At 70.7% G+C, this 195,398-nt stretch carries 180 protein-coding genes, 1 pseudogene and 2 riboswitches; of the genes and pseudogenes, 102 read left to right on the top strand and 79 right to left on the bottom strand.

All coding sequences use genetic code 11. The features are described 5' to 3' along the window. The first annotated feature begins 591 nt into the window (after nucleotides 1–591). The 6 genes from ACFXJ8_RS14985 (at nucleotide 592) to ACFXJ8_RS14960 (ending at nucleotide 7,340) form a co-directional block, all read left to right on the top strand. Nucleotides 592–1,065 (top strand): cellulose synthase, encoded by a 474-nt coding sequence (locus tag ACFXJ8_RS14985; protein ID WP_379644441.1) that lies wholly within the window; start codon nucleotides 592–594, stop codon nucleotides 1,063–1,065. 317 nt (nucleotides 1,066–1,382) lie between these two features. After that, a complete protein-coding gene (locus ACFXJ8_RS14980; RefSeq protein ID WP_379644440.1) occupies nucleotides 1,383–2,381 on the top strand; it encodes an ABC transporter permease in 999 nt (332 codons plus the stop codon). Nucleotides 2,382–2,435: 54 nt separating this feature from the next. Further along, nucleotides 2,436–4,211 (top strand): ABC transporter substrate-binding protein, encoded by a 1,776-nt coding sequence (locus ACFXJ8_RS14975; protein WP_379644439.1) that lies wholly within the window; start codon nucleotides 2,436–2,438, stop codon nucleotides 4,209–4,211. 80 nt (nucleotides 4,212–4,291) lie between these two features. Continuing rightward, nucleotides 4,292–5,305 carry an ABC transporter permease gene (locus tag ACFXJ8_RS14970; protein ID WP_379644438.1) on the top strand — a complete coding sequence of 338 codons (1,014 nt, stop codon included), beginning with the start codon at nucleotides 4,292–4,294 and terminating at the stop codon, nucleotides 5,303–5,305. After that, nucleotides 5,302–6,330, top strand: coding sequence for an ABC transporter ATP-binding protein (locus ACFXJ8_RS14965; protein ID WP_379644437.1), 1,029 nt, complete (start codon nucleotides 5,302–5,304; stop codon nucleotides 6,328–6,330). The genes ACFXJ8_RS14970 and ACFXJ8_RS14965 overlap by 4 nt, the downstream gene beginning before the upstream one ends. Further along, nucleotides 6,327–7,340, top strand: coding sequence for an ABC transporter ATP-binding protein (locus ACFXJ8_RS14960; protein ID WP_379644436.1), 1,014 nt, complete (start codon nucleotides 6,327–6,329; stop codon nucleotides 7,338–7,340). The genes ACFXJ8_RS14965 and ACFXJ8_RS14960 overlap by 4 nt, the downstream gene beginning before the upstream one ends. A 143-nt stretch (nucleotides 7,341–7,483) precedes the next feature. Here the strand turns inward: ACFXJ8_RS14960 and ACFXJ8_RS14955 are convergent, their stop codons facing one another. From ACFXJ8_RS14955 to ACFXJ8_RS14945, 3 genes are read right to left on the bottom strand one after another with little or no spacing between them, the layout of a single operon-like run. Beyond that, nucleotides 7,484–8,167: a response regulator gene (locus ACFXJ8_RS14955; RefSeq protein WP_379644474.1), complete on the bottom strand. Its 684-nt coding sequence runs from the start codon at nucleotides 8,165–8,167 to the stop codon at nucleotides 7,484–7,486. Beyond that, the gene (locus ACFXJ8_RS14950; RefSeq protein WP_379644435.1) at nucleotides 8,167–9,300 is read right to left on the bottom strand and encodes a sensor histidine kinase; all 1,134 of its coding nucleotides are present in this window, start codon (nucleotides 9,298–9,300) and stop codon (nucleotides 8,167–8,169) included. The genes ACFXJ8_RS14955 and ACFXJ8_RS14950 overlap by 1 nt, the downstream gene beginning before the upstream one ends. A gap of 53 nt (nucleotides 9,301–9,353) precedes the next feature. Then, nucleotides 9,354–10,214: a RecB family exonuclease gene (locus ACFXJ8_RS14945; protein ID WP_379644434.1), complete on the bottom strand. Its 861-nt coding sequence runs from the start codon at nucleotides 10,212–10,214 to the stop codon at nucleotides 9,354–9,356. A gap of 123 nt (nucleotides 10,215–10,337) precedes the next feature. Here ACFXJ8_RS14945 and ACFXJ8_RS14940 point away from each other — a divergent pair, with 123 nt between their 5' ends. Next, nucleotides 10,338–11,432, top strand: coding sequence for a site-2 protease family protein (locus ACFXJ8_RS14940; protein ID WP_379644473.1), 1,095 nt, complete (start codon nucleotides 10,338–10,340; stop codon nucleotides 11,430–11,432). Nucleotides 11,433–11,588: 156 nt separating this feature from the next. Further along, nucleotides 11,589–12,977 carry an FHA domain-containing protein gene (locus ACFXJ8_RS14935; RefSeq protein ID WP_379644433.1) on the top strand — a complete coding sequence of 463 codons (1,389 nt, stop codon included), beginning with the start codon at nucleotides 11,589–11,591 and terminating at the stop codon, nucleotides 12,975–12,977. Nucleotides 12,978–13,297: 320 nt separating this feature from the next. Here the strand turns inward: ACFXJ8_RS14935 and ACFXJ8_RS14930 are convergent, their stop codons facing one another. Continuing rightward, nucleotides 13,298–15,904: a LuxR C-terminal-related transcriptional regulator gene (locus ACFXJ8_RS14930; RefSeq protein ID WP_379644432.1), complete on the bottom strand. Its 2,607-nt coding sequence runs from the start codon at nucleotides 15,902–15,904 to the stop codon at nucleotides 13,298–13,300. 184 nt (nucleotides 15,905–16,088) lie between these two features. Between ACFXJ8_RS14930 and ACFXJ8_RS14925 the strand changes: the two genes are divergently transcribed. After that, complete coding sequence (locus ACFXJ8_RS14925) at nucleotides 16,089–17,051, top strand: DUF4145 domain-containing protein (protein WP_379644431.1); 963 nt, start codon at nucleotides 16,089–16,091, stop codon at nucleotides 17,049–17,051. A 4-nt stretch (nucleotides 17,052–17,055) separates the two neighbouring features. Then, on the top strand, nucleotides 17,056–17,421 hold the full coding sequence (locus ACFXJ8_RS14920; RefSeq protein ID WP_379644430.1) for a hypothetical protein: 366 nt from the start codon (nucleotides 17,056–17,058) through the stop codon (nucleotides 17,419–17,421). Between the two features lie 39 nt (nucleotides 17,422–17,460). On the opposite strand, the gene ACFXJ8_RS14915 is transcribed toward ACFXJ8_RS14920, so the two are convergent. Together ACFXJ8_RS14915 and ACFXJ8_RS14910 are read right to left on the bottom strand one after the other, a co-directional pair. Continuing rightward, entirely contained in the window at nucleotides 17,461–17,943 is a 483-nt protein-coding gene (locus ACFXJ8_RS14915; RefSeq protein ID WP_379644429.1) for a hypothetical protein, read from the bottom strand. Nucleotides 17,944–18,060: 117 nt separating this feature from the next. Further along, nucleotides 18,061–19,164 (bottom strand): GNAT family N-acetyltransferase, encoded by a 1,104-nt coding sequence (locus ACFXJ8_RS14910; protein ID WP_379644428.1) that lies wholly within the window; start codon nucleotides 19,162–19,164, stop codon nucleotides 18,061–18,063. A gap of 284 nt (nucleotides 19,165–19,448) precedes the next feature. Here ACFXJ8_RS14910 and ACFXJ8_RS14905 point away from each other — a divergent pair, with 284 nt between their 5' ends. Both ACFXJ8_RS14905 and arc read left to right on the top strand, forming a co-directional pair. Then, entirely contained in the window at nucleotides 19,449–20,297 is an 849-nt protein-coding gene (locus ACFXJ8_RS14905) for a tRNA (adenine-N1)-methyltransferase (RefSeq protein ID WP_379644427.1), read from the top strand. A 204-nt stretch (nucleotides 20,298–20,501) separates the two neighbouring features. After that, nucleotides 20,502–22,265 carry a proteasome ATPase gene (arc, locus tag ACFXJ8_RS14900; protein WP_379644426.1) on the top strand — a complete coding sequence of 588 codons (1,764 nt, stop codon included), beginning with the start codon at nucleotides 20,502–20,504 and terminating at the stop codon, nucleotides 22,263–22,265. A 61-nt stretch (nucleotides 22,266–22,326) separates the two neighbouring features. Here arc and ACFXJ8_RS14895 read toward each other — a convergent pair whose 3' ends face one another. Genes ACFXJ8_RS14895 through ACFXJ8_RS14885 form a run of 3 tightly spaced genes read right to left on the bottom strand, consistent with a single transcriptional unit; the run spans nucleotide 22,327 to nucleotide 27,196 of the window. Then, on the bottom strand, nucleotides 22,327–23,682 hold the full coding sequence (locus tag ACFXJ8_RS14895; protein WP_379644425.1) for a family 2B encapsulin nanocompartment shell protein: 1,356 nt from the start codon (nucleotides 23,680–23,682) through the stop codon (nucleotides 22,327–22,329). Continuing rightward, a complete protein-coding gene (locus tag ACFXJ8_RS14890) occupies nucleotides 23,679–25,820 on the bottom strand; it encodes a germacradienol/geosmin synthase (protein ID WP_379644424.1) in 2,142 nt (713 codons plus the stop codon). The genes ACFXJ8_RS14895 and ACFXJ8_RS14890 overlap by 4 nt, the downstream gene beginning before the upstream one ends. Then, nucleotides 25,820–27,196: a family 2B encapsulin nanocompartment shell protein gene (locus ACFXJ8_RS14885; RefSeq protein WP_379644423.1), complete on the bottom strand. Its 1,377-nt coding sequence runs from the start codon at nucleotides 27,194–27,196 to the stop codon at nucleotides 25,820–25,822. Before ACFXJ8_RS14885 ends, ACFXJ8_RS14890 begins: the two co-directional genes overlap by 1 nt. A gap of 133 nt (nucleotides 27,197–27,329) precedes the next feature. Here ACFXJ8_RS14885 and ACFXJ8_RS14880 point away from each other — a divergent pair, with 133 nt between their 5' ends. Then, nucleotides 27,330–28,472, top strand: a complete 1,143-nt coding sequence (locus tag ACFXJ8_RS14880) for an acyltransferase family protein (RefSeq protein WP_379644422.1) — start codon at nucleotides 27,330–27,332, stop codon at nucleotides 28,470–28,472. A gap of 97 nt (nucleotides 28,473–28,569) precedes the next feature. Beyond that, on the top strand, nucleotides 28,570–30,084 hold the full coding sequence (dop, locus tag ACFXJ8_RS14875) for a depupylase/deamidase Dop (RefSeq protein WP_379644421.1): 1,515 nt from the start codon (nucleotides 28,570–28,572) through the stop codon (nucleotides 30,082–30,084). A gap of 300 nt (nucleotides 30,085–30,384) precedes the next feature. Here the strand turns inward: dop and ACFXJ8_RS14870 are convergent, their stop codons facing one another. Beyond that, the gene (locus tag ACFXJ8_RS14870) at nucleotides 30,385–30,789 is read right to left on the bottom strand and encodes a hypothetical protein (RefSeq protein WP_379644420.1); all 405 of its coding nucleotides are present in this window, start codon (nucleotides 30,787–30,789) and stop codon (nucleotides 30,385–30,387) included. Nucleotides 30,790–30,936: 147 nt separating this feature from the next. Between ACFXJ8_RS14870 and ACFXJ8_RS14865 the strand changes: the two genes are divergently transcribed. Continuing rightward, entirely contained in the window at nucleotides 30,937–31,146 is a 210-nt protein-coding gene (locus ACFXJ8_RS14865; RefSeq protein WP_379644472.1) for a ubiquitin-like protein Pup, read from the top strand. A gap of 40 nt (nucleotides 31,147–31,186) precedes the next feature. Next, nucleotides 31,187–32,164: an endonuclease VII domain-containing protein gene (locus ACFXJ8_RS14860; RefSeq protein ID WP_379644419.1), complete on the top strand. Its 978-nt coding sequence runs from the start codon at nucleotides 31,187–31,189 to the stop codon at nucleotides 32,162–32,164. 105 nt (nucleotides 32,165–32,269) lie between these two features. Here the strand turns inward: ACFXJ8_RS14860 and ACFXJ8_RS14855 are convergent, their stop codons facing one another. Then, complete coding sequence (locus tag ACFXJ8_RS14855) at nucleotides 32,270–33,286, bottom strand: DNA polymerase IV (RefSeq protein WP_379644418.1); 1,017 nt, start codon at nucleotides 33,284–33,286, stop codon at nucleotides 32,270–32,272. Nucleotides 33,287–33,523: 237 nt separating this feature from the next. Between ACFXJ8_RS14855 and prcB the strand changes: the two genes are divergently transcribed. The 8 genes from prcB (at nucleotide 33,524) to ACFXJ8_RS14815 (ending at nucleotide 41,663) form a co-directional block, all read left to right on the top strand. Next, nucleotides 33,524–34,339 (top strand): proteasome subunit beta, encoded by an 816-nt coding sequence (gene prcB, locus ACFXJ8_RS14850; RefSeq protein WP_379644471.1) that lies wholly within the window; start codon nucleotides 33,524–33,526, stop codon nucleotides 34,337–34,339. Between the two features lie 21 nt (nucleotides 34,340–34,360). Further along, nucleotides 34,361–35,143, top strand: coding sequence for a proteasome subunit alpha (prcA, locus tag ACFXJ8_RS14845; protein ID WP_379644417.1), 783 nt, complete (start codon nucleotides 34,361–34,363; stop codon nucleotides 35,141–35,143). A gap of 605 nt (nucleotides 35,144–35,748) precedes the next feature. After that, the gene (locus ACFXJ8_RS14840; RefSeq protein ID WP_379644416.1) at nucleotides 35,749–36,273 is read left to right on the top strand and encodes a hypothetical protein; all 525 of its coding nucleotides are present in this window, start codon (nucleotides 35,749–35,751) and stop codon (nucleotides 36,271–36,273) included. A gap of 855 nt (nucleotides 36,274–37,128) precedes the next feature. Further along, entirely contained in the window at nucleotides 37,129–38,487 is a 1,359-nt protein-coding gene (gene pafA / locus ACFXJ8_RS14835; RefSeq protein ID WP_357674121.1) for a Pup--protein ligase, read from the top strand. A gap of 87 nt (nucleotides 38,488–38,574) precedes the next feature. Further along, nucleotides 38,575–39,510, top strand: a complete 936-nt coding sequence (locus tag ACFXJ8_RS14830) for an FKBP-type peptidyl-prolyl cis-trans isomerase (RefSeq protein ID WP_379644415.1) — start codon at nucleotides 38,575–38,577, stop codon at nucleotides 39,508–39,510. 61 nt (nucleotides 39,511–39,571) lie between these two features. Then, nucleotides 39,572–40,462 (top strand): FKBP-type peptidyl-prolyl cis-trans isomerase, encoded by an 891-nt coding sequence (locus ACFXJ8_RS14825; protein ID WP_379644414.1) that lies wholly within the window; start codon nucleotides 39,572–39,574, stop codon nucleotides 40,460–40,462. A gap of 105 nt (nucleotides 40,463–40,567) precedes the next feature. Continuing rightward, nucleotides 40,568–41,200: a helix-turn-helix transcriptional regulator gene (locus ACFXJ8_RS14820; RefSeq protein WP_379644413.1), complete on the top strand. Its 633-nt coding sequence runs from the start codon at nucleotides 40,568–40,570 to the stop codon at nucleotides 41,198–41,200. Nucleotides 41,201–41,213: 13 nt separating this feature from the next. Then, nucleotides 41,214–41,663, top strand: coding sequence for a DUF3291 domain-containing protein (locus tag ACFXJ8_RS14815; protein ID WP_379644412.1), 450 nt, complete (start codon nucleotides 41,214–41,216; stop codon nucleotides 41,661–41,663). A gap of 28 nt (nucleotides 41,664–41,691) precedes the next feature. Here the strand turns inward: ACFXJ8_RS14815 and ACFXJ8_RS14810 are convergent, their stop codons facing one another. Further along, nucleotides 41,692–42,750, bottom strand: a complete 1,059-nt coding sequence (locus ACFXJ8_RS14810; RefSeq protein ID WP_379644411.1) for a DUF3866 family protein — start codon at nucleotides 42,748–42,750, stop codon at nucleotides 41,692–41,694. A gap of 39 nt (nucleotides 42,751–42,789) precedes the next feature. Here ACFXJ8_RS14810 and ACFXJ8_RS14805 point away from each other — a divergent pair, with 39 nt between their 5' ends. From ACFXJ8_RS14805 to ACFXJ8_RS14780, 6 genes are all read left to right on the top strand, one after another. Further along, nucleotides 42,790–43,737, top strand: a complete 948-nt coding sequence (locus ACFXJ8_RS14805; protein WP_379644410.1) for a helix-turn-helix transcriptional regulator — start codon at nucleotides 42,790–42,792, stop codon at nucleotides 43,735–43,737. A 46-nt stretch (nucleotides 43,738–43,783) separates the two neighbouring features. After that, nucleotides 43,784–44,752, top strand: coding sequence for a helix-turn-helix transcriptional regulator (locus tag ACFXJ8_RS14800; protein ID WP_379644409.1), 969 nt, complete (start codon nucleotides 43,784–43,786; stop codon nucleotides 44,750–44,752). Between the two features lie 247 nt (nucleotides 44,753–44,999). Further along, on the top strand, nucleotides 45,000–45,317 hold the full coding sequence (gene tatA, locus ACFXJ8_RS14795) for a Sec-independent protein translocase subunit TatA (RefSeq protein WP_379644408.1): 318 nt from the start codon (nucleotides 45,000–45,002) through the stop codon (nucleotides 45,315–45,317). Nucleotides 45,318–45,348: 31 nt separating this feature from the next. Then, nucleotides 45,349–46,182, top strand: a complete 834-nt coding sequence (tatC, locus tag ACFXJ8_RS14790) for a twin-arginine translocase subunit TatC (RefSeq protein ID WP_379644407.1) — start codon at nucleotides 45,349–45,351, stop codon at nucleotides 46,180–46,182. A 3-nt stretch (nucleotides 46,183–46,185) separates the two neighbouring features. Further along, a complete protein-coding gene (locus tag ACFXJ8_RS14785) occupies nucleotides 46,186–47,046 on the top strand; it encodes a diacylglycerol/lipid kinase family protein (protein ID WP_379644406.1) in 861 nt (286 codons plus the stop codon). Between the two features lie 125 nt (nucleotides 47,047–47,171). Continuing rightward, nucleotides 47,172–49,901: a DEAD/DEAH box helicase gene (locus ACFXJ8_RS14780; RefSeq protein WP_379644405.1), complete on the top strand. Its 2,730-nt coding sequence runs from the start codon at nucleotides 47,172–47,174 to the stop codon at nucleotides 49,899–49,901. 159 nt (nucleotides 49,902–50,060) lie between these two features. Here ACFXJ8_RS14780 and ACFXJ8_RS14775 read toward each other — a convergent pair whose 3' ends face one another. The 3 genes from ACFXJ8_RS14775 to ACFXJ8_RS14765 are packed head-to-tail and all read right to left on the bottom strand — an operon-like array spanning nucleotide 50,061 to nucleotide 53,606. Further along, a complete protein-coding gene (locus tag ACFXJ8_RS14775; protein ID WP_379644404.1) occupies nucleotides 50,061–51,083 on the bottom strand; it encodes a DsbA family oxidoreductase in 1,023 nt (340 codons plus the stop codon). Continuing rightward, nucleotides 51,020–52,630, bottom strand: a complete 1,611-nt coding sequence (locus tag ACFXJ8_RS14770; protein ID WP_379644403.1) for an MFS transporter — start codon at nucleotides 52,628–52,630, stop codon at nucleotides 51,020–51,022. The genes ACFXJ8_RS14775 and ACFXJ8_RS14770 overlap by 64 nt, the downstream gene beginning before the upstream one ends. Next, nucleotides 52,623–53,606, bottom strand: a complete 984-nt coding sequence (locus ACFXJ8_RS14765; RefSeq protein ID WP_379644402.1) for a zinc-binding dehydrogenase — start codon at nucleotides 53,604–53,606, stop codon at nucleotides 52,623–52,625. Before ACFXJ8_RS14765 ends, ACFXJ8_RS14770 begins: the two co-directional genes overlap by 8 nt. A gap of 84 nt (nucleotides 53,607–53,690) precedes the next feature. Between ACFXJ8_RS14765 and ACFXJ8_RS14760 the strand changes: the two genes are divergently transcribed. The 6 genes from ACFXJ8_RS14760 (at nucleotide 53,691) to ACFXJ8_RS14735 (ending at nucleotide 58,123) form a co-directional block, all read left to right on the top strand. Then, complete coding sequence (locus tag ACFXJ8_RS14760; protein ID WP_379644401.1) at nucleotides 53,691–54,374, top strand: TetR/AcrR family transcriptional regulator; 684 nt, start codon at nucleotides 53,691–53,693, stop codon at nucleotides 54,372–54,374. A 520-nt stretch (nucleotides 54,375–54,894) separates the two neighbouring features. Then, a complete protein-coding gene (locus ACFXJ8_RS14755) occupies nucleotides 54,895–55,380 on the top strand; it encodes a MarR family winged helix-turn-helix transcriptional regulator (RefSeq protein ID WP_379644400.1) in 486 nt (161 codons plus the stop codon). Between the two features lie 79 nt (nucleotides 55,381–55,459). Further along, complete coding sequence (locus ACFXJ8_RS14750; RefSeq protein ID WP_379644399.1) at nucleotides 55,460–56,905, top strand: DHA2 family efflux MFS transporter permease subunit; 1,446 nt, start codon at nucleotides 55,460–55,462, stop codon at nucleotides 56,903–56,905. Nucleotides 56,906–56,955: 50 nt separating this feature from the next. Then, nucleotides 56,956–57,435: a TIGR03618 family F420-dependent PPOX class oxidoreductase gene (locus ACFXJ8_RS14745; protein ID WP_379644398.1), complete on the top strand. Its 480-nt coding sequence runs from the start codon at nucleotides 56,956–56,958 to the stop codon at nucleotides 57,433–57,435. 35 nt (nucleotides 57,436–57,470) lie between these two features. Then, the gene (locus ACFXJ8_RS14740; protein ID WP_379644397.1) at nucleotides 57,471–57,719 is read left to right on the top strand and encodes a hypothetical protein; all 249 of its coding nucleotides are present in this window, start codon (nucleotides 57,471–57,473) and stop codon (nucleotides 57,717–57,719) included. Nucleotides 57,720–57,952: 233 nt separating this feature from the next. Then, the gene (locus ACFXJ8_RS14735; protein ID WP_379644396.1) at nucleotides 57,953–58,123 is read left to right on the top strand and encodes a hypothetical protein; all 171 of its coding nucleotides are present in this window, start codon (nucleotides 57,953–57,955) and stop codon (nucleotides 58,121–58,123) included. Nucleotides 58,124–58,196: 73 nt separating this feature from the next. Here ACFXJ8_RS14735 and ACFXJ8_RS14730 read toward each other — a convergent pair whose 3' ends face one another. Then, nucleotides 58,197–59,624 carry an RNB domain-containing ribonuclease gene (locus ACFXJ8_RS14730; protein ID WP_379644395.1) on the bottom strand — a complete coding sequence of 476 codons (1,428 nt, stop codon included), beginning with the start codon at nucleotides 59,622–59,624 and terminating at the stop codon, nucleotides 58,197–58,199. A 111-nt stretch (nucleotides 59,625–59,735) separates the two neighbouring features. On the opposite strand from ACFXJ8_RS14730, the gene ACFXJ8_RS14725 reads away from it, so the two are divergent. Continuing rightward, the gene (locus ACFXJ8_RS14725; protein WP_379644394.1) at nucleotides 59,736–60,752 is read left to right on the top strand and encodes a LacI family DNA-binding transcriptional regulator; all 1,017 of its coding nucleotides are present in this window, start codon (nucleotides 59,736–59,738) and stop codon (nucleotides 60,750–60,752) included. Between the two features lie 83 nt (nucleotides 60,753–60,835). Here ACFXJ8_RS14725 and ACFXJ8_RS14720 read toward each other — a convergent pair whose 3' ends face one another. Then, a complete protein-coding gene (locus ACFXJ8_RS14720; RefSeq protein ID WP_379644470.1) occupies nucleotides 60,836–61,729 on the bottom strand; it encodes a 5'-3' exonuclease H3TH domain-containing protein in 894 nt (297 codons plus the stop codon). Nucleotides 61,730–61,814: 85 nt separating this feature from the next. Then, nucleotides 61,815–63,095, bottom strand: coding sequence for a PP2C family protein-serine/threonine phosphatase (locus ACFXJ8_RS14715; RefSeq protein ID WP_379644393.1), 1,281 nt, complete (start codon nucleotides 63,093–63,095; stop codon nucleotides 61,815–61,817). Nucleotides 63,096–63,206: 111 nt separating this feature from the next. On the opposite strand from ACFXJ8_RS14715, the gene ACFXJ8_RS14710 reads away from it, so the two are divergent. After that, nucleotides 63,207–64,316, top strand: a complete 1,110-nt coding sequence (locus tag ACFXJ8_RS14710) for a M24 family metallopeptidase (protein ID WP_379644392.1) — start codon at nucleotides 63,207–63,209, stop codon at nucleotides 64,314–64,316. A 106-nt stretch (nucleotides 64,317–64,422) separates the two neighbouring features. After that, complete coding sequence (locus tag ACFXJ8_RS14705; protein WP_379644391.1) at nucleotides 64,423–65,577, top strand: acyl-CoA dehydrogenase family protein; 1,155 nt, start codon at nucleotides 64,423–64,425, stop codon at nucleotides 65,575–65,577. Here the strand turns inward: ACFXJ8_RS14705 and ACFXJ8_RS14700 are convergent. Then, entirely contained in the window at nucleotides 65,555–66,106 is a 552-nt protein-coding gene (locus ACFXJ8_RS14700; protein WP_379644390.1) for a DUF4291 domain-containing protein, read from the bottom strand. The two genes, ACFXJ8_RS14705 and ACFXJ8_RS14700, sit on opposite strands and share 23 nt — an antisense overlap. Before the next feature lie 56 nt (nucleotides 66,107–66,162). Between ACFXJ8_RS14700 and ACFXJ8_RS14695 the strand changes: the two genes are divergently transcribed. Further along, a complete protein-coding gene (locus ACFXJ8_RS14695) occupies nucleotides 66,163–66,984 on the top strand; it encodes a class I SAM-dependent methyltransferase (RefSeq protein ID WP_379644389.1) in 822 nt (273 codons plus the stop codon). Nucleotides 66,985–67,017: 33 nt separating this feature from the next. Here the strand turns inward: ACFXJ8_RS14695 and ACFXJ8_RS14690 are convergent, their stop codons facing one another. Then, nucleotides 67,018–67,449, bottom strand: a complete 432-nt coding sequence (locus ACFXJ8_RS14690; protein WP_379644388.1) for a VOC family protein — start codon at nucleotides 67,447–67,449, stop codon at nucleotides 67,018–67,020. Nucleotides 67,450–67,538: 89 nt separating this feature from the next. Here ACFXJ8_RS14690 and ACFXJ8_RS14685 point away from each other — a divergent pair, with 89 nt between their 5' ends. The 3 genes from ACFXJ8_RS14685 to recQ all read left to right on the top strand — a co-directional run bounded on the left by ACFXJ8_RS14685 (nucleotide 67,539) and on the right by recQ (nucleotide 70,720). Continuing rightward, a complete protein-coding gene (locus ACFXJ8_RS14685) occupies nucleotides 67,539–68,237 on the top strand; it encodes a hypothetical protein (protein WP_379644387.1) in 699 nt (232 codons plus the stop codon). Continuing rightward, nucleotides 68,234–68,809 carry a helix-turn-helix domain-containing protein gene (locus tag ACFXJ8_RS14680; RefSeq protein WP_379644386.1) on the top strand — a complete coding sequence of 192 codons (576 nt, stop codon included), beginning with the start codon at nucleotides 68,234–68,236 and terminating at the stop codon, nucleotides 68,807–68,809. Before ACFXJ8_RS14685 ends, ACFXJ8_RS14680 begins: the two co-directional genes overlap by 4 nt. A 78-nt stretch (nucleotides 68,810–68,887) precedes the next feature. After that, entirely contained in the window at nucleotides 68,888–70,720 is a 1,833-nt protein-coding gene (recQ, locus tag ACFXJ8_RS14675) for a DNA helicase RecQ (protein ID WP_379644385.1), read from the top strand. Between the two features lie 223 nt (nucleotides 70,721–70,943). Here recQ and ACFXJ8_RS14670 read toward each other — a convergent pair whose 3' ends face one another. Beyond that, nucleotides 70,944–71,963, bottom strand: a complete 1,020-nt coding sequence (locus ACFXJ8_RS14670; protein WP_379644384.1) for a polyprenyl synthetase family protein — start codon at nucleotides 71,961–71,963, stop codon at nucleotides 70,944–70,946. Nucleotides 71,964–72,305: 342 nt separating this feature from the next. Between ACFXJ8_RS14670 and ACFXJ8_RS14665 the strand changes: the two genes are divergently transcribed. The 6 genes from ACFXJ8_RS14665 to ACFXJ8_RS14640 all read left to right on the top strand — a co-directional run bounded on the left by ACFXJ8_RS14665 (nucleotide 72,306) and on the right by ACFXJ8_RS14640 (nucleotide 78,690). Next, nucleotides 72,306–74,186 (top strand): prenyltransferase/squalene oxidase repeat-containing protein, encoded by a 1,881-nt coding sequence (locus ACFXJ8_RS14665; RefSeq protein ID WP_379644383.1) that lies wholly within the window; start codon nucleotides 72,306–72,308, stop codon nucleotides 74,184–74,186. 161 nt (nucleotides 74,187–74,347) lie between these two features. Then, nucleotides 74,348–76,888, top strand: a complete 2,541-nt coding sequence (locus ACFXJ8_RS14660) for a nitrate- and nitrite sensing domain-containing protein (protein WP_379644382.1) — start codon at nucleotides 74,348–74,350, stop codon at nucleotides 76,886–76,888. Beyond that, complete coding sequence (locus ACFXJ8_RS14655; RefSeq protein ID WP_379644381.1) at nucleotides 76,885–77,289, top strand: roadblock/LC7 domain-containing protein; 405 nt, start codon at nucleotides 76,885–76,887, stop codon at nucleotides 77,287–77,289. Before ACFXJ8_RS14660 ends, ACFXJ8_RS14655 begins: the two co-directional genes overlap by 4 nt. Beyond that, nucleotides 77,286–77,645 carry a DUF742 domain-containing protein gene (locus tag ACFXJ8_RS14650; protein ID WP_379644380.1) on the top strand — a complete coding sequence of 120 codons (360 nt, stop codon included), beginning with the start codon at nucleotides 77,286–77,288 and terminating at the stop codon, nucleotides 77,643–77,645. Before ACFXJ8_RS14655 ends, ACFXJ8_RS14650 begins: the two co-directional genes overlap by 4 nt. Continuing rightward, the gene (locus ACFXJ8_RS14645; RefSeq protein WP_379644379.1) at nucleotides 77,626–78,216 is read left to right on the top strand and encodes an ATP/GTP-binding protein; all 591 of its coding nucleotides are present in this window, start codon (nucleotides 77,626–77,628) and stop codon (nucleotides 78,214–78,216) included. Before ACFXJ8_RS14650 ends, ACFXJ8_RS14645 begins: the two co-directional genes overlap by 20 nt. A 24-nt stretch (nucleotides 78,217–78,240) precedes the next feature. Beyond that, entirely contained in the window at nucleotides 78,241–78,690 is a 450-nt protein-coding gene (locus ACFXJ8_RS14640) for an Lrp/AsnC family transcriptional regulator (protein WP_379644378.1), read from the top strand. 16 nt (nucleotides 78,691–78,706) lie between these two features. Here the strand turns inward: ACFXJ8_RS14640 and ACFXJ8_RS14635 are convergent, their stop codons facing one another. Genes ACFXJ8_RS14635 through ACFXJ8_RS14605 form a run of 7 tightly spaced genes read right to left on the bottom strand, consistent with a single transcriptional unit; the run spans nucleotide 78,707 to nucleotide 86,198 of the window. Continuing rightward, nucleotides 78,707–79,531, bottom strand: coding sequence for a PIG-L deacetylase family protein (locus tag ACFXJ8_RS14635; RefSeq protein WP_379644377.1), 825 nt, complete (start codon nucleotides 79,529–79,531; stop codon nucleotides 78,707–78,709). A 59-nt stretch (nucleotides 79,532–79,590) separates the two neighbouring features. Next, a complete protein-coding gene (locus tag ACFXJ8_RS14630; protein ID WP_379644376.1) occupies nucleotides 79,591–80,583 on the bottom strand; it encodes an N-acetylglucosamine kinase in 993 nt (330 codons plus the stop codon). Next, nucleotides 80,580–81,839, bottom strand: a complete 1,260-nt coding sequence (locus ACFXJ8_RS14625) for a 6-phospho-beta-glucosidase (RefSeq protein ID WP_379644375.1) — start codon at nucleotides 81,837–81,839, stop codon at nucleotides 80,580–80,582. The genes ACFXJ8_RS14630 and ACFXJ8_RS14625 overlap by 4 nt, the downstream gene beginning before the upstream one ends. Beyond that, nucleotides 81,836–82,723 (bottom strand): carbohydrate ABC transporter permease, encoded by an 888-nt coding sequence (locus tag ACFXJ8_RS14620; protein ID WP_379644374.1) that lies wholly within the window; start codon nucleotides 82,721–82,723, stop codon nucleotides 81,836–81,838. Before ACFXJ8_RS14620 ends, ACFXJ8_RS14625 begins: the two co-directional genes overlap by 4 nt. Next, on the bottom strand, nucleotides 82,720–83,640 hold the full coding sequence (locus tag ACFXJ8_RS14615; protein WP_379644373.1) for a carbohydrate ABC transporter permease: 921 nt from the start codon (nucleotides 83,638–83,640) through the stop codon (nucleotides 82,720–82,722). The genes ACFXJ8_RS14620 and ACFXJ8_RS14615 overlap by 4 nt, the downstream gene beginning before the upstream one ends. After that, on the bottom strand, nucleotides 83,637–84,980 hold the full coding sequence (locus ACFXJ8_RS14610) for an extracellular solute-binding protein (protein WP_379644372.1): 1,344 nt from the start codon (nucleotides 84,978–84,980) through the stop codon (nucleotides 83,637–83,639). Before ACFXJ8_RS14610 ends, ACFXJ8_RS14615 begins: the two co-directional genes overlap by 4 nt. 18 nt (nucleotides 84,981–84,998) lie before the next feature. Further along, a complete protein-coding gene (locus tag ACFXJ8_RS14605) occupies nucleotides 84,999–86,198 on the bottom strand; it encodes an ROK family protein (RefSeq protein WP_379644371.1) in 1,200 nt (399 codons plus the stop codon). A 111-nt stretch (nucleotides 86,199–86,309) separates the two neighbouring features. Between ACFXJ8_RS14605 and ACFXJ8_RS14600 the strand changes: the two genes are divergently transcribed. The 4 genes from ACFXJ8_RS14600 (at nucleotide 86,310) to ACFXJ8_RS14585 (ending at nucleotide 92,011) form a co-directional block, all read left to right on the top strand. After that, nucleotides 86,310–88,613, top strand: a complete 2,304-nt coding sequence (locus tag ACFXJ8_RS14600) for a HelD family protein (protein ID WP_379644370.1) — start codon at nucleotides 86,310–86,312, stop codon at nucleotides 88,611–88,613. A 511-nt stretch (nucleotides 88,614–89,124) separates the two neighbouring features. Further along, entirely contained in the window at nucleotides 89,125–90,660 is a 1,536-nt protein-coding gene (gene lnt / locus ACFXJ8_RS14595) for an apolipoprotein N-acyltransferase (RefSeq protein WP_379644369.1), read from the top strand. Next, a complete protein-coding gene (locus ACFXJ8_RS14590) occupies nucleotides 90,660–91,403 on the top strand; it encodes a polyprenol monophosphomannose synthase (RefSeq protein WP_379644469.1) in 744 nt (247 codons plus the stop codon). Before lnt ends, ACFXJ8_RS14590 begins: the two co-directional genes overlap by 1 nt. An 80-nt stretch (nucleotides 91,404–91,483) precedes the next feature. Next, on the top strand, nucleotides 91,484–92,011 hold the full coding sequence (locus ACFXJ8_RS14585; protein WP_379644368.1) for an FxsA family protein: 528 nt from the start codon (nucleotides 91,484–91,486) through the stop codon (nucleotides 92,009–92,011). A gap of 9 nt (nucleotides 92,012–92,020) precedes the next feature. On the opposite strand, the gene ACFXJ8_RS14580 is transcribed toward ACFXJ8_RS14585, so the two are convergent. From ACFXJ8_RS14580 to ACFXJ8_RS14565, 4 genes are read right to left on the bottom strand one after another with little or no spacing between them, the layout of a single operon-like run. After that, the gene (locus tag ACFXJ8_RS14580; RefSeq protein ID WP_379644367.1) at nucleotides 92,021–92,854 is read right to left on the bottom strand and encodes a sugar ABC transporter permease; all 834 of its coding nucleotides are present in this window, start codon (nucleotides 92,852–92,854) and stop codon (nucleotides 92,021–92,023) included. Further along, a complete protein-coding gene (locus ACFXJ8_RS14575) occupies nucleotides 92,851–94,251 on the bottom strand; it encodes an ABC transporter permease subunit (protein WP_379644366.1) in 1,401 nt (466 codons plus the stop codon). Before ACFXJ8_RS14575 ends, ACFXJ8_RS14580 begins: the two co-directional genes overlap by 4 nt. Further along, complete coding sequence (locus ACFXJ8_RS14570; protein ID WP_379644365.1) at nucleotides 94,248–95,435, bottom strand: extracellular solute-binding protein; 1,188 nt, start codon at nucleotides 95,433–95,435, stop codon at nucleotides 94,248–94,250. The genes ACFXJ8_RS14575 and ACFXJ8_RS14570 overlap by 4 nt, the downstream gene beginning before the upstream one ends. Before the next feature lie 11 nt (nucleotides 95,436–95,446). Continuing rightward, nucleotides 95,447–96,364 (bottom strand): alpha/beta hydrolase-fold protein, encoded by a 918-nt coding sequence (locus tag ACFXJ8_RS14565; RefSeq protein ID WP_379644468.1) that lies wholly within the window; start codon nucleotides 96,362–96,364, stop codon nucleotides 95,447–95,449. A 15-nt stretch (nucleotides 96,365–96,379) separates the two neighbouring features. Here ACFXJ8_RS14565 and ACFXJ8_RS14560 point away from each other — a divergent pair, with 15 nt between their 5' ends. Further along, nucleotides 96,380–97,258 carry a substrate-binding domain-containing protein gene (locus tag ACFXJ8_RS14560; RefSeq protein WP_379644364.1) on the top strand — a complete coding sequence of 293 codons (879 nt, stop codon included), beginning with the start codon at nucleotides 96,380–96,382 and terminating at the stop codon, nucleotides 97,256–97,258. Nucleotides 97,259–97,388: 130 nt separating this feature from the next. Here ACFXJ8_RS14560 and ACFXJ8_RS14555 read toward each other — a convergent pair whose 3' ends face one another. From ACFXJ8_RS14555 to ACFXJ8_RS14545, 3 genes are all read right to left on the bottom strand, one after another. Next, nucleotides 97,389–97,733, bottom strand: coding sequence for an RNA polymerase-binding protein RbpA (locus tag ACFXJ8_RS14555; RefSeq protein ID WP_379644363.1), 345 nt, complete (start codon nucleotides 97,731–97,733; stop codon nucleotides 97,389–97,391). 628 nt (nucleotides 97,734–98,361) lie between these two features. Further along, nucleotides 98,362–98,985, bottom strand: coding sequence for a hypothetical protein (locus tag ACFXJ8_RS14550; protein ID WP_379644362.1), 624 nt, complete (start codon nucleotides 98,983–98,985; stop codon nucleotides 98,362–98,364). Between the two features lie 812 nt (nucleotides 98,986–99,797). Continuing rightward, nucleotides 99,798–100,298 (bottom strand): nuclear transport factor 2 family protein, encoded by a 501-nt coding sequence (locus ACFXJ8_RS14545; RefSeq protein ID WP_379644361.1) that lies wholly within the window; start codon nucleotides 100,296–100,298, stop codon nucleotides 99,798–99,800. Between the two features lie 75 nt (nucleotides 100,299–100,373). Between ACFXJ8_RS14545 and ACFXJ8_RS14540 the strand changes: the two genes are divergently transcribed. Next, nucleotides 100,374–100,931 carry a winged helix-turn-helix transcriptional regulator gene (locus ACFXJ8_RS14540; protein ID WP_379644360.1) on the top strand — a complete coding sequence of 186 codons (558 nt, stop codon included), beginning with the start codon at nucleotides 100,374–100,376 and terminating at the stop codon, nucleotides 100,929–100,931. A 276-nt stretch (nucleotides 100,932–101,207) separates the two neighbouring features. On the opposite strand, the gene ACFXJ8_RS14535 is transcribed toward ACFXJ8_RS14540, so the two are convergent. From ACFXJ8_RS14535 to ACFXJ8_RS14505, 7 genes are all read right to left on the bottom strand, one after another. Then, the gene (locus ACFXJ8_RS14535; protein WP_379644359.1) at nucleotides 101,208–102,572 is read right to left on the bottom strand and encodes an MFS transporter; all 1,365 of its coding nucleotides are present in this window, start codon (nucleotides 102,570–102,572) and stop codon (nucleotides 101,208–101,210) included. Nucleotides 102,573–102,582: 10 nt separating this feature from the next. Continuing rightward, a complete protein-coding gene (locus ACFXJ8_RS14530) occupies nucleotides 102,583–103,419 on the bottom strand; it encodes a glycerophosphodiester phosphodiesterase family protein (protein ID WP_379644358.1) in 837 nt (278 codons plus the stop codon). Nucleotides 103,420–103,429: 10 nt separating this feature from the next. Then, nucleotides 103,430–103,969, bottom strand: a complete 540-nt coding sequence (locus tag ACFXJ8_RS14525) for a TrmH family RNA methyltransferase (protein ID WP_379644357.1) — start codon at nucleotides 103,967–103,969, stop codon at nucleotides 103,430–103,432. Then, complete coding sequence (locus tag ACFXJ8_RS14520) at nucleotides 103,966–104,556, bottom strand: class I SAM-dependent methyltransferase (RefSeq protein WP_379644356.1); 591 nt, start codon at nucleotides 104,554–104,556, stop codon at nucleotides 103,966–103,968. The genes ACFXJ8_RS14525 and ACFXJ8_RS14520 overlap by 4 nt, the downstream gene beginning before the upstream one ends. Before the next feature lie 20 nt (nucleotides 104,557–104,576). Next, the gene (locus ACFXJ8_RS14515) at nucleotides 104,577–105,524 is read right to left on the bottom strand and encodes a VWA domain-containing protein (RefSeq protein WP_379644355.1); all 948 of its coding nucleotides are present in this window, start codon (nucleotides 105,522–105,524) and stop codon (nucleotides 104,577–104,579) included. A 64-nt stretch (nucleotides 105,525–105,588) separates the two neighbouring features. Beyond that, nucleotides 105,589–106,527 carry a DUF58 domain-containing protein gene (locus ACFXJ8_RS14510; RefSeq protein ID WP_379644354.1) on the bottom strand — a complete coding sequence of 313 codons (939 nt, stop codon included), beginning with the start codon at nucleotides 106,525–106,527 and terminating at the stop codon, nucleotides 105,589–105,591. A gap of 7 nt (nucleotides 106,528–106,534) precedes the next feature. Further along, nucleotides 106,535–107,536, bottom strand: a complete 1,002-nt coding sequence (locus ACFXJ8_RS14505; RefSeq protein WP_379644353.1) for an AAA family ATPase — start codon at nucleotides 107,534–107,536, stop codon at nucleotides 106,535–106,537. A 74-nt stretch (nucleotides 107,537–107,610) separates the two neighbouring features. Here ACFXJ8_RS14505 and ACFXJ8_RS14500 point away from each other — a divergent pair, with 74 nt between their 5' ends. Beyond that, on the top strand, nucleotides 107,611–108,351 hold the full coding sequence (locus tag ACFXJ8_RS14500) for a hypothetical protein (RefSeq protein WP_379644352.1): 741 nt from the start codon (nucleotides 107,611–107,613) through the stop codon (nucleotides 108,349–108,351). Nucleotides 108,352–108,777: 426 nt separating this feature from the next. Here the strand turns inward: ACFXJ8_RS14500 and ACFXJ8_RS14495 are convergent, their stop codons facing one another. The 3 genes from ACFXJ8_RS14495 to ACFXJ8_RS14485 all read right to left on the bottom strand — a co-directional run bounded on the left by ACFXJ8_RS14495 (nucleotide 108,778) and on the right by ACFXJ8_RS14485 (nucleotide 111,810). Further along, nucleotides 108,778–109,539, bottom strand: a complete 762-nt coding sequence (locus ACFXJ8_RS14495) for a TSUP family transporter (protein ID WP_379644351.1) — start codon at nucleotides 109,537–109,539, stop codon at nucleotides 108,778–108,780. A gap of 1,078 nt (nucleotides 109,540–110,617) precedes the next feature. After that, entirely contained in the window at nucleotides 110,618–111,235 is a 618-nt protein-coding gene (locus tag ACFXJ8_RS14490; RefSeq protein ID WP_379644350.1) for an ATP-dependent Clp protease proteolytic subunit, read from the bottom strand. Next, on the bottom strand, nucleotides 111,232–111,810 hold the full coding sequence (locus ACFXJ8_RS14485; RefSeq protein ID WP_379644349.1) for a ClpP family protease: 579 nt from the start codon (nucleotides 111,808–111,810) through the stop codon (nucleotides 111,232–111,234). The genes ACFXJ8_RS14490 and ACFXJ8_RS14485 overlap by 4 nt, the downstream gene beginning before the upstream one ends. Nucleotides 111,811–111,961: 151 nt before the next feature. Here ACFXJ8_RS14485 and ACFXJ8_RS14480 point away from each other — a divergent pair, with 151 nt between their 5' ends. Both ACFXJ8_RS14480 and ACFXJ8_RS14475 read left to right on the top strand, forming a co-directional pair. After that, complete coding sequence (locus ACFXJ8_RS14480; protein ID WP_379644348.1) at nucleotides 111,962–113,140, top strand: sensor histidine kinase; 1,179 nt, start codon at nucleotides 111,962–111,964, stop codon at nucleotides 113,138–113,140. Then, the gene (locus ACFXJ8_RS14475; protein ID WP_379644467.1) at nucleotides 113,140–113,778 is read left to right on the top strand and encodes a response regulator; all 639 of its coding nucleotides are present in this window, start codon (nucleotides 113,140–113,142) and stop codon (nucleotides 113,776–113,778) included. Before ACFXJ8_RS14480 ends, ACFXJ8_RS14475 begins: the two co-directional genes overlap by 1 nt. Here ACFXJ8_RS14475 and ACFXJ8_RS14470 read toward each other — a convergent pair. After that, nucleotides 113,755–114,609 carry a DUF2268 domain-containing protein gene (locus ACFXJ8_RS14470; protein ID WP_379644347.1) on the bottom strand — a complete coding sequence of 285 codons (855 nt, stop codon included), beginning with the start codon at nucleotides 114,607–114,609 and terminating at the stop codon, nucleotides 113,755–113,757. The genes ACFXJ8_RS14475 and ACFXJ8_RS14470 overlap by 24 nt on opposite strands. A gap of 69 nt (nucleotides 114,610–114,678) precedes the next feature. On the opposite strand from ACFXJ8_RS14470, the gene ACFXJ8_RS14465 reads away from it, so the two are divergent. Together ACFXJ8_RS14465 and ACFXJ8_RS14460 are read left to right on the top strand one after the other, a co-directional pair. Next, a complete protein-coding gene (locus ACFXJ8_RS14465) occupies nucleotides 114,679–115,635 on the top strand; it encodes a helix-turn-helix transcriptional regulator (RefSeq protein WP_379644346.1) in 957 nt (318 codons plus the stop codon). Beyond that, nucleotides 115,632–116,570 carry an inositol-3-phosphate synthase gene (locus ACFXJ8_RS14460; RefSeq protein ID WP_379644345.1) on the top strand — a complete coding sequence of 313 codons (939 nt, stop codon included), beginning with the start codon at nucleotides 115,632–115,634 and terminating at the stop codon, nucleotides 116,568–116,570. The genes ACFXJ8_RS14465 and ACFXJ8_RS14460 overlap by 4 nt, the downstream gene beginning before the upstream one ends. Before the next feature lie 61 nt (nucleotides 116,571–116,631). Here ACFXJ8_RS14460 and ACFXJ8_RS14455 read toward each other — a convergent pair whose 3' ends face one another. Then, a complete protein-coding gene (locus ACFXJ8_RS14455; RefSeq protein WP_379644344.1) occupies nucleotides 116,632–117,765 on the bottom strand; it encodes a glycosyltransferase in 1,134 nt (377 codons plus the stop codon). Between the two features lie 96 nt (nucleotides 117,766–117,861). On the opposite strand from ACFXJ8_RS14455, the gene ACFXJ8_RS14450 reads away from it, so the two are divergent. Together ACFXJ8_RS14450 and ACFXJ8_RS14445 are read left to right on the top strand one after the other, a co-directional pair. Beyond that, complete coding sequence (locus ACFXJ8_RS14450) at nucleotides 117,862–119,394, top strand: cytochrome P450 (RefSeq protein WP_379644343.1); 1,533 nt, start codon at nucleotides 117,862–117,864, stop codon at nucleotides 119,392–119,394. Nucleotides 119,395–119,403: 9 nt separating this feature from the next. Further along, on the top strand, nucleotides 119,404–120,351 hold the full coding sequence (locus tag ACFXJ8_RS14445) for a Ppx/GppA family phosphatase (protein WP_379644342.1): 948 nt from the start codon (nucleotides 119,404–119,406) through the stop codon (nucleotides 120,349–120,351). Nucleotides 120,352–120,498: 147 nt separating this feature from the next. Here ACFXJ8_RS14445 and ACFXJ8_RS14440 read toward each other — a convergent pair whose 3' ends face one another. From ACFXJ8_RS14440 to ACFXJ8_RS14430, 3 genes are read right to left on the bottom strand one after another with little or no spacing between them, the layout of a single operon-like run. Then, entirely contained in the window at nucleotides 120,499–120,927 is a 429-nt protein-coding gene (locus ACFXJ8_RS14440; protein WP_379644341.1) for an ATP-binding protein, read from the bottom strand. An 8-nt stretch (nucleotides 120,928–120,935) separates the two neighbouring features. Then, nucleotides 120,936–121,181, bottom strand: coding sequence for a hypothetical protein (locus tag ACFXJ8_RS14435; protein WP_379644340.1), 246 nt, complete (start codon nucleotides 121,179–121,181; stop codon nucleotides 120,936–120,938). Between the two features lie 29 nt (nucleotides 121,182–121,210). After that, the gene (locus ACFXJ8_RS14430; protein WP_379644339.1) at nucleotides 121,211–121,768 is read right to left on the bottom strand and encodes a TetR/AcrR family transcriptional regulator; all 558 of its coding nucleotides are present in this window, start codon (nucleotides 121,766–121,768) and stop codon (nucleotides 121,211–121,213) included. Nucleotides 121,769–121,867: 99 nt separating this feature from the next. Here ACFXJ8_RS14430 and ACFXJ8_RS14425 point away from each other — a divergent pair, with 99 nt between their 5' ends. Further along, nucleotides 121,868–123,424 carry an MDR family MFS transporter gene (locus ACFXJ8_RS14425; protein ID WP_379644338.1) on the top strand — a complete coding sequence of 519 codons (1,557 nt, stop codon included), beginning with the start codon at nucleotides 121,868–121,870 and terminating at the stop codon, nucleotides 123,422–123,424. 499 nt (nucleotides 123,425–123,923) lie between these two features. Continuing rightward, nucleotides 123,924–126,530, top strand: a complete 2,607-nt coding sequence (rph, locus tag ACFXJ8_RS14420; RefSeq protein ID WP_379644337.1) for a rifamycin-inactivating phosphotransferase — start codon at nucleotides 123,924–123,926, stop codon at nucleotides 126,528–126,530. A 76-nt stretch (nucleotides 126,531–126,606) separates the two neighbouring features. Here rph and ACFXJ8_RS14415 read toward each other — a convergent pair whose 3' ends face one another. After that, entirely contained in the window at nucleotides 126,607–127,104 is a 498-nt protein-coding gene (locus ACFXJ8_RS14415; RefSeq protein ID WP_379644336.1) for a GNAT family N-acetyltransferase, read from the bottom strand. An 86-nt stretch (nucleotides 127,105–127,190) separates the two neighbouring features. Here ACFXJ8_RS14415 and ACFXJ8_RS14410 point away from each other — a divergent pair, with 86 nt between their 5' ends. Further along, nucleotides 127,191–128,138, top strand: a complete 948-nt coding sequence (locus tag ACFXJ8_RS14410) for a GNAT family N-acetyltransferase (protein WP_379644335.1) — start codon at nucleotides 127,191–127,193, stop codon at nucleotides 128,136–128,138. Between the two features lie 36 nt (nucleotides 128,139–128,174). Here the strand turns inward: ACFXJ8_RS14410 and ACFXJ8_RS14405 are convergent, their stop codons facing one another. The 5 genes from ACFXJ8_RS14405 to ACFXJ8_RS14385 are packed head-to-tail and all read right to left on the bottom strand — an operon-like array spanning nucleotide 128,175 to nucleotide 134,234. After that, the gene (locus tag ACFXJ8_RS14405) at nucleotides 128,175–129,470 is read right to left on the bottom strand and encodes an AAA family ATPase (protein WP_379644334.1); all 1,296 of its coding nucleotides are present in this window, start codon (nucleotides 129,468–129,470) and stop codon (nucleotides 128,175–128,177) included. After that, nucleotides 129,467–130,915, bottom strand: a complete 1,449-nt coding sequence (locus tag ACFXJ8_RS14400) for a hypothetical protein (RefSeq protein WP_379644333.1) — start codon at nucleotides 130,913–130,915, stop codon at nucleotides 129,467–129,469. The genes ACFXJ8_RS14405 and ACFXJ8_RS14400 overlap by 4 nt, the downstream gene beginning before the upstream one ends. Then, complete coding sequence (locus ACFXJ8_RS14395; protein WP_379644332.1) at nucleotides 130,912–132,006, bottom strand: hypothetical protein; 1,095 nt, start codon at nucleotides 132,004–132,006, stop codon at nucleotides 130,912–130,914. Before ACFXJ8_RS14395 ends, ACFXJ8_RS14400 begins: the two co-directional genes overlap by 4 nt. A 39-nt stretch (nucleotides 132,007–132,045) precedes the next feature. Then, nucleotides 132,046–132,846, bottom strand: a complete 801-nt coding sequence (locus ACFXJ8_RS14390) for a hypothetical protein (RefSeq protein WP_379644331.1) — start codon at nucleotides 132,844–132,846, stop codon at nucleotides 132,046–132,048. Beyond that, the gene (locus tag ACFXJ8_RS14385; RefSeq protein WP_379644330.1) at nucleotides 132,843–134,234 is read right to left on the bottom strand and encodes a protein kinase; all 1,392 of its coding nucleotides are present in this window, start codon (nucleotides 134,232–134,234) and stop codon (nucleotides 132,843–132,845) included. Before ACFXJ8_RS14385 ends, ACFXJ8_RS14390 begins: the two co-directional genes overlap by 4 nt. Before the next feature lie 434 nt (nucleotides 134,235–134,668). Between ACFXJ8_RS14385 and ACFXJ8_RS14380 the strand changes: the two genes are divergently transcribed. Beyond that, nucleotides 134,669–135,277 (top strand): TetR/AcrR family transcriptional regulator, encoded by a 609-nt coding sequence (locus ACFXJ8_RS14380; RefSeq protein WP_379644329.1) that lies wholly within the window; start codon nucleotides 134,669–134,671, stop codon nucleotides 135,275–135,277. 22 nt (nucleotides 135,278–135,299) lie between these two features. Here ACFXJ8_RS14380 and ACFXJ8_RS14375 read toward each other — a convergent pair whose 3' ends face one another. The 5 genes from ACFXJ8_RS14375 to ACFXJ8_RS14355 all read right to left on the bottom strand — a co-directional run bounded on the left by ACFXJ8_RS14375 (nucleotide 135,300) and on the right by ACFXJ8_RS14355 (nucleotide 139,257). Continuing rightward, nucleotides 135,300–135,431 (bottom strand): hypothetical protein, encoded by a 132-nt coding sequence (locus tag ACFXJ8_RS14375; protein WP_379644328.1) that lies wholly within the window; start codon nucleotides 135,429–135,431, stop codon nucleotides 135,300–135,302. Between the two features lie 110 nt (nucleotides 135,432–135,541). Then, nucleotides 135,542–137,137 (bottom strand): monocarboxylate uptake permease MctP, encoded by a 1,596-nt coding sequence (gene mctP / locus ACFXJ8_RS14370; RefSeq protein WP_379644327.1) that lies wholly within the window; start codon nucleotides 137,135–137,137, stop codon nucleotides 135,542–135,544. Beyond that, the gene (locus ACFXJ8_RS14365; protein ID WP_379644326.1) at nucleotides 137,134–137,343 is read right to left on the bottom strand and encodes a DUF3311 domain-containing protein; all 210 of its coding nucleotides are present in this window, start codon (nucleotides 137,341–137,343) and stop codon (nucleotides 137,134–137,136) included. Before ACFXJ8_RS14365 ends, mctP (ACFXJ8_RS14370) begins: the two co-directional genes overlap by 4 nt. Nucleotides 137,344–137,446: 103 nt before the next feature. After that, nucleotides 137,447–139,066 carry a monocarboxylate uptake permease MctP gene (mctP, locus tag ACFXJ8_RS14360; protein ID WP_379644325.1) on the bottom strand — a complete coding sequence of 540 codons (1,620 nt, stop codon included), beginning with the start codon at nucleotides 139,064–139,066 and terminating at the stop codon, nucleotides 137,447–137,449. After that, nucleotides 139,063–139,257 (bottom strand): DUF3311 domain-containing protein, encoded by a 195-nt coding sequence (locus tag ACFXJ8_RS14355; protein WP_379644324.1) that lies wholly within the window; start codon nucleotides 139,255–139,257, stop codon nucleotides 139,063–139,065. Before ACFXJ8_RS14355 ends, mctP (ACFXJ8_RS14360) begins: the two co-directional genes overlap by 4 nt. Before the next feature lie 163 nt (nucleotides 139,258–139,420). On the opposite strand from ACFXJ8_RS14355, the gene ACFXJ8_RS14350 reads away from it, so the two are divergent. After that, nucleotides 139,421–140,323: an SDR family oxidoreductase gene (locus tag ACFXJ8_RS14350; protein WP_379644323.1), complete on the top strand. Its 903-nt coding sequence runs from the start codon at nucleotides 139,421–139,423 to the stop codon at nucleotides 140,321–140,323. Here the strand turns inward: ACFXJ8_RS14350 and ACFXJ8_RS14345 are convergent. The 3 genes from ACFXJ8_RS14345 to ACFXJ8_RS14335 form a co-directional block, all read right to left on the bottom strand. Then, nucleotides 140,320–141,288: a helix-turn-helix transcriptional regulator gene (locus ACFXJ8_RS14345; protein ID WP_379644322.1), complete on the bottom strand. Its 969-nt coding sequence runs from the start codon at nucleotides 141,286–141,288 to the stop codon at nucleotides 140,320–140,322. The two genes, ACFXJ8_RS14350 and ACFXJ8_RS14345, sit on opposite strands and share 4 nt — an antisense overlap. Nucleotides 141,289–141,383: 95 nt before the next feature. Further along, a complete protein-coding gene (locus tag ACFXJ8_RS14340; protein WP_379644321.1) occupies nucleotides 141,384–142,103 on the bottom strand; it encodes a hypothetical protein in 720 nt (239 codons plus the stop codon). A 124-nt stretch (nucleotides 142,104–142,227) separates the two neighbouring features. Beyond that, nucleotides 142,228–143,799, bottom strand: coding sequence for a CocE/NonD family hydrolase (locus tag ACFXJ8_RS14335; protein WP_379644320.1), 1,572 nt, complete (start codon nucleotides 143,797–143,799; stop codon nucleotides 142,228–142,230). Between the two features lie 103 nt (nucleotides 143,800–143,902). On the opposite strand from ACFXJ8_RS14335, the gene ACFXJ8_RS14330 reads away from it, so the two are divergent. From ACFXJ8_RS14330 to galE, 7 genes are all read left to right on the top strand, one after another. Beyond that, nucleotides 143,903–144,670 carry an SGNH/GDSL hydrolase family protein gene (locus ACFXJ8_RS14330; protein ID WP_379644319.1) on the top strand — a complete coding sequence of 256 codons (768 nt, stop codon included), beginning with the start codon at nucleotides 143,903–143,905 and terminating at the stop codon, nucleotides 144,668–144,670. A 198-nt stretch (nucleotides 144,671–144,868) separates the two neighbouring features. Then, a complete protein-coding gene (locus tag ACFXJ8_RS14325) occupies nucleotides 144,869–147,010 on the top strand; it encodes an anthranilate synthase component I (protein WP_379644318.1) in 2,142 nt (713 codons plus the stop codon). Between the two features lie 117 nt (nucleotides 147,011–147,127). Further along, nucleotides 147,128–148,273 carry an amidohydrolase family protein gene (locus ACFXJ8_RS14320; protein WP_379644317.1) on the top strand — a complete coding sequence of 382 codons (1,146 nt, stop codon included), beginning with the start codon at nucleotides 147,128–147,130 and terminating at the stop codon, nucleotides 148,271–148,273. 207 nt (nucleotides 148,274–148,480) lie between these two features. Continuing rightward, nucleotides 148,481–148,666 carry a hypothetical protein gene (locus ACFXJ8_RS14315; protein ID WP_379644316.1) on the top strand — a complete coding sequence of 62 codons (186 nt, stop codon included), beginning with the start codon at nucleotides 148,481–148,483 and terminating at the stop codon, nucleotides 148,664–148,666. Nucleotides 148,667–148,924: 258 nt separating this feature from the next. After that, nucleotides 148,925–149,281 carry an HNH endonuclease gene (locus ACFXJ8_RS14310; protein WP_379644315.1) on the top strand — a complete coding sequence of 119 codons (357 nt, stop codon included), beginning with the start codon at nucleotides 148,925–148,927 and terminating at the stop codon, nucleotides 149,279–149,281. 76 nt (nucleotides 149,282–149,357) lie between these two features. Next, the gene (gene thyX / locus ACFXJ8_RS14305) at nucleotides 149,358–150,140 is read left to right on the top strand and encodes an FAD-dependent thymidylate synthase (RefSeq protein ID WP_379644314.1); all 783 of its coding nucleotides are present in this window, start codon (nucleotides 149,358–149,360) and stop codon (nucleotides 150,138–150,140) included. Between the two features lie 4 nt (nucleotides 150,141–150,144). Continuing rightward, nucleotides 150,145–151,122, top strand: coding sequence for a UDP-glucose 4-epimerase GalE (gene galE / locus ACFXJ8_RS14300; RefSeq protein ID WP_379644313.1), 978 nt, complete (start codon nucleotides 150,145–150,147; stop codon nucleotides 151,120–151,122). Nucleotides 151,123–151,199: 77 nt separating this feature from the next. Here galE and ACFXJ8_RS14295 read toward each other — a convergent pair whose 3' ends face one another. Both ACFXJ8_RS14295 and ACFXJ8_RS14290 read right to left on the bottom strand, forming a co-directional pair. Then, nucleotides 151,200–151,532: a hypothetical protein gene (locus tag ACFXJ8_RS14295; protein WP_379644312.1), complete on the bottom strand. Its 333-nt coding sequence runs from the start codon at nucleotides 151,530–151,532 to the stop codon at nucleotides 151,200–151,202. 3 nt (nucleotides 151,533–151,535) lie between these two features. Further along, nucleotides 151,536–152,630, bottom strand: coding sequence for a WD40/YVTN/BNR-like repeat-containing protein (locus ACFXJ8_RS14290; RefSeq protein ID WP_379644311.1), 1,095 nt, complete (start codon nucleotides 152,628–152,630; stop codon nucleotides 151,536–151,538). 213 nt (nucleotides 152,631–152,843) lie between these two features. Here ACFXJ8_RS14290 and ACFXJ8_RS14285 point away from each other — a divergent pair, with 213 nt between their 5' ends. Further along, complete coding sequence (locus ACFXJ8_RS14285; protein ID WP_379644310.1) at nucleotides 152,844–153,593, top strand: helix-turn-helix domain-containing protein; 750 nt, start codon at nucleotides 152,844–152,846, stop codon at nucleotides 153,591–153,593. A 37-nt stretch (nucleotides 153,594–153,630) separates the two neighbouring features. Here ACFXJ8_RS14285 and ACFXJ8_RS14280 read toward each other — a convergent pair whose 3' ends face one another. Next, a complete protein-coding gene (locus ACFXJ8_RS14280; RefSeq protein ID WP_379644309.1) occupies nucleotides 153,631–154,749 on the bottom strand; it encodes a globin domain-containing protein in 1,119 nt (372 codons plus the stop codon). Between the two features lie 392 nt (nucleotides 154,750–155,141). Here ACFXJ8_RS14280 and ACFXJ8_RS14275 point away from each other — a divergent pair, with 392 nt between their 5' ends. Genes ACFXJ8_RS14275 through ACFXJ8_RS14265 form a run of 3 tightly spaced genes read left to right on the top strand, consistent with a single transcriptional unit; the run spans nucleotide 155,142 to nucleotide 157,575 of the window. Continuing rightward, nucleotides 155,142–155,828, top strand: a complete 687-nt coding sequence (locus ACFXJ8_RS14275; protein WP_379644308.1) for a gamma-glutamyl-gamma-aminobutyrate hydrolase family protein — start codon at nucleotides 155,142–155,144, stop codon at nucleotides 155,826–155,828. 38 nt (nucleotides 155,829–155,866) lie between these two features. Next, nucleotides 155,867–156,787 carry an alpha/beta hydrolase gene (locus tag ACFXJ8_RS14270; protein ID WP_379644307.1) on the top strand — a complete coding sequence of 307 codons (921 nt, stop codon included), beginning with the start codon at nucleotides 155,867–155,869 and terminating at the stop codon, nucleotides 156,785–156,787. Continuing rightward, on the top strand, nucleotides 156,784–157,575 hold the full coding sequence (locus ACFXJ8_RS14265; protein ID WP_379644306.1) for an enoyl-CoA hydratase/isomerase family protein: 792 nt from the start codon (nucleotides 156,784–156,786) through the stop codon (nucleotides 157,573–157,575). The genes ACFXJ8_RS14270 and ACFXJ8_RS14265 overlap by 4 nt, the downstream gene beginning before the upstream one ends. A gap of 22 nt (nucleotides 157,576–157,597) precedes the next feature. Here ACFXJ8_RS14265 and ACFXJ8_RS14260 read toward each other — a convergent pair whose 3' ends face one another. Continuing rightward, on the bottom strand, nucleotides 157,598–158,779 hold the full coding sequence (locus ACFXJ8_RS14260; protein ID WP_379644305.1) for an acyl-CoA dehydrogenase family protein: 1,182 nt from the start codon (nucleotides 158,777–158,779) through the stop codon (nucleotides 157,598–157,600). A 191-nt stretch (nucleotides 158,780–158,970) separates the two neighbouring features. Next, nucleotides 158,971–159,558: a class I SAM-dependent methyltransferase gene (locus ACFXJ8_RS14255; RefSeq protein ID WP_379644304.1), complete on the bottom strand. Its 588-nt coding sequence runs from the start codon at nucleotides 159,556–159,558 to the stop codon at nucleotides 158,971–158,973. Between the two features lie 128 nt (nucleotides 159,559–159,686). Between ACFXJ8_RS14255 and ACFXJ8_RS14250 the strand changes: the two genes are divergently transcribed. The 4 genes from ACFXJ8_RS14250 to ACFXJ8_RS14235 all read left to right on the top strand — a co-directional run bounded on the left by ACFXJ8_RS14250 (nucleotide 159,687) and on the right by ACFXJ8_RS14235 (nucleotide 163,107). Beyond that, nucleotides 159,687–161,324, top strand: coding sequence for a sensor histidine kinase (locus ACFXJ8_RS14250; protein ID WP_379644303.1), 1,638 nt, complete (start codon nucleotides 159,687–159,689; stop codon nucleotides 161,322–161,324). Continuing rightward, on the top strand, nucleotides 161,321–161,995 hold the full coding sequence (locus ACFXJ8_RS14245) for a response regulator (protein WP_379644302.1): 675 nt from the start codon (nucleotides 161,321–161,323) through the stop codon (nucleotides 161,993–161,995). Before ACFXJ8_RS14250 ends, ACFXJ8_RS14245 begins: the two co-directional genes overlap by 4 nt. Nucleotides 161,996–162,081: 86 nt before the next feature. Beyond that, nucleotides 162,082–162,510 carry a hypothetical protein gene (locus ACFXJ8_RS14240; RefSeq protein ID WP_379644301.1) on the top strand — a complete coding sequence of 143 codons (429 nt, stop codon included), beginning with the start codon at nucleotides 162,082–162,084 and terminating at the stop codon, nucleotides 162,508–162,510. A 9-nt stretch (nucleotides 162,511–162,519) separates the two neighbouring features. Next, complete coding sequence (locus tag ACFXJ8_RS14235) at nucleotides 162,520–163,107, top strand: phosphoribosylanthranilate isomerase (protein WP_379644300.1); 588 nt, start codon at nucleotides 162,520–162,522, stop codon at nucleotides 163,105–163,107. Nucleotides 163,108–163,138: 31 nt separating this feature from the next. Here the strand turns inward: ACFXJ8_RS14235 and thiC are convergent, their stop codons facing one another. Continuing rightward, nucleotides 163,139–164,821, bottom strand: coding sequence for a phosphomethylpyrimidine synthase ThiC (gene thiC / locus ACFXJ8_RS14230; RefSeq protein WP_379644299.1), 1,683 nt, complete (start codon nucleotides 164,819–164,821; stop codon nucleotides 163,139–163,141). Then, nucleotides 164,814–164,925, bottom strand: a riboswitch (TPP riboswitch). It overlaps the preceding gene by 8 nt. A 91-nt stretch (nucleotides 164,926–165,016) precedes the next feature. Between thiC and ACFXJ8_RS14225 the strand changes: the two genes are divergently transcribed. The 9 genes from ACFXJ8_RS14225 (at nucleotide 165,017) to ACFXJ8_RS14185 (ending at nucleotide 176,155) form a co-directional block, all read left to right on the top strand. Next, nucleotides 165,017–165,646 carry a CDP-alcohol phosphatidyltransferase family protein gene (locus ACFXJ8_RS14225; RefSeq protein ID WP_379644298.1) on the top strand — a complete coding sequence of 210 codons (630 nt, stop codon included), beginning with the start codon at nucleotides 165,017–165,019 and terminating at the stop codon, nucleotides 165,644–165,646. Nucleotides 165,647–165,650: 4 nt separating this feature from the next. Continuing rightward, a complete protein-coding gene (locus ACFXJ8_RS14220) occupies nucleotides 165,651–168,146 on the top strand; it encodes a sugar phosphate nucleotidyltransferase (RefSeq protein WP_379644297.1) in 2,496 nt (831 codons plus the stop codon). 205 nt (nucleotides 168,147–168,351) lie between these two features. Next, nucleotides 168,352–168,855, top strand: a complete 504-nt coding sequence (locus ACFXJ8_RS14215; protein ID WP_379644296.1) for an FHA domain-containing protein — start codon at nucleotides 168,352–168,354, stop codon at nucleotides 168,853–168,855. Then, a complete protein-coding gene (locus tag ACFXJ8_RS14210) occupies nucleotides 168,852–169,508 on the top strand; it encodes a MerR family transcriptional regulator (protein WP_379644295.1) in 657 nt (218 codons plus the stop codon). The genes ACFXJ8_RS14215 and ACFXJ8_RS14210 overlap by 4 nt, the downstream gene beginning before the upstream one ends. A 187-nt stretch (nucleotides 169,509–169,695) precedes the next feature. Next, a complete protein-coding gene (locus ACFXJ8_RS14205; RefSeq protein WP_192775495.1) occupies nucleotides 169,696–170,166 on the top strand; it encodes a bifunctional nuclease family protein in 471 nt (156 codons plus the stop codon). Nucleotides 170,167–170,359: 193 nt separating this feature from the next. Continuing rightward, nucleotides 170,360–170,980: a MerR family transcriptional regulator gene (locus ACFXJ8_RS14200; RefSeq protein ID WP_379644294.1), complete on the top strand. Its 621-nt coding sequence runs from the start codon at nucleotides 170,360–170,362 to the stop codon at nucleotides 170,978–170,980. 34 nt (nucleotides 170,981–171,014) lie between these two features. Further along, a riboswitch (glycine riboswitch) is annotated at nucleotides 171,015–171,106 on the top strand. A 148-nt stretch (nucleotides 171,107–171,254) separates the two neighbouring features. After that, the gene (gene gcvP, locus ACFXJ8_RS14195) at nucleotides 171,255–174,095 is read left to right on the top strand and encodes an aminomethyl-transferring glycine dehydrogenase (RefSeq protein WP_379644293.1); all 2,841 of its coding nucleotides are present in this window, start codon (nucleotides 171,255–171,257) and stop codon (nucleotides 174,093–174,095) included. Nucleotides 174,096–174,371: 276 nt separating this feature from the next. Then, complete coding sequence (locus tag ACFXJ8_RS14190; protein ID WP_379644292.1) at nucleotides 174,372–175,187, top strand: hypothetical protein; 816 nt, start codon at nucleotides 174,372–174,374, stop codon at nucleotides 175,185–175,187. Nucleotides 175,188–175,573: 386 nt separating this feature from the next. Then, nucleotides 175,574–176,155, top strand: coding sequence for an alpha/beta family hydrolase (locus tag ACFXJ8_RS14185; RefSeq protein WP_379644291.1), 582 nt, complete (start codon nucleotides 175,574–175,576; stop codon nucleotides 176,153–176,155). Between the two features lie 3 nt (nucleotides 176,156–176,158). Here the strand turns inward: ACFXJ8_RS14185 and ACFXJ8_RS14180 are convergent, their stop codons facing one another. Both ACFXJ8_RS14180 and ACFXJ8_RS14175 read right to left on the bottom strand, forming a co-directional pair. After that, nucleotides 176,159–176,356: a DUF5999 family protein gene (locus tag ACFXJ8_RS14180; RefSeq protein ID WP_354906855.1), complete on the bottom strand. Its 198-nt coding sequence runs from the start codon at nucleotides 176,354–176,356 to the stop codon at nucleotides 176,159–176,161. 240 nt (nucleotides 176,357–176,596) lie between these two features. Further along, entirely contained in the window at nucleotides 176,597–177,157 is a 561-nt protein-coding gene (locus ACFXJ8_RS14175) for a TetR/AcrR family transcriptional regulator C-terminal domain-containing protein (protein ID WP_379644290.1), read from the bottom strand. 148 nt (nucleotides 177,158–177,305) lie between these two features. Here ACFXJ8_RS14175 and ACFXJ8_RS14170 point away from each other — a divergent pair, with 148 nt between their 5' ends. After that, on the top strand, nucleotides 177,306–177,704 hold the full coding sequence (locus ACFXJ8_RS14170) for a hypothetical protein (protein WP_379644289.1): 399 nt from the start codon (nucleotides 177,306–177,308) through the stop codon (nucleotides 177,702–177,704). A gap of 188 nt (nucleotides 177,705–177,892) precedes the next feature. On the opposite strand, the gene ACFXJ8_RS14165 is transcribed toward ACFXJ8_RS14170, so the two are convergent. From ACFXJ8_RS14165 to ACFXJ8_RS14155, 3 genes are all read right to left on the bottom strand, one after another. Next, nucleotides 177,893–179,230, bottom strand: a complete 1,338-nt coding sequence (locus ACFXJ8_RS14165; RefSeq protein WP_379644288.1) for an RNA polymerase sigma factor — start codon at nucleotides 179,228–179,230, stop codon at nucleotides 177,893–177,895. Between the two features lie 171 nt (nucleotides 179,231–179,401). Beyond that, the gene (locus ACFXJ8_RS14160) at nucleotides 179,402–179,764 is read right to left on the bottom strand and encodes a hypothetical protein (RefSeq protein WP_379644287.1); all 363 of its coding nucleotides are present in this window, start codon (nucleotides 179,762–179,764) and stop codon (nucleotides 179,402–179,404) included. A gap of 60 nt (nucleotides 179,765–179,824) precedes the next feature. After that, nucleotides 179,825–180,976, bottom strand: a complete 1,152-nt coding sequence (locus tag ACFXJ8_RS14155; protein ID WP_379644286.1) for an AMP-binding protein — start codon at nucleotides 180,974–180,976, stop codon at nucleotides 179,825–179,827. A 51-nt stretch (nucleotides 180,977–181,027) separates the two neighbouring features. Between ACFXJ8_RS14155 and ACFXJ8_RS14150 the strand changes: the two genes are divergently transcribed. Next, the gene (locus ACFXJ8_RS14150; protein ID WP_379644285.1) at nucleotides 181,028–181,954 is read left to right on the top strand and encodes an o-succinylbenzoate synthase; all 927 of its coding nucleotides are present in this window, start codon (nucleotides 181,028–181,030) and stop codon (nucleotides 181,952–181,954) included. Continuing rightward, on the top strand, nucleotides 181,951–183,609 hold the full coding sequence (gene menD / locus ACFXJ8_RS14145; RefSeq protein ID WP_379644284.1) for a 2-succinyl-5-enolpyruvyl-6-hydroxy-3-cyclohexene-1-carboxylic-acid synthase: 1,659 nt from the start codon (nucleotides 181,951–181,953) through the stop codon (nucleotides 183,607–183,609). Before ACFXJ8_RS14150 ends, menD begins: the two co-directional genes overlap by 4 nt. Before the next feature lie 233 nt (nucleotides 183,610–183,842). Here menD and ACFXJ8_RS14140 read toward each other — a convergent pair whose 3' ends face one another. After that, a complete protein-coding gene (locus ACFXJ8_RS14140; RefSeq protein WP_379644283.1) occupies nucleotides 183,843–184,427 on the bottom strand; it encodes a TetR family transcriptional regulator in 585 nt (194 codons plus the stop codon). Between the two features lie 13 nt (nucleotides 184,428–184,440). Next, nucleotides 184,441–185,445 (bottom strand): aldo/keto reductase, encoded by a 1,005-nt coding sequence (locus tag ACFXJ8_RS14135; protein WP_379644282.1) that lies wholly within the window; start codon nucleotides 185,443–185,445, stop codon nucleotides 184,441–184,443. Between the two features lie 318 nt (nucleotides 185,446–185,763). Between ACFXJ8_RS14135 and ACFXJ8_RS14130 the strand changes: the two genes are divergently transcribed. The 5 genes from ACFXJ8_RS14130 to ACFXJ8_RS14110 are packed head-to-tail and all read left to right on the top strand — an operon-like array spanning nucleotide 185,764 to nucleotide 192,126. Beyond that, nucleotides 185,764–187,080 (top strand): purine-cytosine permease family protein, encoded by a 1,317-nt coding sequence (locus tag ACFXJ8_RS14130; RefSeq protein ID WP_379644281.1) that lies wholly within the window; start codon nucleotides 185,764–185,766, stop codon nucleotides 187,078–187,080. Then, nucleotides 187,077–188,615: a hydantoinase/oxoprolinase N-terminal domain-containing protein gene (locus tag ACFXJ8_RS14125; protein ID WP_379644280.1), complete on the top strand. Its 1,539-nt coding sequence runs from the start codon at nucleotides 187,077–187,079 to the stop codon at nucleotides 188,613–188,615. The genes ACFXJ8_RS14130 and ACFXJ8_RS14125 overlap by 4 nt, the downstream gene beginning before the upstream one ends. After that, a complete protein-coding gene (locus tag ACFXJ8_RS14120; protein ID WP_379644279.1) occupies nucleotides 188,608–189,654 on the top strand; it encodes a DUF917 domain-containing protein in 1,047 nt (348 codons plus the stop codon). The genes ACFXJ8_RS14125 and ACFXJ8_RS14120 overlap by 8 nt, the downstream gene beginning before the upstream one ends. A 4-nt stretch (nucleotides 189,655–189,658) precedes the next feature. Beyond that, complete coding sequence (locus tag ACFXJ8_RS14115) at nucleotides 189,659–190,681, top strand: DUF917 domain-containing protein (protein ID WP_379644278.1); 1,023 nt, start codon at nucleotides 189,659–189,661, stop codon at nucleotides 190,679–190,681. After that, nucleotides 190,678–192,126, top strand: a complete 1,449-nt coding sequence (locus tag ACFXJ8_RS14110) for a PucR family transcriptional regulator (RefSeq protein ID WP_379644277.1) — start codon at nucleotides 190,678–190,680, stop codon at nucleotides 192,124–192,126. The genes ACFXJ8_RS14115 and ACFXJ8_RS14110 overlap by 4 nt, the downstream gene beginning before the upstream one ends. Nucleotides 192,127–192,478: 352 nt before the next feature. Here the strand turns inward: ACFXJ8_RS14110 and ACFXJ8_RS14105 are convergent, their stop codons facing one another. Further along, nucleotides 192,479–193,240: a LysR family substrate-binding domain-containing protein gene (locus ACFXJ8_RS14105; protein WP_379644466.1), complete on the bottom strand. Its 762-nt coding sequence runs from the start codon at nucleotides 193,238–193,240 to the stop codon at nucleotides 192,479–192,481. On the opposite strand from ACFXJ8_RS14105, the pseudogene ACFXJ8_RS14100 reads away from it, so the two are divergent. Further along, nucleotides 193,133–193,363: pseudogene (locus ACFXJ8_RS14100) on the top strand (MBL fold metallo-hydrolase); the annotation flags it as partial. The gene ACFXJ8_RS14105 and the pseudogene ACFXJ8_RS14100 overlap by 108 nt on opposite strands. Nucleotides 193,364–193,428: 65 nt before the next feature. After that, nucleotides 193,429–193,641 (top strand): hypothetical protein, encoded by a 213-nt coding sequence (locus tag ACFXJ8_RS14095; protein WP_379644276.1) that lies wholly within the window; start codon nucleotides 193,429–193,431, stop codon nucleotides 193,639–193,641. 189 nt (nucleotides 193,642–193,830) lie between these two features. Here the strand turns inward: ACFXJ8_RS14095 and ACFXJ8_RS14090 are convergent, their stop codons facing one another. Beyond that, nucleotides 193,831–194,697: an NAD(P)H-binding protein gene (locus ACFXJ8_RS14090; protein ID WP_379644275.1), complete on the bottom strand. Its 867-nt coding sequence runs from the start codon at nucleotides 194,695–194,697 to the stop codon at nucleotides 193,831–193,833. 121 nt (nucleotides 194,698–194,818) lie between these two features. On the opposite strand from ACFXJ8_RS14090, the gene ACFXJ8_RS14085 reads away from it, so the two are divergent. Next, complete coding sequence (locus tag ACFXJ8_RS14085) at nucleotides 194,819–195,253, top strand: MarR family transcriptional regulator (protein ID WP_379644274.1); 435 nt, start codon at nucleotides 194,819–194,821, stop codon at nucleotides 195,251–195,253. Nucleotides 195,254–195,398: the final 145 nt, after the last annotated feature.

The raw sequence follows: 195,398 nt of genomic DNA, 5'->3' as shown, positions 1-195,398 counted from the left end.
GCTCGCGCCCCGGTCCCGCGCTCCCGACCCGCGGTGTCGGCCAGCGCTCCGACCTGCGGCATCCTCCGGCCCGCGGCGTCGCCCGGCTCGCGCCCCGGTCCCGCGCTCCCGACCCGCGGTGTCGGCCAGCGCTCCGACCTGCGGCATCCTCCGGCCTGCGGCGTCGCCCGGCTCGCGCCCTGGTCCCGCGTTCCCGATCTGCGGCGTCCTCGTCCGCGGCGCCCCGGGCCCCGCGGCCTGCGGCCCCCCGGCCCGCGCCTGCGGCCCGCGGCGTCCCCGATCCGCGGTGCTCCTGACCTGCGGCGTCACCCGGCCCGCGCCCCGACCTGCGACTCTGACCCCGCGTCGGCCGGAGCCTTGCCTGTTCGATCCGCGCCCGCGTGCCGGGGTGTCGAGCATGGGGTTGGGCGAAATGTCCTCTGCACGGGCGCCGGGGCCGTCGCGAACACCCCAGTGCGGGTGGCGGGCGGCCTGCCGTACCGAATGTCGAGAGACCATCCCCTAAGGGAAAGATCCCTCCTTAGGGAGGAGCGGCGGTCGGCGCCCCGCGTGCCAGGATGGAGAAGTCAGTCAACACGAGGGGTGGCCAATATGGGCGGATTCAATACCATCGCGTGGTTGCCGTTGTGCGCCGGTGCCACCGGTGTGGGACTGGTGTTCAGCTTCCTGCTCCTGCGCCGCAGGGGAGTGGTGGCCGCGATGCGGATGGTGGCCTGGTCGCTGCTGCCGATGGCCGCCTACCTCACCGGCGCGCTCGCCTCCCTCTGGACCATCGGCACCACCGCCGTCACCTTCGTCACGAGCCTGGTGTTCAACCCGTTCACCTGGGCAGGGGTGGCGCTCGCCGGGCTGTCGGTGGTGTTGTTCATGGTTTCGGGCGTGCTCAGGACGAGGAAGCTGTCAGCGGCCGACGGCAAGGCCGGGAACGGCAAAGCCGCCGAGGCGAAAGCGTCGCCCGCCGCAGGCCCCGCGGGAAAGCCTGCCCTCGCGGAGCCGAAGCCCAGGACGAACGACGATGATTTCTCCGATATCGAGGACATTCTCAAGAAGCGTGGGATCAGCTAGCGCCGGAGTCAGTGCAATGTCACAGTTCCGAGACCCAACCGGAACGGGCTGTAGACATTCTGTCCAAGATCGATACGAATGCGTTTCGCCCGAATCACAGTTGAGCCACATCGACCGTGTGGGGGCTAGTCAGCGCAGCTCAGGGCATACATTCTGCCTCCTGGGACCGTGACGGACGGTCCTGGCAATCACGGGCGTGAGTCCAGACCGGGCCGGTGCCCGTCATGGACGACGCCGTCTAACCCAGGGGGCTGGAGCAGTATGCGCACAACCCGGGTCATACCGGCCTCCTGGTGGGTCAGGACAGAGGAGGGCGCATGACCGCACCGCTCGACGTGCCGGAGTCGGCCAGCACGGCAGTTCCCGAAGCGGTGGTGGCAGGAGCCGGCGGCAAGGCCATCGAAGGCCGTTCGCTCGGCCAGATCGCCTGGCGGCGACTCAAGCGGGACCGCGTCGCGATGGCAGGCGCCATTGTGATCATCTTTCTCATGCTCGTGGCGATCTTCGCGCCGCTGATCGTGGGACTGCTGGGCCACGACCCGCTGCAGTACCACGAGGACCTCGTCGACAGTGGCACACTCGCGCCAAAGGGCGCCTTCGGCGGGATGAACAGCGAGTTCCTGTTCGGTGTCGAACCGGTCAACGGCCGCGACATCTTCAGCAGGGTCGTCTACGGGGCGCGCATCTCGCTGCTGATCGCCTTCCTCGCCACGCTGCTGTCGGTCGTCATCGGCACGACGCTCGGCGTCATCGCCGGCTACTTCGGCGGCTGGGTCGACACCCTGATCGGCAGGGCGATGGACGTCTTCCTCGCCTTCCCGCTCCTGGTCTTCGCGCTCGCGCTGGCCGGTGTGGTGCCCGACCAGGCGTTCGGGCTGTCCGGCGACACGCTCCGCGTCACTCTGCTGATCTTCATCATCGGCTTCTTCAACTGGCCCTACCTGGGCCGCATCATCCGGGGTCAGACGCTGTCGCTGCGCGAACGCGAGTTCGTCGACGCCGCCAAGAGCCTGGGCGCGCGCGGGCCGTACATCATCTTCCGCGAGATGCTGCCCAACCTGATCGCACCGATCCTGATCTACGCCACCCTGCTGATTCCCTCGAACATCCTGTTCGAGGCCGCACTGTCCTTCCTCGGAGTGGGCGTGCGCCCGCCGACCCCGACCTGGGGCGGCATGCTCTCCGACGCTGCCAGGTTCTACACGATCCCGCACTTCATGATCTTCCCAGGTCTGGCGATCTTCATCACCGTGCTTGCGTTCAACCTGTTCGGCGACGGCCTGCGAGACGCGCTCGACCCGCGTGGCAACCGCTGACCCCTCTCGGACTCCCTTAACCCTGCTTCCAACCCAAAGGGGTGCGACACCTTGATGAGAAGAAAAGCACTGACGACCGCCGCGGCCGGGCTCACGCTCGCCATGGCGCTGGCGGCCTGCGCGGGCTCGCCGACCCAGACCCCCGGTCAGGGTCAGACCGCCCCCGCCGCCACCGGCGCCGCGGGTGCCGCGGAAGCGGCCGACGCCGCCGTCGGCAAGATCTTCAACCCTTCTGACAAGAAGGGTGGCACTCTCAAGATGGCCAACACGGCCGACTGGGACAGCCTCGACCCCGGCAACACCTACTACGGCTACTCGCTGAACTTCGCCCGCCTGTACGGCCGCGCGCTGCTGATGTTCAAGTCCGCGCCCGGCGCCGACGGCAACACCCTCGTGCCCGACCTGGCCGAGAGCCTGGGCAAGTCCAGCGACGACGCCAAGACGTGGACCTACAAGCTCCGCTCCGGCATCAAGTTCGAGGACGGCACGCCGGTCACCTCGAAGGACGTCGCGTACTCGGTGGCCCGCCAGTTCGACAAGGAGATCCACCCGAACGGGCCGACCTACCTCAACGCGCTGCTCGACTGGCCCAAGGACTACAAGGGCGCCTACAAGTCGAAGGACGCCGACTTCTCCTCGGCCGTCGAGACGCCCGACGACCAGACGATCGTGTTCCACCTGAAGGAGCCGTTCGGCCTGTTCGACTACATCATGCAGATGCCGATGACGATGCCTGTTCCCAAGGACAAGGACACCGGCACCAAGTACCAGGAGCACGTCGTCTCGACGGGCCCCTACAAGTTCGAGAAGAACGAGATCGGCAAGGGCTTCACCCTGGTCCGCAACGACCAGTGGGACCCGGCCAGCGACCCGAACCGTCCGGCCCTGCCCGACAAGATCGAGGTGCAGACCGGCGTCAACGCCGACGACCTCGACAACAGGCTGATCTCCGGCGACGTCCAGGTCGCCGTCGACGGTCTGGGCATCGGCAACGCGGCCCTGCCGAAGGTCCTGCCGGACCCGGCGCTCAAGGCCCGCACCGACAACCCGGTCCAGCAGCGCACCTGGTACACCTCGATCATTCCCGACGTCGCCCCGCTGGACAACGTCGACTGCCGCAGGGCCATCGCCTTCGCCGCCGACCGCAGCAGCCTCTTCCGCGCCTACGGCGGCGAGACCGGCGGCATCCTGGCCAGCGCGATGATCCCGTCGAGCCTGGCCGGTCACAAGGAGATCGACCTCTACAAGTCGCCCGACGACAAGGGTGACGTGGAGAAGGCCAAGGCGGCCCTGGCCAAGTGCGGCCAGCCGAACGGCTTCGAGACCAACATCTCCTACCGCACCGAGCGGACCAAGGAGAAGGCCGCGGCCGAGTCGCTGCAGCAGTCGCTGGCCCGCGTCGGCATCAAGGTCACGCTCAAGCCGTACCCGCAGGACGACTACTTCGCCCTCTACGCGGGCAAGCCGTCCTACGTCAAGGAGAACAAGATCGGCCTGGCCATCAACGGCTGGGGCTCCGACTACCCCGACACCTACGGCTTCATGCAGGCCATCATGGACAGCCGGGACATCCGCGACGCCGGTAACTACAACCTCTCGGTCAAGATCCCCGAGGTCGACAAGATGATCGACCAGATCAAGGCCGAGCCGGACGCCGCCAAGCGCGCCGACCTGTGGTCGCAGATCGACCACATGGTCATCGACCAGGCCGTCGTCATGCCCAGCGTGTACGGCAAGGCCCTGTACCTGCGCGGCAAGAACCTGACGAACGTCTTCATCAGCGACTCGCAGCAGATGTACGACTACGTCGGTCTCGGCGTCCAGCAGTAAGACGAACCACACCTAGATAGGCGGGTGAAGGCAGCAGGTCCCCGGCCGGCACAACCGGCCGGGGACCGGAGCCGGGCACTGTGGTCACATACATCATCAGGCGCGTGATCGGCGCCGTGGCGATGCTGCTCATCGTGAGCATCGTCACCTTCGGGATCTTCTTCTTGGTGCCACGCCTGGCCGGCGCGACTCCGGAGGCGTTCGCCGCCCGGTACGTCGGTCGCGGAGCCAGCATGGACACCATCAAGCTGGTCGCCGAGCGGCTCGGATTCTACGATCCCGTGGCGGTGCAGTACGGGCGGTTCCTCAAGGGAATCGTGCTGGGAACCGAGTACGACACAGGTGCGGGCGTCGAACACTGCCCCGCGCCCTGCTTCGGCTACTCGTTCATCAACCAGCAGCCCGTCTGGCCCAGCCTGATGGACCGCTCGCGCGTGACGCTGTCGCTCGGCATCGGCGCCGCCGTGCTGTGGCTGGTCGGCGGCGTGGCGACCGGCGTGCTGTCGGCGCTGCGGCGCGGCAGCTTCTTCGACAGGTCCGCCATGGGCATCGCCCTGGCCGGCGTGTCGCTGCCGATCTTCTTCACCGGCATGATCTCCCTGTCGATCTTCAGCTACGGCCTGGGCTGGACCGCCCCCGGCGGCGCGTGGGTCGACATCACCATCGATCCGCTGCAGTGGGCCTACAACCTGCTGCTGCCGTGGATCACCCTGGCCCTGCTGTTCGCCGCCACCTACGCCAGGCTCACCAGAGCGGGCATGCTGGAGACGATGGGCGAGGACTACATCCGCACCGCGCGGGCCAAGGGCCTGGTCGAACGCAGGGTGGTGGTCAAGCACGGGCTGCGGGCCGCGCTGACGCCCATCGTCACCGTGTTCGGCCTCGACTTCGGCCTGCTGCTCGGCGGCGCCGTACTGACCGAGACGACCTTCTCCCTGAACGGTCTCGGAAAGTTCTCCGTCGACGCCATCAAGAACAACGACCTGCCCGCGGTCATGGGCGTCACCCTGCTGGCCGCCCTGTTCGTCGTGGTGGCCAATCTGGTCGTGGACCTCCTCTACGCTGTGGTCGACCCGAGAGTGAGGCTTTCGTGACCGCGTTCCTCGACGTCAAGGACCTGCGCATCCACTTCCCGACCGACGACGGTCTGGTCAGGTCCGTCGACGGGCTGTCGTTCGCCGTCGAGCGCGGCAAGACGCTCGGCATCGTCGGCGAGTCGGGCTCGGGCAAGTCCGTCACCAGCCTCGGCATCCTCGGCCTGCACAAGGGCGGAAGGGCCAAGGTCTCCGGCGAGATCTGGCTCGACGGCGAAGAGCTCGTCGGCGCCTCCGCCGACCACGTGCGAGGGCTGCGCGGCAAGAAGATGGCGATGATCTTCCAGGATCCGCTGTCGGCCATGCACCCCTACTACACGGTCGGCGACCAGATCGTCGAGGCCTACCGGATCCACAACGACGTCACCAAGAAGGTCGCCCGCAAGCACGCCATCGACATGCTCGGCAGGGTCGGCATCCCCGAGCCGTCCAGCCGCGTCGACGACTACCCGCACCAGTTCTCCGGCGGCATGCGCCAGCGCGCCATGATCGCCATGGCGCTGTCGTGCGACCCCGAGCTGCTCATCGCCGACGAGCCCACCACCGCGCTCGACGTCACCGTGCAGGCGCAGATCCTCGACCTGATGCGCGACCTGCAGCGCGAGTTCAACTCCGCGCTGATCATCATCACCCACGACCTCGGCGTGGTGGCCGAGCTGTCCGACGACATCCTGGTGATGTACGGCGGCAAGTGCGTCGAGTACGGCAGCGCCGAAACCGTCTTCTACCACCCCGAACACCCCTACACCTGGGGCCTGCTCGGCTCGATGCCCCGCCTCGACAGGGAGCGCACCGAGCGGCTCATGCCGATCAAGGGTTCGCCTCCCTCCCTCATCAACGTCCCCCCAGGCTGCGCCTTCCACCCGCGCTGCCCGCACGCGGCCCGCACCGAGGGACGCTCGAACACCGAGGTGCCCGAGCTGCTGAAGACGAGCCCAGGCCACCTCGTCAGGTGCCACATGGCGCCCGAGGAGCGCCGACAGCTGTGGGAGAGCGAGATCAAGCCGATGCTGGAGACCACATGAGCGAGACGCTGCTGTCCGTGCAGGACCTGCGCATGCACTTCCCCATCACCAAGGGGCTGCTGAAGCGGCAGGTCGGCGCGGTCAAGGCGGTCGACGGGATCGACTTCGAGGTCATCAAGGGCGAGACCCTCGGCCTGGTCGGCGAGTCCGGCTGCGGCAAGTCCACCACGGGACGACTGGTGACCAGGCTCCTCGAGCCCACCGACGGCAAGATCGTGTTCGAGGGGCAGGACATCACCCACATGCCGCAGGGACGGCTGCGTCCACTACGCCGCGACATGCAGATGATCTTCCAGGACCCCTACTCCTCGCTCAACCCCCGCCACACGGTCGGCGCCATCGTCGGCGCGCCGTTCCGCATCCAGGGGATCAAGACCGAGCACGGCATCAAGAAGGCGGTCCAGGACATCCTGGAGCTGGTCGGCCTCAACCCCGAGCACTACAACCGCTACCCGCACGAGTTCTCCGGCGGCCAGCGCCAGCGCATCGGCATCGCCCGCACGCTCGCGCTCAAGCCGAAGCTCATCATCGCCGACGAGCCCGTCTCCGCCCTGGACGTCTCCATCCAGGCGCAGGTCGTCAACCTCCTGGAGGACCTGCAGAACGAGCTCGACCTCACCTACGTGGTGATCGCGCACGACCTGTCGGTGGTGCGGCACATCAGCGACAGGGTCGCGGTCATGTACCTCGGCAAGATCGTCGAGATCGCCGACCGCCAGTCGCTCTACACCTCGCCGATGCACCCCTACACCAATGCGCTGCTGTCGGCGGTGCCCGTCCCCGACCCCAAGGCGGGCACCGAGCGCGAGCGCATCCGCCTGCAGGGTGACGTGCCCAGCCCGATCAACCCGCCGCCCGCGTGCCGGTTCCACACGCGGTGCTGGAAGGCGCAGGACATCTGCAAGAAGATCGAACCGCCCCTCACCGAGCTGGCCACCGGCCACCGCGTCGCCTGCCACTTCCCCGAAAACGCGCCGGTCGCGGCCTCCTCTGAGACCGTCACGGCCTGACCCGTTTTCATCCGGTACGGCAAGCCGGGTCACGCCCACCCCTGTCACGGGGTGGGCGTCCCTCCAGGGAGACGCTCCTCCAGCGCACGTGGCCGGCCGCCGTTACGCGCACGCTCGGCCGCTTCCCGTGCCCCGGGAGGGGTTCAGGACAGCGAGCCCGGGGTGATCAGGCCCGTTTCGTAGGCCAGGACGACCGCCTGCACCCGGTCGCGCAGCCCCAGCTTCGTCAGCACGTTGCCCACGTGGGTCTTGACGGTCGTCTCGCTCACCACCAGCTTGGCGGCGATCTCCGCGTTCGACATGCCCTTGGCGATCAGCCCGAGCACCTCGAGCTCCCGCTCCGTCAGCCGGTCGAGCCGCGCCGGAGTCGCCTGCTGGTAGGCCGACGGCAGCTTGGCCGCGAACCGGTCGAGCAGCCGCCTGGTGACGCTCGGCGCCACGATCGCATCGCCCGCCGCCACCACCCTGATCGCCTGCACCAGCTCGTCGGGCGGCACGTCCTTCAGCAGGAAGCCCGAGGCACCTGACCGCAGCGCCTCCACGATGTACTCGTCGAGGTCGAACGTGGTCAGCACCAGCACCTTCGGCACGTGCGCGGTGGGCGCCGCGTCGCGCACGATCCTGCGCGTCGCCTCGATCCCGTCGACACCGGGCATCCTGATGTCCATCAGCACCACGTCGGGCAGCAGCGCCCTGGTCTGGTCGAGCGCGTCCTTGCCGTCACCCGCCTGCCCGACCACCGCGATGTCCGGCTCGGACTCAAGGATCAGCCGGAACCCCGTGCGCAGCAGTGGCTGGTCGTCCACCAGCAGCACCCTGATCGTCATCATCCGTCCTTCAGCGGGAAAATCGCCCGCACCTCGAAACCGCCCCCCGTGCGCGGACCGACCCTGAGGATTCCACCATAGAGGGCCACCCGCTCGCGAATCCCCACCAAACCGTGCCCCGTCCTGTCGCCCTCGCGGGCCTCAGGGCCGAGACCGTCGTCCTCCACGACGAGACTCAGCTCGCGCGGCGCCTGCCGTACCGACACTCTGGCATGGGCGCCGGGGCCCGCGTGGCGCAGGCTGTTGGTCAGCCCCTCCTGGACCAGCCGGTAGGCGGCCAGGTCGAGGCCCGCGGGGACGGCGGCCTGGCCCTCGACCTCCAGCTCGGTCGGCAGCCCCGCCTCGCGCATCTGCTCCACCAGCGCCGGCAGGTCGCGCAGCCCCGGCTGCGGGCGGCGCTCCGGCGGACCTGAGACGGCGTCGGTGCGCAGCACACCGACGATGTTGCGCATCTCGTTCATCGCCAGCCTGCCGGTCTCCTCGATCGCCGACAGCGCCTCGCGGGCCACCTCGGGGTTGGCGGTCAGCACCTTCCTGGCCGCGGCCGCCTGCACCGTCATCACGCTCACGTGGTGGGCGACCACGTCATGCAGCTCCCTGGCGATGCGCGAACGTTCCTCGGCCCTGGCCGCGCGGGTGTCGGCCTCCCTGGCGCGCTCCAGCCGGGCCGCGCGGTCCTTCAGCTCCTCCAGGTAGGCGCGCCGCAGCCGCAGGCTACGGCCCGCGCCCCACACCGCGATGCCGATGAGGATGGCCATGGCGTGATCGGGCCAGGCCGGCGCCGACGGCGACAGCGACACCGCAGTGGCGTAGCCGACCGCCGTGACGGCCAGCCCCGACAGCGCGATCGCCAGCCCCCGGTGCGCGGCCACCGAATACAGCAGGATCAACCCCGCCGGCCCGGCCAGCCCCGGCTCGCCGTCGAGCACGGCGAGCACCGCGATCGGCGCCTGGACCGCGCACAGCGCCGCCAGCGGCCAGCGCCTGCGCACCGCCACCGGCGCGTAGGCGAGCACAAGCAGCGCCGCCCCCGCCGCACCCCCGCCCCGGCTCACGACGAACAGCGCCACCGCGGCCGCGGCCAGGACCGCGGCGAGGAACGAGTCGCGGAACAGGGCTCGGTCGGTGCGCACCGCTTCAATGTAAGACCAGGTGAGAGCGGGAATCCTCCTCCTTGGGGAGGACTTCAGAGCTCGTCGGTCGCCGTCCGCCTGCTGCTCCTGACCGTGTCACCGGGCTGTCTGGCGGGCACCGGCGGGGGAGTGCCGCCGAACTCGGGACACAGCGACTGATGATCGCACCAGTCGCACAGCCGCGACGGCCGCGCCCGCCACTCACCCGTCTCCAGCGCCCGCTCGATGGCCGCCCACAGGGCCTGCACCTTGCGCTCGGTCGCCAGCAGATCGGCCTCGTCGGGCGCGTAACGCAGCACCTCGCCGCCGCCGCCCAGATACACCAGCTGCAGCAGCCGCGGAATCGCCCCCCGCAGCCGCCACAGCACCAGGGCGTAGAACTTCATCTGGAACAGCGCCTTGGCCTCGAAATCGGGACCCGGCGCGCTGCCGGTCTTGTAGTCGACCACCCTGACCTCGCCGCTGGGCGCCACGTCGAGCCTGTCGATGTAGCCCCGCAGCATCAGGCCGCTGTCGAGCACCGCCTCCACATACAGCTCACGCTCGGCGGGCTCCAGCCGCGTCGGATCCTCCAGCGTGAAATAGCGCTCCAGCATCGAACGCGCCTGGCCCAGCCACTCGAGCTGCTCGGCCTCGTCGGCGAACATCTGCGCATAGGCGGGGTCGTCGGCCAGCAGCCTGGCCCACTGCGGCTCCAGCAGCTCCAACGCGGCCGCCACCGAACGCCCCGGCGCGGGAAGATCATAGAGCCGCTCCAGCACCGCGTGGACCACCGTGCCGCGCACCGCCGCCGCCGAGGGCCGCTCGGGAAGCTGGTCGATCACCCTGAAGCGGTAGAGCAGGGGGCAGGTCATGAAGTCACCCGCCCGCGAAGGGGAGAGGGCCCCGATGATCACGGGTTCGGTCAACGTCATGTTCCGCACTGTAGGTCAAGACGCCGACAGAATGGGCACGCCGAGTAGCATCAAGGCAATCGCGCGACGAAGGAGTGATAGGTGAGCGCCGAGAGTCCCCGCCAGGAGTTCTCCGGCATCCGGATGGGCAGGCCCTTCGGCATCCCGGTCTACGTGTCATGGACCTGGTTCATCGTCGCGGCGTTCATCACCTGGAGCTTCGGCCGCGTGATGCTCAGAATGATGCCGGGCGTCAGCGAGCCGCTCGCCTACGCGGTGGCCTTCGTCTTCGCCGTGCTGCTCTACGTCTCGGTGCTGCTGCACGAGCTGGCCCACTGCGTCGTGGCCAGGATGTACGGCCTGCCGGTGCGCCGCATCACCCTCTACCTCCTCGGCGGCGTCTCGGAGATCGAGAAGGAACCCCAGACGCCGGGGCGCGAGTTCATGGTCGCCTTCGCAGGACCGCTGCTGTCGCTCGGCCTGGCCGGCGGCGGCTACCTCGTCTACGAGTTCGTCATCCCGCAGGGCGGCGTGCCCGGCGCGCTGGCCTGGCAGCTGTGGGTGGCCAACCTCATCGTCGGTGTCTTCAACCTGCTGCCGGGGCTGCCGCTCGACGGCGGCAGGATGCTGCGCGCCGGCGTGTGGAAGGCGACCCGCAACCCCGTCTCCGGCACCGTCGCCGCCGCCTGGGTCGGCAGGGCGCTGGCGGTCGCCATCGTCGCCGCCGCGTTCGCCATGTCGCTGCTGAGCGGCCAGTCGCTGCTCGACACCTACGTCATCTGGTCGGTGCTGCTGGCCAGCTTCATCTGGTTCGGCGCCACCCAGTCGCTGCGCGTGGCCAGGGTGCGCGCCAGGCTGCCGCAGGCCAACGCCCGCGCCCTGGCCCGCCGCGCCATCCCCGTCACCGCCGAGACCCCGCTGTCGGAGGCGCTGCGCAGGACGGCCGAGGCCGCCGCGGGCGCCATGGTGATCGTCGACCACGACGGCAAGCCGCTGGCCATCGTCAACGAGGCCGCCGTCCAGGCCACACCCGAACACCGCAGGCCATGGGTGAACGTCGGCTCCCTGTCCCGCACGATCGAGCCGTCCATGGTGCTGCCCGCCGACCTGTCGGGCGAGTCGCTGATCGACGCCATGCGCGACGCCCCGGCGGGGGAGTACCTCCTGGTCGAACGCGGGGGCGAGGTCTACGGCGTGCTGGCCACCGCCGACGTCAACAAGGTGTTCACCGGGGTGTGACCACTCGTCTGAACGGCCAGGCAGGACTAATGTTCTGACCAACTGATCACGCACCGCTGATTCGAGGCGAGCAGCTCCGGCCGATACTGTTCCTCCTCGTCTGGGTATGCGTATGGCTGGCGGTTGACCGGCGATTTTCCGTGGAGGGAGAGTTCTGTGGCAGAGCAGGGCTTCGGGGTGGTGCGCCCACTGCCGGGCAGCGGGCTGGTCGCCCACATGGGTGGATTGCTGCTGGTCTGTGACGCGGAGGAGGCAGCGAGCGGCGAGCTGCTCGAGGCCCTCCGCGAGAGCGCGGCGTCGGGGGCCGACGGTCTCGCGCTGGCCCGCCGTGCCGCACAGGTGTTGTTCAGGACCATGTCAGGCGATCCGGTGAGCTGCGCGGTCGCCGGTCCCGCTGGCGGCGGCATGGCCGTGCTCGTCAGCGGCGCCGCCTCCGCCGTGGTCGTCACCGACGACGGCGAGAGCCGGCTGTCCGGGCGCGACTCCCTCACCTGGACCGACCGGCTGATCCCCGGTCCCGTCCAGCGGGTGGAGCTGCTGCTGCCCGGCGCGGGCGAGGCCCACCCCGCGGTCCGCCTCGACGAGGGCGTGGTGCTCGGCGCGGGTCTGCGCGGCGAGGTCGGCCAGGCCGGCGAGGCGGCCCCCGCCAAGCCGAAGGTCAAGCCGCTGGAGACCAGCGAACTGCCCGCGACGGGCCTGCACTTCGAGCCCGACCTGCTGCCCCCGCCGCCCAGGCAGGAGCCGCAGCCCGAAGAGCCGCCCCCTGTCCAGCCACCCCCTGTCCAGCCGCCCTCCCAGCCGTCGCAGCCCATGGCCCCCTACCCGATGGGCGCCCCCTCAGGGCCGCAGGCCCCCTACGGCCCGCCGCCGACGCAGGAACCGCACCCGATGCCCGAGCCAGGGCCGCCCGGCCCGGCCGCCCCGCCGATGCAGGGCCCGCCCTCCGGCCCGATGCCGCCGCTCGGCCCGCCCATGCCGCAGGGGCCGATGCCCTACGAGGAAGCGCCCTCTGAGCAGCCTCCCTTCGGCCCGCCGCAGGAGCCGCAGGGTGAGCAGGAGCAGGTCGACGGCAGGCCGATGGTGTTCGGCGTCGACTGCAAGAACGACCACTTCAACGACCCGCGCTCGCCGTACTGCGTGATCTGCGGGATCGAGCTGGTGCAGCGCACGCTGGTGCCGTACAAGGGGCCGCGGCCGCCGCTCGGCGTGCTGCTGCTCGACGACGGCACGTCGCTGCCGCTCGACAGCGACTACCTGCTGGGCCGCGACCCCGAGCGGGCGCCCGAGGTCGCCGGCGGCACCGCCAGGCCCGCCAAGGTCACCAGCCCCGACGGCTCGGTCTCCCGCCGCCACCTGCGGGTCGCGCTCGACGGCTGGGACGTCAACCTGGTCGACCTCGGCTCGGTCAACGGCACCCAGATCCAGCCGCCCGGCGACCCCAACTTCTACGACATCCCGCCGAACGAGCCCGTCACCATCGCCCCCGGCACCACCGTCCGCATCGGCGTCTCCCGCACGATGCGCTACGAATCCCACCGCGGGTGATTTGCGGGGGGCGAGCCCTCCGCGGCTCGCCCCCGCTTTCTCCCATCGGTACGGCAAGCCCGGCCGAGGCCACCGTGGTCACCGCCGACCGCCCGTCCAACACGCCACTCCAGCAGGACTCCGGCCGCCCGCCGTCACGTCGCCCCAACGTGGGTAACGCGCTGCCCCGAACCCCCTCTCTCCGCGGCTCCGTCTCTTCGGCCCCCGCCTCCGATCCCCGCCCTCTCCGCCTGGCACCCTCGGGGCTCCGGCAGCTTCAGTCCTCACGACCCTGGGAAGACCTCACCACCCCTGGAAGACCTCACGAGCCGACACGGCCTTCAGCGGAAGCGGTTCAGCGCCTTGGCGAGGTCGGCGGGGGAGTTGACGCCCAGCTTCCAGTACGCCTGGTTGCGGTGGTTCATGGCCGTGCGCATCGCGATCCCCAGCTCCAGCGCGATCTGCCGATGCGACATCCCCGCCGCCGTCAGCTGCGCCACCTGCAGCTCCCGGTCCGTCAGGTCGGGCGCCGCCAGCCCACGTAACGCGGGCGTGTTAGGCCCCTGGCACGCTCCGGCCAGCGACCAGGCCTCCGTGGCCGCCGCGCGCGCCGCCTTCTCGCCCCGGCTGCGCCGTAACCGCGTCGCCGCCTGAGCCGCCGCCTCGGCCGCGTGCAGGGGCAACCCCAGCGCGTCGAACCTTGCCGCCACCGCCAGCAGTCCCTCCGCGTCGCCCTCCGCCAGCGCCGCCGCGTGCCGAGCGGCCAGCTTGACGCGTGGCCCCTCGTGCGTCTCGGCCAGCTCGGCCAGCCGGTGGGCGGCCGGGGCGGGCGCGCCGAGCCGTACCGCGTCGTGGAGGGCGACCGCCTCGAAGGCGGCGAGACCGCTCTCACGGCACTCGGCGGCGGCCGACAGCGCCAGCTCGACCGCGTGCCCGTTCTCGCCGCCCGCGGCGGCGATCCACACGCGGGTGAGCGCCACCCACCGCATGAACGCGGTCCAGGTGGCCCGGTTGCGGGCCATGGCCGCCTGGAGGGTGTCGCGGGCGGCGGCGGCCTCGCCGCGCAGCGCCTGGGCGGCGGCGTAGGCGGCCATGCAGCCACCCACGGTCAGCGCCGTTTCGTGGTTGGCGGGCGCGTGCAGGATCAGCAGCGCCGTGCCGAGCTGGCCGCGCAGGGTGGCGGCGTTGCCGCGGGCCAGCGCCAGGCTGCCCTCGCCGCGCGACCAGCCGCGCTGGCCTGCCAGTGCGCCCCGCATGGACGCGATGGACTGGTCCATCATGGCCAGGTCGCCGGAGAAGTACCCGCACATGGCCCAGGTGGAGTGCAGCGGGGAGACCAGCGCCGGGATCTCCTCGCGCCAGGCCGCCGACTCCTCCAGCGCCTGGCGGACCAGCGCCGCGGCCTCGGTGGTGCGTCCGGCGTAGCAGAGGGCGAGGGCGCGCGAGTTGAGCACCTGGGCGCGCTGGGCGGGCCCGAGGTCCTGGGCGAGCAGTTCGGTGCTGAGCCGCAGCGCGTCGCCGGTGCGGGCGGCGGAGGCGGTCAGACCAAGACGATGGACGGCCACCTGGCGGCGCGGCGCCGCCCCCTTCACGTCCTTCTCGGCGGCAGCGAGCAGGTCGAGGGCCTCGCCGAGCCGGTCCATGCCCCATGCCAGGTTGCTGGCCCTGGCCAGCACGAGGCGGGCCTTGGACGGCTCGTCGTCCGGCACGCGGGTGCCGTCGAGCACGGCCCTGGCCCTGTCGGGCTGCTGGGCGTAGTCGAGCAGCGTGGCCAGCTGGATCGCCGCGGTGGTGCCGCCGCCCGCCTCGAGCGCCGCCTCGCCGAGCCGGACGGCCAGCGGGTAGTCGTGCGCCGACCACGCCAGGCGCGAGGCGTCGAGCAGCGGCCCCGGCGCGGCGCCGAGCCCGGCCGAAAGCCGCCACACCGTCACCCGCAGCCGGTCCTCCCTGCGGCGCAGGCCCGTCGCCTCCAGTGCGGCGACCAGGTCGGCGTGCCTGCGGCGGCGTCGGAGCTGCGGGCAGCGTTCGCGGGCGATCTCGCCGTAGAGGGGGTGGCCGAGCCTGGCGATCTCCCGCCGCCGGTCGACGCGCACCCTGATCAGGCCGCGCTCCTCCGCCTCCAGCAGCGCCCGCTCGCTGGTCAGGGCGCTGAGCACGCGGGCGCCGATCGGCTCGGCCAGCGCCGTGTACTCCAGCACGTCCTTCAGCTCCGGCGACAGCGCGCCGATCCGCTCGTGGATCAGGTCGGCCAGGCGGGGCGCGAGCGGCGGGTCGCCGGTCAGCTTCCACATGCCGTGGATCTCCGACAGCGCGCCCGAGGCGATGGCCGCCCCCACCACCTCGTACAGGAACAGCGCGTTGCCCTCGGTCACCTCGGCCAGCCTGCGCACGGTGGCGTCGTCGGGCGGGCCGCCGAGCGCGGCGGTCAGGACGGCGGTGACGTCGTCGTCGCTGAGCGGGCCGGTGTCGTAGCGCCGCACGTGCCCGTCGCGCCACAGCAGCGTCACTGGGTCGGGCGCGGGCTCGCCCGTGCGCAGCGTGGCCACCAGGCGCGCCCGCCTGCCCCTGACCAGCGAGGCGATCACCTCGGCCGAATGGCTGTCGAGCAGGTGCGCGTCGTCGACCGACAGCACCAGCACCCTGCCTCCGGCGTGGGCGAGCACCTCGTCGGCGGCCCAGCGCAGCGTGTTGACCAGGTGCGGAGGGTGCTGGCGTGGGATGAGGCCGGCCAGCGCGCCGTTCGGGATCGAACTGGCCGCCTTGGTCGCCCTGATCCGCAGCAGCGTCACCTTGGTCGCGTGGAAGCGCATCAGCACCTCTCCGGCCAGGCGCGACTTGCCGACGCCCGCGGGCCCGGCGATGACGACGCCCTGCGCGGTCGGGTCGCGGGCGAGCCGGACCAGGTCGTCGAGTTCGTGCCCGCGGCCCGCGAACGGCCAGCGCTTCATGTCGGCCCCCTCGATACCTTATTGTCCTTTTGTGGCGCGATGGGGTGTGAAATTCGACGTCGATTGCCCGAGTTGTGCCCGACCAACTGTCGCACGCGAAGCCGACGGATTACACAGGGTTTTTCTGCCGGAACAGTTGCGGCCTTATTGGCTGGTGGTCTGCCAGAGCTGCGGGCAGGCATTGTTGCTGGAAAACCGGGACGACACCGGCGACCACGACCCCGACGACCGGCCCGCCAGGCCCGCGCGGGTGCTGTGGCCGCCCTTGGGGCGGCCGATCGGCCCGGAGGTGCCGCCCGTGGTGCGCCAGGAGCTCACGTACGCGCGCGCGGGCCTGCGCTCGGGCTCGCCCGCCTCGGCCGTTCTGCACGTGCGGCGGCTGCTGGAGGCGGTGTGCGCCGACCACGGCGTGAGCGGGCGCACGCTCTTCCACGCGCTGCGCGAGCTGCGCGAACGCGGCCTGATCGACGGGTGGCTGCTGGCCTGGGCCGAGGAGCTGCGCGAGCTGGGCAACGAGGCTGCCCACCTCGGCGCCCGCCCGCTGGCCAGGTCGGAGGCGGAGGACGCGGTCGAACTGGCCGAGGCGTTCGTCGACTACCTTTACGTCTTCTCCCGAAAATACCGGTCGTTTCGGGTACGGCGCGGCGCCACCAAAGCCCCCAATAACCGAAATATCCTGCGCGATACTCCGGTGATGCGGATTCTCCGCCAATCACAGGTGGAGTTCAGGGCCCATTCCTATCCCCACGATCCGGCCAGGACGAAATCGAGGACCGCGGTCGCCGGCGAGCTCGGCATTCCGCCCACGCGGCTGCTCAAAGCCGTCATCCTCTACCTCGGCGTCCACGCCGTCGTCGCCATCGCGCCCAGCGAGGGCGTCGTCGACGAGCGGGCGCTGGCCCGCGCCTTCGGCGCCGGCGACGCCAGGGTCGCGGGACTGGCCGACGTCATGCGCATCGGCCAGACCATCGCCGCCGAGATCCTCAGCCCGCTGGCGCTGCCGTACCTGCCTTCGGTGCTGGAGGAGACCTCGGCCGCCGCCGCGTCCGTCTACGTCTCCAGCGGCCGACACGGCCTCGAACTCGAACTCGACCCAGCCGACCTGGTCCGCCTCACCAGGGCCAGGACCGCTCCGATCGTGAGGTGACAGCGTGGCCGACGTCGTCTTCGAGGGCTCCTTCGACGAGGTGAGCTCGCTGGAGGACTGGCTGCGCGGCGCCGACGCGCTGCGCGGTAGGACCCGCCTGCGGCACATGAGGCCCGGAGCCGGGCGGATGGGCGGCGAACCGCCCGCGCTGGTCGTGGACGTGGCCTCACAGGGGCAGGCGACGGCGCTGGCCAGGACCGTGGAGCTCTGGCTGCGCTCACGCGGCAGGCAGGTGGCGCTCAGACTGCGGGTGGGCGAGGAGATCACCATCGACCTCGACCTGCGCGCCAAGCTGGACCCCGAGACGCTCGTCGCACAGGTGAGCGCCATCCTCCGCGACGCCCTCGACGCCGCCCTCGAAGCCGACTGACAGGACGACCCCGCCTGCCGTACGGGAAGAAGACGGCCGTCAGGCCGTGAAGGCGTGCACCGAGCGCAGCATGCGCGCGGCCACCTCCAGCCCGCGCGAGGCCTCGATCGCGCGGCCCGCCGCGGTCGCCAGCCGGCCGAGCAGGTGCTCCTCACCGTCGGAGAAGCGCCTGCCGGCCACCCACAGGTACGCCTGGTCGCGCGTGGCCAGCGGCACCGGCACCGCCAGGAACCCCGGCCCGCCCACCGACCAGTCCTGCTCCACGAGCACCGGGTCGGAGCCGATCGCCAGCTCCTTCAGCACCCCCGACTCCAGCAGCCAGCGGCCGATCCGCAGCGGATCGCCCGGCGCGGTCAGGACATGAGAGGGATAGGCGATCTCCTGCAGCGGATCCACGTCCACGAACCCCGCGTACGGCGTGCCGCCCACCGCGGCCGCGCACCGGACCACCTGGTCCAGTAGCGCGTCCGACTCCACATGGGAGAACGACTCGATGAGCTCCTTCACGCAGTCGCTGCTCATGCCTCATCCCCTGACGCCAGGCTCGCCGAGAAAACGGCGGAGTGTTAACGGGTGGCGACTCGGAGTATTACCGCCAAACGCGCCCCTGGCCACCCCCACATCAGGTAATAGATATTTTCAGCTTCGTCCCGGCCGTAGCAGGAGCCATTCCACGTCGTCGCCGCGCGTGCCGTCGGGCCGGGGGAACAGCTCCCGCTGCACGCTCTCCCTGCTGAAGCCCACCCGCCGCAGCACGTGCTGTGAGGCGTCGTTGGCGACGTCGGTGCCCGCCACGATCCGGTGCAGCGCCGTTTCGGTGAAAGCCCAGTCCACCAGCAGCCGCACCGCCCGCGTCATGAACCCCCTGCCCCTGAAGTCCGCCTGCAGCGAGTAGCCGACCATCGCCTGCCCGATGGCGGGCATCACCTGCACCAGCTGGATGTGCCCGGCGAACGCGTCCGTCGCCGCGTCGCGGATCGACAGCTCGGCCCGCTGCCCCGACAGCCACCAGTAGCCGGTGTAGCGGCAGCGCCGCTCGGCCGCCTCGGCCGTGGGAGCAGTCCCGACCATCCACCGCGAGACGCTCGGGTCGCCCACCATCGCCCGATAGTCGCCGGCGTCGCCGGGCGCCATCGGCCGCAGCCGCACCACCCCGTCCGACAGCTCTCCGCCGTCCAGGAACGGCAGGTACTGCCCGGCAGCCTCGCCCGGATCGCCCGCAAGCCTGGCGAACGCCACGAAGTCGGCGGCCCTGCCGTCGCGCGTGTGCGTCCGCTCCCTGGCGATGCCCTCCTGCTGGTAGCCGGCCGCGTAGGCGACGCGGAGGCTGGCCAGGTTCTCCACCTCGGCGTGCAGCTCGATGCGCCGCGCCCCCTTGTCGAAGGCCCACTCGCTGACCGCCCGCGTCGCCGCGCTGGCCACACCCTTGCTCCTGGCCCACTCGGCCACCCGGTAGCCGATGGACAGCGCCCCGTGCGCGTCAGGCGGCCGCAGCCCCACCGCGCCCAGGTACTGCCCGCTGCCGGCGTCGGCGACCGTGAACTCGGCGCCGCCCTCCGCCCACCGCCGCTGCGCGAGCGCGAGATAGGACTCGGCGTCCTCGATCGTGTACGGCAGGGGCAGCGAATACAGGAACCTGGCGGTGTCGGCGTCGGACGTGGCCCGCACGATCGCGGGCAGATCCTCACGGGAAGGGGGACGCAGGATCAGCGCACCCGTCGAGATCACTTCACGCGGCAACATGGTCCATTGCTATCAATCTCCGCCCCAAAGCGGCGAATCGCCGTCCAGGAGCGCCCCGAGCTCCGTCCTGCCGCTCACGCCCAGCTTGCCGTAGACCGACCGCAGGTGGTGCGACGCCGCAGGTCGCCGGGTCGTTCATCAGCGTCAGCAATGGTCGGTCTCCTCGACCCGGCCGGCGAAGGGCCAGTGTGTCGACACGTGAGGATGTTACGGTCCACGAGCAGGCAAATACAGGGGGTCGCCGCAGGCCGAGCGACCCCGCGATTCGCCCTATCCTCATCCCCATGGGTTTTCGCAGGCACGGGCCGTTCCAGATAGGGGATCAGGTGCAGCTCACCGACCCCAAGAACAAGCGTCACACGATCACGCTCAAGCAGGACGGGGTCTTCCACACGCACAAGGGGGCGATCCCGCACAGTGACCTGATCGGCCAGCCCGAAGGCTCGGTGGTGCGCTCGTCCGGCGGCACGCAGTACCTCGCCTTCCGCCACCTGCTGCAGGACTACACCCTGTCGATGCCGCGCGGCGCGGCCGTCATCTACCCCAAGGACGCCGCCCAGATCGTCGGCATGGCCGACGTCTTCCCCGGGGCTCGTGTCATCGAGGCGGGCGTCGGGTCGGGCGCGCTGACCTGCTTCCTGCTGCGCGCCGTCGGCGCCGAGGGCAAGGTCATCTCCTACGAGCGGCGTCAGGAGTTCGCCGACGTGGCCCGCAAGAACGTCGAGAAGTTCTTCGGCGGCGAGACGGACAGCTGGCGCCTGGTCGTCGGCGACCTCAACGAGTCCATCGACGAGATCGACGTCGACCGCGTCATCCTCGACATGCTCGCCCCGTGGGAGTGCGTCGACGCCGCGGCCAAGGCCCTCACACCGGGTGGCGTGATCTGCGTTTACGTGGCCACGACCACCCAGCTGTCGAAGACCGTCGAAACCCTTCGGGAGCACGGGAGTTTCACCGAGCCCCACGCGTGGGAGACCCTGGTTCGCGACTGGCATGTCGAAGGACTCGCCGTACGCCCGGATCACCGGATGATCGGGCACACCGGCTTCCTCGTCACCGCCCGCCGCATGGCGGACGGCGTCACGCCCCCGCCACGGCGCAGACGACCGAAGGGGACCACCGAAGAACTATGACGATTTGGCCACGGCGGTGCCTTGGTGCGTGACGCGGGAACAGATGACCGTGTTCATATGCTGGAAGTACTAAACACGCCAATTGGGCTTATTCCTCGAATACCGAATGTCACTCTACGAACACTTTCCGGCCAGGTAGCGGAAAGCCGGGAGATGGGTAAGGTCCTTAGTAGTCGCTCTCGACTGGGAAGGAGGTGACGGGGCGTGGCAGCTCGCGATGATGCAGAGGCTCGAGCCGCGCAGCGCGAACGGGAGGTCGCTGATCTTTCAACACAGGTCTCCTTCCTGCAGGAGGAGATCACAGCGCTGCGCAGGAAGCTGGCCGAGTCACCCCGTCAGGCCAGGGTCCTCGAGGAGCGTCTCCACGAGGCGCAGGCCAACCTTGCCGCGGTGACCAGCCAGAACGAACGGCTGGTGGCCACACTCAAGGAGGCCAGGGATCAGATCGTCGCCCTCAAGGAAGAAGTCGACCGGCTGGCCCAGCCGCCGTCCGGCTTCGGCATCTTCCTCGAGGCCAGGGAAGACGGCACGGTGGAGATCTTCACCGGAGGCCGCAAGCTGCGGGTCAACGTCAGTCCCGCCGTCGACACCGATGTGCTCAGGCGTGGCCAGGAAGTCATGCTCAACGAGGCGCTCAACGTGGTCGAGGCACTCGGCTACGAAGAGGTCGGCGAGATCGTGATGCTCAAGGAGGTGCTCGAAGACGGCGAGCGCGCCCTGGTCATCTCCCACGCCGACGAGGAGCGCGTCGTGCGCCTGGCCGAGTCGCTGCTCGGCCAGCCCATCCGCGCCGGCGACTCGCTGCTGCTGGAGCCCCGCTCCGGCTACGTCTACGAGCGCATCCCCAAGTCCGAAGTGGAAGAGCTCGTCCTCGAAGAGGTCCCCGACATCTCCTACGAGGAGATCGGCGGCCTCATGCGGCAGATCGAACAGATCAGGGACGCCATCGAGCTGCCCTACCTGCACGCCGACCTGTTCCGCGAGCACAAGCTCCGCCCGCCCAAGGGCGTGCTGCTGTACGGCCCGCCCGGATGCGGCAAGACGCTCATCGCCAAGGCCGTCGCCAACTCCCTGGCCAAGCAGGTCGCGGAGAAGACCGGCCAGTCCGGCAAGAGCTTCTTCCTCAACATCAAGGGCCCCGAGCTCCTCAACAAGTACGTCGGCGAGACCGAGCGGCACATCCGCCTGGTCTTCCAGCGCGCCAGGGAGAAGGCCTCCGAGGGCACCCCGGTGATCGTGTTCTTCGACGAGATGGACTCGATCTTCAGGACCCGAGGCTCGGGCGTCTCCTCCGACGTCGAGAACACCATCGTCCCTCAGCTGCTGTCGGAGATCGACGGCGTCGAGGGCCTGGAGAACGTCATCGTCATCGGCGCCTCCAACCGCGAGGACATGATCGACCCGGCGATCCTGCGGCCAGGCCGCCTGGACGTCAAGATCAAAATCGAGCGGCCGGACGCCGAGGCGGCCAAGGACATCTTCTCCAAGTACCTCATCGCCGAACTCCCGCTGCACCCGGACGACCTCGCCGAGCACTCCGATTCCCGCGACTCCACGATCGCGGGAATGATCCAGAGCGTCGTCGAGCGCATGTACACCGAGAGCGAGGAGAACCGCTTCCTCGAGGTGACCTACGCCAACGGCGACAAGGAAGTCCTGTACTTCAAGGACTTCAACTCCGGCGCGATGATCCAGAACATCGTCGACCGGGGCAAGAAGATGGCCATCAAGCAGTTCCTCGAGACCGGGCAGAAGGGCCTGCGGGTACAGCACCTGCTGGCCGCCTGCGTCGATGAGTTCTCCGAGAACGAGGACCTGCCCAACACCACCAACCCCGACGACTGGGCCCGCATCTCCGGCAAGAAGGGCGAGCGGATCGTCTACATCCGCACGCTCGTGTCCGGCAAGCAGGGCACCGAGGCCGGCCGTTCGATCGACACGGTCGCCAACACCGGCCAGTACCTGTAGTAGCGCGAAAGGGCCGCTCCCCGAACACGGCACCGGGGGAGCGGCCCTTTCGGCGTTCGACTCAGCCGACCTCGACGCTCTCCAGCAGCCCCAGCGCGTCGGGCACCAGGACGGCCGCCGACTGGTAGGCGGTGACCAGGTACGACAGGATCGCCCGGTCGTCGATCCCCGAGAAACGCACCGACAGGCCAGGCTCGCGCTCGTCGGGCAGCCCCGTGCGGCGCAACCCGACCACCCCCTGATCGTCCTGACCCAGCCGCATCGCCATGATCGAGGTCAGCCCCCGATCCGTGACCGGGATCTTGTCGCACGGCAGCAGCGGCACCCCCCGCCACGCGATCACCGCGCCTCCCGGCACCCGCGTCGTCGACGGATACACCCCGCGCGCGCTGCACTGCCTGCCGAACGCCGCGATCGCCCTCGGATGCGCCAGGAAACAGTGCGTCTTCCTGCGCCTGGCCAGCAGATCGTCCAGATCGTCGGGCGTCGGCGGCCCGCCCCTGGTGTGGATCCGCTGCCGCAGGTCGGCGTTGTGCAACAGCCCGAACTCCCTGTTGTTGACCAGCTCGTCCTCCTGCCGCTCCCGCAACGCCTCCACCGTCAGCCGCAGCTGCTGCTCGACTTGGTCCATCGGATCGCTGTACAGGTCGGCCACCCTGGTGTGCACACGCAGGATCGTCTGCGCCACGCTCAGCTCGTACACCCTGGGCGCCAGGTCGTAGTCGACGAACGTGCCCGGCAGCCGAGCCTCACCCACATGCCCGGCCGCCAGCGCCACCTCCGCCTCGCCGTACCTGTTCTGCCGCCTGGGCCCGCCCGACGGCGCCAGCTGGGCCCGCAGGCCGGGGGAGCGGGCCAGCAGGCCCCGCAACGCGGGGCCGGGCAACGCCAGCACCGTGCACGCGGTGACCGCCCGCACCGTGTACGGCCAGCCGGCCGAACCGCCCGTCAGCAGCGCGTCGCCGAGATGGTCGCCGTCGGCCAGCCGGCCCACCGCCACCGCGCCGCCGTAGGCGCCGTGCGCCGAGGTGGCCAGCTTGCCGTGCGCGACCAGCAGCAGCTCCTCGACCGGCGCGCCCTCCTCGGCGATCACCTGATCCGGCTCGTACTCCCGCTGCTCGAACAGCCCCGCCAGCTCCGCCAGCACCTCGGCGTCGGCGAAACCCCGCAGCGCCGGCAGCTCGCACAACTCGCCCGGCACCACCCGCACCTCGGCGCCCGTCGAGGTGAAGCTCACCCTGCCGTCGCCGACCCGGTAGGACAGGCGACGGTTGACCCGGAAGGAGCCACCCGACACCTCCACCCACGGCAGCACCCGCAGCAGATGCCGCGGCGAGATCTCCCGCATGAACGGCGCCGACTTGGTGACGGTCGCCAGATTCCTGGCGGCCGCCGTGCTCAGACTCGACGCCGTCACGACGCTGCCCTCCCCAGCTGTGTCCTCCCCAGCAGGGTCCCGATCCTCGTGCTGGCCGTGCCGAGCCCCGTCGGCCCCGGCACCCACCGGGTGCCCCGCAACGTCGCCTCGTCATATCGTCGGCACTCCTGGTGCCAGCGCAGGATCGCCGCCATCCAGTCGCCCAGCTCGGCCACATAGTCGGCCACCGACGCCCGCAACCCCGCGTCGGCGGCCGTGCCGTCGAGCAGCGCCGGCAGATCCACCTCGGCGACCTTCTGGAACTGCCGCATCCGCGCCGCCATCAGCGAACCGACCAGCTCCGCCGCCCTGGAGACGTCGCAGTCGAAGAACGTCTGCATGACCAGCACCATGTTGTGCAGCTCGCCCTCGTACTCGATCTCCTTCTGATAGGAGAACAGGTCGTTGAGCATGCACGCCCAGTCCTGGGCCGCGTCGACCAGCGCCGCCATCGGCCGCGACCCCCACACCTCGGCCGGGATCGACCGCCCCGGCTCCAGCCGCGCCAGCGCCATCGTCATGTCCGAACCGAACGTCCTGCGCCGCATCTCCACGTAGTCGACCGGATCGGGAACCCGGTTCTGGAGGTGGTTGGCCAGCTCCCAGAGCCAGCTGTCGGTCATCGCCTCCACCGCCGCCCTGAACTCCGCCCGCGCCTGCGGCGACATCGGCTCGGCCGTACGGACCCACAGGTCGGCCAGGCCGCGCTCCACCGGGTTGGCCGCCACCGCCGTCACCACCAGATCCAGCGGCATGAACTCCGAAAGGCGCCGGTTGAACGCCTTCGCCCCGGTGAAGTCGCGCGACCGGCCGAACACCGCCGGCAGATAGTCGTCACCGTAGGTGCCCCAGCTCAGCCAGTCGGCCGCCAGCACCAGCTCCTCCAGACCCGCGTCAGGATCGATACCCGCCGCGCACAACGCCAGGTCGTAGCCGTCGTGCCCGGCCCTGTCCCACACCAGCGTGTAGAAGCCCATCGCCTCCGCGAACTCGAGCGTCGCCCCGCGCGCCGCCTCCAGATGCGGGTTCTCCCGCACCTGGAACGGCATCACGATCTCCGGCAGCCGAAGCGGACCCACCTGCTGGTACGGCACGTGCACGTGGTTCCTCAGCCCGCCGGGACCCATGACATGCCGCGGCGAGACATGCAGACCCGTGCGCCCGCCGCCATTCATGTACCGGTTCGAGCGCATATGCCACTCGTGCCCGCCCGACTGCCAGTCCTGCAGGCCACGCGCGTAACGCAGCACCGCCTCCTGCTCGTGCGGCAGCAGCGCCTGCTCGGCGAACAGCACCGGCAGCTCGGTGAACACCGTGTGCTCGAACACGTGCAACCGCGAGGTGATCAGATCATTGGTGATCTCCGCCGCCTTCTGCGTGTCGCAGCCGAGGAACTTCTCCACCACCAGCACGCAGTTGGACAGCTCACCCTCCTCCTCCACCTCCCGCTGGTAGGAGAACAGGTCGTTGCGCAGGTGCACCGCGTCGGCGAACGTCTGCGTCAGCACCCTGATCGAACGGCTGCCCGCCACCCGCGCCGGAACCTCCGCGCCCACCGCGTGCTCGACCAGGCACGCAGACCATGGAGCACCGCCCACCTTGCGGCGCTCCTCGATGTACTCGATCGGATTGGACACCTGGCCGTCCTCGATGTGGAACAACTCCCACATCGACTCCTGCATCAGCTCGCGGTTGCCCTTGACGAAACGCTCACGCCACTGCCGCGACATGCCGGGCACCGTACGGGCCCACAGATCCCGCAACCCCTTCTCCACCGGATTGGACGGCTCCGGCGGATCATCGGACATGAACAGATCGAGCCGATCCAGATACGCCTGGGCGCCCGCCACATCCTTCGACCGCTTGAAGATCTCCAGGAAGTGGTCGTCGAAGAAGAACACCCACACATACCAGTCGGTGATCAGGTCCAGCTCGTCGGCATCGCACTCCGGATGGGTGTAGGCGCACAGCAGGCCGTAGTCCATGCCGTCGAACCTGCGCTCCTCCCAGATCTCCGGATCGTCCAGCATGCCCATCTCCCGCGCCCACCGCTTGGTGTGGACGCGGGCCGACTCCACATGCGGATTCAGCCTGGCCGGATACGGACAGTAGAACTCCGGCAGCTCGAAGGGGCCCATCAGCCGACTTCGACGCTTTCCAGGATGCCCAGCGCGTCGGGCACCAGCACCGCCGCCGAGTAGTACGTCGTCACCAGATAGGAGATGACCGCCTGGTCGTTGACGCCCATGAAGCGCACCGAAAGACCCGGCTGGTACTCATCCGGCAAGCCCGTCCTGTGCAGGCCGATCACGCCCTGGTTCGCCTCACCCAGCCGCATCGCCATGATCGAGGTGACACCCTTGTCGCTCACCGGGATCTTGTTGCACGGCAGCACCGGAACGCCCCGCCACGCCGGCACGCTCTGCCCGCTGTACTCGACGTTGGACGGATACAGGCCGCGGGCGTTGCACTCGCGGGCGAACGCCGCGATCGCCCGCGGATGGGCCAGCAAGACCCCCGGATCCTTCCACACCTTGGCCAGCAGCTCGTCCATGTCATCCGGCGTCGGCGGCCCGCTACGGGTATGCACCCGCTGCTTGAGATCGGCGTTGTGCAGCAGACCGAACTCCCTGTTGTTGACCAGCTCGTCCTCCTGCCGCTCCCGCAACGCCTCGATCGTCAGCCGCAACTGCTGCTCGGTCTGGTTCATCGGCTCGTTGTACAGATCGGCCACCCGCGAGTGCACCCGCAGGATCGTCTGCGCCACACTCAGCTCGTACTGCCGCGGCGCCAGCTCGTAGTCGACGAACGTGCCCGGCAGCCGCGCCTCACCCACATGGCCCGCCGCCAGCGCGATCGCGGCCTCGCCATGCGCGTTCTGCGCGTGCCCGTCCCCGTCCCCGTCCGCCGCGTTCTCCAGCCGCTCGTGCAACGCCTGCGACAGGCCCCTGACCTCGGCCAGCGCCTGCGCCGACAGCGTCAGCACCGTGCACGCCGTGACCGCCTTCGCCGTGTAGTCCCACTGGCCGTCCACCCCCACCAGGACCTGCTCGCCCAGATAGTCGCCGTCGGCCAGCACCCCCAGAACCGTCTCGTTGTCGTAGGCGCCCGGCGCGAGCTTGCGCACCTTGCCGTGCGCGATCAGCACCACCAGGTCGCGCGGACCGCCCGCCTCCACGATCGTCTCGCCCGGCCGCACCTCCCGCTGGACGAACCGGCCGGCCAGCGCCGCAAGCGCCTCCTGGTCGTCGAACCCGCGCAGCGCCGGCAACTCGGCCAGTTCCCCGGGAATGACGCGAACCTCCGAACCCGTCGAGGTGAACGTGACGCGCCCGTCGCCCACCGCGTACGTCAGCCGCCTGTTGACCCGGTAGACACCGCCGATCGCCTGCACCCACGGCAGCACCCGCAGCAGATGCCGCGAGGTGATCTCCTGCATCTGCGGCACCGACTTCGTCGTCGTCGCCAGATTGCGTGCCGCGGCTGTACTGAGGCTGAGCTGGTCGTCGGTCATTCCCTCACCTTGTCGCTCGGAGATCTACGCCACGTAAAGTTATCCACTGAACACGCAAAGTAAAACCTGTCCTATCAGCAAAGTCTCAGGGGCCACAGGGAACCCAACTGTCACAACAGGCCGTCAAAAGGGCGTGCGCAGACGACGGATCACCGACAGTGGAAGGCTCGCCGAGCTCGACCTCCTCCGCTTCATCGCGGCCATGGCCGTCCTCGCCTTCCACTTCTTCGTCGCCTTCGCCTCCGTCTGGGGACAGCGGCCCTCCACGCTCTTCCCCTGGCTCGCACCTGTCGCGGGGCTCGGCATCCTCGGCGTCGAACTGTTCTTCGTCATCAGCGGATTCGTCATCCTCATGACCGTGTGGGGGCGCGGGCTCGGCGCGTTCGCCTGGTCCAGATTCGTCCGGCTGTATCCGGCCTACTGGCTCAGCCTGGCGGCCGTCGCCGTCGTGTACGGCGTGCTCGCCGCCAAGCCGCTCGACCCCAAGCTGCCGTTGCCTGAGTACCTGCTCAACGCGACCATGTTCCAGCGCCTGTTCAGCGTGAAAGACGCGATGGGGGTCTACTGGTCACTGTGGGCCGAGCTGCGCTTCTACCTGCTCATCTCCATCGTGGTGATCATCGGCGTCACCCACCGGCGCGTCCTCGTCTTCATGACCGTCTGGCTCGCCGCCGCCCTGGCCCTCGTCGTGCCCGGCTGGTTCGGCCTGGAGGTGCCCTTCCTCCACCACGCGCTCGTCACCGAGACCGTCATGCCCGCCTACGCCGGCTACTTCGTCGCGGGCATGGCCCTCTACCTCATCCACCGGCACGGCTCGGCCTGGCTGCCCTGGCTGCTGTTCGCGCTGTCCTGGGTCCTGGCCGTCGACTCGGCGATCGACCGCGTCGCCCGACGCATCAAGGCGGCCGGCTTCGCCGCCATGCCCGTCACCGAGACCGGCGTCGTCTTCACCATCACCCTGATCTTCGCGGTCATGGCCATGGTCGCGCTCGGCTACTTCCGCATGCCGTCCTCGCCCCTGCTCACCGCGCTCGGCGGCACCACCTACCCGCTCTACCTCTTCCACAGCCTCGTCGCCGTCGTCCTCATCCCACCCCTGGTCGGCGCCATGCCCGCCTGGGCCCTGGGCCTGATCGCCACGCTCGTCACCATCCTCTTGTCGTATCTTGTCTATTCCTGTGCCGAACGCCCCATCCAGCGGTTCCTGCGGCCCCGCCGTACCGCGCAAAGCACGCCAATGCCCGCCGTACGGGCGGAAAAGGCGTCGGTGCCATAACTCTGTGACCCTCAGGGACTGTGAAGGGCATAGGCTCGGGCATATAAACGGCGGATAGACAGACCGGACTCTGTAGGCCGGACTACGAGAGGTGCGCATGACGGTGCGTCGGGTGATGGGCATCGAGACCGAGTACGGCATCTCCGTACCCGGCCAGCCAGGCGCCAACGCGATGGTGACCTCCTCCCAGGTCGTGAACGCCTACCTGGCCGCCTCGGCCGCCAGGGCGCGCAGGGCCCGCTGGGACTTCGAGGAGGAGAACCCCCTGCGCGACGCCAGAGGCTTCGACCTGGCCCGCGAGGTCGCCGACCCCAGCCAGCTGACCGACGAGGACCTCGGCCTGGCCAACGTCATCCTCACCAACGGCGCCCGCCTCTACGTCGACCACGCCCACCCCGAATACTCCACGCCGGAGGTCACCAACCCGCGCGCCGCCGTCATCTGGGACAAGGCAGGCGAGCGCGTCATGTACGACGCCGCCGTACGCGCCTCGGCCATCCCCACCAACGCCCCCATCCAGCTCTACAAGAACAACACCGATGCCAAGGGCGCCTCCTACGGCTGCCACGAGAACTACCTCATGCGGCGTGCCACGCCCTTCGCCGACATCGTCCGCCACCTGACGCCGTTCTTCGTCTCCCGGCAGGTCGTCGTCGGCGCCGGCAAGGTCGGCATCGGACAGGACTCACGCGGCGAAGGCTTCCAGATCAGCCAGCGCGCCGACTTCTTCGAGGTCGAGGTCGGCCTGGAGACGACGCTCAAGCGGCCCATCATCAACACCCGCGACGAGCCCCACGCCGACCCGGAGAAGTACCGCAGGCTCCACGTCATCATCGGCGACGCCAACATGTCGGAAATTTCGACATATTTGAAGCTCGGGACGACAGCCCTCGTCCTCGCCATGATCGAAGACAACTTCCTCACCCGCGACCTCGCCGTCGACAACCCCGTCCAAGCCCTCCGCGCCGTCTCCCACGACCCCACCTGCCGCTACGAGATCCCCATGCGCGACGGCCGCAAGCTCACCGCCATCCAGCTGCAGATGGAATACCTCGAACAAGCCCGCAAATACGTCGAAGAGCGCGGCACCGCCACCGAGGAAATGAACAAGGACATCCTCGACCGCTGGGAATCCGTCCTCACCCGCCTGGCCGAAGACCCCATGCAGCTCTCCCGCGAACTCGACTGGGTCGCCAAACTCGAACTCCTCGAGGGCTACCGCACCCGCGACGGCCTCGCCTGGTCACACCCCCGACTCCAGCTCGTCGACCTCCAGTACTCCGACATCCGGCCCGACCGCGGCCTCTACAACCGGCTCGTCGCCCGCGGCCGCATGCAGCGCCTCGTCACCGAAGAACAGGTCCAGCGCGCCGTCGAGAACCCACCCACCGACACGCGCGCCTACTTCCGCGGCCGCTGCCTGCGCCAATACAGCGAATCGGTCGCCGCCGCCTCCTGGGACTCCGTCATCTTCGACATCCCCGGCAGGGAATCACTCCAACGCGTCCCCACCCTCGAACCGCTGCGCGGCACCAAGGCCCACGTCGGCGAACTCTTCGACCGCTGCCGCACCGCCGCCGACCTCGTCGCGGCCCTGACCGGCGGCGACTGACCCGACCCGATCGCACCCGTACGGCACGCCGAACACCCGCGCGGGCACCGACTCGGCGGATGACCACGCGGCGGGGCCGCCATGCGGTGGCTCGCAACGCGGCCGACCGTCATGGGGCCGACCGTCACGCGGCGTATCACCATGCGGCGTATCACCACGCCGCGGATCGTCACGCGGCGGATCGTCACCCGCCCGACTGCTGCGCGGCTGACCGCCATACGGCGTCTCACCACGCTCCGCGGGAAGCGCATGGGAACCGACGCACGGAGCGGCGGCGGCAGCCGTACACCGGACTGGACGTCAGAGCAGCGAGACGCCCAGGATCAGCGTGCCCACCGCCAGCGACAGGCCGCCCGCGAACGTGAGCCAGATCAGCCGGCTCGGCTTCGTGTCACCCGGCCGGATCACCGACAGAAAGAACCCCAGCGGCATCAGGATCGGCGCGGCCACGATCAGCGTCCGCACCAGCGACCGCATGCCCTCCGACAGGCCCGACTGGTCGATGTAGAGCAGCGCCACCAGGCTGAACAGAACCAGCACGCCCGCGTGGGCGTGGCCTGCGCGCCAGAGGCCGCGGCGGACCGGGTTGTCGTTATAGCCGGGGACGTTCCGCATGAGGAAGGTCAAGAGGGTAATGCCCCCGTAGGCGACCAACGGGACTGTGATGAGGAGCACACCGGCGGTGCTGAGCGTCGCGGGGGACATCGCGGACCTCCTTGGGGAGCGGGCCTTCAGTATTGGATAGGGACGCTATCCAGTCAACCGGTGAAGATCGCGAGGCTTGGTGCGCGAAATGTCGCCCGGTTCGGGGAAGATAACCAGGAGAGGCAGTCCCCCAAGCGGAGGAAGATCATGGCGAACAGGGACACCGGCGGTCAGAAGCAGACCGGTCGCCGCGAGACCGAGGTCGAGGAGACCGAGGCCTCGGCGGCTGGCGATGTGCAGGAGCGCCAGGAGAAGCTGACCGACGACGTCGACGCAATTCTGGACGAAATCGACGAAGTTCTCGAAGAGAACGCAGAGGAGTTTGTCAGGTCATACATTCAAAAAGGCGGGCAGTAGGGGATAAAGCGGACATCGAAAAGGGGCTAAACGGGTGGAAGTGCCCGAGGAGGCGAAGCGATGCCCGGACTGTGGGGAGAGTAAGGCGTTCTCCGAGTTCGGGCTCAACAAGCGCATGGCCGATGGCCTGGCGCGGTACTGCAAGGCCTGTTTTCGGGTGAGGTATGCGCAGAGCTACCGCAAGCGCAAGGCCGAGCAGGGCAAGGCCGTGCGTGAGCGTGTGGTGGCGCCCGAAGGGCACAAGTACTGCCCGCGATGTCTAGAGATCAAGGTCGTCGCCGAATTCGGGCGGAACCGCTCGAATGAGGACGGGCTGACCGCTTACTGTAAGCCGTGTCACGTGCAGGTCATGCGTGAAGACAGGATCAAAAACCACGGTAGTGAGCGGAACTACCTGCTCAAGTACCGCTACGGCATCACCGAGGACGACTACGAGCGGATGCTCGCCCAGCAGGGCGGGCTCTGCGCCATCTGTCAGGTCGTGCCCGGCACGCACGTCGACCACTGCCACGCCACCGGCCTGGTGCGCGGCGTGCTGTGTTTCAACTGCAACAACGGGTTGGGGCACTTCCAGGACAGCGTCGTGCTCATGGAGGTGGCGGCGCTCTACCTGGACGGGGTGGTGCTCTGGCCGGACTACGTGGTCCTGCCGGAGCGCAGGGACGGGCAGGTCGCGCGGACGCGGACGTACCACCTGTCGCGGCGGTACCGGATGCGGCACGAGGACGTGGAGCGGATGATCGGCGACCAGCATGGGTTGTGCGCGGTCTGCTGGGATCGTCCGCCCGAGCACGTGGATCATTGTCATCGCACGGGTGATGTGCGGTTCGCGTTGTGCCTGCCGTGTAATACGGGGATCGGGCAGTTTCGGGATGATGCGGGGGTCGTGCGGAGGGCGGTCGCCTATCTGGAGGCGACGTTCGTGGAGTGGGAGCTCGACGAGGAGGAGCTGGAGGAGTTCGCGCGTCTCGAGGACGAGCGGTGGTCGGAGTTCCTGTCGCGGGCGGTACCGGTCTGAGCGGCCGGTCGACGCACTCTGTCGTGGAGCCCCGCGTCTTGGAGCCCCGCGTCTTGGAGCCCCGCCTGGGCGGCCGGTCCAGGGAGATCGGTTTGGGCGGCTGGTCTAGACGTATTCGACGGAGACGCCGAGCAGACGGACGGGCCGGTCGTGCCGGAAGCGGTCGAAGATCGTGAGGGCGGCCTGTTCGATGGTGGCGGCGTCGAGGGTGGGCTGGGGGAGTTTGGCCTGCCGGGTGTGGGTGGTGAAGGGGGCGTAGCGGACCTTCACGGTGACGCGGATGACGGGACGTCCTTCGGTTTCGCCGGCCAGCCGGTGGGCCAGCGCGCTGATGTGGTCGCGCATGGCGGCGGGGTCGGTGAGGTCCTGGGTGAAGGTGTTCTCGTGGCCGTGGCCGCGCGGCACCCATGGGGTGCTGGTGACGCTGGTTTCGCCTTTGCCGAGGGCGAGGTAGCGCAGCCAGGGGCCGTTGGTGGGGCCGAAGTGGGCGGCCAGGTGGGCGGGGTCGGCGGCGGCGAGTTGGGCGACGGTGTGGAGGCCGAGGTCGGCGAGTTTTCTGCCGGTCTTGGGGCCGATTCCCCACAGGGCGGTGGTGGGGCGTTCGCCCATGACGGCCTGCCAGGTCTCGGTGGTGAGTCGTGAGAGGCCTGCGGGCTTGTTGAACTGGGCGGCGAGTTTGGCCTGGTGCTTGTTGTCGCCGATGCCGACGGAGCAGGTGAGTCCTGTCGCGGCGGTGACGGCGTGCTGGATGTCCTTGGCGAGGGTTTCGGGGTCGTCGGTGGTGGCGCCGAGGAAGGCCTCGTCGAGTCCCCAGACTTCGACGATGACGGGGAAGCGGCGCAGGACGTCCATGACGGCGGCGCTGGCGGCTTCGTAGGCGGGCAGGTCGGTGGGGAGGTAGACGGCGTCGGGCAGGCGTTTGAGGGCGGTGCGCATGGGGGTGCCTGACTGGACGCCGTGCCGGCGGGCCTCGTAGGAGGCGGTGGCGACGACGGTGCGGGGCGTGGTGGGATCGCCGTTGCCGCCGACGATGACGGGTCGTCCGTTGAGTTCGGGGTGGCGGAGGATCTCGACGGCGGCCATGAAGGCGTCGAGATCGACGTGGAGCACCCAGTCCCGCATGGTGTCCAGTATGACCTGGGGGTCTGCCCGGGTGGGGGGAGTGGCATGGCCGCGGCGCGGAGAGGTCGTTACGACGGGCCGACCATCGCATGGGGTTGCCGGGGCGTAAATGGTTCGCGCTGAGCTGATCGTGGGAAGTGCATGCAACAGCACAACATGAGTAGGGTCGGGCCTAAGAACACTGAGGTTTTTGGAGGGAGTCGCGTGGCACAGCACAGGGATCTGCCCGCCGGCTTGATGAGCCAGCTCTTCGTGAACAACGGAAGTTCCTCGTTCTCCGAGTTCGTCGGCAGGCATGCTCCTGACCTGCTGCCGGCGCGCGCGCAGACGCTGGCCACGCCGATCGGTGACCAGGTGCCGCACGCGACCACGATCGTCGCCGCGACGTGCGCCGGTGGGGTGGTGATGGCCGGTGACCGGAGGGCGACCTCGGGCAATGTGATCTCCCAGCGGGACATCGAGAAGGTGTTCAGGACCGACGACTACTCCTGCATGGGGATCGCGGGCACGGCCAGCACGGGCATCGAGATGGCCAGGCTCTACCGGGTGGAGCTGGAGCACTACGAGAAGATGGAGGGTCGCACGCTGTCGGTGGCCGGCAAGGCCAACAGGCTGGCGACGATGATCCGCGGCAACCTGGCGATGGCGATGCAGGGCCTGGTGGTGGTGCCGCTGTTCGCCGCCTACGACCCTGACAAGGACGCAGGGCGGATCTTCAGTTATGACGTGGCGGGCGGCCCGTACGAGCGGGACAAGTTCGATGCGATCGGCTCGGGTTCGATCTTCGCGCGGGGCTCGTTGAAGAAGCTCTACAGGGAGAACGCGTCGGCGCAGGACATCGTGACGACGGTGATCCAGGCGCTCTACGACGCCGCGGACGACGACTCGGCGACGGGTGGTCCTGATGTGACCAGGAAGATCTGGCCCGTCGTCGCGGTCATCGACGGTGACGGTTTCCGGCGGCTGAGCGACGAGGAGGTCGCCGCGGTGGTCGGGCGGATGCTCGAGGAACGCATGATCTCCCCTGACGGCCCTATCGCCCCGCTGGCCTAGAAAGGACCTCCCGACGTGTCCATGCCTTTTGGATATGCCTCGCCCGAGCAGATCATGCGCGACAAGGCGGACTACGCGCGTAAGGGCATCGCGCGTGGTCGCAGCGTGGTGGTGCTGCAGTACGCCGACGGCATCCTGTTCGTCGCGCCGAATCCGTCGCGCGCGCTGCACAAGGTGAGCGAGATCTACGACAGCATCGGGTTCGCGGCGGTGGGCCGCTACAACGAGTTCGAGGAGTTGCGGCTGGGCGGCATCCGTTATGCCGACATCAACGGCTACACCTATGACCGTTCGGATGTGACGGGTCGTGGGCTGGCCAACCTGTACGCCTCGAATCTGGGCCGGATCTTCACCGAGTCGATCAAGTCGCTCGAGGTGGAGGTGGTGGTGGCCGAGGTGGGTGACACGCCTGACGGTGACGCGATCTACCGGTTGACGTTCGACGGTTCGGTGTTCGACGAGCACGGCTTCGCCGCGATGGGTGGGCAGGCCGAGGCGGTGGCGGCCAGGCTGAAGGAGCGTTACCAGGAGGGCATGTCGCTGGGTGACGCGCTGGAGGTGGCGCTGACGGCGCTGACCGAGCCGGGTGGGGAGCGTCCGCCGGCGGGTCAGCTGGAGGTGGCGGTGCTCGACCGTAACAGGGAGCACCGCAAGTTCCTGCGGTTGGCGGGGCCTCGCCTGGAGCGGCTGCTGCGCGCCGCGCCGGCGGCGGCTCCCGCGGAGGACCAACCGCCGACGGCGGCTCCCGCGGAGGACCAACCGCCGACGGCGCCGGAGCCCAGCGAGGGCGACGGCACGGAGTAACGCCCCGCGCCGTGCGGGCACGGGCTGTGCGGTGCGCCGTGTCCGCACGGGTGACGGCGGACCGCGCAGTGTGCGCCGCGCCCGGCGCGGGATGACTTGCGTGGTGCGCCCTGCCCGGCGGGCGCGATGGTACTGCGTGGTGCGCCGCGACCCGTCTGAGGTGTGTACGGCAAGCCGGGCAACGGCCACCGGGGTCACTCGGTGGCCGTCCGTCTTTCACGCGTGCTCCAGCGGGACATTGGCTGGGCGCCGTCACGTCGCCCGCGAAACCCCGGTGAGACTCGAAACACCGGGTCCTTGGAGTGACGCAGGCGTCCGCGAAATCCAGGTGGACCCGCAACACCGGGTCCTTGGGGTGACGCAAGCGTCCCCAGGTGGACCCGCAACATCGGGTCCTTGGGGTGACGCAGGCGTCCGCGAAATCCAGGAGGATCCGCAACATGGGGCCCCTGGGGTGACGCATGGGACCGGGAAATCCCGGTGAGACCCGCAGTACCGGGTCCCTGGGAGACGCTTGGGGCCGTGAAACCTTCAATGGGGCAAATGTGATCGGGATCACACGATCTTCGTAGAACCGTGGCTCCAGGTTTGGGATCAAAGCCCGTGTGAAGACGAGATACCTCGCGACCGGTGTTGCCGTGGTCGCCTGTTCGATGGTCGTGTCAGGCGGGGTCGCGCATGCGGCCACCGGCGCCACTCCGGCGTTCAAGCCGCCGAAGATCTTCGGAACGACCTTCCAGGCCGATCCGGGCCACGACTTCACCAAGGGCATCCACTCCAGGCGCGACGGCATCCTTCGTGGCTGGATCACCGGTGTCCAGAGTGACGGCACCGCCGAGTACGAGCCGATCAAGTGGAAGAACGACAAGTACACCGAGGGGTATTTCGTCGGTCCGGCGGAGGGCGACGTGATGGCCTACGCCTCGCCGATCGCCAAGAAGGTGGTCCACCTCAGCGCCTACGGGTGCGGCCGCATGTCGACCATGACGGTCGATCGCAGGACGGGCCTGGGCAACAAGAGGTGTGCGCGTTCGGTGCTGGTGAAGCGGGCCGAGAAGCAGAGGGTGCCTTCGCTGATCACGGTCTACAAGGGGCAGATCGTGAAGGTGCAGGAGATCTTCACGCCGTGAGCGCCGCGGGACCGTCCGCGGGGGCGGCGGTCCCGCAGCGTCGCATTCCCAGCGTGCCCGGCATCCTCGGCCCGCTCAGCGTTCCTGGTCCGGCCTGCTCGGTATCCTCGGTTCGGCTCGCCCGGTTCGGCGTGCCTGGCTCGGCGTGTCCGGGCCGCTCGGCGTTCCTGGTCCGGCCGGCATTCTCCCGGCCTGCTCGGCTCGCCTGGCGTGTCCGGCCTGCTCGGTATCCCCGAGGCATCCTCGGCTTGGCCCGCCTGGCGTGCTCGGCCTGCTCGGCTCGGCCTGCTCGGCCCGGCCTGCTCGGCGTTCCTGGCCTGCCCGGTGTGCCCAGTATCTCGGCCTGCCTGGCGTATCCGGCCTGCCTGGCCCGCTCACGTGCCCGGCATCCTCGGCCCGCCTGGCCTGGCAGGCATTCCCGGTGGTGCTCGGGTGCCTGTCCGGTGGGGCTCGTGTCCCGGTGTCCGCGCGCTGCTCCTACGGAGGCGAGCATCGCGCCAGGCGCCAGGTGTGCGGAGGAGCGCTTGGCGCCAGAAGACCGGCGTTCGGCGGGCCGTACCCGATCCACACCAGGCCGGGCAGGCCGCGGGACAGGACCACGGGCTGGAGCGTGGCGGTGGTGCGCACGGGACGGATACGGCGGGCCGTAAGTGAAGGGCGCCTCGAAGGCGCGCAGGGCCGGCGCTGCCGCTCTGGCGTCACAGGTGGGGCCGGTGGCGGCGGTCGGTCGGGAGGGGTGGACGGAGGTGTGCCGAGCCGCCGGTGGGGCGAGCCGGACGGGCCTTCAAGTTGAAAGAAAACCGAAACACGCGAAGATCTCTCCCGCTGGCGATTTCGGGGAACTAGTGTGAGGTGATGGATCGTCGCATCTTCGGGCTGGAGAACGAGTACGGTGTGACCTGCACGTTCAGGGGGCAGCGCAGGCTGTCGCCGGACGAGGTCGCCCGCTACCTGTTCCGCCGGGTCGTCTCCTGGGGCCGATCGAGCAATGTCTTCCTCCGCAACGGCGCGCGTCTGTACCTCGACGTGGGCAGCCACCCCGAGTACGCAACACCAGAGTGTGACAACGTCATCGAGCTCGTCACCCATGACAAGGCGGGCGAACGGATCCTCGAAGGCCTGCTCGTCGACGCGGAGAAGCGGTTGCGCGAAGAGGGCATCGCCGGTGACATCTACCTGTTCAAGAACAACACCGACTCGGCCGGCAACTCCTACGGTTGTCACGAGAACTATCTGGTCGGCAGGCACGGCGAGTTCGGCCGCCTGGCCGATGTGCTGATCCCGTTCCTGGTCACCAGGCAGATCATCTGCGGGGCGGGCAAGGTGCTGCAGACGCCGCGTGGCGCGGTCTACTGCGTCTCGCAGCGGGCCGAGCACATCTGGGAGGGTGTCTCGAGCGCCACGACCAGGTCGAGGCCGATCATCAACACGCGCGACGAGCCGCACGCCGACGCCGAGCGTTTCCGCAGGCTGCACGTCATCGTCGGCGACTCCAACATGAGCGAGTCGACGATGCTGCTGAAGGTGGGCGCGACCGATCTGGTGCTGCGGATGATCGAGGCGGGCACGGTCATGCGCGACCTGTCGCTGGAGAACCCGATCAGGGCCATCCGTGAGGTCTCCCACGACATGACGGGCCGTCGTAGGGTCCGGCTTGCCAACGGCAGGGAGGCCTCCAGCCTGGAGATCCAGCAGGAGTATCTGACCAAGGCCAAGGACTTCGTCGACAGGCGTGGCGGCGATCCCATCGCCCGCAGGGTGCTGGAGCTGTGGGAGCGCACGCTGCACGCGGTCGAGACCGGCAATCTCGACCTGGTCTCGCGCGAGATCGACTGGGTGACGAAGTATCAGCTCATCGAGCGTTACCGCAAGAAGTACGACCTGCCGCTGTCTAGCCCGCGGGTGGCCCAGCTCGATCTGGCCTATCACGACGTGCACCGGCGGCGCGGCCTGTACTACCTGCTGCAGAAGCGTGGCGCGGTCGAGCGGGTGGCCTCCGATCTGAAGATCTTCGAGGCCAAGTCGGTGCCGCCGCAGACCACCAGGGCGCGGCTGCGTGGGGAGTTCATCCGCAAGGCGCAGGAGAAGCGCCGCGACTTCACGGTCGACTGGGTGCATCTGAAGCTGAACGACCAGGCGCAGCGCACCGTGCTGTGCAAGGATCCGTTCCGCAGCGTCGACGAGCGCGTGGACAAGTTGATCGCCGGAATGTAGCGGTGGTTTTGCTGTCGTCTTATCGGGGGCGTACACGCTCTTCGGATAGGGTGACGCGAACCTGTCCGGACTCTCTTGGGGAACTCCATGCGCCGCCGCCTGGCCGTACTAGCAGCAGTGCCTTTGATCTTCGCCGCAGCCTGCGGCTCGCAGCAGCAGACCGGCGGCGGTGAAGCCGTCTCGGGGCCGAAGGTCACCGGAAATGTGGGCGCCAAGCCCACGGTGACCTTCCCCCAGGGCAGCCCGGCCGGCAAGTCGTCGGTGGAGGTGCTCAGCCCGGGCACCGGCGCGAGCGTGGCCAAGGGCGACACGGTGTTCGTGAACCTGTCGGTCTGGAGCTGGGACGGCAAGCAGAACACGCTCGAGGGCTCGACCTACGACACCAAGAAGACCGAGCCGATCACCGTCAACGACCAGATGCCGAAGGTCATGATCGACGGCTTCGGCAAGACCAAGCTCGGCGGCCGCTTCATGACGGTCGTGGCCAACGACAGCTACACCGAGCAGGAGCTGGCCCAGGCCAAGCAGAACGGCATGGACACCTCCAAGCCGCGGGTGTTCGTCTTCGACCTGATCTCGACGCTGCCGAAGGCGGCCACGGGCAAGGCGAGCGACCCGGGCGTCAAGGGCGTGACGGTGACGAGCCCCGGCGGTGACGCGGCTCCGACGCTGACCACGAAGACGTCGGCCAAGCCGCCGGCCAAGCTGGTGAACAAGACGGTCATCGAGGGCACCGGCGCGGAGGTGAAGAAGAACCAGTCGGTCGTCGTCCACTACACCGGCAAGCTGTGGGGCACCGACAAGCAGTTCGACTCCAGCTGGGGCAAGGACCCGTTCACCGTGCAGGGTGTCGGTACCGGCCAGGTCATCAAGGGCTGGGACCAGGCGCTGGAGGGCGCCAAGGTCGGCAGCCGCCTGCTGCTGGTGATCCCGCCGAACCTCGGGTACGGCGACGCGCCTTCGGGTGAGATCCCGGCCAAGAGCACGCTGGTGTTCGTGGTCGACGTTCTGGGCGCTTACTGACGGAAAATCTGATAAACCAGTGGCCTGCCCCCCAGGCCGCTGGTTATCAGGGAGGACGTCCGTGCGCCTGCTCCTGCTGCTGGTTTCGCTGGTACTGCTGGCCGCGTGCACGGACGCGTCGGCCGGTGACGATCTCGACCTGCGGGTGGGTGGCGAGTTCGGCCGCAAGCCGACCATTGTCTTTCCGGCGGGCAAACCGTCGGCGCACCTGCAGATCGACGAGCTCACCGCGGGCACGGGCACCAAGCTGGCCAAGGACGATGTGGCGATCGTGCAGTACACCGCCCACGTGTGGGACGGCAAGGAGAACCGCCTGGTCGACTCCAGCTTCAACCGCGGCACCCCGGCCGCCTTCCCGGTGGGGCAGCTGCTGCCGGGCCTGGACAAGGCGTTGCAGGGCCGTACGGTGGGCAGCAGGGTGATCGCGTCGATTCCGCCTGCGGAGGGGTTCGGCGCCAACCCGCCGCAGGGCATCGGGCCCAGCGACGACCTGTTCTACGTGATCGACATTCTCGGCGCGCACGCCAGGAACGCGCACGCCTCCGGCGGCGGCGTGCTGGGCGGGGTGAGGGTGAGCGGTTCGCAGCGGCCAAGGTTGTCGATCCCGTCGGGTCCCGCGCCGCGCGCGTTCGCGGCCAAGGTGCTCAGGCGCGGCAAAGGGCCGGTGACCGAGGCTGGGCAGCTGCTGGTCACCCAGCACGAGGGCGCGGTGTGGGGCAGCCGCAAGGTTTTCGACTCCACGTGGGAGTCGGGTCAGCCGAAGGCGTTCACGATCGGCGAGGGCAGCGTCATCAAGGGCTGGGACCGGGCGCTGGTGGGCGTGCCGACGGGCAGCAGGGTGCTGATGATCGTCCCTCCGTCCTCCGGGTACGGCGCGGCGGGCCACCCGCGCTTCGGCATCACCGGCGCCGACACGCTGGTGTTCGTCGTGGACGTCCTGGCCGCCTACTAGGCCGAGGTCTGGCGTTCGGGCTCGTAGACTCCCGGCTGTGAGTGAGCTTGCGAGCGAACCAATGAACACAGCAGCCTGGCTCACAGGCCCGACGAAGGAGGGGCTGTGAGCGAGCTTGAGGCCCTGTCCCAGTTGAGTGATCCCGTGCGGCGCAGTCTGTATGCCTATGTCGCCGGTCATGGCGGTGAGGTGGGGCGCGGCGAGGCCGCCGAGGCGGCCGGGGTGTCCAGGACGCTGGCCGCCCACCACCTGGACAAGCTGGTGGAGGCGGGGCTGCTGGAGGCGTCCTTCAGGCCGCAGGAGCGCAAGGGCCCCGGCAGCGGCAGGCCCGCCAAGGTGTACCGGCGGGCGGGGGCCGAGCTGTCGGTGAGCCTGCCGCCGCGTGACTACGCCTCGCTCGCCTCGGTGCTGGCCGACGTCGTGGAGTTGCTCGGCGGTGAGGAGCAGGCTGAGGAGGCGGCGCGGGCGGCGGGCAGGCGCCTGGCGGCCGGTGGCGGCGATCCGGTCGAGACGATGCAGGCGCGCGGCTACGAGCCGTATGTCGAGGGCGGCGTCGTCAGGCAGCGCAACTGCCCCTTCCACGCGCTGGCTCGGGACTTTCCGCTGCTGGTCTGCTCGATGAATCTGGCGCTGTGTCAGGGGCTGCTGGAAGGGCTCGGCGAGGATCCAGGCAGGGCGGCGCTCGATCCGCGGCCGGGTGAATGCTGCGTCACCCTTTCTAAAACCAATGAAGATTGACATAGTAGGGCGCATGCATCTCGCCCAACTGAACGTCGCGCACCTGCGCGCCCCCCTCGACAGCCCCGAACTCGCCGACTTCGTCGCCAACCTCGAACCCGTCAACCTGATCTCCGACGCGGCACCCGGCTTCGTGTGGCGGCTGAAGGAGAGCGATCAGGACCCGACCATGACCGTCCAGCACGACTACGGCGACCACCTGGTGATCAACTTCTCGGTGTGGGAGTCGCGCGAGACGCTCTGGAACTTCGTCTACAAGAGCCCGCACATGGCGGTGCTCCAGCGCCGCAGGGAGTGGTTCCTGCGCATCGCCGAGCCGTACACGGTGATGTGGTGGATCCCCGCGGGCACGATCCCGACGCTCGCGGAGGGGATGGACAGGCTGCAGCGCCTCAAGGCCGAGGGGCCGGGACCCGAGGCGTTCACGTTCAGGGACTTCCACGAGGCAGCCACGATGCGGTAGCGCAGCGGGAGCGGCAAGTGGGCGGCACCTATCCCAGCAGGGTGACAGCGTGCCGTCCCGCCGCCGCCGAGGCCAGGAAGTAGGCCAGGTCCTCTTCCAGACCGCGGCCCATCGTCGACAGCCTGACCGGGGAGCCGAGCAGCGCCTCGTACAGCCCGTCGACCGGCACCGAGACCAGCTCGTGCCGTACGGCCAGCAGCTCGGCCTGATCGCGCACCCGCTCGCCGAACTCGCCCGGCAGCTCGGGCACCACCACCTGCGCCGGCGACAGCGCCACCCTGCCGTAGGCGGTCAGCGAGTGATGAGAGACCCCGAGGTGGCGCTCGCGCCGGTCGCTCTCGCTGACGCGCAGCGCGGCCACGGGCCGCCCGCCCAGCACGGCCGCGGCGTTGACCGCCTCGCCGGCCGACACCCCCGAGAACCCCCAGCGGGTGCCGGTGCCGAGGTTGCCCGGCCCCTGGGCGACGATCGCCACGTCGGCGTTCAGCACGTGCCTGGCGGCCAGCAGCCCCGTGTGGGTGGTGACGGCCTCGACGTCGCCGCCGAAGGACTGGCCGACGGTCACCACGCCCGCCAGCCAGCCCGTCTCGCGCAGCGTCGCGCACGCCATCGAGAACCAGGCCGGCAGCGCGCCGCCGTCCAGCATCACGTAGGCCACCCGCGGCCGCGGCGACATCCCGCACAGGATGGGCGGCAGCGCCGAGTGCAGATCGGCCACCACGACCGGCATCCCGTCGAGGGAGTCGGCCTCGCGCAACACCTCGTGGAAGGGGGAGTCCTGCTCGTCGGCGCCCAGGACGGTGGCCTGCAGCGGGGTGTAGCGGGCCTTCACCAGGTGGCCAGGACCTTCAGGATCTTCCGGCAATCTGTTCGGGAGGGCCACCACCATGGCGTAACCTCCCGTACCGAGACCCATCGCGAGTGCGGTCGTGTTGAGCAGCACCTCGTCACCTGGTTCGGGGCGCCCCACCAGCAGGGGGTAGGCCAGCGCCCTGCACGTCCCCTCGGGGACGGTGACCTCGAGCTCCACAGCTCCCGGCCACTCGCGCCGGATCCGGACAACCTCGCCCTTGCGCCATCTGATCACGGAGGCAGGGTAGCGTCGAACGAGTGAGGAGAAGGGCAGATGTCACGCCGTAAGACAGAGCGGTTGCTCAATCTTGTGATCTGCCTGCTCGCGACGCGCCGTCCGCTGTCGGCAGAGCAGATCCGCCACGCCGTGCCCGGCTACGACCGCGACGGCGACGAGGCCTTCCAGCGGATGTTCGAGCGGGACAAGAACGAGCTGCGCGAGATCGGCATCCCCATCGAGGTGCACCGCGACCCGTGGGAGGACGAGCCGGGCTACCGGATCCAGCGCGAGGCCTACGAGCTGCCGGAGATCACGCTGGAGCCCGACGAGGCCGCCGTGCTGGGCCTGGCCGCACAGGTGTGGCAGCGGGCCAGCCTCGCCGAGGCGGCCGGCGGCGCGCTGCTGAAGCTGCGCGCCGCCGGCGTGGCCACCGACGCGGGCCCGGGCGAGGCGCTGGAGCTGCGCGTCGACACCCGCGACCCGTCCTTCCCCTCGCTGTGGGAGGCGGTGCGCGACCGGCGGGTCGTCCGCTTCGACTACCGGCCCGCCGCGGGCGAGTCGGTGCGCACCCGCACCGTCGAGCCGTGGGGCGTCATCAGCAGGCGCGGCAGGTGGTACGTCGCCGGGTTCGACCGTGACCGGCAGGCGCCGCGGGTCTTCAGGCTCAGCCGCATCACCGGCCAGGTGGCCGCGGTGGGCAGGCCGGGCGCGGTCGAGGTGCCCGAGGGGGTCGACCTGCGCTCGATGGTCGGCTTCCCCGAGGAGACGATGGAGGAGCGCACCGCCGTCCTCAAGGTACGGCAGGGCACGTGCGAGGGCCTGCGGCAGGTCGCCCGCTCGGTGCGCGAGGGTCAGGACGGCTGGGACACCGCGGAGCTGGTCTTCGCCGATCCCGAGCGGCTGGCCGGATGGATCGCCAGCCTGGGCGCCGACGTGCTGGTGGTGGGGCCGCCCGACGCCAGGGAGGCCGTGATCACGCGACTGAAGGGGGCGCTGGCATGACCGATCGTGGCTTCGCGCTGCTCGCGCGAGCGGCCGAGGAGGACGCATGAGCTCGACCGCCGACAGGCTGCCCAGGCTGCTGGCGCTGGTGCCGTACCTGATGTCCCATCCGGGGGCGCAGGTGGGCGAGGTGGCGGCGGTCTTCGGGCTGAGCGAGAAGCAGCTCATCGACGACCTGCAGCTGGTGTGGATGTGCGGCCTGCCTGGCCACACCCCCGGTGATCTCATCGACGTCTCGTGGGACGGCGGCGAGATCATCATCGACAACGCCGAGACCATCGCCCGCCCGCTGCGCCTGGGCATCGACGAGGCCAGCGCGCTGCTGGTGGCGTTGCGGATGCTGTCGGCCACCCCCGAGCTGGCCGAGTTCGCCCACGGTGACGCGCTGCCCCGCGTGATGGCCAAGCTGGAGCAGGCGGCGGGCGAGGGCGCGGCGGCCGTCAGCAGCCAGTTCGCGGTCGACGTGGAGTCGGCGCCCGACGCCGCCGCCAGGGTGCGCGAGGCGCTGGTCGGCGGGCGGCGGCTGTCGCTGCGCTACTACGTGCCGGGGCGCGACGAGGTGACGCCGCGCGAGGTCGACCCGACCAGGCTCGTGGTCGCCGACGGCCGTACCTACCTGGAGGGCTGGTGCTACCGGGCCGAGGCGATGCGGCTGTTCAGGCTGGATCGCATGCTGACCGTCGAGGTGCTCGACGTGCCCGCCGACCCGCCCGCCGGCGCCGAGCCGATCGACGTCACCCAGGGGGTGTTCAGGCCGTCGCCCACCGACGAGCTCGTCGTGCTGGAGGTGACGGCCGCGGGCAGGTGGGTGGCCGAGTACTACCCGTACGAGCAGATCGAGGAGCTGGGGGAGGGGCGGCTGCGGGTCACGCTGCGCGCCCGCGACGAGGACTGGACGCTCAAGCTGGCGCTGCGCCTGGGCGACACCGGCAGGATCGTCTCGCCCGAGGCGATGGCCGCCAGGGTGCAGCGGGAGGCCGAGCGGGCGCTGTCGCTGTACGCTCAGGCGTCATGACCTGGATCTACCTGGCGGTCGGGATGGGCGTGGCCGGCCTCGCCGTCCTGGGGCTGGTGGCCGTCCGCGTCCTGGTCGCCGCGAGGGAGCTGAGCGCCGAGGTACGGCGGGCAAGCGCCCAGCTCACGGCCAGCGGGAGAACAATAGGGGCCCGAAATGGGGCGAACGGGAGCTCAGGGGATGAGACTGCGCTTCCGGCAGCGTACGATCGACCGTGAGATTGCACCTCGCTCAATAAGGATGTTTCATGCCGAACCTCGGAGTGCCTGAGCTGCTGATCATCGCTGGCGTGCTGGTCCTGCTGTTCGGGGCCAAGAAGCTGCCGGAGATGGCACGGGGCGTGGGCAAGTCGCTGCGCATCTTCAAGGCCGAGACCACCAAGCTGCGCGAGGACGACGACGACAGCGTCACGCAGGCGACCGTGCAGGCTCAGCCCCAGCCGCAGGCCCAGCCCGTCCAGCCGCTGCCGGCCGCCGCTCCCGCGCTTTCGCCCGAGGAGCAGGCCCGCCAGCTCGAGGAGCAGGCCGCCAGGCTGCGCGCCCAGTCCGCTGACAAGAACGCCTGACTTCGCCCCTCACCTCACCAGGGACCGCTGAATGGTGCTGTTCAAACGGCCGGCCAAGGCAGCCATCGACGATGAGGGGCGCATGCCCCTCATGGAGCACCTGCGCGAACTGCGCAACAGGCTCGTCTTCGCGCTCCTCGCGCTGATCGTCGGCATCGTCGTCGGGTTCTTCGTCTTCGACCCGGTGTGGGCCTTCCTCAAGGAGCCCTTCTGCGACACCGCCGCGGCCCAGCAGCTGCGCCCTGGACACTGCACGCTGACCACCGGCGGCATCTTCCAGTCGTTCTTCACCACGCTGAAGGTCTCGGCGATGGTGGGCATCCTGGTGTCCTCGCCGGTCTGGCTCTACCAGATCTGGGCCTTCGTCACCCCCGCGCTCTACCGCAACGAGAAGCGCTACAGCGTGGCGTTCCTGTCCATCGCGATCCCGCTGTTCCTCGGCGGCGCCGCGCTGGCCTACATCATCATGGACACCAGCCTGGCGATCCTGCTGGGCTTCATGCCGAGCGACACGGTCGCCACCATCCAGATCAACGAGTACCTCGACTACGTGCTGATCATGCTGGTGATCTTCGGGGTGTCGTTCGAGCTGCCGCTGATTCTGGTCTTCCTCAACATCATCGGGGTGCTGTCGCACGCGACGGTCAAGAAGCACCGCCGTACCGTCGTGTTCCTCATGTTCGTCTTCGGCGCCGTCATCACCCCCGGCGGCGACCCGCTGACGATGATGGCGCTGGCCGCGCCGATGGTGGTGCTCTACTTCGTGGCCGAGGGCTTCATCCTGCTGAGAGAGCGGCGCAGGCCGCAGGACCCCGACGCGCTGCTGTCCGACGACGAGGCAGCCCCGCTGAACCTGGACGACTGACGGGTGGACCTGGCCCTCTTAGTCAATCCCGCCGCCCGGGGCGGCAGGACGCTGCGCCTGCTCGAACCGGTCGTGCGCCGGCTGCGCACGGGCGGCGCCGACGTCAGCGTGATCGTCGGCGACGGCCCCGCCGACGCCCTGGAGCGAGCCTGTACGGCGGTCGCCGAACGCCCTGACGCGCTGGTCGCCTTCGGCGGCGACGGCCTGGTCCACCTGGCGGTGCAGGCGGTGGCCGGCAGCGAGGTGCCGCTGGGCATCGTTCCCGCCGGCACCGGCAACGACTTCGCCGCCGCGCTCGGCCTCACCGCCCGTGACCCGGTCAGGGCGATCCTGCGGGGACGCACCAGGACCGTCGACGCCGCCCGCGTCGGCCCCGACGAGTGGTTCGCCAGCGTGGTCTGCTGCGGCTTCGACTCCAGGGTCAACGAGCGCGCCAACGCCCTCACCTGGCCGCCCGGCATGGCGAAATACCTGGTCGCGGCGGTGGGGGAGCTGCGCTCCTTCCGTCCCCTTCCCTTCAGGCTCACCGTCGACGGCCAGGTGATCGAGCAAGAGGCGATGCTGGTGGCCGTCGGCAACACCGCCTCCTACGGCGGGGGCATGCGCATCTGCCCCTCCGCCGAGCCCGATGACGGCCTGCTCGACGTCACGATCCTCGGTGCCGTCGGCAAGGGCGCGTTCGTACGCTCCTTCGCCGGCGTCTACCGCGGCCGCCACGCCGGCCACCCGGCCGTCACCATGCTGAAGGCGCGCAGCGTCACGCTCGAAGCCCCTGACGTGGTCGCCTACGCCGACGGCGAGCGCGTCGGCCCGCTGCCGCTCACCTGCACGGTCTCGCCGGGAGCGCTGCGCGTCCTGGTGTGAGTAGTTCGGCGCTTCGGTCTTTGATCTACAATGTAAAGTCACTCGCCCGGGGTTCGCCACCGCGACGGACCCCGGGCCGCAGCCGCCTGGCCTGACCGGAATGGCGGTTTCGGTAGGCTGGCGGTATGACAACGCCAGCGGAACGCTACGCGGCCTTCCGTGAGAAATACGGGGACGACGGCGCCGCACTCGGGTCGTTTCGGGGGCACTACGACTTCGACCTGGACGACTTCCAGATCGACGCGTGCCGGGCGCTGGAGGCCGGAGACGGCGTCCTGGTGGCGGCCCCCACCGGCTCGGGCAAGACGGTCGTCGGCGAGTTCGCCGTCCATCTGGCCCTGGAGCAGGGCCAGAAGTGCTTCTACACCACCCCCATCAAGGCGCTGTCCAACCAGAAGTACAACGACCTGGTCAAGCGGTACGGCACCGCCAAGGTCGGCCTGCTGACCGGCGACAACAGCGTCAACGGCGAGGCGCCCATCGTGGTCATGACCACCGAGGTGCTGCGCAACATGCTCTACGCCGGCTCGGGCACGCTGGCGGGCCTCGGCTTCGTGGTGATGGACGAGGTCCACTACCTGGCCGACCGCTTCCGCGGCGCGGTCTGGGAAGAGGTCATCATCCACCTGCCCGACTCGGTCAGGCTGGTGGCGCTGTCGGCGACGGTCAGCAACGCCGAGGAGTTCGGCCAGTGGCTGGGCGAGGTGCGCGGCGACACCACGGTCATCGTCGACGAGCACCGGCCCGTGCCGCTGTGGCAGCACATGATGGTGGGCAACAGGATCTACGACCTGTTCTCCTCCGACGACGGCGACAACCTCATGCGGATGAACCCCACGATCATGCGCCTGACCCGCGACGAGGAGCGGCTGGCCGGCGGCAGGGGCCGGCGTGGGTACGGCAGGCCGCAGCGCTTCCGCCCGCCCGACCGCGCCGCGATCATCGAGAAGCTCGACTCAGAGGGCCTGCTGCCGGCGATCACGTTCATCTTCTCCCGCGCGGGCTGCGACGCGGCGGTCATGCAGTGCCTGTATGCGGGCATCAGGCTCACCACCGAACGCGAGAGCCACGAGATCCGCCAGATCGTCGACGAGCGCACCGCCCACCTGCCCGACGAGGACCTGGCGGTGCTCGGTTTCCTGGAGTGGCGCGACTGCCTGGAGCGCGGCCTGGCCGCCCACCACGCGGGCATGCTGCCTGCCTTCAAGGAGGTCGTGGAAGAGTTGTTCACCCGCGGCCTGGTCAAGGCCGTCTTCGCCACCGAGACCCTCGCCCTCGGGATCAACATGCCCGCCCGCAGCGTGGTGATCGAGAAGCTCGACAAGTGGAACGGCGAGACGCACGCCGATCTCACCCCCGGTGAATACACCCAGCTGACCGGGCGCGCCGGGCGGCGCGGCATCGACGTCGAGGGCCACGCGGTCGTGGTCTGGCAGCCCGGCATGGACCCGATCTCGGTCGCGGGCCTGGCCGGCACCCGCACCTACCCGCTGCGCTCCAGCTTCCAGCCCTCCTACAACATGGCCGTCAACCTGGTCGGCCAGTTCGGCCGCGAACGCGCCAAGACCCTGCTGGAGGCGTCGTTCGCGCAGTTCCAGGCCGATCGGGCGGTCGTCGGCATCGCCAAGCAGCTGCGCAAGCACGAGGAGGCGCTGGAGGGCTACGAGGAGGCGATGCACTGCCACCTCGGCGACTTCACCGAGTACGCGGGGCTGCGCCGCCGCCTGACCGACCGCGAGACCGAGCTGTCCAAGCAGCGCGGCGCCGCCCGCAGGGCAGCGGCGGTGCGCTCGCTGGAGGAGCTGAAGCCCGGCGACGTGATCCGCGTCCCCGGCGGCCGGCGCGCGGGGCTGGCCATCGTGCTCGACCCGGGCCTCAACCCGCGCGGACACGGCCCCAACCCGCTCGTGCTGACGATCGGCAAGCAGGTCAAGAAGCTCGACCCGGCCGACTTCCCGGTGCCCGTCGAGCCGCTCGAGAAGATCCGCATCCCGCGCAACTTCAACGCCCGCGCCCCCAAGGAGCGCGCCAACCTCGTCTCCTCGCTGCTGGCCAAGATGGGCGACCGCGACCTCGGCAAGCCGGCGCGCGCCCGCGACCACGCGGTGGAGGACGAAGAGATCACCGAGCTGCGGCGGCTCATCCGCCAGCACCCCTGCCACGGCTGCGCCGACCGGGAGGAGCACGCCCGCTGGGCCGAGCGCTACTACAAGCTGCTGCGCGAGACCGAGGGGCTGCGCCGCCGCGTCGAGGGCCGCTCCCACGTCATCTCGCGCACCTTCGACCGGATCTGCGCGGTGCTGGAGCAGCTCGGGTACCTGGAAGGGGAGACCGTCACCGGCGAGGGCCGCCGCCTGGGCCGCCTCTACACCGAGCTCGACCTGCTGACCGCCGAGTGTCTGAGGGCGGGCCTGTGGGAGGAGCTCGACGCGGCCGAGCTGGCGGCGTGCGTGTCGGCGCTGGTGTTCGAGTCGCGTGCGGCCGACGACGCCAGGCGGCCGAAGATCCCCGCGGGCAAGGCGCAGGACACGCTCACGGCGATGATCAGGTTGTGGGGCGAGCTGGAGGGCATCGAACAGGACAACGGGCTGTCGATCATCCGCGAGCCCGACCTGGGGTTCGCGTGGGCGGCCTACCGCTGGACCAGGGGCCACAGCCTCGACGCGGTGCTGGTGGACGGGATCAACGGCAACGAGCTGGCGGCCGGCGACTTCGTGCGCTGGATCAAGCAGCTCATGGACCTGCTGAGCCAGCTCGGCCACGCCGCCCCTCCCGGCAGCAGGGTCAAGCAGACGGCCACCCAGGCCATGGACGCCATGCGCCGCGGCGTCGTCGCTTACTCCTCCCTGTCCTGACCCCGTCACAGGCGGAAACCGCCCCCGCCCACGAACGAAAGGACCAGGCCCCCGAGGGCGGGGGGAGGGGCAGGGCTCCTGCCTGACGTCAGGCTACGTGGGCAGGGAAGGCCCGCGATGGCTCGTGACCTGCACTCGCGACTCGCGGAAGGGCCGAACTCACGCCTGACGCCAGCCCAGGGGGCCGGGAAGTGCCGTGATCACGCCTGATCCCCGCCCGCGGGGACGGTAATGGGCCGTGATCGTCGACGCTGAGGTGGTGACGGGCGTGTGGAAGCGGCTGGTGTTCGGGCACCCGACCCGCAAGGACGGCCTGGCGCGAGTCGGGTACGCAACAGTCGATGGGTTCGTGAGTCCCCCTATGGTTGTCTGGCTGGTCGGGGTATGCCCTGTACCAGCACCTGCGATGGTGCCTTTGGCATCGAGTGTCGCTTCGCAAGAGCGGTGTCGGGCGACGCGCGCTTGACGCGGGAGAGGCCGTCGTCTCGCCTTCGATGGCCCAGACGTGGATCTCGACGGTCTGGCGGTGGCCCAGTCAAAGCGGCGAAGATGGCAGGCGGCCTCAGAAGCGTGTCGCACGTTCGAGGAGGCTCGCCAGAGCGGCATTTCCTGAACGGCCGAGACTGGAGGGGCTCCATCGATGGCGAGTGCAGGCACGCCCCGGATTCCCCTCTGGGCGGCGCGGCGTTCGTCGGCTCGGACTTCAGCGGTGAACGCACCGCCGGTCAAGAGTTCGCCTACCTGGGCGAGATCGAGTCCGGCCTCGACGCCGAGCGCTTGGAGAACCTCCGGGTCGGCGATGTTGCGTCCTTCGGTGTGGTAGCCGTGCAGGAGCCGTTCCAGAACGGCGTCGGCCAGGCCGCGGGTGGCGGCCAGGTGGATCAGGCGGTGAGCATCCAAGGAGTTGACGGGCCGGGCCTGGTGCAGGTTGAGTTCCAGTCCCTCGGCTGCGCCAAGCGCTTGGATGTGGGCCACCCGGGCGCTCGCTCGGCCTGGATCGTTCTGGTACGTGGCGATCACCTCCGCCGCCGTCAGGCCGGGGACGGGGCTTGCGTCCGGATCGAGTTCGAAACTGCGCCAGACGACGTGCACACCGGTTCGGCCCTTCAGAGCGGTGGTCAGTCGTCTTTTGCCGATGTAGCACCAGGGGCAGAGGATGTCGAAGTAGACCTCGACTCGCATGATCGTTCGGTCCTTTCAGTCGAATCGCCGGCGCGCCGCAGGGTCAGCGTCAGCAGGGCGAGCGCGATGAGCAGGGGGATCGTGATGAGCGCGTGCACGTTGAGGCTGTGGGCGAACGCGTCCCTGGCGGTCTGGGCCAACGGGATGCCGAGGCTGTCGGGGAGTCCGTGAGCGGCCTGGAGTGCGGCGGGCAACGTCTCACGGGCGGCTTCGGCGGCCTCAGCAGGGACGCCGTCGGGTGTATGCCCGACCATGTAGTTGCCGTAGACGCCGGTGGCGATGCTGCCGAGCACGGCGATGCCGAGCGCGCCGCCGAGTTCGGCACCGGTCTCGGAGATCGCTGAGGCGGCCCCGGCGCGTCCGGGAGGTGCCGCGCCGACGACCAAGTTGGTTCCCAGCGCCATGAACGGGGTCAGCCCGGCGAAGAGAAGAACGGAGCCGGCCACCAGGATGACGGGGTTGGTGTCCACCTGGGTGAGCAGGACGGGACCGATGACGGCGAACGCGACTCCGGCACCCATGAGGACGACCGGGTGGATTCGGCCGGCGAGGCTGGAGACCACCAGGGCCGCGAATGTGCCGGTGACCGCAGTGGGCAGCTGCCACAGGCCGGCCTCCAGCGGAGCGAAGCCGAGCACCAGTTGCAGGTATTGCGAGGTGAGCAGGCTGGTCCCGAGCAGGACGATCCCGACCAGCACCATGCCCGTGACGGACACGGTGAAGGCGGGGATGCGGAACAGTCCCAGGTCCAGGAGCGGGTCGGCCAGCCGCCGCTGGCGGCGCACGAAGATCGTGCCGATCGCCAGGCCCGCGACCAGGACGCCGACGGACGGCAGCGCGAAGCCGTGGACGGCGAGATCCTTGATGCCGAACACGATCGTCAGCGGAGTCAGCAGCGACAGGACCACGCTGACCGCATCCAGCCGCCCGGAAGTCGAAGCGCGGGATTCGGGGATCAGGAAAGGGCCGGTGACCAGCTGCAGGGCCATGGTTGGCACGGCGAGCAGGAACACCGCCCCCCACCAGAAGTACTGCAGCAGTACGCCGCCGACCAGCGGGCCGAGTGCACCGCCGCCCATGAAGGCCATCATCCAGATCGTGATGGCCAGGGTGCGCTGCCGGACGTCGGCGAACAGGGCGCGGATCAGCGCCAGCGAGGACGGCGCCAGGGCGGCGGCGGCGACTCCTTGGACCGCCCGTGCCGCGATGAGCAGGCCGGCGTCGGGCGCGTGTGCGGCGACAACGGATGCGCAGGTGAACGCGACGGCGCCGAGCAGCAGGATCCGGCGGTGCCCGAAACGGTCGCCGAGCATGCCCATCGTGACCAGTGACCCGGCGACCATGAAGCCGTAGATGTCGGTGATCCACAGCAGCTGGGAGCCGTCGGGCTGCAGACCGGCGCTCAGGCTCGGCAGCGCCAGATAGAGCACCGACATGTTCATCATGACCAGGACGGCGGGCATGCCCAGGACCGCCAGGGCGGTCCACTCCCGGATTCCGGCTCTGGCGGGGGGTTCGTGGGCCTTGTTGGCTCTGTTCTCAGCCATGGACATGACCGTCGGTGATGAGCAGGGTCTTGCCGGTGGTGGTCCGGGACTCGATCGCCCGGTGCGCGGCGGCTGCCGCCTCCAGCGGGAAGGTCTGGCCGATGATCGGCCGCAGCTTCCCGCCTGCCGCGAGGTTCAGCGCATCGACGATGAGAGCGCGGGTCTGGGCGGGGCTCGGTGCGGCGGTGAGGCCGATGACGCCGATGGAACGCGCCCGGAGTTCGCCTTCGTCGAGGTCGGCGTCGGCGCCGCTGGCCATTCCGTAGATGCTCGCGCGCCCGCCTTCGCGCAGCGCCCCGATCGCCTCGGTGCCGATCCGGCCGCCGACTCCGTCGAAGACGAGATCGATTCCGGCGCCGCCGGTCGCCTCCGCCACCTGATCCAGCCAGTCAGGCCGGGAGTAGTCGACATAGACGGCCGCGCCGAGCGAGGTGACCAGTTCGGCCTTGCCGGCGCCTCGGGCGGCGCCGATCACGTGGGCGCCCGCCGCGGCGGCCAGTTGCACCAGCAGGCTGCCGACACCCCCTCCCGCTGCTTCCACCAGAACATGCTCCGACGGCTTGACCTCCGCCTGCCGGTGCAGCAGCAGCGCCGTACGCCCATCGGCCAGCAGCGCGACCGCGTCCTTGAGCTCCAGACCCGCGGGAACCGGAACCACGTCCTGGGCCCGGGCCAGCGCCAGTTCGGCATAGCCGCCCGCGCCACCGGTGGTGGTGACCACTGTCGTTCCCACCAAGGCCGGGTTCGCATCCGCCCCGACAGCGACGATGCGGCCGCCCACGCCGTTGCCGGGTACGCGGGGTAGCACGGGCCTGCCGAACGGCCCGTCGCCCGAGCGCGCCTGCGTCTCGACGAACGTGATGCTCGCGTACGCCACCGCGACGAGCACCTGGCCCGGCCCTGGCACAGGATCTTCGACCTGCTGTATCCGCAGGACCTCCGGCCCGCCGAACTCTTCCATCACCACGGCCCGCATGACACTCCTCAAACGGATAGGTTCGCTTCGTTTGAGGAATCTATAACGGAGTGAATCGCTTCGCAAAGGGGTTACAGTGAGCCCATGGCCCGCAGAGCTCCCCGGCACGCCGAAGCCGAACGCAACGATCAGGCCCTCCTGGAGGCTGCGAAGAAGGTCCTGGCTGTGGACGGGGCACACGCATCGGTGGCGGTGATCGCCGCACGTGCCGGAGTTGGCATCGCCAGTCTCTACCGCCGCTACCGGTCCAAGGACGAGCTCTTCCAGCGCCTGTGCGCGCTGTCACTCGACCAGTGGATTCAGGCCGCCGAACGCGGTCTGCGGCATGACGACCCGTGGGAAGGCCTCACGCACTACATCAGCGCCTGCGTCGAGTTCAGCGGCGGCTCCCTCGGGCCGCTGGCCGGCACGATCGCTGTCACCGACGAGATGGCGGCCAAGTTCACCAGGTCGGATGAGCTGATGCGAGACCTGGTGGCCCGCGCGCATACCGCCGGAGCACTCAGATCGGACGCCACGGCCACGGACATCTCGCTCCTGATCGAACAACTCGGCAAGTCCCCCTTGATCGAGCAACTCGACCAGCAGGGCCGCACCGATCTGATCGACGCGGCCCGCAACGCCCGGAAGCGTACGATCGCCATCGCTCTCGACGGGCTGCGCTCCGGCCACCCGCGACTGCCCGGGACCGCACCCACTCCCGCCCTCCTGGCCGAACGCTGGGAGCATGCCCCCACGGACTCGACGAGGTCGTCAGGACCGTCGTAGACCAAGGAAGCAAGATCAGAAGCGCGCTAAGCGGACGGTCCAGCGGCAGGTCCTTGCGCGGCCTCCTGCTGCAGATCGAGTTGAGGACCTGGGGGACTTCTGCCGGGGCGGCTGGCCGGGGCAGGGACTTGGGCACCTTGATGGTGTCGATCTTGTCCATCGGGTTGGCGTCCAGGCGGTCCTGCCGGACGGCCCACCGGCAGAAGGAGGCGACCGCGGCGCGCTTGCGTTTGCGGGTCGCGGCAGACAGGCCGCCGATGTCGGCGAGGTCACCGTCGCAGTAGGCGGTGAACTGCAGCAGGTCGCCGCGGTAGGCGCGCAGGCGTTCGCGTTCCTCTGATCGGTGAGGAAGTCGTTCAGATGCGCCGCGATCTTGTTATTGCCAGATAACAAAGGTCATCCCGCAACCCGCGGGATGTCCGATGTCGTGGGAGCGCGGCTCGCCGTCAGGCGCGTCCCCCGCCGTCATGTGGGAAGGAAGTAGATAATCCGGAATGGAACTAGTTGCTAGGCTGTGGGGATGACTGCCATGGCGCCTGCCCGTACCGAACCGGACCTGTCGTACCTCCTGGATCATGCCGGTCACGTGCTGAGAACCCGGATGGCGGCCGCGCTGGCAGAGATCGGGCTGACGGCGCGCATGCACTGCGTGCTCGTTCACGCCCTGGAGGAGGAGCGCACGCAGATCCAGCTCGCCGAGATCGGCGACATGGACAAGACCACCATGGTGGTCACCGTCGATGCCCTGGAGAAGGCGGGTCTGGCCGAGCGTCGCCCGTCCAGCACGGACCGGCGAGCCCGGATCATCGCGGTGACCCCGAAGGGCGCGGAGGTCGCCGCGAGAAGCCAGGAGATTGTCGACGGCGTGCACAGGGCGGCCTTGGGTGCGCTGCCGGAGGATGAGCGTGAGGCGCTCTTGCGGGCGATGAATCGCCTGGTCACGGGGCATCTGGCAGCCCCTGTCGAGGCGCCGCAAGCGGTACGGCGGGCTCGGCAGAGAGCATAAATAGATCCACAGCAGATCGTCTGCAACAAAACTATCTGCTATGGTCTCTCCTGTCCCTCTATGGAGCAGGAGAAAGCCCATGTCACCTACCGCACCTCGATCGCGCTGGCTGGCACTCACCGTGCTGTCGGCCGCGATGCTGATGACGATCCTGGACGGCAGCATCGTGACCGTGGCGATGCCGGCCATCCAGCGGGATCTGGGTTTCTCGCCCGCCGGGCTCAGCTGGACCGTCAACGCGTACCTGATCGCCTTCGGCGGGTTGCTTCTGCTGACCGGCAGGCTGGGCGACCTGATCGGCCGCAAAGTCATGTTCCTTGCCGGGAACACGGTCTTCACCGCAGCGTCATTGCTGGCCGCAGCGGCAACCGGGCCGGGCATGCTGATCACGGCCCGGTTCCTGCAGGGCGTCGGCAGCGCCATGGCCTCCGCCGTCATGCTGGGCATCTTGGTGACGTTGTTCACCGGGGCCAAAGAGCGCGCGAAGGCGATCGGCATCTTCAGCTTCACCGGCGCGGCCGGCGCCTCGATCGGCCAGGTCCTGGGCGGGGTCCTGACCGACCTGCTCAGCTGGCACTGGATCTTCTTCATCAACCTGCCCATCGGGCTGGCCACGATCGCCCTGGCGATCTGGGCACTGCCCGGCGACCGCGGGGCCGGACTCGCGCGCGGCGCCGACGTCATCGGTGCCGTGCTGGTCACCGGCGGGCTGATGCTGGGCATCTACACCGTGGTCAAGGTCGAGCAGTACGGCTGGCTCGCGGCCCACACCCTCGGCCTCGGCGCGGTGTCGCTCGCCCTGCTGGCCGCGTTCGTCCTGCGCCAGGCAACCGCCAAGGTGCCGCTGATGCAGCTGCGGATCTTCCGCTCCCGCAACGTGTCCGGCGCCAACCTGGTGCAGATCCTCACGCTGTCGGCCATGTTCGCCTTCCAGATCCTCGTCGCGCTCTACATGCAGAAGGTTCTCGGCTACGGCGCGCTCGAGACCGGCCTGGCGATGCTGCCCGCGGCGCTGGCCATCGGCGGGGTGTCCCTGTTCGTCTCGGCCCGGCTCAACACCCGCTTCGGGGAGCGCGCCGTCCTGCTGGCAGGCCTGGTGCTGCTGCTCGGGGCGATGGGCTGGCTGGCGCGCATCCCGGTGCAGGCCCACTACGTCACCGATCTGCTCCCGGTGATGCTGCTCATCGCAGGCGGCGGTTTGGTGCTCCCCGCACTGACCGCGCTCGGCATGTCCGGCGCCAAAGCCGACGATGCGGGCCTGGCCTCCGGGCTGTTCAACACCACCCAGCAGATCGGCATGGCCTTCGGCGTCGCCGTCCTGTCCACTCTGGCCGCCACCCGCACCGAGCAGTTGCTGGCCGCAGGCCAGGGTCAGACGACCGCGCTGACCGGCGGCTACCACGTGGCCTTCGCCATCGCCGCAGCCCTGCTCGTGGCCGCCTTCACCGTCGCGCTCCTCATACTGCGCCAGCCCAAGCCGGACGCCGCCGCCCACCCTGCGGCCCAGCTCAGCCCGGCAGCCTGACCACCGTCTCAACCAGCACAGACCACCAGCACAGACAAGGACCGATTCACATGACCGAGAACGAGACGGGCTCCGGCCCCGCGCCGCGGATCCTCACCGATGAGGAACTCACCCGCCTGCTCGGCGACCAGCAGTTCGGCGTGCTGGCCACCGTCAAGCGCAGCGGCCACCCCCATCTGTCCACCGTCCTCTACCACTGGGATCCCGTCGAGCGGATCGTCCGGATCTCCACCACGAACGACCGGCTCAAGGTGCGTCACGTACGCAACAACCCCCACCTGTCCCTGCACGTGAACGGGCCAGACATCTGGTCGTTCGCCGTCGCCGAGGGCGATGCGGAGGTGTCAGAGGTGACCACGGAGTCAGGAGACGCGACCGGCAGGGAACTGCTGGCGCTCACCCCAGGCTTCGAAGACCCGGCGGAGGAGGCCGCCTTCCTCCGGCAATTGGTGAACGAACGTCGCGTAGTGATCAGACTGCGAGTCTCACGCCTGTACGGCACAGCCCTGGACATCCCCACCGAGGGATAGGGCCGGGCGGATGTGGTGCCCCAATCGCAGAGTTCGTGGCCGCGAGTTCATCAGCTTCGGTCGCGGGTACCTGGGCCGCGGTCGGCCTGTTCGTACTGGCCCTCGCCGCCCAGATCATCGCCGCGCTCGGCTTCGGCGCCTGGTTCTCCTACTCGGTACCCGGCCTGTACGCCAGCCTCGACCACGACCCATCAGGACCGATCGGCATCCTGCTCGTACAACGTACGTTTCCGTTCCGCCACACTCTGACCCCCGGAACCGAAGCGACCGTCGAACGACCCTGACGTGACGGCGGCCCGCCGAAGTCCTGCTGGAGCACGCGTGATGGACAGACGGCCACCGGTGACCCCGGTGGCCTCGACCCGGCCTGGCCGTACCAGATCCATATTCAGAGGGCTGACCGGGCGGTCAAGGTGACGGGGTCGTAGGTTCACTTAAGGTAACCTTCGGGCCAGTTTTCCGGGTGATCATAGCGGAAATCCCCATGTCGGAAGGTATCCCCCGCCTGGAGGTTGGGATGTTCGCTCTCATCGCTGCCCTGCTGTTCGTGCTCGCCCTCGTGTTCGAGATCGCCGGTGTGGCGGTCGGCGGCGTGGTCACCGTCGCCACCCTCGGCACCGCCGGCCTGCTCTGCGTCGCCCTTCACCTCATGGGCGTCGGCGCCGGCTGGAGCCCGCTCAAGAAGTGAGTCGCACCCCGAACCGGGCCGCGCGCGGGATCATCCCCCGGCCCCGCGCGCGGCTCTCCCGTCTCCCAAGCTCTCAAAGAGCGGTGAAGCGGACCTCGCGGGTCTGCGGGTCGGCCTTGGTGAGGCGGACCTTCACCGGTTGGCCGAGCGGCAGCGCGGAGCCGTCGCAGCGGGCGATCACGGCGGGGTCGGTCAGCTGGACCAGTCCGCCGGGGCGGCGCTCGTCGATGTCGAGCACGACCGCGTCGAAACTCTGCCCGATCCTGTCGCGCAGCACAAACGCCTCCACCAGGTCGATGGAGGCCCGCTCGACCGCGTTCGCGCGGCGGCCCGTGGTCGACATGATCTCGGGCAGTCCTGCCAGCGCCACCTGGATGTCGTCGGGCACGGGCTTGTCCGCGGCGACCGCCAGGCACACCTCGGTCGCGTAGCGGTCGACCAGGCGCCGCAGCGGCGCGGTGACGTGCGCGTACGGCGCCGCCACCGCCGAATGCTCGGCCGGGCGGGGCACCTCGCCGTCGAAGGCGACGTAGCCGGAACCGCGCAGCAGGATCTTCGACTCGTTGAGGAAGGCGGCGTGTGCGGGCACCGCGGGGTCGAGGTCGTGCACGACGTCGCCGTAGGAGGCGCCCTCCGGCCACGGCACGCCGAGCGCGAGGGCGGCCCTGCGGACCGTGGCCAGATCACGGGGCTGCGGCGGCGGCAGCACGCGCAGCACGCCGATCCGGGCGTCCAGCATCATCGCGGCCGCGCACATGCCGGTCAGCAGGGAGATCTGCGCGTTCCACGCCTCCGACGGCACCGGGGCCCGGTACTCCAGGCGGTAGCCGCCGTCGTCGGCGACGACCTCCTGCTCGGGGGTGGGCAGCGAGACGCCGCCGCGGGCGCGCTCCAGGTCCAGGCGCAGGCGGCCCACCTCGGCCAGCAGCCTCAGCGTGCCGTCGGCGGTGCCGGTGTCGACGGCGGCCTGCACGTAGTCATAGTCGAGCCGTTCGCGGCTGCGCACCAGCGACCGCCGCACGTCCACGCCCACGGCGTTCGCCTCGGCGTCCAGGTCGATCCGCCACACGGCGGCGGGCCTGGTGACGCCGGGAAGCAGGCTGGCGGCGCCCTCCGACAGCACCTGCGGGTGCAGCGGCACCTTGCCGTCGGGCAGGTAGACCGTCTCGCCGCGCAGGCGGGCCTCGGCGTCGAGCGCGCCGCCGGGCCTGACGAACGCGCCGACATCGGCGATGGCGTACCACACGCGATAGCCGGTGCCCACGGCCTCGATGAAGACGGCCTGGTCCAGGTCCATCGAGCCCGGTGGGTCGATGGTCACGAACGGCAGGTCGGTGAGGTCCTGCCTGGCCGCGAGAACCGGGTCGTCGGCCACGCGCGCGGCCTCGGCCAGAGCGGCCTCGGGGAACTCCTTCGGCAGCTTGATCTCGCGCCTGATCCGCTCGAATCCGTCCGCCATGCGCGGGTGGACATCTCCGGACACTCGGATGTTCGTGCTCATCTGATCAACTTATCCCTTGATGTCTTGATCGTCACTCCGGGAGCTCGCTAAACCGTTCCAGGGCCTGCGGGCGCCGGTCTCGCTAGACTCCGGGCGAGAGGAAGGGGAGCCGTGGGGCGACCGACGATTGCCGACATCGCCCGCAGGGTGGGGGTGTCCAAGGGCGCGGTCTCCTTCGCGCTCAACGGCAGGCCAGGCGTCAGCGAGGAGACCAGGGCGCGCATCCTGCGGGTGGCCGAGGAGATGAACTGGCGCCCGCACAGCGCCGCCAGGGCGCTCGGCGGCGCGCGGGCCGAGGCCGCAGGGCTCGTCATCGCCAGGCCGGCCAGGACCATCGGGGTGGAGCCCTTCTTCGCCCACCTGCTCTCCGGCCTGCAGGCGGGGCTGTCGGCGGGCGCGGTGGCGCTGCACCTGCTGGTCGTGGAGGACACCGCGGCCGAGATCGAGATCTACCGGCGCTGGGCCTCCGAGGGGCGCGTCGACGGGTTCATCCTGGTCGACCTGCAGGTGCGCGACCCGCGGATCGAGGTGCTCGGCGAGCTCGGCGTGCCCGCCGTGGTGCTCGGCGGGCCTGGGCCGCACGGGTCGCTGTCGTGCGTGTGGGCCGACGACAGGGAGGCGATGCTGTCGATCGCCGACTACCTGAGCGCGCTCGGCCATACCAGGATCGCGCACGTGGCCGGGCTGCCCGCCTTCCGCCACACCCAGCGCAGGATCAGGGCGCTGCGCGACTCGGCGCGCCGGCTCGGCCTGGAGGAGGTCGTCTCCGTGCCGACCGACTTCAGCGACGCGCAGGGGGCGGCGGCCACCAGGACGCTGCTGTCGCGGCGCGAACGGCCCACGGCGATCATCTACGACAGCGACGTCATGGCGGTGGCGGGGCTCGGCGTCGCGGCCGAGATGCGCGTGCCGGTGCCCGAGGAGGTGTCGATCGTGGCCTTCGACGACTCGGTGCTGGCCAGGATCGTGCATCCCACGCTCACCGCGCTCTCGCGCGACACGTTCGCGCTGGGCAGGCAGGTCGCCGACACGCTGCTGGAGACGATCGCCGACCCCGCCGCCCCGCTGAACGTCAAGACGCCGACACCCAGGCTGGCAGTGCGGGAGAGCACGTCGGCGCGGAGCTGAACCGTTTTAGCATGTCCTCCCGCCGCCCGAGTGGGGTACGGCTGGAGGCGCCGCGTTGGCGATGTTCGCGGCGCGGCTTCGGATCAGCGGGACAGGGCGTCCAGGAGGCGGTTGAGCGGCCCGTCGAGCCCGTAGCGGTCGGCCAGCCGTACCAGCTCCTCGGGGTCGCGCGGCTTGGCGGGCAGCGCGAGGTCGCAGGCCGGCAGCGGCGCGGAGTCGGCGACCTTCACCACCGCGGGGGCGACGGTGAGGTAGTCGCGGGCGGCGGCTAGCTTGGTGCGGCACCCCGCGGGGAACCCGTCGGTCTGGCCGGCGTCGAGCGCGGCCAGGATCGCCTCCAGCGAGCCGAACCTGGTGATCAGCGCCGCCGCCGTCTTCTCGCCGACGCCGGCGACGCCAGGCAGGCCGTCGCTGGGGTCGCCGCGCAGGGTGGCGAAGTCGGCGTAGCCGCGGCCGGGGATGCCGTACTTGGCCGTCACGAACGCCTCGTCGACCACCTGCAGGTTGCGTATCCCCCTGACGGTGTAGAGGACGCGGACCGGACGGGAGTCGTCGACGAGCTGGAACAGGTCCCGGTCGCCGGTCACGATGTCGACGGCGCCGCCCGCCCGGTGGGTGAGGGTGCCGATGACGTCGTCGGCCTCGTAGCCCGCCGCCTCGATCCTGGCGATGCCGACCGCGTCGAGCACCTGCTCGATGACGGGGATCTGCGGCACCAGCGTGTCGGGAACCTCCTCGGTGTCACCGTAGGCGACCCGGTGCGCCTTGTAGGTGGGGATGGCGGCCACCCTGAAGGCGGGCCGCCAGTCGGCGTCCATGGTGGCGACCAGCTCGGCGGGCGAGTGCTTGCGGACCAGCGTGGCGATCATGTCGATGAGGCCGCGCACGGCGTTGACGGGCATGCCGTCGGGCGCCGTCATCGACTCTGGGATGCCGTAGAAGGCCCTGAAGTAGAGCGACGGGGTGTCAAGAAGCATCAGCACGCGTCCTATGGTCGCACTCCCGACGCCCTCTCGCTGGTTACGCGAGCTGCCGCTCTCGAGGGCTGCTCGTTGCTCCGGCCTATGGTCGCACTCCCTCAGCCCCCCGTCCCACGATGCCGACGGCGAGCAGGCAGGCGTCGTCCTCGGGGTTGGAGCCGCCGATGCCGGCCAGCAGCCGGTCGAGACCGGCGTCGAGGTCGTAGGCGGGCAGCTCGCGCGCCGCCGCCACCACGAGGGCCAGCCCCTCGTCCAGATCGCGGGTGCGCCGCTCCACCAGCCCGTCGGTGAACAGCAGCAGCAGATCGTCGGGCCGCAACTCGATGCGGGCCAGCTCGTAGGCCTGCCCGCCCGTCGCCCCCAGCAGCACCCCGCGCGGCGCGTCGAGCTGCTCTGCCGTACCGTCACGCACCAGGATGGGCGCGAAGTGGCCCGCCTGGCCCCAGGTGAACACGTTCGTGGCGGTGTCGAGATGGCCGATCACCGCGGTCGCCGTCGTGTCGGCCAGGCGGTGCAGCACCAGCTCGTTGAGCCAGTGCAGCAGCTGGTCGGCGGGCTGCCCGGTCATGCTGAGCCCGATGAGCGCGTGGCGGAGCTGGGCCATGTGCTCGATGGCGGGCAGGCCGTGTCCCGAGACGTCGCCGATGGCCAGCAGTACCCTGCCGTCGGGCATCCCCGCCGCCTCGAACCAGTCGCCGCCCAGGTTCGCGGAGTTGCCGGCGGGCACGTAGCGGACGGCCACGCGCGCCTGCGGCAGGTCGAGGCAGCCGACGGGCTCGGGCAGGATCGCCTCGCGCAGCGCGATCATCACGTGCCGCTCCTCGGCGGCCCGCTCGCGGGCCTCGAGGAGCTGGCGGCGCGACTCGGTCATGATGCGTTCGGCCCTGCGCCGCCCCGTGATGTCCTGGACGACCCCGTGGACGCCGGTGGGCCCGCCGGGGCCGGTGAGCGGCTCCAGCACCACGCGCAGGTTGCGGAGCTCGGCGCCGCGCCTGATTCTGAACTCCGCCTGGACCGGTTCGATGCCCTGCACGACAGTCCACAGCAGCTGGTCGAGCGCGGCCAGGTCGGCGGGCTCGATGTAGGCGGCCAGGTCGGGCAGGCTGACGGGCCCCTGGGCGGGGTCCCTGCCGAAGATGACGTAGATGTGGTCGGACCAGGTCGCCGCGCCGGTGCGCAGGTCCCACTCGGCCCAGCCCATGTTTCCCAGCCGCTGGGCGTGGGCGAGCCGGACGGCGAGGGCGTCGGCCGACTCGCGCCGCTGGAGCTGGTCGGCGAGCTGCCGCAGGAGCTCACCTGCCGCCATCGGCTCGCCGGGCCGCCGGTCGCCAGGGGAGTGAAGGGGAGGCTGAGGACCGCCCACGACACCGACCATAATCGCCCCACAGTATGTGATCGTCCTTGAACGGAGTGTAGTGATGGCTTGCGAGTTGTGAGAGCTTTTCATGGAATGCGGCGACGGTAGATTGGCCCCGTGACGTCCCAAGACCTTTACCCCGTGTCCCGCCTCGCCGCCGTCCAGGAGGCCACCGCCAAGGCCGGCCTCGACGCGCTGGTGCTCACCCCCGGCCCCGACCTGCGCTACGTGAGCGGCTACGAGGCGCTTCCGCTGGAGCGGCTGACCTGCCTGGTGGTGCCCGCCAACGGCGAGTCGTTCATGATGGTGCCGCGCCTGGAGCTTCCCGCCGCGCAGGCCTCGCCCGCCTCGCGCCTCGGCCTCGACTTCGTGGCATGGGACGAGACCGACGACCCCTACGCCGTCGTCGCCTCGCGCCTCGGCCGGGTCGCCAAGGTCGGGCTCGCCGACCGGATGTGGGCGATGGCCTCGCTGCGTTTCCGCGCCGCCATGCCCTCCACCGAGCAGGTGCTGGCCGGCACGGTGCTGCGCGAGCTGCGCATGCGCAAGTCGGCCGTCGAGGTGGCCGCGCTGCGTGAGGCGGGGGAGGCGATCGACGCCGTGCACCGGCAGGTGCCGGGCTTGCTCAAGGCGGGCCGCACGGAGCGGGAGGTCGGCAAGGACATCCACGACGCGATCCTGGCCGCCGGCCACTCCACCGTCGACTTCGTCATCGTCGCCTCGGGGCCCAACGGGGCCAGCCCGCACCATGAGGTCTCCGACCGGGTCATCCAGGCGGGCGAGCCGGTGGTCGTCGACATCGGCGGCCAGCTGCACAACGGCTACTGCTCCGACTCCACCCGCACCTACTGCGTCGGCGAGCCGCCCGCCGACTTCTCCGCCTACTACGAGGTGCTGCGGCGGGCGCAGGACGCGGCGTGCGCCGCCGTACGGCCCGGCGTGACCTGCGAGTCGATCGACGCCGCCGCCAGGTCGGTGATCGAGGAGGCCGGGTACGGCGAGCACTTCATCCACCGGACCGGCCACGGGATCGGCATCGAGACGCACGAGGAGCCGTACATCGTCTCCGGCAACACCGAGCCGATGGAGGCGGGCTTCGCCTTCTCCGTCGAGCCCGGCATCTACCTGCAGGGGCGGCACGGGGCGCGCATCGAGGACATCGTCGTGTGCACCGAGGACGGCGGGGCGCGGCTCAACAACACCACGCGAGAGCTCGTGATCGTCTGACGGGCCCGCCGGGCGGGCCCCGCCCGCCCGGCCGGTCGACGCCGCCGCCCGCGATGACAGAATCGGGACATCGGAGACCCCGAGCCCATCACTGGAGCGTGTCGCGATGACCGTTGAGCGTGCCCTGCCCACCCCCGAGGCGCACGACCTGATCGACCTGACCCGAGACCTGATCGCCAAGGAGATCGCGCCCCGCGCGGCGGCCGACGAGTCGGCAGGGCGTTTTCCCCGCGAGGTGTTCACCACCCTCGGCGCGACCGGCCTGCTCGGCCTGCCCTACCCCTCGGACTACGGCGGGGGCGACCAGCCGTACGAGGTCTATCTGCAGGTGGTCGAGGAGCTGGCGGCCGGATGGCTGGCCGTCGGCCTCGGTGTGTCGGTGCACACGCTGTCGTGCTTTCCCGTGGCCTCCTTCGGCTCGCCGCAGCAGCGGGAGGAGCTGCTGCCCGACATGGTCGGCGGCGAGCTGCTCGGCGCCTACTGCCTGTCCGAGCCCTCCTCGGGCTCCGACGCGGCCGCGCTGACCACCCGCGCGGTGCCGGGCCCCGACGGCTACACCGTCGACGGCGTCAAGGCGTGGATCACCCACGGCGGCGTCGCCGACTTCTACATGCTCATGGCCCGCACCGGCGACAAGGGCGCCCGCGGCATCTCCTGCCTGCGCGTGCCGTCCGGGCTCGACGGGCTCTCCTACGGCCCGCCCGAGCACAAGATGGGCATGCGTTCGTCTCCGACGGCGCAGGTCCGCTTCGATTCGGTACGGCTGCCGCACTCCGCGCTCGTCGGCGCCGACGGTGAGGGCTTCCGCATCGCCATGGCCGCGCTCGACGGCGGACGGCTCGGCATCGCGGCGTGCGCGGTCGGCGTGGCCCAGGCCGCCTTCGACGCAGCCATCGCCTACGCGGGCGACCGGCGCCAGTTCGGCTCGCGCATCATCGACTTCCAGGGCATCGGCTTCATGCTGGCCGACATGGCCACCCAGATCGCCGCCGCCCGGGCGCTCTACCTGGAGGCCGCCCGGCTGCGCGACGCGGGCAGACCGTACGGGACGAAGGCGGCCATGGCCAAGCTGTTCGCCACCGACATGTGCATGAAAGTGACCACCGACGCGGTGCAGGTGCTCGGCGGCTACGGCTACGTCGAGGACTTCCCCGTCGAGCGCTACATGCGCGAGGCCAAGGTCCTGCAGATCGTGGAGGGCACCAACCAGATCCAGCGCCTGGTCATCAGCCGCGCCCTCACTCCTGAGTCGCGCCGATGACCTGCGCCAGCTCCTTCGGCACCGGGTAGGGCCGTTCGGCCGGCAGCAGAGGGGGCAGGTCGCGGCCCGCGCGCAGCGCCGCGTGCAGGCCGCGGACCCGCTCGGTCACATCGGTGATCGACATCGTCCACTCGCCGACGTAGCGGGTGACGGCCTCACCCGACAGGCCGATCTGGATCGACCGGTACGGCAGCGCGTTGTGGTGCGGGTCGCGCTCGGGATCCCACTGGACACGCACCGGCATGTCCCGCCGGTCCGACAGGCAGGAGTGCGCCAGCGCCCACTCGAACCCCTCGCGGGTCAGCTCGATCGCCAGCACGCGGCCCTGCCCCTGCTTGGTGGCGTAGCCGCAGCGGTACATCATCCACAGGAACGATGGCTTGATCCAGGTCATCCGCTCGCGCTTGAACGGAGGGACGAACCGCTGCGCCGCCACCGCGGGAGCGGCGATGGCCGGGTCGTAGGCCTGGTAGACGGTGATGGACTCCTCGGTGTAAACGGCTCGGATCTGCCGATAGGGGACGTTCATGGCGATCAGCGTGCCGAACCCCGCACAGTCCCGGCAACGGGATTACCGTCGCAAGCATGGACCATCGTGAGAGGGTCACCCTCACCGGCGCCCAGGAGACCCTGCTCGCCACCCTGTACGGCAGGGCGCTCGACGCCCGCTCCCGCCGCCCGGTCCTGGGCGACGACCAGGCCGTCGACGCGGTGCGGCGCATCGACTACGACTTCCGCAGGACCGGCATGACCGCGACCACCGCCGCGGGCGTCGCGCTGCGGGCCAGGCAGCTCGACGAGTGGCTCCGGCAGTTCCTCGCGGCGCACTCCTCGGCGACCGTGCTGCACCTGGCGTGCGGCCTCGACACCAGGGCGCACCGGGTCGCCAGGCCCGCCACGGTCAGGTGGGTGGACGTGGACTTCCCCGAGGTGATCGCGTTGCGCGAGCGGCTGCTGCCGACGCCGGACGGCGACTACACGCAACTGGCGGCCTCGGTGACGGAGGAGGGGTGGCTGGAGCGGGTTCCCGCCGACCGGCCCACGGTGGCGGTGTTCGAGGGGCTGACGATGTATCTGCGTCCTGAGGACGGCCGGCGGCTCATCGAGCGGATCACGGGGCGGTTCCCCTCCGGGGAGCTGCTGTTCGACGTGTACGGGACGGCGGGGATCAGGATGCAGAAGCTCGTGCCCACGCTGAGGAGGACGGGCGCGCGGCTGTACTGGGGGGTGGACGACCCGCGGATGATCGAGGGGTGGCACGACGGGCTGGTGTGCACGGACGCGCTGCGCAGCGTCGACATGCCGGGCGTGGACCGGCTGCCGATGGCGGGCAGGGCGCAGCTGTGGGTGGTCGCGCGGATCCCCGGCCTGCGCGACGTGGGCAAGATCCTGCGGTTCCGCTTCTAGACCTGGCCGTGGGTGTTCCGCGCCCGCGCCGCGTCAGGCGGCGAAGACCTGGGAGTCGTCGGCGAACGCCTTGAACTCCAGGGCGTTGCCCGCCGGGTCGAGCAGGAACATCGTCCACTGCTCGCCGGTCTGCCCCTCGAAGCGTACATACGGTTCGATGACGAACGCGATGTCCGCCGCGCGCAGCCGGTCGGCGAGCCGGTGGAACTCCGGGATCGTCAGGATCAGGCCGAAGTGCGGCACCGGGACGTCATGGCCGTCGACCGGGTTGTGGATCCGCTGGGCGCCTCCCGGCGCCAGATGCGTGACGAACTGGTGGCCGTGCAGGTTCCAGTCCACCCAGGTGTCGGCGCTGCGGCCCTGCTCAAGCCCGAGCACCTCGCCGTAGAAGCGGCGCGCGGCGGCCAGGTCGTCGACCGGCACGGCCAGGTGGAATCGCGGGATCGGGGAGTCGAGAACGGTCACGGGTCCGCCTTCCTGAACGCGGGCCCGGGCACAGCACCCGGAACCCGGATGTCGGAACGTTGACACTACGCGTGTGATATAATCAACGTGTGGTTCAGTATAGCGACTACCTTCACGACACCTACCTCACGGAGGTCTCCACGCCCGTCGCGCACGTGGCACGGCAGGACGGCGGGGACGCGTGGATCGCGGTGCGGCGCAACATCTTCCATCCCCAGGGCGGCGGCCAGCCCGCCGACCGTGGATGGCTGGGGGAGGCGGAGGTCGTCCCGTTCAGGGACGCCGCGAGCGGGCTGGTGATGGTGCGGGCCCGCGAGGGCGACGGGCTGGCGGGGCTCGCCGAGGGCGACGTCGTCCAGGCGCGCGTCGACGCCGGCCTGCGCCTGCTGCACGCCGCCCTGCACACCGCGGGGCACCTCGTCGAGGCGGCGGGCCGTACCGAGGGATGGGCCCTGGCCGGAAGCATCCACTTCCCCGGCCAGGCCCGCATCGAGTTCACCCCTCCCGAGGAGGGCGTGGACCTGTCCGATCCCGAGGACAGGGACAAGGCCGCCGACCGGCTGAGCGCGTTCGTGGCCGCGATGGTGGCCGACGACCTGCCGGTCACCGCGGACCACGACGCCGCGGGCCTGCGCATCGTACGGCTCGGCGACGTGCACGCCGCCCCCTGCGGCGGGACACACGTGCGCAGCCTCGGTGACCTGGCCGAGGTGACGATCTCCGGGGTGAAGGTGAAGAAGGGCCGCGTCAAGGTCTCCTACACCGCCTCCCACAGGCCGCGCGGATGAGCACCGCCGACAGGGACAGGCGACCGGCCAGCGGCGCCGCCGCCGCGGCCGGCGCGCAGGTCCAGCGCCGCCGCCTGCAACGCGGGATGAGCCAGGCCGAGCTGGCCAGACGGACGGGGCTGAGCAAGGCCACGCTGTCGCAGTTGGAGGCGGGCACCGGCAATCCCACCATCGACACCCTCGACGCCATCGCCGTCGCCCTCGCGATCCCGCTCACCGACCTGCTGACGCGCGAGGGCGGCCACGGCACCCTGCACCTGCCGGCCACCGCCGCCGCGGCGGACGGGCCGACCAGGGAACTGCTGCGCCGGATCAGCGGCGGCCACAGCCTGGAGCTGTGGCGGCTGCGCCTGCCCCCGCACACCTGCGTCGACGGGGTGCCCCACGCCCCTGGCACGACCGAGCACCTCCTGGTCGCCTCGGGGCGGCTCATGGCGGGCCCGGCCGACGACCTGCGCCCGCTCGGGGCGGGTGACCTGCTGGCCTTCGCGGGAGACGCCCCGCACCGCTACCAGACCGATGACACTCCCGCCGACGTGACGGTCGTCATCGCCTCGCCCGCCATCGGCTGACGGCCGCCTGGAGCGCCAGGCGTCGCGCACCCGGCTCGCCCGGCCGTTTTCGTCGGCGACCTCTCCTAGAGTGGCCCGGTGACTTCCCCCGAGCGCGGTCCCCAGGCAACCGACGTGCTGCGGCGCGTCTTCGGCTACGACTCCTTCAGGGAGGGGCAGCAGGAGATCATCGACCACGTCGTCGCCGGCGGCGACGCGCTGGTGCTCATGCCGACCGGTGGCGGCAAGTCACTGTGCTACCAGATCCCCGCTCTGGTACGGCAGGGCACGGGCGTGGTCGTCTCCCCGCTGATCGCGCTCATGCAGGACCAGGTCGACGCGCTGACCGCGGCGGGCGTCAGGGCCGGGTTCCTCAACTCCACGCAGGAGCAGCAGGAGCGGGCCGCGGTCGAGCAGGCGTTCGTGGCGGGCGAGCTCGACCTGCTCTACCTCGCGCCCGAGCGACTGCGCTCGGAGCAGACGCTGCGGCTGCTGGCCGCGGGCTCCATCTCGCTGTTCGCGATCGACGAGGCCCACTGTGTGGCGCAGTGGGGCCACGACTTCAGGCCCGACTACCTCGCGCTGTCCACGCTGCACGAGCGCTGGCCCGACGTGCCGCGCATCGCGCTGACGGCGACCGCCACCCCCGAGACGCACAAGGAGATCACCACCAGGCTCGGCCTGGAGCGGGCGCGTCACTTCGTGGCCAGCTTCGACCGCCCCAACATCCAGTACCGGATCGAGCCGAAGAACGAGCCGAAGCGCCAGTTGCTGCGGCTGATCCGCGCCGAGCACGACGGGGACGCCGGCATCGTCTACTGCCTCTCGCGCGCCTCGGTGGAGAAGGTCGCCGCGTTCCTGCAGGAGAACGGCGTGGGCGCGCTGCCGTACCACGCGGGGCTCGACGCCCGCACCCGCGCCGCCCACCAGGCCCGCTTCCTGCGCGAAGACGGCATGGTCATGGTGGCGACGATCGCGTTCGGCATGGGCATCGACAAGCCTGACGTCCGCTTCGTCGCCCACCTCGACCTGCCCAAGTCCGTCGAGGGCTACTACCAGGAGACCGGCAGGGCGGGGCGCGACGGGCAGCCGGCCACCGCGTGGCTCGCCTACGGCCTGCAGGATGTCGTGCAGCAGCGCCGCATGATCGACACCTCCGAGGGCGACGACGCCCACCGGCGGAGGCAGTCCGGGCACCTCGACGCCATGCTCGCGCTGTGTGAGACGGCCGAGTGCCGCAGGTTGCGCCTGCTGGCCTACTTCGGGCAGGAGGGTGCGCCGTGCGGCAACTGCGACACCTGCCTGACCCCGCCGCAGACCTGGGACGGCACGGTCGCGGCCCAGAAACTGCTGTCGACCGTGCTACGGCTGCAGCGCGAGCGCGGCCAGCGCTTCGGGGCGGGGCAGTTGATCGACATCCTGCTCGGCAAGAAGACCGACAAGGTGCTGCAGTTCGACCACGCGTCGCTGACGGTGTTCGGCATCGGCACCGAGCTGAGCGAGACGCAGTGGCGCGGGGTGGTGCGGCAGTCGCTGGCGCTCGGGATGCTGGCCGTCGAGGGCGACTACGGCACCCTGGCCCTCACCGAGGCGGCCGCGCCGGTGCTGCGTGGTGAGCGGCAGGTGATGCTGCGCCACGACCCGGTGGCCAGGAAGGCCGACAGGCCGGCCAAGTCCGCCCGCCAGGCGGACGTCGCCGAGCTGCCCGCCGAGGCGCAGCCGCTGTTCGAGCTGCTGCGCGCGTGGCGCGGGGCGACGGCCAAGGAGCAGGGTGTGCCCGCCTACGTCATCTTCCACGACGCCACGCTGCGGGAGATCGCCGCGCGGCGTCCCGGGTCGCTGGCGGAGCTGTCGGAGGTCTCGGGGGTGGGGGAGAGCAAGCTGGCCAAGTACGGCGAGCAGGTCCTCGCCGCCCTGGCCGAGGCCGAGTGACCTTCGGGATCTTCGCGCCCGAGTGGCTTCGGACCCTGCGTGGCTTCGGCCGCGGGTGGCCTTGGGGTTCGGTGGCCTTCGTGCTCGGATGGACTTCGGAAGTGGACTTCGGCGCGGAGGCGGGCGGGCCGCTCCAGGGGGCGACCCGGTGCGGCGAAGTGCGGGCGCGGGGACCGACGCGCAGGGGACACGGTGGTCGGTCCCCTGCGGCGGCTGGCGGGTCTCAGCGGGTGCGGTCCATGAGGGAGGTGAACAGCGCTCGCAGCTCGCCGGCTTCGGGGAAGGCCCGGTCGAGGATGTCGAGCGCGCGGGCGGCATGGTCGGCCGCCATGGCGAGGGTGGTGGTCCTGCCTCCGGCCGCCTCGATGAGGTCGGCGGCCAGCCGTACCGACTCCTCGTCGTCGGCGCCGCAGGCCAGCAGCGCCGACAGCTCGCGGCCGGCCGCGGCGTCGGAGGCGAGCGCGGCCAGCACCGGCAGTGTCTTCTTCCTGCGGCGCAGGTCGCTGAAGACGGGCTTGCCGGTGTGGGAGGGGTCGCCCCAGATGCCGAGCACGTCGTCCACCATCTGGAAGGCCAGGCCCAGCTCACGGCCCATGTCGTGCGCCCGCGCGGCCAGCGGTTCCGGCGCGCCCGCCAGTGTGACGCCGAGGGCGGCGGCGCAGGCCAGCAGTGAGCCGGTCTTGTCGGCGGCCATGCCGGTGTACTCCTGCACGCTCACCGCGCCGGGGCCGGTCCACGGTCGTTCCTCGAACGCCATGTCCTGCGTCTGGCCGTGCACGAGCCGTACCAGCGCGGACGACAGGTGTCCCGTGGCGGCCGCGGCGTGCGGACCGGTCGCCGCCGACCTGATCGCCAGCGCCAGCAGCGCGTCTCCGGCCAGGATCGCAGGCCCCACGCCGTAGGCCTTCCACACGGCGGGCTTGTGCCTGCGGCGCTCGTCGCTGTCGATGATGTCGTCGTGGACGAGTGAGAAGGCGTGCACGAGTTCCACCGCGACGGCGCCGGGCACGGCTGTCTCGAGCGTGCCGCCCGCCGCCTGCGCGCACAGCATCGCCAGCGCGGGGCGCAGCCCCTTGCCCGCGTCGCCGTCGATCGGGGTGCCGTCGACGTCGGACCAGCCCAGGGAGAAGGCGGCCATTCGCTCGCCCCACGGGTGGAGATCGGCCACCGCCGCGCGCATCGCGGGTTGGAGGAGCTCACGGCACCGGGACAGGGTGTCGGCAGGAAGCACGAGGTCAGCCATCGGTCCTCCGACGACGGGCGGGATGCCATGCGTTGCCATCGATCTCCAACCTTGATCAGTAACGGGCGATCATGTGATACTCCACGCGAACCATTACGAAGATTGCGAAGTAGGAGTAAATGTCGACCGCCCGCCCGGCGCGCGACTTGGTGATTATGTCCTCTACACGGTGGATATCTCCAGGTTTGTACCAGCTTATGACACAGTCTTCGCCCTCGACCTCACCGTCCCGGGGTGGCCGAGGCTCATGCTGAGCGCCGCCGCGTCGCGGGCCGTCACGCGCTCGCGCACCCTCGAACACCACCTCGGCCGCTTCGGCATCTCGGATATCTGGGGAGAGTTGTGAGCAACATCGCCTTCGCGGCGCGTGAACTGGTCGACGGGCTCATGGCCAGGCCATGGGGACAGATGACCGCCTCCGTCTACGAGACCGGTCGCCTGGTCACGCTCACCCCCTGGCTGGCGGGCCACGACGAGCGGGTGGCCTACCTGCTGCGTACCCAGCGGTCCGGCGGCACCTGGGGCGGGCGCGACGGCTACGACCTGGTGCCCACGCTCAGCGCGGTCGAGGCGCTGCTGTCCGAGCGCCGCCGTTCGTCCCGCCCCGACCTGTCCGCCGCCGTCGAGCGCGGAGTGCAGGCCCTTCAGGTACGGCTGCGCGCCGCGGCCGACCTGCCCGATCTGCCGGCCATCGAGCTCATCGTGCCTTCCCTCGTCTCGCTGATCAACGAGCACCTGGACGGGACGGGCGAGCCGCTGCCGCTGCCGTTCGGGATGGACCACGAGCGGCTGGAGGCGGTGCGGGGCTGGGCGGCCTCGGGCGCCGAGCTGCCGGAGAAGCTGCTGCACGCGCTGGAGATCGTGGGACCGGCGGCGCGGGGCGCGCACGTCCAGCCCACCGTGATCGGCACGATCGGCGCCTCTCCCGCCGCCACCGCCGCCTGGCTCGCCGCCACCGTCCCCGCTCCCACCGCGTCTACTCCGAGCGCCGGGTCCACCGCGAGCGCCGGGGCGACCGTGCTCACGGGGTCCGCGGCGCTCACGGGGTCCGCGGCGCTCACGGGGTCCGCGGCGCTCACGGGGCCTACCATGCCGATCGGATTCACCGGGACGGGTGGGACTGGTCCCGGCGGGGCGACAGGCGCCGTGGTGCTTGAGGATCCAAGGGCGACCGGAGCGATCGGGGCCGCCGGGGGGACCATGGCGACTGGGGCTAGCGCGGCGAGCGGGGCTACCGCGGCGACCGGGGCCACCGGGGGCGGCCTCCTGTCCGGCGATCCGGGGCCCGCGTCTGCCGACCCTGGGTCCATGGCTGGTGACCTCGGGTCCATGACCGGGGGTGGCATGGTGGCCGTGCGGCATCTGGAGGCGGTCGCCAGGAGGCACGGGGGCCCGGTCCCGGTCGGGTTGCCGATCACGGTCTTCGAGCGCGGCTGGGTGCTGAGCTGGCTGGCCAGGGCGGGCATCGAGCTGGACGTCCCGCCGGAGATGGTCGCCGACCTGCGGGCGGCCATCGGTCCCTCGGGCACCCCCGCGGGCGTGGGCCTGCCGGCCGACGCCGACACGACCTCGGTCGCCCTGTACGCGCTGGCTCTGCTCGGCGCGCCGTACGAGCCGGGCAGCCTGCTCGCCTTCGACACGGGCGCCCACTTCTGCACCTGGCAGGGCGAGGACGGCCGTTCGCTGAGCGTCAACGCCCACGTGCTTGACGCTTTCGGGAAATATGTGGACTGCCATCCCGAGGCCGGGGACCGTTATCGCCCGGTGATGGCACGGCTGGCGCAATGGCTGCAGGACAGGCAGCGTGCTGACGGTTGCTGGGAGGACCGCTGGCACGCCTCGCCGTACTATGCGACCGCGGCCTGCGCGCTGGCCCTCGACGAGTACGGCGGGCCGGCGGCCACGGACGCGGTCCGCGCGGCGGCGGCGTGGGTGCTCGACACCCAGCAGCCGGACGGCTCGTGGGGGAGGTGGCAGGGCAGCCCCGAGGAGACCGCCTACGCGCTGCAGGTCCTGCTGCAGACCTCCGCCGCCGACGATCCGCGCCTTCCCGAGGCGGCGGCCGCGGGCTACGTGTTCCTGCGCGATGCCGACCTCGACGACCAGCCCGCGCTCTGGATCGACAAGGACCTCTACACGCCGCAGGCGGTGGTCAGGGCGGCGGCGCTGGCCGCCCTCCACGTGGCCGAAGGCGACCCGAGACTGGCCGTCCTGCGCCGCTAAATGCTATTAAATCCGACAATTGTGATTTATGTAGATAGTTGAAGGCTTGAGTGAAGTATGCGGCGTTGCTAGGGTGTCCGGAGTGTTGGGGCGCTGGGTACCTGATTGCCCTTTAGCGAATATCTTCCCCGGGTGTGCATATGCGCTGGCGTAATTCGCGATTGCGGACCAAGGTAGCCGCCCTCCTCCTCTCCCTGGCAGCTGTCTGGGCCTTCGCCGCCTGGGTGACCCTCCGCGAGGGCGCGAACCTGCTCTGGGCCGCCACACTCGACGGCGCCGTCGTCGCCTCCGGTGACCCCCTGCTGGTCGAGCTCCAGCGCGAGCGCCGGTTGTCGCTCACCCACCTGGGCGACGGCGGGAGCGCGGGGGAGCAGGCGCTGCGCGCCCAGCGCGGCAGGACCGACGCAGCCGCGACCGCCTTCGTCGGGCGGGCGGGCTCCCCGAGCGTCGCGTTCGCCGCCTCCGACGCCCTCGACCTGCGCCTGGAGCAGGTGTTCGCCCGCCTCGAAGGGCTGCAGGAGGCCCGCGCGGCCCTCGACACCGGCCACCTCGACCGTGCCCGCGCCTTCGGCGCCTACACCGGCGTCATCGATACGTTGCACCGGGCCTACGACGCGCTGGCCACCCTCGACGACCAGCAGACGGCCAGGGACGCCGGCACCCTCGTCGAACTGCGCAGGGCCGTCGAGCTCATCGCCCAGGAGGACGCGTTCGCCGCCGGCGCGCTGGCCGCGGGCGGGCTGAGCGTCGTAGAGCGCGGACAGTTCGCGCAGCTCGTCGGCGCCCAGCGCTTCGCCCGCGCCGAGGCCGCGGCCGTACTGCCCGACGCCGACCGGCGTGGCTACGACCTCGTCGCCGCCACCGCCTTCACCCGCCTCGGCCGGCTCGAGGACCAGCTCATCCAGGGGAGCGCTCCGGTCGGCTCAGGGAACTGGCGCTCCAGCATCGAGCCGGTGCTCGCAGGGCTCGACGCGAACGTGCGGCAGGCCCGCGCCGGCCTCGTCGAGCGGGCCACCCCCGTCGCGCGCGCTGTGATCGTCAGGCTCGCGCTGGTGGGCGGGGTCGGCCTGGTCGCGGTCATCGCCTCGATCGTGCTGTCGGTCAGTACGGCCAGAGCCGTCCGGGCCCAGCTCACGAAGCCGCGCGAGGCCGCGCACGAGCAGCCGGAGCGGCGGCTGCCCGGCGTCGAACGCATCGGCCGTAGCGAGGAGGCCGACCCCGCCGTAGAGGCGCCGCCCCTGACGTTCGGCGACGACCAGAGCGGCCAGCTCAGCGCGATCGGCCAGATCGGGGAGATCGGCGACGTCGGTGAGATCGGTCGGGCAGTCACCACGGTCCAGGAGAGCACGGTCACGATGGCGGTCGAGCAGGCGGAGCTGCGCCGCGGCATCGGCGAGATCCTGCTCAACCTGGCCCGCAGGACGCAAGGCCTGGTGCACAGGCAGCTGACCGTCCTCGACGAGATGGAGCGCAGGGAGCACAAGCCGGAGGAACTGCGCGACCTGTTCAGGCTCGACCACCTGGCCACCCGCATGCGGCGCAACGCCGAGAACCTGATCGTCCTGTCGGGCTCCTCGCCTGGCCGTACCTGGCTCAGGTCCGTGCCCATGCTCGACGTGGTGCGCGGCGCGCTGGCCGAGGTCGAGGACTTCACCCGCGTCCAGCTGCGGCCCATGGGCGAGGTGACGCTGGCGGGCAAGGCCGTGGGCGACGTCGTCCACCTGCTGGCCGAGCTGATCGAGAACGCCGTGTCCTTCTCGCCGCCCTACGCCACGGTGCAGGTCAGGGGGCAGATGGTCGTCAGCGGCTACGAGATCGAGATCGAGGACCGCGGCCTCGGCATGACGCGGGAGGACCTGGAGGCGGCCAACAGGCGCATCGCCGAGCCGTCCGCGTTCGGGCTCTCCGGTACGGCGCGGCTCGGGCTCTACGTGGTCGCCAGGCTAGCCGAGCGGCATGACGTCAGGGTGCGGCTGCGAGCCTCGCCGTACGGCGGGGTCACGGTCGTGGTGCTGGTCCCGCTGCAGCTGATCGGCCTCGAGCCCGGGCCGGAGGATGCCGGGTTGGAGAACAGCGGGCAGGGGGACGACCTCGGGTTCGCGGTGCTCGAAGACTTCGGGCGTAAGGAGCGCGAGGACGCGCCCTTGCCGGGCATCCCCGCACCCAGGTCCGCGCCGAACGGCCCGCTCGCCGGCAGGGTCACCGCGCCGCGACCCGTCCAGACGGCCGGGCAGCCGATCGCGCGGGCTCCGAGGCCCCTCCTGCCCGCCAGGCGAGCCCCCGACCCCACACCCCCTGAGCCCGCGCTCGAGCGAGCCGCGAGCCCGCCGGAAGACCACACGCCCGTGGTCTCAGACCCCGCGCGCCTTGAGGCCGCGCGAGTCGCGTGCCCGCTGGAAGACCCTGCGGTCGCGGAGCCGGTGCCTGCGGCGCCCGAACCGGCGCGGGTGCTGTCCGTGGGTTCGCTGGAAGGGGTTGCGCCTGAGGTGCCTGAGCCGGCGTTCACGCCGTCCGGCCTGCCGTTCCGCGTGCCCCAGGCCAACCTGGCGCCAGGGCTCACCGCCGAGCAGGCCGCTTCGCCGCATGAGCACGAACAAGACGAACGCTCGCCCGAGGAGATCCGCGCGATCATGGGCTCGTTCCAGTCGGGTACCCGCCTGGGCAGGACGCAGGCGGCCAAGCTGACCGAGGGAGAGGCGTGAGAGCAGGCCATACGACCGATCTGAACTGGCTTCTCGACGACCTGGCCGACCGTCTCAGGGAGGTCGAGCACGCGATCGTGCTCTCCTCCGACGGGCTGTTGATGGCCTCGTCGAGGGACCTGGACAGGACAGAGGGGGAGCACCTGTCGGCCGTCGCCTCGGGGCTGCAGAGCCTGGCAAGAGGCGTCAGCGAGCACGTCGGCGGCGGAGCCGTACGCCAGACGATCGTGGAGTGGCGATCCCGCTACCTCATCGTGACCGTCGCCGGCGAGGGGGCGTGCCTGGCGGTGCTCTGCCTGCAGGACTCCGACATCGGCCTGGTCGCCTACGAGATGGCCATGCTCGTGGCCAGGGTCGGCCAGTACCTCACCTCTCCGGCGCGTGGCGAGGCGGCCAGATGACGCAGGAGGAGTGGGTCGACCCCGAGATCGTCAGGCCGTACGTGGTGACGCGCGGCCGTACCGAACCAGTCAGGGGCTCCTTCGACCTGATCTCGATGGCCGCGGCCGTGGGCGACCCGCCGGGCCCGGACTCGGGCCTGGACCCTGAGCACCTGTCGATCGCCAGGCTCTGCCGCGAGCCGACGTCGGTGGCCGAGCTCGCCGCCACCCTCGACCTGCCCGCCGGCACGATCCGTGTGCTGCTGGGCGACCTGTTCGACCAGGGGTTCGTCACCGTGCAGGATCCCCGACCCGAGGTGGACATGCAAGACGAGAACATGTACAGGGCGGTGCTCGATGGTCTTCGGTCGCTCTGAGCGGCGGCGGCTGCCGACCGCCATCAAGATCCTGATCGCCGGCGGGTTCGGCGCGGGCAAGACGACCATGGTCGGCTCGGTCTCGGAGACCAGGCCGCTGCGGACCGAGGAGACGATGACCGACCGCTCGGCGGGCGTCGACGACACCTTCGGCGTGGAGGCCAAGCGCACCACGACGGTCGCCATGGACTTCGGCCGCATCACCATGGGCGACGACTACATGCTCTACCTGTTCGGCACGCCGGGGCAGGAGCGGTTCTGGTTCGTGTGGGACGAGCTGGCGCTGGGCGCGCTCGGGGCGGTCATCCTGGCCGACACCCGCCGCCTGGCCGACTGCTTCCCGTCCGTCGACTACTTCGAGCGGCGCGGCACGCCGTTCGTGGTGGCGGTCAACTGCTTCGAGGGCTCGCCGGTCTACGAGCTGGCCGAGGTACGGCTGGCGCTCGGCCTCGACGCCTCGATCCCGATGGTGCTGTGCGACGCCCGCAAGCGCGACTCCAGCCGCGAGGTGCTGATCACGCTGGTCGAGCATGCGATGAAGCTGCGCGCCCCGGTCGGGACCACCTCGTGACCATCGCCCGCTACCTTTGATCGGATGGAGGAGATCGACCGCCGGATCGTCACGCTGCTGGCCAGAGACGGCCGGATGAGCTTCACCGACCTGGCCAGGGAGACAGGGCTGTCTGTCTCAGCGGTGCACCAGCGGGTCCGCCGCCTGGAGAAGCGCGGCGTCGTGCGCGGCTACACCGCGCTGGTCGACCACGACGCCATCGGGCTGCCGCTGACCGCGTTCGTGTCGATCAAGCCGATCGACCCGGCGGCGCCGGACGACGCGCCCGAGCGCCTGGCCCATCTGAGCGCGATCGAGGCGTGCCACAGCGTGGCGGGCGAGGAGAGCTACATCCTCAAGGTGCGCGTCGCCTCCCCGATCGCGCTGGAGGAGCTGCTGCAGCACATCCGCGCCTCGGCGAACGTCTCCACCCGCACGACGGTGGTGCTGAGCACGCCGTACGAGCATCGGCCGCCCGAGCTGGGCGAGACCTGAGATCCTCGCCGGGCGGTCAGCTCGCGCCGAAGACCGGTAGCAGCTCCCTGAGCTCCTCCTCGGTCACCTGCCGGCCGTACGGCGCCCGCTCGAAGGTCTCGGCGTGCCCGACCTTCGCGGCGTGCGCGGCGCCGTAGCGGGCCGCCAGCGCCGGCCGCGCGCCCTCGGGCGCGGCCAGGAACAGCGCCCAGTGTTCGGCCACGAACGCCCGCCCCGCCTCGGTGTCGCCCGCCGCGGGTGCCTTGTCGAGGAAGCCGCGCTGCCACGGCGCGTACTCGAGGAACTGGGAGGCGTGCGCCAGGCAGCCGTCCAGCTTGGCCTGCAGCGCGTCGTCCACGTCGACGGCCACCTCGTGCCGGTGGAAGGCCGCCGCGGCGTAGTCGGTCATGATCAGGCAGAGCGGCTGGCGGGGGAGCGGCGGCTTGCCCGCGGCCACGTTGCGGTTGGTGACGAAGGCGACGGCGTCGGCCACCAGGCGGCCCGCCGCACGGTTGTCGGGATGTCCGGGACCGTCGCCGTGCAGGGCGATCACCACGTCGGCCCGCCAGCCGCGGATCGCCGTGATCACCTTCGTCCGCATCGCCACCGAGGCCTCGAGCTCGCCGTCGTGCGTGTCGAGAACGTCGTAGTCGATCACGCCGAGCGCGTCGGCGGCCCGCCACGCCTCCTCGGCCCTGCGGGCGGCCAGCGGGGCCCGGTCCATCCGGTGGTGGCCGGCGTCGCCGTTGGTGAGCGTCAGGAACTTCACGGCGTGTCCCGCCCGCGCCAGCAGCGCGGCGGTCCCTCCCGCGTAGATCTCCGGCTCGTCGGGATGGGCGCCGATGACCAGGGTTCGCAACACGCTCTCCTCCAGCTAACCGTTTGGATACTTTCCAGACGGTTAGCCCTGGAGGCTAGCACTTAATGGGTGTCGCCGAAGTGGCCGCGTAGCCGGGCCTTCGCCTCCTCGCTCGCCCCGAGCCTGTCCAGGCCGTTCAGTGCCGCGCCGACGATCGGCGCCACGTCGGCCACCACCACCTTGGCCTGCGGCGCCCGCGTCGCGAACCGCTCGTCGAGCAGCTCGCTCAGCAACGGGTCACGCGCGCGCAGCACCCCGCCGCCGAGCACGACCTCTGTCGGCGTCTCCAGCAGGTCCAGGCGGCGCAGGCACACCTCGGCCAGCACCACGATCTCCTCGGCCATCCGCTCGACCAGCGACCTGGCGATCGCGTCACCGGCGGCGGCCACCCTGAACAGCCCCGGCGTCAGCCCGTGCAGGCGGGCCTGCTCCAGCTCGCCGAAGTGCAAGGCGAGCACGACCTCCTCCACCGTGGAGGTGCCGTAGTGCTCCTTGACCAGCGCGGCCAGCTCGGTGGGCCCGCCCCTGCCGTCCTCGGCCCTGGCGGCGTGCCACAGCACCTCCTCGGCCAGGCCGAGGCCGCCGCCCCAGTCGCCGCTGATCTTGCCGAGCGCCGGGAAGCGGGCGATCCGCCCGGTGGGGGAGACCCCGACGGCGTTGACGCCGGCCCCGCACACCACCGCCACACCCCACGGCCCCGACGCCCCCGCGCGCAGCAGCGCGAAGGTGTCGTTCGCCACGACGACCTCCCCGGCGAAGGAACGCGCGGCGAACTCGTCGCTCAGCGTCTCCTCCTCCGCGGGCAGGTCGGCCCCTGCCAGGTAGGCGGCCATGAGGTCGGCGTACGGCGGAGCCTGCGGCGCCCCGAGTGCCCGCGTCAGCGGGTCGAGCGCCTGCCGTACGGTCTCCTCGACGACGTCGGCGGCCGCGCTCACGCCAGCGCTCTGCGGCATGAACGCCCCGCCGCGGCCGGTGGCCAGGACCGTGCCGTCCTCGGCCACCAGCGCCACGTCGGTCTTGCTGTTGCCGCCGTCGACCGCGAGCACGGTCCTCACGACACCACCCACGGCAGGTGCGCCCTGTTGGCCTCCAGCAGCAGGCGGGTCAGCTCGCCCGCCACCGCCTCCTGGCCGACCAGCGGGTGGGCCAGCAGCGCGTTGCGGACCCGTTCCTCTCCGCCGTGCAGCGCGGCGTCGAGGGCCAGGCTCTCGTAGGCGGACACGTTGGCGATCAGGCCCGCGTACAGTGGCTCCACCGCCGCCACCGGCAGCGGTACGGCGCCCGCCGCCCCGATCGTCGCGGGCACCTCGATGACCGCCTCGTCGGGCAGGAACGGCAGCGTTCCCGCGTTGCGCACGTTGACCACCTGCGCGTCGCGCCGGTCGCCGAGCAGCGAGGCGATGAGCGCCACGGCCGCCTCGGAGTAGAACGCGCCGCCCCGCCGTTCGAGCAGCTCAGGCTTGGTGTCGACGGCCGGGTCCGCGTACAGCCGCAGCAGCTCGGCCTCCATCGCGGCCACCTCGGCGGCCCGCGAGGGCTTGGCCCGCTGCTCCTCGACCACGAGGTCGTGGGCGTAGAAGTAACGCAGGTAGTAGGAGGGGACCACGCCCAGCCTGCGCACCAGCTCCACCGGCAGCCCGATGTCGTCGGCGATCTCCTGCCCGTGCCCGGCGATCAGCTCGGGCAGCACGTCCAGGCCGTCCACAACAACGGAGCGCTCCCACGTCAGGTGGTTGAGCCCGACATGGCCGAGCGACACCCGTTCGGGCGCGACGCCGAGATGCTTGGCGAAGCGCCGCTGGAAGCCGATCGCGACGTTGCACAGCCCGATCGCGCGGTGGCCCGCGTCGAGCAGCGCGCGCGTCACGATGCCGACCGGGTTGGTGAAGTCGACGATCCACGCCTCGGGCGCGTGCTCGCGCACCCGCTCGGCCAGCTCCAGCACCACGGGCACGGTGCGCAGCGCCTTGGCCAGGCCGCCCGCGCCCGTCGTCTCCTGTCCGACGCATCCGCACCGCAGCGGCAGGGTCTCGTCGACCTCGCGCGCGGCCTGGCCGCCCACCCGCAGCTGGAACAGCACCGCCTGCGCGCCCGCCACGCCCTCCTCGACGGAGGAGGTGACCACCACCCGGGCGCCGTGCCCCGCGCGGGCCAGCATCCTGCGTGAGACCCCCGCCACCAGCTCCAGGCGGGAGGCGTGCGGGTCGACGAGCGCGATCTCGGTCAGCGGCAGCTCGTCGCGCAACCGCGCGAACCCGTCGATCAGCTCCGGCGTGTACGTCGAGCCGCCCCCGACAACGGCGAGTTTCAACCCTTCACTCCTGTCAAAGTCACGCCCTCGATGAAGACTCTCTGGGCGAAGAAGAACACGATGATCACCGGCGCGGTCACCAGCAGCGTGGCCGCCATGGTCAGGTTCCACTGCACGCTGTGGAAGGCCTTGAACGTCGCCAGGCCGAGAGACAGCGTCCAGTTTTCCTGGTTGATGCCGGTGTAGAGCAGCGGGCCGTAGTAGTCGTTCCAGCAGTAGAAGAACTGGAACAGCGCCACCGCGGCGATCGCGGGCCTGGCCATGGGCAGGATCACCCTGACCAGCGTCCTGAAGTCGGTGCAGCCGTCGACCCTGGCCGCGTCGGTGTAGTCACGCGGGATCGTGATGAGGAACTGCCGCAGCAGGAAGATGGAGAAGGCGTCGCCGAGCAGCATCGGCAGGATGAGCGGCCACAGCGTGTCGGTGAGGCCGGCCCTGGCCCACACCAGGTAGATCGGCACCGCGATGACCTGGGGCGGCAGCATCATCGCGGTGATCACCAGCAGGAAGGCCAGCCTGCGGCCGCGGAAGCGGAACCTGGCCAGCGCGTACGCCACGGGCACCGAGGACACCAGCATGAACAGCGTGCCGAGCCCCGCGTACATCAGCGTGTTCAGCGTCCAGCCCAGCAGGTGCGACTTGGCGAAGACGTCGGCGAAGTTGGACCAGGCGAACGACTCCGGCCACAGGTTGCCGGTCAGCGCCTGCTCGTCGCTCATGAGCGCGGTCAGGCCCACCAGCACCAGCGGCCCGAGGAACATCACCGCCGCGGCCACCGCGATCGCGTGGGTGGCGATCCACGACAGCGTCCTGCGCCGCCTGGCGCTCACCCGCGTGTGGCGCGCCGCCCTGGAGGGCCGCGAAGCGGTCAGCGTGGTGCTCACGAGAGGACCTCCTCGGCCTTGCGGAACTGACGCAGCAGGACCAGCGTGAAGATCATGGACGTGGCGAACAGCACCAGCGCGAGCGCCGAGGCGTAGCCCATGCTGAAGTCGCGGAAGCCCACGTGGAACAGCCACTGCGGCAGCGTCAGCAGCGACTGGTCGGGGTAGCCGGGGGTGAACGTGGTGCCCGCCGAGTCCGTCGCGCCCGAGGCCACCCTGGAGGCGATCATCGCTTGGGTGAAGTACTGCAGGGCGTAGATGACGCCGGTGACGGCCGAGAACATCAGCACGGGCGAGATCGTCGGCAGCGTGATGCTGCGGAACCTCCGCCACGCGCCCGCCCCGTCGATCGCCGCCGCCTCGTACAGGTGCTTGGGCACGTCCAGCAGCGCCGCCAGGAAGATCACCATGGTGTTGCCGCAGCCCCACAGGCCCAGCATCGTCAGGCTCGGCTTGGACCACGACGCGCTGCCGAACCAGTCGGGCCCGCCGACGCCGATCCACGACAGGATCTCGTTGACCGGGCCGACCGGGTTCAGCAGGAACACGAACGCCACCGTGCCCGCCACCATCGGCACCAGCGTGGGCAGGTAGAAGACGGTGCGGAAGAAGCCCGCCCCCGCCTTCACCTTGGTGAGCAGCTGGGCGATGGCCAGCGCGAAGATCACCTGGGCGGGCACCATGAAGACGACCAGCCACAACGTGTTCTTCGCCGAGATCCACACCCGCTCGTCGCGCAGCAGGTACCGCCAGTTGTCCAGGCCCACCCATTCCAGCGTGAACAGGTCGTACCTGGTGAAGGAGAAGTAGCCGACGGAGATCAGCGGGTAGACGAAGAAGATCGAGAATCCCGCGATCCAGGGGGAGAGCCACAGGAGGGCCCGCAGGCCCTCCCGCCGCTTCGGGCTCGCGGTCATCCGCCCGACAGCTTCAGCTTGTCGTTGATGCGCTTGTCGACGCCCTTCAGTCCCTCGTCGAGGTCCTTGACGGCGCCCTTCTCCCAGTTGGTGAGGAACGTGGAGAAGGCGTCCTGGTTGAAGACGCTGTTGATCGAGGCGGGCAGCGTGCTGGTCTTCGGGTGGGCGAAGATGTCGAGGAAGGTCTTGAAGTTGGCGTCGGCCGCCAGCTGCGGCGACTGCATCGCGGCCGTGGTGGTGGGCACGTTGCGCAGCGCGTTGGACAGCGTCACGAGGCTGTCGGTGTCGGTGGTGAGGTGCTTGATCAGCTCCCACGCGTGCTGCGGGTTCTTGGCGCCCTTCGGCACGCCGATCACGGTGCCTGCGGTGAAGCCGCTGCCGTACAGGTCGGGCTTGTCGTCGGCGACGGGCAGCGGGGCCGTGCCGTAGTCGAGCGACTTGGCCTTGGAGTCGTTGGCGATCATGGCGTTGCGCCACTCGCCGTCGAGGATCATCGCGACCTTGCCCTTGAAGAAGGGGTGTGCGGCGCCCCACTCGTCGCCGAGGCTGCGGCGGAACTTCTCCAGGTTGGCGTAGCCGTACCAGTCGACCAGCTCCTTCTGCCAGGTCAGCAGCTGCTTCCAGGCGGGGTCGGTGCCGATGGCCGAGGTGCCGTCCTCGTTGTACCACTTCGCGCCGACCATCGGGCCGAGGTGGGAGGGGGAGTTTTCGTAGTACTGGAAGCTCGGGATGAAGCCGGCCACCTTGATCGTGCCGTCGGGGTCCCTGACCGTCAGTTCCTTGGTGAGCCTGGTCAGCTCCGACAGCGTCTTGGGCGGCTCGTTGCCCTTCATCAGGGCCTTGTTGTAGTAGAGGCCGTAGGCGTCGGCCAGCAGCGGCATCGTGCAGCGCTTGCCCTCGAACTCGGTGTAGGAGCGTGAGGCCTCCGGCAGCACGGTCAGGTCGATGCCGTCCTGCTTGATGACCGCCGTGAGGTCCTGGAACGCTCCCGTCTTGCACCACAGGGCCACGTTGTCGGTGGTGAAGGAGGCGGCCACGTCGGGCGCCTTGCCGCTGCGGATGGCCTGGGTGATCTGGTCGTCCTGGACGGCCTTGGTGACCTTGACGGTGATCTGCGGGAACTTCTTGTTGAAGCCGGCGATCGCGTCGTCGAAGGCCTTGACCTCGGCGTCGGTCTGGAAGCCGTGCCACAGCTCGACGGTGGCGGCGGGAAGGGCCTGCGAGGCCGCGCCCGAGGGCTTGGGCTGGGCGCCGAGTGAGGGCGGCGCCTCTTTGCCCGCCGTACACGCGGTCAGCGTGAGAGCGGTGAGCCCTGCGACCGCAAGGGGGACGAAACGCACGGGGGGTGCCTCCTGCTTCTAAGCGGTGGGGACGGTGGAGCTGAAGACCTCTTCACGGGTGGCATCGAGGGCGAGGTCGAGGGCGCCGGCCAGCACCGGGTTGCCCTCGACGGTCGAAAGGCGCACGTGGGGGCGCGGGATGGTGAGCGCGTGCAGTTCGTGCTCGATGAGCTCGCGCAGCGTCTCGCCGCCGGCCAGCACGATGCCACCGGTCAGGACGATGAGCCCGGGGTCGAGCACGGAGGTGACGGCCGCCAGGCCCACGGCCAGGCGGGCGGCGATGTCGCGCAGCCCCGCGCGGGCGTCGTCGGCCTTCTTGCCGGTGCCCGCGGCCGTGCGGACGGCGGCGGCGACGGCCTGGCGGAAGTCGGTGCCGCGCACGCCGTACGAGCGCAGCAGCTTGAGCACGGCGGGGCCGCCGGTGAGCGCCTGGTAGCCGTGGTTGGCGTAGTGGCCCGCCTCGCGCGCGGTCGGCGCGCCAGGCGTGGGCATGTAGCCGACCTCGCCCGCGCCGCCCGTCGCGCCGCGGTGCATGCGCCCGCCGAGCACGACGGCCGAGCCGAGGCCCTCGTCGGCCCACAGCAGCACGAAGTCCTGGTGGTCGCGGGCGGCGCCGTGGGCCTGCTCGGCCACGGCCACGAGGTTGACGTTGTTCTCCACGTCGACGGGCACGCCGAGGCCCTCGCTGAGCGTCGGCACCAGGTTGGGGATCTGCCAGCCCGGCATGTCCTTGGCGGTGGCGTAGCCGAGGCGGCCGGTGGAGGGGTCGATCGCGGCCTGCACGCCGATCACGACCCTGCGCAGCGGCCCCGGCGCTCCCGCGCCGTCGAGCGCGGCGCGCAGCCGGTCGATGAGCCCGTCGCTGGGGCGGCGGGAGGTGGGCAGGACGTGCGAGCCGACGATCTCGCCGGTGATGTCGGCCACGCGCGCCTCGATGCGGTCGGGCGCGACGTCGAGCGCGGCCACGTAGGCCGCGGCGGGGTTGATGCGGTAGAGCTCGGCCGTACGCCCCGGCAGGCCCTCCCTGATGCCGTCGAGCACGACGAGACCGGCCTCCTGCAGCCTGGACAGCAGCTGCGAGGCGGTCGGCTTGGACAGCCCCGTGAGCGTGCCGATCTCGGGCCTGGTCAGCGGCCCTCGGTCCAGCAACGCCTGCAGGGCGGCGCGGTCGTTGATCGCGCGCAGCAGGCTGGGTGTTCCAGGAACCGGACCGCTCACTCTTCGCTCCCACGGAGTTAGGAAACTTTCCTAACTCACAATGGACGGCAAGAGGCCATACAGTCAAGCGGTGAGATGAAGACGTGATGTCAGCGGCTCAACGGACCTGATATGGTAGCGATTTGTTGCCACAACAGTCAGAAAGGCCCGGAGCGTCCCATTACTACCAACACTAACGGTTCGGCGAAGACTCGTCAAACCGAGCTGGCCAGAGAACAGGACTACGTCTCCCGGCTGTACGGCCGCCTCGACGTCCTGCGCGAGCGCACGCAACAGCAGCTCAAGGACGTTCTGGCCGCGGGGGCCGTCGGCACGCAGCAGAACAGGTCCGAACGCGACTCCTTCGCCGGCATGTACGCCGCCAGGCTGGCCAGGCTGTGGGCGGTCGAGCGCGGCCTGGTCTTCGGCCGGCTCGACCACGTCGAGGAGGGCCGCCTCTACATCGGCAAGCTCGGCCTCAGCGACGACGAGCAGGACCGGCTGCTGATCGACTGGCGCGCCCCCGTCGCCCAGCCCTTCTACCGCGCCACCCCCAACTCTCCCATGGGCGTGACCCGCCGCCGCCACCTGCAGACCCGCGGCCGCACGGTGGTCGGCGTCGACGACGACCTGCTCGACCTCGACGGGCTCACCGACGACGACAGGGCCACGCTGAACGGCGAGGCCGCGCTGCTGGCCGCCCTCGACGAGAAGCGCACCGGCAGGATGCGCGACATCGTGGCGACCATCCAGTCCGAGCAGGACCGTGTCATCCGCGCCGACCTCAACGGCGTGCTGGTCGTGCAGGGCGGCCCCGGCACCGGCAAGACCGTCGTCGCGCTGCACCGCGCGGCCTACCTGCTCTACACCCACCGCGAACGGCTCGAACGCCGCGGCGTGCTCATTCTCGGCCCTGGCCTGACGTTCCTGCGCTACATCGAGCAGGTGCTGCCCTCGCTCGGCGAGACCGACGTGCTGCTGTCGACGGTCGGCGAGCTGTTCCCCGGCGTGAGCGCCACCGCCAGGGAGCGGCCCGAGGTCGCCGCCGTCAAGGGCGACGCGCGGATGGCCGAGGTGATCGCGCGTGCCGTACGCGACCGGCAGCGGGTCCCGCGCCAGCCGATCGAGCTCAACCTCGGCCGCCAGAGCCTCACCCTCGACCAGCGGACGATGGAGAACGCCAGGAACAAGGCGATCAGGTCGCGGCGCAGCCACAACGAGGCCCGCGCGGTGTTCGTGCGCTCGGTGCTCAACGCGCTGGCCAGGCAGCTGGCCAGGAAACTCGGCAAGGGCCTCATCGACGACGACGAACTCGCCGACCTGCGCGAAGACCTGCGCACCGAGCCCGTGGTCAAGAGCGCGCTCAACAGGCTGTGGCCGTACCTCACGCCGCAGCGGCTGCTGCTCGGCCTGTACGGCTCGGCCGAACGCCTCGACTACGCCGCCGGCAACCTCAGCCGCCGCGAACGCGACCTGCTGCGCCGCTCGTCGGCCGAGTGGACCGAGTCGGACGTGCCGCTGCTCGACGAGGCCGCCGAACTGCTCGGCGACATCGACGAGCGGGTCCTGCGCGCCACCGCCATGCAGGCCGAGGAGGAGCTGGCCGCCGCCCGCGCCGCGCAGGAGAGCGAGAAGGAGTCCGAGCTCGCCTACGCGCGCGAGGTGCTGGAGCTGACGGGGCTGTCCGACGTCATGGACGCCGAACGGCTGGCCGAGCGCCAGCGCGGCGACCAGCCGTACCTGACGACGGCCGAGCGGGCCGCCGCCGACCGCTCCTGGGCCTTCGGCCACGTGATCGTGGACGAGGCGCAGGAGCTGTCGCCGATGGCCTGGCGCGCCGTCATGCGACGCTGCCCCACCAGGTCGATGACCATCGTCGGCGACATCGCCCAGACCGGGTCGAGCGCCGGCGCCCGCTCGTGGGGCCAGGTGCTCGACCCCTACGTCGCCGGACGATGGCGGGAGGAGACGCTCACCATCAACTACCGCACCCCCGTCGAGCTGATGGAGATCGCAGCGCGGGTGCTGGCCACCGTCGACCCGGCGCTGCGCGCCCCCACCTCGGTGCGCGAGAGCGGCGCCCAGCCGTGGGCCGCGCCGCTGGCCGAGCTGCCCGAGCTGGTGCGCAGGGAGACCGAGGACGGCGGCAAGGTCGCCGTCCTGGCCCCCGACGCGCTGCTGGAGAAGGTGGCCGAGCTGGCGGGCGGCGCCACCGGCAGGGATGTGCTCGACGCCCCGGTGGCGGTGCTCGGCGTGACGGAGGCCAAGGGCCTGGAGTTCGACTCGGTGATCGTCACCGAGCCCGACCAGATCCTCAGTCAGTCGCCGCGCGGCGCCAGCGACCTCTACGTGGCGCTCACCAGAGCCACCCAGCGGCTCGGCGTCGTCCACGACGGCGAGCTGCCCGAACCGCTTCGCGGACTCGCGTGGAGATGAGGGCATTAGACTGTGCTCGCCGAGCATGTCCTAGCTGCGAAAACTTGAGGTTTCCGCTGATCGGGACACGGTTGACATCTGAGTTGGAGTCGGTAGTTTGCTGCCCAGTCCAGCACGGGACTTGGCCGGTTGGCCGTCTCTGACATCGTCGGATCCTGCGTCCGTGACGGAGCGCGACTTTGGGCGCGCATCCGTCCATACAGCCAGGTGCAGGGCCGTCGGTCCGTCGAGTCGGGGCACCCCAACCGGGCGGGGGGTTGGACCCGGGACGGGTCCGGTCGCCCAGTAGACAACGGAACTCCGCGCTCGCCGCCGACGAGACGGATCCGGTCCGAAGGGTTTCCGGGCCCTCTTCCCGCTCCCGTGCGCTCGGATCACACCGCCAAGGGGTGATCCCACGGCATCCGTCTGCCAAGGGATCACCCTGCAGGCGTAACATCCTTTGGGGGTCGGCCACCTCGGGCGGTAGCGTTTCCGCCATCAGTTGCGAGTGGCGAGGAGAACCCCGGCCGTGGTGCAGGAGAAGCAGGGCGTCGTGCCGCCGCCCCCCGAGCCGGAACCGGCCCAGGAGTGGCCGCTGTGGAGCAGGCTCGCCGCCGCCGCCCTCGGCGGCCTGCTGCTGTTCCTGGCCTTCCCTCCGCTCAACTGGTGGCTGTGCGCGCCGCTCGGCATCGGCCTGGTCGTGCTCAGCCTGTACGGCTGCCGCCCTCGCCGCGCCGCGTGGCTCGGCTACGTGGCCGCGCTCGTCTTCCTGCTTCCGGCACTGGCCTGGGCCAGGCCGATCGGCGTCGACGCCTGGCTGGCCCTGGTCGCCGTCGAGAGCCTCTTCTACGCGGCCATGGCCGCCGGGGCCGCCCTGGTGTTCAGGCTGCCGCTGTGGCCGCTGTGGTTCGGCGCGCTGTGGGTGGCCATGGAATGGGCGCGCGGCCTGGTCCCCGTCGGCGGGTTCCCGTGGGCGAGGGTGGCCTTCAGTCAGGGCGAGACGCTGTTCACCGGCTTCGCCGCGCTGGGCGGCGTGCCGCTGGTCTCCTTCGCGGTGGCGCTGTGCGGGGCGCTGCTGGCCTTCGCCCTCGTCGGGCCGCGGCGGATCGTGCCCGCCGCGCTGGCGCTGGCCGTACCCCTGCTGACGCTGCTGCTGCCGCGCCCCGGCGACGAGGGCAGGAGCGTCAACGTCGGCATCGTGCAGGGCAACGTGCCGGGGGAGGGGATGTACGCCCTCGGCGACGAACCGGCGGTCGTGCTGCGCAACCACGCCAACGGCACCCACGCGCTGGCCAAGGCCGCACGAGAGGGGAAACTGCTCAAGCCGGACGTGGTGATCCTGCCGGAGAACTCCACCGACATCGACCCCTATCGCGACCAGACGGCCCGCCAGATCATCCACGAGTCCGTCAAGGACGTCGGCGTGCCGACCCTCGTCGGCGCGGTCGTGGCCATCGGCGAGGAGAACCGCGCCACGCGCAGCCTCGTCTGGGACCCGATCACCGGCCCCGGCGCCTACTATGACAAGCAGCAACTGGTGCCGTTCGGGGAGTACACGCCGTTCAAGGAGATCTTCCTCACCTTGTTCAAGCGGGCCAGCCTGGTCGGCAGGCAGTCCGTCGCCGGAGACAAGCCCGGCGCCCTGAGGATGGGACCCGTGACCATCGGCGCGGTCAACTGCTACGAGGTCGCCTTCGACCGGGTAGTGCGCGACACCGTCAGGGCGGGCGGCACGCCGCTGGTCGTCCAGACCAACAACGCCACCTACGCGCTGTCGAACCTGCCGCCGCAGCAGCTGGCCATGTCGCAGCTGCGGGCGGTCGAGCACAACAGAGCCGTCGTGACGGCCGCGACCACGGGAATCTCCGCCTACGTCACGCCCGACGGTAGGGTCGCCTGGCAGACCAAGGAGCGCGTCGCCGACATGAACGTCGTGAAGGTGCCCGTCCGCACCCAGGCGACGGTCGCCACGCGGGTGGGCGCGGCGCCCGAATGGGCGTTGCTGGTGATGGGAGCGGCCGCGATCGGCGTGGCCGCCTGGCGCCGTAAGGGAGAGGAACGATGATGGAGCAGACGCTCGGCCGGGTGCTCGTCGTCGTCCCGACCTACAACGAGCGGGAGAACCTCCCGCTGATCGCCGACCGGCTGCGCAAGGCGCTGCCCGAGGCGCACCTGCTGATCGCCGACGACAACAGCCCCGACGGCACCCCGGAGATCGCCGACGAGCTCGCCGCCGCCGACGACCACATCCACGTGCTGCACCGGCCGGAGAAGCAGGGCCTCGGCGCGGCCTACATCGACGCCTTCCGCTGGGGCATGGCCGAGGGCTTCGACGTGCTCGTCGAGATGGACGCCGACGGCTCCCACCAGCCGGAGGAGCTGCACAAGCTGCTCGACGCCCTCGCCGAGGGCGCCGACCTGGTGATCGGCTCCCGCTGGGTGCCGGGCGGCAAGGTCGTCAACTGGCCTGGCCACCGCGAGTTCCTGTCCAAGGGCGCCAACGTCTACGTGCGGCTGATGCTCGGGCTGCCCGTCCGCGACGCGACCGCCGGTTTCCGCGCCTACCGGGCCGCGGCGCTGGAGAAGATCGGGCTGGCCGACGTCGAGTCGCAGGGCTACTGCTTCCAGGTCGACCTCACCCTCCGTACGGCCAGGCACGGGCTGCGGGTGGCCGAGGTGCCGATCACGTTCGTCGAGCGGACCCACGGCAAGAGCAAGATGAGCGGCAAGGTGATGTACGAGGCGTTCTGGCGCGTCGGCATCTGGGGCGTCACCGGCCTCCCCGGACGGCTGCGCCGCCGCCACTGACCGCCGCGCTCCCGGAACGTCCACGGGATCGCGGACGTTACACCTTGGAGAACCCTTCCGCACGCGCGAATGAGGAAACGATGGTCCGGCTCCTGCTCTTCCTGGCCTTCCTGGTCGTCCCCGTCCTGGAGATCTGGCTGCTCATCCAGATCGGCTCGGTCATCGGCGGCTGGCCCACCGTCGCGCTGCTGATCGCCGACAGCCTGTTCGGCGCCTGGATCGTGCGCCGCGAGGGCCGCAGGGCCTGGCGCAAGCTGCAGGAGGCGCTCCAGACGGGGCGGATGCCGGACAGGGAGCTGGCCGACGGCGGGCTCATCCTGGTCGGCGGGGCGCTGCTGCTGACGCCGGGCTTCCTGACCGACGTGTTCGGGTTCCTGTGCGTGCTGCCGTTCACACGGCCGTTGATGCGGCGGCTCGGGTCGTGGTTCTTCGCCCGGCGGGTCAAGGCGATGGCGGCCGCTTCGCCGTACGCGAACCTCGGGGTGCCCTTCCCCCGCACCGACGGCCAGGGCTTCGACGGTCGTGGCGTCGACGGTCACGGTGGCGCCGGCAGTGCCGGTGCACCTGGCGGGAAGGTCGTGCACGGCGAGGTCCTGCGCGAGGACTGAGGACCGCGGTCAGGTCTTGACCGCTCCGGCGGTAAGGCCACCGGTGATGAAGCGCTGCAGGAACTGGAAGAGGACCAGTACCGGCAGCGCGCCGATCAGCGCACCGGCCGCGAAGACGCCCCAGCTCTGGCCGAGCCGGTAGGAGACGAGCTGGTAGAGGCCGACGGCGAGCGTCTGCTGGTCGGGGTCGGTCAGCACCAGACCGGCGATGACGAAGTCGTTCATGGTCGCCACGAACGAGAACAGCGCCACGACGACCAGGATGGGCCGCACGAGCGGGAGCAGCACCAGGAAGAAGACCTGGGCGTGCGAGGCGCCGTCGATCTGGGCGGAGTCGTCCAGGTCCTCGGGCACCGAGTCGAAGAAGCCCTTCATGAGGTAGGTGTTCACGCCGAGCGCGCCGCCGAGATAGACCATGACCAGGCCCAGCCTGCTCCCCAGTCCGAGCGGCGGGAACACCTCCTTGACGGCCGACAGGAGCAGGAAGATCGCGACGTAGGCCAGGACCTGGGGAAAGAGTTGGATGAACACCAGCCCGAGGAGCCCTGCCCGCCGCCCCCTGAACCGGAAGCGCGAGAAGGCGTAGGCCGCGCACGCCCCGAGGAACACCGAGCCGGCCGCGGTGGTCAGCCCGATCACCATCGAGTTGGCGAACCAGCGGGGGAAGGGATGCAGCCCGTCGGTGAACAGCGTGGCGTAATGATCCCACGTCACGGCCGCGAACAGGTCGTTCGACCCGGTCAGCGTGCCGCTGGGGTCGAGCGAGGCCGCCACCACGAACACCATCGGGAACAGCGCGACCACCGCGGCCAGCAGACCGACCACGTGCCTCCAGGCCCTCATGCCGCCTCCAGCCGCCGTGCCCTGCGGAACCCGGCCAGGGAGACCGCCGCGATCACCGCGAAGATCACGATGGACACCGCGCAGGCCAGGCCGTAGTTCCTGGAGGCGCCGCCGAAGGCCAGCTTGTAGACCAGCGAGATCAGCAGGTCGGTCGAGCCCACGTCGATCGGCGCGGCGGCGTCCCGCGGGCCGCCTCCGGTGAGCATGTAGATCACGTTGAAGTTGTTGAAGTTGAAGGCGAACGTCGCCACCAGCACGGGGGCGGTCGATGTCAGCAGCAGCGGCAGCTTGATCGACCGCAGCACCCGCCACGCCCCCGCCCCGTCCATCTGCGCGGCCTCCGCCAGCGTGGGCGGAATGGCCTGCAGGGCGCCGGTGCAGACCAGGAACATGTAAGGGAAGGCGATCCATACGTTCACCAGCAGCACGCTCAGCTTGGCCAGCCACGGATCCGACAGCCACGGGATCCGCGCGCCGCCGAGCAGCACGTCGTTGACGAACCCGTGGTCGGTGTTGAGCAGCCCCTGCCAGAGCAGCGCCGCCATGAAAGCGGGGAAGGCGTAGGGGAAGATCAACAGCGAGCGGTAGATCCGGTGACCGTCCAGGATCAGCGCGAGCGCGAGCCCGAGGCCGAAACTGAGCGCCACCGACAGGGTCGCGAACACGAACGTCCAGACGAGGACTTCCAGGAACGGCGCCCTGATCCCCGCGTCGGTGAACACGCGGGTGAAGTTCTCGGGGCCGACGAAGACCTTCCACCCGGGGCTCAGGGCGCGCCCGTCGGCGGCGGTGAAGGCGCCGTGCCCCCCGTCGCGGTACACGGTGGTCCCGTCCGTGATGCCGTCGGTCTTCGCGTCGTAGGTGAACATGGCTCTATAGAGCGTCGCGGTCACGCCGTCGGCGGTCTTGAGCGTGCCGCCGTCCGCCGGCACGCGCAGCGCCGTGATCTCCGCCTGCCTGGCGACGATCTCGCCGTACGCCAGCGGCCGCCATCCCGCCGCCGGCCGGCCGTCCACCAGGAATCCGAGCCGCCCGTCGCGCTCCATGATCCTGATTGGATACGGCCCGGCCCCCTCCACCTTCACCTCGCTGCCGGCCAGGATCGCCGCGACCGCGTCCGCCTTGGTCCCGTTGTGGCCGTCGCCGTAGTTCGTGAACGCCGCGTAACCGGTGTAGAGGACCACGTACACCTGGTAGACCAGCAGCAGCAGGACCCCCGGCGCCAGGTACTTGGCGGGCACGGCCCTCTTGCTCAGATAGATCCCGTTCACCGCGACCGTCCCTGCCAGCAGGCCGGCGAACATCCACCACGACCGCTGCGCGCCGAGTGCCACCAGCCCGTACAGGGCCAGCGCGTCCACGACCGCGAGCGGCAGCAGCCTCAGCGCGCGCTTCACGAGGAACCGATCTTGGCGCGGATCTTGTCCGCGGCCTTCCTGGTCAGCTCGCCCGGGTCGTCCTGACCCGCGATGATCGCCAGCTGGGACAGCCCCCAGTCGGCCCACACCGCGTCCATCTGCGGGACGTTGGGCGTGGGCTCGCCTTCGGCGGCGGCCCTGGCGAATCCGGTCGTGACCAGGTCGCCCGCGAGTTCCTCACCCACCGAGGTCATCGCCGGCGGACGCCCTCCGGCGGTGTGGAGCGCCCGCTGCGCCTCGGGGGTGGCCAGATAGTTGAGGAGCAGGTCGTTGGCCAGGATCGGGTTGGCGCTCTTGGCACTGATGTAGAACCCCTGCACGCCCACGAACGGCCTGGCCGGTCGGTCCCCGGCGGGAGGCACGGCGTCCACGGAGAACGGCACGCCCGCCTTGGCCACGGCGGGCACGTCCCATGGTCCGGTGACCAGGAAGGGGGTCTCGCCCTTGAGGAAGGCGCGGGTCGCGATGTCCCCGGTCAGCGAGGTGGACACCGCCTTCCGCTGGGCCAGCTTCCGCAGGTAGGCGGAGAACCGCAGCCCTCCCGCGTTGTCGATCTCCAGGTCGCCGCCGTCGCCGAACACCCGCGAGCCGAAGGAGGTCTGCAGCGCGTAGAGGTGGAACGGCGAGCCCGCCTTCGGATCGACGGGCAGGCCGACGGGAAAGACGGCCTTGCCCGCCGCCACCAGCTCCTGTCCCTTGGCCACCAGCTCGTCGAACGTCCGGGGGGCGACGGGGACCAGCTTGTTGTTGCGCAGCACGGCCACGCTCTCGATCGCGTACGGCAGGCCGTACGTCTGCCCCTGGTAGGTCATGCCGTCCAGCGCCACCTTCGAGAAGAGCGCGGACCTGGCCGACAGGTCGAGCGGGGTGACGACGCCGTTCTGCACCAGCTTGCCCAGCCAGTCATGCGGACCGACGATCACGTCGGGTCCCTGGCCCGAGGGCGCCTGGGAGACGAAGTCGTCGCGCAGGCTGCCCATCGCCTTCTGCACGATCTTGACCTTGACGCCGCGGTCCTGCTCGAACCGGGCGGCGATCCGCGCCAGCGGGGCCGCCCTGTCGTCGTCGGCCCACACGGTGAGCGTCGGGGTGGCCGCCGGCTGCTGCTCGGCCGCGCATCCGGCCAGCGCCAGGAGCGCGGCAAGGATCGGAAGGGTACGCATCGGGATTCTCCTCAGGATCCGGCGTGCGGGTCGACCTGGCCGGGATCGCTCCAGGCCGCGACGCGCACCCACACGCGCCGGTCCCCGTCGTGCCGTAGGGGGGTGCGGATGGGCAGGCCGTCGGCGTCCAGCCCGTCACGGCGCCAGCCGCGGCCGACGGTGCCGTTGAGGCCGACGCCGCGCGGCAGCCGCCACGCGCCGTGGTGGATGCCGGGCGCGACCTTGGTGGTGACCAGGCCGGAGAAGTAGACCGGCGAGTCGGATGGAGTGTCCATCGGGACGACGACCGTGACGTCGAGCAGCGCGTCGGACGCGCCGTCGACGACCGTGACCCGCTCGGTCACCTCCAGCCGGCCGGCTCTTGCGACGACCTCGGCGGTCCCGGCCTCGATGCCGGTCAGCAGGGCGTGGCCCGCGCCGGGCTTCAGCACGTGCGGCGGACGCCACGTCACGTCGGCGCTCAGCACCGAGTAGACGCAGCCGTCGGCACGCTCGCCGATGGGCGCGACATCCACGACCTCGCCGACGGCGCTGCGGCCGCCCGAGCCCGACAGCGCGACGGGCGGGCCCTCTGCTCCGAACAGGTGGAGCAGCGCGCTGCCCGCGCGCCCGGCCCAGGCGTCCTCGTGGTGCGGCGCGGAGCGCTCGTGGTGGTAGCGCAGCTCCTCGTCGGGCCGGTACCCCAGGTCGATGAGGTGCTCGACCAGCTCCCGCACCGGCCTGACCATGATCAGGCCTTCCATGCCGCCGATGTCGATCCAGATCCTGCCCGGCCCGCGCTCGTGGAAGCGGCGGAAGACAGGGGTCTCCTCCAGGGTCTGCGGGTCCACGAAGACGAGGAACGGCGACAGCACGGCGGCCAACCCGAACACGTCAGGACGGCGGAAGGCCAGGTGGTAGCTGACCAGGCCGCCCATGGAGGAGCCCATCACGGCGGTCGCGCCATGCGCGAGCAGGGCATGGTCGCGCCCGCGCCCGCTTCCGAGCCGTTCGTCGGCATCATCGTCCCGGAGCTGGACAACCCCGTCTTTCCCCTCCTCGCCGGCGCGATCGAGACGAAGCTCGGCGCCCTCGGCGTGACCGCGATGATCGGCAGCTCCACCAAGAAGGGGCCGACGGAGCTCGACTACATCGCCTCCCTGGTACGGCAGCGCATCCAGGGCCTGGTCCTGGTCTCAGGGCGGCACGCCAACCCCACTGCCGACCACGGCTTCTACTGGCAGTTGCACCAGCAGCACCTGCCAATGGTGCTGGTCGGCGGGCACGTCCCCGACCTGCCGGTCTCGACTGTGACCACCGACGAGGCGGCGGGCGCCGCGATGGCCGTGGCCCACCTGCGATCGCTCGGCCACACCCGCATCGGCCTGGCAGGCGGCCAAGGGTACCTGCGGCCCTCGCAGAACCGGCTGAACGGCTACCGCAGGGAGATGCGCAGATGGTTCGGCTCCGTCGATGACGCGCTCTACGCGGAAACCGACTACTCGCTGACGGGCGGGCACGCCGCCGCCCAACGGCTGCTGGCGGCGGGCGCGACCGCCATCGTCGCCGGCAGCGACCTCATGGCGCTCGGCGCGCTCGCCGCGGCGCGCCAGGCGGGCCTTTCCGTGCCGGGGGACGTATCCGTGATCGGGTATGACGACTCGTATCTCGCCTCGCACAGCAACCCGCCCCTGACCACCATCCACCAGCCCATCGAGCAGATGGCCGGCGCCGCGGCCAACGCGTTGTGGGAACGCCTGCAGGGATACCACACGCCCCACGTCGACCATGTCTTCCCACCCACCCTCATCGCCCGGGGTTCGACCGGCCGCGCGGGAGGCTGAGCGGGCAGGCTCGCGCCGGTCGACGCCGCCGGTGAGGTTCGCCCGGCGGATCTCGCGGCGCCGCTACCGAGACGGCAAAAACGCCCCGGACCGGGAGGGTCCGGGGCGTTCCAGCGTCACCGTGTGGAGGTCAGGCGCTCTTGCGTCGCTGTGCGCGAAGAATCGCCAGCCTCTCGTTGAGAACCTCCTCCAGGTCCTCGATGGACCGCCGCTCCAGCAGCATGTCCCAGTGTGTCCGCGGGGCCTTCGCCTTCTTGGCCTCCGGCAGCTCGCCGTCCACGCGAACCGCGGTCGCGCCGCACATGCGGCATTCCCAGGTCGCGGGGATCTCTGCCTCAGCTGCAAGCGGAACCTCGAAGCGATGTCCCTTTGAACAGGTGTAGGACACCTCCTGGCGCGGGGCCAGATCCGTGTTACGGTCGTTCTCGTAGCTGGTTGCCCCGAGTCTGGTGCCACGAAGTGCGCGCTCGCCCATGTTTTAATGCCTCCTACAGGGCCCCCATCGTGGGGGTCTGTCTCCCACGGTGTCTAACGCTTGATACCGTGAGTGGATTCCCACCCAAGGGGTGATCCAATCGCGCTTTTTGCGATGAGAGGTTACTCGGCCGGGCTTTGAGGGCCTGTCGAGATCGTCGGCGGACCAGCCGATCTCGACCGCCACACCCCGCAGCAGCGCTCTGGCCTCGGCGGTCGTGTCCTCCACCGGCCCCGTCCTTGTCGCCTGGTCGGCTTTTGACCGGCTCCATCGACTCCTCGATACGCCTCAGGCCCGCAGCGCACGGTGACGCCGTTCGAGCCCGCCATCGCGGCCCCCCTTCCAACGACCCGGGACCGGGACGCCGTTGGCGGACGTCCCGGTCCCGGGTCGAGCGGATCGGGCTCTTGTACATCAGACGGGCACACCTGGCCTCCAGGCCCCGCGATCTTCACGCCCGTCAGACGGAACGCCGACGGGCATGCCAGGTTCCGGTCCGCGTGGGCTTCGCGCTCGTCAGCCGGGGAGGCTGACGGTAGGCCTGGTTCTCGTTCGCGTGGGCTTCGCGCTCGTCAGCCGGGGAGGCCGACGGTAGGCCTGGTTCTAGGTCGCGTGGGCTTTGCCCCCGTCAGGCGGGGACGCCCGCCTTCAGCCCCGCCTTCGAGCGCCCCCGGGCCAGCGCGATCGCCAGCCACACCCCGCCGACCGCGATCAGCGCGCCGTGGGCGATGCGCACCGCGTAGATCGGCGCGAAGAACTGCGGGATGAAGAGCGCGAACCCCACCGCCAGCGGCACGGCGCTCCACGCGGGCAGTGTCCCCGAGCGCCACACGGCCACCGCGGTCATGACCGTGCCGACGCCCAGCAGCGCCAGGCCGAGCGCGAACATCGTCACCGCCAGCCCGTCGAAGCGGAATTCCGTCGCCAGCTCCATGAGCGCAGGCGTGTCGTCGCGCAGGGCGCGCTTGGCGATCACGTGCAGGCCGAAGTCCTCGGCGCCGTAGTAGGGAAGCGTCAGGCCCGCACCGATCCAGGTCACCACCGTGGCCCGCAGCGAGAGCCGGTCCTTCAGCAGCTGGTGGATCCCGAGGGCGGCAAGGCCGAGGAGGATGAACCCGATCATGGCCGCCAGGTGGCCGAACACCCACGCGGTGGTGGACATCGCGACAGCGTCGTCTCCTGACGGGCGCACGGCCGGGTAGACGAGGAAGAGAACTCCGGTGATGGCGTAGGCCGCCTGGGTGAGCTTCACGAGAACTCCATGTGGCAAACGAAGGGGAGGTGCTCTGCAGTGAGAGCAATGCTCTCGCCGAAGAGCGACGCTGTCAAGAGCGCTGCTCTCTATTGAGATTGCCGCTCCTTATGCAGGGTCGTGCTCCAAGAATCGCCGTACGAGGTGGGCGTCGAGTAGTGCCAGAGCCACCTCGTCGGTATGCGTTTCTCATATGGAGTCCTCACGCGCAGCCCTCACGCGGAGCCCCCACGTGGAGCCCATGTGGGGCCCTCACGTGCAGCCCCCACGTGGAGCCCATGTGGGGCCCTCGTGCGGGGCCCTCGTGCGGGGTCCTCGTGCGGGGTCCTCGTGCGGAGCCTCCGTGCGGGGTCCTCGTGTGGGGTCCTCGTGTGGGGTGCTCGTGCGGAGCCTCCGTGCGGGGCGCTCATGCGGGGGCCCACGCGGGGTCCTCATGCGGGGTCCTCATGTGGCGCCGGGGTCGTCGAGTGTGTCGAACTGGCGGTGTGGTTCGCGCGCCTGTAGATGCGCAGATGGCCGACTTGCGCGATCTTTGGCCCCGGAGGCCGCCCACGGGCGGTTTGTGGCGGAGCGTGGATCTTAGGCCCGCCCGTGGGTAAACGATGGTCCTGTGTGATCACCGCCCGGCCGTGGGTCGGTGATGATGCCGGAGTGCGGGCCTCGGGTGCGCCCGTAGGTCGACGTGCCTGTGAGGTTGGCGCGAGGAGCCGGCCTGTGAGGTTGGTGGGTGGAGCCGGTCTGTGAGGTTGGTGGGTGGAGTCGGGCTCTGAGGTTGGGGGAGTCGTTGGTGGCATGGGGCGGGGGCGGGGCCCTCAGCGGGTCGGGCGCGGCGACGCTCCGGTGACGAGCGGGACGAGGGTCTTGTCGCCGCTCTCGGTCATGAACACCAGTGGTCGCGTCACCGCGCCGACCAGCGCGGCGACGCCCTTCCTGCCCTGCGCTCTCGCCAGGCCGGGGCCGAGCGTGGCCATGAACCTGGTGAGGGCGGGCAGCGGGCGGATGAACATGGTGATCTCGGTGATCAGGCCGTTGTCGTCGAACCTGAGCAGCGCCGACTCCTCCATCGGGTGGCCGCCGATCGTGGTGGTGGCGGCGAGCATGCGGGTCCTGTCGTCGCCCACGTCGGTGTGATAGCGGAGCTCGCCGATGGCGGAGAACGCGACCCCGAACAGGACGCGCAGCTCGTCGCGGCCGTGGAATCCGGCCCGGGCGCTGAGCGGGGAGTGGAAGGCCACCTCGGGGGCGAGGGTGGCCATGAGGGCGTCGAGGTCCTTGTTCTCTCCGGCCTCGCGGTAGGGGAGTGCGATGCTCATCCTGACCTCCAGGGAAGGTTAGTCCTGAATGTGAACTGACGTGAGTTCACTTTAGCAACTGACTATGCTGGGGTCATGAACAGGTTCGGGGAAATGCATTGCTCGATCGCTCAAGCGGTGGGAGTGATCGGCGAGCCGTGGACACCGCTGATCCTTCGCGACCTGTTCCTGGGCGTGCGCAGGTTCGACGAGCTCGCCGAGGACCTGGGCATCTCCCGCAACCTGCTGACGGCCAGACTGGATCGGCTCGTCGGGGCGGGCGTGGTCGAGAAGCGGCCCTACCAGGAACGGCCGGTGCGCTACGAATACCACCTGGGCGAGGCGGGCCGGGAGATCGTGCCCGCGCTGATCACGTTGATGGCGTGGGGCGACAAGTGGTCGACGCCGCCCGGCGGCCCCCCTGCGCTGCTGCGGCACTCGTGCGGTGAGGTGTTCACGCCCGTGGTCGCCTGCCCCCACTGCGGCGGTGCGGCGAACGCCGACACGATCACCGTCCTTGGGGGTCCCGGTGCTGCCCAGGGCCCCGGCACGATGGTCCTGGCCGCCCACGCGTCCCGCGGCTCGAACGACCCGATGGCGCTCATGCGGCCGGAGGTTGAAGGACCCGATGGTGCTCATGCGGCCGGAGGTTGAAGGACCCGATGGTGCTCATGCGGCCGGAGGTTGAAGGACCCGATGGTGCTCATGCGGCCGGAGGCTGAAGGACCCGATGGTGCTCATGTGGCCCGGGGTTGAAGGGCGCGGCGGTGCTCATGTGGCCCGGGGCTGAGCGGCGCGGCAGTGCTCATGTAACCCGGGGGTGAGCGGCGGTGCACATGCGGCCCAGGGCTGAACGGTGTGATGGTGTCTCCGGGTCCCGGGCTGGACGGTGCGGCGGTGCCGACCGCCCATTCCGCCCGGGGCTCGACGTCAGACCTTCTCCGGCACCTCGTTGCCCGCCGCGCGGATCGCCTTGGGCAGGTTGACCGCCGCCAGCAGTACGCCCCCGACGATGAAGAAGACGACCAGCGAGAGAATGCCCATCCGGTAGCTGTCGGTCAGCTGCAGCGCGACACCCAGCGTGAACGAGCCGAGGAAGGTCGAGCCCTTGTCGCTGATCTCGTAGAGGCTGTAGTACTCGGCCTCCTTGCCCCGCGGGATCACGTGCGAGAACAGCGAGCGCGACAGCGCCTGCGTGCCGCCCATGACGATCGCGATCGCGAAGCCCAGCGCGAAGAACGCCGTGGCCGAACCCTTGGGCAGGAAGTAGGCCACGCACACCACCGCGGTCCAGGCCACCAGCGCGGCCAGCACCACCCGCTTGGCGCCGAACAGCGACGCCAGCCGGCTGAGAAGCAGCGCCCCGCCGAACGCGACGAACTGCACCATGAGGATGGCGGCGATCTGCGTTTCCTTGCCGAGCCCCAGCTCCTGGTCGGCGAACGTCGCGGAGAAGGAGATGACGGTCTGCACGCCGTCGTTGTAGAGCAGATAGGCCACCAGGAAGGCCAGCGTGAGCGGGTAGCGCCGCAGCTCCAACGCGGTCCTGCCGAGCTGGCGGAAGCTGCCCACGACCGCCTGGCCCGCCGTCTCGCCGCGCGCGGCCGCCGCGCGCCGGTTGCGCAGCCGTAGCAGCGGGATGATCGTGAACCCGCCCCACCACAGCCCGGCCGAGCTCAGCGCGATGCGCGCGGCGGTGGCTCCGTCCAGGCCGAACGACTTCGCGTTCAGGAACAGCACCAGGTGTACGGCAAGCAGCAGCCCGCCGCCGAGGTAGCCGAAGCCCCAGCCCATCCCCGACACCTTGTCGCGTTCGGCGGCCGTCGCGATGTCAGGCAGGAAGGAGTTGTAGATGACGAACGCGCAGGCGAAGCCGATGTTGGCGACCAGGAACAGCACGCCGCCCAGCAGGTAGCGCCCGTCGCTGACGAACCAGAAGCAGACGGTCGCCGCCGCGCCGAGCATGGCGAAGAAGCCCATCAGCTCCTTCTTGCGTCCCGTGTGGTCGGCCAGCGCGCCCGCGATCGGCATCAGCACGATCTGCAGCACGGCCGCCACGCCCACCACGAACGAGTAGTAGGCGCTCGGCCGTACGTCGAAGCCGAGCACGTCCACGTACGGCGCGCCGGCCGCGGCGGCCTTGGCGATATCGGTCAGGTAAGGACCGAGGAACACCGTGAGCACGGTGGTGGGGAACGCCGAGTTCGCCCAGTCGTACCAGTACCAGCCGCGCTGCTCTCGGCGGCGGGCGGCGGGGGAGTCGTCGAAGACGGCAGGGGGTGAGGGGACTGCCAAGGCAGGGCTCCTAGGCTGCGAGCTGGCCGGGGTGCCAGAGGCCGCGCCGATCGAGGACGTCGCGCAGGCCGGAGATGTTGTCGGTCATGATGCCGTCGACACCCAGGTCGAGCAGGTGGTCCATGCGCAGGGTGTCGTTGATGGTCCACACGTGGACCTGCATGCCAAGGGCGTGCGCCGTACGCACGAGGGAGCGGGTGGTGACCCGCAGCCCCCGGAAGCCGACCGGGACCTGCGCGCACGGCACGCCGGAGCGGGCCAGGCGGGCCAGGACTCGGCCGTAACCCGAGGTGGCCGCGGCGGCGCGCAGGGCGGCGACGCCGCGCGGGCCGAGCGCCGAGCAGACCTCGCGGCCCATTGCGGCGCGGGCCCTGACCAGCCGTTCGTCGGAGAAGGAGGTCAGGCAGATCCGGTCGAAGGCGTTGGTCCGCCTGATGACGGCGGCCAGCGGCTCGATCGTGCTCGCTTCCTTGACGTCGATGTTGAAGCGCGCCTGGGGGAAGGAGCCGAGCAGGTCCTCCATCAGGGGGATGTCGTGGACGCCGCCGATGCGGGCCTGCCTGACCGTCCTGTAGGGCAGCTCGACGATCTTGCCCCGGTGGTCGGTCACCCTGTCGAGCGTGTGGTCGTGGAAGGCCAGCAGCACGCCGTCGGCGGTGGCGTGGGCGTCGGTCTCCAGGTAGGTGTAGCCGAGCTCGACCGCCCGCTCGAACGCCGCGACGGTGTTCTCGTGCCCTTCGAGGGCCCCGCCGCGATGCGCGAAGGCCAGCGGGCCGGGATGATCCAGAAAGGCGAAGCGACGGCTGAACACAGGGCGAGTATGCCGGTTGTGAGCCCGGCCCGTCATGTCGCCCGGGTTACGACTCGGGCAATTTACTCCATTCCTGACGGCGGGCCTCGGACAGCGCGATCGCGGCGGCCACGCCGACGTTGAAGGAGCCCACCTTGCCGACCTGAGGGATGTAGGCGGCCAGGTCGGCGGCGTCGAGCAGGGCGGGCGAACAGCCGTGGTCCTCGCTGCCCACGACCAGGCACACGTCGCGGTCGAGGTTGGTCCTGTGCAGCGGCCTGGCCTCGCCGGTCAGCTCGATCGCGATGACGGTGTAGCCGCCGTCCTTGGCCTCGCGCACCGCGTCGAGCACGGGCACGGCGTCCTTCCAGGCCACGAGCCGGTCGGTGCCGAGCGCGGTCTTGCCCGCCTTCGGGTTGGTGGGCGGCGTGGCGTTGCCCGCCAGCCAGATCTGGTCGACGCCGAAGGCAGCGGCGCTGCGGAAGATCGAGCCGATGTTGAACGGGCCCGTCACCGACTCGATGATCATCGACAGCCGGTTCTCGGTGCTGCGACGCCACGTGCGGTTGAGCCGCTTGACATCGGTCGGGCGCAGCTGCTTTCTCATCGGGTCACCTTCAGGATTCGGTACGCGGCGCGGGAGGTGTGGCGGGTGGCCTGCCACCCCTGCTCGGACAGCCAGCGCTGCAGGGAGTCGGAGCCGAGGTGCTTCTGCACCACGAGGTATGCCACCCCGTCGGGGGTCAGCCTGGTCAGCCAGCGGGTCAGCATCTCGTGCATGGCCTGCTTGCCGATGCGGATCGCCGGGTTCGACCAGATCGCCGCGAAGCGCACGTCCTCGGGCACCTCGTCGACGTGCGCGGGCCGTACTCCGGTGAGGGCGGCGGCCTCGGCGTTGCGCCGCGTCAGCTCCAGGGAGCGGCGGTTGACGTCGACGGCCCAGACGCTCGCTCCCGGCGCGCGGGCGGCCATGGTCAGCGCGATCGGGCCGTAACCGCAGCCCAGGTCGAGCAGATTGCCCTCCTGCGGCGGCTTCGGCACGCTCTCCAGCAGGATGCGGGTGCCGAGGTCGATCCGGTCGGGGGAGAAGACGCCCCTGTCGGTCTCCAGCCGCAGGTGCAGGTCGGGCAGGACCAGGTCGACGGACGCGGGTCTGCTCGCCGCCTTCGGCTGCTCCTCGAAGTAGTGGGCCACGTGGGAAAACGTTACCGTCCTCAAGGAATGCGATGGCCCAGCAGGATCGCCGCGGCCGCCACGAGCAGGCCGGCGACGATCGCCGCGACGATGAAGTACTGGCTGATCTCCTGGCTGACGGTCTTGTACCCGAGCGAGGTGCCGATCTGGTCGTAGACCTCGCGCAGCTCGGTGCCCGACTCGGCGGCGTAGGCGCGGCCCGAGGTGCCCTCCGACAGCGACTGCAGCGTCGCCTTGTTCACCGGCACGTTCACCGGGCGGCCGTCGATCATGACGGTGCCCTCCTGCGTGCCGTACGCGATGGTCGAGACCGGCACCCGCGCCTGCTTGGCGGCGTCGACGGCCTCGTTCACCGAGCGCCCAGAGGTGTTGTCGCCGTCGGACAGCAGCACGACCGCGGCCGGCGGCGGGTCGGTGGCCGCGCGCTGGTCGAAGGAGCGGATCGACTCCAGCGAGTTGAAGACCGCCTCGCCGATCGCGGTGCCAGGCCTGGTCGTCAGGTTCGCCAGCGCGGTCACGACCGCCTGGTGGTCGGTGGTGGGGGAGACGACCACGTTGGCGGAGCGGGCGAAGGACACCAGGCCCACGTTGAAGCGCTCGGGCAGAGCGCGTACGAACGACTGCGCGGCGCTCTTGGCGGCGGCGATGCGGCTGGGCTGCACGTCGTCGGCGTCCATCGACAGCGACACGTCGAGCGCCACGATGATCGTGGCCCTGTCGCGCGGTACGCGCACCTGGTCGGCGGGCCTGGCCGCGCCGACGACCAGCAGCGCCATCATGATGAGGAACAGCAGGGGGGCGACGTGCCGCCGCCATCCTGGAGCGCTGGGCGCGACCAGCGACAGCAGCGCCAGGTTGGTGAAGCGCACCGTGTAGCGGCGCCGCCTGAACTGCGCGGCCACGTACACCGCGACCACCAGCGCCACCAGGACGAACAGCCACAGATAGCTCGGCGCGAGGAACGTCACGAACCCTCCCGTGCCGGGGTACGTGCCCGGATGCGTGCCTGAGTGCCTGCCGCGCGGTTCTCGCTCACGTCCCCGCCCTCCGGTGTGCCACGTGCGTCATGCGCCGCTGGCGTAGCGCGAACTGCGCGATGTCCGCCACCCAGTCCCGGTCCGTGCGCAGCACCAGGTGGGCCACCCCGGCCCTGCGCAGCGCGGCCCGGGTGCCCTCCCGCTGCAGGGCCGCCGCCTCGGCGTAGGCGGCGCGCACCCGCGGCGAAAGGTGTACGTCGCTTACGTGCCCAGTCTCCGGGTCTGTGAACGCGACGGCACCGACGTCCGGAAGTTCCAGTTCGCGGGGATCCAGGACCTCCACGGCGAGCACCTGGTGCCGGGCGGCCAGCCGCCGCATCGGCCGCTCCCACTCGCGTTCGGCGTCGGGGTCCAGGCTCGGGCGGGCGTCGATGAAGTCGGAGACCACCACCCGCAGCCCGTGCCGCCTGCGCATGGCCGCCAGCACGTCGATGCCCTCCGCCAGATCAGGAGCATCGGGTACGGCCCGGCCGCGCGGCGCGTCGAGCAGCGAGTGCAGCAGGCCGTACAGGGCGGGACGGCCGGTCCTGGCGGGCATCCGGTGCAGCGCGTCGTCGTGCAGCACCAGCGCCCCGAACCGGTCGCCCATCCTGCTGGCCAGGAACCCGATCGCGCCGATCGCCGAGACCACCAGGTCGCGCTTGTCGGTCTCGGCGGTGCCGAAGTCCATGCTGGGCGACAGGTCCGCCAGTGCCCACGTCTCCAGCTCCCTGTCGGAGATCAGGTCGCGCACATGCGGGATCGTCGTGCGGGCGGTCACCGCCCAGTCCATCCGCCGCACGTCGTCCTCACCCGGCACGTACACGCGGCTGTCGCCGGCCTCGCTGCCCGGACCCGGCAGCAGGCCCGCGTGCTGCCCGTGCAGCAGGCCGTCCAGTCTCCTGGTGATCGTCAGCTCGAGCCTGCGCAGCGCCTGCTCGGCCTGGTTGGTCACGGCGCGCTCACCTGTTCTGGTTCCAGACCACGAGCGGCGGCGGCACGGAGTGCAGGATCTGCCTGATCACCTGCTCGGGATCGACGCCGTCGGCCAGGGCGTCGAAGGTGAGCATGAGCCGGTGGCCCATCACGTCCACCGCCACGTCGCGCACGTCGTCGGGCAGCAGGTAGTCGCGCCCGCGCAGCACCGCCAGCCCCCGGCCGGCGGCGACCAGGCCGAGCGTGGCGCGGGGGCTGACGCCGATCTCGATCGTGTCGGCCAGATCCGGCATGCCGTACTCGGCGGGCGAGCGGGTGGCCATCACCAGGCGCACCACGTAGTCGGCGACCAGCTGGTGCACCGAGACCTGCTCGGCCTGCTGCTGCAGCACCAGCAGCCGCTCGGGGTCGAGGATCCGCTCGGGCACCGGAGGGGCGACGCTCATCCGGTGCAGGATCTCCAGCTCCTCGTGGGCGCTCGGATGCGGCACCCTGACCCTGAACAGGAACCGGTCGCGCTGCACCTCCGGCAGCGGGTAGACGCCCTCCGACTCGATCGGGTTCTGCGTGGCCAGCACGATGAACGGCCTGGGCAGCGGATGCGTGACGCCCGCCAGCGTCACCTGGCGCTCGGCCATCACCTCCAGCAGTGCCGACTGCACCTTCGCCGGAGCGCGGTTGATCTCGTCGGCGAGCAGGAAGTTGACGAACACCGGGCCGAGCTCGATGTCGAACTGCTCGCTCGACGGGTGGTAGACGCGCGTGCCGACGATGTCGCTCGGCACCAGATCGGGGGTGAACTGGATGCGGGCGAACGTCCCGCCCACCACCGTCGCCAGCGTGGCGGCGGCCAGCGTCTTGGCCACCCCCGGCACGCCTTCGAGCAGGCAGTGGCCGCGCGCCAGCAGCGCGACCACCAGGCGCTCGACCATGTGGTCCTGCCCGACGATGACACGCCGGACCTCCTCAAGGGTCTGACGCAGCACGGCCGCGTCGGTGACCGTCGACAGCTCTTCGGCAGTGCTCATGTGTGCTATTCCACCAAACAAGGCTTATGGGTGCACGACCCGGCACGCCGGGTATACGTGCTTTGATGACTCGCATGGCCGTTCCGCTGCAGTACGGTGACCCGCCGCGCCTCGGAGGGTTCGCCGTACAGGCCAGGCTGTCCACCGCACCGGCCGGCCTGGTCTACCTCGGTCAGGCGGCCGACGGCAGGGCGGTGTCGATCGCGCTGCTCACCAGAGGGGCGGCGCTCGACCCTTCGGCGCGCGACCGGTTCGTGACGGCGATCCGCGCGGCCTCGGGAGTACGCGGTTGGGTCGCGCGCGCCAGGAACAAGACCACGGTGTTCGACGGGCCGCAGGTGATCGCCGCCGAGCTGGGGCAGGCGCCGTGGGTGGCGGTGCCGTACGTCCCAGGACGGCCGGGAGCCGAGCGCTTCCTCGAACCCGTGCTGGTGGGCGGCACGCTGATCGGCGAGGTGCACGGGCCCGACTTCGTGCCGTACTGGCTGGCCGACCGGGCGCCCGCCCTGCCCGCGCCGCCGCGACCGCGCCCGCCGCTCACGGAGACGCGGACCAGGGTGCTGGTGGCGGCGGGGGTGTTGGCGCTGCTGCTGGTGCTGGGAGCGGTGATCGCGCTGTTGCTGTTCGGCGGGGACGACGACAGCTCGCCGATGCCGCGACCGCTGCCGCCGACGCAGATCGTCCCGAGCCCGCCGCCGGTGCCCGTCTCACCCGAGCCGCAGGAACCCCAGCCGAGCCCCTCGCCCGGTGACACGGGCGGAAGCACGCCGGGCCAGACGCCCGGCGACGACACCGGGGAAGAGAACCCGATCTGACGCCGCGTCCGAAGCTCGGCCATGTTGTGCGCGAGCAGCGGCAGCCCTCGTCCGGTGCGCTGCCGACGTGCGCACCACGTGTGTGGCCGCCCTGCGCGCCACGTGTGCGGCCGATGCCCTCACACCCGACAAGACCGACCTCAAGGCGGGGGTCGCCAAGTAGACGAGGCCGCCTCGGTCAGGCCGGGCGGATTCTGGGGGGATCTGTCGGGTCGCCGCGCCGGATCTGATCCGTCCGCTGGTGCGTCTGCTGCTCCGGGTCCGGTCTGTCTGTTCCGGGTCCGGTCCGTCTGCTGCGGGGGTCTGGCCTCTCTCCTGCGCGGGGTCTGGCCTGTCTGCTGCGTGGGACCTGGCCTGGCCTGTCGGCTGCGCTGGATCGGGTGGCTGCTGTGTCGGGATCGGGGTGCGGCTGCCGCGCGGCCGGGGTCAGGCGAACTGCTGCCAGCCGAGCCTGGCGACCATCGCCACCACCACGCACAGCAGCACGACCCGGACGAACCCGGTGCCGCGTTTGAGCGCCATGCGCGCGCCCACCTGGGCACCCGCGATGTTGCAGGCCGCCATGCCGAGCCCCAGCGCCCACAGCAGGTGGCCCTGGTAGCCGAAGACCAGCAGGGCGCCCAGGTTCGTGCCGGTGTTGATGATCTTCGCGGTGGCCGACGCGTGGACGAAGTCGAGCCCGAGGATCGTGGTGAACGCGATGATCAGGAACGTGCCCGTGCCCGGACCCATGATGCCGTCGTAGAACGCGATCAGCACCCCCGCCGCCACGACGGCCGCGCCCACCCTCGCGCGGGTACGCAGGTGGGGCTGGGGGAGCGCGCCGAAGGACGGGCGCAGGGTGACGAAGGCCGCCACCCCGAGCAGGACGACCATGACGAGCGGTCGCAGCACCTCGGAGGAGATGGCCGCGGCCGCCGACGCTCCCAGCCCTGCGCTCAGTACGGCCAGCGCACCCGCGGGGACGGCCACCTCGCGGTCGAGCTTGGTGGTGCGCGCGTAGGTGACGGCGGCGGAGGCGGTGCCGAAGATGGCGGCCAGCTTGTTGGTGGCGATCGCCTGAACGGTCGGGACGCCCGCGACCATGAGGGCGGGAAGCTGGAGGAGCCCACCGCCGCCGACGACGGCGTCGATCCAGCCCGCTCCCGCGGCGGCCACCAGAAGCACGACCACCTGTTCCAGGGACACGCCCGCCACTCCCCCCGCTTACGCCACAAAACGCAAAGCAGGCTACATGTCCTGACATTTCCCACCCGTTCGCGGGTCCCGCCGTCCCGCGGGTCCCGCTCTCCCCGGGTCCCGTCCTCCCGTGGGTCCCGTCCGCCCACGGGTCCCGCCCTTTCGCGGCTCCACCGGCTCCTACCGGCCTGAGCGGTACTTTCACGGGCGAACTGGGGATCGATCCGCTCTCCCGGGCCGCCCGACCCGCGTGGCGCACGGCTCTCGCGGCTCGGGCTGTCTGCTCCGGGTGGCAGGCGATCCCCTCGGACCTCGGGTCGCCGCGTGGCGGGGGATCGAGCCGCGCTCTCTTGGATGGTTGACCCCGCCGCTGGGCGGTCATCTCCGGATGAGGGCCGCCGACCCGCGTGGCGGGGGATCGAGCCGCGCCCTCTTGGATGGTTGACGCCGCCGCTGGGGCGTCATCTCGGGATCGGGGCCGCCGATCCGCGTTGTGGGAGATCGAGTCGCATCCTCCCGGCTCCGCCAACCGGAGTGGAAGACAACCTTGTCGGACTCGCACTGCCGATCCGGGTGGTGGGCGTTTCCCTCGCCTTCCGACTGCCGACCGCGCGGTGGACGATGTCCTCGCGTCGGACCACCGATCCGTAGGCTCGGGCTGCCGACCCGCGTGGCGGGGAGCGGCTTCTTGGGGCGGCCGGGGTCTTCGGGCTCCGGTGGGGGAGGCGGGCAGAGGACCGTGTTCCCGGCTGGGCGGGGTACCGGTCCCGGCGCTGCCCATCGTGTGCGCCGGGACCGGTGTGGACGCCCGCTGTGACCCGCGAGCGCCCCGCCATACCCCCCTGGACCAACTCCCGAAGAGGTGCCTAAGGCGGCTGCGGCCTTCCCGCGCCGAGGCCCCTTCCAGGAGTGAGCGGCCGCCTCTCCGTGCCGAGTCCGTTTCCCTAGCGTTCTCCCCAGTGTCGAGCCACTTAAGAAAGACGGTCTTCCGGCGTGGAGGCCCTTTCCCGAAAGGTGCCCGTGCCGGGGCCGAAGGGCGCGCGGTCGCCGGTGTCGAATTCCCTTCCCAAAAGAGCCGGGGCCAGGTTCAGGCGTGCGTGAGGGTGCGCTTCCTGCCGGCGAAGATGTCGTCGATCAGCCCGTAGGTCCGCGCCTGTTCCGCCGTCATGAACCGGTCCCGCTCGATGTCCTTGCGGATGTCGAGCTGCGTGCGCCCGGTGTGCTTGGCGAGGATCTCCTCCTGCTGGTCGCGCATCCGCAGGATCTCCCGCGCGTGGATCTCCAGGTCGCTCGACTGCCCTCGGCTGCCGCCCTCGGTGGCCGGCTGGTGGAGCAGGATGCGCGCGTGCGGCAGCGCCGCCCGCTTGCCGGGGGCGCCCGCCGCCAGCAGCACCGCCGCGGCCGAGCTCGCCTCGCCGATGCACACCGTCTGGATCTGCGGCCTGACGAACTGCATCGTGTCGTAGATCGCGGTCATTGCGGTGAAGGAGCCGCCCGGCGAGTTGATGTAGATCTGGATGTCCTGGTCCGGATCGAGCCCTTCGAGGGTGAGCAACTGCGCCATCACGTCGTTGGCCGAGGTGTCGTCGATCGGCGTGCCGATGAAGATGATCCGGTCCTCGAACAGCTTGTTGTACGGATTCATCTCCTTGACGCCGTAGCTGGTGCGCTCGACGAAGGAGGGCAGCACGTAGCGGGCGTTCATCGCTTGATCACTCCGTTGGCGTGGGTGATGACATGGTCGACGAATCCGTAGTCCTTGGCTTCCTGGGCGGTGAACCAGCGGTCCCTGTCGGAGTCCTCCTGGATGCGCTCCAGCGGCTGGCCGGTGTGCTGCGCGATCAGCTCGGCCATCAGCCTCTTGGTGTAGAGCAGGTTCTCCGCCTGGATCTGGATGTCGGTCGCGGTGCCGCCGATGCCGCCGAGCGGCTGGTGCATGACGACTCTGGCGTGGGGCAGGGCGTAGCGCTTGCCGGGTGTGCCGCCGCTCAGCAGGAACTGCCCCATGGAGGCGGCGAAACCCATCGCCACCGTCGCCACGTCGCAGGGCACGAACTGCATCATGTCGTAAAGCGCCATCCCGGCCGAGATGGAACCGCCAGGAGAATTGATGTAAAGAGTGACGTCGCTGACCGGGTCTTCGGCGGCCAGCAAAAGCAGCTCACCGCACAGGCGATTGCAAATGTCGTCGTCGACCTCCTGGCCGAGAACGATGATGCGCTCCTTCAGCAGGCGCTGGCCGAGCTGCTCGGGCCAGGCCGGGCGGGAGGTCTCCGTCATGCTTCCTTCTTTCTCTCGCGAGGTAAATGCGCGTTACGAATAGGACGCTATCGAGAAACCCTTAATCGCGCCGCCGGCTTTCTCCGTGAGCATATTTCGCTAAAAGCACATTCGGCCGGTAGTGAATTCGCGTCGACATAGAATGGCATCTGTGAGATGGAGACTCCTCGCCCGAAGGTGGGCCTGCCTGATCCTCGGCGGGGCGCTGCTGATGCCGTACATGATGATCGGAGTGCTGGTCAGCGGCACGCTCACCGGTCGCGGCGACGGCTCGCAGCTGCTCTTCCCCGTCGACGTCCTGATCTACGTGGCGGTGCTGCCGCTGGTCGCGGTGACCGGGCTGTTCCTGCCGCTGCGGGCGTTCGAGGTGTCGGCGGCCGAGGGGCTGCTCGGCGTGGAGGTCGACGCGGTGCCCGGCGGGCGGCGCACCTGGGGGGAGCGGCGGCGCACCACGCTGTGGTTCACGCTGCACCTGGGCGTCGGCGGGCTGATGAGCGGGATCACGCTGGCGTTCGTGCCGTTCGTCGTCTGGCTGCTCGCGGTGCCGTTCACCGGCGACACGCTCGGGATCCTCGGCGACGCGCCGCTGGCGTGGATGCCGGTGGCGGGGCTGGCGGTCTCGGTGGTGCTGGTCGCCATGGTGGCGGGCGCGGGCGCGCTGCTGTCCAGGATGGCGCCGGGGCTGCTCGGCCCCTCGCCCGCCGACCGGCTGGCCGTCGCCGAGCAGCGGGCCCGCAAGCTGGCCGAGCGCAACAGGCTGGCCCGCGAGCTGCACGATTCGGTCGGCCACGCGCTGAGCGTGGTCACGTTGCAGGCCGCCGCCGCGAGCAGGGTCGTCGACCGCGACCCCGCCACCGCCAAGACGGCGCTCGAGGCCATCGAGCAGTCGGCGAGGGCCGCGCTGGAGGACCTCGACCACGTGCTGGGCGTGCTGAGGGAGGACGTTCAGGCGCGCGCGCCCCAGGCGACGCTCGCCGACCTCGACGAGCTGATCCGCACCTCGGGCGCCGACGTCAGGCGCGAGGTGGGCGACCTGTCGGCGGTGCCCGCCGTGGTCTCGCGCGAGGCCTACAGGATCGTGCAGGAGGCGCTGACCAACGCCATCAAACACGGGCAGGGCCAGGTACGGCTGGCCGCCGCCGTACAGGACGACCAGCTGAGCATCGAGGTCGCCAACGCCCCTGCCGCCAGGAGCGGAAGGGGCGGCGGGCGGGGGGTCGCGGGCATGAAGGAGCGCGTCGGGCTCCTGCGCGGCACCCTGCGAGCGGGCCCGGGGGAGCAGGGCGAGTGGCAGGTGTCGGTACGGCTGCCGCTACGGTCGGGTGCGTGATGCTGAAGGTCGTGATAGCCGACGACGAGGACCTCATCCGCACCGGGCTGCGGATCATCGTCGAGGCCGAGCAGGATCTCACCGTCGTCGGCGAGGCCGCCGACGGGGCCGAGGTCCTCCCAGTGGTCCGCAGGGAACGCCCCGACGTGGTGCTGATGGACGTGCGGATGCCGCGCGTCGACGGCATCCAGGCCACCAGGCAGCTGGTCGCGCTGCCCGACCCGCCCAAGGTGCTCGTCGTGACGACGTTCGAGAACGACGACTACGTCTACGACGCGCTGCTGGCCGGGGCGAACGGGTTCCTGCTGAAGCGCACCAGGCCCGACGACCTGGTGCGGGCCATCAGGGTGGTGGCGGCCAACGACACGCTGCTGTTCCCCGCGGCGATCAGGGAGCTGGCCGCCCGCAGGAAGCCCGCCGCGCACCTGCCGGGCATCGGCAGGCTGACCGGGCGCGAGGGCGACGTGCTGCGCCTGATGACCAGAGGCCTGTCCAACGGCGAGATCGCCGCCGAGCTGGTCGTCAGCCAGGAGACGGTCAAGACGCACGTCGGCAACGTGCTCACCAAGCTCGGCGCCCGCGACCGCACCCAGGCCGTGATCGCCGCCTACGAGTCAGGCTTCGTCTCGCCAGGTTGACAGGATCCGCGCGGCGGGCAGTCCCGTGCACTCCACCGCCGACCTGCCCGTCGCCTTGAGGTGGGCGTCGACCAGGCGCAGCCCCGCGGCGTAGCCCGCCAGGTCGGGGATGCCGCGCGGCTCCTGCCCGAACCTGGCCACCGCCGTGTCGCCGAGCACGTAGGCGGGGGTGACGCCCATGCCCTGCAGATCCAGGTCGGCGACGATCCTGGCGAAGACCTCGTCGTCGAGCGGGCGCGCCGACCACGGGCCCATCGCCTCGGCGCCCGACAGCTCGCGCACGAACGCCTCCGCCAGCCCTTCGGCGACGATGTGCTCGCCGACGGTGACGGTCGCGGGGTTCCACTCGACGTTGCGGTAGCGGACGTTGTGGTGGAACTCGTGCACCGCGCAGTGCGCGATCCTGCCGATGACGTCGTCGTCCGGCCAGGCGATGAGATAGATCCAGTCGCCTGAGCCGCCCATGCCGTAGTAGCCGCCCGTGACGTTCATGAGGTAGTCGTCGTCGGGGTCGCCCATGACGAACATCACCTGGATGGTGTCGGGGGCGTTGTAGTCCCGCAGGGCGTCGGCGGCCTTGGCGAGCATGCGCGCGATCTGCCCGCGGACGTCCTGGTCGATGAGTTTCTGTACGGCGGGCAGATAGCGGGGGTCCTCACGGTCGACGCGGAATCCCGCCCCTTGGTGGTGGATGTCGACGATGTCGCCCGGCATCGGGATGGCCGAGCGCATCGGGGCGAGCATGGCCGACAGCAGCGCGGGCCGCTCGTCGAGGGGACGGCGCAGCAGGTCGGCCATGGCCCGAAAGGTGTCGTGGACGATGATTTCCATGCCGGGGACGGTAGAGGCTCCCGTCACGTGAGGCTCAAGCCCATGGTGGGGACCGGGGAGAATGGGGGCATGCGTGCCAGCCGCCTGCTCTCCCTCCTCCTGCTGTTGCAGACCCGCGGCCGCATGACCGCCACCGAGCTGGCCGAGGAGCTGGAGGTGTCGATCAGGACCGTCTACCGCGACGTCGAGGCCCTGTCGGCGGCGGGCGTCCCCGTCTACGCCGACCGCGGCCCGGCCGGCGGCTACCGGCTCCTGGACGGCTACCGCACCAGGCTCAACGGCCTGACCGCCGCCGAGGCCTCCTCCCTGTTCCTGGCGGGCCTGCCGGGCCCGGCCGCCGAGCTGGGCCTGGCCGAGGTGGCCGCCAACGCCGAACTGAAGCTCCTGGCCGCCCTGCCGCCCGAGCCGCGCTCCCAGGCCGCGAGGATGCGCGAGCGCTTCCACCTCGACGTGCCCAGCTGGTACCGCGGCGCCGACGACGTCCCCCATCTGAGCGAGGTCGCCGAGGCGGTGTGGGACCAGCGCCCGCTGCGCATGACCTACCGGCGCTGGGGCCAGCAGGTGGTGGAGCGGGTGATCCACCCCTACGGCCTGGTGCTCAAGGGCGGCTCCTGGTATCTGGTCGCCGCCCCGCCCGGCTGCCCGCCGCGCACCTACCGGGTCTCCCGCGTCCTCACCCTGGAGACGCTCGACGGCGGGTTCGAGCGGCCCGGGGACTTCGACCTGGCCGAGTTCTGGCAGCGGTACGCCAAGGAGTTCCGCGAGAAGATGTACAAGGCCGAGGCCGTCATCAGGGTCGCGCCCGGCGCCGAGAGCCTGCTCGACTACACCATGAGCATGACGGTCGAGCTGCCCGAGCCCGACCAGGACGGCTGGCGCACCGTCACCGTGCCCATCGAGTCGATTCCCCATGCCCGCTGGCTGCTGCTGCGGATGGGCGCGAGCGTCGAGGTGCTGGCTCCGGCCGAGTTGCGGGACCTGATGCGCGACACCGTGGGCGAACTGGGCAAGATGTACGGTTCATGAGCACTGTGAACGTGGGCCTCGTCGGCATCGGCAACTGCACCTCCTCGCTGGTGCAGGGCGTGGAGTACTACCGCGACACCGACTACCCCGACTGCGCGGGCTTCGCCGTACGAGATGTGGCCTTCACCGCGGCCTTCGACGTCACCCCTGAGAAGATCGGCACGGACCTGTCGGAGGCGATCTGGGCCGCGCCCAACAACGCCGGCGCCTTCGCCCGCGTGCCGTACCTGGGAGTGCCGGTGGAGGAGGGCATCCTCGGCGAGGACTTCGGCGACCTGGCGGGCGCGCGGGGCGGGCGGACGCCGGACCAGGTCGCCGACGTGCTACGGGCCACCGGCACGCACGTGGTGGTGAGCTTCCTGCCCGTCGGCCACCAGCGGGCCACCGAGCTGTACGCGCGGGCGGCGCTGCTGGCCGGGTGCGCGTTCGTCAACTGCATGCCCGCCGTCCTGGCCCGCGACCCCGAGTGGGCGGGCAGGTTCGAGCGGGCGGGGCTGCCGCTGGTCGGCGACGACCTCAAGAGCCAGTTCGGCTCGACACTGGTGCACCGCGCGCTGGTGGACGCCCTGACCGCCGGAGGGGTACGGCTGCGCAACACCTACCAGCTCAACGCCGGCGGCAACATGGACTTCCACGCCATGCGCGACCCCGCCAGGATGGCCGGCAAGAAGGCCACCAAGGCCCAGGGGATGTCGGCCGAGGGCAACGTGCACGTCGGAGCCGAGTACATCCCGTTCCTGCAGGACCGCAAGGTCGCCTTCATCAGGCTGGAAGGCGAGGCCTTCGGCGGCACCTCGCTGGAGATCGAGCTGCGCATGTGCGTGGAGGACTCACCGAGCGCCGCGGGCAACACCCTCGACGCGGTACGGCACGCCAGGCGCGCCATGCTGGAGGGCCGCGCGGGCGTGCTCGACCTGGGCCTGATGAAGGCCTGATCGACGAGAGCGGGCCGGTCCGCCCCGGCGGCCCGTGACCGGGGCGGGCGAAGCCCACGAGCTACCTGGACGGCTGAGCGGCCTCCAGCAGCACGTCGGCCAGCGCCTCGGCGGCGTCGACCCGCCCCAGCTTGTGGGCCGCCTCGGCCATCGCGGCGCGCAGCGCGGGGTCGGCCAGCAGCGGCATCAGCTCGGCCAGCAGCAGCTCGGCGGGCGGGTTCGGCTCCAGCAGCGCCTTGGCGGCGCCCGCGGAGGCCAGGTAGGAGGCGTTCTTGCGCTGCTCGTCGCCGCCGGTCGGGATGAGCGGGATGAGCACGGCGGGCTTGCCGATCGCTGTCAGCTCCGAGACGGTGCCCGCGCCGCTGCGCGCGATGACGACGTCGGCCGCCGCGAACAGGTCGGGCAGCTCGGCGCCGACGTAGGGCACGGGGTGGTAGCGCTCGGCCAGGCCCGGCGGCAGCGCGATGGCACGCATCTGGTCGATCCAGGCGGGCCCGCACTGGTGGATCACCTGCGCGTACGGGAGCAGCCGCGGCAGGATCTCCGCCAGCATCGTGTTGATCTGCTTGCTGCCCTGCGCGCCGCCGGTCACGTAGATGAGCGGCACCTCGAAGGTCAGCCCGAACTGGTCGTAGGCGGCCGCCCGGTCGCCGTGGAGCAGTTCGGGGCGCACCGGGTTGCCCGTCACGACCGCCCTGTCGCGCACGGAGGCGGGCAGGTGCTCGAGCGACGACTCGTGCGAGAGCGCGATGCGGGTGGCCATCCTGGCCAGGATGCGGTTGGCCAGGCCCACGACCGTGGTCTGCTCGTGCATGACGAGCGGGCGGCGCAGCAGCTTGGCCGCGACGCCGATGGGCACCGCGACGTAGCCGCCGGTGGACAGCACCACGTCGGGCTGGTAGCGGGCCGCGTGGCCGATCGCCTGCATGACGCCCAGGGGGATGCGGAACAGGTCGGCCAGGTTGGTGCCGAGCTCGCGCAGGTTCGGGCGGCGGCGCAGCTTGCCCGTGGTGATCGCCTTGAACGGGATCCCGTGCTCGGCGGTGATCCGGGCCTCCAGGCCGCTGGCCGTACCGACCCAGAGGACGTCGTGGGGCAGGCGTCGCCGCTGCACCGCGGCCAGGGTGGTCAGGGCGGGATAGGTGTGGCCGCCGGTGCCGCCACCGGTCACCAGCAGACGAAGGGTTCGTGTCACGAGGTCAGCGTATTGCGGCCGGGGCGGGCGGGCGCGCCCCAGGTCGTGCCGGTCCGTCCGAGTGTCACGGCCATCAGGAAGGGTATTCGCCCAGATATGCCGACAATCACCCAGGGTGACCTGTTTACTGCGACGCTGGAGGTGCTGGACCACCCGCCGCTCGGCGTGCCCGCCCTCGACACCGGCCCGCGTGAGGCCGTCGTACGGCTGGCAGGACAGCGATCGCTGGTGCGGATCCTCGACGGCGCCGAGGGGCACGACCTCGACCTGGCACTGCCCGGCGGCTACCGGCACCGGCACGGCAAGCTCAGGCTCACCGCGCACCGGCTCACCGCGGACGTGTTCGCTATCAAGGCGGGCGAGCGCAGGATCGCGCTGCTGCGCCTGCGCGACAGGGCCGTCGGCCTGCCCGACTTCGACCCCGAGGGCAACCACCACCCCGCGCTGCGGCCCACCAGAGCGCTGCGCGTGCGGCGCGGCAGGACGCTCGGCAGGACCTCGCTGTGGGAGACGCTGCGTCTCGGCGCGGAGGTGGCGCTGCCGATCCTCGCCCAGGGCGTGGTGCTGCGCCGCCCGCTCGGCGTGCGGCTGGCCGCCATGGCCAGGGCCGACCAGCGGGCCAACCGGCTGCTGGCCAGGCTGCGCGAGCGCCACGACGGCGGCCCCCTGCTGGTGCGGATCCCGCTGCGCGGCTGGGCGGTGATCCCGCTGACCGGCGCGGACGTGCGGCGCACCCTGCACGGCGCCGACTTCACCCCCGCCAACAGGGAGAAGCAGGGCGCGCTCGGCCACTTCCAGCTCGACGGCGTGCTCGTCACCAGGGATCCCGAACTGCGCGCCCAGCGCCGCGCCTTCAACGAGGAGGTGCTCAGGGCCGACAGGATCGCCGGCGAGGTCCGCGCGAAGGTCGCGGAGGAGATCGCGACGCTGCCCGAGCGAGGAACGATCACCTGGCCGGACTTCCACGCGGCGCATCGCAGGATCGCGCGGCGCGTCGTGCTCGGCGACGCGGCCCGCGACGACGAGCGGCTCACCGAACTGCTGGACCGGCTGCGCGGGGACGCCAACTGGTCCTACCTGGCGGCCCGCCGCACCGACGTGCGCGTGGACTTCCAGCGGCGGCTGGAAGCGCACCTGAGCAGGGCGGAGGAGGGCAGCCTGGCCCACGTGCTCGCCCAGACGCGCGCCGATCCCGCCGTGCACCCCGAGGGCCAGGTTCCGCACTGGCTGTTCGCCTACGACGCGGCGGGTATCGCGGCATGGCGGGCGCTGGCCCTGCTGGCCGCCCGCGGGGGACCGTACGAGCCCGACCGCCTGCGCGCGGCGCTGCTGGAGTCGCTGCGGCGCTGGCCCACCACGCTGGCCATCCTGCGCGACACCACGGCCCCCACCACCTGGCGCGGGGTCACCGTGCCCGCGGGCAGCATCGTCGCGATCGTCACGTCCTTCACCGACGGCGTGCCCTTCAGCGACGGGCCCGCCAGGTGCCCGGGGGAGGGGCTGGTGATGCTCACCGCGACGCGGGTGCTCGGCGAGATCCTGCGTGACAGAGAGGTCAGGATGGTCGGGAAGGCGCCCCTTCTCGATCACTTCAGGCTCAGCTTCGCCGTACGGCCGCGCGGACGATAGCGTTCGCCCATGCGACTCGGCGTTCTGGACATCGGCTCCAATACCGTCCACCTGCTCGTGGTGGACGCGCACAGGGGAGCCAGGCCCATTCCCGCCTACTCACACAAGGACGAGCTGCGCCTTTCCGAGCACCTGGAGGACGGCGACCGCCTGTCGAAGCAGGGCATCGAGCGGCTGGGCGCGTTCGTGGCCGAGGCGCTGCAGATCGCCGAGGACAAGGGCGTCGAGGACTTCATGGCCTTCGCCACCTCGGCCGTGCGGGAGGCCGCCAACGGTGAGGAAGTGGTCGCCCAGATCAACGCGAGCTGCGGGGTTGACATCAAGGTCCTGTCGGGCAACGAGGAGGCGATGCTGACGTTCCTGGCCGCGCGCCGCTGGTTCGGCTGGTCGTCGGGCAGGCTGCTGACCCTCGACATCGGCGGTGGATCGCTGGAGGTCGCCGCGGGCATGGACGAGGAGCCCGACGTCGCCGTCTCCCTGCCGCTGGGCGCGGGGCGGCTGACCCGCGACTGGTTCACCGCCGACCCGCCGTCGGCCGACGAGGTTCGCGCGCTGCGCAAGCACGTCCGCGCCGAGATCGCCCGCAGGGTCGGCGACATCGTCAAGTACGGCGTGCCGCACGCCGTCGTCGCCACGTCCAAGACCTTCAAGCAACTGGCCAGGATCGCCGGCGCCCCGCCCTCCAGCGACGGCCCCTACGTCTCGCGCTCGCTGACCAGGGCCGACCTGGCCGAGTGGGCGGTCAAGCTGACCAGGATGGGGTCGGCGGCGCGGGCCGAGCTGCCGGGCGTCTCCGAGGGCCGCGCCGCCCAGCTCGCCGCGGGTGCGCTCGTGGCCGACGCCACCATGGACCTGTTCGAGATCGACCGGCTCGACGTGTGCCCGTGGGCGCTGCGCGAGGGCGTCATCCTGCGCCGCCTCGACCTGCTGCCCGGCCGGGAAGGGACACTTCTCTAGATAGCTGCATGAGCTAGTCCAAACCGGGCAGCGCCTACGTCATGTTGTGGACACTGCTCAGCCTGGCCGCCTCGCTGGCGATCATCCTTGGGTTGGTCGCCCTCGCGCTGGTCGCCATCTCCGTGCTCTTCCTGGTGACCCTCGCCCTCATGGCCGCGGTCTCGGCGAAGGAGCCCCGTTCTCGAAACGCAGCCTCTTCTCCAAGCTGACGATCGTCCCGCGTTCCCTGCGCTGCGTGAAGCGCACGTCGTCGGCCAGGGCCCGCATGATCTGCAGGCCGCGGCCGTGCTCGGCGCCGGGGCTCGGCTCCTCCACGCTGTGCGGGTCGAACCCCTCGCCGGTGTCGACCACCCTGATGACGCAGCGGTCGTGATAGACGCCCGCGCTCACCGTGTACTCGTCGCTCGCCACCGCGTGTTTGATCACGTTTGCGCAGGCCTCGCTGAGCATGAGCTCGATGTCTTCTCTGATCGGCTGCACGACGTGGAGCGAGCGCAGGGTGCCGTCGAGCGTCTGCCTGATCACCGGAACGCTCGCGGCGTCCCTGGGCAGCCGAAGTGCGATGGTCGCCTCCACCGTGCCTCCTAGATCTCCGGGATGTGTCCGACCGCGTGCTCCTCGCCCCTGTCCGTGATCATCTGGTTCAGGGTGTCGACGAGCTCTTCCTCCTCGTAGTCGCCGTCGGGTAGTCGATCGAAGTAGGCCATGAGGTCGGCGGGCAGCTCCGCGGCCGTCATGCGCTCGGTGATCTCCAGGCGGCTGAGTCGTTCCTGACCGGTGTAGAGCCCGTCGATGAGCTCCTTGACGCGTGTGACCTCTTTCCCTGTCATGGGATGGCCCGTGCCCCGACAGGCGCGTCTCAATCGCCGCAGGGGCCGTCGAGGATCTCCAGCGCGAGGCTTCTGGCGATTTCGCGCCGCTCGGTTTCGGAGATGTCGTACTGCTGAGTCAGCCACGACCCCGTGTGCAGCGTGAACAGCGCGATCGAGCGGCGCAGCCGTACGCGGACGGGGTCGTCGGGGTCGCTGAGCGCCTCGGCCAACTCCAGCATGCGCGTGCGCATCGCCTTCATGGTCGGGTGGTCACGCAGCGAGGTCTGGTTGCGTTCGAGGAAGCGGCCGAGATCCTGGTGGCGTGCCTGCTCGAGCTGCTCGGCGTAGCGCAGGAGCAGCTCCCTGCGGGTCTCCGGCGTCTTCGGCTGGGCGCGCAGCCAGGCCAGCAGCTCGTCCTGCTCGGCGATCCTGTCCTCGGCCAGGCTGGCGACGATGTCGTCCTTGGTCTTGAAGTGATAGTAGAGGGCCGCCTTCGTCACGCCGAGCTCCTCGGCGATCTCGCGCAGGGAGGTGGCTTCGTAGCCCTGCTCGGTGAAGAGCCTGAGCGCGATCTCCTGGATCTTCGCCCGCGTGTCTTCTCGCATTTCGGTCCAATTTCACTTGACGGCCGGCAAGTAAGACTTTAGCTTAGCGTGGGCTTGCCGGTCGGCAAGTAAGTGATGTGTCAAGATCGGGGAGATTCCGTGGAACGACGGCGGGAGGTCATGGCGGTACTGCCAGGCCTGATGCTCGCGATGGTGCTGGCGATGCTCGACAACATGATCGTGGGCACCGCCATGCCCCGGATCGTCGAGGAACTGGGCGGCCTGACCCAGCTGTCCTGGGTGGTCACGGCCTACGTGCTGGGAACGACGGTCTCGACCCCCATCTGGGGCAAGATCGGCGACCTCTACGGCCGCAAGAACATCTTCATCGCCTCGATCATCATCTTCATGGTCGGCTCGGCGCTGTGCGGCATGGCCGGCTCGTCGATGCTGGGCGGCCCCTCCGACGGCATGATGGAGCTCATCGCCTTCCGCGCGGTGCAGGGCCTGGGCGCGGGCGGCCTCATGGTCAACGCCATGGCCATCATCGGCGACCTGGTCCCGCCCCGCGAGCGCGGCCAGTACCAGGGCATCATGGCGGGCGTCATGTCCCTCGCCATGATCGCGGGCCCGCTCGTCGGCGGCTTCATCACCGACCACCTCGACTGGCGCTGGGCCTTCTACGTCAACCTGCCCATCGGCGCCGTCGCGCTCGTCCTGCTCGCGGTCAAGCTCAAGCTGCCCAAGCACCGCACCGAGGCCCGCATCGACTGGCTCGGCGCGATCCTGCTGTCCGTCGGCATCACCGCCCTCGTCCTGATCACCACCTGGGGCGGCAACGAGTACGCGTGGGGCTCGCCGCAGATCCTCGGCCTCGCCGCGCTCGCCGTCGTCTCCCTGGCCGCCTTCATCCCCGTCGAACGGCGCGCCGCCGAGCCGATCATGCCGCTGCAGCTGTTCCGCAACCGCAACTTCACACTCGTCTCGGCGGTCGGCTTCCTGCTCGGCTTCGCGATGTTCGGCGCGATCAACTTCCTGCCGCTCTACCAGCAGACCGTGCAGGGCGCCTCGGCCACCAACTCGGGCCTGCAGCTGCTGCCGATGATGGGCGCGGCGATGGTCGTGTCGCTGTTCGTCGGCAAGGCGATCACCAACACCGGCAAGTACAAGATCTACCCCGTGCTCGGCGGCGTGATCATGACGCTCGGCATGTTCCTGCTGTCGATGATGGGCGTCGATACCCCCTCCTGGCAGACCGGCGTGTTCATCGCCGTCCTCGGCCTCGGCATGGGCTTCCTCATGCAGACCACGATGCTGATCGCGCAGAACAGCGTCGAACAGAAGGACCTCGGCGTCTCCAGCAGCGCCTCGACCTTCTTCCGGTCCATCGGCGGCTCGTTCGGCGTCTCGCTGTTCGGCGCCGTCTTCAACAACCAGCTGCTGTCGGGGCTGACCGACAGGTTCGGCGCCCAGACGGCCGACAAGCTGGTCAACGGCGGCGGCCGGATGGACGCCGCCGCCATGGGCCACCTGCCGCCGCAGCAGCGCACCGGCTTCCTCGAGACGCTGGCGGAGGCCATCTCCGGCATCTTCTGGTGGGCGATCCTGTTCGCGATCGTGGTGCCCGTGCTGGCCGCGTTCATCAAGGAGATCCCGCTGCGCGGCGGCCCCGCCGCGCAGGAGGAGGCCAAGCTCCAGGCCGCGGCCCTCGACTGAGCCCCGGCGGAGATCTTGTTGAGCGACAGGATTCTGAAGGTGCTGGCATAGCGAGCTGAGATCGGTGGAGTTCCTGCTTCAAGGGCGACGACCGTGCTCACGCCGTGACGGTGGTCAGGGCGTGCGCAGGATGCGGCGCAGGCCAGCGCGTCCATCGGAAGCGGGACACGTCGGTGATGGGGATGCCGGGTGCACGGAGATGTAGACGAGACGGAGGCGGGCACTGGGGCGGTGCGCTGCTCGTCACCCTTTCCGCGCAACCGCACCGTTCCAGCGCGCGCAATCAGCGACGTTCAGCGGGGCACACTCTTCAACTCGTGCCCCCGGCACACAGCAGCACGGCCAGGATGAGGGAAAGGGGCGGGTCAGGCTGCGCACGCAGCGCGCACTACTCCCCGCCACTTTCACTTTATAGCAGGTTCTCGCGCCTCATGAGGCGCCAAAGAATGGCCCATACTGCCCGTTGCGAACCGACCCGACGAACGATGGAGCAACGGAATTGCGCTACGTGCTGGGTTTCGAGCAAATCGACTCGACGAATATCGCAGACGTCGGCGGAAAGGGGGCGCACCTGGGCGAGCTCTCGCGAATCGAGGGCATCCGCGTGCCAGACGGCTTCTGCGTCACGACGGACGCCTTCCAGCGGGCCGTGGCCGAGGCGCCGTCGATCGACGCTCAGCTTGACCTGCTGTCGCGGGTGAAACCGGACGACCGCGCGGCGATCAGCACCCTGAGCGCCGACATCCGCCGCGTCATCGAAGGCGTCGCGGTACCCGATGATCTGGTGGCGGCGATCAGCGAATCGCTCGCCCGGCGCGGGGAGCAAGCCTCCTACGCGGTGCGTTCCAGCGCGACGGCCGAGGACCTGCCGACCGCATCCTTCGCCGGCCAGCAGGACTCGTACCTGAACATCGTGGGCCTGGCGGCAATCCTCCGGCACGTCCGGCGGTGCTGGGCCTCGCTGTTCACCGAGCGAGCAGTGACCTACCGGTGCCGTCATGGCTTCGACCACCGGAAAGTACGGATGGCCGTGGTCGTCCAGCAGATGGTGTTCCCTGACGCGGCCGGGATCCTCTTCACCGCTGACCCCGTGACCTCGAACCGGAAGATCGCCACCGTGGAAGCCGGTTGGGGGCTCGGCGAGGCGCTTGTCTCCGGTCTGGTGGCCGGGGACGTCTACACGGTGCGCGACGATCAGGTCGTCACCACGGCGGTCGCCACCAAGCCGCGGTGCGTCCAGGCGTCGCCGGGAGGCGGTACCCAGGACGCACCGATCGAGCCGCAGCGGCAGAAGCAGCCGGCTCTGACGGATGCTCAAGTCGTGCGCCTGGTGCGACTGGGCCGGCGAATCGAAGCGCACTTCGGCCGGCCCCAGGACATCGAATGGTGCCTGGCCGGTGACGACTTCCACATCGTCCAGAGCCGGCCGATCACCACCCTGTTCCCCATCCCCACGACCGATGACCAAGAAAACCACGTCTACGTCTCCGTCGGTCACCAGCAGATGATGACCGACGCGATGAAGCCGCTGGGACTCTCCCTGTGGCAGCTGACGACCCCACGGCCGATGCACGAGGCGGGCGGACGGTTGTTCGTCGACGTAGCCCCCGCCCTGGCGACGCCCGCGGGTCGCGCGGGCCTCCTCGGGACCCTGGGGCAGTCCGACCCGCTGATTCGGGACGCGCTGCAGACCGTCCTCGACCGCGGCGACTTCATCCGCTCGCTTCCGGACGAAGGTCCTGGCGCGGCACCCGCCGGTGACTCACCCGCCCCGATCGAGACCGATCCGGCCGTCGTCACCCAGCTGATCCGACACAGTCAGGCATCCGTCGCCACCCTGCAGCGCAAGATCCAGAGCCTGTCCGGGCCGGCGCTGCTCGACTTCATCCTGGCCGACATCGCAGAGCTCAAGCGCATCCTGTTCGATCCGCAGGGCCTCCAGGCGATCATGGCGGCGATGGAGGCGACCTCGTGGCTCAATGACCACCTCGAGGCGTGGCTGGGCGAGAAGAACGCGGCCGACGCGCTCACGCAATCCGTCCCCCACAACGTCACGTCGGAGATGGGACTGGCGCTCCTCGACGTCGCGGACACCATCCGGCCGCACGCGGACGTCGTGGCGTTCCTGCACCGCGTCGTGGACGAAGGCCGGGCGGGCGACGGCTTTCTGAGCGAGCTGGCCGGGCCGGCCGGCGGACGGGAGGCACGTGACGCCATCCGGGGCTTCCTCGACACGTACGGCATGCGTTGCGCGGGCGAGATCGACATCACCAGAACGCGCTGGAGCGAGCATCCCGCCACGCTGATGCCCACCCTCCTCGGCAACATCAAGAACTTCGAGCCGGGCGCCGGCAAGCGCCACTTCGAACAAGGACGCCAAGAGTCACGCCGGAAAGAACAGGAACTGCTGACGCGACTGCGCGCCCTACCCCATGGGGAGCAGAAGGCCGAGGAGGCCAAGCGGATGATCGACCGTGTCCGCGCCTTCGCCGGGTACCGGGAGTACCCCAAGTACGGCATGGTCAGCCGCTACTTCGTCTACAAGCAGGCGTTGCTGCGGGAAGCCGATCGCCTCGTCCAGTCCGGCACCCTGCGCGAGAAAGACGACATCTTCTTCCTCCGGTTCCAGGAGTTGCAAGAAGTCGTGCGCACCAACGAGGCGGACACCGAACTCATTCTGGAAAGGCGGGAGGCGTTCCGGTCGTACGAGGCGCTCACCCCGCCCCGGGTCCTCACCTCGGACGGCGAGGCCATCACTGGCCAGTATCGGCGTGACGACGCCCCGCCCGGCGCGCTGGCCGGCCTCCCGGTCTCGGCCGGGACCGTCGAGGGCCGTGCCCGTGTCGTCACGGACATGGCGCGGGCCGACCTTGAGCCGGGCGACATCCTGGTCACCGCCTACACCGACCCCAGCTGGACCCCTCTGTTCGTCGCCGTCGCCGGGCTGGTGACGGAGGTAGGAGGCCTGATGACGCACGGGGCGGTGATCGCGCGAGAGTACGGCTTGCCGGCCGTTGTGGGTGTGGAGCAGGCCACCCGGCTGATCCGGGACGGGCAGCGGATCCGCGTTCACGGAACCGACGGACACGTCCAGATCCTCACCTGAACCGTCGCATCGGACAGGGAACCTGGTCACCACGACTGCGGCGGCGGGCAATGACGTCTCGTGACGCTCAACAGATCTAGCGGGTGAGGTCGAGCTGCATCAGCTCGGTGTCGACCCAGCGGCCGAGCTTGAAGCCGACCCCGGTCAGCCGCCCCACCGAGACGAAGCCGAACGCCCGGTGCAGCGCGGCGGAGGCGTCCTGGCCGGTGTCGGCGATCACCGCCACCACCTGCCGCGCCCCCGCCTTCGCGCAGCGCGGCAGCAGCTCACCGAGCAGGGCCCGGCCCAGGCCCTGTCCGGTACGGCCGGGCGCCAGGTAGACGGAGTCCTCCACGGTGTGCCGGTAGGCGGGCTTGGGCCGCCACTGGCTGGCCAACGCGTAGCCCTGGACCTCGCCGTCCACCTCGGCGACCAGGAACGGCAAGCCGCGCTCGCCCAGTTCCCTCAGCCTGGCCTGCCAGAAGGGCAGCTCGGGCGCGGTCTCGTCGAACGTGGCCACGCTGGTGGCCACGTAGTGGGCGTAGATGGCCGACACGACGGGCAGGTCACCGGCGGTGGCGGAGCGGATCAGCACGACACGAGCCTACCGACCCCACCCGCTGTCTCCGGTGGGCGGAAAACGGGAGGCGCGCATCCATGCGAATGTGGACAATCGTCGCCATGGATCGCCACACTGTCCGCCGCCCGCGGCCCGCGGACGCCGCCGCCGTGCACGAGCTCGTCGCCGCCTACGACATCTCCGTCATCGGCGTCCCCGACGTCACGCTCGACGACATCGCCGACGAGCTCGCCGAACTCGACACCGAACACGACGCGTGGCTGGCCGAGGACACCACCGGCACGCCGAACGGCTGGGCCTGGATCATCGCCAAGGGCGACAGCGACCACGCCGACGTCGAGGTCGTCGTCAGACCCGGCACCGGCGACGGCGTGACCGAGCACCTGTGGGCGGCCGTTGTGGAACGCTCCCGCGAGCTGGCTGCCGAGCGCGGCCACGAGGGCGTCACGCTCGACATCGGCGTCTACCGCGCCGACGAGGACAAGCAGGCGCTGGTCAAGGGGCTCGGATTCGAGGCCGCCACCAGCTTCCACCGGCTCGTCATCGACTTCGACGGGCCCGTCGACGCGCCGCGGCCACCCGAGGGCGTCACCCTCCACCCCGCGCTGACCGACGAACTCAGGCGGGAGGCGCACCGCCTCCACCAGGAGGGGTTCGCCGACCACTTCGGGTTCGTGCCGGTGCCGTACGAGGAGTGGCTGGCCCGCAGGGAGACCTCCGCGGCCACGGACTGGACGCAGGTGCTCGTCGCCCGCGTCGACGGCGAGCCCGCCGCCCTGCTGGTGGGCACCAACCACTTCGCCGAGGACGAGAACCGCGGCTACGTCCTCACCCTGACCACCCTGCCCGCCTTCCGCGGGCGCGGCCTCGGCCGTTTCCTGCTGCGTACGGCTTTCGCCGCCGACGCCGCCCGCGGCCGCAGGGGCACGCTGCTGCAGGTCGACGCCAACAACACCACGCCCGCGCTCGGCCTGTACACCTCCGCGGGCATGACCCCCGTCCTCGCGATCGACGTCTGGCGCAGTCGAATCGAGGCCCTCACCGCGTGACCCCGCGCGCATGGTCGGGCGGAGGTGCTCAGGACCTCAGTGCTGGTCGCCGTCGCTGGCGCGGATCCGGTGCCTGGCCAGGTGCTCCAGCACGGACTGGTTCGCCTCCCAGCCGTCGGGGAACTTCACCGGCGCCCCGAGCTGTACCGTCTCCGCCGAAGGGTGGGCGTCGAGCAGCTCGGGGATGCCCGCCCTGGCCACCACCATGCAGGCGTGCCGGTGCCGGGAGGTCAGCACGCACAGCCGTCCCGACTCCAGGTGGAAGGCGGTGGCGTCCCTGCGCCCCGACAGCGGGTGCAGCACCACCGTCACGTCGTACTCCCTGCCCTGCAGCCGGTTGGCGGTGTCGACCGTGATCTCGGGCGGCACGCCCGCGTTCCTGATGGCCGCCACCTGGTCGCGGTGCGCGGCGCCGACCGCGATCCGGTCGGCCGTCACCGGCCGCTCGCCCTTCTCCGAGAACGACACGCCGCCGCGCTGCAGCAGCCTGGTCGCCAGCAGCGCCACCGTCTGTACGGCCTCGGCGTCGGTGCGGACGGTGTGGCGGCTCGGCAGCTCCAGCAGTGACCAGCCCGAACGCGCGGCTTCTTCCAGCGCGCGGTCGTGCACCGTGCCCATGCCCTTCGTGGTGAGCTCCATCGCGCGCTCGCCTGGCCCCGTGCCCGCCCTGAACCCCGTGAACGGGTAGAACGCCTGCGACACCACGGGCGCCGCCGACGCGGGCAGCCGCCACGACACCGGCAGCCGGTGGACGGGCAGGTCGGGATTGTGGCGCAGCAGCACCGACACGGCGCTCTGCAGCGGATCCCACGACAGGCCCGCCCACCTGTCGGCCTCCACGATAGAGAACGGGTCGAGCTGGCCGGGATCGCCCACGAACAGCGCCCGCTCGAACAGCCCCGCGATGCGCAGCAGCTTGTCCGAGCGCATCTGGTAGGCCTCGTCCACGATCGCCCATGGCCAGGTGCGGCCGCTGATCCACGCCCACTTGTCGGCGGTGGCGATCACGATGGCCGGGTCGTTGAGGTCCTGGATCCTGGTGCCGACCGTGACGCTCGGGATCTCCAGCAGCCGCAGCGGCGGCACGTAGCCGGAGGCCGACAGCCGGCCCACCGCAAGGTCGGGATGCTTGTCGGCGATGCGCTCGATCAGGTCGTCGACCTGCTCGTTGGTCTGCGCCACGATCATCAGCGGCTCGCCGGTCTCCGCCAGGTGCGCGGCGGCCCGTACGACCAGCGTGGACTTGCCCGCGCCCGGCGGGGAGTCGACGACCACGCCGCGGTGCCTGGGCAGGTCGGCCAGCACGTTCTGGATGACCTCTTCGGGACTCATGCCCACTCCTCCCGGGCGTCGTCGTCGCTCGGGACGTACTCCTCGGGCGGGCCGCCGTGGGTCCACGGGGTGGCCTCCCGGTCGGGCAGCGCGGCCGAGCCCTGGAAGTCGTCGGTCAGCGAGGTGTAGCAGACCCGCTCGCCCAGCTCGGGCACCGAGCCAGGCGCGGGAGTCTTTCCCCTGCCCATGCCCTTGGTGATCTTCAGCGTGATCAGGCCCTCGTGCGCGTCGACCAGCTCGGCGGCCTGGCCGCGGCGGTCGGGAGTGCCGAGCACGGCACCGGGCTGCAGCCGTACCGGATCGTCTGTCTTGATCAGGACGACGGGGCGCAGCTTGCGGGAGCGGCCCTCGCCCTCGGTGTGCTCGGGGTCAGTCTCGATCACCTCGCCCGCGAACGCCTCGCCGGTCAGCCGGTACTCGGCCATGATCAGCGGATCGTCGTAGGCGCGCTGTACCTCGAAGGCTGCCTGCGCCCGCTCCATCCTGGCCAGGCGCGCGGCAGCGGCGACCGCGCCGTCGCGGCGCGCCTGCGGCGGCGCGCCCTCGGAGATCTGCTGGGCCATCATGCTGAACGAAGCCCTGTCGCCCTCCCACCGCGTCGCCACGCTCGCCCCCTCGCGCAGCCCGCGCAGCAGGTCGACGGCCTGCCACATGAGCCCCCACGTCGGCGCGAGCTGCGTGCGCAGCGCCTCGGTGACGCGCTCGACCGTGCCGTCGTCGATCGCCGGGGCGAGCACCTCGGCGTCGAAGCCCGGATCGGTCGCGGGCCCCGCCGGCGGCCAGATCAGCGGGTCCTCCGCCTCCTCGGCGGCCTCCGGTCCGCTCAGCCCCCGCGGCGGCGCGATCCAGCCGAGCAGCGCGGCCAGGTTGGCGTCCTCGAGACCGCTCTGCCCGCTGGCCCAGTGGCGGCCGAGCTCCTCGGTGGCCGTCAGCGTCAGCGACGAGCCCGGATGGGCGGCCCGCTCGGCGAAGTGGGTCAGCCACCTGCCCAGCAGCGGCACCTCCTCCGGCACCGGATAGGGCCCGTCGGTCCTGCGGAACCTGGTGGACCGGCCGAGCAGCCGGGTGAACGCCACGCCCGCGGGGTTCGGCAGCACCAGCTGCGGCGCGTCGAGCGCCCGCTCGAAGGGGTCGGCGTTCTTCTTCTCGATCGTCTCGGTGTGGGCGGCGAAACTCTCGACGTACGGCAGCAGCACCCCCGCCAGCTCCGCCATGAACGCGAACCGCAGATCCCTGTTGCGCGGCTGGGCCACCACGAGCAGCCGAGGGGCGTCGCGGTCGGTGCCGAGCATGGCCGCCAGCGGCGCCGCCGCCTCACCCGACAGCTTGAGCGGCACGAACACCATCGGCCGCTCGCCCACATGGCAGTGACGCACGGTGGCCGTCGGCTGCGCCACCCCCTCCCTGATCGCCCTCAGCCGGGCCAGCGAGGTCAGGATGCTCACGCCAGGCACTCCCTGCGCAGCCGTTCGGCGTCTCTGAGCAGGCGGGCGATCTCCTCCTGGCCCGGGGCGGGCTCCCCGCGCCCCTCGGCCAGGGCCAGCGCCTCCTCGACCGTCGCCACCCCGCCGAGCGCGTCGCGCACCTGCCGCCCGAGCAGGTCGGACGAGCCGTCGCGGCGGGCCTCGTCACGGCAGAAGAAACACAGGTCGCAGGTCGACAGGCAGTCGGGCGCGTAACGGGCGGCCACCTGGTGCAGCGCCTGCGCCAGCTCGGCGGCCGGTCTGGTCGGCACCCCCTCGTCGTCAGGACGCAGGTCGAAGGTGACGCCGTCGGGCAGCTCGGCCAGCAGCCGGTCGATCGAGGTCATCCTGGCCAGCTGCCGCTTCAGCACCGCGAGCTGCCTGCGCACGTCGACGAGCGTGGCGATCGGCCGGTTGGCGAAGTTCTCGGGGCAGACCAGCACCACGTCGTGGGCGACCCGCAGGGGGTCGTGGCCGAGCTCCTCCAGCAGCGTGCGCAGCGCCAGCACGTACACCGCCGCCTGCCTGGCCGCCGCCGCGACGGCCGCAGGGTCGGCCTGGCCGTCGATCACCGCGAACGACTTGATCTCCACGATGTGGAACTGCCCGCCCTGCTGGAAGGCCACCACGTCGGGCTCCAGATAGGCGGTGTGCCCCGCGATGCGCAGGCTGAGCAGCGGGTGGTCGTAGAGCGTGCCCAGCTCCTCCCGCGCCGCCCTGTCGAACAGCGCCCTGGTGTGCGTATGGCGCAGGTGGGCGCCCACGTTGTGGACGTCATGGTAGGCGACCTCGTCGAGCGGCAGCCGCAGCAGCTCACGCAGCATCCGCAGCAGCTCCGCGCAGCCGTCGGCCTTCACCAGCGCCTCGAACGCGTTGCCCCTGGTGATCGCGAACGGCGACTGCCCGAACGGGGCGGGAAAGCCCAGATGCCTGGCCGCCCGATCCTTGTCGACGCCCGCGCCGTCCATCAGCGCCCTGCGCGCGCAACCCGGATTGGCGGCCAGCGCGGCGATCGCCCTGGCGTCATGGGGTTTGGCGGGGGTGGTGCCTCTCAGCGCGTCGAGCCCGTTCACCCGCTCATGCCTCCGCTCCTGTGCCCGGTCGTGCCAGCCTCACGCGCACGCCGCCTTCCTCGCGATCTCGCTCAGCGTAGTGGCGCCGAACAGTTTCGCGGCCTCATCCAGCTGCCGTCCGGCGCGTTCGGCCAGCTCGGCGCGTTCCCGCGTGTCGGCTTCCACGTGTACGGCCAGCTCCGCCCGCGCCGCCGCGACCACCACGCCGGGCTCGGGCTCGCCGAACCCGCCGCCCGCCCCCGGCACGTTGCGCGCCATCCTGGCCAGCAGCCGCCACGCCTGCGCCGACGGCTCGTCCAGCTCGCCGAGCCGCTCGGCCACCCGCATCGTCGACAGCAGGAAGTCGACCCTCGGACTGCGCGGCCCCACGACCCTGCGCTCCTGCGGCCAGGTGCTCAACGCCAGCAGTCCGCGGGCCGGGGTGAGCCGGTCGGTGAGCGCCGCGCACACGTAATAAGGCCTGCCGTACGGCGAGCGGCGAAACGTTCGCTCCTCGTCGCGCCTGAGCGTGCTGAGCTGGGAACTCTTCAGCGGCTCGGCGAAGAACGCCTCATAGACGCTCACCACCAGCCGCCCCGCGGCGGGCACCTGGAGCAGGCCGAGCACGTCGCGCACCCGCTCCCGCACCGGCGGCCCCGTCCTGGCCATGGTGTGTTGTCCTGCGGCGGGCTCGGGCGGGCTGCTGACCTGGAGGTCCCATGCGCGCTCGGCCCTGCGCAGCTCGCCGCGCAACTGGCGGGCGAGGGAGAGGTCCCTGTCCCGCACGGCGGCACGGACGCGGGTGCGCAGCGCGTCGATGCGGCGTTCGAGGGTGTCGAGGTCGTCGGGCACGGCTGTCACCGGCTTTCGAGGATCATCAGCACGACCCCGACCGCGATCATCACGGCGAACAGCGCGGAGGCGGCGGCGTAGCCACGCATCGAGGCCCGCCCCGACAGCGCCGTCCTGGCCCCGTGGAGACCGTCGCCCGGCACGCCTTGCCATCCGCCCTGATGCCCGAGCCCGGGACCGGTCGGCGCGGCCGCCCACCCGCCCGGCGGCGCCTTGCCCGCATGCCCGACCCCAGTGTGCGCTCCAGCCCATCCGCCTGCCGATCCTGCGTGACCAACCCCCGCCGGTCCAGGCGCCGCGTGTCCGGCCCCGGTGTGCGCTCCCGACCATTCGCTCGCCGGTCCAGACCCCGCGTAACCGGCCCCCACCGGTCCGGGGCCCGCGTGACCGGCCCCGGCGTGACCCGGCCCGGTGGGCGCGTGCGACCACGCCGCGGCCTGCCCCGCCCCCGTCTGAGCCGAAGGCCACCCACCCCGCGGACCGCTGGGTGCGGAGGGCCGTACGCCATGCGACGGCAGCGACCCCTCACCGGCCGCACTCCAACCCCCCGCGTCCTCCCGCGACCCGGGCACGCCACCGCCCAGGTACGCGTCGGGAGGCAGGGCGGTGAGAGCGTCGCGGAAGGCGGCCGCCGACGGAGTGCGGCGGCCCCGATCGCTCGCCAGCGCCTGCCTCAGCACCTCGGTGAAGGCCGCCGGCACGCCGGGGATCTCGGGCACGGGCTGCCGGTGCAGCGCCATGATCACCGCCAGGTTCGCCACCCCTGACTCGGGAAAGCGCGGCGGCCGCCCCGACAGCAGCGCGTAGAGGGTGGCGGCCAGTGAGTAGACGTCGCCCGTCGCGCTCGGCTCGGTCAGCTCGAATGCCTCGGGCGGCGCGTATGCGGGCGTCAGCGACTCCCGCGTCACGGACACCTCGGCCCCCGGCTCGGGCATGGTCGCGAGCCCGAAGTCGGACAGCACGACGTGGCCGTAACCGTTGATCAGGATGTTGGCCGGTTTGACGTCGCGGTGCAGCACTCCTGCCGCGTGCGCCGCCGCCAGCGCATCGGCGATCCTGACCCCGATGTCACGCACCTCGGCCACGGGCAGGACCCCGGTGCGCATCCGGTCGGCCAGCGACCCGCCGGGACACAGCTCCAGCACCATGTACGGCCTGCCGTCGCGCAGCACCCCTGCGTCGTAGACGGCGGCCACGTGCGGATGCCCCGACAGCGCGCCCGCCGAGGTGACCTCGCGCATGAACCGCCGCTGGTCGCGCTCGGAGACGAGCACCCTGCTGTCGACCTTGAGCGCCACCTCCCTGCCCACCGCCAGCTGCCTGGCCTGGTAGACGACGCCGAAGCCGCCCTGGCCCAGCAGGCCGAGCACCTCGTAGCCTGGCACCTCGGGCGCCACAGCCCACCTCCGATCGCGATCCTGGTGCGGCAGACTACCGCCCGGCTCCGACAGATCGAATGGGCCCACTACCCGCATGTGTCCACGCGCTTCCCGGGTGCCGAAGGGAGCTCTCCCGCGCCGCGAAATGGCGGGCCGCGCTCCCTGTGTTCACCGGGTTCCGACTTCCGGGGGAGCGCGTCCCTGGGCGGAATGCGCGAAGAGTGGTCAGCGACTCTCGGCCCGCTCACCGCAAGCCTGGACCCCGAGCATCACACCGTCGCGGGCGGAGGGACACGGAGGGGCGACGGCGGTGCACGTAGGGGAGGCGGTGCACGTAGGGGAGAGGGGCGGGGGACGGAAGCCGGGGCCCATCACCATTCCTTCACGGCGGGCCGCGCGGACGACCGCCTTCACCCAGTGGACGCCGACGTGGCCAGGGCTATCCTGGGCCAGTGAACGGCAGGGACCCCGATCGGCGCAGGGCGCTGCTCGACGCCGCCGACCGGGCCATCCTGCGTGAGGGGCCCGAGGTGTCGATGGCGGCCATCGCGGCGGAGGCCGGGATCACCAAGCCGATCCTCTACCGGCACTTCGGCGACAAGAGCGGCCTCTACCAGGCGCTGGCCGACCGCCACGTGAGCAGGGTCGTCTCGCAGCTGCGCCCGGAGTTCGCCAGGGTCAGGACCGACCCGCGCCGCCGCGCCCGCGCGGCCATCGAGGTCTACCTCGACCTCATCTCGGCCAACCTCAACCTCTACCGGTTCCTGTTCCACCGGGCCAGCGTCGAGGACACCAGCGTCCGATCCCACATGACGGCGCTGGTGCGCGGTCTCGGCGAGGAGTTGGGCGCGGTGCTGGCGGCCGAGGAGGTCGTGGCCGACCCCGTGCGCGCGCAGATCCTCGGCCACGCCTTCGTCGGCATGGTGCAGACGACCGGCGACTGGTGGCTCGAACACCCCGAGGTCGACCGCGCGCAGGTGGTGGAGGGCCTGGTCGACGTCGTCGTGGCCGCCTTCACCCCGAGGAGCGCCACCGCCCCCGGACCGCCACGCCGCTCCTGAACGTCCCGCACACCGCGGCGGGTCACCGTACCCGGTGCTGACGCGCGCCCACCCAATTCCGCACCCCGGCCTGGGGCGCCGCCTCCACGCGCGCCCACTGGTCCACGGAGAGCCCGGATCCGGCGACGGCCCGCGGCGTCGTCACCACGCTCACCCGGTTCATGGTCGTCGTCGGGGAGCCGCCGCGGATTGTCAGGCTCCGGACGAACGCCACAGGCCCGCCTCCGCCACGGGAGACGGGCCCTGTGCCGTACGGCCGAGAGGTCAGTGGGAGCCGGACAGGTCCAGGTCCTTGACCCGCGGGTCGCCCTCGTCGGCGAAGTACTCCGAGCGGGAGGTGGCGTCCACTCCGTCGGCCACCTTGGCCGCGCGCAGGATCAGCGTGACCACCGCGGCGACCACGAGGTTGACGGTCAGCGCGATCGCACCCGCGTAGATCGTCATCGTGGTGTCGAAGCCGAAGTTGTTCAGCGGGAAGGCCGACCCGCCGAAGTGCAGCTTGCCCTTGGCGGGGTTCGGGATGAGGTAGAGCATCCACATGCCGGCCGCCAGGCCCGCGGCCCAGCCCGCGATGAGACCGCCCTTGTGGAACCACCGGGTGTAGAGGCCCAGTGCCACCGAGGGCAGCGTCTGCAGGATGATCACGCCGCCGATGAGCTGCAGGTCGATGGAGAACTGCGGGTCGAGCATCAGGATGCACAGCACCGCGCCGACCTTGACGACCAGGGAGACGAGCTTGGAGACCTTGGCCTCCTGGGCGTCGCTGGCCTGCTTGTTGATGTACTCCTTGTAGATGTTGCGGGTGAACAGGTTCGCCGCCGCGATCGACATGATGGCCGCCGGCACCAGCGCCCCGATGCCGATCGCCGCGTAGGCCACGCCGGTGAACCAGTCGGGGAACATCTGGTCGAACAGCACGGGGACGACGGTGTTGCCGTCGGCGCCGATCGGCTTCACGTCCGCCGCGATCGCCATGTAGCCGAGCAGCGCGATCAGGCCGAGCAGGAAGCTGTAGGCAGGCAGCGCCGACATGTTCCGCTTGATCACGTTACGGTTCTTGGCGGCCAGCACGCCGGTGAGGCTGTGCGGGTAGAGGAACAGCGCCAGCGCCGAGCCGAAGGCCAGCGTGATGTACTGCAGCTGGTTGTTGGCGGTGAGCATGATGCCGTCGCCAGGCGCCGGGGTCTTGGCGAACTTGGCCGCGGCCGCGTCGAAGATGTTGCCCCAGCCGCCGAGCTTGGCCGGGATGTAGATGACCGCCGCCAGGATCACGATGTAGATGAGCGTGTCCTTGACGAAGGCGATCAGCGCCGGGGCCCGCAGGCCCGACTGGTAGGTGTAGGCCGCCAGGATCGCGAACGCGATGATGATCGGCAGGTGCCCGGTGATGCCCATCGCCTTCAGCACCGCCTCGATGCCGACCAGCTGCAGCGCGATGTACGGCATGGTGGCGATCAGGCCGGTGATGGCGATCAGCAGCGCCAGCGTCGGCGAGCCGAAGCGCGCCCTGACGAAGTCGGCGGGCGTGACGAACCCGTGCACGTGCGAGACCGACCACATGCGCGCCAGCACGAGGAAGACCAGCGGGTAGACCACCACCGTGTACGGCAGCGCGTAGAAACCGAGCGCGCCCGCGCCGAAGACCAGGGCGGGGACGGCCACGAAGGTGTAGGCGGTGTAGAGATCGCCGCCGACCAGGAACCAGGTGATCCACGAGCCGAAGTTGCGCCCGCCGAGACCCCACTCGTTGAGGCTCTCGATGTTGTCGGGCCTGCGCCATCTGGCCGCCACGAAGCCCATGCCGCTGACGACCAGGAACAGCGCGATGAAGACGACCAGCTCGGTCGTGTGCCCGCTCACTTGGTCATCCGGTAGACGATGGTCGTGCAGGCCACCCCGACGAGGATGAAGGCCAGCTGGAGCCAGTAGAACAGCGGGAAGCCCGCCAGCCTCGGCTCGTCAGCGTTGAACAGGAACGTCAGAAGCGGCAACACGATCGGCACGAACAGCAGCCAGTTCCATGGACTGCGGTCGGTCCGATCCTGTCCGGATTCGGGGGTGGTCAAGGGATCCTCCGGAACGTGAGTATGTTTCCCGCAGACTAACGTTCCGGAGGTATTAATCCCAATTACTGAGACATTACGGTTTGGCTTAAACTGCCGCGTCTCACTATGTGGACGAGCTGAGGTCAAGATCCGTGACCCTCGGATCGCCCTCGTCGGCGGTGAAGTGATCGGGTCTGGTCCCGTCGGGGCCGTCGGCCACCTTCGCGGCCCTGGCCACGATCGTGCCCACGATCGCGACGACCAGGTTGAGCAGCAGCGCCAGGAAGCCCGCGTAGATCGTCATCTTGGTGTCGAAGCCGAAGTCCTTCAGCGGGAAGGCCGACCCGCCGAAGTGCGCGTGCTTGGTCACCGGATTCTCGATGTTGTAGAGCAGCAGCAGGCCGCCGCCCATGCCCGCGATCCATCCCGCGATCAGCCCGGCCTTGTGGAACCACCGGGTGAACAGCCCGATCGCCACCGACGGCAGCGTCTGCAGGATGATCACACCGCCGATGAGCTGCAGGTCGATGGAGAACTGCGGGTCGATGACCAGGATGAACAGCACCGCGCCCACCTTCACCACCAGCGAGGTGAGCTTGCTGACTTTCGCCTCCTGGGCGTCGGTGGCCTGCTTGTTGACGTACTCCTTGTAGATGTTGCGGGTGAACAGGTTCGCCGCGGCGATCGACATGATGGCCGCGGGCACCAGCGCCCCGATGCCGACCGCCGCGAACGCGATCCCGGTGAACCAGTCGGGGAACATCCGGTCGAACAGCACGGGGACGACGGTGTTGTTGTCGGTGCCGATCGGCTTGACGCCCGCCGCGATCGCCATGTAGCCCAGCAGCGCGATGAGGCCGAGCAGCAGGGAGTAGGCGGGCAGCGCCGACATGTTCCGCTTGATCACGCCGCGGTTCTTGGAGGCCAGCACGCCGGTGACGCTGTGCGGGTACAGGAACAGCGCCAGCGCCGAGCCCAGCGCGAGCGTGACGTACTGTAGCTGGTTGTTGGCGTTGAGCAGGATCCCGTCACCCGGCGCGGGTGTCGCGGCGAACTTCTCCTGCGCCTTGCCGAAGATCACCTCCCAGCCGCCGAGCCTGGCCGGGATGTAGACGATCGCGACGATGATCACCAGGTAGATGAGGATGTCCTTGACGAACGCGATCAGCGCGGGCGCCCGCAGGCCCGACTGGTAGGTGTAGGCGGCGAGGATGATGAACGCGATGATCAGCGGCAGGTCCGACAGGAAGCCGCCGCTGCCCCCGATCCCCATCGTCTTCAGCACCGCCTCGATGCCGACCAGCTGCAGCGCGATGTACGGCATCGTGGCCACGATGCCGGTGACGGCCACCAGCAGCGCCAGCGTCGGCGAGCCGAACCTGAGACGGACGAAGTCGGCCGGGGTGACCAGGCCGTGCACGTGCGAGACCGACCAGAGCCTGATCAGGATCAGGAAGACCAGCGGATAGACCACCACCGTGTACGGCACGGCGAAGAAGCCCATCGCCCCCGCGCCGAACAGCAGCGCGGGCACCGCGACGAAGGTGTAGGCGGTGTAGAGGTCGCCGCCGATCAGGAACCAGGTGATCCACGAGCCGAAGTTGCGCCCGCCGAGCCCCCACTCGTGCAGCGACGCCAGGTCCTGGGGGCGCCGCCAGCGCGAGGCCACGAAGCCCATCCCGCTGACCACCAGGAACAGCACGGTGAAGATGACGATCTCGGTGACGTGCTCGCCCGGGTTCATCGGGTCATCCTGTAGACGATGGTCGTCGTCGCGACGCCCAGGACGATGAAGGCGAGCTGGAGCCAGTAGAAGAGCGGGAACCCTAACAGCCTGGGTTCGGCGGCGTTGTAGAGGAACGTCATGAGGGGGATCGCGATCGGGATGAGCAACAGCCAGTACCAGGGGCTGCGGTCGCGGTTGTCACCGGGCAAGGCCTTCTCCCTTCCGTTGCCCGGCACTGTAAGTACGCCACGGTTTCGGGCGGGTCTCCGATCGCCGAACGGTAGAGTCCCCGCGCCGAACGGTCAGCTCAGCTACGGCGGGCTTGGCGAAAACATGACAGAGGATGTCGGGCTTTCGCGCGACGATCGACCCATGAACGAAACAGTCGCGCTGGTCGCGGGCGCCACCAGGGGAACGGGCAGGGGCATCGCCGTACAACTGGGGGCCATCGGAGCCACGGTCTACTGCACAGGACGCAGCACGCGCGGGCAGCGCTCGGAGATGGACAGGCCGGAGACGATCGAGGAGACCGCCGAGCTGGTCACCGAGGCGGGCGGCAAGGGCATCGCCGTACGGACCGACCACCTGGACCCCGCCCAGGTCAAGGAGCTGATCGAGCGGATCGACCGCGAGCAGGGCAGGCTCGACGTGCTCGTCAACGACGTCTGGGGCGCCGACCCGCTCTGGACGTTCGACACGACGGTGTGGGACCACGACCTCGACAAGGGGCTGCGGCTGCTGCGCCTGGCGATCGACACCCATCTCATCACCAGCCACCACGCGCTGCCGCTGCTGATCCGCAGGCCCGGTGGGCTCGTCGTCGAGGTCACCGACGGCACGGCCGACTTCAACGGCACCCGCTACCGCAACTCGATCTTCTACGACCTGGCCAAGACCGCGGTGAACAGGCTGGCCTTCGCCCAGTCGCACGAGCTGCGCCCGCACGGGTGCGCGGCGGTGGCGATCACGCCTGGCTTCCTGCGCTCGGAGATGATGCTGGAGAACTTCGGTGTCACCGAGGAGAACTGGCGCGAAGGAGTCAAGGTCCACGAGGATTTCATCCTGTCCGAAACCCCCGCCTTCACCGGCAGGGCCGTGGCCGCGCTCGTGACCGACCCCGACCGGATGCGCTGGTCGGGCGCCTCCGTCTCCAGCGGCGAGCTGGCCAAGGAGTACGGCTTCACCGACCTGGACGGCAGCAGGCCCGACGTGTGGGGCTGGATCGTGGAGGTCCGCGAGGCCGGAAAGACCGCGGACCCCGCCGACTACCGCTAGTCCGCCGCTTCGGGTTGCGGCCTGCCGTACAGAGCCGACAGCCGGGCCGCCGCCTTCACCATGAGCGCGCGCAATTCGGCGGGCTCCAGCACCTCCGCCTCGGGGCCGAAGGCCAGCACCTGGCTGTAGGCGACCTCCAGCGACTCGACCGCCAGCACGACCGTGCCGTCCGCACTGGCCGACGCCCGCGCGTCGGCCAGCGCGGCGGCGTCGGCCACGTGCCGCAGCATCCGCAGGCCCGCGGCGGACAGCCGCAGCGTGATCTGGGTCCGCAGCAGCGAGCGGGTGAACTGCTCGGACCGCTCACCCCAGAACGCGGCCAGGTCGAAGGCGGGGTCGCGGTCGAAGCGCGCCTGCGTCCGCACGCTCACGTCGGTGAAGCGGTCCACCCGGTAGACCAGCAGGCGCTCGCCCGAGCGGCCCGCCAGGTACCAGACGCCCGCCTTCAGCACCAGCCCGTACGGCTCGACGGCGCGTTCGGCGCCCTTGTACCGCGCGCTCACGGGATGGTCGCCCCACACCGCCCTGGCCAGCGGGGCCAGCGACTCGGGCGGCGGGGTGTCGCTGGCGAACCAGCCGGGCGCGTCGAGGTGGAAGCGCTGGGCGGCGGTGGCGGGCGCGTCGCGCAGGCCGGGCGCGAGCGCGGCGGTCGCCTTCAGCCTGGCGGCGGTGGCGACGTCACGCAGGCCCATGTCACGCAGGGCGTCGGGCACGCCCGACAGGAACAGCGCCTCGGCCTCGGCCCTGTCCAGGCCGGTCAGCCTGGTGCGGTAACCGTCGATGAGCCGGTAGCCGCCCGCCCTTCCCCTGTCGGCGTAGACGGGGATGCCCGCCTCCGAGAGGGCGAGCACGTCACGGTGGATGGTGCGCTCGGAGACCTCCAGCTCCTGGGCCAGTTCGGCGGCCGTCATCCCACCCCGTCCCTGGAGCAGGAGCACCAGCGACATCAACCGGGCGGCCCGCACGCCCCGACTCTACCGATCCCGTCCCACGAAGCCCGCGCAAAGCGGCGGGCCTGCCATTCCCTGGAGGAAGGCAGGCCCGCACGAAGGGAGAGTCCTCACAGGACCTTGCAGCCGACCCGCACGGGCACCCGCGCCGAGAACCGGCCCGACTGCGTGTCATAGGCGTACGCGTACGCGTTGGGCGCCTTGCCGGGAGCCGAGCAGTCGAACTTGCCCGTCTTGAACCCGAACGACCCGCCCGCGTGCCCGGAGTGGCCGGTCGCGTTCACCGAGCCGTGCCAGTACAGCTTGTCGTTGTGGCTCCACCTGATGGCCACCTTCACCTGGCCGAAGTTGTAGTGGCTGCCGTTCAGCTTCAGCCGCGCGATGCTGTCGGTCGAGGTCGTGCTCGCCGTCCCGTCGCCGTGGTCCCTCGGCCCGATCGTGTACCTGGTGATCCACATCTTGGCCAGCACCTTGCGCCTGGCGCCGAGGCTGTTGTCCTTGGCCGTCAGCGCGCGCTGGCGGGTGGTGACGCAGACGTCGTCGCCCGCGAAGGCCTCACGCCAGACGTAGGGGGCGACGCACGTGCGCGGGCCGAACGCGCCCATGGTCCATCGGCTGTGGCGGACGGCGTTGTCGGCGGCCACCCGGGTACGGGTCTCGGGCTTGACGCAGACCAGGTCGGAAACCCTGGCCTCCCGCCACACGTAGCCCTGGCGACAGGTCTCGGGACCTGGATCCGCCGAGGCGGCCGACGCGGTGGCGGTGGAGGTGACGGTGAACGTGAGGCCGGCGATCGTAAGGACGGCCAGGCCGAGCGACGTGCGCTTCATGGTGCTGCTCCTGAGTGTGGATACCCCGGTCCGGTGATTGACGCCGGGGGCTGGTGACTCAGTTATGCAGCCCTCTACCTGCAGCGTTCTTACCGCCGCTGACAGAAAGTGATCTGCAAGTGACTCAAGCGCCCGCAAGTGGGAGCACGAGCGCGGAAGGCCGCTCGGGGTCGTGGAAGACCTCCACGTCGGCGGGCACCGTCGGCCCGTCGAGCCCCAGCGGGTGGCCCGTGCCCGGATTCCGGGCGATCGTCGGGTAGGCGCCGCTCGCCACGTGCACCCTGATCCGGTGCCCTCTGGCGAACCGGTGGGCGATCGGCCACAGGTCGACCTGCACCTTGCGGATCTCGCCCGCGTCGCCCGGGGTGAGCCGCCGCACGCCCTCGCAGACGTTCATCGACCGCCCGTCGGGATGCACGTCGCACACCCGCACCACGACGTCGACGTACGGCGTGCTCGACCGCACGTACAGCTCGGCCGACACCGGCCCGATCGCCTCGATGTCGCGGCGCAGGACGGGCGAGGTGTAGACGAGCACGTCCCTGCGCGCCTCCAGCCTGCGCTGGTCACGCGGCCGGGAGTCGGCCAGCAGGACGGGACCGCCCAGCACGGGCGTCGGGTGGCCGGGGTGGTAACGGTAGGAGTCGGGCGCCGACTCCAGCGGCCCGTCGGGCCCGAGCCCGAACGCTCGCTGCAGGTGCCACCGCTCGGCGCGCGTTCCCGGCACCGGCCAGTCGGGGTAGTCGCGCCACTGCTCGGCGCCCGTCACGTACAGCCGCACCGGCGAGTCCCGCAGCCCCGACGGGTCGCCGAGAAGGTGCGCCTTGAACCAGGCCAGCGCCTCCGCCCTGGTCACCGCGCCGTGCCTGACGTCGATGTGCCACCAGGGCCCGATCGTCAGGTACGGCCGCCGCCCCGCGGCCCGCATCGCCAGGTAGTCGCGCAGTTGCCACGGCAGGAACACGTCGTACCAGCCGCCCAGCATGGTGACCGCCGCCTCCACCTCCCCGACCCGTGCAGAGAAGTCCCGCCTGTCCCAGTACGGCACGGCCGGATCCGCGTGATGCGCGAGGAGATCCTGGTAGAACGGCATCGGCTGGCCCGCCGACACCAGGTCGAGTTCGGCCACCGGCCGCCCCGACAGCACCGCCCTCCTGGTCAGCCGCGGCGCGGTCCACACCGAGGCGCCGCCGAACCTGCGCGACATCCCGTTGGTCAGCGTCGTCCAGCTCAGCGCCGACTCCAGCGCGAACGCCCCGCCCACGTAGGCGGCGTCCCTGAACTGCGAGGCGGTGATCTGCGTGGCCATCGCCTTCAGCTCAGGCCCGGCGTACGGCGCGATCGCCCACTGCGTGTAGCCGAGATAGGAGGGCCCGTGCATCGCGAACGTCCCCGGGTACCACTCCTGGCGGCGCATCCACTCGACGGTCGCCATGCCGTCGTCGTGCTCGTCGCCGAGCGGGTCGAGCAGCCCTCCCGAGCCGAACCCGCCCCTGCAGCTCTGGATCACGACCTGGAAGCCGTGCCGGGCGAAGCCGCGCCCGTAGGCGAGCCCGAACAGGCCGCGCCTGCCGTACGGCGAGCGGATCAGGATCACCGGCGCCCGCTCGGCCCCGATCGGCTCGTAGCGGTCGGCGAGCAGCGTCACCCCGTCCGGCATGGGGACGGGCAGATCCCGGTGGGCTCGAACGCGCATTACCAACCAGTAACAGACGGCACCGAACCCGGGCAAGGTGACCCCGCTCACGCCGGCGGCTACGGTCGCGTAAGGTGATCCACCCTTGGCACACTGTCCGGTCATGGGACGAATCACGTCGTATGTCGCTCTGGGGGACAGCTTCACCGAAGGCCTCGAGGACCCCGCGGACGTCGGGTACAGAGGATGGGCCGACCGGCTCGCCGAGCACATCGAGGCCGAACAGCCCGGCCTGCGCTACGCCAACCTGGCCGTGCGCGGCCGCCTGATCGACGAGATCGTCGGCGACCAGGTGCCGAGGGCCGCCGACCTGCGCCCCGACCTGGTGTCGCTGTGCGCGGGAGGCAACGACATCCTGCGACCCGGCAGCGGGCCCGAGGTGGTCGCCGCCAGGCTGGAAGAGGGCGTGGCGGCGCTGAACGCCGCGGGGGCCAAGGTGATCCTGTTCACCGGCTTCGACCTGCGCCAGGTCCCGGTGATGCGGCTGGCGCACAGCAAGATCGAGATCTTCAACCTGCACATCCACGACATCGCCCGCCGCCACGACGCCCACCTGGTCGACCTGTGGCCGATGGCGGTGCTGCGCGACCGGCGGGCGTGGAACGAGGACAGGCTCCACCTGTCGCCCGACGGCCACCGCAGGGTGGCGCTGCGCGCGGCCGAGGTGATCGGGGTCGCGGTCGAGCAGGACTGGCGCGAGCCGTACCCACCGCTGCTGCCGCCGCAGTGGGCCGACGCGCGCAGGGACGATCTGCGCTGGGCCAGGCAGTACCTCGGCCCGTGGATCAGCAGGCGGATCCACGGACGCTCCTCCGGCGACGGCGTCGACCCCAAGCGCCCGGAACTGGCCCCGCTGGACCCGGTCTCCTGAAGGCGGGGCGCCCTCGGGTGTCGCGTTGCATGATCTCCGATGCGGCGGCTACGCTTGCGGCATGCGAATCCGCTTGCAGCTTCAGTGGTGGCGCCGCTCCTAGGCGGCGCGAGATTCGCATTCCTCAACGGACGGCCGCCCCGGAAGGCGGCCTTTCCTGTCTCCTCCCGGGGCTTATGAGCTAGCAAGGGGCTTTGAGTGGAGACGAGCGGATATACCACCGCTGGGGGCGTCAGCGTCGAGCGTGAGGTACGTGAGGTGCCCGAGGCGGCCCTCGAGGAGATCGTGACCGCGCTGGGCGAGCGACGCGGCGGCGCGTTCTCCTCCGGCATGGACTACCCGGGCCGCTACAGCCGATGGGCCTTCGGCTACGTGGATCCCTGCGTCGAGCTCGTGGCCAGGGGCCGCACGATCGCGGCGCGCGCGCTCAACGAGCGCGGCAAGGTGGTGCTGCCCGCGCTGGCCTCCTGCCTGCTGGCGGCGGGCAAGCCCGTCTCCGAGCCGACCGACACCCACGTCGAGGTGCACATCGCCGAGCCGGGCGCCGAACCAGGCGAGGTGCTGCCCGAGGAGATGCGCAGCCGCCGCCCGACGGTGTTCACCGCCATCCGCGAGGTCATCGCCGCCTTCAAGGGCGAGGACCCGCACCTCGGCCTGTACGGCGCGTTCGGCTACGACCTCGCCTTCCAGTTCGAGCCGATCAGGCACGAGCTCGAACGGCCCGCAGACCAGCGCGACCTGGTCCTGCACCTGCCCGACAGGCTCGTCGTCATCGACCGCCAGCGCGAGACGTGCGTGGAGTACCGCTACGAGTTCACCGTCGACGGCCTGTCCACCAAGGGCCTGGAGCGGGCCGGCGACACCTTCCCGCAGGTCATGCCCACCGAGATCCCCAAGGACCCCGAGAAGGGCACCTACGCCACCGTCGTCGCGGCGGCCAAGGAGAAGTTCAAGCGCGGCGACCTGTTCGAGGTCGTGCCCGGCCAGGTCTTCCACGCCACCTGCACCGACCCGTCGGCCTTCTACCGCAGCCTGCGCCAGTCCAACCCCGCCCCCTACGAGTTCATCATCAACCTCGGCGACGGCGAGCACCTCGTCGGCGCCTCACCCGAGATGTACGTCCGCGTCACCGGCGACCGGGTCGAGACCTGCCCCATCTCCGGCACCATCGCCCGCGGCTCCAACCCCGTCGAGGACGCCGAGGCCATCCGCACCCTCCTGACCAGCGTGAAGGAGGAGTCCGAGCTGACGATGTGCACCGACGTCGACCGCAACGACAAGTCGCGCATCTGCGTCCCCGGCAGCGTGCAGGTCATCGGCCGGCGCCAGATCGAGCTCTACTCCCGCCTGATCCACACCGTCGACCACATCGAGGGCCGCCTGCGCCCCGAGTTCGACGCCCTCGACGCCTTCCTCACCCACATGTGGGCCGTCACCGTCACCGGCGCCCCCAAGACGTGGGCGATGCAGTTCATCGAGGACCACGAGGCCACCACCCGCAGATGGTACGGCGGCGCGATCGGCTTCATCGGCTTCGACGGCTCCATGAACACCGGCCTGACCCTGCGCACCGCCCAGATCAAACACGGCGTGGCGACCGTCAGGGCGGGGGCGACCCTGCTGTTCGACTCCGACCCCGAGTCCGAGGAGCGCGAGACCGAGCTCAAGGCCAGCGCCCTGCTCGGCGCCCTTGCCGCCGTCAACCGCACCTCGCCGGTCGCGCCGGCCACGGTGCGGGAGCAGCCGGGACAGGGCATGAAGATCTTGCTCGTCGACCACGAAGACTCCTTCGTCAACACCCTGGCCGACTACTTCCGCCAGGAGGGCGCCGACGTCGTCACCCTGCGCCACGGCTTCCCCGTGGAGATGATCGACAGGATCGCCCCCGACCTGGTGGTCCTGTCACCGGGTCCGGGCTGGCCGTCCGACTTCGGGATGTCCGCCCTCATCGACCAGCTGTACGCCAGGGGCCTGCCGGTCTTCGGCGTCTGCCTCGGCCTGCAGGCCATGGTCGAGCAGGCCGGCGGCACGCTCGAACTGCTCGACTACCCCGAGCACGGCAAGCGCGGCCACGTCTCCAGGCTCGGCGACAGCGCCCTGCTCGACGGGCTGCCCGCCGAGTTCGTCGCCGCCCGCTACCACTCGCTGCACGCCAAGCGGCCCGGCGTGATCGGGTTCACGCCCACGGCGCTGACGCCCGACGGCAACGTGATGGCGATCGAGGACGTGGCCAACCGGCGCTTCGCCGTCCAGTTCCACCCCGAGTCGATCCTGACGGCGGAGGGCGGCGCGGGCGCGAAGATCATCGCGAACGTGCTCCGCCTGACCCGCAGACCCTGACCGCCCCGGACCCCGGCGACCACTCCTCGCCGGGGTCCGTTCGCTCGTGTGGGATCTTCGGGTACGCGGTCGGCAAAATCGCGGCCCACGCGGCGATCACGCTCTAGAGTCGGGCGCATGCTCCCCGTAGCCCTCCCGGACGCCGTGCGTGAAGCCCTGCTCGCCCCGCTCGTCGACCACCACTGCCACGGGGTGCGCCGCGACGACCTCGGCCGCGCCCAGTTCGAGCTGCTGATCAGCGAGTCACGCCTGCCCGCCCCGCCGGGCACCACCCACTTCGACACCCCGCTCGGCGCGGGCATCCGCCGTTGGTGCGCGCCCGTCCTCGACCTCGAACCGCACGTCGCCCCCGCCGTCTACCTCGCCAGGCGCGAGGAGCTCGGCGCCGCCGAGGTCAACAGGCGGCTGCTGAGGGCCGCGGGCATCGTCGCCTTCCTCGTCGACACCGGGCTCGAAGCGCCCGACCTGCTGACGGCGGCCGAAATGGGCCGCCACGGCGGCGCCGCGGCCGCCGAGATCGTCCGCCTGGAGCAGGTCGAGCAGGACATCGCCGAGACCGCCGACGTCGCCGTCGACTACATGGACAGCCTCGCCGAGGAGCTCGTCGCCAGGGCCGTGCGCGCCGTCGGCCTCAAGTCCGTCATCGCCTACCGGTGCGGCCTCGACTTCGACCCCTCACGGCCCAGCCGCGGCTCGGTGATCGCCGCCGCCAACCGCAGGCTCTCCGACCCCAAGGAGCCGCTCACCGACCCGATCCTGCTGCGCCACCTGCTGTGGACGGCCGTCGACGTCGCCCGCGACCGCGGGCTGCCGATCCAGTTCCACACCGGGTACGGCGGCGCCGACCTCGACCTGTCACGCGCCGACCCCGCCCAGATGACCGGCTTCATCAGGGCGCTGCAGCCCCTCGGCGTCCCGGTCGTCCTGCTGCACTGCTACCCCTACCACCGGCAGGCCGCCTACCTGTCAGGGGTGTTCCCGCACGTCCACGTCGACGTCGGCCTGGCCCTCACCCACACGGCCGCCGGCTCGGCCAGGGTGCTCGACGAGCTGCTGGAGCTGGTGCCATTCCACAAGCAACTGTTCAGCTCCGACTGCTACGGCCTGGCCGAGACCTGCCACATCGGCGCCCTCTACTTCAGGCGCGGCCTGGCCGAGGTGCTGGCGTCCAGGATCGGGTCGGGGGAGTGGACCGCCGCCGACGCCGCCCGCGTCGCCCACATGATCGGCTCAGGCAACGCCCGCCGCGTCTACCGCCTCTGAACACCTCATGAGAGGTGGGCCTTTACGACGAATCACGGACTGCACTGAAACTGTCACAGTCTGCTGATGAAATGTGCAGCATGACTCACAGTGTCGCGGGCGACATGAAGATCACCCTGGCCAGCGAGCAGGGCCATCTGGCGCATCAGCAGATGGAGAGACTGGCACGTTGGGGTTCGAGACAGGGTCTCGGTCTCCGGGGGCGGGGTGACCTGGCATGCGAAGGCGGGCAAGTGGGCGGCGCAGGTCAAGGTCGCCGGGAAAGTGCACTATCTGGGCTTGCATCCCGCTCGTGAAGAGGCCGAGATCGCCGTGTCCGAGTTTCGGGCGCGCAACCCGTCTCACCGTGCGAAAGCTGTCATCCGTCAGACGCAATCACGCGAGAACGTATGACGAGGTGTCGTTGCTCGCCCAGCGCACACAGATCGACGACATCGTCGATTGTGGGGTAACCCCCATCGTGAGGCTTACCACGCAGGGCGGGCGCATGCTGCGGTGTGCGGTCGGCCAAGGCGTTCTGACGCTGGACGGCTGGCGTCCGGCATCTGCTCTACGCGCCGGGAGGAGGTCATGATCGGTGCCACCGCGGCCCGTCCGACCCAGGCTCTCGTGCCTCCCTCGCTGCGACAAGGGATAGGAGTGTGGACCACCATGCAAAGGATCCGGCTCATCAGGGACGTCGACACCTGCTATTCCTGTCGCGAGCAGTTCCCCCGCGACGAGCTCGTGCTCGATCACGTCATTCCGGTAGCTCTCGACCTCACCAGGGCGCTCGACGAGCGCAACCTCGCTCCCGCCTGCCTCGCCTGTCACCGTGCCAAGACAGACAGTGAGCAGGTCCTCGCCCGCCGTGGGGGAAAGGTGGCCGTGGCCCGGCCCGAACGGGTGGCGTCCGTCGAACGTGAGCCGTCCGCGCGAGTCTACGGCGTGCGGCTGGCCCCCGGTGCGGGCAATCACCTCGCCGGTGGCATCCTGGTTCGGGCCGCGACCCCGCTGCCACCCACATGAGGCGAGTCGCGACCATGGACGCGACCTGGTTTGCTTGGGCAGTCACATCACATCAACGAAGGTGGGGGACCCTTCCATGAGAGCGGTCGAACCTGAGGTCTTTCTCGTTTCCCGTCCCGAGCTCGACTACAAGGAACTTGCCCGGTACCTGGCCGAGGTCGGTGGCGAGAAGTGGCTGGAGCGGCTTGACCGGGGCGATCTGGACGCCCAGGACCTGGCCGAGTTCGCCGGCAGGCTCTGCTACCGCTCGTTCGAGCCCGGCCTCAACGCCAACGTGACGCGCATCCGCGAAGACCAGGCGGAATACCTCCGCAACATCCTCGCCAGCGCCCACGGTTCGGTGCTCGAGCATGTGAACTTCGGCTTCGTGCTCCACAACGTGAGCCGGGTGCTGACTCACGAGCTGGTACGGCACCGCCCCGGGGTCGCCATCTCGCAGGAGTCGCTGCGTTTCGTGCGCCTGACCGACCTGCCGTTCTGGTTCCCCGACTGGGCCACCCAAGACTCGGAACTGATGGAGCGCGCCACGGCCGTACTCGACCAGCTCGAGGAGTTCCAGACGTGGATGGCCGAGCACTTCGGGCTCGACAACGAGGGCGTGCCGTTCTCGGAGAAGAAGCACCGCACCTCGTTCATGCGCAGGTTCGCTCCCGAGGGGGTGGCCACCGGCCTGGTGTGGACGGCCAACGTCCGCACCCTGCGGCACACCATCGAGGCCAGGACCGCCGTAGGGGCGGAGGAGGAGATCCGCATGCTCTTCCAGCGCATCGGTGAGCTCATGCGCAAGGAGGCACCAGCGCTCTTCAGCGACTACGTCGTCGAGGACGGCGCATGGATCCCCGGCTGGCGTAAAGTCTGACGCCGTGAAGGTCCTCATCTCCGGTGGCGCCGGCTACATCGGCAGCACCGTCGCCTCCGCCTGCCTCGACGCGGGCATCACCCCCGTCATCCTCGACAACCTCGTCACGGGCCGCCGCGAGTTCGCGCGGGGCCGCGACTTCTACGAGGGCGACATCGCCGACGGCGCGCTCGTCGACCGCGTCTTCGCCGAGCACCCCGACATCGAGGCCGTCGTTCACTGCGCGGCGCTCATCGTGGTGCCCGACTCGGTCGCCGACCCCGTTGGCTACTACCAGGCCAACGTCGCCAAGAGTCTCGACTTCGTCGCTCACTTGCTGCGCAACGGCTGCCGGAAGATGATCTTCAGCTCGTCCGCCTCGATCTACGAGACGGGCGCCGACTTCACCGTCGACGAGGGCTCGGGCCTGGCGCTGCAGAGCCCCTACGCCCGTACCAAGGCCGTGTGCGAGGCGATGTTCGCCGACATCAGCGCCACCCAGCCGATCAGGATCCTGTCGCTGCGCTACTTCAACCCGATCGGGGCCGACCCGAAGATGCGCACGGGGCTGCAGTTGCGCAGGCCCAGCCACGCGCTGGGCAAGATGATCGAGGCGTGGGAGGAGGGCACGCCGTTCCGGATCACCGGCACCTCGTGGCCGACCCGCGACGGCTCGGGCATCCGCGACTACATCCACGTGTGGGACCTGGCCACCGCGCACGTCGCCGCCCTCGAACGGTTCGACACCTTCACCGAAGACGTCATCAACCTCGGCACCGGCACCGGCACGACCGTGCGCGAGCTGGTGACGGCGTTCAACGAGGTGGCCGACCGGCCCATCGAGGTCGTCGAGGCGGACCCCCGCCCCGGCGACGTCGCCGGCGCCTACACCCGCACCGAGCTGGCCGGCCGGCTGCTCGGCTGGCAGGCCAGACACACCGTCGCCGAGGGCATCGCGCACTCGCTGCAGTGGGCCCGGCTACGCGAGGAACTGCTCGGCTAGCAGCACCCCCGGCCCGGCTGCGCGAGGGGCTGAGCGCACCCTGGCGCGGCTGCGCGAGGAGGTGCGGGTCGATACAGCTAGGCGCAGCCGGGTCCGGCGGGGGCTGGGATGGCGGGCATGACGTAGACCTCCGCGCCCGGCGGAAGGGCGTAGTCGAGCCCGCCGAGCCCCTGGGTGTGGTCACCGCAGACGATCAGGTTGATGTGGCCCTTGATCCGGCCGTCGTCGTCGCGTAACCGCCCCTCCAGCAAAGGGTGGGTACGGCGCAGCGTGTCCAGGGCCGAGCCCAGGGTGGGCGGCGTGTCGTGGTCGGGGCCTACCGCGAAGACCTTGACCACGCTCTGGCCGCTCACCCAGTGGCGCAGCGTGCCGGGCAGCACGAAGACGACGAGCATGGCGGGCTTGGCCATGCTCTAGAGCACCGCCGCCCTGACCGTCAGGACGTCGGGCAGGTGGGCGGCCACCTCGCCCCAGGTGTCGCCGTCGTCGCGCGAGCCGTAGACCGAGCCGTCGCGGGTGCCGAAGAAGACGCCGGCCCTGCTGTCGTCGAGGGCGGCGGCCGTCATGGCGTCGCGCAGCACCGAGGCGTAGACGGGCCCCTCGGGCAGACCCTGGCCGTGGGGCTGCCAGCTCGCCCCCGCGTCGTCGCTGCGGAAGACCTGGTAGCGGTGGCCGACGGGGGTGCGGTCCATGTCCGCGTGCAGCGGCAGGACGTAGAGCGTGTCGGGTCTGCCGGGGTGGACCACGACGGGGAAGCCGAAGTCTGACGGCAGCGAGGAGCCGATGTCGGTCCACGACCCGCCGAAGTCGTCGCTGCGGTAGACGCCGAAGTGGTGCTGCAGGAACAGCCGCTCGGGCCTGGCCGGGTGGAAGCCGACCTTGTGCACGCACTGCCCGAACTCGGGATACTGCTGCCCTTCGGGCATGAACGGCGCCCTGATGCCCCGGTTGGCCGCCTCCCACGACTGGCCGCCGTCGCTCGTACGGTAGAAGCCGCCCGTCGAGATCGCCACGCCCATGACCTTCGGATCGGTGGGGTGGCCGAGGATCGTGTGCAGGCACAGGCCGCCGCCGCCCGGCTGCCACTGCGCCCGGTGCGGATGCTCCCACAGCCCCTCGACCAGGGAGTAGGTGATGCCGCCGTCTTCGGAGCGGAACAGCGCGCCCGGCTCGACCCCCGCCCAGACCACGTCGGGCTCGGACGGCGAGGGCAGCAGCTGCCACACCTTCTCCAGCGTGGCCCCGGTGCCCTCGGGGAAGGCGATGGGCGGCTTCTCGGCCTCCTTCCAGGTCTTGCCGAGATCGTCGGAGTACATCACCGAGGGGCCGAAGTGGCCGTATTCGATGCCGGCGAGCAGCCTCGGCCGTTCGCCCCTGGTGTCGATCGCGACCGAGTGGACCGCGACTGTGGAGAACTGGATGGGTTCGACGTCGAACGGGCCTCCGCCGCGGGAGCGGGCGAGGAAGAGCCCCTTGCGGGTGCCGACGGCGAGTAGTGCGTCGCTCATGCTGGTCTCCCATGTTGGCTTGCTGGCCATCGTGTCACGCGCCACCGACAACTTCCCGTGACTGCCGGATTTCCGGGCCCCGCGTCGACAGAATGCGCCATGAAGAACGCTGTGCCGTCATTACGTCATGGGTAATCGTGGTGATTCCGGTTTCCCGCTAGCGTTCGCTGCATGGGAGCGCTTGCCGTACAAGACGAGACATTTGGTGATCTGTTGCGTTCCTGGCGTCAGCGGCGCCGGGTCAGCCAGCTCGACCTGGGCATCGAGGCCGAGGTGTCGGCAAGGCACATCAGCTTTCTGGAGACCGGCAGGGCCAAGCCCAGCAGGGACATGGTGATGAAACTGGCCGAGGAGCTGGACGTGCCGCTGCGCCACCGCAACAGACTGCTGATGGCGGCCGGGTTCGCGCCCGTCTTTCCCGAGCGGGAGGTGCGCGCGCCCGAGATGGAGGTCGTACGGCAGGCCCTGGACAAGATCCTGGCAGGGCACGAGCCGTACCCCGCGCTGGTCGTGGACGCGGAGTGGAACCTGGTGGCGGCCAACGCGGCGGCGGGGATGTTCATGGAGGGCGTGCCCGCCGAGCTGCTGAAGGAGCCGATCAACGTGATGCGGCTGTCGCTGCACCCCGAGGCGATGGCCAGGCGGCTGGTCAACCTGGCGGAGGTGCGGGCGCACCTGCTGCACCGGCTGCGGCGGCAGGCGGAGGCCTCGGGCGACGGGCGGCTGGCCGAACTGCACGACGAGGTGGCGGGCTACACCTACCCGGGCGTGGACCTGAACGTGGCGCACGTGCCGGGCATCGCCGACATCCTGGTGCCGTTGCGGATCAGGCACGGCGACAGGGTGCTGTCGATGTTCACGACGATCGCGACGTTCGGGACGCCGGTGGACGTGACGGTGTCGGAGCTGGCGATCGAGACGTTCTGGCCCAACGACGAGGAGACGGCCGCAGCCTTCCGCTGACACCCCGGCCCCGCGGGAAAGGCCGCTGGAAAGTCGGTCAGCGCTCGCCCTGGACGACGTCGCGGTGGATGCGCGCGGGCGGTACGCCGTCCGTCTGCAACCTGCGGGCCGTCTCGTGCACCATCGCGGGCGGCCCGCACACGTACACCTCGTGCTCGGCCCAGGAGTGGAAGCGCTGCGTCACCTCCGGCAGATGCCCGCGCATCCCGTCGTAGGACGGCTGGTGCGAGACCACCGGCAGCACCCGCAGCCACGGGAAGGCCGACTCCATGCGGACCAGGTCGGGCAGGTCGTACAGCTCGGCGGAGGTCCGCGCGCCGTACAGCAGGTGGATGTTGGGCCGCCTTCCCGAGGTGATGATGTGGTCGATGATCGCCTTGATCGGCGCGAGGCCCGTCCCGCCGGCCACGCACAGCACGTCCCTTCCGCCCGACTCGTGCGGGATCATCGTGCCGATCGGCGGCCCGAGCATGATGGTGTCGCCGATGCGCGTGTGCCGTACCAGCGTGGTCGAGACCCAGCCGCCCGACACCCCCCGCACGTGCAGCCTGATCGTGTTGTCCTCGCGCGGCGCGTTGGCGATGGAGAAGGTCCGCCAGACCCGCGGCCAGCGCGCGGTCTGCACGGTGATGTACTGCCCGGCGACGTACGGCAGGCGCTGCGTCGGCCGCAGCGTCAGGACCGCGATGTCGTCCGTGCGCTGTTCGTGGTCGATGACCTCGGCCAGCCACCACGCGGGGGAGACGCCCGAGTCGGTCTCGGCCGAGTCGATCATGAGGTTGGCGGCGGCCGTGTACGCGGCCACCCACGCGGCCTCGATCTCGGCGGTCCAGATGTCGGCGGCGAAGCGTTTGACGGTGGCCAGCAGGGCGTTGCCCACCGCGGTGTAGTGGTCGGCGAGCACGCCGTACTTGCGGTGGTCGCGGCCGAGCTGGCCGAGATAGGAGGCGAGGCTGTCCGGACTGTCCAGGCTCCACACGATCCGGGTCAGCGCGGAGAAGAGCCGGTCGCGCTGGACGTCCATGGCTGGCGGGAACATCCCCCGCAGATGCGGGTTCTCCGCGAACAGCCGGCCGTAGAAATAGGCCGCCGCCTTGGCGGCGACGGGTTCGATGACGGAGAAACTCTCCTTGACGAGGCGCGGATTCAACGACATGCCTTTTGACCCCACCCTTTGACCAGAATGTGATTCCGGTCTGTCGTTCCACCTCCCTGACGGCTCCGGGTTGTGAGCGTGCGGCCAGCCCCGGCGTATCCGTACGCTCGATTCGGAGTCTTACACCGCCTCCCTGACGTCACAACCGTTTCACCTCAATACAGCGCGAAACCCGAACTATCCGTAACGGTGTCGTTATTTCCGAACCACAAATAAAGTGAATGCGTATCGCATTCGCATTTCGAGGGCCGCGGGCGGGGACGAACCGGGTGAGCGGCGGGCGATCCGTGGCGACATGTGCCGGAAGTGACAGCACTGATACCCGGGATAGGTGACATAACCGAAATCGTGTGCGCCATGATGGACCAGGAACCTGGCCCCCTGGAGCGCGCATGTCTCGACCGCTGATCGGCATCACCGCCTACTTCGAGGCCGCCCGCTGGGGCGACTGGGTGAGGGAGGCGGTCCTCGGCCCGCCCTCCTACTCCAAGGCGGTCGAACGGGCGGGTGGGGCGCCCGTCCTGCTGCCCCCGCTCAACCTGCACGCCGTCGACGACTACGTCAGGGGCCTTGACGGCATCGTCCTGGCCGGCGGCGCCGAGGTGGCGGCCTCGGCCTACGGGGCCGACCAGGACGACAGGGTGGCCGAGCCGCAGCCGCACCGCGACAGGTTCGAGCTGGCGCTGGCCCGCGCCGCCGTCCAGGCCGACGTGCCGATCCTGGCCGTGGCGCGCGGCATGCACGTGCTCAACGTCGCCCAGGGCGGCACGCTGATCCCATGGCTGCCCGACGTCCTCGACCACGAACGGCACGCCGAGGCCGGACGGCCGCACGTCATCCAGGTCAGCGTCTCCAGCAAGCTCGGCAAGGCGCTCGGCGATCGGACCGAGGTGACCGCGCCCCACCACCAGTCGGTCAAGCGGCTCGGCACCGGCCTGCTGGCGGTGGCGTGGGCCGACGACCAGATCGTCGAGGGCATCGAGCTGCAGGGACACCGGTTCGGCGTCGGCGTTCAGTGGCACCCCGAGCGCGGCGATGATATGCGGCTGTTCGAGGCACTCGTGGAGGCCGCCCGATAGTGATGAGAAATGGGGTGCCTCATGAGTAAGCTCGGATCATGAGCTTGCATCCCCAGGCCAGGGCTTATCTGGAGCTCTTCCCCTCCGACCTCGGCCTCGATCCTGCGAGCCTGGGCCAGGCGGAGATCGAGCAGCTGCGCGCCGTCGACGGCCTGGCCGACAAGCGCGGCCCGCTGACGCGCCTGCCCTTCGTCCGCGACGCGCTGGCCGACGACGTGCCGATCAGGGTCTACCGGGCCGACCCCGGCGACCACGTCCTGCCCGTCATCGTCTACTTCCACGGCGGCGGCTGGGTGTTCGGCAGCGTCAGGCGCAACGACGCCCTCGGCAGAGACCTGGCCGTCAGGACCGGGTCCGTCGTGGTGTCGGTCGACTACCGGCTCGCGCCCGAGCACCCCTTTCCCGCCGCCGCCGACGACGCCTGGACCGTGGTGCGCGACATCTTCGCCCGCCCCGCCTTCTATCAGAGCAACGGCCGCGTCGCGGTGATCGGCGACAGCGCAGGCGGCAACCTGGCCGCGGTGGCCGCCTGGCAGGCGCGCGACGCCGGGCTCGCCCTGGCCCACCAGGTGCTCCTCTACCCGATCACCGACGTGGCGATGGACACCCCCAGCTACCGCGACCACGCCAAGGGCTACGGGCTCGACGCCGCTGAGATGGCCTGGTTCGTGCGCGGCTACGCCGCCGCGGCCGACCCGCTCGACCCGCGCCTGTCACCGCTGCGGCTGGGCTCCTGCGCGGGCCTGGCGCCGGCGACCGTGGTCACCGCCGAGCACGACGTGCTGCGCGACGAGGGCGAGGCGTACGGCGCGCGCATGGCCGCCGAGGGCGTCGCCGTCGAGGTGCGCCGCTACCCGGGCATGGTGCACGGGTTCTACGGCCTGCCCGGCTACTTCGACCAGGCCGAGGAGGCCCGCGGCTACGTCGCCGACCGGCTCAGGGCGGCGCTGGAGGCATGAGCGGCTACGACGGCTACGACAAGCTCAAGCTCGACTGGCCCGCCGACGGGGTCCTGCGGATCACGATCAGCGAGCCGGGCAGGCTGAACGCGGTCGACATGACCGGCCACCGCGAGCTGGCCGAGATCTGGCGCGACCTCGACCGCGACGAGGCGGTGCGCGCTGTGCTGGTCAGGGGCGAGGGCACGGCCTTCTCCGCGGGCGGCGACCTGTCGATGATCGAGGAGATGACCCGCGACCACGCCACGAGACTGCGCGTGTTCGTCGAGGCCCGCGACATCGTCTACAACGTGCTCAACTGCTCCAAACCGGTGGTCAGCGCCATCCAGGGCCCGGCGGTGGGCGCGGGCCTGGCCGTCGCGCTGCTGGCCGACATCTCCGTCGCCGGCCGTACGGCACGCATCATCGACGGGCACACCAGGCTCGGCGTCGCGGCGGGCGACCACGCGGCGATCATCTGGCCGCTGCTGTGCGGCATGGCCAAGGCCAAGTACCACCTGCTGCTGTGCGAGCCCGTCACCGGCGAGCAGGCCGAGCGGATGGGCCTGGTGAGCGTCTGCGTCGACGACGCCGAGGTGCACGACAAGGCCATGGAGATCGCGCTGCGGCTGGCCAGCGGCTCGCAGGAGGCCATCAGGCTGACCAAGTACTCGCTCAACAACTGGCTGCGCACGGCGGGGCCGACCTTCGACGCCTCCCTGGCCATGGAGTTCCTCGGCTTCTCCGGGCCGGACGTCCTGGAGGGCGTCAGGGCGCTGAGGGACAAGCGCCCGCCGTCCTTCTCCTGAGCCTTCTCCCGAGCCGGGCGGCTCAGAAGCTCCTGGGCAGCCCCAGCACCTGGGTGGCCAGGTAGTTCAGCAGCAGTTCCTCCGTCACCGGCGCGACCTTCCCGATGCGGGCGTCCGCCAGCAGCCGCGCGACCGGGTACTCCAGCGAGTAGGCCATCCCGCCGTGCGTCTGGAAGGCCGCGTCGGCCGCCTCCCACGCCGCCTGCGAGGCGGTCAGCTTGGCGATGTTGGCCTCGGTCCCGCACGGCAACTGCCGGTCGAAGGCCCAGGCCGCCTTGTACAGCATCAGCCTGGCCAGCTCGATCTTCGCCTTCACCTGGGCCAGCGGGAAGGCGATCGCCTGGTTGGCGCCGATCGGCCGCCCGAACACCTCCCGCTGCTTGGCGTAGTCGACCGCCACCCGCAGCGCCACCTCGGCGCCGCCCAGCGCCGAGGCGGCCAGCAGGATCCGCTCGGGGTTGAGGATGTCCCACAGCACGACGGCGCCCTGGTCGATCTCGCCGACCGCGCTGGAGGCGGGTACCCGCAGGTCGTCGAGGAACACCATGTTCGACGGCGTGGTGTTGGCGCCCATCTTGGGGATCGGCCGGAACGACAACTGTCCCGCGGCCACCGCCTCGGGCACGTTCACCAGGAAGACCGTCATGCCGTTGGTGCGCGGTCTGGCCTCGGCGGCCGGGATCGTCCTGGTGACCAGCATCATCCAGGTGGCCCGCTGAACCCCGGTGATCCAGATCTTCTGCCCGTTGATCACGTAGTCGCCGCCGTCGCGCCTGGCCGAGGTGGTGATCGCCAGCGAGTTGGAGCCCGCGTCGGGCTCGGTCAGCGCGAAACACGTCTCGATCTCGCCCGTGGCCAGCTTGGGCAGCAGCTCGGCGCGCTGCTGGGCGCTGCCGTGCCTGGCCAGGGTCAGCGCCCCGAAGCCCGGCGTGAGCACGTAGGTGAACGCCGACCCGCCCGCCGCGCCGGAGGCCGCCAGCGTCTCGGTCGCGACCGCCAGCTCCAGCAGCCCCTGCCCGCCGCCCCCGAACTCCTCGGGTACGGCCAGGCCGAGCCACCCGCCCTTGGCCAGCTCCGCCCACACCTCCTCGGGCCAGCGCTTGTCGGCCTCGCAACGCTGCCAGTAGTCCATGCCGTAGCGTGCGCAGATGTCCCCGACGCCCTTCTGGACGGCAAGCGCGCTCTCGGGAAGCGTGAAGTCCACGTGATCACTCCGTTCTCGTTGCGTGCGCAATCGTAGAACGAAGTTCTGTGCCTGGACAGGGCGACAGGCCAAGATCCCTGACGTGACGGCGCCCGGCCGGCATCCGATGGAGCACGCGTGATGGACGGGCGGCCACCGGTGACCACGGTGGCCTGTCCCGTGCGAAGCCGTACGGGAAGAAGAAGGGGAGGTCAGCGCGGCCGGCGCGCGTGCAGCACGTACGCCGGCGGCGTGTTGCGCCACACCGTGCGCCCCAGCACCACCTCCTCGAACCGCTCGCCGAGCAGCGCCCGGAAGCGGCGCGCCGAGGCCAGCGGCATCGCGTGAACGTAGGAGAACGTCGTGAAAGCCCCCGAAGGGCACAGCGTGGCGGTCACCGCGCCGAGCAGCCGCCGCTGCAGATCCTCGGGGAAGGCCGCCCACGGCAGCCCGCTGACCACCACATCGGCCCTGGCCAGGTGCCGCTCCCGCAGCAGGTCCGGCAGCCGCGCCGCGTCGTCCTGCGCCACGTCCACCAGCGGGAACCGGTCGGCGAGCAAGGTGGCCAGCGTCGGATTCAGCTCCACCGCCAGGTGGTGGCCACGCCCGTTCAGCCTGCGCTGGATCTCCGCCGTGAACGGGCCGGTGCCAGGACCCAACTCGACCACGGTCGGCTCGCCCCGCTCGGGCACGGACGTGCAGACGACCTCGGCCAGCCGTCGGGAACTCGGCGCGAGGGCGCCGATCGTGCCAGGCGAACGCATGAACTGGCCGAGGAACAACGTGGTGTCGTTGGGCATGGGACAACGTTACGGTGCGGGGTCAAAACAGGTAATCCATCTTACGGGCGAATGTCCGGCCACTAGGAGGATGCGCACTCCTCCGACTGGAGGATCGAGCAGGTCACGCCCGTCGATACGGTTGTGCCATGCGATGGCGTGGTCTGGCCCCCGACGTGCTGCTCGCCGTCTCCGGAGTCGCCCTCGACCTGCTGATGTCCGGCAAGGCGGGCGGCCCGCGCGCCGAATGGCTCGTGCCCCTGTTCGCGGTGCTGGTCGGCGCCCCGATGGGGCTCGTGCGCCGCTGGCCCGCCCCCGTCGGCCTCTACCTGGCCGGCCTGCTCGTCTTCACCGACCAGATCGGCTCCTTCACCTCCAACACCGCGCAGATCCTGATGTGCGTCGCGATCGGCGCCACCGGCTACTTCCGCGGCTGGCAGGCCGCCCTGATCGTGGTGAGCGCGGGCACGCTGGCCACCGGGCTCAACATCGCCGACCCCGGCCTCGCCTTCACCAGCCAGGCCTGGTTCTACCCCGTCGGCATCGCCCTGCTGCCCGCCCTCGTCGGCCGCTACCTGCGCGGCCCCGCCGGGCGGCTCGAAGCCCCCGAGATCACCCCCGACGTACTGCTGGCGGGCGCGGGCGTGGCCGTCGCCGTGCTGGGCACCTGGTCCTACTGGCACAACGGCAGCCAGCCCGCCTGGGTCATCGGCTCCTTCGTCGTGGGAGCGGGCCTCGCGCTGGGCGTGGCCAGGCGGCTGCCCGCCGCCGTGGTCGGGGTCGAGAGCGTGCTGCTGCTGAGCGCGCACCAGTTCATCCCCGCGGCCACCACCACCATCCAGGTCGCGCTGCTGGCCGCGGTCGGCGTGTTCGCGATGCGCGTGGCCTCCTGGTTCTGGAACCTCGTGGTCTACGTGGCCGCCGCCTCGCTGGCCGCGGTGGTCGTGGTCAACGGCGACGACAGCGTCACCCCGCTCAAGGTCGTCCTGCTACTCGTGGTCGTCGCCACCCCGATCGCGATCGGCAGGTACGCCGGGGCCAGGCAGGCGGCCGCGGAGGCCGAGCGGCTGCGGGTGCGCGAGTCCGAACGGCTGGCGATCGCCCAGCTGCGCGCCGACCAGCTGGCCGAGCGCGAACGCATCGCCCGCGAGGTGCACGACATCGTCGCCCACCACGTCGGCGCCATGGTGCTGCGCGCCTCCGCCGCCCGCTACGCCGCGCCCGACGGGCCCGTCGCCGACGCGCTCGCCGACATCAAGGAGACCGGCCACCAGGTGCTCGAGGACCTGCGCGGACTGCTCGACGTGCTGCGCGACCCCGGCAACGACGCGACGTTGCTGGCCGACCCGGCCGACGTCGTCACCGAGTCCGCCGAGCGGATGAGCGCCGCGGGGCTGGTCGTCGACCTCGTCCTCGACCCTGCGCTCGGCGAGGCGCCGCTGGTGGCCAGGGCCTCGGCGGCCCGCATCGTCCAGGAGGGTCTGACCAACGTGCTCAAGCACGCCGGCCCAGGCACCGCCGTCAGGGTCGCGCTGGCCGCGCGTGACGGCGAGCTGGTCGTCGAGGTGGTCAACGGCCGCCCGCCCACCTTCCGCGAGCCGCTGCCGTCCTCGGGCCAGGGCCTGGCCGGCATGCGCGAGCGGGCCAGGGCGCTGGGCGGCACGCTGACCGCCGGCCCCGACGGCGGCGGCTGGCGCCTGGCCGTGACCCTGCCCTACCCCAGCCCCTATTCCTTCTCCACGACGTCCACGACTTCCAAGACTTCCAAGACAAAGGTGACGATGTGATCCGCGTGGTGGTGGCCGACGACCAGGCCCTGGTCAGGGCGGGCGTCCGGATGCTGCTGCAGGCGGCGGGCGACATGGAGGTCGTCGGCGAGGCCGACGACGGGGCCGAGGCGGTCCGCCTCGCCGAGCACCACAGGCCCGACGTCGTGCTCATGGACCTGCGCATGCCGAGAGTCGACGGGCTCGAGGCGATCAAGCGGATCCTGGCCGCCCAGCCGGCCGCGAAGATCGTCGTGCTGACCACCTTCGCCGACGACGCCAACGTCTACGCCGCGCTGCGCGTCGGCGCGCTCGGCTTCCTGGTCAAGGACGACGAGCCCGAACGCATGGTCGAGGCCGTGCGCAGGGCCGCCTCGGGCGAGCAGCTGCTCGCCCCCTCCGTGCTGCGCAGAGTGGTCGAGCGCGCGCTGGCGGCCGAGCAGCAGGCCGCGCCCACCCCGGCCGGGCTCACCGAACGCGAGCTCGAGGTGCTCGCCCTGGTCGGCACCGGCCTGTCCAACGCCGAGATCGCCGACCGCCTCCACGTCGGCGTCACCACCGTCAAGACCCATGTCGGTTCGGCCATGGACAAGCTCGGCCTGCGCAACCGCATCCAGGCCGCGGTCGTCGCCCACCGCATCGGCCTGGTCGACGCGGCCTTCCGCCCGGTGCGCCATCCGCCCAGGGGGTGACCGGGGGATCACCCGGCAGGCTGACGACCCCGATCGCCCCGACCGGCCACGATGTGGTCCTCACCTCAGAAGGAAGGACCACCCTCATGTACGACGTGCGCTCGGCCACGTCCGCCCCCGTCTCACCCGGCCTGCTGTACACCCTGCGCGTCCTGGTGCTCGCCCACGCGGTCTCGCTGCTGGTGGCGGCCTCCTTCGCGGGACAGGCGCTGGTCTACGGCGAGACCTCGCTCACCGCCGACCTGGCGACCGCCGAGACCCATGTCATGGTCGGCATGGTCTCCCACCTGGTCGGCCTGCTCCAGGTCGTCGCCGCCGTCCTCTACTGGCGTCCGGGCAGGGGCGCGGGCTGGCCCGCCCTGGCGAGCCTCGCGCTGTTCCTGCTCGGCATCGCCCAGCACTTCCTGCTGTTCATCGGCCTCGGCGCGCACGTCCCCAACGGCGTGCTGATGTTCGGGCTGCTGGCCCTCACCACGGTGTGGGCGTGGTCGCCCTCGGCCGCGCGCCGCCGCTAGGCTGGGCCCATGTTCGTGAAGATCTGCGGGCTGAGCGAGCCCGAGCACGTCGAGGCGGCCGTCGAGGCCGGCGCCGACGCGATCGGGTTCGTGCTGACCGCCAGCCCGCGCAGGGTGAGCCCCGCGCGGGCCGCCGAGCTCGCCGCGCTGGTGCCCGGCCACGTGCTGACGGTCGGCGTCTTCATGGGCGAGCCCGTCGAGCAGGTACGGCAGGCCGCCACGGCCGCCGGGGTGGGCGCCGTCCAGCTGCACGGCCGCCATCCGCACGCCGACTTCACCGCGCTGAAGGATCTCGGCCGCACGCTCGTGCGCGCCGTCGCGGCCGACGCCGACCTGCGCACCGGGGCGTTCGACGAGGACCTGCTGATCGTCGACGCGCCCAGGGCCGGCGCCGGCCAGCCGTGGGACTGGGCGGCCGTGCGCGGCAGGCCCTCGGGCCACTGGCTGCTGGCCGGTGGCCTCGACCCCGCCAACGTACGGCAGGCGATCGCCGAGGCGGGGCCGTGGGGCGTCGACGTCTCCAGCGGCGTGGAGATCTCCAGGGGCGTGAAGGACTCCGCCCTCATCCGCTCCTTCCTGCGCGCGGCCCGTTCCTAGACCCCGCTCCCGGGAGCCTGGGCGGCGGGCTTCAGCGGCGTTCGGGCTGGGGGAGGTAGACCTGGCCGCCGCCGCGCACGAACTCCTCGGCCTTCTCCCGCATCCCCTCCTGCGCCCGCAGGTCGTGGGAGATCCGCATCGAGCAGAACTTCGGCCCGCACATCGAGCAGAAGTGCGCCGTCTTGGCGGGGGTGGCGGGCAGCGTCTCGTCGTGGAAGGCCCTGGCGGTGTCGGGGTCGAGCGAGAGGTCGAACTGGTCCTCCCACCGGAACTCGAACCGCGCGTCCGAGAGCGCGTCGTCCCACGCCTGCGCTCCCGGATGGCCCTTGGCCAGGTCGGCGGCGTGCGCGGCGATCTTGTAGGTGATGACGCCGGTCTTGACGTCGTCCTTGTTCGGCAGGCCGAGGTGCTCCTTGGGCGTGACGTAGCAGAGCATCGCCGTGCCGTACCAGCCGATCATGGCCGCGCCGATGCCCGAGGTGATGTGGTCGTAGCCGGGCGCGATGTCGGTGACCAGCGGTCCGAGGGTGTAGAAGGGGGCGTCGTCGCACAGCTCGCGCTGCAGGTCGACGTTCTCCTTGATCTTGTGCATCGGCACGTGACCGGGTCCCTCGATCATGACCTGGACGTCGTGCGCATGAGCGATCCTGGTCAGCTCGCCCAGCGTGCGCAGCTCGGCGAACTGTGCCTCGTCGTTGGCGTCGGCGATGGAGCCGGGCCGCAGCCCGTCGCCGAGGGAGAAGGCGACGTCGTAGGAGGCGAGGATCTCGCACATCTCCTCGAAGTTCTCGTACAGGAAGCTCTCGCGGTGATGCGCCAGGCACCACGCCGCCATGATCGAGCCGCCGCGCGAGACGATGCCGGTCTTGCGGCCCACGGTGAGCGGCACGTACGCCAGTCGTACGCCGGCGTGCACGGTGACGTAGTCGACGCCCTGCTCGCACTGCTCGATGAGGGTGTCGCGGTAGACCTCCCACGACAGGTCGGCGGCCACCCCGTTGACCTTCTCCAGCGCCTGGTAGAGGGGGACGGTGCCGATGGGGACGGGGGAGTTACGGATGATCCACTCGCGGGTGGTGTGGATGTCGCGGCCCGTCGACAGATCCATGACCGTGTCGGCGCCCCAGCGGATGGCCCAGGTCATCTTCTCCACCTCCTCCTCGACCGAGGAGGTGACGGCGGAGTTGCCGATGTTGGCGTTGATCTTGACGAGGAAGTTCCTGCCGATGATCATCGGCTCGCTCTCGGGGTGGTTGACGTTGGCGGGGATGATCGCCCTGCCCGCCGCCACCTCCGCGCGGACGAACTCAGGGTCCACGCCCTCCCTGACCGCGACGAACTCCATCTCCCTGGTCACCACGCCCCTGCGGGCGTAGGCGAGCTGGGTGACGGGCGCGCCCACCGCCCGCAGGGGGTCGCGGCGCGCGCCGGCGAACGCGTTGACGCTCGCGCGCTTCCACGCGCCCTGGTCGCGGTAGCCGTCGTCGACGGGCTGGGGCTGGCGGCCGCCGTACCTGGCCACGTCGCCGCGGTCGAGGATCCACTGCTCCCTGAGGGCGGCCAGGCCGCGGGTGACGTCGGTCTCCACGCTCCGGTCGGTGTAGGGGCCGGAGGTGTCGTAGACGGTGAAGGACGTGCCGTCGCTCAGCTCGATGCGGCGCATCGGAACCCGGAGGTCGCCCTGGTAGATCTTGGAAAAGCGCGCGTCACTCATCGCGCAAACTCCCTTCGCCGGCATTACCCGGAGCAGGTTCTGGCGGTCGGCGGCTGACAGCCGTCCTCTCAGCCCGGTCACACCGGGCTCCCGCGTTGGTCGGCGTAACCGTAACCCGATCACGGGGGTGCCGCGCAACCCCCGACCCGAAACCGTGCAGCGTGCGCAGGTCGGCGACGCAGTAGGGTCGCAAGCGTGAGCGAAACTTCCGCCCCTTCGTCAGCGGAGGACCGGATCTGGACGGTTCCCAACCTGCTGAGCTTCCTGCGGCTCCTCGGCGTGCCCGTGTTCCTTTGGCTGGTTCTGGGGCCCAAGGCGGACGGCTGGGCGATCGGGCTGCTCATGGTGGCAGGGTTCACCGACTGGCTCGACGGCAAGATCGCCCGCGCCTGGAACCAGACCAGCCGGCTGGGCCGCCTCATCGACCCGGCCGCCGACAAGCTCTACGTCTTCGCCACCCTGCTCGGCCTGGTGCTGCGGGAGGTGATCCCCTGGTGGCTCGTCGCGATCATCCTGGCACGGGAAGTCTTTGTCGGATGTTTCTTTCCCGTGCTCCGCAAATACGGCTACAAGGCACTGCCCGTGCATTTCCTTGGCAAAGCGGCCATGGCCAATCTGATGTACGCCTTCCCGCTGCTCTTCCTGGCTTCGCACACCGGCTCCTGGTATGCCGAAATCGCGAAGATTATCGGATGGGCGTTCGCCATTTGGGGAACGGGTCTGTACTGGTGGGCAGGCGTGTTGTATGTGGTACAGGTGCGCCGGCTCGTCACCGCTGCCAGGGGAGAGCTGCGCGATCCCGGGGAAACCGCGAAGAAGGAGTGATCGGGTGAAGGCGGTCGTCATGGCAGGTGGGGAGGGCACTCGGCTGCGGCCGATGACCGCGAACCAGCCCAAGCCCCTGCTCCCTGTGGTCAACCGCCCGATCATGGAACACGTGCTCCGGCTGCTGCGGAAACACGGCCTGACCGAAACCGTGGTCACGGTCCAGTTCCTGGCCGCGCTGGTGCGCAGCTACTTCGGCGACGGCGACGAGCTCGGCATGCGCCTGCACTACGCCACCGAAGATCTTCCCCTCGGTACGGCGGGCAGCGTCAAGAACGCCGCCGACAAACTCCGCGATGATCGCTTTCTGGTCATTTCCGGCGACGCCCTGACGGATATCGATTTATCCGACATGATCCGGTTTCACCGGGAGAATTCGGCCCTCGTCACCATCGGCCTGACGCGTGTCCCCAACCCGCTGGAGTTCGGGATCATCATCGTCGACGAGCACGGCAGGGTGCAGCGCTTCCTCGAGAAGCCCACCTGGGGCCAGGTCTTCTCCGACACGGTGAACACCGGCATCTACGTCATGGAGCCCGAAGTCCTCGATGACGTCCCCGCGGGAGAGGCCGTCGACTGGTCCTCCGACGTCTTCCCCCGCCTGCTCGAACGCGGCGCGCCCATCTACGGCTACGTCTCCGACTGCTACTGGGAGGACGTCGGCACCCACGAGAGCTACCTCAAGGCCCAGGCCGACGCGCTGACCGGCCGGGTCAGGCTCGACATCGGAGGGTTCGAGATGTCGCCCGGCGTCTGGGTGGGCGAGGGCGCCGAGGTCGACCCCGAGGCCGTCCTGAAGGGCCCGCTGCTCATCGGCGACTACGTCAAGATCGAGGCGGGCGCGCAGCTGCGCGAGTACACCGTGCTCGGCAGCAACGCCGTCGTGCGCGAAGGCGCCTTCCTGCACCGCGCGGTCGTCCACGACAACGTCTACATCGGCCCCGGCGCGCACCTGCGCGGCTGCGTCATCGGCAAGAACACCGACGTGATGACCGGCGCCCGCATCGAGGAGACCGCCGTCGTCGGCGACGAGTGCGTCATCGAGGCCGAGGCCTACGTCTCCAGCGGCGTCAAGGTCTACCCGTTCAAGACCATCGAGGCGGGCGCGGTCGTCAACACCAGCGTCATCTGGGAGTCGCGGGGCCAGCGCAGCCTGTTCGGCCCGCGCGGCGTCAGCGGCCTGGTCAACGTCGAGATCACCCCCGAGCTGTGCGTACGGCTGGCCAGCGCCTACGCCACCACCCTGAAGAAGGGCCAGCAGGTCATCACCTCGCGCGACTCCTCCCGCGCGGCCAGAGCGCTCAAACGCGCGGTGATCAGCGCGCTGACCGCGGGGGCCATCGACGTGCTCGACCTGGAGGCCATGCCGCTGCCCGTCGCGCGCTTCCACACCTCCCGCAGGCCCGCCGGCGGCGGCATCGCCCTGCGCACCACCTCAGGCGACCCGCAGAGCGTCGACATCGTCTTCATGGACGCCCACGGCGCCGACCTCACCCCCGCCGCCCAGCGCAAGCTGGAGCGCGTCTTCTCCCGCCAGGAGTTCCGCAGGGCCTTCCCCGGCGAGATCGCCGAGCTCAGCTTCCCCGCCAGGGCCGTCGAGGACTACGCCCAGGAACTGCTGCGCTGCGTCGACATGACCGGCGTCAACGACATGAAGGTGGTCGTCGACTGCGCGGGCGGCACCGCCTCGGTGGTCCTGCCCACCCTGCTCGGCCGCCTCGGCGTCGAGGTGCTGACCGTCAACGCCAGGCTCGACTCCGCCTCGCCCACCGAGACGCTCGCCGAACGCCGCCGCGACCTGCAACGCCTGTCGGAGCTCGTCGGCTCCTCCCGCGCCGCCTTCGGCGTCCGCTTCGACCCCGTCGGAGAGCGCATCGCCCTGGTCGACGAGATGGGCCAGCTCATCAGCGAGGAGCGGGCGCTGCTGGTGGTGCTCGACCTGGTCGCCGCCGAACGCCGCCGCGGCAGGGTGGCGCTGCCCGTCACCACGACCAGGGTGGCCGAGCAGGTGTGCCGCTTCCACGGCGTGCAGGTCGAGTGGACCTCCACCGCGCTCGACGCGCTCACCTCCGCGGCCGCCAAGCCGTACATGATCTTCGCGGGCGACGGCAGGGGCGGTTTCATCGTGCCGGAGTTCGGGCCCACGGTGGACGGCCTGGCGGCCTTCCTGCGCCTGCTCGGCCTGGTGGCCCGCACCCGCCTGACGCTCAGCCAGATCGACGCCCGCATCCCCGAGGCCAAGCTGCTCAAGCGGACGGTTCCGACGCCGTGGGCCACCAAGGGCGCCGTCATGCGCTCGGTCATCGAGGCCGCCGAGGGCTTCCGCATCGACACCACCGACGGCGTGCGGGTCGTCGGGGACGACGGGCGCTGGGCGCTCATCCTGCCTGCCGCCTCCGAACCCGCGACGGAACTATGGGCCGAAGCGCATGATTTCGACACAGCGGAGGCATTCCTTGACAGATGGGCGCGGGTGGTCGAGCAGGCGGCAGGAACGTGACAACACAAGTGGCGCGGCGGCATGGACCTTGGGGGCGGCTCGGCGGTAACTTTGTCACCGTCCGAACCCGTCGTGCGGCGTCCCGCCTTGACCTTTGCCAGTGATCAGCGTAAGTTGCGGCATTCGCAATCGTGAACGAGCGAGAGGCGTGGGGCGACCTGATCAACCGTCGCCGCGTTCTCGCGGTAGGAGGCCGAGCCGATAGATGCCGTACGTCTACTGTACGCAGTGCGGTCATGCCAACCCCGAGGATGCCCGTTTCTGCTCCCGGTGTGGGTCGCCGCTGACCAGGCATGAGGTCGCTGGAGACACCACCTCGACGATCTCCGTCGCGGGAATCGAGGCGTATGAAGCGGAGACGGCTGACGCCCTCCTGGCCGAGCGAGCCGCCGTCGAGCAGCTCCCGCCCGGCGCGGCGCTGCTGGTCGTCACGCGCGGCCCCAACGCGGGCAGCCGCTTCCGCCTCGACCGCGACCTGACGACGACGGGCCGCCACCCCGAGAGCGACATCTTCCTCGACGACATCACGGTCTCGCGGCGGCACGTGGAGTTCTACCGCCACCCCGGCGGCGCCTTCACCGTCCGCGACGTCGGCAGCCTCAACGGCACCTACGTCAACAGGGAGCGCATCGAGGAGGTTCCCCTCCACAGCGGCGACGAGGTGCAGATCGGCAAGTTCCGCCTCGTCTTCCTCACGCGGGGCGCATGAGTTCCCAGGCGGCGCGGTCGCACATGAGCATCGGGGAGGTGCTCGCCCACCTGCAGGGCGAATTCCCCGACGTCACCATCTCCAAGATTCGTTTCCTGGAGAGCGAAGGGCTGATCGAGCCCGAGCGCAGCCCCTCGGGGTTTCGCAAGTTCACCTACATGCACGTGGAGCAACTGCGCTTCATCCTCACCGAGCAGCGCGACCACTACCTGCCGCTGAAGGTCATCAAGGACAAGATGGCCGACGAGCTCGGCCGTCCCCGCGCGCTGCCCGAGGCGGCCAAGGAGGTCAGGCTCAGCCGGGCCGAGCTGCTGGAGGCCAGCGGGCTCGACGAGGAGACGCTCACCGAGCTCGAAGACTACGGCCTGCTCTCGCCGGTGGCCAGGCGCTACGACGAGGACGCGCTGAAGGTGGCGCGCAGCATCGGCGCCCTGGCCAGGTACGGCCTGCACGCCAGGCACCTGCGGGCGGTCAAGGCCGCGGCCGAGCGCGAGGCGGGGCTGGTCGAGCAGAGCGTCGCCCCCATACTCAAGCGGCGCGCCCCCGGCGCCATCGGTGAGGCCGACGAGGTGGCCAGGCAGCTGTCGGGACAGCTTCTCGACCTGCACGCCGCCCTTCTGCGCACCGCCGTCCGTTCGGTTCTCGGCGGCTGACCTCGCTTCCCGAAAGCACGAAAAGCCCGCAGGCCCGCTCCCGCAGGGGAAGGCGGCGGCGACCGCGGTGACCATGAAGGCGGTAGGTTGGCGGGCAGTCACCGGGGCAGGGGATATTACCTACCCAGTGGGTGTTACGTTGAAGTGCGGAAGATGCGGCCCATGGATCGTGAATTCGGAGCAGCCCGTGTTGCAGATGGAGGTAGTGGGCGTTCGCGTTGAAATGCCTACAAATCAGCCGATCGTTCTGCTCAAGGAGGCGCAGGGTGAGAGGTTTCTCCCGATCTGGATAGGAATGACCGAAGCCACGGCCATCGCGCTCGCCCAGGCGGAGGAGCCTCCGCCCAGGCCGTTGACCCACGACCTGTTCAGGGACGTGCTGAGCGCGCTGGGCGTCGGCTTGCGCGCGGTCAATATCGTCGCTCTGCGTGACGGGATCTTCTTCGCCGATCTGGTGTTCTCCAACGGCGTCGAGGTGAGCGCGCGCCCGTCCGACTCGATCGCCCTGGCGCTGCGCACGGGTGCGCGGATCTTCGCCAGCGAGGAGGTCGTGCAGGAGGCCGGCGTGGTCATCCCCGATGACCAGGAGGACGAGGTGGAGAAGTTCAGGGAGTTCCTTGACAACATCACGCCCGAGGACTTCGGACGCGCTGGGTAGGACTCCCTGCGTGAAGGCTTACACCCTTGGCCGACACCTGGGGTGCGCATTTCACTGCATTTACGCTTCACGACGCGCCGAGCCGGATCGTTGACTGCGGATGGTCACGGTCCTACGGTGCAAGTGAAACCTGTGGTTGTCCTTTGCGAACCCCCAGATCAGACCACGGGATGAGAGAAAGCCGGAGGTCCGCGTGGCGGTCAGCAGCGGCGAGGGAAAGACGGCCGGCCAGGAAGACCCGGTGCGGCGCGAGAGTGCGCGCCAGCGTGCGGGTGAGCAGGGCCTGCTCTTCGACGAGCAGCCCACGGCTCTGCCTGGCGACATCGGCTATCGCGGCCCGACGGCCTGCGCGGCGGCCGGCATCACCTACAGGCAACTCGACTACTGGGCGCGCACCGGCCTGGTCGAGCCCACGATAAGAGCCGCCCAGGGCTCCGGCTCTCAGCGGCTCTACAGCTTCCGCGACATCCTGGTGCTCAAAGTCGTCAAGCGGCTCCTCGACACCGGCGTGTCGCTCCAGCAGATCCGCACCGCCGTACAACACCTGAGAGACAGAGGCATCGGCGACCTGAGCGGGATCACGCTCATGAGCGACGGCGTGAGCGTCTACGAGTGCACCTCGGCCGACGAGGTCATCGACCTGCTGCAGGGCGGTCAGGGAGTGTTCGGCATCGCGCTCGGCAGGGTCTGGCGCGAGGTCGAGGGATCGCTCGCGGAGCTGCCGGGGGAACGAGCGGCGGTCGAGGACACAGTCCCGGCCGACCACCCCGCTGACGAACTGGCCCAGCGCCGCAAGGCCCGCCGACTGGGCTGATTGCCGAACGCTGGTAGCCTAGGGCTGAAGCTGACGACCCCGTGCGGGAGAGTCCCCGGCCGACCGGGGCGCCGAAGGAGCAACCCTCCCCGGAATCTCTCAGGCATCCAGTACCGCTCGGGTGAGGCAACTCTGGAAAGCAGGCACGCCAGCCAGGCGCGTCTCACCGACGGTGCAAGCCCGCGACCTCGCGGGCGAACCTCTCAGGTTGATGACAGAGGGGGAGACCCGGCATACGCCCGTGCGCTCTCCACCAGCCTTGGGAGGCAGTTCCATGACCGAGCCCCTCAGCGATCTCGCTGCACCGCCTTTCGCGACCCGCCACATCGGTCCCTCGGACGCCGAGCAGGCCAAGATGCTGGAGGCGGTCGGTTTCGAGTCGGTCGCCGACCTGGTGGCGGTCGCCGTACCTGAGGCCATCAGGGCCAAGGACCAGCTGAGGCTGCCCGCCGCGGCCAGCGAGACCGAAGTGATCGCCGAGCTGCGCTCGCTGGCCGACCGCAACCAGGTGCTCACCTCGATGATCGGCCTGGGCTACCACGACACGATCACCCCCGCGGTGATCAGGCGCAACCTGCTGGAGAACCCCGGCTGGTACACCGCCTACACGCCCTACCAGCCTGAGATCTCCCAGGGCCGGCTTGAGGCGCTGCTCAACTTCCAGACCGTCGTCTCCGACCTGACCGGCCTCGACGTGGCCGGCGCGTCCCTGCTGGACGAGGCCACGGCCGCCGCCGAGGCGATGACGCTGGCGCGCAGGGCGGGCAAGTCCAAGAGCAACGTCTTCGTCGTCGACGCCGACGCGCTGCCCCAGACCAAGGCCGTCCTGGCCACCAGGGCCGAGCCGCTGGGCATCGAGCTGGTCGTCGACTCCCTCGACGGCGAGCTGCCCGAGTGTTTCGGCGTGCTCGTGCAGTACCCCGGCGCCTCCGGCCGGCTGCGTGACTTCCGCGCCCTGGCCGAGGCGGCGCACGCGCACAACGCGCTCGTCGTGGCCGCCGCCGACCTGCTGTCGCTGACGCTGGTGGCCGCCCCCGGCGACCTCGGCGCCGACATCGCGATCGGCTCCTCGCAGCGCTTCGGCGTGCCGTTCGGCTTCGGCGGCCCGCACGCCGCCTACATGTCGGTCCGCGAGGGCCTGCAGCGGCAGATGCCAGGACGGCTCGTCGGCGTGTCGGTGGACGTCGACGGCGACCCGGCCTACCGCCTGGCCCTGCAGACCCGCGAGCAGCACATCCGCCGCGAGAAGGCCACCAGCAACATCTGCACCGCCCAGGTGCTGCTGGCCGTCATCGCCGGCATGTACGCCGTCTACCACGGCCCCGAGGGGCTGCGCCGCATCGCTCAGCGCACCCACCGCATGGCCGTCACGCTGGCCGCCGCCCTGCGCGCGGGCCGCGTCGAGGTCGTCCACGACGTCTTCTTCGACACCGTGCTGACCCGCGTGCCCGGCAGGGCCGCCCAGGTGGTCGCCGCGGCCGCCGAGCGCGGGATCAACCTCTGGACGGTCGACGCCGACCACGTCTCGATCGCCTGCGACGAGAAGACCACCCTGGCCCACCTGGAGCAGGTCGCCGCCGCCTTCGGCGTGAGTGTCTCGCTGACCGACCTGGCGGCCGAGGACGCGCTGCCCGAGGGACTGGCCAGGGAGGGCGAGTACCTCACCCACCCGGTCTTCCACAGCCACCACTCCGAGACCTCGATGCTGCGCTACCTGCGCAGGCTCCAGGACAAGGACATCGCGCTCGACCGGTCGATGATCCCGCTCGGCTCCTGCACGATGAAGCTCAACGCCACCACGGAGATGGAGCCCATCACCTGGCCCGAGTTCGCCGGCATCCACCCCTACGCGCCCGTCGAGCAGGCCGGCGGCTACGTCGAGCTGGTCGAGACGCTGGAGGGCTGGCTGGCCGAGGTGACCGGCTACGACGCCGTCTCCATCCAGCCGAACGCCGGCTCGCAGGGCGAGTTCGCCGGGCTGCTGGCCATCCGCGCCTACCACCGCGCCAACGGCGACACCCACCGCGACGTCTGCCTCATCCCCTCCTCCGCGCACGGCACCAACGCCGCCAGCGCGGTCATGGCGGGCATGCGCGTCGTGGTCGTGGCCTGCGACGACGACGGCAACGTCGACCTGGACGACCTCGACGCCAAGATCGCCAAGCACGCCGAGTCGCTGGCCGCGATCATGGTGACCTACCCGTCCACGCACGGCGTCTACGAGGAGACGATCACCGAGGTCTGCGCCAAGGTCCACGAGGCGGGCGGCCAGGTCTACGTCGACGGGGCCAACCTCAACGCCCTCGTCGGCCTCGCCAAGCCCGGCGAGTTCGGCGCCGACGTCTCCCACCTCAACCTGCACAAGACCTTCTGCATCCCGCACGGCGGTGGCGGGCCTGGCGTGGGTCCCGTGGCCGTCCGCGGCCACCTGGCCGCCTACCTGCCGGGTCACCCGCTGCACAACGGCTCGCCGGTCGGCCCCGTCTCCGCCGCGCCGTACGGCTCGGCGGGCATCCTGCCGATCTCGTGGGCCTACGTCAGGATGATGGGCGGCGAGGGCCTCAAGGCCGCCACCGAGCAGGCCATCCTGTCGGCCAACTACCTGGCCCGCCGCCTGGCCCCGCACTACCCCGTCCTCTACACCGGGCGCGGCGGCCTGGTCGCCCACGAGTGCATCATCGACCTGCGCCAGATCACCAAGGAGACCGGCGTCACGGTCGACGACGTGGCCAAGCGCCTCATCGACTACGGCTTCCACGCGCCGACAATGTCCTTCCCCGTCGCGGGCACGCTCATGATCGAGCCGACCGAGAGCGAAGACCTGGCCGAGATCGACAGGTTCGTCGAGGCGATGGTGGCCATCCGCGGCGAGATCGCCAAGGTGGCCGACGGCTCCTACGACAAGACCGACAACCCGCTGCGCAACGCCCCGCACACCGCGGAGTCGCTGGTGGCCGACGAGTGGCCGCACCCGTACCCGCGGACCGAGGCCGCCTACCCCGTCCAGGGGCTGCGCGACGGGAAGTACTTCTCGCCCGTCCGCAGGATCGACCAGGCCTACGGCGACCGCAACCTCGTGTGCGCCTGCCCGCCCCTGTCGGCGTACGAGGACTGACCGGCCGGGCGACCGGGAACGGGCGGCTCTCCTCTCCCACGGGGAGGCCGCCCGTTCGGCTGCGTGCTTCTTCCACGGGGTGCCGCCCGTTGGGCTCTGTCCGGGCGGCTCTCTCGTGGGGTGCCGCCCGTTCGGCTCCGTGCGGGGCCAACGCCGGTGCACAGGATGGTCATGTCGGGCGACGTGGCGGCCCGGAATCGTTAGGCTCGACGTTGATCGCCACCGCTTGATCGCCACTCTTGATCGCATCGGCCGGCCGCCGTCGAAGGAGCCTTGTTGACGTCCCCCGAGCTCGACACCCCGCTGACCACCGGCCCGCTCGAACAGGCCCGCCGTCTCGCCGAGAGTGGCGACCTCGACGGCGCTGCCGCGATCTTCGCCGAGCTCGCGGCCGACCCGCAGGGAAGCGACAGCGCGCAGGCGGCCGTGGGGCTCGCCGTGGTGCTGGAGGAGCGGGGCGACGTGGCGGGAGCCAGGGCCGCCGCCAGGGCCGCCCTGGCCACCGGACACCCCGAATACGCCGCGCAGGCCGCCTGTCACCTGGCCCGCGGCTTCGAGCGCGAGGGCAACGCCGAGCAGGCCAGGGCCGCCTGGCAGGCCGTCATCGGCGTCGGGACGGCCGCCTACCTCCCCTTGGCGCACCTCGCGCTGGCCCACCTGGCCGCGGGCGAGGAGGAGGCCGAACGCGAGCTGCGTGCGGCGATCTCCGTCGGCGACCCCGACCTGAGCTCACGGGCGGCCAGGGAGCTGGCCGAACTGCTGCTGGACAACGGCGAGCCGGGGGAGGCCGCCGCGGTGCTGGTCGAGGCGCTGCCGCTGGCCGAGGGCGCCCACGAGGGGCGGCTGCGGGTCCTGCTCGGCATCGCCCACCTGGAGCTGGCGTGCGCGGAGTTCGCGGGCGCGGTCGAGTTCGGGCAGGAGGCGGAGACCAGCGCGCTGGCCATCGAACTGCTGGCCCGCACGCTGCCGCTGCGGGGGCGCACCGACGACGCCGACCAGGTCTGGGACTACGGCCTCACCCACGCCGACGAGGAACTGGCCGCGCAGGTACGACTCCGCCTCGGCAGAGACTCCCTCGGCCCCGGCGCCTGACCACGCCCGCGGCGGCCCGATCGGCGACGCCCGCGCACCGACCACTCGGCCGGCGCGCCTGACGCACCCGGGCACCTCACCCCTGGCCTCCGCCCCTGACGAATCCGCGCACTCCGCGTCCGGCCCCCGGTCCTTGCGCCCGTCCTCGCGTCCCGCCCCGGTCCTTGCGTCCCGAGTCCGGCCCTCGGGTCCTGCGACTGGCCGTCGCGCCTGACGAACCTGGGGGTCACCGGGTGTGCCGTTCCGCCCGCTCGCGCGAGGCGCCGGGGATCACCCGGCTCCGGGCTCGGCTTGCGCGCGAGGATCCAGCAGGCCGATGCCCCGAGGGCGTGGGTCGGTGCGCGGTGGGGGAGAGCGGGGCGGCTACCGTGGGAAGGGTGGAGATCATGACGCCGCGGGGGGCGGCACTGGTCGACGTCGACGAGGTCGAGCGGCCCAGGTTCCTGCTGGTCCTCACCCACGGCTCGGCCGGGGGCGTGGACGCGCCCGACCTGCTGGCCGTACGGGAAGCGGCCCTGGCCGGGGGCGCCACGGTGGCCAGGGTGACGCAGCCGTTCCGGCGGGCGGGCGCCAGGGCGCCGGGCTCGCCCGCGCGGCAGGACGAGGCGTGGCTGGCCGTCGTCAAGGAGCTGACCGAGCGCTATCCGGGGCTCCCGCTCGTGCAGGGCGGCAGGAGCAACGGCGCCAGGGTCGCATGCCGTACGGCGAAGGCGGCCGGTGCCGACGCCGTGGTGGCGCTGGCCTTCCCCCTGCACCCGCCGGGCAAGCCGGAGAACTCCCGCGCGGAGGAGTTGCGGGGCGCGGGCGTCGACGTCCTGGTGGTGAACGGGGACAGGGATCCGTTCGGGGTGCCCGACGCCGCCGACGCGGCACGCCTGGTTGTGCTGCGGGGCGAGGGACACGACCTCAAGAAGGACCCCGCGAAGGTCGGTGAGGTGGTCGCCGACTGGCTCGCGGGGCGGTACTGACGATCAGGCGGCGCCGACCAGCGGCAGCGGCCTGTGGGGAGCGATCACATCGCCACTGGGCAGGAGTTCCCCGGTGTCCTCGAACAGGACCACACCGTTGCACAGAAGGCTCCATCCCTGCTCGGGATGCGACGCGAGGGTGCGTGCCGCCTCACGGTCGGGCGCCTCAGCAGACGGACATGCCGGGTCGTGCGGGCACATCGGCGTGCCTCCGATATCTCTTGGGTGACTCCCTCGCTGGAAGCGACGGGGGAGCGTCTTTGGCTGATTCGTATTCTGCGCCAAGTGTGCGGCGTGCGTCACACTTTCCGACATAGCCCGTTAGGACGATTCAAGGAGGATCCCCGGGGTGGTCCAGACCATGTGACCCACGACACACAGGGTGCCTTACGCAAGATAACGGACCAACGTCGACACGCCGACGGAGTGGTAAACCCTCGGCTACGCGGCCAGTCCGCGCAGCATCGCCTCCAGGCCGCGTTCGAAGTCGGCGTCCGCCCGCTCGTCGCGGCGGGTCCAGGTGTCGCGTTCGGGGTCGGCCCATCCCGACTGCTGGACCTCCACCGCGACGCTGCCGAAGACGAAGGCGCGCATCGTGCGGACGGCGTCGGCGGCGTTGGCCAGCCCCGCGTCCGTCAACTGCTCGGTCTGCTCCATGATGGCGATCGCCGTAGCCCCTTTGGGGGGTTTTGTCAGGGCCAGTGCGAGCACCCCCGGATGCTCCCTGAGGGCCGCGCGCTGCGCCCTGCACCACTGCCTGGCCGTCTCCTGCCAGTTGGTGGCGGGATCGACCTGGATGGCGGTCACGTGCTCGGCCAGCGCGTCCATCAGCGCCTCCTTGCCACGGGGCAGGTGGTGGTAGATGGCCATGGCCTCCACCTGGAGCGCGTCGCCGAGTCTGCGCATGGTCAGCCTGCGCAGGCCCTGTCCGTCGGCGATGTGCAGGGCGGCGTCGATGATGCGCTCGCGGGACAGGGGCACAGGCGGTCGCTTGGCGGGCATGGAGATCATCTTGCCATACTTTGTAAAGGCGGGCACCTGATTCCCGCGACCGGCGCGCCGGGGCTGTCCGGTATGGCCCATCCGAGTGGGTGTTCGGGCGCCGAACCGCGTACGCTACCGCTCGTAACGAGTGAAAGGGAGCTGTCCGATGGCGTTTTTCCGTCCGCGTGTGAGCCGTGAGGCCGAGGTGCGCTTCCACGCCGACCAGGAGATCTCCAAGAGCTACCCTGACCTGATCGAGAAGGCCAGGCAGGCCGAGGCGGTGGTCCACGACCTGCGTGAGGCCGACGCGCCCGAGCTGGAGCTGCGCGCCGCCGGTCTGCTGCTGGACAAGGCGCTCACCGACGCGCTGCGCGCCGCCGAGGCGGGCCAGCGCTCCACCTTCGGCGTGAAGGCCTACGACGACCGCATCGCCCGCCGCAAGGCCAAGGCAACGCCGGACGGCGCGCGGTGGACCGCCGAGGTCGACCGGCTGCGCACCCTGCGCGAGGAGAACAGGCTCACCGGCATCCCGCGCCTGCCCCGCCCGGTTCCCGCCGCTCGCTGACCCCCGCTCAGGGCCTTCCCGCGAGTAGGTCGATCACCCGGGCGACAGGAAGCGCGGGGAACGGTGCCCGTTCCTGCCGGTCATCTCCTGCGCCCCGGCGAGGGCGTTGAGCACGCGCCGTCCGGCTGAGGGAACAAAAAGAACGCCCGGCACCTCACGGGTGGTGCCAGGCGTTCGCTTCTGGTGGGCTAGCTCGCCCAGTCGAGCAGGGGGCGGGTGTTGCTCGGGTGGCGCAGCTTGGAGAGTGACTCCTTCTCCAGCTGACGGATCCGCTCGCGGGTCAGGCCCAGGTGCTTGCCGATCTCGTCCAGGGTGTGCGGCTTGCCGTCCACCAGGCCGAACCGCAGCGCCATGATGCGCGCCTCACGCGGCGACAGGTTGTCCAGGACGCCACGCAGCTGGTCGCCCAGCAGCTGGCGGTCGACGATCTCCGACGCCTCGGGGGAGTCGACGTCCTCGATCAGGTCGCCGATCGTCGTCTCGCCGTCCTCGCCGATGGTGGCGTTCAGCGAGATGGGCTGGCGGCTGGTGCGCAGCAACTCCTCGATCTGGTCGGGCGTCTTGTCCAGCTCGACGGCCAGCTCCTCGGGCGTGGGTTCGCGGCCGAGACGCTGGTGCATGTCACGCTCGACGCGCGACAGCTTCGACAGCATCTCCAGGACGTGGACCGGCAGCCTGATGGTGCGCGCCGAGTCGGCGAAGCCGCGCTGGATGGCCTGCCTGATCCACCACATCGCGTACGTCGAGAACTTGAAGCCCTTGGTGTAGTCGAACTTCTCCACCGCGCGGATCAGGCCGAGGTTGCCCTCCTGCACGACGTCGAGCAGGGCCATGCCGCGGTCGGTGTACTTCTTGGCCACCGAGACGACCAGGCGGAGGTTGGCCTCCAGCATGTGGTCCTTGGCGCGCTTGCCGTCCTCGATGACCATCTCCAGGTCGTCGCGGTAGGCGGGGGAGATGCTCGGGTCGCTGTCCAGCTTGTACTCGGCGTACAGGCCGGCCTCGATCCGCCGGGCCAGGTCGACCTCCTGGGCGGCGGTCAGCAGCGTGCGGCGGCCGATCGACTTGAGGTAGGTGTGGACGGAGTCGCCCATCACCGACTGGTTGTCGTCGAGGTCGAGCGTCTCCTGCTCGAGCTCGGCTTCCTCCGCGGCCATCTCGAGGTCCGCGGGCGCGTCGACTTCCTCGGCGGCGGCCTGCTCGGGCACGGCGTCGGCGGCCACCGTCTCGGCCTTCTTCGGGGCCTTCGCGGTGGTCTTGGCAGTCTTCGTGGTCGTGCTCTTCTTGCGCGTGGTGGTCGCCTTCTTCGCGGTGGTGGCCTTCCCGAGCGCGGGCTCGTTCTCGGCGGCCAGGCTCACTCCGGCCTCCGTGAGCTCGCGCAGGATGGAACGGCCCTCGGTCGGGCTGATCCCCGCTACGGCAAAAGCCTCCCGCAGCTCCGCCAGGGAAAGGTGACCCTGAGCTCGCCCTCGGTCAAGGAGCTGGTCGAGGGTCGCGGGCGAGGTCGCCACGGCGGTTCGGGGCATGAGGACACCTCCTCCATACGGAGTCGCAGTCAGTAGAAAGTTTGTGGTGGGGCGGCTCCGGCCGCTCGGCGCACCAGTATCAATAACGTCATCGGGAGCTATTTGTTCCCGTACGGAGATGAAAAAACGGACGACCGCCAAGCCGGCGGCCGCCCGTACGACGTGGAGCGCCTAGTCGTCGACGTCGTTCAGCTTGCCAGGGGCCTCCGGCATGGGCATCGGCTCCGCGCCTTCCATGCGGGTGTCGGTCCAGTAGTCGACGACTTCCTGCGGGTCCTGGTTGACCTCGTGGGAGACCACCGGGTCGTCGTTGCCGCCGCCGGTGCCGGCGGGGATCTCGGGGTTCGCGGGATTCGTGGTGTTCGTCACAGCGGGCTGATCGGACGACGCCGGTGGTGTGTTCACGACGGCCCTCGTCTCCTGACTCACCTTCTCGAGCCTGCCCGCCGAGGCGGCCGCCGCGACGGAGACGCCCCCGACGACGATCACGCCGACGGCCGCCGCGGACACCCACATCTTGCGGGATGGGTTCATGAAGGTCTCCTCCTTCTGCCGGCCTTGACGGCCGCTCCTATAAGACGCAGCCGGTGGCCGTCAGGTTCCGGTCCGAAGCGCCGCGAGATCGGTTTTACCATTCGGCAGCAGCGGAAGTGCGGACAAGAGCCGCAGCTCGCGGGGCGCGGCGTAGGCGGGCAGCCGCTCGCGGGAGTAGGCGCGCAACTGGCCGAGAGTGGGCGGTCTGCCGGGGTCGGCGGGCACGACGACGGCGACGACCGCCTCACCCCATTCCGGGTGCGGGCGGCCGACGACGGCCACGTCGGCGACCTCCGGGTGGAGGGCGAGCACGCTCGCGACCGAGGCGGCGACGACCTTCTCGCCGCCGGTGTTGATCACGTCGTCGGCGCGGCCGAGGACGCGCAGCCTGCCGTCCTCGATGGCGCCGAGGTCGGAGGTGGTGAACCAGCCACCCTCCACCGGGCTGTCGCCGAAGCGGTATCCGGAGAGCAGGACGGGCCCCGCGACGCGGATCCTGCCGTCCTGCCTGATCGCGAGCTCGACATCGTCAAGGGGCAGGCCGTCGTAGACGCAGCCGCCGCTGGTCTCGCTGCTGCCGTACGTCGTGACGATCCTGGCGCCCGCCGCGCGCGCGGCCTCCAGCAGGCCGGGCCGCGCCGCCGCGCCGCCCAGCAGGATGGTGGCGAAGGCGCCGAGGTCGGCGCCCCGCTCCATGAGGCGGTGGAGCTGGGTGGGCACCAGCGAGACGTGATCGGCGCCGGAGGCGGCGACGGCCTCGGGGTCGAAGCGGTCGTGGATGATCGGCTCGGTGCCGCCGAGCAGCGACCTGACGAGCACCTGCAGGCCGGAGACGTGGGACGGCGGCAGGCAGCACAGCCACCGACCACCGGGCGCGGCCTCCAGCCGGCGCAGGGAGGAGGCGGCGGAGGCCATGAGCGCCGCGGCGGTCAGCATGACGCCCTTGGGGGCGCCGGTGCTGCCCGAGGTGGCGATGACGACGGCGACGTCCGAGGGCACGCCGGGCCCGTCGGCCTGCCGTACCCCGTCGACGGTCTCGATCTCGGTCGGGCGCAGGGCGCGCAGGGCCGCGCCCGCGTGGTCGGGGGACAGGGGGAGGACGGCGGGGCCGTCGCCGTCCAGCGCCGCCGCGATCGCCGCGAACAGCCGGGGGCCCGGCGGGAGCACGAGCGCCCGCAGGGGCCGGTCCGGATGCGACGGGTTCCTCCACATGCTCGTAAGGTTAGTGCCGACAGACGAGGCGTCAGCTGGGAAGGTGCGTTGATGGGTTCTGGGCCGCGGGTCTTCCGGATCCCGATGCGCACCCGTTTTCGCGGCCAGACGGTCCGCGAGGGCGTGCTGATCGAGGGGCCCGCGGGGTGGGGGGAGTTCTCGCCCTTCCCCGAGTACGGCCCGCGCGAGTGCGCGCGCTGGCTGGCGTGCGCGCGTGAGGCGGCCTTCGAGGGCTGGCCCGCGCCGGTGCGCTCGCGGATCCCGGTCAACGCGACCGTTCCCGCCGTCTCGGCCGAGCGGGCCCACGAGCTGGTACGGCAGGCGGGCTGCGGCACCGCGAAGGTCAAGGTGGCCGAGCGGGGGCAGAGCTTCGCCGACGATCTGGCAAGAGTCGAGGCGGTTCGTGACGCGCTGGGGCCTTCGGGCAAGCTGCGGGTCGACGCCAACGGCGCGTGGGACGTGCCGACGGCGGTCCGCCACCTGAGGGCGTTGGACGCCTTCGACCTGGAGTACGCCGAGCAGCCCTGCGCGACGCTGGACGAGCTGGCCGCGGTGCGGCGGGCGGTCGAGGTGCCGATCGCGGCCGACGAGTCGATCAGGCGCGCGGACGATCCGCTGAAGGTGCGGGCCGCGGAGGCCGCCGACATCGCCGTGGTGAAGGTGCAGCCGCTGGGCGGGGTCAGGGCGGCGCTGCGGGTGGTGGAGGCATGCGGGCTGCCCGCGGTGGTTTCGAGCGCGGTGGAGACCTCGGTGGGGCTGGCGGCCGGGGTCGCCCTGGCCGCGGCGCTGCCCAGCCTGCCGTACGCGTGCGGCCTCGGGACCATGTCGCTGCTGGCGGGCGACGTGGTGGACGGCTCGCTGACGCCCGTCGACGGGTTCTTGCCGGTGTCCCGTCCGGCAGTGGATTATTCGCTTTTGTCGGAGTTTGAGATCGAGTCGCCGTCGTGGCTGCGGCGGATGCAGGAGGCGGACCTGTGAACCCGGCTACCGCGCTCGCCACCGTGCTGGTGGACGAGCTCGTGCGTTGCGGCCTCACCGACGTCGTGATGGCTCCCGGGTCCCGCTCGGCTCCGCTCGCGCTGGCCCTCCACTCCGAGTCGCGGGTGCGGCTGCACGTGCGGATCGACGAGCGCTCGGCCTCCTACCTGGCGGTGGGCCTGGCCCGCAGGTCCGAACGGCCGGTCGCGCTGATCTGCTCCTCCGGCACGGCGGTGGCCAACTTCCACCCCGCGGTGATCGAGGCGAGCGAGTCGGGCGTGCCACTGCTGGTGCTGACCGCCGACCGGCCGCCCGAGCTGCGCGGCACCGGCGCCAACCAGACCATCGACCAGCTGAAGATCTTCGGTAACTCCACCAGGTGGTTCGCCGAGGTCGGAACGCCCGAGGAACGGCCCGGCCAGGTGGCCTACTGGCGGTCGCTGGCGGCCCGCGCCTACCAGCGCGCGCTCGGGCCCTCCGACCCCGGCCCGGTCCACCTGAACCTGGCCTTCAGGGAGCCCCTGATCCCCGACGGCGACACCTCGTGGGTCGAGTCCCTCGACGGCGACACGGCGGGATCGTGGGTGCGGGCCCGCGTCGCGCCGCCGCCCGTGGCGCTGCACCTCCCGCCGACCAGGCGCGGCGTGCTCGTCGTCGGCGACGGGGCGGCGAACGTGCGCCGCTACATCGCCGCGGCAGGCATGGCGGGCTGGCCCGTGCTGTCGGAGCCCAACGGCGGCGGCCGGTACGGCGACCACGCCATCTCCACCTACCACTTCCTGCTGGGGATGCAGTCCTTCGCCGACGCCCACCAGCCCGACGTGGTCGTCACGCTCGGACGCCCAGGACTGTCCAGGCCGCTGCTGTCATGGCTGCGGCGAGCCGAAGAGCACATCGTGGTGGCCACCGACCTGGCCCGCTGGCCCGACCCGACACGGTCGGCGACCCAGGTGGCGCAGGCGGTCGAGATCCCCGTCGCCGCCGGCGACGACGCCTGGCTGCACTCTTGGCGGCGGGCCGACGCCGCGGCCAGGACGGCCGTCGACTCCCTCCTGGACTCGTCGGGGATGACCGAGCCGCGCATCGCCAGGGACCTGGCCGACTCGCTGCCGAACGGGGCACTGCTGTTCTGCGGGTCGTCCATGCCGATCAGGGACCTCGACCAGGCGATGCGGCCCAGGCGCGGGCTGCGGCTGCTGGCCAACCGGGGCGTCTCGGGGATCGACGGGCTCGTGTCGACGGCCATCGGGGCGGCGCTGGCGCACAACGGGCCCTCGTACGCGCTGCTGGGCGACCTGACGTTCCTGCACGACCAGAACGGGTTGATCCTGGGTCCCAGGGAACCGCGTCCCGACCTGTGCCTGGTCGTGGTGAACAACGACGGGGGCGGGATCTTCTCGTTGCTGCCGCAGGCGGGGGTCAGAGATCCGTTCGAGCGGGTGTTCGGCACGCCGCACGGGGTGGACCTGGGGTACCTGGCGGCCGCCACCGGGACGCCGTACCAGCTGGTGGAGGAGATCTCCGACCTGCCCAAGGCGATTCGCGGCGAGGGACTGCGCGTGGTGGAGGTCCGCACCGACCGGGAGTCGAACGCGGTCCTGCACGCGCAGTTGAGAGAGGTCGCACAGGCGGCGGTCCGCGACGTCCTCGGCTGACGGCCGGACGGCCGCTGGAGCGAGCCCGCGGGTCCCCTGGCGAACCTGGTCAGCAGGTTCGTGGTCGACCTGCGGATGAAGACGGCCGCGGCGTCGGTGACGCCGTGGCCACACCCCGGAACTCTCCGGACCCACCATCCCGGAAACGCGTGCCGCGGCTGCCGCCGAAGTCCGGGTGGGCCGGCACGTTCGGGTGAGCGGCGTGCGAGCGGTCCGCGCGACCGGGCTTCTGGTCAGCGTTTGGCGAGGCCCGCGTGGATCAGGTCCCAGACGGCGTCGAACGCGCGCTCGATGCCCGGCTTGCTCCAGTCCGGCGCGAAGAGGGGATCATGGAAGCGCACTGACGCGTCGAACACGGCACGCGCCGTCGCACGCACGTCCACCGGTGTGAACTCGCCTCTGGCCACGCCGTCCCCGATGATCCGTTCCACCTGGCCGACCAGGTCCGCCAGGTGCCGCTCGATGACCTCACTCGACTCCGCGACCAGGACCATGTAGGTCGCGAACAGCTCGGGATCGTCGAGAGCCTTCTTCCTCTTGGCGGCGAACAGGACGGCCAGCCAATTGTGCAGGCGGGCGCCCGCGGGCCCAGGGGTCCTGACCGCAGCCATCAGCGGGGCGTGCGACTCGTCGAGCCAGCGCTGGGTGACGGCCTCCCGTAGCGCGGCCTTGCTGGGGAAGTGCCGGTAGACACTGCCGTGACTGACCCCGAGCGCCCGCGCCACGTCGACCACCGTGGTCTTGGCAGGTCCGTACCTGCGCAGGACGTCCTGGGCGGCGGTGATGATCTGCTCGGCGTTCAGGGTGCCATCTGTCATGTGACCAAGTCTGTCAGTTGTCGACGTCAGGCTGCTCGCTGTCGAGGTGGGCCAGCTGCGCGGCGGCGTAGCGGCCTCCGGCGGCCGAGCCTGCCGGGATGACCGACTGGATGCGGTCGAGGTCGTCACGGGTCAGGCTCACGTCGAGCGCGCCGAGCGCCTCCGCGAGCCGGTCACGGCGGCGGGCGCCGATGAGCGGGACGATGTCCTCGCCCTGGGCGAGGACCCAGGCGATCGCGAGCTGCGCGACGGTCGCGTCCTTGGTGGCGGCGAGGTCGCGCAGGCCCTCGACCAGCGCCAGGTTGTGCGCGAGATTGTCACCGCCGAACCTGGGGCTGACCGAGCGGAAGTCGCCCGCGGCGAGCCGGCGGTCCTTCGACCAGTGGCCGCTGAGCAGGCCGCGCGACAGCACGCCGTACGCGGTGACGCCGATGCCGAGCTCCCTGCAGGTCGGCAGGATGGCGGCCTCGATGTCACGGGACAGCAGGGAGTACTCGATCTGCAGGTCCGCGATCGGGTGGACGGCGTGCGCGCGCCTGATGGTGTCGGCGCCGACCTCTGACAGGCCGATGTGCCGGACGTGGCCCTTCTCGACCTCCTCGGCGATGGCGCCCACGGTCTCCTCGATGGGTACGGCGGGGTCGACGCGGGAGAGCCGGTAGATGTCGACATGATCGGTGCGCAGGCGGCGAAGGGTGTAGGCGAGTGACGTCTTCACCGTGGCGGGGCGGCCGTCGAAGCCGAGCCAGTTGCCGTCGTAGTCGCGCTGGGCGCCGAACTTCACGCTGATCTGCACGGCGTCGCGGTCGCGACCCTTGAGCGCGTCATGGATGAGCAGCTCGTTGTGGCCCATGCCGTAGAAGTCGCCGGTGTCGAGAAGGGTGATGCCGGCGTCGAGCGCGGCGTGGATGGTGGCGATGGACTCGGCCTCGTCGGCGGGGCCGTACAGGTCGGACATGCCCATGGCGCCCAGGCCGAGGTCGGAGACGCGGGGGCCGGTGGTTCCGAGAGTTCTCATGGTGACGACTATGGCACATGGGCTGACAGATTTCAAAATCTGTCAGCCCATGATTGTGCAATGTTCGGCCAAGGTGCATGGCGATTCGCAACCGGGAGTCCGGCACCATGGAGGCCGGCTCCTTCCGCTATACAGGCGGCTACATCATCAGGACCAAGGGCACGGCCAATCTGGCCGGCCTCCTCCCCTCCGGAAGGAACGCCGCCCGGTGGCGGTGCATAGTGCCCCACCCGCCCGGATATATGGTGCGATCTGCATCTATGCAGTTATCCGTGTCGCCCCTAGCGTTCTCCCAAGCTTGTCTCTTGGGAGGGCACCATGGCCCCTGCAGTCGACGACTACTCACTCAGCCGAGTACCCGCGAGCGCCCGCTATCCCTGGTGGTCGGTCGCCGTTCAGCGGTTCGGGCAGGTGTCCGCGCTGACCCAGTTCATGCTGGGCGCAGCGCTCGGCTTCGGCCTGAGCTTCTGGGACGCGTTCTGGGCCCTGACGTTCGGCGCGCTCATCCTGGAGGCCGCGATGATCCTCGTCGGGATCATCGGCATGCGCGAGGGCCTGTCCACCTCCATGCTCGCCAGATGGACCGGCTTCGGTCGCGGCGGCTCCGCGGTGATCGGGCTGGCCATCGGGATCAGCCTGGTCGGCTGGTTCGGCATCCAGTCCGGGATCTCCGCCCGCGGCCTGCACGCCCTGATCGGCGGCCCACCGGAATGGGTGTGGGCGATCGGCTTCGGCCTGGCGGTCACCGCCATCGTGATCGCCGGGTTCCGCTCGATGGCCTGGACCGCGTACGTCACGGTCCCGTTGTTCCTCGCCCTGGTGGCCTGGTCGATCATCTCGGAACTGAGCGGGCACTCCCTCGGCGCGCTCGTCTCCTCCCCGCCTCCGGGCCCGCCCATGACGGTGGTGCAGGGCACGGCGCTGGTGGCGGGAAGCCTCATGGTCGGCGCCGTGATCACCTCCGACATGACGCGGTTCAACCGCAACGCGGGCGACGTCATCAAGCAGACGGTCATCGGGGTCACTCTGGGCGAGTACGTCATCGGGCTGGCCGGAGTCCTGCTGGCCCACGCCGTCGGCAGCTCCGACATCATCGCGATCGTCGTCTCCTCCGTCGGCCTGGTCGGGACGCTGGTGATCGTGGCGGGCACGCTGAAGATCAACGATTGGAACCTCTACTCGGCCGGCCTCGGGCTGCTCACCTTCATCGGCGTGGTCAGCGGCCGCCGCCCGAGCCGCGTCCTGATCACCGCGCTCGTCGGCGTCGCGGGAACGCTGCTCGGGGCCGCGGGCATCCTCGACCGGTTCACCGACTTCCTGATCCTGCTGGGCGTGGTCTTCCCGCCGATCGCCGGAATCATGATCGCCGAGTACTTCGTCGTCCGCCGCTGGCGCGGCCGGCTCGCCGAGGGCCGCGACACCGGCGCCGCCCCGGCCGGCGCCCCCATGTGGGTGCCCGTGACGCTGGTCATCTGGGTGGTCGCCACGCTGATCGGCGTGTTCGTCACGGCCGGCCTGGGCAGCGTCAACTCGCTGGTGGCCGCCTTCGCGCTCTACGTGGCGTGCGGACGGCTCGGCCTGATCACCGAGGTCGGGGCCAGCGCGACCGAGAACGCGGAAGGGGCGAATGCGTGAGGATCGGCATAGACGTCGGCGGCACGAACACCGACGCCGTCCTGATGGACGGCAACCGGGTGGTCGCCGCGGTCAAGCGGAACACCAGCAAGGACGTCACCGGCGGCATCGTCTCCGCCATCGCGGGCCTGGAACTCCATGGCCCGGTGCACGCCGTGATGATCGGCACCACGCACTTCATCAACGCGCTCGTTGAGGCCGATCGCCTCGCGCCCACGGCCGCCGTACGGCTCGGGCTGCCCGCCACCACGGCACTGCCGCCCTTCGTCGACTGGCCCGATCCGTTGGTCGAGGCCGTGTCGGGACGCGGCTACCTGTGCCACGGCGGTCACGAGTTCGACGGGCGGACCATCTCCGAACTGGATCAGGACGAGCTGCGCCGTACCGCGGAGGACATCAGAGCCCGCGGCATCCGATCGGTGGCGATCTCCTCCATCTTCTCCCCTGTGAACATCGAGTTCGAGGAGCGGGCCGCGCAGATCCTGGCCGAGGAACTGCCCGGCGTGCCCATCTCGCTCTCGCACGAGATCGGCAGGATCGGGCTGCTGGAACGGGAGAACGCCACGATCGTCAACGCGGCGCTGCGCGAGCTGGCCGACGACATCGTGGACGGGCTGGGCCAGGCGATGGCCGGGCTCGGGATCGCCGCGCCCCTCTACCTCAGCCAGAACGACGGCACGCTGATGGACCTGGAGTTCGCCAGGCGCTATCCGGTGGCCACGTTCGCCTCGGGTCCGACGAACTCCATGCGCGGCGCCGCCGTGCTGTCCGGGCTCGGCACCTGCGCCGTCGTCGACATCGGCGGGACGACGAGCGATGTGGGCGTTCTCAACGCCGGCTTCCCCAGGGAGGCGACCGCCGAGGTCACAGTCGCCGGCGTCAGGACGAACTTCCGCATGCCCGACGTGCTGTCGATCGGCATCGGCGGCGGCAGCCGCGTGCATCCGGGCCACCGGGTCGGTCCTGACTCCGTCGGATACCTGCTCGCCGAGCACGCGCTGGTCTTCGGCGGCTCGACGCTGACCGCGACCGACATCGCGGTCGCCGCGGGGCGCGCCGACATCGGCGATCCCTCGCTGGTCGCGCACCTGGACAAGGATCTGGTCGGCGCGGTGCTCGAGCGCATCGCCGACCATGTGGCCGAGGCCGTGGAGCGCATGCGGACCAGCCCCGAGCCGCTTCCCGTCGTGGCCGTGGGCGGCGGATCCATCCTCCTGCCCGACGAGCTGGCGGCGTGCGGCGAGGTCCGCAGGCCCGAGCACTACTCGGTGGCCAACGCGATCGGCGCCGCCATCGCGCAGGTCGGCGGCGAGGTGGACCGCATCTACACGGTCGCGCCCGGGCGCAGGGAGAAGATCCTCGACGAGGCCCGGCAGGAGGCGGTGGACCGGGCGATCGCGGGCGGCGCCAGGCCCCGTAGCGTCGACATCGTCGAGCTCGACGAGATCCCACTGCCCTACCTGCCCGGCGACGCCATCAGGATCAAGGTCAAGGCGGTCGGAGAGCTGTCCATCGAGGAGGCCGCACATGCGTGAGATCAGGCTCGAGCACCTGGCCGACATCGCCAGAGGGGCGGCGATCCTGGGCACCGGCGGTGGCGGGGACCCCTACATCGGGCGGCTGATGGCCCGCGCCGCGCTGCGCGAGCACGGGCCCGTCGAGCTGGTCCCGCTGGCGGAGGTGCCCGACGACGCGATGGTGCTGCCCGTCGCCGGGATGGGCGCTCCCACCGTGATGGTGGAGAAGCTGCCGTCGAGCGCGGAGCTGTCCAACGCCGTCGAAGCCCTGTGCGGCTACCTCGGCCGCCGCCCCACCCACATCGCCTGCGCCGAGGTGGGAGGGGTCAACTCGCTGATCCCCGTGGCCGCGGCGGCCAGGCTCGGCCTGCCGCTCATAGACGCCGACGGCATGGGCCGGGCCTTTCCCGAGCTGCAGATGTTCATCCCCGCCCTCTACGGCGTGCGCGCCTCTCCCATGGCGCTGGCCGACGACAAGGGCAACAGGTCGGTCCTCGACACCGTCGGCAACCACTGGACGGAGCGGCTGGCCAGGGCGGCCACCGTGGAGATGGGCGGCTCGGCCACCACCGTCCTGTACGCCATGGACGGAGCCAAGGCCCGTGAGTCCATGGTGCCCGCCACGCTCTCGCTCAGCGCCGAGCTCGGCGCGCTGGTGGCGGCCAGGCGCGGCGAGGCCGCGGCCGCGGTCGCCGAGCGGCTGGGCGGCCGCGTCCTGTTCACCGGCAAGGTCCTCGACGTCGAGCGCCGCACCCATGGCGGCTTCGCCCGCGGTACGGCCAGGCTCAAGGGCGGCGCGGGCGAACTGCTGCGGCTGTCGTTCCAGAACGAGCACCTGCTGGCGGAGCTGGACGGCGTCCCGGTGGCCACCACGCCCAACCTGATCTGCGTCCTCGACCAGCAGACCGGTGACCCGGTGACGACCGAGGCGCTGAGGTACGGCCACCGCGTCGCCGTGCTGGCCGCGCCGTGCGACCCGCGCTGGCTGACCCCCGAGGGCCTGGCGCTGGCGGGGCCCAGGTACTTCGGCTACGACCTCGACCCCGTGACACTCTAGAAGGGTGATCGAAGAGCAGGACGTCGCCGCCCTCGAGCGCGGCTGCGTCCTGCTCGGCTCCGGCGGTGGCGGCCGCACGGCGACGGCCGCGCGGGTGCTGCGGGTCAAGCTGCGCGCGGCCCCCGTGCCGCTCGTTCCCGTGTCCGAGCTGCCGCCCGGCGCCATGGTCGTCCCGGTAGGGCTGGCTGGAGCGACAGGGATGCTCGAGGAGAAACCGCCATCGGGCGCCGAGATGGTCGCGGCCATCGCGGCCGTGGCCCGCTGGAGCGGCAGCAGGGTCGACGCGATAATGTCGATCGAGGCCGCCGGCATCAACGGGCTGATGGTCTTCTCCTGCGAGCGTCCCGTGGTCGACGCCGATCTCATGGGGCGGGCCTTCCCCAGGCTGGGGCAGTCATCGACCTCGCGCAAGGGTGTGCAGGCCGGGCCGTACGCGCTGGTGGACGCGGCCGGCCGTACCACGATCATGGACCGGTTCGATCCCGAAGCGGGCGAGCGGCTGATGCGCGGCGCGCTGCGGGCCTGCGGCGGGTGGGCCGCGTTCGCGCACTGGCCGATCCGCGCGGCCGACCTGCCGGAGCAGGCCGTCGTCGGCAGCCTCTCGCGGGCGCTGGCCCTCGGCCGTACCATGCTGGGCCTGCCGGAGCGGGCACCTCGCGCTCCCGCGCTCGGCGGGCGCCTGCACGGAGCGGGGCGCGTCGTCGAGGTGGTCAGATCGGCGGGCGGCGACGGCAGGGTGACGATCCTCGACGACGGCGGCGCGGTGCTGCGCGTGGAGATGGAGAACGAGTACCAGGTCGTGTTCGCCGACGGCGTGCCCGTCGCGACCACGCCCGACGTGATCTGCCTGCTCGAAGCGAGGACGGGGCGGCCCCTGGCCTGCGACGAGGTACGGCAGGGCCCGCGCGTGGAGGTGCTCCAGCTGCCCGGGCCCTCCTTCTGGCGGCGGCCCGACCGGCTGCCGCAGGTCTGGCCGGCCGCCTTCGGCATCGACGTGTCGCCCCGCCTCCTCGACGGCCGGCCATGAACGTCGCCGACCTCCTGGATCGGGCCGACCTGACCGTGCTCGGTGGCCCGGCCGCGCCCGGACGGCAGGTGACCGGCATCCGCATGGCGGTGGGCGCGGCCGGCACCGGTGACCTGGTCGTGCTGCTCGATCCCGACAGGACCAGCTGGCGGCTCGACGCCGAGCTGAGCAAGGCGGTCGAGGCGGGCGCGGCGGCACTGATGGTGCCTGGGACGGATCCGCTGCTGCGCAGCACCGTTCTGCTCGCCGAGCGGCTGGCGACGCCGGTGCTCGGCTGCCCCGGCGACCCGCTGGACACGGCCGTACGGCTGGCGGTGCTGATCGCCTCGCCCGACGTGGACGCGGCCAGGCGGGTACTGGCCGCGCACCGGGCGCTCGACACCGGCACCCCCACGCTGGAGGAGATGCGCGATCTGGCCAGCGCGGTGGTGCAGGCGGAGGTCACGGTGCTGGCCAGGGACGGGGCCCTGTTGCTCGGCCCGCCGATCGACGAGCACGTCAGGGTGTCGCTGCCGGTGCGCCAGCGGCTGGCGGGCGGCGGCGTCGCCGTGCCGGTGCTCGCGCTCGAAGGCCGCAGCGCGGAGCTGTGGCTCGTCGTGGCCGGTACGGCCGGCGGCGAGGAGGTGCTCGCGGTGGCCGCGGCCGCGGCTCAGCGGGCGCTGGCGCTGCGCAGGCTGGAACTGGAACGCGACGCCAGACGCAGCTCCGCCCTGCTCGGCGAGCTGCTGCAGGCGGGCGATGACCCCGGCCCGTCCCTGCGGCGGCGGGCCGCGGAGGCGGGCTGGCGGCTGGACGGCTGGCACACGGGGATCCGCATCGACGTGAGCCGTCCCGTCGACGTGGTGACCCTGACCGGCGACATCGTCGCCACCCTGTCAGCGGTGTCCGTCGACGCGGTCGTCGTCGCGGAGGACGGCGGCTGGGTCGCCTGGGTGACCACCGACATCGAGCCGGACGCCGACGCGGTGAACAGGCTCGCGCTCCTGGTACGCCAGGCCCAGCGCCGCATGGCCGACCTCGACCCGCTCGTCGGCATGGCCCGCCCGCACCACGGCCCCGGCGGCATCGCCCGCAGCCTGTCGGAGGCGCGTGACGCCGCTCGGCTGGCCGCCGCCCGCGCGGAGACCGGCAGGTTCGTCCACGTCGACCGGCTCGGACTCGCCCAGCTGCTGCTGGCCTGGACCAGGACGGACACCTTCGTCCCTGCGGCCAGATCCCTGCTCGCCGCGCTGGCAGCCGACCCAGGTGACCTCACCAGGACGCTCACCGTGTACCTGGACACGGAGTCCTCCCTGATCGACACGGCGGCCGTGCTCGGCGTCCACCGGAACACGGTGGCCCGCAGGATCGCCAAGATCGAGCGGCTGCTCGGTGTCGATCTCACCGATGCCGACACCCGCCTGGCGCTCCACCTGGCCTGCCGTGTCGCCGCCCCGGACCAGTGACCGGATCCTCCAGAGCTGACGAGCCCGGCCGCCGCCGCACCCGCCCCCCGGCTACCCTCTCCCCTCGCCGGCGCCCAGCCATCCCAGCCATCCCAGCCATCCCCGCCACCCCCGCCCCCATCACCCCTCTGGCTCCACGCCGTCGTCCTTCCAGCCTGGGGTGCAGAACCGTGCGATGCCGTGGTGCGTCCGCCATGCCGGTTCACCCTGTCCCGGCTTGGGCCGGTCCTCAGCCGTCCACCCGCGCCGTGCGAATCCACCTGTGGTGCTCAGCCCGCTGGCGTCATCCCGTCGCGCGAGAGTTCAGCGCCACCCGCCGCCGCTTCCGAGGCCACCACGAGCGAACGGGGGATCACGTCCGAAGGCGCTGCGGCTCGGGCGACAGGGCCTCGACCAGGTCACGGATGGTGCTGCGATGATCGCCGGGCCGCCACGCGAGGGCGAGCACGCTCGGAGACAGACCCGTGACCGGGATGGTCATGATCGCCGGCCGCCGGTATATCTCGGCGTTGCCGGCGGCAAGCAGGACGATGGTGTCGCCGCTCTCAAGCGCCGCGAAGGTCTCCTCGGCGTTCGTCACGGTCGTGCAGACCACCGGTGGCCGCCCGCCGCGCTCGTCGGTCGCGAGCCAGTGGTCGCGGAGCAGCCCGGCGCTTTGGGGAAGCGCCAGGAACTTCTCGTCCAGGAGCTCGGCAAAGTCGACCTCGTCCCGTTCGGCCAGCCAGTGGTCGTGCCGGAACGCGACCCAGCGCGGCTCTCGGACCCGGACGTTGAGATCGTCCTGACCGGGGAACGGCAGCCAGACGAACGCCACGTCGACCTCGCCCTCGGCCAGGCCCGCCTTGGGGTCGGTCCAGTTGACCTGGCGCAGCCGCAGGTCGCAGCCCGGACGGCGTTCGGTGAACCGTTCCCGCAGCGTTCCCGAGAGGCCGCGTCCGACACTGGTCGACATGCCCACGGTCAGCCGTGAGGCGTCGGCGGCTACTGGATCCAGACACCGGAGGGCCTGGTCCTCATCGACACCCTGCGCACGCCGGCCAATGCCCGGAAAGCGGTGGCGGAGATCAAGAAGACCGGCAAGCCGGTCGCCGCCATCCTGCTCACCCACTCCCATCCCGACCATGTTGGCGGGGCGGGCGCCTTCCACGAGGCGTTCCCCAAGGCCACCCTCTACGCGTCCAAGGCGACCGACAAGACGATGCGGGAGGGCAGTCGGGGCTTCTACCCGCTGGCCCGTTCGGCGAACGCGGACTTCCCCGCCAAGCGCACCTACGCCGACCGGACCTTCGAGGACGCGCACCGTTGCAGGCCGGCGGCCTCCGCTTCGAGACCGCCACGTTCATCCACGGCGAGTCCGACACCGCGAACGTCTACTACCGTCCCGACACCGGCGACCTCTTCTCCGGTGACCTGGCGACCGGTATGGTCACGCCCGCGCTGATCGAGGGGACCAGCTGTGGCTGGCTCCAGATCCTCGATCAGCTCGGTGGGCGCTTCTTTTCAGGCGAACTGTAGGTCCTTCAGGGTGAACTGATGTGTGAATCCTTGGGTTCGTCTCGGCTGCCAGGGTTCTGCTCCTCTGTGGTGGACCTGCACAGGGCCGGGCTCCGCAACGGCACGCCCCGGCCCCGTCCGTGATTCTCCGGCCATGGCCGCCGGTCCTTCGGCCCCGAATGTCTGCTCTTCAGCCCCAAGCGCCCGTTTTCAGCCACCGAACGCCGACGCGTGCTCCTCGGCCCAGGAGGCGAAGGTGTGAGCCGGCCGGCCGAGGATCCGTGCCACGTCGTCGGTCACCCGCGGCGACTTGCCGAGGTCGCGGGCGTACCGTGCCATGAGCGCGGTGACGAAGGGCTCGGGGATGCCGCGGGCGATCAGGCCCTGGGCGGCGGCTTCCGGCGGGACCTCCGTGTAGGACAGCGGCCTGCCGATGGTCCTGCCGATGATCTCCACCATCTGCGCGTGCGTGAGAGCTTGCGGGCCGGTCAGGTAGGTGCGCTGGTTCACCAGGTCGTCGGTCAGCAGCGCGTGGGCCGCCACCGCCGCGAGGTCGCGCTCGTCGATCGGCGTCTCCGCGAAGCCTGCGTACGGGCCGCGGACCACGTCGCCCGCCTTGATCTGGCCGCTCCAGCTGGTCAGGGCGTTGACCGCGAAGCTCGACGCGCGCAGGCTCGTCCACTCCAGGCCGCTGGCGACGGCGGCCTCCTCCGCCTCCTTGTTGCGGTCACCGCGGAAGCGCGACGGCTGATGGTCGAGAGGTTCGTCGATGTTGATGGCCGACAGCGCCACCACCCGCCGCACCCCGTGCTTCTTGGCCAGCGCGACGAGCTCGGCCGCCGCTTCGCTCACGGCCCGCGGGTGGAGGAACAGCGCGGTGACCCCGTCCAGGTGCCCGGCGAGGGTGCTGGGCCGTGACGGTTCGCCGATCACCACCTCGACCGTGGCGGGCACGGTGGCAGGCAGGACAGCGGGTGCGGTGGTGCGGGTGACGGCGCGGACCTTGGTGTTTGCGCCGGCGAGCAGGTCGATGAGGGGGCGGCCGATGGTGCCTGTGGCTCCGATGACGAGGATCATGGCGATTCCTTCCGCATGCCGTATGATATGAAAACCGTAGCATCTAGTTTGGAAGTCATATGATATGAGTTACGTCACGTCTGGTGATGGGGATGACGCGCGCCCTCGTAGGCGGGCCACGGTGGCGATCAAGGAGGCGCTGCGCGAGCTGCGCGGCCAGCTGTCCCTCCTCGATCGGCAGGTGAGCGCACGGGCGGAGCTGAAGGACGTGGACCTCGACTGCCTCGACCTCATCGGTCGGCACGGGCCGATGAGCCCCACCGCCCTGGCGCGACAGGCCGGGCTGCATCCCGCCACGCTGACTGGCATCCTCGACCGGCTGGAACGGGCCGGGTGGGTGGTCCGCGAGCGCGACACCGCCGATCGCCGCGCTGTACTGATCAGGGCGCTGCCTGAGCGCAACGCGGAGCTGTTCCGGCTCTACTCCGGCATGAACCATGCGATGGACGAGATCTGCGCCGGGTATACCGAAGCCGAGCTGGACCTGCTGGCCGGCTTCCTGCGCCGCGCCACCGGCGCCGGCCGCGACGCCACCGCCGCACTGTCTGGCGACTGAGACGCCCAGCCCCTTAGCGCCGCGCAGCCGCCTCGCGCACACATCTTCGACCTAGTACTACATGGCTAGATCGCACGAGGTGATCGATCGGTTTCCCTGCGCGAGAAGGCTGGGGTATGTGACTGTGCTGGCGTGCCCCAGCCTC

Origin of the sequence: Nonomuraea sp. NPDC059194 (assembly GCF_042754765.1) — a bacterium.
In the GTDB taxonomy this organism is placed as follows: domain Bacteria; phylum Actinomycetota; class Actinomycetes; order Streptosporangiales; family Streptosporangiaceae; genus Nonomuraea.
Note: the sequence above shows the minus strand (reverse complement) of the source record. Positions and strands in the feature narration are given on the sequence as shown.

Bases quoted from the DNA above. Each gene is read 5' to 3' on its own strand.
- ACFXJ8_RS14730 (WP_379644395.1), bottom strand. From the start codon at position 59,624: ATGAGCACGAACATCCGAGTGTCCGGAGATGTCCACCCGCGCATGGCG.
- thyX (WP_379644314.1), top strand. From the start codon at position 149,358: ATGAGAGCGGTCGAACCTGAGGTCTTTCTCGTTTCCCGTCCCGAGCTC.
- ACFXJ8_RS14105 (WP_379644466.1), bottom strand. From the start codon at position 193,240: ATGGGAGTGGGTGAGCAGGATGGCGGCGACCGGCTTGCCGGTCTTCTT.
- ACFXJ8_RS14870 (WP_379644420.1), bottom strand. From the start codon at position 30,789: ATGTCCCCCGCGACGCTCAGCACCGCCGGTGTGCTCCTCATCACAGTC.
- ACFXJ8_RS14475 (WP_379644467.1), top strand. From the start codon at position 113,140: ATGCTGAAGGTCGTGATAGCCGACGACGAGGACCTCATCCGCACCGGG.
- ACFXJ8_RS14615 (WP_379644373.1), bottom strand. From the start codon at position 83,640: ATGACCGCGAGCCCGAAGCGGCGGGAGGGCCTGCGGGCCCTCCTGTGG.
- ACFXJ8_RS14755 (WP_379644400.1), top strand. From the start codon at position 54,895: ATGACTGCCATGGCGCCTGCCCGTACCGAACCGGACCTGTCGTACCTC.
- ACFXJ8_RS14560 (WP_379644364.1), top strand. From the start codon at position 96,380: ATGCGCGAGCAGGGCATGGTCGCGCCCGCGCCCGCTTCCGAGCCGTTC.
- prcA (WP_379644417.1), top strand. From the start codon at position 34,361: ATGCCTTTTGGATATGCCTCGCCCGAGCAGATCATGCGCGACAAGGCG.
- ACFXJ8_RS14465 (WP_379644346.1), top strand. From the start codon at position 114,679: ATGCGTGCCAGCCGCCTGCTCTCCCTCCTCCTGCTGTTGCAGACCCGC.
- ACFXJ8_RS14805 (WP_379644410.1), top strand. From the start codon at position 42,790: ATGTCACGCCGTAAGACAGAGCGGTTGCTCAATCTTGTGATCTGCCTG.
- ACFXJ8_RS14680 (WP_379644386.1), top strand. From the start codon at position 68,234: ATGAGCACCGCCGACAGGGACAGGCGACCGGCCAGCGGCGCCGCCGCC.
- ACFXJ8_RS14170 (WP_379644289.1), top strand. From the start codon at position 177,306: ATGGCGTTTTTCCGTCCGCGTGTGAGCCGTGAGGCCGAGGTGCGCTTC.
- dop (WP_379644421.1), top strand. From the start codon at position 28,570: ATGACGGTGCGTCGGGTGATGGGCATCGAGACCGAGTACGGCATCTCC.
- ACFXJ8_RS14525 (WP_379644357.1), bottom strand. From the start codon at position 103,969: ATGAGAAAGCAGCTGCGCCCGACCGATGTCAAGCGGCTCAACCGCACG.
- ACFXJ8_RS14460 (WP_379644345.1), top strand. From the start codon at position 115,632: ATGAGCACTGTGAACGTGGGCCTCGTCGGCATCGGCAACTGCACCTCC.
- ACFXJ8_RS14930 (WP_379644432.1), bottom strand. From the start codon at position 15,904: ATGAAGCGCTGGCCGTTCGCGGGCCGCGGGCACGAACTCGACGACCTG.
- ACFXJ8_RS14695 (WP_379644389.1), top strand. From the start codon at position 66,163: ATGGACCATCGTGAGAGGGTCACCCTCACCGGCGCCCAGGAGACCCTG.
- ACFXJ8_RS14150 (WP_379644285.1), top strand. From the start codon at position 181,028: ATGGGTTCTGGGCCGCGGGTCTTCCGGATCCCGATGCGCACCCGTTTT.
- ACFXJ8_RS14890 (WP_379644424.1), bottom strand. From the start codon at position 25,820: ATGGGCCCCTTCGAGCTGCCGGAGTTCTACTGTCCGTATCCGGCCAGG.
- ACFXJ8_RS14280 (WP_379644309.1), bottom strand. From the start codon at position 154,749: ATGTCGTTGAATCCGCGCCTCGTCAAGGAGAGTTTCTCCGTCATCGAA.
- ACFXJ8_RS14275 (WP_379644308.1), top strand. From the start codon at position 155,142: ATGTCTCGACCGCTGATCGGCATCACCGCCTACTTCGAGGCCGCCCGC.
- ACFXJ8_RS14780 (WP_379644405.1), top strand. From the start codon at position 47,172: ATGACAACGCCAGCGGAACGCTACGCGGCCTTCCGTGAGAAATACGGG.
- ACFXJ8_RS14670 (WP_379644384.1), bottom strand. From the start codon at position 71,963: ATGGCTGACCTCGTGCTTCCTGCCGACACCCTGTCCCGGTGCCGTGAG.
- ACFXJ8_RS14650 (WP_379644380.1), top strand. From the start codon at position 77,286: ATGACGCAGGAGGAGTGGGTCGACCCCGAGATCGTCAGGCCGTACGTG.
- ACFXJ8_RS14210 (WP_379644295.1), top strand. From the start codon at position 168,852: ATGAGTTCCCAGGCGGCGCGGTCGCACATGAGCATCGGGGAGGTGCTC.
- ACFXJ8_RS14905 (WP_379644427.1), top strand. From the start codon at position 19,449: ATGGGTTTTCGCAGGCACGGGCCGTTCCAGATAGGGGATCAGGTGCAG.
- gcvP (WP_379644293.1), top strand. From the start codon at position 171,255: ATGACCGAGCCCCTCAGCGATCTCGCTGCACCGCCTTTCGCGACCCGC.
- ACFXJ8_RS14235 (WP_379644300.1), top strand. From the start codon at position 162,520: ATGTTCGTGAAGATCTGCGGGCTGAGCGAGCCCGAGCACGTCGAGGCG.
- ACFXJ8_RS14760 (WP_379644401.1), top strand. From the start codon at position 53,691: ATGGCCCGCAGAGCTCCCCGGCACGCCGAAGCCGAACGCAACGATCAG.
- ACFXJ8_RS14720 (WP_379644470.1), bottom strand. From the start codon at position 61,729: ATGCTTCTTGACACCCCGTCGCTCTACTTCAGGGCCTTCTACGGCATC.
- ACFXJ8_RS14335 (WP_379644320.1), bottom strand. From the start codon at position 143,799: ATGCGCGTTCGAGCCCACCGGGATCTGCCCGTCCCCATGCCGGACGGG.
- thiC (WP_379644299.1), bottom strand. From the start codon at position 164,821: ATGAGTGACGCGCGCTTTTCCAAGATCTACCAGGGCGACCTCCGGGTT.
- ACFXJ8_RS14265 (WP_379644306.1), top strand. From the start codon at position 156,784: ATGAGCGGCTACGACGGCTACGACAAGCTCAAGCTCGACTGGCCCGCC.
- ACFXJ8_RS14320 (WP_379644317.1), top strand. From the start codon at position 147,128: ATGCTCCCCGTAGCCCTCCCGGACGCCGTGCGTGAAGCCCTGCTCGCC.
- ACFXJ8_RS14545 (WP_379644361.1), bottom strand. From the start codon at position 100,298: ATGAGCATCGCACTCCCCTACCGCGAGGCCGGAGAGAACAAGGACCTC.
- ACFXJ8_RS14640 (WP_379644378.1), top strand. From the start codon at position 78,241: ATGGAGGAGATCGACCGCCGGATCGTCACGCTGCTGGCCAGAGACGGC.
- ACFXJ8_RS14980 (WP_379644440.1), top strand. From the start codon at position 1,383: ATGACCGCACCGCTCGACGTGCCGGAGTCGGCCAGCACGGCAGTTCCC.
- ACFXJ8_RS14240 (WP_379644301.1), top strand. From the start codon at position 162,082: ATGTACGACGTGCGCTCGGCCACGTCCGCCCCCGTCTCACCCGGCCTG.
- prcB (WP_379644471.1), top strand. From the start codon at position 33,524: ATGAGCCAGCTCTTCGTGAACAACGGAAGTTCCTCGTTCTCCGAGTTC.
- ACFXJ8_RS14750 (WP_379644399.1), top strand. From the start codon at position 55,460: ATGTCACCTACCGCACCTCGATCGCGCTGGCTGGCACTCACCGTGCTG.
- ACFXJ8_RS14770 (WP_379644403.1), bottom strand. From the start codon at position 52,630: ATGGCTGAGAACAGAGCCAACAAGGCCCACGAACCCCCCGCCAGAGCC.
- ACFXJ8_RS14565 (WP_379644468.1), bottom strand. From the start codon at position 96,364: ATGGGCTCCTCCATGGGCGGCCTGGTCAGCTACCACCTGGCCTTCCGC.
- ACFXJ8_RS14435 (WP_379644340.1), bottom strand. From the start codon at position 121,181: ATGACAGGGAAAGAGGTCACACGCGTCAAGGAGCTCATCGACGGGCTC.
- mctP (WP_379644325.1), bottom strand. From the start codon at position 139,066: ATGAACCCGGGCGAGCACGTCACCGAGATCGTCATCTTCACCGTGCTG.
- ACFXJ8_RS14540 (WP_379644360.1), top strand. From the start codon at position 100,374: ATGAACAGGTTCGGGGAAATGCATTGCTCGATCGCTCAAGCGGTGGGA.
- ACFXJ8_RS14185 (WP_379644291.1), top strand. From the start codon at position 175,574: ATGACGCCGCGGGGGGCGGCACTGGTCGACGTCGACGAGGTCGAGCGG.
- ACFXJ8_RS14775 (WP_379644404.1), bottom strand. From the start codon at position 51,083: ATGCGAGTCGAGGTCTACTTCGACATCCTCTGCCCCTGGTGCTACATC.
- ACFXJ8_RS14530 (WP_379644358.1), bottom strand. From the start codon at position 103,419: ATGACGGGCCGGGCTCACAACCGGCATACTCGCCCTGTGTTCAGCCGT.
- ACFXJ8_RS14705 (WP_379644391.1), top strand. From the start codon at position 64,423: ATGACCGTTGAGCGTGCCCTGCCCACCCCCGAGGCGCACGACCTGATC.
- ACFXJ8_RS14985 (WP_379644441.1), top strand. From the start codon at position 592: ATGGGCGGATTCAATACCATCGCGTGGTTGCCGTTGTGCGCCGGTGCC.
- tatA (WP_379644408.1), top strand. From the start codon at position 45,000: ATGCCGAACCTCGGAGTGCCTGAGCTGCTGATCATCGCTGGCGTGCTG.
- ACFXJ8_RS14570 (WP_379644365.1), bottom strand. From the start codon at position 95,435: ATGCGTACCCTTCCGATCCTTGCCGCGCTCCTGGCGCTGGCCGGATGC.
- ACFXJ8_RS14865 (WP_379644472.1), top strand. From the start codon at position 30,937: ATGGCGAACAGGGACACCGGCGGTCAGAAGCAGACCGGTCGCCGCGAG.
- ACFXJ8_RS14940 (WP_379644473.1), top strand. From the start codon at position 10,338: ATGGGCAGGCCCTTCGGCATCCCGGTCTACGTGTCATGGACCTGGTTC.
- ACFXJ8_RS14430 (WP_379644339.1), bottom strand. From the start codon at position 121,768: ATGCGAGAAGACACGCGGGCGAAGATCCAGGAGATCGCGCTCAGGCTC.
- ACFXJ8_RS14470 (WP_379644347.1), bottom strand. From the start codon at position 114,609: ATGGAAATCATCGTCCACGACACCTTTCGGGCCATGGCCGACCTGCTG.
- ACFXJ8_RS14180 (WP_354906855.1), bottom strand. From the start codon at position 176,356: ATGTGCCCGCACGACCCGGCATGTCCGTCTGCTGAGGCGCCCGACCGT.
- ACFXJ8_RS14815 (WP_379644412.1), top strand. From the start codon at position 41,214: ATGCATCTCGCCCAACTGAACGTCGCGCACCTGCGCGCCCCCCTCGAC.
- ACFXJ8_RS14745 (WP_379644398.1), top strand. From the start codon at position 56,956: ATGACCGAGAACGAGACGGGCTCCGGCCCCGCGCCGCGGATCCTCACC.
- ACFXJ8_RS14270 (WP_379644307.1), top strand. From the start codon at position 155,867: ATGAGCTTGCATCCCCAGGCCAGGGCTTATCTGGAGCTCTTCCCCTCC.
- ACFXJ8_RS14945 (WP_379644434.1), bottom strand. From the start codon at position 10,214: ATGACGTTGACCGAACCCGTGATCATCGGGGCCCTCTCCCCTTCGCGG.
- ACFXJ8_RS14855 (WP_379644418.1), bottom strand. From the start codon at position 33,286: ATGCGGGACTGGGTGCTCCACGTCGATCTCGACGCCTTCATGGCCGCC.
- ACFXJ8_RS14250 (WP_379644303.1), top strand. From the start codon at position 159,687: ATGCGATGGCGTGGTCTGGCCCCCGACGTGCTGCTCGCCGTCTCCGGA.
- ACFXJ8_RS14505 (WP_379644353.1), bottom strand. From the start codon at position 107,536: ATGAGCACTGCCGAAGAGCTGTCGACGGTCACCGACGCGGCCGTGCTG.
- ACFXJ8_RS14130 (WP_379644281.1), top strand. From the start codon at position 185,764: ATGGCCCCTGCAGTCGACGACTACTCACTCAGCCGAGTACCCGCGAGC.
- ACFXJ8_RS14735 (WP_379644396.1), top strand. From the start codon at position 57,953: ATGTTCGCTCTCATCGCTGCCCTGCTGTTCGTGCTCGCCCTCGTGTTC.
- ACFXJ8_RS14955 (WP_379644474.1), bottom strand. From the start codon at position 8,167: ATGACGATCAGGGTGCTGCTGGTGGACGACCAGCCACTGCTGCGCACG.
- ACFXJ8_RS14215 (WP_379644296.1), top strand. From the start codon at position 168,352: ATGCCGTACGTCTACTGTACGCAGTGCGGTCATGCCAACCCCGAGGAT.
- ACFXJ8_RS14885 (WP_379644423.1), bottom strand. From the start codon at position 27,196: ATGACCGACGACCAGCTCAGCCTCAGTACAGCCGCGGCACGCAATCTG.
- ACFXJ8_RS14915 (WP_379644429.1), bottom strand. From the start codon at position 17,943: ATGAGCAGCGACTGCGTGAAGGAGCTCATCGAGTCGTTCTCCCATGTG.
- ACFXJ8_RS14135 (WP_379644282.1), bottom strand. From the start codon at position 185,445: ATGAGAACTCTCGGAACCACCGGCCCCCGCGTCTCCGACCTCGGCCTG.
- ACFXJ8_RS14290 (WP_379644311.1), bottom strand. From the start codon at position 152,630: ATGAGCGACGCACTACTCGCCGTCGGCACCCGCAAGGGGCTCTTCCTC.
- ACFXJ8_RS14765 (WP_379644402.1), bottom strand. From the start codon at position 53,606: ATGCGGGCCGTGGTGATGGAAGAGTTCGGCGGGCCGGAGGTCCTGCGG.
- ACFXJ8_RS14445 (WP_379644342.1), top strand. From the start codon at position 119,404: ATGCGACTCGGCGTTCTGGACATCGGCTCCAATACCGTCCACCTGCTC.
- ACFXJ8_RS14590 (WP_379644469.1), top strand. From the start codon at position 90,660: ATGGAGCAGACGCTCGGCCGGGTGCTCGTCGTCGTCCCGACCTACAAC.
- ACFXJ8_RS14165 (WP_379644288.1), bottom strand. From the start codon at position 179,230: ATGCCCCGAACCGCCGTGGCGACCTCGCCCGCGACCCTCGACCAGCTC.
- ACFXJ8_RS14830 (WP_379644415.1), top strand. From the start codon at position 38,575: ATGCGCCGCCGCCTGGCCGTACTAGCAGCAGTGCCTTTGATCTTCGCC.
- ACFXJ8_RS14500 (WP_379644352.1), top strand. From the start codon at position 107,611: ATGGCCGTTCCGCTGCAGTACGGTGACCCGCCGCGCCTCGGAGGGTTC.
- ACFXJ8_RS14600 (WP_379644370.1), top strand. From the start codon at position 86,310: ATGGTAGCGATTTGTTGCCACAACAGTCAGAAAGGCCCGGAGCGTCCC.
- ACFXJ8_RS14490 (WP_379644350.1), bottom strand. From the start codon at position 111,235: ATGAACGCCCGCTACGTGCTGCCCTCCTTCGTCGAGCGCACCAGCTAC.
- ACFXJ8_RS14340 (WP_379644321.1), bottom strand. From the start codon at position 142,103: ATGAAGCGCACGTCGCTCGGCCTGGCCGTCCTTACGATCGCCGGCCTC.
- ACFXJ8_RS14255 (WP_379644304.1), bottom strand. From the start codon at position 159,558: ATGCCCAACGACACCACGTTGTTCCTCGGCCAGTTCATGCGTTCGCCT.
- pafA (WP_357674121.1), top strand. From the start codon at position 37,129: ATGGATCGTCGCATCTTCGGGCTGGAGAACGAGTACGGTGTGACCTGC.
- ACFXJ8_RS14155 (WP_379644286.1), bottom strand. From the start codon at position 180,976: ATGTGGAGGAACCCGTCGCATCCGGACCGGCCCCTGCGGGCGCTCGTG.
- ACFXJ8_RS14580 (WP_379644367.1), bottom strand. From the start codon at position 92,854: ATGAGGGCCTGGAGGCACGTGGTCGGTCTGCTGGCCGCGGTGGTCGCG.
- ACFXJ8_RS14295 (WP_379644312.1), bottom strand. From the start codon at position 151,532: ATGGCCAAGCCCGCCATGCTCGTCGTCTTCGTGCTGCCCGGCACGCTG.
- ACFXJ8_RS14140 (WP_379644283.1), bottom strand. From the start codon at position 184,427: ATGACAGATGGCACCCTGAACGCCGAGCAGATCATCACCGCCGCCCAG.
- ACFXJ8_RS14645 (WP_379644379.1), top strand. From the start codon at position 77,626: ATGGTCTTCGGTCGCTCTGAGCGGCGGCGGCTGCCGACCGCCATCAAG.
- ACFXJ8_RS14310 (WP_379644315.1), top strand. From the start codon at position 148,925: ATGCAAAGGATCCGGCTCATCAGGGACGTCGACACCTGCTATTCCTGT.
- ACFXJ8_RS14090 (WP_379644275.1), bottom strand. From the start codon at position 194,697: ATGATCCTCGTCATCGGAGCCACAGGCACCATCGGCCGCCCCCTCATC.
- tatC (WP_379644407.1), top strand. From the start codon at position 45,349: ATGGTGCTGTTCAAACGGCCGGCCAAGGCAGCCATCGACGATGAGGGG.
- ACFXJ8_RS14485 (WP_379644349.1), bottom strand. From the start codon at position 111,810: ATGACGGAGACCTCCCGCCCGGCCTGGCCCGAGCAGCTCGGCCAGCGC.
- ACFXJ8_RS14975 (WP_379644439.1), top strand. From the start codon at position 2,436: ATGAGAAGAAAAGCACTGACGACCGCCGCGGCCGGGCTCACGCTCGCC.
- ACFXJ8_RS14405 (WP_379644334.1), bottom strand. From the start codon at position 129,470: ATGAGTCCCGAAGAGGTCATCCAGAACGTGCTGGCCGACCTGCCCAGG.
- ACFXJ8_RS14330 (WP_379644319.1), top strand. From the start codon at position 143,903: ATGGGACGAATCACGTCGTATGTCGCTCTGGGGGACAGCTTCACCGAA.
- ACFXJ8_RS14960 (WP_379644436.1), top strand. From the start codon at position 6,327: ATGAGCGAGACGCTGCTGTCCGTGCAGGACCTGCGCATGCACTTCCCC.
- ACFXJ8_RS14410 (WP_379644335.1), top strand. From the start codon at position 127,191: ATGGATCGCCACACTGTCCGCCGCCCGCGGCCCGCGGACGCCGCCGCC.
- ACFXJ8_RS14555 (WP_379644363.1), bottom strand. From the start codon at position 97,733: ATGGGCGAGCGCGCACTTCGTGGCACCAGACTCGGGGCAACCAGCTAC.
- ACFXJ8_RS14350 (WP_379644323.1), top strand. From the start codon at position 139,421: ATGAACGAAACAGTCGCGCTGGTCGCGGGCGCCACCAGGGGAACGGGC.
- ACFXJ8_RS14700 (WP_379644390.1), bottom strand. From the start codon at position 66,106: ATGAACGTCCCCTATCGGCAGATCCGAGCCGTTTACACCGAGGAGTCC.
- ACFXJ8_RS14800 (WP_379644409.1), top strand. From the start codon at position 43,784: ATGAGCTCGACCGCCGACAGGCTGCCCAGGCTGCTGGCGCTGGTGCCG.
- ACFXJ8_RS14120 (WP_379644279.1), top strand. From the start codon at position 188,608: ATGCGTGAGATCAGGCTCGAGCACCTGGCCGACATCGCCAGAGGGGCG.
- ACFXJ8_RS14450 (WP_379644343.1), top strand. From the start codon at position 117,862: ATGCCGACAATCACCCAGGGTGACCTGTTTACTGCGACGCTGGAGGTG.
- ACFXJ8_RS14110 (WP_379644277.1), top strand. From the start codon at position 190,678: ATGAACGTCGCCGACCTCCTGGATCGGGCCGACCTGACCGTGCTCGGT.
- ACFXJ8_RS14160 (WP_379644287.1), bottom strand. From the start codon at position 179,764: ATGAACCCATCCCGCAAGATGTGGGTGTCCGCGGCGGCCGTCGGCGTG.
- ACFXJ8_RS14175 (WP_379644290.1), bottom strand. From the start codon at position 177,157: ATGCCCGCCAAGCGACCGCCTGTGCCCCTGTCCCGCGAGCGCATCATC.
- ACFXJ8_RS14910 (WP_379644428.1), bottom strand. From the start codon at position 19,164: ATGTTGCCGCGTGAAGTGATCTCGACGGGTGCGCTGATCCTGCGTCCC.
- ACFXJ8_RS14585 (WP_379644368.1), top strand. From the start codon at position 91,484: ATGGTCCGGCTCCTGCTCTTCCTGGCCTTCCTGGTCGTCCCCGTCCTG.